The following is a 230686-nucleotide window of genomic DNA, read 5'->3' as shown; positions in this document are numbered from 1 at the left end:
GATGCTTGGTACGAAGCCTCTGAAGCAATCGCAGAAGCAAGACAAATTATATTACACAAACTTAACTTACTAGAATGGACGAGTAATTACACAAAGAATTTTTAATCAAATTTAAATTTGGTAGGGGTTATATATGACTGATGGTATTTATATTCTTGCAAATGATGTAGTTTATGACCAGTTGATAGCGCTGTTAAACAGTATTGAAGTTCATGCTGGTAAAAATTACCCAATTTGCATTTTGCCATACGACGATAAATTAGAACGAGTCAAAGAAGAAGCTGCCAAACGCAGTAATTTAGAAATATTTGACGATAAATCAATTATCGAACTTTGGGATAATTTTGTTTACGATGTATGGCAGACACACCCAAACGCATTCAAAACATGGTCAGAACGAGGTATATCAGGTATATACCGCATGGGTACACATCGAAGGTTTTGCGCTTTTGATGGTCGGTTTGATAGGTTTATTTATCTTGATGCTGATACTTTAGTACTAAACTCGCTCGATTACATTTTCCAGCAGTTAGATCATAATGATTTTGTGGTTTATGACTTTCAGCACAAAGACCCGACGCACGTTTATGACATCAAGTCCAAACAGCTATTAAATATATTTTCACAAGCACGTATTGATAGCGAAATCTTTTGTTCGGGTATGTACGCAACCAAAAAAGGTTTATTTAATCAAGAAAAAAGAGATTACCTATTATCACAACTACGCTCCTGTGATGGTGAAGTGCTGTATATGAATGCACCCGACCAAACTATTCTTAATTATATGGTGATGCGTGCGGGTGTTTCGATGTGCAACTTTGCCCATTACCTAAGTGAGGATAAAGTAACTGGTTGTTGTGTGACTTCTCCACACTTTCAGGAAAAAGATAATCTTCTTTACGACAAACAAAGTCGTCTTACCTACCTGCATTATATTGGTTTATCATCAAAACTATTTGCCCGTGTATGTGCGGGTGAAAATGTTGGGTTTCCTTACAGGGATATTTTTTTACACTACCGTTATTTAAATGAACCAACACGGCGCCCGCAGTTTAAGACTAAGCCTAAAGCTTACAATGAACCACCGAGTTTTGCAACAAGAGTTTTACGAAAATTAGGAATTCCAATGGAGGTTTAATACAATGACGCGCGGAATATATATTATAGCTAACGATAAAGTTACAGACCATGCAATAGCTTTGCTCAACAGCATTAGATTGTATGATAAAGAAACACCTATTGTGATGATTCCATATGATGATAATTATCACAATATAGCCGATACACTCAATCGCTATTATGGTGTAAAGGTTTATGAAGATTTAGAATTTATCGACCGTTTATCAAAGAAATTACACGAAACATTTGGTGGTAAGTTTTTTGCACGTCCAAACCAGTTTCGTAAACAAGCTTGTTGGTTTGGCCCCTTTGATGAGTTTTTATACATTGACACAGATATAGTTGTCTTTGAAAAAATTGCCGATAACCTTAATTACCTAGCAAACACAGATTTTATTAACTGTGATTACCAACATTTAGGTGGTATAAAAAACGTATTTTCTGCCAAAGTTTTTGACGACGGAGTATTTACACAAGAAGAAGTCAAAGATATATTCAACGGTGGATTTTGGGGTTCCAAGAAAAATCTCGTCTCCGAACAAGATTTGTACGAAGTATTTACCGAGTGTACACAACATCCCGAATACTTTGATTTTAGTGAAAAAACTTCCGACCAACCAATAATTAACTATATGTTATTGAAGCGTATCAAAAACCGCTTTAACATTGTACGTCGTGAAGGTCAGGCGCCTGGTAACTGGGCAGGTACACCGCACTTTCAATCAAAACAGGAGCAAGCTAGTGTACTAATCGACCCAACTGTAAATCAACCACTCCAATATTTACACTGGGCAGGTATTCGTATTCAACCCGGTTGTCCTTACTGGGAAACTTGGGAATACTACCGTCATCTTAACCCAGAATTACCACCTGCTTACTTCCCGGCGCCTATCCAAAAAAGTCAGTGGCAAAAAACAGTAGATAATCTCAAAAACCAACTTCGGCAAATCAAAGCAAAACTGTAACTTCATCTATCTTGTGGAGCGGGCATCCTTGCCCGCCTCTGATTATATTGAGAACAGTTAATCGTACAACCATACTCTTAAAAGCGAAAGTAGCTGTTCAGTGTCAACGGGTTTAGTAATGTAATCTGAGGCGCCTGCTTCGATGCATTTTTCACGGTCGCCTTGCATGGCTTTAGCAGTAAGGGCAATAATGGGTAAAGATTTAAATTGATGATTTTGACGAATTTGACGGGTAGTTTCGTAACCATCCATTTCAGGCATCATTATATCCATAAGTATGACATTGGTATCGGGATTTTGTTGTAAAACTTCGATACCTTCTTTACCATTTTCAGCGTATATTACTTGCATACTGTATTTTTCGAGTAAACCAGTTAGGGCAAAAATATTACGAACATCGTCATCTACAATTAAAACTTTTTTATTTGTAAGAATACTGTCGCTTGATTGTAATTTTTCAAGTATTTTTTGCTGAGTAGCAGGTAGTTCGGCTTGAACTCTATGCAAGAATAATGACGTTTCGGCGAGCAGTCGTTCCGGAGAGTTTACGTCTTTAATAATGATTGTTTCTGCGATTCGCCGTAATTCAAATTCTTGTGCTTTGGTAATTTCCTTACCTGTATAAATAATAACAGGTAAGGATTCACCATTTTTTTCCTTCTTAATTAGTTCAATTAGCTCAAAGCCATCCATATCTGGCAGTCCCAAATCGAGAACCATACAATCAAAGCGTCGCGAACGAATTGAGAATAAAGCTTGTTCGGCTGTCCCTACACCAGTAATATTAACATCACCATCATCACCACCAATAAGTTCGATAATACTTTGACGCTGTATTTCGTCGTCTTCGGCAACAAGTAAATATTTCAGTGGTCGCTCTATAAATACTTTTATTCTATTTAAAGCATCGCTAATTTCTTCTCTGGTAACAGGTTTTTGTAAATATGCCATTGCACCTTGCTGTAAACTCCGCTGTTTCCCGTCTTCTACCGTCATTACATGTACAGGAATATGACGTGTGTTTACATCGTGCTTCAATCTATCCAACACCATCCAACCATCGATTCCTGGTAAATCAATATCTAATAAAATTGCTGAAGGTTTAATTTGACGTGCTTGTAATATTCCGCTATTACCATTTTGAGCAATAACACATTTAAAACCTTGCTGTTGCGCCATGTCGTATAAAATACGCGCAAAAGTTATATCATCTTCAATTATTAATAATACATGTTCGCCAGGTTGAATATTTTTTCGGTCATCAAATAGTGAAGAGTGCTGAGTGCTGAGTGCTGAGTAAGAAGTATTGAGTGCTGATTGCTGAGTAGTGAGTGCTGAGTTTGATTTGGCACTTTTATGTAACTCAGCACTCAGCACTTTCAACTCAGCACTATTCTTAGACTCAGCACTATTAATTGGAAGATATAGTGTAAATGTGCTTCCTTCACCGGGATGGCTGGATAAAGTAATTTCACCACCAAATAAGCGCGCAATTTCGCGACTGATTGATAAACCTAAACCTGTACCTCCGTGTTTACGATTAGTGCTACCATCAGCTTGTTGAAATGCTTCAAAAATTATCTTTTGCTTTTCGGGTGCTATCCCGATACCTGTATCACTGACGCTGAAAGCGATAACTGAACTAGATTGATTTAAGGTTTGATTGTTAGGACTCCAACCATGTGAAGCAAAGTTTACCGTGAGTCGTACTTCTCCTTGTTCTGTGAATTTAAAGGCATTTGCTAGTAAGTTTTTGAGAACTTGTTGTAAACGCTTTGCGTCGGTATCAATACTTGATGGGAGATTTGCCGCAAAATCAAGTATAAAGTTTAAACCTTTACTGTGGGCAAGCTGTTTAAAGGTACGTTCTAAGTAATGCTTGAGTTCGACCAATGGTAACGGGTAATAATCGAATGACATTGTGCCAGATTCGATTTTTGCTAAGTCTAATATATCATTGATTAACCCTAGCAAATCGTTTCCAGCACCGTAAATAGTACTACTATACTCTATTTGTCTCGATGTGAGATTACCTTCGCTATTTTCAGATAAAAGTTTAGCTAGAATTAGTAAGCTATTAAGAGGGGTTCGCAATTCATGTGACATGTTAGCAAGAAATTGAGATTTATATTTTGAAGAAAGCTCTAACTCACTAGCTTGTGTTTCTAATGATTGCCGTGCTTCTTCAAGTTGGTTATTTTTTGTTTCAACTTCTTGTTTTTGCAATTCTAGCAATTCGGCTTTTTTCTCTAGCTCTTTATTAAGCTCTTGTAATTCTTCATTTGACTGCTGTAATTCTTGCTGTTGTTGTTGTAAAAGTTCTTCAGATGCTTGTAGTGTTTCTGCTTGTTCTGCTAATCTTTCATTACTTTCTTGAAGTTCTTCTTGTTGGTTTTGCAGTAATTCTGCTAATGCTTGCGACTGTTTGAGCAACTCGACTGTACGAATATCTGATGCTATAGCATTTAGCACTGCACCTAAAGTCTCGCACAATTCATCTAATAGTGTTATGTGTAGTGTTTCAAATTCCTGAAACGATGCTAATTCAATTACTGCCGTAATTTCTGACTCAAATAATATTGGCAATACTATAATATTTTTTGGTTTTGCTTCACCTAACCCTGAACTAATTTGAATATAATCATCAGGAACATTTGTTAGTACTATTTTTTGCTTTTCTAAAGCACATTGTCCTACTAACCCTTCCCCTAACTGATACCTATTCGACAGATTTTTGCGTTGTTGGTATGCATAGCTACCAAGTAAAATTAGTACAGGTGGTTCACTATCAGCATCTTTAAGATATAATACACCTTGCTGGGCATTTACAAGCGGCGCCAGTTCGCTGAGGATAATTTTGGCAACAATGGGTAAATTACGCTGTCCTTGCAGCATTTGAGAAAACTTAGCTAAATTAGATTTTAACCAAGTTTGTTGTTGACTATATTCTGATTTATCGCGTAAATTAGCAACCATGCGGTTGAATGCTTTTACCAGCATACCTACTTCATCTTCACGTTTTTTATCGTGAATACTTACCGATAAATCTCCATCGGCAAGTGCAACTGTTTTATTAGAAAGTTCGCGTAAAGGATGAGAAATTTCTCGATTTAGATAAATAACAATTAAAATTAGTAGTAAAATGATAAAAGGTACACCAAGTGAAATAGCATTGAATGCTTGCTCGGTAGATTTTTTAGTATTTTGAGAACGCAAATATAACAAAGCTCTTTCATCTTTTTCAATTTCAGATATTGCACTTCTAATTTGGTTTGTAAGCTCTCGACCTTTATCTGAGGCAACTTCCTGTCTTGCAACTTCAAATCCTTGATTTTGACGTAATGAAATTCGATTTCTAATTATATCTACTCTTTGAGGTATTAATACTTCAAGCTTGCTAATAAGGCTTTGCTGCTCAGAATTATCGGATGTTAATTTACGTATTCTGATTAAGCTTTTTTCTAAACTACTTATGGCACCATCAAAAGGTTGTAAAAAACGCTGTTCACCTGTAACAATAAAAGCACGCTGCGATGCTTCTGCTGATTGTAAATGTAAGTTTAAATTTTTCAACTCACCTAGCACTTCATAGCTATGAGCTTGCCACCCAGCATTTAAAACTAAATTATTCGTAGTTTGATATGTAATAAAGCCAATCCCACTTACAACAGCTAATATTACTCCGAATCCGGCGCCAATCTTTGTACCAATTTTAATTTTTCTAAACATTGTTAAAAATTAATATATTCGCCAATTAAATAATAAAGCTAATTAAATATAATTAATTTTCATCATGCCATCGGAATAATTATTTTGTCTACTAGCCAAGGGATTAATGTCAATTCAACCGCAAGATAGATAAAAACCGGGCTTCTCGTAAGAAGCCCGGTTTCATTTTATACGCCTACTGATTGCTGAACAGGCGCCGTTTTCATTGCAGGGTCAATATTTATTCCCAACCCCTTAGCAATTCGCATACCATAAGAAACATCTGCGCGGAAGAAGTGACACAACTGCCGCATTTGAATATCTTAGCGTGCTTCGCTAAGACTATCAACAATATTTTTAACTAAACGTTCCTGTTCATCAGGAGCTTGCTCGACTTGGGCAAAGTAATTTTCGGGGTTACGGTTTAACTCTAAAATCCCCACTTCAATTAATGGATAATCTTTGTGCTTCCAAACCTTTGTAATATCAAATGGGTCATCAGGATGATTTGCCGCTTGCTCCTCGGTCATTACTTGAATGCATAGGCGCCATTTTGGATATTCACCACGTTTAATTGCTTCAAACAAATCACGAGTAGAATGGTTAGGGTCTTCACCCGGATTTCGAGTAGCTTCTTCTGCCGTAAAATTTTGAATACCTTGCAAAGTTTTAAAATGGAATTTACACCAAACCCGCTTACCTTCACCATTAATAAGGCTAAAAGTATGGCTACCAAAACCATCCATGTGTCGATTGGTCTTTGGAGTACCACGGTCAGAAAACAATATTGTTACCTGGTGTAAAGACTCTGGACTAAGTGACTAAAAATCCCATTTAGCATTCGCATCTTTAGTATGCGTTTGCGGATTACGTTTTTGAGTATGAATAAAATCAGGGAACTTAAGCGGGTCACGAATAAAGAAAACAGGTGTATTATTACCCGTCAAATCCCAGTTACCTTCCTCAGTGTAGAATTTCACAGCGAAACCTCTGGGGTCACGTTCTGCATCAGCAGAACCGCTCTCACCACCAACTGTTGAGAAACGCAGCAAAACTTCGGTTTTCTTACCAACCTCAGAAAATAACTTCGCTCTACTATATTGAGTAATATCATTTATTACCGTAAAAGTACCAAACGCAGCGGCGCCTTTAGCATGAACTACCCGCTCTGGAACCCTTTCGCGGTTGAAGTGAGCAAGCTTCTCTAATAAATGGAAATCTTGTATTACAACAGGGCCTCTTGAACCTGCCGTCAACGAATTTTGGTTGTCCGAAACAGGAATACCACTAGCAGTAGTCAACGTGTTATGGTCTGTCATCGCGCTTATCTATAGTCGTTATGAGTTTGTTTAGCAACTACTGAGAAAGATTGCAACAAATCGTTACTTTGAGGAGTGAATAAAACAAGTGTACTATGAATGTAAGTAGCTCGATAAACTCTGAGATTAAAAAATTAATATAGAATTATGACGAGCAATTAGCATACTCACGTATGTTGTTATTAGTTCGTTTGACCGTTACTTGGGCATTTGTGGTGAAACCTGCAGTGAATAACTTACATTATTTGTACTATAAAGTCTTGTCTTTTGTTAATATAGTAGGAAACCATAATAGAACGTGCTGATTATGTCATTAGCATCCACTGGTCAACCATTAATAATTCGTACAGAACGTGGGTTAAGTATAGCGGGCAGTCGTATTACTATCTACGATGTTATGGATTTTCTGAAAGCTAGTTACCCACCAAAATTAATTCGTGATAAGTTTGATCTTACAGACGAACAAATTAACGCAGCTATGTCTTATATTTCGGCAAATTCTACTCAGCTAGAAGCTGAATATCAAGAAGTTCTACAAACTAGAGAAGAAATTCGTCAATATTGGGAAGAAAAAAATCACGAACACTTTGCTCGAATTGCTAGTACACTTCATAAACCTGGAACTGAAGCCCTCTGGGCAAAACTAGAAAAGCAAAAAGCCGAACGGAATTTTGGACGAGTATGATTTTTCTGGTTGATTATAATCTCGACGGGTATGCTCTTGTTTTTCTTGGCATCTTAACGAAGTTGGGTTGGCTTGAATTAGTACTTATACGTTTTGTTACTTTTAGAGAAGTTGGTTTATTGATGAATAGTAGCGACCGCATTGTCTGGCGTTACGCTCAGTCAAACGGTATGATAATACTCACAGCAAACCGAAATATGAAGGGCGATGATTCACTTGAACAGGTAATGCGTGAGGAAAATACAGAAGACTCGTTTCCTGTGGTAACAATTAGCGACCTTACCCGTCTTGATGAGTTCGACTATCGAGAACGATGTGTTGACCGTTTAATTGAAATTGCATTAGACATTGAAAATTATATGGGTGTCGGTCGGCTTTTCATTCCATGATGTTGTTACATACTACACACGGGTTAAAACTTTACTTTTAAAGCAAGTGAAAATCTTTCAGATGCGCGCGAAAGCGGGAAAACTGCGCCCTTCGTGCCCGACTCATGACAAAAGTCTAGATTTTACCCGTTCAAAGTATAAAAGCCATTCTGCCTTGAGCATTGCAAAAAGTTGATAAGCACTTTCCTCTCTGTGGACTCTGTGTCTCTGTGGTCAAAATATTTACTTCTGATAGTGAGTAGACGGGCAAGGATGCCCGTTCCACAAGAAGTTTCTATAAGAAACAACTTTTTACAAGAAAGTATTAAGACTAAAGTGTTAGGGTTGTGGTTTTGGTTTTGAGCGCTGTTGCTGATAGAGTTTTGTTACATTTTTAACAAAATCAGCGGTGAATCCACTGTTGCAGCCTGTGTAGTTACCAGTCATCCACCAGCAGGCTACACTGCCTACAGCGGCGGTTTCGTTGTTGGGAATGGCGCGAAACTGTTTGGTTAATTCACGGTTAATTACGCATGATACTACTTGACGTGCGGTTGCTGGGTCATTTTGAAATTGTGCTGGTGTTAATTCTTTTTTCAAACAATTTTTTGTCCATAGTTTAACGGTTCCTGGCTTTACTTGCCAATCGCTATATAATCCGTCATTTGGGGTATTTTTAGGCGCCGAAATTCGTAGTGCTTCAACCATTGCAGCTACTTGAGATTCTGAGACTTTTGGCTGTTGTGCTAATGCTGGAAGCGAAGATAATCCAAGAGTGATTATCATTCCACTAACTAGTACTCGCATAAGTGTTATTTGTCCTGAACTCTACATAGTGCATTTTATCCTCATGCGGACAAAGATGTTTTGATTGTGCCAAATCTACGGTCACGTTTTTGGTAACTTAGTAAAGCTTGATGAAAAGCTGTTCTATCAAAGTCGGGGAAGAGTACATCTGTAAAATACATTTCTGTATAAGCCATTTGCCAGAGTAAGAAGTTACTCAACCGCATTTCACCGCTAGTACGAATTAGTAAATCGGGTTCTAGTGAATTTGTTGTGTATAGCTTAAGCGAAAATAACTGTTCGTTTATATCTGATGCGTCAAGTTTGCCTGTTTGTACAAGCTCTCCTATTTGACGACATGCGTTAATTATTTCATCGCGCCCACCATAGTTAACGGCGATATTGAATTGAAGCGTTTGATTGTGCTGTGTTTTTTCAGTGGCAAGGTCAATAAGTTGAACAAGTGACTGAGGTAAAGCTGATAAATCACCAATAAATCTAATTTGCACACCTTCTGAGTGCATTGCGTCTAACTCTTTTTTCAATGCACGCTCAAACAACCGCATCAAAAATTCAACTTCCTCGAACGGTCTACCCCAATTTTCTGTAGAGAAAGCATATACAGTTAATGCTTTAATTCCCCAATCTTTACAGCACCGTAGTATATCTTTCAACATCCTTACACCTTGGCGATGTCCTGCAATACGTGGTAGTCCACGCTTTTTTGCCCAGCGACCGTTTCCATCCATGATTAAAGCGACATGTTGGGGTAAACGCTGTGAGTCTAAATCGATAGGTAATTGAGTAATGGTGTTATTCATAGGGTTTATATCTAATTAGTGAGCGTCCATTCCAAATAATTCGTTCAAGTACTGTGGTGTCAGGGTGTTATTCCATTTCAATAGCCGGAATATTGTATAAATAGACACTAAAATCAAAGTGATTTTATTATTTAGCGTCCACGCTTCCCATTTGAGCGCTTTCATCATACGGCTGAGGGTGCGGAATAAATTGTTACGCACTTCACTTTGACGACGAGTTTTGATGAAGATACTGATAACTCTCTGTAAAGATGTATTGGGGTATACCCAAACTCCAAAACCCCAAAACTTTGTCATGTGGTTAATTTCGTCTATAGCAAGCTGTTCAAGTACAGAATATAAGGCGCCTGTTGTATGTGCCATCATCCATATATATAAACAGGTGGCGCCGTATTCAGTTGCAACTCGGTGTAACCCGTGACGATATAAATCTTCGTGTGGGTTGTCGGTTGGTAGATAACCTCGAACCGTTCGTAAAGTCGGTGTTATTTTTTCGCCTGTAAGTTGGTGATAGATTTTTTGTAGTGCTGGAGTGTGTTGACGTTCTTCTTTTTCCCACAGTCCAAGTTCTATTAATTCGTTGTATTCATTAACTTTACCTCCAACAAATCTAGCTAGAGATGGATGTAAAGTTTGCAAGTATTGACGGCTTGTTTGTGTGTATCCTCGAATAGGCGCCTCGGTATCTAGACTACCTTTGAGGATTGCTAAGAATACGTCAATATCTATACCAATTATTTGGTCACGGTTTATTGCTTGCCAGTCAATTTGTTTCCAAGGACGTGATTGAGGATTGGTAAATTGTACTGGTAAGTCTTGTAAGCGTTCGTTTAATTGGTCGAGTGTAAGATAATTGTTGAGTAACGCGCGAATTCGGCGTTGAATTTGCCAGAAGTTAGATTTTTGATTGGTTTGTAATAAATTTAGGGTGTTAAGCATGGTTTTATTTAAATGTGACGGGTTAGTTTGCAACGGATACAACGGATGTAACGGATAGGTAGTTTTAAATTGCTAAATTCTGTTCGCAAACAATAACTTACATCTTGCAGCATTCTCAACAAGCCAAAAGAAACCGGGCTTCTTTACGATAAATTAGGGTTTCTAGTGATATTTTTGTCAAGAAGCCCGGTTTCTAACCCTGGTGCAAGATGTGAGATAACTTATCCGTTACATCCTAGAATCATCCGTTGCCAATATTATTGCGACCGTTACCACAGCTTAATTGGCGCCAGCTATTTTTGTCAGTCGGAGAAAGTCGGAGAAAAAGTAGGATTTACAGAATCTTGTTAAAAATTCCTGAATTTACAGCTTAAACTGGGACTAATGAGCATATCTATATAGTCAGCAAAGTGAGGCGATGAACGCTGAAGCAGTTTTGGCATGGTTAGATACTTTTGTTCCAGCGCACACCGGAGAAACTTTGAGCGAACTGGAAAGAATTATTCTTCAGCAAGTTTGGTTGGGTAGAAAGTATTTAGAGATAGCAAATCAATACGGATGTACGGAAGGACATGCTAAAGATGTTGGTTCGCAGTTGTGGAAGTTGCTATCAAAAGCACTCAAACAGAAAATTACTAAGGGTAACTGTCGTTCAATTTTAGAACGGTGTTGTCGTAAAGCTGCTACTATATCTGGTTTCCGACCTGTTTGTGTTGCTGTGGCGCCTGTAGAAAATAATATAGATATTGGAAATATTAACTTTCTAGGAAGGGGAGAAGCAATAACGCACCTGCACACGCTTAAAAATCAGGGTGCAAAAGTCATAGTCATTCAAGGTGAAGGTGGTTTAGGCAAAACAACTCTCGCTACTGAGTACCTGCATGGTGAGTTTGATTTGGTGCTAGAACTTTTGATGGCGAAAGAAACGCAGAATATTACAGCAGCAGAACATGTAGTTGAAGAATGGCTCAAACAAGACTTTAATGAAGAACCAGGTGTAGAATTTGGCGTATCGCTTTTAAGATTAAAGCGTCAATTACACGGACGTAAAATTGGTGTATTAATAGACAATATAGAATCAGCACTTGATGGACAAGGTAGATTTATTGAGGCACACAGAAATTATGTTGAGCTATTAAGAGTATTGAGTGATACGCGCGTAGAATCTATTACTTTAGTAACGAGTCGCGACAGGTTATGTGAACCAAGTTTAAACGTCGAACATTACCGTCTTCCAGGTTTAGAAAAACCCGCATGGCTACAATTTTTTCAGAACCGAGGAGTAGAAATAGACTTACCAACCTTAGAAGACATGCAGCGCGCCTATGGTGGAAATGCCAAAGCAATGGGTATACTCTGCGGTACAATTCAAGAAGACTTTGCAGGTAACATGGCAAAGTATTGGCAAGAAAACCGCGCAGACCCCCTTGCTGTCATAGATTTGAAGAATTTAACAGTCAGTCAAATTAACCGTTTACAATCTCTTGATTTATCAGCTTATCGTTTATTATGTCGTTTAGGCTGCTATCGCTATCAAGACGTAGCAAAAATTTCCACCTCTGGACTTTATAGTTTACTTTGGGATATACCAGCAACAGAACACCGTCAAATAATCACTTCATTAAGAAACCGTTCATTAATAGAATGTCATCAAGGAGAATATTGGTTACATCCAGTAATTCGTGCAGAAGCTATATCACGCTTACGTGCAAGTACAGACTGGGAAATAACCAACCAAAAAGCAGCAGAATTTTGGACAGACAGCATACAGCAAATAACAGCATTCAAAGATGCCATACAAGCATTAGAAGCTTACTATCACTACATTGAAATCAACCAATTTGAGCTAGCAGGCAAAGTCATTCTCAAAAGCAGAAACAATCAATGGCGCCAATATTTACCATTAGGCAGTACATTATACAGAATCGGCTACATACAACCCCTAATTTCCCTAATTAATCAAATTATCCAAAACATTAATATTGCAAACTGTCATTCCGAGCGCAAAACCTGTCATTCTGAGCGCAGCGAAGAATCTTACAACCTCAGCGAACTTTACAACATCCTAGGAGACCTATACTGGATAACAGGAAAAATCAACTTAGCAATTACGTGCCAACAAGAAACCATACAACAAGCAACGCAAAACCTCAAATCACTAATACCCCAACAAGAAAACAAACACAAAGCATACTACCTACGAATGCTAGAAGTTGATTCACTATTAAGTATCGGGTTATATCAACTCGACTTATGGGAACTCGAAGCATCATCACAACTATTCCAACAAGTTATAGACAAAGCGCAAAACACCGACCATCATCGCTGGGCAGAAAAAGCATCAGTTTGTCTAGCATTAGTAAATTCATACTCAGGATATTACGAAAAAGCACGTGCAGCAATATCAGCATCTCAAATCATCACCCAAGAACTAAACGAAAATACAGGAAGACACGCATACTTTATTCAAATGCTTGGTCAAACATATCTAAACTTAGGTGATTATGCTCAAGCCAACCAAATGTTTACCACCGCATTAAACTTTGCCGAAAAAAGCCATTACACACAAGTCCAAGCAAAATCCCTAAGTGGGTTAGCACAAATATACCATCACAAATCACAATTTGAACTCGCGCTTACACACCACGAACAAGCAATAGAATTATTAGAAAAAATCGGCGCCAAGTGTGATTTAGCCGTTACTTACTTTCAACTAGGTCTAACGTACCAAAAGCTGCAATTACCAACAAGTAAAGAAGCTTTTGACCTAGCGATTGAGATATTTACACAAATGCAGGCGCCGAAACAAGTAGAACGAGTTTCAAAATTTCAAAAAGCAATTTTACGAAATTGAATTAGCAGCTTTGTATCTATAAATATAATCTTACAAGCACAGTAAACAATATGTTAAACCTCAAAAATAACGCTAAATATTTCGTTTTACTACCAGTTATTAGTGCAACTTTATTCGCTGGACTAGCAAATGCAGAAACAATAAAAACAAAGAACTTTAGTGTAAAAATTACAAGAAACTGTGCTGAAGGGAATGTGACTTGTAATAAGCTAACATACGTAGGCAAAGATTTAAAGACAGGTAAATCAATTCGTTTAAATGGCAAAACAATTCATACAAAAGGCGCCGATGGTCGTACACCAGGTCGTTTCCTTGGCTACGAATTCCGCAACAGTCAATATCTCTACCGAGTCACAGCAGACAATAAACTACAAGTTTTTAAAAGCGGAAAATTAATACTTCAAGAACAAGGAACCTTAGTAGATTAATTTTTAAACATAATAACATGATGTAGGTTGGGTTGCGCTGTCGCGCAACCCAACATTCTTTTTATATATTGGGTTATATATGGAAAATTGCAGGTTAAAAATTAGTTAATGATAATTATGCTAGCATTAAATTAAATTATATAAATTTTTGTAAAGAAAAAGTTACCATAAACTTATATTTTTAAGACAATAAATTGCATAAAAAGTTTTATTAGAGGCAAAAGTGTTTTATTATTTGCAATAACTGATGGTAAAAGCAAAGCGTAAAAAGAGAGTAATAAAGTGAAAAGAGAGCCTCCAAAATATTATAAGGTATTGATTGTTTTTGTTTGCACATTGTTTTTTGTCTTTTCCAGTCAGGTAGTCATTGCATGGAGCAATAGCAATCCGGAGGGTGGAAGAGGACGGAATGTAGACTTGATTGTAGGTGGCGATTACGTCGTGACTATGAACGATGCACAATCTGTTATCAAGAATGGTGCAGTTGCAATCAAGAACGGTAAAATTATTGCGGTAGACAAAATAGGCAAAATTCAGTCATCTTACAAAGCTAACAGAATGATTCCAGGCGAGGGCATGGTGCTAATGCCCGGTCTTGTCAACGGTCATTCTCATTCGGCAATGGTACTGTTTCGCGGTCTAGCAGATGATTTAGCGTTGCAAGATTGGCTTCAAAATTATATCTTTCCTGCGGAAGCAAAGTTTGTTGACGATAATTTTGTTCGCGTCGGTGAACAGTTAGCTTGTTGGGAGATGATACGGGGTGGAACAACGACTTTTGTTGATATGTACTTTAAACCAGATGTTGCTAGTCAAGTGGTGAATGAATGCGGTTTGCGCGCCATTATTGCACCATCGTCAATAGATTTTCCTAGCCCTGGTTTTCAAGGATGGGATGATGCGTTTGCCGCAGCTGTAGATTTTGTAAAACGCTCGAAGGGCAAGAACCCACGTATTATACCAGCCATTGCTGCACATGCTCCCTATACCGTCTCGCCAGAGAATTTAAAGCAGGCTATTGAGGCTGCACGTCAATACGATGTCCCTCTGACAATTCACCTAGCAGAGACAAAAACCGAAGTAGAAGATGTTCAAAAGCGCTATAACGCGACCCCAGTGCAACACTTAGAAAATCTCGGCTTCTTAGAACCGCGTGTTTTTGCCGCGCACGTAGTATGGCCTAACGAAAGTGAAATAGCCTTGATGGCGAAACGTGGTATTGGTGTTATCCACAATCCTGACTCGAATTTAAAACTAGCTTCTGCCTTTGCGCCAATTCCAGCGATGTTGAAAGCGGGAATAAAAGTTGGTCTGGGTACGGATGGAGCTGCCTCAAACAACGTTCTTGATATGTGGAAAGCAATTCGTCTCACTGCCCTCATCCATAAAGGCACAACTCTTGATCCCACTGCTGTACCAGCTAACACTGTGTTGCGTATGGCAACAGTTGGTGGTGCAGAAGCACTCGGCTTGGCAGATAAAATTGGTGCTATTAAGGTGGGGCTTCAAGCAGATTTGATTCAAGTTGAGCTTAACGAACCACATTTAATCCCTATTTACAATATAATCTCCCATCTAGTTTACGCAGCAAATGCCCAAGATGTTGATACTGTTATCGTGGATGGAAAAGTTCTCATGCAAAAACGTAAGATGCTGACCCTTGATCCAGAGCGGATTCGTCTTGAAGCTACTTCCATTGCTGATAGAATCGACGCTGAGTTACGACCTAATAAAGACGCTCAATTGTAACAACTCCATACACTAATTTTCGAGGCGCCTCTTTTAACGAGCTTGAAGAGCGCCTTTCTGCATTAACTCCGAACATCACAAACTGTATTGACAATTAAATACAGTTATAATACAAATGTGTTTTAAAAAACTTAACCCGCCTAGTCATTGGCGGGTTTTTTCTTTAGGGTCTCTAAAAGAGAGTTATGAATTTGCCTAAGATGCTCATTTTCTTCTCTTAGGCGGCGAACTCCCCCAGCGCTTGCTCGTACTGCTGGAATTTCTGATTATGCTTTTCAAGAACTTCCTGCATTTTTTGAACTTGTAATTTTAGCTCGTCTATTTCCTGAAGTTTTTGGGACTGACCAGGAGTAGCAATGTACACATCTATCATTTCCAGGATTATGTCAGTAATGCTTCTGCCCTCGCTGTCAGCCTTGCTTTTGAAAACCTCTTTCTTGTCTTCGGGTATTGCAATTGATACAAAGGTTCTTTTTTTTGCACTCATCGTTATCTACTACCTAACTTGATTACTTCTATTTTATTTCACCTGTATTGATCATTGTATTTGGTATTGTATTGACATGTATTGATTATGCGATACAATAAATACAGTTGCCTTAATTCCCCAATTTGGCTGTAAGTCAACTATAAGCATGGATGTAGGGCGCATTCGAGAAGAGTAAAACATACGTGTTAAGGAATTAGTGAGGGGTGTAGGTAAGGATGCCAACTTCTGAACAGTTAAAAATCTATTTTAATCGGACTATATATCTGACTAAAATGTATGTACCGATAAATTTAGGAACTTTTGACCCGCGTACAGGTAATGTAATTATCCTGGCAGGGCAAGAAATAGAAATTGAGATTTACCCCAACGGACACTGGAGATTTCTATGAGCAAACCAGACTTCGCAACAATGACCCGCCCAGAGCTTCGGCAATACATCCTTGAACACAGGGAGGATGACGAAGCTGTATCAATTTATGCAGAAAGATTTCGTGACCCAAACGCTAAGGTATACCTGCCGGAGCAAGGGTTTGATGACCCCGAAGTTGCAACAGCACTCCGCGAACGGTTGGAACGGCAGCGTAATCAAGCTTGATATCAAATTCAAATTACCGAGGCTCGCGCGCGCTACGAGTTTTGGTATTGGTACTTTCTTTGGGGGCAATTGCCAACGCACTTAACGTCGCAATTGGTACCCCTCCCCGTAGCTTGTCAAGCTGTTCTAAGTGAAATTATTCGTCGAGAAAAACTACTCAGCTAAATAATCTAGAACATGAAGCGTTAAATAGGCGCCTTTTGTAACAAGCATGGACGGTGCCTTTCTTCTTTCTTATAAAGATTACACAGCGCGCTCACCGTAGGTAATAATGTCGCACTATTCGGTAATTATATGACAGGCGCCTGTTTCAAATGGAGTTAGTGATAATGTCAGAGAAAATTGATAATTGGTTTAACACTGCTTTCAACCCTAACCCCACAGGAGAGTTAACAATTACTGTACCAGAATCTGTAATTGACTCTTATGCTACCGTTATTGTTATTAATATTACAGATGATTAAGTAAGTCGGCGCCTGTTATATATTTTACTACTCTTGTGACATGTCTTGTGGAACGGGCATCCCTGCCCGTCCCAAATGCAAAATTATTTATTAACTATAATTTTTGCAATAACAAACAATTATGCTGATGTTTATAAGGAATTATTTCACAACGTTGAACTATTTATGCAAACATTTCCATTATGTTCAACCAATTCGCATATCCTTTGATTGGTCTGTACATGGATTCACCCTAATTAATGTTTGCTGGTAGCTTTAATGTATTGAAAAACTTGTTGTTTGTGAAAATAAAATATTTTGTTGTCCACAGTTTAATTTTGCTATATCAGTTATATTCCAAGAATTATTATTTGACCAGATATTTACATGCTCTTCTCTACTGTCTGTGTGGTAAATAAAACTGTATTGCTGCACAGGCAATGGGGGACTATGCTGCATTTTTAATTTTATATTGATTTATAGATGACGGGCAGGGATGCCCGTTCCACAAGAGATGTTCCACAAGAGATGTTCCACAAGAGATGTTCCACAAGAGATGTTCCACAAGAGTGAGTGCATATGTTAACTGTGGGTGGAAATATTAATTATGTATAAATTTGTAACCGAATGGTTCTAAAACTGGTATGTTTCGATTTAGCTACTTAGATTGTAGATTTGAAATGAAAAGTACTATAAAACGTATAACAAAATACAATAAGCGTTTAATGCGTTTCATGCTGCCGATGCTGACGACGGCATTGTTATGTGTGACATCACCAGTTTTTGCTCAACCCACTACGTCTACTGTATCTATAACACAACAGTCCGGCGCCTCCAAAGAACAAACCGCGCGCGCACTATATAGTGAAGGAAAATATTCTGAAGCGGCAAGTTTATTTCAACAAGCAGCGAAAGCTTACCAAGTAGGTAAAGACCCAATTAAACAAGCGCTTAGTCTCAGCAATTTAGCTTTATCTTACCAACAATTGGGACAATGGAACAATGCAGATAGTGCAATTACCGAAAGTATCAAGCTATTAACCAGCAGTTCACAACCAGGACAAATATCAGCATTAACACAAAGTTATGATATTCAAGGTGAGTTACAACTAGCACGTGGACAAGCTGAGGCAGCGTTAAAAACCTGGGAACGTACAGAATCTTTATATAAGCAGCAAAATAATTCTAAACAAGTATTGGTAAGTCAAGTCAAACAAGCAAGAGCGTTACAAAACTTAGGATTATATCGCCGTGCAGTTGAGTTATTAGCATCAAGATTAAATTTATCTAACATTACTAAACAAGAAGACTTGAAAACAGCTTTACAAAAAGTCCCTGCATCTCCTGAAACAGCAGCAGCATTAAGAACTTTGGGTGATTCGTTACGGGTAATTGGTAATTTACCTCAAGCCAAGCTTGTTTTACAAAGAACTTTAGTAATTGCCCAAGAGTTAAAGTTACCTGAAATCATCGCGCTGACACAACTTAGCTTAGGAAATACATCACGCGCACAAATAAACTTCGATGCTACTGTAGAAGACACAGAGCGTATACAAGTTGATACACAAGCTGCACTCAATTTTTACAAGCAAGCTGCAACATCCGCACCCGCAATTAAAGTTCAAGCACAGCTTAACCAACTTAGTTTACTAGTAGATAGTAAGCAAGAAGATGCTGTTAAAAGCTTGCTACCAGAGGTAAGAAAAGAAGTTGAAGTATTACCGCAAAGTCAAACTGCTATAGATGCGCGTATAAATCTTGCTCAAACTATGATGCGGATGGGTTCCAATGATTATATGCGTGATACTGCAAATATTTTGGCGGTTGCAATAAAACAAGCGCAGGAGTTAGGCAACCCCCGTACCCTCGCTTATGCACAAGGTAGTCTAGGCAGTGTTTACGAACAAACGAAGCAGTGGAAAGAAGCAGAAAAGCTTACTTCTCAAGCGCTTCAACTCGCGCAACAAGTTAATGCTGGTGACATTGCATATCTTTGGCAGTGGCAGTTAGGAAGGGTAACAAAAGCACAGAATAAGAATGATACTGCAATTGCTGCCTATAAAGAAGCCGTAGGAACTATTAAATCATTACGAGCAGATTTAGCGGCTGCAAGTCCTGATGTGCAGTTTTCTTTCCGTAATGCTGTGGAACCTATTCACCGCGAACTTGTAGAACTGCTTGTAAGTTCAGAAAATGTAAATAATCTTAGAACCGCGCGTGATGTCATTGAAGGGTTACAGTTAGTTGAACTCGATAACTTTTTCCGCGAAGCTTGCTTGACTGCTAAACCTGAGCAGGTAGATAGAGTTGATGCTAAAGCAGCAGTTATTTACCCAATTATTCTTAAAGACCAACTTGCCATTATTACCAGCTTACCTTCATTAGGCGCCAATCCCGACTCAAAAGATAACCGTGACTTCCGTTACTACAAAACCAAAATCAATACAAAAGAATTTGAACAACTAGCAGCGCGTTTAAATGACGACCTGAGACAGCAAACAGATGGAATCATTGATTTAATGCTGCCTAAGCTGCAACAAATGTATGATTTAGTAATACGTCCTGCTGCTGATGATATAGCAACTAGTAAAGTCGAAACACTAGTATTCGTCTTAGATGGTGTTTTGCGGAATATCCCAATGTCAGCATTACATGACGGTAAGCAGTTCCTTGTAGAAAAGTATAGCGTAGCCCTTACACCAGGACTGCAATTACTGGCGCCGCGTTCACTACGACAAGAGCGTTTAGGAGCATTAATAGCAGGGTTAAGTGAAGCTCGACAAAACTTTGAGCCATTACCAAACGTCGCTAAAGAAGTAAGTAGCATACAATCAGAAATGCCTTCTCAGGTATTAATCAATAAAAACTTTACAAACTCCGCATTTAAAAGCCGAGTTTCAACCGCACCTTACCCCATCGTGCATTTAGCAACACACGGTCAATTTAGTTCAAACGCAGATGAAACTTTTATTGTCACTTGGGATGACAAAATCAAAGTTAACGACCTAAGCGGAGTATTAAAAACAGTTGAACTATCGCGCGATAATTCCCTCGAACTTCTAGTACTTAGTGCATGTGAAACAGCAGCAGGTGACACAAAATCGGCACTGGGACTTGCTGGTGTTGCAGTGCGAAGTGGCGCCCGTAGTACAATAGCAACACTGTGGCAAGTTAACGATGAAGCCTCAGCCAAACTAATAAGTAAATTTTACGATGAACTCGTTCAAGCCAACAAAACAGGAATCTCCAAAGCCGAAGCACTAAGACGCGCACAAGTAACAATCTTAAAAACCCCCGCTTATAAATCACCCTATTACTGGTCAGCATACGTCCTCTTAGGCAACTGGACATAAGGGAATTTTCTTGTGGGATGGGCATCCTTGCCCGTCCTATACTGACGGCAGGCAAGGATGCCTACCCCACAAGATGCATAAGTTTCTTTGCTCTAGAAATATAAGACATTAGAAGGATACGGAGACGATAACTGTGGTTGAAGAGCTTTATACACCCGAACAACTTGCTCAAATGCATGACTCGCTGTGGCAGTGCGTTTTACAGTTTGCTAATGTCTCAGCAGCACAAGAACGCAACCGCATCGCGCGTGATTTGCACGACTCTGTAGGACATGCGCTGACAGCACTCAACTTTCAGCTACAAACTGCTATGAAATGCAAAGCTAATGCCAACCAAGCTCAACTTCTGACTGAAGCGCATGAACTAGTTAAAATTGCTACTAAAGAAGTACGTCAGTCAGTCAAAGCATTACGCAGCGATGCGCTTGAAACTCAGTCGATAGAAGAACTTGTTGAGTCATTAGTTAAAGATTTTGAAAGGACTACGGGGATTTTGCCAGAAGTTCATATCGATTTATCTGTTCAATTGCCTTTACATTTAGTGGCGCCAATTTATAGAATTACCCAAGAAGCGCTTAATAACATACGTAAATACGCAAAAGCTACAGCAGTTCAAATACACATTTGTACAACTTCAACAGGAGCATATTTAATTGTCAAAGACAACGGTCGTGGATTTGACGTTGAGAAAATATGTGGTGGTTATGGACTTCAAGGAATGCAGGAACGAGTCACTGTTTTACAAGGTCGTTTTAGTGTTGACTCACAACCTGGAGAGGGTTGTTGTATTAGTGTAGGAATTCCCCTATTTATATCTAAGGTGTCTTCTGGGTTTAACCAAACACCTTCACCTGATATTACAGATATTCCATATAATACAAAAAATGACATTAGTCAGATAGATTTACAATATTCTACGACGCAAGAAATTACAAGGCGCCCAGCAGTTGACATAGGAGAGTGGCAACCTCTTAATTTAAGCGATTGATTCCAACTTTAGTACTACTTACCATATATATACATCAAAATTTAGAATTATCCTTTCCAACTAAAGTTGGAAATATTTAAAAACTCATTCACAAGTTTCTGGAATTGAGTTATTAATAAGGGAGGTGAAAGAGGGAAAATTATAAAATTATAATATCTTCACGCCTATTGCTGTTACTACTGAGTGAAAGATATGCTACCTGTTCTGTTGTCGATAATTTTGCTATTAACGTTATGGTATTTGGTGAAGATTGTACGCACAAATCATCAAAAGTCCTGTGAAATGACTGTACAAGAATATTTACAAAGCTATGTATTAGAGGCTGACAATTACGCTCATATACTAGCTCAAAATCGAGATTTACAAAATACGTATAATGGAATAGGACAATCGCTTGCTGCTTTACATATACAGATACAGGTAGCACAAAAACTTTGGCAACTTAACCCAACTCAAGCACAGCAATCTCTTTCAGAAGCTTATCAATTAAGTGGTAGCTTAATGTATGAGGTTAGACGCACTGTTAAATCATTAAATCAAGTTAATGAAATGAAATCTTAGGTTTAATTATGATTCGCTTATTACTAGTAGACGACCAAAGTTTAGTCCGTCAGGGTTTAAAGGCAATGTTAAGCATAGAGCCTGACCTAGAAATTATTGGTATGGCAGAGAATGGAGAAGAAGCAGTTTCTTTATTTGAAACACTTCAACCGGATGTTGTGTTAATGGATGTGCGAATGCCTGTAATGAACGGCAGCACTGCAACTCGCCAAATTTGCGAAAAATTTCCTAACGCCAAAGTTTTAGTTTTAAGCACTTACGATGAAGACCGTGATGTTAGTGATGCTATTCGTGCTGGCGCCAAAGGTTATTTGCTGAAAGATATGCCTTCGGACGAACTTGTAAACGCTATTCGCTGTATTAATTCAGGATATGCTCAACTGGCGCCAGGTCTTTTAGAAAGAGTAATAAATCCAAAACTTACGAATACCACCGAAACAAATAATAAAGAATTATCAAAATTAACACCGAGAGAATTAGATGTAGCAAAGTTAGTAGCAATAGGCGCGACAAATCAAGAAATTGCAACCAAACTATTTATTTCAGAATGTACCGTAAAAACTCATATTAATAGTATTTTTAACCGCTTAAACCTAAAAAATCGCGCGCAGTTAGCTATTTATGCCAACGGCGCCTTTGCCAACACTTAATTCGTAGGTTGGGTCAAGGAACAAGACCCAACATATATCCTACTAACTAATTATCCAACTTGGAATACTTGAGCAACAGTATCTAAAAATTCTTTTTCTTCAGATATCAAATCACCATCAGCTGCTGCCAAATTATGACAAGCTTTTAATGCTTGCTGCTTAACTTCTCTGCTGCTGAATTTAGTATTAATTTCTTCAAGCAGAGTTTTTCTTTTTTCCGCATCCGATAAACTTGCTCTAACTCTAGCTGTTGCTTTACCTAAATACTGCTCAATAGTCAGCGGTGATTCCCAGGTAATATGGCTCAAATATTGGTTTATTACATCATCTTCCGCAAGTTTTAACGACTTATCTACATACATAGTCATAATCATTAATTCTATCGTCGCTTCGCGCTCATCTTGATGAGATTCTGGCTGAGATAGTACACCCAAAAATGATTGTAGACTTTTTAACATATTTACACCTCTTCAAAAAATTCTAAAACTCGTATACTAGACTAAAAGATTACAAATATTTTCAAAAGCATATATTATACATCAGGAAAAAACTTTCAAAAACCGGGTACACCGACTTGAACCCGGTTATTTCGTCTAGCGACGATGAAATTCAACTTGCTTTTCAAGAATCTTTACATCGTACTTTTCAAAGAAGTCATGACCTAATAACCCAATCTCAGCTTTTGGTGCTATCGCAACTTCAACATTACTAACTACGGCGCCAGCTACACCAATCGAATTAACAACACTGGTTTTAAACTCAACTTCACTACCATCAGCAATACTGGCATTAATCGTTCCTGAAGGCTTAAGATTCATAGCACGAGCCATTTCTTGTGTAATCAAAGTACCAGTGGCGCCAGTATCAAGAATCATTTCATACACCTGATTACCATTAAACGTAACATCAATAACAGGAGTCTTACCACTACGACGCTTGATAGGTACCCGAAAAACCCCATTATCTTGTGTGGCGCCGCATAATTTTCCTAAACTAACAGTTTGACCAGATGATGTAACCATATAACAGATACCAGAATCTGCTTTTACCCCTGTAGGTAACGCCGTCAATACAATCGTACCCACAATTGTAATCCAAAGCTTACGCACACCTTTCATATTATATGGTTCTCCTAACCTGACACATCTATAAGCTTAGGATACCCAGATTAATTTACGACTCACGCAATTTGCATATAAAAAATCACGCATTGGCTATAATGAAAAAATTACAGTCATAAGATTTTAATGAATAAAAAGTAAAAATTTTACAAATGTCAGACCATATACAGCGAATATCGAAAGCATACTTGATTGAAGACAAAGAAAAATTAACTCAATTTATAGTTAACAATCAGGAAATTGTATCCTTGCTGTTAGAATGTCAAAAGCAAATTAGAACCTATTTTCCACAAGGGAAGCTTACTCTTAATGTCTCACCAGAATATGAGCATACAGAGTGGGAAAGACTTGAAATTTTTATATATGTAGATGCCAACAATTCAGATGAAGCTTATGATAAACTATCGCAGTTTGATGATGACTGGTGGCTGGATAATTCCTCTGGTATTGGTTTAAAACTTTTTATTGGCTTGGAATTTGAATAAAATTTAATATGCAACATGCCATTACTCGCGTAGTGAAGAATCTTAATTAACTTGAAGTTTATTATAGATGCTTCACTGCGGGACTCATGACAATTAATAATTTTAATTAACTTGAAGGTTGTACAGATGCTTCACTGCGGGACTCATGACAATTAGTCATCGAGTGTACCTAACAAAAACTGTAATAGTGAGTTTGCTTCTAATTGTCCTATCATCTTTGTGTCAACGATATCAAATTTGGCGCCTGCGTGCGTTAAGTCTTCGTCTAAAGCTTTTAAAAAACCGCGTGCAAGTAAGTCATCACCAACTTGTACAAAGCCAATACCCAATTCCCTATGGTTCTCTAATTTATGTGTAGCTTCTACAATGACTTTGGCAACTTGCATTCTGTCCAATGGTTCGCCATCTATTAATATGATAATAATTTCACCGTTGGGTTTTGCTTGGTTGGTAGCTTTGCGTGCGAAGTAGTCATCTAGGGTTTTTTGCAAAACCCCTAGTAAATCTAATTCATACGGTGGATAATGTGCCTCAACAATTTCTCTAAGTTTCTCAGGCATTACATATTTGTACTGTTGAAAGTTATCTTCCTTACAGTCTCGACACGAAACATACATTGTTACACCATCGTTATCAAATTTCTGACACGCACGCACAAGGTTGATTATTGACTCATATGCATCTTGCCAGCGATGTTCATATCCTGGTGGTTCTTTAGCTGTGCTTGCAGAAGTTTTAGCTAAAATGATTGTATAGTCTCGATTTTGTAATATAGACGTATCCATAATATTAAATTTAACACTAATAATATGACTAGGTTAACTTCTGATTTTTAGGTTGTCCATAATACACCGTAGGAATGAATGTATAACTAATTTACAGGCTCAAATACCATAGCTGGTACTAATAAGTCATCCTTAAATTCACTGATACCTATAAATAATCCATCAGTATAAACTCGTAAATATTGGGAAGATTCGTTTATTTGTTGAGCTATACGCTGTCCCTGGCGCCATTTTTTAGCATCTTCCTCTAATAAACTAATCGACGATAAATATTGTAGAGGTGCATCAGGACTCATTGGTTGAAAGGTTTGTAGTTGCGCTTCTAAAGCTTCAATACTAATACTGTTAGCCAAATTAAAACCACTACTAACGGTGCGTTGTAGTGCTGCTAGTGTACCACCTACATCTAAAGCTGCTCCTAAATCACGGGCAATTGACCTAATATAAGTTCCTGCACCGCAAGCTATCGCAACATCTAACTCCGCAAACTCACCTGGGCGCCAATCTAAAACCTCTATACTAAATATCTCCACTGTTCTTACAGGCGCCTCAACAGCAATACCTTGACGCGCTAAATCATAAAGTCGTTTTCCGTCAACTTGAATTGCGCTGTAACTAGGTGGTATTTGGTTAACTTTACCTAGAAATTGCGGCAATAAATCTTTAATATCTTCCAACTTCAACTCAGGACAAGCACACGAAGCAATAACTTCACCCTGCAAATCGTCTGTTGTTGTTTGTATACCAAAACGAATCGTAGCGTTGTAAGCTTTATCACCAGGTAGATATTGAAGTAAACGTGTAGCTTTACCCAACGCAATTGGTAACACACCAGTTGCAGCAGGGTCTAAAGTTCCAGCATGTCCAACACGTTTGAGACGTAGTAGCTTACGTACTTTCGCAACACAATCGTGCGAAGTCCAGCCAAATGGTTTGTTGAGATTCAAAAAGCCTTGCAAATTAAAAAATAGGTAGGTTGACGTTACCGTAGGGGCAGGTTAACCCAAAAATTTGTTACTATGCAAAATCCTGTAAACCTGCCCCCAAAACCATCATAAAATAACACACAGGCGCCTGATACAAAAATTAATAATTTATAATCCCGACCAAAGTCTTGACAAGTAAATCAATCTCTTCTGGAACCCGGTATAATTTAATATCTTCTAGAATTATTTTCTCCGCACGCTTGTAAATACCAAATCGCCAGTCCTCACCTGTAGTAACGGCGCCGTATAAAATTGGTGTATCTTTACTAGTCCATTGGTCAAGAGCAATAAGTTCTACAGCTAGCTGAGTAAACCCTCTGTTTAAATCTGCTTGCTTTGCTTCAACTACCAACATTCCTCTATCTTTATCTATATAGTAATCAAAACTTCCTTTTAATTGTTCGCTAACACTTACAGGATACTCCACATTCAATCGAGTTTGAGTAGTTTTACAAACTTCTAGAAGTATAGGGGCTATAATTACTTGCTGGCGTGCTGATTCGCTGGAAAGCCGAACGTATTGAAGATTACTTTGTATATTTTTTTTCAAATTGCGGATTAAATTTACATCAACTTCTGAACTAAGTAAGGTTAAAGACTCTAAATTATAAGAACAACCTAACTCGGCAAGAATATCTTGGATTGCGAACGAAAGCTCAAAGTACTCATAAAAAGTATAACTTTGTTCTGGCTGAAGTATACAGGAGCGAGTCATATATTAGTTGCTTGTTAAACATGACAAAACCTGGCTTCTTTATTATATCTAGGGACTTCCAAGTAATAAAACATTCAAAATATTCTTGTGGGGTGGGCATCCTGCCCGTCCTCTATATTTGAAACATTGGAACGGGCAAGGATGCCCATCCCACAAGAAATTTATTCCACAAGAGGTTTATTCCACAAGAGGTTTATTCCACAAGAGATTTGTTAGTTAGGGTTGCTTAATTTGTTTCAATTCACCATTAAAGGTTTGTGCTAGTTCAGTTGATGTTAGTGACTGAATTAAGTTTAACCCTAGTGGTTGAGTTGAAATAGCTTTGGCGTAAGCTGCATTCAAATATGGCGCATATTTGGTCATACCCGCAACATGAGATTGAAAGAAAGGTAACGAGAGCGAGTTTAAGTATTTACGTACTTGTGCAGGGTCATCACCTGCTATATCTGAAGGTAGTCCAATTTGGTTTGCATCATTTTTACCTTCACCAATAGCTGAGAAGTGGGTGGCGCCTTGCATGACAGCTAAGTATTTTTGCTGATTTCCAATCCATGAGAAAGGTAATATCTGCTCGTACAATGCTGGTGCAATAGTATCATCACTACTAGCAACTATCATTACGGGAATTTTTATATTGTTTAATCCGGTTTCACCAAAAATACTGCTGGTGATGGGATTGACTGCGATTACCGCTTTGATACGTTTATCGTGCAGGTCATAACTCATCAATGGACTAAATTTCCGTAGTTCCAAAGCACGACATTGCAGTAGTAAAGATACATTCCAAGTTTCTGTGAGTGCCTTTGGTTTGCAGTCTTTTTCTAGCTGGGCAAAGTTAATTTGCGCTCCTGCTAATGCTAATCCAGTGTATCCACCAAACGATTGCCCGAATACCCCTACCTCATCAAAATTCAGGCGCCCACGAAACGTAGATTTATTACGCTGTTGCAGTTCGTCTAGAACAAATTTGATATCAAGAGGACGATTGTAGAATTCGCTTGGTTCAGCAACTTCATTCGCACTACCCTTCATTAACGAACTCAATTGCTTGGTATCACTACCAGGATGGTTGGGAACTATCACAGCAAATCCGTGAGAAGCAAGATGTGAACCTAAATACTCAAAATTGCTGCTGTCTGTACCTACACCGTGGGAAATGACGATTACTGGAACTTTCTCAATTCCTGAAGGTATATAAACATCGGTGAGTAAAAACCGATTGCGAACAGCATCGAGTAATTTATACGTTTGCTTGGACGTGGCAAATTTACCTTTACGACGAAAATCGGGAAGCTTGGCACTCAGAAACGAAGGTTGCTCTATTGCTGCCTCGGTTTTAGCTTTTTGAGATACTGCTGTGATGGCTTTTTCGGTATCGCTAACCATTTTTTCTAGTTCTGACGCAATTCCTAGAGTTCGCGCTAAATCTATATGAATGCTCGCACCAGGATATTCACGTAACAAACCTAGTAAAGTTAAGCCTCCAGAGTCCGCAGCTGCCAGTATTAAAGCTGACCGCAAAGCATGAAAGCCAGGTTTTTCCTGACGTGATTCTGTCTTAATTACTTCTCCTAACCTTCGCAACAAAAATTCTCCTTGCGGAGTATAGAGAAACTGTGATACTGCTACTGCGTTAGCTTTTATCGGACTTTGTAGCACTCTTCGCAACTCTTGGAGTTGTGCTGGTTTGAGATACTCGGCATAAACCGCTAGACTAGAGTCTACGGCGCCTGTCCTGACAAATTCTTCTAACGCAGTCACGGAAATTGACCGTTCCAACGCCGAATAAGATGCATAAACTCTCTGTGCTGCATATGCCGAACTCATTTCAAAAGTAGGCAGCAGCATTGAGAGTACCAGCAACAATATATTCCTTCGCAGGGTGCTGGTCCAGATACCAAAAAAGCTTTTCATCGCAAAACGTCTACAATTCGGATGTTATTTGATGAGGCTCGGTCAAATTGGTAGTATATGCGGACACCCTAAATGATTCGCCCTGAATGATTCGGTGATTTCGCCTCAAAATTATGAATTATAGTAGAAGATTTTCTAGCTATAAAATGTTAAAAACAACTGTGGTAGTGACACTGGGCTATATCGGGCAATATAGGTTGATTTACCTATTTGGAAAAAATAATTTATCCAACGATGACATCATAACAGATAATAAAATAATACGCTTCAGTATGCAAAAAACAACTATGAAGAAGAGGCATCTTTGATTAAAGATACCGTAAAATTACTTAACATAAAACTTTATTCAAATAATATCTATTATTTACCCAGAGCCATAGCCACAGAGCCAGCTACGACTAAGATGGCACCTATAATTCCCGTAACTGACAAATTTTCTGGAACAATTAAACTAGGTGCAATAACGGACACCGCATGAACAGATATTAAAGTAACAATTGGTGCAGCCGCCACAACCGCACTTACTCGTGATGACTCCCAATGCTCTAGAGATTCAGCAAAAGCACCATAAGCAATTAGCGTATTTAAACCACAAAAAATTAGAGTTCCCCAGTGAAAATAATTAAGTGTAAAAAGTAACTTTGGTGTAGCAAATGGTAAGAATAAAAAAGCACATACACCATAAATAATTACCATGATATGCATAGAAGATAAAGTTCGTAACAATTGCTTTTGTGCCAAAGCATAAACAGCCCAAGCAACGGCGCCTAGCACAACTAAACCTGTTCCAAGTAGATAATTTGTTTGTACAGTGATTATGCTATTTAATTTTTCATGAAAAAATAAAACAAGTCCAATCGTAAGAATACCAACCCCGCACCATTGGCGCCAGCTGTAACGCTCACGAAAAATTAACAATCCACCAAAACTCATTAGTAAAGGCGCTAGTTGAATGATAACTTGGGCGTTAGCGGGAGACGTTAGTGCCAAACCCTTTAAAAACAGAATATAATTCGTAGCAAGAAAAATAATCGCGGTACTTACCAACTTCCAAGAAGTCGCACGTAGCTGTTTAAGCGTAGGTAATTTTCCTCTTGCTGCTAAATAAATAGCTAGTAATGAGAATGATAATAAAAATCTAAACCAAGTTACAGTATAGACATCGAGAACAGAGAGTGCGACCGTTAGCGCTATCGGTAACACTCCCCACAATACAATCGTTAATAAAGATAGTGCCAACCCAAGGCGCCATTTACCAGTAGTATGATGCATTTTTTACCCTAAAAAAAGTCAGCCATCCAAGCTCCGGCGCCTGCAAATATTTGCGTTGCAGTAGTAATAGCATTTTCTGTTGCTTCCAACTGTCCTGTCATTTGTAAATGACTCGGAGAGAATAAACTAGTATACAACGGCGCAAAAGCACGAATATCAAGCTTCAAATCACCTTTACCACCTGGCGCCACATCCGCACGTCCATTGGCAACAGAAAGTATAAATTTACTATTATTACTTTCTAATAAATCATCTTGTACTTCTATATGAAGGGATGCTTGGATATTTTGAGGATACCCCCGCTTTTCTAGCGCTTTCTTTACATCTACAATACGTAACATCCATCGTGTCGATGATTTCAACTTGGCTGTTTGTTCGGGCAACATAAAAGTTAGTGCATCAACAAGCGCGCTTCTGTAACGAACCGTATCAATTTGCGACCGATGACCACCAAGAAATGCCCAAAAGCTTTGTATTGCTGCTGGTGTTAAGAGTACCCAGTCTCGTACATTAATATAATCGTTATCGTCACCACGATGCTGTGTAAATATAATGTATCCTTGAGGATTATCTGCACTCCCAATCAAATAAGCGTATTGTTGAGCATCTTTTGAACGCCCAATATCAGCCCAAATAAATTCGTTTCTGTTTAAATTACCATTATGTAAACGAGCTTGCTTTTGATTTAGTGACCGTAAAATATCTTTTTCGGTAGTAATTAACCTCAACGGTAATTGAGGTTTTCCCATTTGAATACTAGCAGTAGTTATTTCCCAATTGCAGAAACTACCTGCTTGCTCATATCCAGCAGCACGATACAAACGTTGCACTGCGGGAAATAATGCTGTCAAGGGCGCCCCCTCAACATGAATTTCTTTTACTGCACTTTGCATTAGTGCTAACGCGGCGCCACTTCCTCTATACTCTGGTGCAATACCTACTGCTGCAATACCTGTCATTGGTACAAATTCACCACCATAATTTTGATCAAATGACAATATTGCTAACCCACCTGCAATTTCTTTATTTTGGCGAATAACACGAAAATTCTCTATTCCTACCGACTGCATGTAAACTTCACCGTCAGACGGCGCCATCATAAAGCACTGACTGAGAATTGATATAAGCTTACTAGCATCCCCTGAATCATTTACCTTGCCGTATTCAAATGAAGGCATAATGTACCCTGTAGTAACATGCAGCTACAGTATGTTACATCAGAATGTACCAAAATCAATTCACCCTGTTGGATGATATTGAACGTGATGGGCTATAGCACAGGCCGGAAAGCCTGTGGAGTAAATGTCATTATTTTTACCTTATTAGACACAGAGTTCACAGAGAAGTATAAAATTAATTACAAAATTTCTTGGAAGCACACGAGGATTTAGAAAACTCCAACGTTGTGTTGCCTGATATTTCAATGATTGAAAATCAGGAAGAAATTGATATTTCTACTCTCTCTGAATATATTAAAGCTCTTGGCGGCAGTTTAAAAATAGTTGCTAATTTTCCGGAGAAGGAAATTGTTCTTGCCCAATTTGATGAATAGATTTCTTTTATAATTTTATTCTTCGTAGAACAACCGCGTAAATCTTTTGTGCCAAACGTGGAGGGACGGGGCAAGAGAAAACCCCATCCCAAATAAGAAACCTGGTTAGTGTTGGCTAATTATGTTTAGCCTGATTAAATTTTTGCTTTACAGAGCTTGCACCAATAAGACTGAAAGCGAGTAAACCTATTACAGAAGCTGGCTCAGGAACTGATACAGACGGAGGTTTGACTTCTGCTTTAATCTTTTTCTCAAGAACACTTCCAAACTCTTGAAAGCTTTTAGCTTCGAGTACAAATGCTGAGGTTCCATCTGCATTAGTACCACCAATTACACTTGATTGATAGAACGGAAGTGTTGTTGCTCTTTCAGAATTAGTACCCACTACAATACCATTAATCGCATCAACACCCTGTGCTAAAGCATTATTTCGTGCGGTAGCAGTATTTAATCCACCATTTTCTGGACCATCACCAGATACATCAATTACTTGACGTTTTCCATCAAATGCATTGTTGAAAAATTTTGGTGTAGCATAAGCGATTGCAGAACCAGGTGCGGTACCACCAAAGAAAGGACGTGTTGTTGAGTTAATCGCTGCTGCAAAATTTTGTGATGATATAGCACTATCAATTAAAGTCCAGCCAACAGATTCTGCTTGTTGACCACTGCTAGACCAGTAAATTAGATTGACTGCGATTTTACCAAATTCACCTTTAGATATAAAATTATTGAAAAGGTCAGAACTATTAAATACATCTACATAACCTTGCTTTTGCAAGTTAAACTCGCTGTTGTTTACACTTCCTGAAACATCTACAAGCAAAGAAAGTTCTAAGTCAACTGGTGTCAAAGTTGCTGCAACAACTTTTGAATTGACAGCCAAAGTACCAATACCGCAAGCTACTGCTGCGATGGCAAGACGAGCAACATTAGATAATTTCATGATTTAATGACCTTCTAATTGGAATTGTTGTTAATGTGGTTTGATAATTTTGCTGATTCCAATTTGATAATTGGATACAAGCAAATCTTCAAATAGTGCAGTTATATACAGATTCTGAATTTTCAAAGCAGTTCTTTTCTGCACAGCCAAATCAAATGTTTTTAATTTCCTTTGATACCTAAGTAATATAGCTATCTATTCTATTGAGCCGCTATACTTTCTCAGCATATTTACATAAAATACACAATCGGATTGCACGCTATAAACGCTAAAACCATTATTTTTAGAAGCTAAGAGGTACTTTTTTATTTTTTTGCTAAATAAAATATATGTAAAATTACTTAAAATGTTTTAAATAACTTTAAATAAAAATCATCTTTTTTGACGAAAAGCATAAATAGACTTTACCAATTTATTCAAATACTATGTTAAACCTGCTAGAAACGGGTTTCTTCGTTGAGAGATTGTAATAACAACGACGATTTGTCTGCGACAGTGAATGCATAGAAACCCGGTTTTAGTGGTAAAATTATAGTAAAAGTACTTATAAAGATTACTTTAGCGTGACAATTTTGGGTAAGTACCCTGGCAACCTTCACCCGTAGCGCAAGCAGTTAAAAGAACGAACAGACGTTTTTATTCGCACCCAGCAATAGTAACTTCAAAATTATTAATGTGCTAATTCTATAATTGGCAAAATTTAGGTTATAGAAGAAAGAGTTTCCAAAATTTTGTTACATTGCTGTGCAAATTCGACATTAAGCAGAGTTATCTTATACAATTGACTAAAACTGAAATTCTATATAACTTGGATAATTGGCAATGAAGCTATCATTTAAAGACATTACATTTATTATAGAAGCAATTGGTAATTTAATAAAAATATATCAAGAGCGTTTAAATAGCGGAAATCTTGATGACAATGAAGCTGCTAATATGGGTGATGATTATGTGTTTTTAGAGACGCTGCGAGACGATTTAGAAAAAACGTTGAAGCAAAACTCAGATATTCAACTAAATTCTGCTCAAAGTTCACTCGTGTCTATAGAAGATTTGATAATTCCTGTTTTACAGTTACCAATTAGTCAGCGTTTGGCTTTGGTAGATGCAATTACGCAGTCGATTAGATTAGAATTACGATTAAATAACTCCTAATTATTTTTTTTTGGCTATCTTTTTTGAGCTATCTTTTTTGGAGGTGAACACCATCATTTTCAATCGCACTATAAGTTTCACTGTTCATCAATCCTAACCACGGGTCAGAACTTGGTGTTAAAAACAGTTGTGCATACACTCTTTCGTTTAGTGTGTTTACATTACTTGTTATATTAGGTTGAGTGAACCATTGATGAATTTGTCGATGCAACATATACTCGTTTCTGACGGTATCTAACGCCATTGCTGTTTCAAAGTTACTAACAACGCCCTGTAAACCATTCGAGTTAGATTTTTGTGGGAAGCGTTTGGAATTTATTAAGGCGATACTATTCTTATCTAGTTTGGCATCATTTATATATAGTTGAGCGATGCGTTGCCATGTTGCTTGGTCTGTAATTTCTCTAAGCGGTGCCGGGTTACTAGTGCTTGGTGACATTCCTCTTAACATCGGCGCCTCTACTGCCATTTTAGTTACAGCAATTGTTCCAGCTACAGGTGCGCTAGGAGAATTAGAAGTTGCAGGCATTTCAACCAAACGTGGAGGATTTGCAATACCAAGTTTAGTTAAGTCTTTATTCCATTGCTGCTCAACAGATACTAAACGCTGTGCATGATACTGCCGTAAAAAGCTTTCTTTTGCAGCACTTGGGCGGCTATTATATGAGTTGATTAATTTTTTACCTTCTACCAACTGCTTTAAAAAAGCTTGAGGCCCGTACAACCCCGGAATTGCATCAACAGGGCGCCCAGCACTATCTAAGATATAGTGAATGCTGTTACCTGTAATAGTCCGTTCTAATTTACGTCCATCACCAAAATCTACAGTTACTTTCGGCGCCGAGCGTACAGTTTGCCAATGGAGTATATAATTTTGACGTAAAAACTTAGATATTTCAGCATTCGGATATAACGTTACACGAAAGAAACGACTATTCGCACAGCTTAAGTCCTCATCGAGTCTTCCCAGCAACCGTAACGAAAGAATAGGTTTTCCGCTAGTTTTTGCAGCAGCTTTTGCTTGTTCAATATCGGTGTACCAATATAACTTAGAAGCGTGACAGTCTTTTTGCTGACAAATTGCATCTAATGTAGCGCGCATTTGTGGTGAAGGATTACTGAGTTCTTTCGCATACGTACTAATAAACCTTTCCAAACCCTGCTGTCCCTGACTGCGAAACTGTGAAACCTTTATTTGGGGAGTTGCGGCAGATGCATTATTATAAGTCTGTGCCAAGGAGGCGCCGACGATAGTGCAAGTTAATGCAGTTGTAATAAATTTTGACTTCATAATATACAAACCATAATCATAAAGATGAATAATGAAAACAATTGTAATCTTGTAGTATTTGTAAGACTTTAACTCTAATTTTTAGTTCCCAAAATATAATAAACTACAATAAAACTTCACATTCCGAATTTTAAAAAACTTTTCCGAAATTAAGGATTTTTGACTTGTAATTCTAAAATAAGAGTAAATTATAACTTTAAACAAAACAATGACTACACAACATTTGAAAAAGCTATTTGTAGTATTCGGATTAGGAGTTACAGCAGCTACATCATTTTTACCTGCTTCTGCAAACTCTGCACCTGCACCTAAACAACTATCTAAAGTTGAAAGTTTCCGTGTTGTTGGTACAGAACCTTTCTGGGGTGTAGACATTAGCCAAAAAGGTATTGTATATAATTCTTTAAGAGATAATATCACAAATCAAAAATTTCGTTATGTGGCGCCGACTGCAGCAGAAGGAAGACCTTTAGATGTTGTTAGAGTTTATCGTTTTGGTACTAAACCGAATCATATTCTCATTCTCACTAAAGTAAATGGTTCTTGTAGCGATAGCATGTCCGACACAAAATATCCTTATACAGCAACTTTGATTTCTGGCAATACAGTTAAAACTGGTTGCGCTAACAAACAATAAGGAACTTCCAAAAACTTAATTATCCATATTGTGAAATAGCTTGTGAAATGGCTTGTGAAATAGCTTGTGAAATGGCTTGTGGAATGGCTTGTGAAATGGCTTGTGGAATGGCTTGTGGAACGGGCATCCTTGCCCGTCACAATCTCAGGATGATTACGGTTTCTTGTCGTAAGTTGTAATTTTACTTTTTGCAGCAAGGCTAATACTTTTATTAGTACTTTTAGCTAATAGTTTAATGATACTAATAGGAGTATGAGGATTGTTAATAACAGCAAGTTGAATTTCTTCATGCTGGTCATGCATTAGCTTTTCTAAACATTTAATGGGTGTTTTTTTGTTTCGAGCAACAGTGAGACGAACTCTACCCGTTTTGTCTTCTGCTAGCTGCTTTAAAATATTTGTAGTAGTGTTAGAATTTTCAGCTACAATAATTCTGACTTCATCACATGCATCTTTAGCCAAATGCTCTAAAACGTGACTAGATATTTTTGGATTTTCTGCTAACAAGCGACGGATACTTACATCGTCGCTATTTTTTGCTAAAAACTCTAATGTTGTTTTAGATGTATTAAGATTTTTTGCAACAGCAGCACGAATTTTGACTTTATCCTCTTTGGCAAACTGTTCTAAAAGTTTACTTTCTGTGTTGGGATTATTTGCAACTTCGTAACGTACATCGGAACTTTTATCTTTTGCCAATAGTTCTAATATATAGTTGGGAGTCATGTGATTTCCAGCAACTCGCACACGGACATTCAGCACCTTATCTTTGGCTAATTTTTCAAGCACAGATGGTTCTGTTACAAAGTTCCTGGCAATTGCTGCTCTGACTTCACTACTAATATCATCAGCAAGTATTCTTGTAATTATTGGAGATTCGCGGTGATATTTAGCAAGATGCAAGCGATACTCTATTGATTTATTGCGGATATTAAGTTTATCTTCAGTAATAAATTGTTCTAAGCATTCAATAGGAGTATTTTTATTATATAAAACAGCAAACTTAACACATTCTGCTTCATCATCCGCAAGCTTTTCTAGAAAATGTATTGATGTTCGCGGACTTTTTGCAACTGATTCACGAACAACATCAGAAGTATGATTAATTGCCCATTCAATATAAAACAATGGTAAATCATGCAAATTAAAGGCTAAGGGATAAACCGTATAAAGTTCATATAAAAAATTGGGATTTTCAAGTAACAAAAAGTCAAGAATATTATTACTTAAGACTTGAACTGGATAATTAGTAAATAATTTCAATAATGTATCCGGCGCCGTATTAGGATTTTGAGCAACAGCAGCACAAACTTTTTTGTCCTTACTCATTGCTAACTGATGTAGACGTTCTGCTGTTGTGCTTGCATCTAAAGCTTCTTCTAATGCGGCATTCATTTGCATCAAGTTTGTTCAAGTAACTTAACCAGCGCGTATATGGTATCAATATGTGGAGTTGGGGTATGTGTTAATTTTCCCAATTCGGCAACGGCGCCAACAATAGCATCAACTTCAGTCGGTCGTTTAGCTTCAATATCTTGTAACATTGAGGTTTTATGGGCGCCAACTTTTTCCGCGCCAGCAATTCTTTGCTCTATTGTAATACCAAAATCAATTCCAAGTTTTTGGGCGATGGTTTGCGTTTCGGTCATGATAGACAAAGCAAGTTCTCTGGTTAAAGGATATTGACAAATTTTGTCTAAAGTAGTGCGTGTGAGTGCGCTTATTGGATTAAATGCGACGTTTCCCCATAACTTTACCCATAAATCAGTACGAATTTGATTGCGTATAGGCGCCTTTAACCCAGCTTTTTTAAGTACATTCGCTAAAGTTTGAATTCGCTCAGTTTTGGCACTGTCAATTTCGCCAATACTAAACCGTTCTCCTTCAATATGTCGAATAACTCCTGGTTCGGCAATTTCTGCGGCAGGATAAACAACACATCCAATAGTACGTTCCACACCAATATTTGCTTCTACAGTACCATCTGGGTCAACTGATGTAATATTTGCTCCTTCATATTGGGTTCCACACTTACGGAAGTACCACCAAGGAACACCATTTTGTGCTGGAACTACCATTGTTTGGGAATGATATAAAGTTGGCAAACTCGCTGCTATTGGTGGCAAACTTTGAGCTTTCATTGCTAATATTACTATATCTTGTGGTTCTAAGGTACTAATATTATTAGTAGCAGCAATGTTAGATACGTTAGTTACACCGGACTCTGTAATTAATTTTAAACCATTTGTTTGAATAGCATTTAAATGGGCGCCTCTAGCTATTAGCGTTACATCTTCTCCTGATAATGCTAGCTTTGCTCCTAAGTATCCACCAATGGCACCGGCGCCTACTATACAAATTTTCATTATTATACCTCTTGTTAAACATTACAATTCTATTTCTTTTCTTGCTCTTGTGGAGCGGGCATCCTTGCCCGCCATTGCAATAATTTCTTTTTCACCACAGAGACACAGAGGTAAGATTCTATAAAATAGATTATGACTTGATTTGAGTAATTACGGTCTAAATATATTAATATGAATATGTAATACTAGGAAAATTTTTAGCAAACTGATTATTAACGGATTTTTTGTCATTCACCCAAGACCAAAGAATTGATGTGCGCTCGACAGCATGTTTTCTAGCAATCTGCTTATTTCGGATAAAAAACGAATTTAAAGAATTAAATATTCCTTTAGAGCAAGAAATATTGACAAAATTTTTTCGTCAAGCTATGAAGATGGAGTTACACCAGACTATTAGACAACAAATTGAAGATTTATTTAAAGTTAATATTTAATTTTGGTGGATATAAGGGCAGGCAGGGATGCCTGCTCCACAAGAGATAAATATTATTCTATTTTTAGTAGTTTGGACATGTTTAGTCTTTGTAGTTTACCTGTGGCGCCACGCGGTAGTTCTTCTAAAATATGAAATTTTGCTGGCACTTTAAATTCTGCTAGCATTTGTGAACAGTGTGAATGTAGTTCTTTTTCTTCGGTTAAACTTTTTAATACTACTGCTGCATGGATATCTTCGCCTAGGGTTTTGTGGGGTACGGCAAAAGCAAGCGCTTCGCTGACGGCAGGGTGTCGTAGTAGTACATCATCAACTTCTAAGGGCGATATTTTTTCGCCACCTCTATTGATTAATTCTTTTAAGCGTCCGGTTAAAGATAAATATCCTTCTTCGTCTAAGAAACCTTGGTCACCTGTTCTAAACCAACCGCTGACGAAAGCTGTTGCGTTGGCTTGAGGATTATTTTCGTAACCATCTATAACGTTGGCCCCTTTAACTACTACTTCTCCTAAGCTACCTGTAGGTAAAAGATTTCCATTATCATCCATAATACCCACATCCACACCAAAACCGTAACCAACACTCCCAGGTTTGCGCGTTTTGGGTGGTAGCGGATTAGTTGTCATTAAGTGGGCTGCTTCGGTCATGCTATATGATTGGACAACCGGAGCGTGTAATGTTGCTTCGATTTGTTCTAATATTACTGGTGGTAAAGGTGCGCTACTCGAACGAATAAATCTAAATTGGTTTGCCTGAATAATTTCTGAGTTACGACTAGCTCGTGCTAATACCATTTGATGCATCGTTGGCGCCGCAGAATACCAAGTTGGTTTAAACGTTTCTACAAGTTTCCAAAATTCTAAAGCATTAAATCCAGGGGGGCAAATTACTGTACCTCCAGATGCAAAAGTTGATAGCATACAACCCACTAAACCATGAATATGGAATAAAGGCATAACTAAAAGCGTTTTGTCATTCGCTGTCAACGAATAAGCATTGACAAAATTAGTCGCACTCGCAATTAAATTACGATGCCGAATAGGTACTCGTTTAGGGCGACTAGTTGTACCACTAGTATGAAGAATCATTGCTATGTCATTTTCTGTTGCTTGCTCAACTTCTCGCGGTTGGTGTGCTGTTTGTAATTCAAAATATAAGGCGCCTGACTCTCTAGTTTTTACAGTTATTACTTTCATTGCTTCGCTACAAGCAGCAAGCGCATTATTGTTACCATCTGGTAAAATAATTAACGCTTTAGCTTGTGTATCTTCGTAATAAAAAGCAAACTCTTCCTGTTTATACTTGGGATTCAACGGACAAGCAGTAGCTGCAATCGTAGTAGCTAAAAAGACAGTTATCATCTCCGGGCTATTAGAAATTGCAATCGCAACTCTGTCTCCACGTCCTAAACCAAAGCTATTAAGCTGTTCTGCAAGCTCCACCACATTCTCTCGTAGCTGCTTGTAAGTAACAGCCGGACGTTCGTTTGAAGTCAGTGCTATATTAGAAGCGGCGCCGTTTAAAAGATTTAATATATTCATAGATATTACGTCAAACTACTGCATAATCTATTTTATGAGCTAACAAAGCATTATAAAATTTAATAGACCTGCAAAAATCTAATAAAACATCTTGTGGAATGGGCATCCTTGCCCGTTCCATAATCTAAGGGCGGGCAAGGATGCCCACCCCACAAGAAAATTTAGATGTTTTTAAGAAGGATATATATGAAAACAAAACCTTATATCAAATTACGTAATCAGATGTCGCCGGAACGAAGGGCAAAAAATGCGACTCGTGCTAAAATAGCCTTACTTCATTTAACCCTTATAGAATTACAAAATTCCTTGGGAATTGCACATGAGGATTTAGAAAACTCCGACGTTATTTTGCCTGATATTCAAATGATTGAGAATCAAGGAGAGATTAATATTTCTACTCTCTCTGAATATATTAAAGCTCTTGGCGGAAATTTAAAAATAGTTGCTAATTTCCCTGAGAAGGAAATTGTTCTTGCCCAATTTGATGAATAGATTTATTTTATAATTTTATTCTTTGCAACAAGGCTAATAGTTTTATTAGCTTTGTGCAATAATTTTTTTACAAAATCTCAAGTGTGAATATGCCATTCGGTTTATTTATAACCAACTGGACAATATCTAACCAGATGGATTTACGAGACGAGTATTTAGCTCAATGGACAATTTATGAACCAAAATCACGTTTACTTGAAGCTTGGGCATTAGCCAAACCTTTATGTGCTTTACCTGACTGCTGTAACGTATCAATATATTGTTGCTTGTTTAGAGCCAAGAGCGAAACAAGAGTTAGGTAATGCTTTGCCTGCCTTCTTGCGGGAACTTTTAAAATGTGCTAATTAATTGGTGGTTCGTGATGGTGCGTAACTGCACTTGAATTTTCGTTTTATTTGTTGTTTTTCAAGCAGTTACGCACCCTACGTTTATGTTGGGTTATGTTGGGTTATGTTGGGTTCCGCTGTCGCTCCACCCAACCTACAATCCATCCGTTACATCCGTTACATCCGTTGCCAGCATTTCCATTAATTGGGCTTCGCTCAAAGTTGTAACACCAAGTGATTCAGCTTTTGCTAGCTTAGAGCCAGCTTCTTCACCTACTACTAAATAGTCAGTTTTCTTACTTACCGAATCAGTGACTTTACCGCCTGCTTTTTGGATTAAGGCTTTAGCTTCATCGCGTTTTAGTGTTGGTAATGTGCCTGTTATTACAAATGTTTTACTTACAAATTTCTCAATCTCACTAATACTATCTATAAACGCCTCACTTGCTTCTAGTTGTAAACCAGCAGTTTTTAATCGTTCGATTAATGTTTGGTTTGAGGGTATGCGGAACCATTGATATATACTGTCGGCGATTTCGGCGCCTATTCCATATATACCTTCGATTTGGGCGCGGTTCGCTTCAGCTATTTTTTCGACGGTGGGGAATTTTTCTGTTAGTGTTTGGGCTGTAACGTTACCGACATGGCGAATACCCAAACCGTATAGCACTCTTGACCAAGGTTGATTTTTGGATTGGGTTATTGCTTCGACTATTTTCTCTGCCGATTTTTTACCCATTCGTTCTAATGCACATAGTTGGTCGGGTGTTAACTCATACAAGTCAGCGACCGAATGTACTACAGCTTTATCGACGAGTTGATGCACTAGCTTTTCACCCATACCCCGAATATCTAATGCGTCGCGACTTACCCAATGTTCTATCGAACCTTTTAAAATGGCTTGGCACGATGCATTTACACAGCGTGTTACAGATAAGTCTTTTTCGCGCACTACTGGTTGACTGCACACGGGACAGTTACTTGGCATTACAAACGCTTCGGTTCCATCTGGTCGCAATTCTTTGAGTACACGCAATACTTCGGGTATTATTTCCCCTGCTTTGCGAACTATTACTGTGTCACCGATACGAATATCTAGTTGCGCGATGCGGTCGCCGTTGTGTAAGGTGGCTCTAGATACAGTTGTGCCTGCTAGTTGGACTGGTCGCATTTCTGCTAGGGGTGTTAATGCTCCGGTTCTGCCGACGTTTACTGATATATTTTCGACGATAGTCGGCGCCTCTTCAGCGGCATATTTTAATGCTACTGCCCAACGAGGAAATTTTTGTGTAAAGCCTAATTGCTCTTGTAGTTTGAATGAGTCTAGCTTTACTACTACCCCATCTGTCATGTATGGCAAATTCAACCGTTCCGTATCCCAATACTCATAATATTCTGCTACTTCTTGCAGTGAAGGGCAAAGTTTCATTTTAGGGTTGACTTTAAAACCCATTTTTTGCAAAAGCTCTAATGCTCCCCATTGAGTACTGGCAATACTGGTGTCATCAAGTCCTGGAATATGCAGGGTGTAAGCAAAAAAATCTAATTGACGTTTGTCAACTATCTTAGGGTTGAGTTGACGTAAAGTTCCAGCAGTGGCGTTACGAGGGTTGGCAAATACAGACTCAGAAGCTTTTTGTCGTTCTTCATTGATTTGCTTAAATACATTAAGTGGCAAAAATGCCTCACCTCGTACTTCTATACGTTCAGGTATGACATCATCAAAAGCTTCGGCATTTAACCGTAAGGGTATGGAGCGTATTGTTCGCACGTTTTGTGTGATGTCCTCACCCGTTACTCCATCACCTCGCGTGGCGCCGCGTGTTAATATACCATTCTCATATGTTAAAGCCAGCGCATTGCCATCTATTTTTAACTCACAAACGTATCCAACATTATCTACTGGAGCTAACTGTCGGCGCCAGCGTGCATCCCAGTTTCTTAACTCATCAACATTAAAAGCGTTTTCTAAACTATACAGCGGTACATTATGGCGTACCGTAGTAAACTGCGTAGCAGGTCTTTCACCAACCCGCTGCGTTGGACTATCGGGTGTTATTAATTCAGGATATTTGGCTTCTATATCTTGCAATTCACGATAAAGCCTATCGTAAACAGCATCATCCATAATCGGACTATCAAGAACATAGTAAGCATAACTAGCTTTCTGTAAAAGCTGCCGCAGTTCCGGGATTCGCGTTTTTACATCTGCCAAAGTCGATTCAACCACATTCACCTCCATAACACGCTGGATATCTATATTAATTTATGTCACCGATGCGAGTCTTCTACTTCATAGAGGAATTTTGTACCACCGATTAACTTACGATTTGCAGAGGTACTTTGGACAAAAACCATGTACTTTTCTAGGTTGTTAGGTTTTATACGTGCTGTCTCACCTTCAGTTAGACCCAACATTTCGCGTGCTGCTTGTCCCTCGAATAAGTCTCCTGTTGTTCTCTCCATCAAAACAATCTCTTTATATCCTTGGATAGTTTCTGTTTTGGTGAACTCGTAAAAACCACGTCCGACTTTAAAATTTAAACCGTTTTCTAAAACAAACACTTTAATCGAAGAATTATTATCAATATCTAAAACCTGAAATCTTCCTGGAGAAACCGCACGTAAATCAGCAGCTTGGAACATCGTAGTTTCTTCACGATTCATCATCGAGTTAAAAATGCGATTCAAACCGCGACTCATTCGACCTTGTGCTACAACTTCTTGTTCATATGCTTGAAGTTGTTCATTTGAGGACTGTTGATAGCAAACTGCTAAAAATAAGTCAGTAATGTATGAAAATTGGTCAAGATTAACGTGAAAACCACCTGATTGCTCGGCTAATTCTCTATAAAATTGTGTTGCGTGACTACGATTTAAAGCTTGTACCCCATAAACCGTAACACCCTTGTCTGCTAATTTCTTGATTTCTTGGCGCCAATTTAACTTTTGTGGGTTATGTGCGGGTGCATGAGGAATATCATCACCAATTAACACCAAAGACTTTGACGCAGCTTCTGACCAAGTGAAAGATTGCGCTTCGTGTAAAACTAATTCGTAACACTCAGGTGCATCACCACCACCCGTTGGTTCAACATTCTGAACAAAATTACAAATTGCATCGATATCACTTGATAAATTAAAATGCTTGGTAACATACGTCGAACCTGCATCGCAATAGTCACCATGTGCAATAATACCAATCTTAATTAACGGAAGTTCATTCATTAACCGAGTCACGGTTTCTTTGATTCTTCGTCTAACTTGTGTTAAACAAGGATACATGCTGCCCGTAGTATCAAAACTGAAAACAACTTCTATGCTGCTCATAATCAAAGCCTCGTTTTTTTGTCTATTTTAACTTTGTCACTGAGGAATTCTTAGCCCTCCGAATTTGCGTTCTTGTTGGGAGGATTAATTCTTAAATATTATTGTGTATATTTACAAATTGTGAAAGCATACTTTGGCGCCTTCCTAAATACTTAGTAATATTATACTATAAGAGTTAAAAAAAAGCAAGAGTTAAGTATAAAAAGGAAGTTGAATAATAAACTCTGTACCTTTACCAGGTGAGGAAATACATTCAAGGGTGCCACCATGTTTTTCGGTAATGATTTGATAACTAATTGAAAGACCTAGACCAGTACCTTTACCTTCAGGTTTGGTGGTATAAAAAGCTTGGAATATTTGGTCACGTACTGATAAATCCATGCCTTTACCGTTGTCTCCAATTTGAATTGTGACGTTTTCTTTATCAGCAGTGGTACATATACAGATTAGGGGAACTAACATTACATTGTCAGGAGTTAAATGTCTACCTTTATCACCCTCCCAGTCTCTATCTGGTACACTTTCGTCGATAGCATCGATAGCATTAGCAATTAAATTCATAAACACTTGGTTAAGTTGTCCTGGGTAACATTCAATTAAAGGTAAATTCCCGTATTCTTTGACAACGTGAATAGCTGGGCGCTTAGGTTGTGGTTTCAGACGGTGCTGAAGTATCATTAGTGTGGTTTCGATACCTTCGTGGATGTCTACAGCTTTTTTCTCTTTCCCATCTGCACGAGAGTAGGTACGCATTGACTGCATAATACCGCGAATTCTGTCACTTCCTAATTTCATTGATGAAATTAATTTTGGTAAGTCTTCAGAAATATGGTCTAAATCTACTGACTCAATTATTTCTTCAATTTCATCACCTGGTTCAGGAAATTTTTCTCGATACAGTTTAAGTAGATTTATTAGGTCGTTTACGTATTGGTTAGCATGGTATAAGTTAGTTGAAATAAAACCAATTGGGTTGTTAACTTCATGAGCAACCCCTGCAACCATTTGTCCTAATGACGATATTTTCTCGGTTTGTACTAGTTGTAACTGGGTTTGTTGAAGTTCTTCTAACGCTTCCGATAGTTCAGCAGTTCTTTCTACTACTCGCTCCTCTAATTTCTGTTTTTGGTGGTCTAGCTCTAAATTTAAACGTCGTAGCTTTAATTGTACATTAATACGTGCGATTACTTCTTCTTGCTGAAACGGTTTAGTTATATAGTCAACTGCTCCCATTTGAAAACCTTTGACTTTTTCTAATGTGTCAGATAAAGCTGTCATAAAGATGATAGGGATATCTTTGGTGATTGGGTTTGATTGCAGTTTGCGGCAAGCTTCATAACCGTTTATTTTTGGCATCATAATATCGAGCAATATTAAATCTGGTGGATTATTTTGCGCCTGCTCAATACCTGAATAACCATCCATTTCCACTAATACTTCATATCCAGCATCTGATAATGTCGTATATAAAACTTCTAAATTAGTTGGACTATCGTCGATTACTAAGATAGTTTCCACTGGTCTAATATTTGGACTTTGTTCTGAATTATGTTTTTCCATTGTTTTGATGTATCAATATTTTTTATATATATAATATAACTTAACTCAGGTTTTTAGTTTCGTATGTATTCTTGTATGAAGTTTCTGATTTTTTGTATGTTAAGATTCTTCGCATACTTATTAAGTTGCCTCACAAAGATGTGATATTTTTCATCCATTCTGGCTATTTTATCTAATTCTTGTTTTATGCCTTTGATTTGTCCTTTACGAGCGTATTCAAGTAACAATGTTAAATCTGAAACTGGCGGTATTACCATTGCGCTGGTAAATACTGTTACAGCTTCACTCGATGATTCAACAGGAGGCGCCGCATAAGTCCAATTAATTTTAAGATGTTTGGTTAACATGTTATATAGTTCCTCTGGTTGTACTGGTCGAGTTAAAAACCCATCGGCGCCTGATAATAAAGTTTTCTGACGGTCAATTTCGTATACATTTGGTGATGCAATAATAATGACAGTATCTTGAAAAAGTTCAGATTGACGCATTTTAGCAAGCATTTCCCACCCATTCATAATTGGCATAGTAACGTCAGAAATAATTAAATCTGGATGATGTTGCTTTGCTCTATCTATTCCCTCCTTACCATTACTCGCTTCGATAACTGCAAAACCAAGGGGTTCGAGTAAACTAATAAATAATGAACGGTTTTCCCAAGAATCATCAACAATTAATATCTTTTTTTCTGGGTCTGAATAACCAATGATTTTACCCCGACTCGTGATAGTACTACTTTCCGTCCAGTCTTCAGCTAATCGGGATTCAAGCTCAAATTCAAATAAAGTCCCAACTCCCACTTGACTTTTGACTTGAATATTACTGCCCATCATTTCTACAATTTTTTGACTTATCGTCAACCCTAAACCATTCCCTTCGTTGGGTCTATCATTATTGACTACTTGCTCAAAAGGAGAAAATATCATTTTTATTTGATTAGTGTTCATTCCAACACCCGTATCCACAACAGCAAAGTTAATTTTGGCATAATTAGGTTTACTCTCAGCAAACTTAACTTGTAGTTTTACGCATCCTGTATCAGTAAATTTGATAGCGTTAGTAAGTAAATTTATTAATACCTGTCGTAATCTTTTTTTGTCTATACTAATTCCTGCTGGTAAGTTGTTTGGTGACTCATAAACAAAATCAATACCTTTTTGTTCAGCTTTAATTCGACAAATTTCTACAATTCCTTGAAGAAACGAAGGTAAATGAATATCTACGAGTTGTAGCTCCATTTTGCGCGCTTCCATTTTAGATAAATCTAATATGTCATTGATTAAATTCAGCAAATGAAATCCACATTCATATATAGTTTTAATTCCATGTTTTTGTTCCTCTGTTAAGTTTTGAGAATTTGCTAAAATTTGGGCATAACCAAGAATACCATTGAGCGGTGTTCTTAATTCATGACTCATCGAAGCCAAAAATTTACTTTTAGCTTGATTTGCTCCATCTAAACTTGCTTCTGTCTTTTTTTGTTCTTCGACAACTGTTTGAAGTTGATTTAGCAGGTCGTTGATACAATTAGCAAGTTGTGATATATCATTATCTTGAGTAACATCTTTAGTAACAAAAACTTTGCAGTCAAAATTGGATTTAGTTTTTGCTTGATTACTTGCTTGCTTAGTAACTTTAATAATGTTTATGATTGGGCTTGCAATTGTATAGCTTAGATAGCGTATAAATAAATATGACAGCACAATTGCAATATTAATACCAATAATAATTATGATTATTCTGATTAATTGGGCGCGACTTAAGTCATCTTCAGCTATTTCTTCTTGTTTCTCGCTTATTTCAATTACACTTCCTAGTTGATGTACAAATTCTTGTGTTTCTTCTGTATCATTACTACTATATAAATTAGCAAATGACTCTTTAACTCGAAACATCTGTCTTTCTAGTAATCTATTTTCAGTTTTATTTAAAAGATTTTCTAAATTTTGAAGATAATCTAAGTAATTTTCTTTATATTTTGCAAATAAATGTTTAAAAATTGGATTTGATGATTTCTGAGATTTCTGATTTAATTTTGTAAATAATTGTTTACTTTGTGTGATTCGCGTTAGTGCTGTTGCCTTTGCCTGTTGAAAATTTTTAGGCTTTTGAAGTGAGGATGGAAAACTTGTTATAGTTAATAAGCTTAGTGTATCCGCACGCAAATCACCTAACAGTTTACGCTCACGTCGTACTCGAATACGATATTCATTAGCTTGTGCTTGAAAATAATCAGCAATTATAATAGGCAATAAACTACCAAACATCACTATTAATAATGCAATAATATACCCAAACAAAATTTTTCTTTGAATGGTCAAGTAATTATTTTTATTCACAAATTTTAATAGCCATTGAAGTGCCATAACTCCTGGCTTTTGTAATTTAGAACTTTGATTTGAGTTTTCATTCTTATGGTGGTTCATGAGTGGCAACAATTTAACTAAGTAATATAACGTAGTCAGATATAACGCATAAATTAATTATTAAGTAATAAAACGGTTGGCGATTTGCATAAAGAGTTTCTGAATCATCTTTACGCACGAAGTGGTATAAGATTTACATCCCCTAGTTAATTGTTCCCAAATTTACAGTAATAATTCACACTGTGGTAACTTTGTTGCCAAATGGTATTATTATGAGGGGGATATAAGTAATGACTAGTTATGATTTGCTGCTGCGTCAAGCTAAACTGGTAACGGCGCCGGATAGTTCGAGTGTTGATATTGGTATACTAGACGGAAAGATTGTAGAGATTGCATCTGCTATTAATGGGGATGCGTCGATGGAACTTAATATAGATGGTAAGTTGGTTTCGCCACCTTTTGTTGAGTCACATATTCATTTAGACTCGGCGTTAACTGCTGGTACACCTCGCTGGAACCAAAGCGGTACACTATTTGAAGGTATTCAAATTTGGAGTGAGCGTAAACAAAATTTATCGTTACAAGATATTAAAGCACGTGCTATCGAGACTCTAAAGCAACAAGCTGAATATGGAATTTTGTTTGTAAGGACACACGCTGATGTTAGTGAACCTTCTTTAATTGCACTACAAGGTTTACTCGAAGCGCGCGATACTGTTAAAAATTGGATAACAGTCCAAGTTGTAGCCTTTCCTCAAGATGGTATTTATTCTCATCCTCAAAATGAAGCGCTACTAGAAAAAGCTTTACAAATGGGCGCCGATGTAGTAGGGGGAATACCACATTACGAACTGACTCGCGATTGGGGTGTAAAATCAGTTGAGCGAATCTTTGAATTAGCAGAACAATACGACCGTTTAATAGATATTCATTGTGACGAAGTAGACGACGAACAGTCACGCTTTCTCGAAGTAGTAGCAGCATGTGCAGCAAGTACAGGAACCTCCAAGCGAGTCACAGCAAGTCATACAACTGCTTTTGGCTCATATAATAATGCCTACGCATTTAAATTAATGGGATTTTTGCAACGCGCACAAATCAACTTTATTGCAAATCCACTCATTAACATTACTTTACAAGGACGTGCTGATACATATCCTAAACGTCGGGGTGTTACGCGCGTTAAAGAACTTTGGCAAAACGGCTTAAATGTCAGCTTTGGACACGACTGTATTCAAGACCCCTGGTATAGCTTAGGTACAGGTAATATGCTCGACGTTGCCCATATGGCTGTTCACGTATGTCAAATGACCGGAATACCTGAAATTAATGCTTGTTATGAAATGGTGACAATAAACGGCGCCAAAACATTGCACGTCGAAGATATATATGGTGTAGAAGTTGGCAAACCTGCATCGCTAATTGTACTAGATACCGATAGCTATTATGATGCAGTTAGGCGCCGGAGCAAACCACGCTATGTTATTTCTCAAGGTAAACTACTTAATCAAACGGCGCCTGAAGTCACTAAATGGATGTAAATGCTTTCGTAAATAGCACTTCATGACAACAAACGGTGTCAAAACACTGTTCTATAAACCCTTTTCGCTCTCGTGCTGTGCAGGAAGCGCAATTCGTCCATGATAGCTATGAAAACGATATGAAAAATCCTCAAGATATGGACTTTTAACAATTGTACGTCTGCGAGCAATCTTATTATTAATTTGGTGGTATAAGAATTCTGCATCAATCGCAAAAATTTGTTTGAAATCAGCTGTTAATTCTGCTAAACCTTCCAGATATAACTCAGATTCAGAAGCTACTTTCTCAAAAAAATGGTACTGTTGATTACGATTTGATTGTACTAAACTCCAATCTCTGGAATTTATTTGAAGTGTTTTATTCGTGCGAATATCTTGAGCCGTGTACAGTTCACAAAATAATATAGAATTTAACAATTTATGAGGCTTATCTTTATTTTGTCTAGCAGTGTAATCCCAATCTAAATCACAATCTTGACTCACAATGACTGCATAGGGGTGAAGTATCTGTTCAAATTTTATATCTTCAAGAGTAGAATTCGGTCTTACTACAATAGGCTTAAATTCCACCACTCCAGTTAAAATTTCACCTTGTCTAAGAGCCTCTTTTTCACCAGAGGCTCTATAAATTAAATTTTGCGGCATAGTATAAAGCTATTCAAAATCTATAACTAGAGGCGGTCTAACAACAGTTCGCAGTATATTTCCTTTAATTACTCCTAGACTTTGGGGTAAGCTGCTTTGCTGAACATTATCTACACGTTCTTTATAAAATTCTACCATACTTTCTAGCGCCTCAGATGCTTCTTTCAAACCTTCTGGAGCAGTTGTAGAAAGTGTATTGAGCAAAGTTAAGCATTTGAGCAGTAACATTGTGTCCTCACTCAGATCAACATTAGGCTCACCATTCAAACTTGACTCAATTGAAACATTTATTGTTACATTTGGTACACTAAGCGATGAATGTTTCATGTTCAAAAATTTTCATTATTAATTAGAGTGAACTTTATTCTTTAATACTAACGAACTTTAAGCTTTCTGTCAGTTTACTATAGAGATTCAACTCTACGAACTCGTGCCTCATATATTAATTCTCAATCGTAGGCACACTGCTCTTAAATCTCTCTTCCTCTCTTCTCTGTGCCCTCTGCGCCTACTAAGGTAAAAATAATTATATGTAGGTTGTTTATCATACTATCAAACTTACAAAATATTTAAGATGCTTCGTGCCTCAGCATGACATCGGTCGGCATTTTATTTGTTTGCGCTTTATTTAGCGTCATATAAGCGGGTGAGGGGAATCGAACCCCTATCATTAGCTTGGAAGGCTAAGGTTTTACCACTAAACTACACCCGCAGGTTTGTGAATTTTATTCAACTTTCAAAATATAACATGGCTTGGATTGAAAAGCAAGTATTTAACTAGGATTTTTATTTTCAGGCGCCGCAGGCTGTATTGTAATATGTCTAAACAATTGACCGGCTGAGGGAATCCCATCAATATCTCTACCTGGTGAAATTCTGATATTTTCCTTATTCAGCTTGAAGTATTCGTCTACATATCTTTGACACAAGTCTCCGGTTCCAGGTACATCGCTCGACGCTTTAATACCTGGAAAACCTTCTCTAGGACTAAAAATATTACCACTGGCATCGATAGATAACAGAACACCACATTTTATCGGTTGTGTTACCAGTTTTTTGTCTTGTTCGTTAAGTACGGGTAATTTTTTCGGAGTATTTGTTGTTTCTTGAAGTTTAGGGTTTACTACAAGTCTTGTAGTTCCTGCGTTAAGTCCCTTTTGTGCTTCTTCATCTACAGGCAACAAGTTTGCCAGTATAAATCCTCCTTGAACAGAAGTACTATCTGCTGTTGTAGTCGCTGGTGTTGATGTAGGTGTCGGTTTTTGTGTGGGTGTGGGTTTTACCGTAGGTCTGGGTGCTGGTGCTTCGGTAGGTGTTGCTATTGGTGTAGGTCTAGAAAATGGTGTATCTGGATTTCCTGATATTTCTACAGGTGCAGTATTTACAGGTAGTTTTGCCTGATTTCTTACAACATCTTCTGTTCGCCGTTGTGCGTCAATTTGTTGTTGACGTTGTTGTTGGGCAAGTTTTTGTAGGCGCCTTTGTTCTGCTAGTTCTTGAGTACGTTGTTGTTGGACAAGTTGATCAAAGCGCCTTTGTTCTGCTAGTTCTTGAGTACGTTGTTGTTGGACAAGTTGATCAAAGCGCCGTTGTTCTGCTAGTTCTTGAGTACGTTGTTGTTGGGCAAGTTTTTGTAGGCGCCGTTGTTCTGCTAGTTCTTGAGTACGTTGTTGTTGGACAAGTTGATCAAAGCGTCGTTGTTCTGTTAATTCTTGTTGACGCTGTTGTTGTGCAAGCTGTTGTAGGCGCCTTTGTTGTGCAAGTTCTTGTTGACGCTGTTGTTCTGCAAGTCTTTGTAAACGTTGTTGTTCTGCAAGTCTTTGCAGGCGCCTTTGTTCTGCAATATTTGGTTTTTTAGGCTCTGTATTGACAGGTTTTTTAGGTATTATTGCGACTTTTGGCTCTAATTTTGGTTTGATGGGTGGTAGAGAACGCTGTTTTTGAGCTAATGGTGATTTGTTGGCAGGCTTTTTGACGGGTATTCTGTCGGTAAATGCAATTGTACCAGGTTGAGATGTTCGGTTTTGAAGTGGTTGAGCAGGAACTGGTTGAGTTTTAATTTCAGGTTTAACTTGAATCGGTTTTGATTGTAGTTTGGGTTGTACTTTCGGTTTTTGCGCGATTACTCTAGGTTTCGCTTTAGCTTTAATTGTGGGCACAACCTCTACTATCTTAATTGGTGTCGCTGCATTTGACCTACGACCCACTATATTTAATTTGGATGTAAACATTAACCAAAGTACTAGTGAGTGTAACACGACAGAACCAATCACAATGACTATCCACAAACCTGGTGGGTCAATGTGGCGCCTACGAATTGTGATTGGCATTGGGGTTTTATCGGCTACCGATTCTGGCATTATATAAAATAAAGGTTTTAACTAATATTGATAATAACCATTTGCCATTCTAGCGATTTGCTACGACTTCTGGTGTCACAACAAAAGTTAAAACTGTCTCATCAACTCCTTTTAACTCTAATGAACTACCTTTAATTATTTCTTCGTCCTGTAAATAATCTGCTACTGCTGCCGAAGCGAGTATTGTACCTGGCTTTGCGGCTTGTTGTAACCGCGCGGCAATATTAACCGAAGGCCCAATTGCTGTATAGTCTGCACGTTCGGAACTTCCAAACATTCCGACTACAGCAGTTCCTTGATGGATACCACACCTAAATTGAACTTCGCTTCGCCCATCAGTATCAAATATTCCTTGCTGGCGCCAACGTTCGTTCAATTTGTCAAGAGAACGTAACATTGCTCTTGCTGTGTTTATCGACCGTCGTACTTGTTCGTTGGGGGTCAATTCTTCAGGCGCCCCAAATAAGGCTAAAATTGCATCTCCCATGAATTTATCAACGGTACCCCCATTATCAAACACGGCTCGCGTCATTGCTTCGAGATACTCGTTGAGCAATTCGGCAACTTTGCGTGACCTGAGTGTATTAGATAACTGCGTAAATCCTACTATGTCGCTAAACAGCACCGTAATTAATCTTGGTTCAGGACGTAAATCTAGAACTAAATCACCTGCTGCGGCTTTTTGCACCAATGCTGGTGGTAAAAATCTTTGCAATACAGATTCTGTTAAATACGTATTTAGCTCTAAAACCCGACGCTCGTTTTCTTTCAATGCTACGAGATTTCGCACTTCTGCAAGTAACTCACGGTCATTAAAAGGTTTTGCTAAATAAGCATCGGCGCCTAATTCAGTACCCGCAATACGAGTTTCTTCGTCGATTTTCGCTGTTAAAAGTATTACTGGTGTTCCTTTTAACTTTGAATCACTACGAATCATACCTATCATTTCTAACCCTGTCACCAAAGGCATCATTAAATCGGTGACAATTAGGCTAGGTTGAATTTTTTGAGCATTTTTAAAACCTTCTTGACCATTCCGTGCGGTATGTACTGTATACCCATTTGAGCGAAGAATGCCTGAAACATAACCACGTAAATCAGGATTATCGTCAACTACAAGAATTGTATGTCCCGTTGAAGGAATTTCAGTAGCTTCAGAAAAATCATAGGCGCCAGTTGGAGTTTCGTCAACCTCGATAAGTTCTAAGTCTGCAAGTTCGACCGAAGCACGGTTAATGTTTAACTCGGCAGGTACATCAACAATACAGTCAGCAGGTAAATGCTCGGTTCCAGCGAGTAAAGAAATAGTAAAAGTTGTACCCTCTCCATAAACAGAGTTAACTGTCACCTCACCACCGTGAAGTTCCACTAATTCTTTAACCAAAGCCAAACCTAAACCGCTACCTTCATAGGAACGATTTTCTGAACCTTCAGCTTGACGGAAGCGTTCAAATAAGTGTGGAAGTTGTTCTGTGACAATTCCGATACCAGTATCCCTAACTTGTAAAATGCAATTTTGTTTATTAGAAACAAGTGAGACTGAGATAATACCACCATGTGGTGTAAACTTCATAGCATTCGACAGCAGGTTATAAAGCACCTTGTCGAATTTCTCCATATCTAAATACACTGTTGGACATTGAACTAAGTTGCTAATTAGCTGTAATCCCTTTTTCTCGCAGTAAGTACGGAAAGACTCGACGATTTGACTAGTAAATTCTACCAAGTCGCATCTGCGAAAAGTCGGTTGCATCCTACCTGCATCAAGACGCTGTAAATCGAGTAGTTGGTTAACTAATCGTAATAAGCGACGCGAATTACGTAGAGCAATAGTACTTTGAGCGTAGGATAATCCTTCTTTAGCAGCAACAGATGATTCGAGGGGTCCTTGAATCAATGTAATAGGTGTCCGAAACTCGTGTGAGATATTTTGGAAAAATTCTGTTTTTTGTCTATCTAATTCTAATAACCGTTCGGCTTGTTCGCGCGTCTTTTGATATAAACGTGACTGTTGTACCGCAATTGCAGCTTGTGCTGCTACACTAGATGCCAGTTCAATTTCGCTCGGCAGCCATTTGCGCGCTCTGTTGTCTTCTCGTAGCGTTATACTGCCGATACTTTTTCCATCTGCCAGCAATGGTACAACTATCAGCGAACGCGAACGACCCCGCAACGGCAATTCAAACCCGCTTAATTCAGGTGGACAATTATTCATATCTGTTACTACAACTGGTTCGAGTGTTCGTAACATGTGTTGTAATATCGGGTTTTCTTTTATTGGCACCGAAGACTGAGGTAGTTCATATAATGATACATCGTTTTGTATAGTGTCATCTGAATTTACTTCGTTGCTTTCGTATAAACCTACACACTGAACATACTCGTCTTCCTCAGTCCACAGCGACAATACGCAGCCATTGACTTGTAAAGCTTGTCCGAGTTGTTGAGTAATAGCAGCAAAAATATCTTGTTGGTTAAGGCTAGAACGAATCGCACTAGTAATTGTATTAATTAGTGCTTCGCGTTTAGCTAATGCTCGTACTTGTTCGTAGGCATAAGCTTGTGATAGTGCTAAAGCGGCTTGGTCTGCCACCATTACTACTAATTTGACTTCATCTTCGCTCCACATACGACTTTCGCCGCATTGATGTAGGGCTAAAACAGCCATTAATTCTTGTCGGAGAATTAGTGGTACCACTAAGCTAGAATTAATATTTGAGACAGTAAATGCCTCGGCACGGCTTGAAGGAGTTGTTTGACTTTGGATACGCTCATCGCTGTTTACGTCATTAATGACTTGCACCTCGCGCGTTTCCCAAACAGTCTCGCGTAACAAAGATATATATTTATCCTCGTTGGGATGGTCAGGTTTGAAAGGCGCCTTTTGGTAGATAAAGCTTTCGTCAGCTAGCTGTCCATTTAAATTTGGACGCAATAAACAAACATCAACTTCAAGCATATGACCAACAGTATCGACAATTGTTTGTAAAATTTGCCGATAATCTAGGGCACTGCGAATTGTATTTGTAACCGTATTAAGTAGAGACTCTTGACGCAGCGTTCGCGTTAATTCGCGCGTGCGAGCTTTGAGAACATTGTGAGTGTCCAAAGCTTGACGTACCACTGCCTTTAACTCTTCGGCTTCCCACGGTTTCGTAACATATTTAAATACTTTACCAGCATTAATAGCCTCTACCAAGTCTTCGACATCGGTATAGCCAGTTAAAATAATCCGAATAATATCGGGATATTGTGTAGCTGTCAGACTTAAAAATTCTGTCCCGCTCATCATTGGCATTCGTTGGTCAGAGATGATAACTGATACATCTCCTTCAATAGCCAACAATTCGAGCGCGTCAGGTCCTGAATTTGCTTTTATCACCTTGTATTCGCGATAGAAGGTGCGATAAAGCAAGTCAAGATTGTCGGGTTCGTCATCGACGACTAAAATTTTTGGCTTACTGTTTGCTTGAGATTTCATGCACCGCTAACCTTACGCAAGGGTATTTGGATAATGAACTTACTACTCAAGTCATGGGACTTAGAGAAGTTGAGGGTATCGCAGACCGAAACGACTGATTCGTCAATATATATATATGGCTGCATTTGAAGAAAGCACGTGTTCACGTTAATTTACCCCAGAAACCCGTCGGAGTTATCGACTCGTAGCGGCGTACACGTGTATAGCTCAGAACCTGTGTTACCCCTATAATATATAACGCTTGCCAATTAATTGACCTCCACATCAAAAAAGTTGAAGCGAACGTACAGCAGTGAAGACTATTCGTCTGACATAAAGCTGTATCCCGCATATTAAGTTTTCCCGCTATAGCCTCAAGACTAACATTTACCCACTAATTTTATTTATCTAAACATCTCTGAGTAAAAAATATTACACTGATTGCGTAAGCAACAGAGTATATTATTAGACAATAGTCTTTACCAATTTAGCAACTTTGGAGCGCGATGCAGGGCAATTAAACAAACCTGGTTTGTTAAAGAAACCAGGTTTGTGGGTTATATTGACGTAATATTGTGAGGAGGGGCAAACAATAAAATTCGTATCTGGTTATAATTATTGTCTGCCTCGTCAACAGTTGATGCTCCTTGCCAGTTTTGTAAAATCATCACCTAACTAACTTTGATACCCTGGTTTTCAGACTCATCTCACAAACGACCCGATACCTCTATGAATGCTGACTCTTGGGGGCGCCAGTTCCAAGTACGCGCCGCATATGCAGACGATTTGAATGATGTTGCTCAAATCATTACTGAGAGTTTTCATTCACCCAGTGGCTTTTGGGGATGGACTTTGCCCCTGTTACGCTTGGGTATTTACGAAGATTTAAGACACCGTTTGGCATCACCTGCACCACATCAGCTTTGTTTAGTGGCAGTTGATATGGCAAATACCAACAATACCAAGGCTGGAACCGTTGAATTAGGTGTGCGTTATAATGATACTTGGGGACATGCAAGTAAAAGCTTTGTTTATCTATCGAATTTGGCGGTGCATCCAAATTACCGTCGGCAAGGTGTTGGCTCTAGTTTGCTTGCAAATTGCGAAAAGCTTGCTCGCTCATGGGGGTTTCAAGATATATATCTCCACGTCTTGGAAACTAACCATACTGCACGGCAACTTTACTTTAAGCTTGGATATCGCGTACATAAAGTCGAAACAGGCTGGAATCTATTCTTCTTCAAACGGGCGCCGCAAATTCTCTTGCATAAGCGCTTGAGTTAGCATAGTCATACGATAAATATTAAATTAATATAAAATTTGTATGGACGCAAGATATTACACTTCATCTATAGATATATGTAGATATGTATTTTTTTACTTAAAAGTCAGTATTATGTCTGAGCAACAATCAAATATTGTTAAGTATGATTAATTTAGTACGTCATCAGGGGTTGGATAGCACATACTTATCTATCTAAGGTCGTAGAGAACGTTGAAAACAACGTAAAAATTATCAAGATAGGTGTGAAGTCATGTAATACTCATGTTTCGTTGAAATTGCTAGTTACAGTTGATGCGACAATTTGAGGATGGCAAAGTATAAAAGTTTTTATTTATCTTGATATGCTTTATCTTTACTTTACACAATTGCCCAATTCCCATGAAGACGCATTTAATTTATTAGCGTTGAAAATCAGTCTTGGTTCTGTTAAAAATCCACCCTGACTCTGGTGTCATCATCCTTCTTAAAGGAGATGTAATTTATAACTAAATAGTAAAGCATGACTTGATTTCATCAAATATCCATGTTGTCATCAGTAAAATTACGTGAAAAAATTTTGAAATTTCTCACAGTAACTTTGTAATCTAGATATTCAACTTTATAAAAACTTTAAGGAAAAACCCTTATGTCTCAAGACAAAAGTAATCAAATCTCATAGAATAAGATTACTCAATTGTTGAAAAACTTTGATTAATTCTGATTCGACTTGAATAAATAAGGAAAATATTGATAATAATAAAAACTCAGCTTAATATATATAGCTTCGAGTTGTAATAAAAGTTCACGCTCTTTACCGATTACATAAACATTAAAAAACATCGATAGCCAAAAATAAAGCTATCAGGCTGCTATGGTATCAACTTATTATCCTGACACCAGTTTTCTCGAATATCTTGTGACACCAGATGGATGTGAGCAATTTTATGGCTCGGACATTCTGACGATGTTACACAGTGGAAAGGTTTTGACGGTGAATAGCAAAAGACGGAATGGTTTAATATTGTTCAAACGTTATCACGCCGAATTTGCCGGACCTGGCGCCGCCGTTGGTGGTGACTATGACCGCGATTGTCTGGGCGCTTTAGCGATTGGTAATCTTTCAATACTTTGCCCTGAAACCCATGAAGAACGCCAAAAAGCTTATCTAATTAGGCGCCAGTGGATTCGACTAATCAGGCAAATTACAGAGTCTTCATTAGCTTCTAAACGAGTAATAAAGATTCTCGACCAATTTGAACAATATTTTCCATCAGAAATGGTATCTCAACTACCAGATGAAGCATTTGCACTATTAGTGGGCGTATTACCACAGACAGTAGCAAACGTGCGTCATTCTGCTAATGATATAGAAGATAAATACGACCATTAAGATTAGTTAACATAAACCCATAAAACAATAAATAATTCTAAAGACTTACCTAAACTTAGACTTCAAATTCATCTAAAACGGTTTTCATCCTCATCAAAGTATGAGCATTTTCTTTTTGAGTTCCGATTGTAATTCGTAAACCCCCCCCCGTTTGACGTACTAGAGTGCCCCGCAGAAGCAATTGCTCAGTTAAACTCGTTAATAAATCATCAATTTTGACCGTATTGCTTATTTTTGGCTGTAAATAAATAAAATTCGCCGCGCTATCCCACACTTTCAGTTGCGTAAATTGTCTTAAACCAGCTTGTAGTTTTTTTCGCTCGCTAATCGTTTCAGGTATTGTATTGAGTAATAAGTCTCGATTTTGAATTGCGAGTAGTGCAGTTGCGATAGAGAAACTAGGAAGATTATAAGGTAAACGGACTTTTTCGAGAACGGATATCAATTCCGGATGGGCAATACAATATCCCACACGCATCGCAGCAAGTCGAAAAGCTTTAGAAAACGTCCGCATTACTACCCAGTTGGGGTGTGAGTCTAATTCCGACACTAAGGTATTCTGACTAAACTCAAAATAAGCTTCGTCAATAACTATTAAAATATTAGGCGATATACTTTTAATCCAAGATAATTCGTTTTCACTTAATGCGTTTGCAGTGGGAGAATTAGGGTGAACGACAAAAATAGCCCGAATTGGTGGATTTTGCTGACTTTGGAGCGCAGCGGTAGCCGCATCTAAATCAATTTCAAAAGTTTCCTTATTTCTACCAACTGTTACAACATTAATTCCCAACGTTTGCGCTAAAATACCATACATCGAAAACGTTGGATTTGCTACTAATATTGAACCATTGCCTCCAACGCAGCTAGCAATTAACAGTGAACGTATCAATTCATCTGAACCATTTCCAACAGATATATTAGATGCTGTAATAAATGGCGCCGTGGCAGTTTCATTAACATATTCGGCAATTGCTCGCTTTAGTTCTTCGTGTCCCCCATCTGGGTAACGATTTGTTTCAATGACTTGTTCATAAGTCCAAGCGAGTTTTTGTTTTAACTCTACTGGCAAATCGTAAGGACTTTCATTGGTATCAAGTCTATCGAACACAGTTGCAACTGGTTCAAAGCTATTACTTCCGGGATGTGGTTTGTAAGCACTGAACTGCGCGAGGTCTTGACGAATATAAGGAAGCATGGGGAATTTTGGATTTTATTACGTATATGGATTTTGGATTATCGCATGTTGTGGGGGCGGGTTTACGAGATATTTGGCTTTGTTCTAGGATATCTGTAAACCCGCCCCTACGGTAATTGGCAAAACCGTGAAATCGCTTCTTTGATATTATCGACTACATCATACATTCCGTGGTCGGTATTTAGTTCAACTAGTTCAACTGTATGATGTTGTTGTGCAAAATCGCGGCTAGCTTGAATTGGGATAACTTCGTCATTAATACCGTGCAATATTAAAGTCGGTATAGGGCGCCGTAATTTATCTTCTTTATACAGTGCCGCATCTGTAACGAAATCATAATGTAAAGGTAACTCACACTGCGACCCATAATGGTAGACCATCATATATTTAGTTTGGCGCCAGCGTTGAAGCTTTTCTTCACCAAGTGCATGTGTCCAGTGCGATAAAAAGCCAAAAGCAGGTGCGAGTAAAACTAAACGCTGTACAGAAATATAATTTTCTGCTAAGAATGCTGCGGTTAAACCTCCTAAGCTTGAGCCAATAAGCGTTACAGGTGTAGAGTCTCTAGGAAATTCTTTCTCAACTTGTTTGAGTTGACGTGTAATAGTTAAGTGCGAAAAATCTCCGTTATTTAAATCAGGTATTTTGATATTTACATGTAAATTCGCAAGATATGACTGAATATCGCGCGCTTTAGCTGAATTTGGACTAGATGCAAACCCATGCAGGTAGATATATTGCATAACGGGAATGGTGGGCAATACCCACCATACAAATTATCTCATTGTGACAAATTCTTCGGCGGCTGATGGGTGAATACCAACGGTAGCGTCGAAGTCTTTTTTGGTGGCGCCCATTTTGACTGCAATAGCTATACCTTGGATTATTTCGGCAGCATCGTCACCTACCATATGGGCGCCTAATACTTTATCGGTATTACTATCGACTATTAATTTCATCATTGTGCGTTCGTCGGCGCCTGGTAGGGTGTAGTACATGGGGCGGAAACTAGTTTTGAAGATTTTAATATTATCTCCGTATTTACCCTTAGCTTGTTCTTCGGTTAATCCCACAGTTGCCGCTTCGGGTGTGGAGAATACGGCAGTAGCGACATCTTCGTGACTAAATACACGACGGTTATTACCGAATTCACTGTCAGCAAAAGCACGTCCTTCACCGATAGCGACTGGAGTTAGGTTGATTCTATCCGTAACATCACCAACAGCGTAAATGTTTTCTTGGGAAGTTTGGCTGTATTCATTAACGGCAATAGCGTTCATTGTGCTGTAACCTGGGCCCTCAATTGAACCTTGTACTAAGTTAACTCCAGCATTTTCTAAACCTAATCCTTCAACATTAGGCGCCCGTCCCGCAGCAATTAAAAATACATCGGCATTTAATGGCGCCAAATTTTCATCAGATAAAGTTAACTTCAAACCGTCGCCATTTTTCTCAACCTGTTTGACAATGTTGTTGCGAATCAAATTAATACCGTGGTTCTTCATCCCAGATTCAATATTGTCGCGAACATCTTCGTCAAACCCTTTGAGAATTTTCTGTCCACGTGTGATTTGTGTGACTTCACATCCTAAACCCCGCATAATACAAGCAAACTCAGTGCCAATATAACCAGCACCGATAATTGCTATATGCTTAGGTTTTTCCTTAAGGTGGAATATTTCGTTCGATGTAATGCCATATTCAGCAAAACCGGGCATATCTGGTTTAACAGGGCGCCCACCCACAGCGATTAGAATTTTATCAGCAGTGTATTTCTGATCGCCAACTTCAACGGTGTGAGGGTCTAAGATTTTGCCTTTACCCGAAATTAATTCTACACCTGCTTTTTCTAAGAAGCTAATATGTAATTGTGACAGGCGCCGAACTTCTTTATCAATAGATGTAATAAAGTGTTCCCAGTCTAACGAGGTGTCACCAACTTTCCAACCATAACCTTGTGCTTCTTTAAATATCGCAGGAAAATGCGAAGCGTAAACCATCAACTTTTTTGGTACACAACCGCGAATTACACATGTACCACCCACTAAGTCATTTTCGGCTATTGCCACTTTTGCCCCGTAGCTAGCTGCACGCTTAGAAGCTGCTAAACCACCCGAACCGGCGCCAATAACGAACAAATCATAATCGTATGCCATATTACAACTTCCTGGACTATACAAAACTTAAGAGCGTATTTTATCTATATATATGTTAAAGAATGAAAGCACAGGCAGGGATGCCTGTGTCACAAGAATATATTAAAGGGTCATCAACTCCTCGGCTGTTGTGGGGTGAATACCAATTGTTTCTACTAAATCTTGCTTGGTAATACCCTTTCTAATTGCGACACCCAAGCTTTGAATTATATCCGCTGCATGTTCCCCTACCATGTGGGCGCCTAAAACTTGTTGATTTTCTGTTTGAACTATAATCTTTATCAGCGTTTTCTCATCGCTACCACCAAATTGCGATAGTAACGATTTAAACTCAGTTTTAAAAGATTCTACATCATCACCAAATTTTTCGCGCGCTTGTTGTTCCGTCATTCCATAGCTTGCACCTTCGGGACGAGAGAACACCGCAGTTGGTACTTCGTTGTAATTTACTGTTTTGGGTGTTTTGCCGAATACTGTTTTAGCAAATGCTTCACCTTCCGCTTTCGCAACAGGTGTTAATTGTAAGCGACCCGAACAATCACCAACTGCGTAGATATTATCAATGTTAGTGCAATTGTACTCATTCACTTTGATGGTACCTTTTTCAGCTAGCTCGATACCAACTTTTTCTAAGCCTAGTTTTTCGATGTTCGGCGTGCGACCCGTGGCGACTAAAATAGTGTCAGCGGCAACTGTCGCTTGCTTATCACCTTTAATTTTCACAAGCAAGCCATCTTCACAAAGTTTAATTTCTTTGGCAGTGCTATTGTGAAAAAATCTAATCCCTCGTTTTGTTAAACTTTGTTGAATATGAGCGCGAACATCATCATCAAATCCTGATAATATTAGTTCGTCATTGTTAATAACGGTGACTTTGCACCCAAAAGCGTTCATCATGCTGGCAAATTCGGTACCAATGTAACCACCACCAATTACTACAAACCGCTTAGGCAAGTAAGGCAGGTGGAACATTTCGCGCGATGTAATGGCAAATTCAATGCCGGGAATATCTGGTAAGTTGGGGCGCCCGCCAACAGCGATTAAAATCTTATCAGCTGTAATTTTACGGTTATCTACTTCTAGGGTGTGGTCATCAATAAAGGTCGCATATCCCTTTATTAAATCTACTCCTGCTTTTTGTAACTGTTTTGAAAACGAGTCGTTCAGATTATCAAGATGTTTGTCTACTAATTTAGTAAACCTTGTCCAGTCAAAGTAATTATCGCATTGGCTCCATCCATACTGGTGTGCCATTTGATTTTGCAGGGCAAAGTCAGCGGCGTAAACGATTAGCTTTTTAGGAATGCAGCCACGGTTAACACAAGTTCCGCCCAAAGCTTCGTGTTCTGCTATACCAACACGGGCGCCGAAGCTTGCAGCTGTTTTGGCTGCTGCTAGTCCTCCTGAACCAGCACCAATTACAAACAAGTCGTAGTCAAAAGTCATGGCTGTAGAGATGATGGCATTATCTACTATCTTTACAAATCTTTACCATAAATGCCATCTATCTCGAAAGTTGATTTCTAAAAAAATAAATCTAGCCAAAGGTAGAAAATTGAAAATTGTAGCATAGGCGCCTCGCCTGTACAGCTAAAGTATTTATTTTTACTACATTTACACATACAACACAGAGAGGATTGGCAACGGATGATAAACGGATGTAACGGATACGTTATTTTACACAACCAGATTTTGTTTGTAACCAATAACTCATCCGTTACATCCGTTGTATCCGTTGCAAAGTAACTGGGTGATATGTTTTAAAATTTTAAATAATTCATTATCTGGGTTGCGAAGTTCAAAAATCCTAGAAGTCGCATACTGTGGCTGTTCTCCTTGGATGAGCTTTATAAATACAAAACTCCCTCCAGTTGTAATCATGCCAAAAGTAGGTTTATCTCGGTAAGGATTTGCTAACATATAAGCTAATATCTGTGCTAAACCTGCTTCTATAGAAAAAGCTGCTTGTTTAGATTCAATCACCATTAACCATAATTGGTCTTTCAATACCAGGACATCCAAACTTCCCTTGATTATAGTATCTTCATCAAGAGCGGATATTTCGATGGATTTTTCGGACTTGACGCAGTATGGCGAAAGGTAAAAGTCCCCGATAAATAAAAGTGGGTCTAGCACTACCATCTTCACGATGTTTTCTAAGAAAGGCGTGTATCTCAGTAGATTAAAATATCCAGCTTGTACTTTATCTAACTGCTGTTTTTCTGATTCGCTCAGTTCTGGTAAATTATCTTGCCATTCACAAAAAAAATCTTGATCTCGAATTAATTTGATGTTAAATAAAATTTCTAGTTCTAATAATGTAACATCTCTAGGTTGTATTGTTTTCACCATATGACATTGTTATTGATTATTCACAAAAGACTATATACATATTTTAGTATAAATAAGGTGTTTAGGTAAAAAACCACAAAGGCACAAAGAACAGAAAGAAAGAAAGAAAGAAGGAGATATTTTGCTGTGTGGTTAAATTATGGTGTGGATAGTTCTGGGGTTTTGGTATATGTTGAGGATGTTTGTAGTGGTAAGAGTCGGTTGAGGTGTCCTTATTGTGGTGGTGGTTTGACTGCTAAGAAGGGTAAGAAGAACTCACACCATTTTGCCCATAGTGATGATACTTGTCGTTCGGTTGCTAATCAGGAGTTTCCTGTTTTACCTTTTTACGATAGCTTTAATATTCAGTTATCTGGTAAGGATTTGAAGTTACTTAAGTTATTGTGGAGTGAGTATGGCTGTAGAGATTATTTAGTCAGTCCTCAGTTGCTTACTCCTGGTTTATTAAAGTCAGGTTTGTTAACTAAGAATGTTTATATGGTTCCTAGTGGGTATGAGTTTAATGATTTAGGTAAGATACCCGTTGGCGCCTTAGAGTTAGCGTTGTTTAATTCGGTGCAGGAACCTTTAATATTTAAGAAGCTATTGAAGTTAGAGTTAGCTGTTGAACATGCGACTTTTAAAAAAAGTTCTGATTTATCACATCGAATTATTGATTTAGAATTATACCGCGCGCAGTTGAGACGAGTGTTATCAAATACGCTGTATTTTTTAGAAATTCGGACTGATGATAAAAAGGTATTTTATAAAGTGGGTGTGACTAGGCGCCAAATTCAAAAGCGTCTCAAAGAAGTAGAGATAGATTTGGTCGCGCATTATAAAACTATTGATATAAAAGTGCTGGGTACATGGGAAAATCGCGGCAATATTGAAAAGTATTTTAAGCACCGTTATCAAAGCTTTAATTATCCCATTGGAAGTTTAACGGAGTATTATAAATTTAGTAGTGAGAACGTCAAAACAGTAATGCACGATTTGCAACAAATGCAAGCAAAACAACTTAATCAAATCGAGTTAGATATATTAGCTGAAGAAAATCCTCAAATCAAAGTGCTAGTTAGTCGCTAGATTATACTTACTTCCGATGTATTAATTTCGACGGTTACACTGTTTCCATACTTAATGTCAGGTATGGGAACTGCGATAATTTCTAAAATAGAGGGGTTTTGAAAATGATTGATTTTAGTTTCTGGATGCGGGTAGTATATGAGTGCATCGTATTTACTACCGTTAAAGATAACTTGACAGTGTGAGAAAGAAAAGTCTTCTGTATCATGTTCAGGCGACCACTTAACATTTCTAAACGTGTATTGTGGTTTATTTAGCTTAAACTCTTTAGGGATAATCGATATATTTAAAGTACCCAGATAGTAGTTGCTTATATCAAGTCCCAAATCCTTGAAAAAAGGTAACTGCATTTCTAAAGTACCTCTAGGATAAGGACTATTTTTCGATTTTCCAGAAGCTACTTGATATCCAGATGTAACTACACCCTCAACAGTTATCCAGTTTTGAATCATAATTTGTATAACTTAATCTTGAAGTTTCTTTTATTATATGCATGATACTAATGCGAAACTCGCCAAACTGCAAAGCCTACGTAAGTTAAGTGATTTATGGGACCGTTCGTTAAGTGTTCCAGGTACAAAATTTAAAGTTGGACTTGAGTCACTTGTGGGTTTGTTGCCTGTAGGTGGAGATTTTATTGGTATTTTAATGTCTGTATATATTGTTTTTCAGGCAATTCAATTTAAACTGCCTAAAACAGTGTTAGCAAAAATGATATTTAATATAGTTATTGATGGCGCCGTTGGTTCTATACCAATACTAGGGGATATATTTGATACAACATGGAAGGCGAATACCAAGAATGTAAATTTACTCGAAGCGCATTTACGCGAACCAATTAAAAGCCGTCAAAAAGACAAATGGTTTATTAATATAGTCCTAGCTGTTTTAGTTTTAATTCTAATTGGCATAATTGCTTTGTTTGCTTTTGGAATATGGCTAGCGGTAAGATTTTTGGGTGGTAATCAATAATATAGTCCCCCCTTCCCTTTCAATAACTGTACCAAAATTGCTGAATTGACCGCCGCATAATAATATATTTATATTACTTCAAAGTTATCCATTGTAGGACAGGCTATAAGCTAGGGTGTTAACTTTGGGCGCCTTGTGATAATATTTTTTCATACAGATTATATGCATCAAGGTGCCGGATGGGAGTTGACTACCAATGAGAGAATATAAAAGCCAATCGAAGCGTTTAGTACGTTTGTTTAGGAAAAGTCGAGAGAATTGGAATATTCAGCACTATCAAGACAAAAAAAGCTAAGAGCCTTGGAAATAAAAATTAGAGATTTGTCGCTCTCACGAGAAAATTGGAAACAGCGGGCGATGACAGCAGAAAAAGAATTGCGTCTACGAGCGTAGTATGTATGACTTTAGTATCAATCCAGAAATGAGGGAATAATTATAAGAAAAATCTCACATTAATATAAAATATTTAAAACATTTAACTTAGAATTTTACAAATTTACAATTTGAATCAACATTACATTACTTTCAAATAAACAAAACAGCATGAATAGAAATAGAATAGTCGGAATTATATACGGCATTGGAACTATTGCAGCTTCGATTTATTTTATAATATCTGCTACAGTAACTACCTTAACTTGCACAAGAATTGAGTCTACATGTGAACTAGTGCAATCAAGATTACTGCGGTCGGATTTTGTACAAAAAATCCCTTTGAATCAATTGCTGGGAGCTAAAGTTGATGTTTCTAAACGTATGGGTCGCAATAGGTATCAAATCAAGCTCATTGCTAAGAGTGGTGAGATTGATTTCACGAATTTCTATAGTAGCTATGATGAAAGTAAAAAGCAAAAAAATGCATATTTAATAAATACATTTGTTCAGGATTCTAAAATACCAACTTTAGAAGTACAGCAAGATGAACGACCACTTACTTATGTAATCTGTGGTATAGGTATCATTTTTGGCTTGGGCACCGTGATTTCCTCACTCAATCACAAAGAGTAGCAGGCACCAGAAAGCACGCGGTTCGTTTGTAATGTGCTGGCATCAAGAAACTAATAGGACTTACGCACGGTCAACGAGAAAATAGGTATTCCAAACATATTCTATCCCCCAACTTAGGGTGTTAACTTTGTAGGAAATGCTCCTAAAAAAGTTCATGCAACTTTTGTGTCATTATTTCAGACTGAAACATAGTTCTTCTTTGTGACAGCATAGACTGACCAAAAACTTTGGTTGACCATTCTTTCAAGGTATCGAATAGTTTCCAATGCCTGTTTGACTACAGAAGTTGCCAGGTTCATGGTACACAGACAGATACTCAACACTGTTTGACCTATCTGTTTAATAGGGCATTTAGAAGAAAAGTGTTTATATTTACCAAAAATTGATTCAATGATATCGGAAGTTGCTAGGAGAGTAATATCCGCAGGAATTTGAGAACTTTCTTTAATTAAATAATCGATAATTTTTTGTTTAAAATTCGGATTAACTTTAAAATCTAAGCAAGATTGAAGGAACTCAAAGTTCATGAAAGATTGCTGGTTAATTTCATTAGTTTTGAGGTAAGTCTCTAAACTTCTTGTCATTTCAACCATTTCACTCCAAACTTTGATTTCTTCTTGATATTCATTTAGCCATCCAAGCTTATCTTTGAGTTTTTGTTCTAATACTTTTGACTCAAGATTTGGCACTTGATTAGCAATTGCATTGATTGAATAATTCCACCTTTTTTGTACCCACTCCACTAATTTTTCCACATTAAAAAAGCGCAAAGTGGGCGGTGTCGGTTTCCGTCCCGCCCAACTTTGTAAGAATCGGCACTGAGAGCGCTGAGATAGAGGCGATAGAAAAGAAAGTTCTGTTTGCTGAAGCTGGTTTCTACTCTTATTACAACGCTCGGTAAAAGATTGATATCTTTCTGATGTTGCGTTCCTCATGTTTAAGAATTAAAGCCATCCCATGAGTTACATCATAAGTATAAATTATTGAAGGATATTTTTGATTATAAAGTTTAATTCCTTTTTCAATGTCACTACCGTGATCAAATTTTGAGTGTTTGCCAGCAAGGAAATTTCAGCCCAAAAGTGACGATAGAAGCAATCCAAATGCAGACAATTATTGGGTTAGTGTCAGCGGGAGTGGGAATTGCGATTGTACCGTATTCTTTGCAAAATCTTCAAAGGGCTGGTGTAGTTTATCGTGCTTTCAAAGAAAAAACACCATTAGTAGAAACGGCTGTAGTGTGGCGACAAGAGCAGATGACACCTGTTTTAAGAGAGTTTCTACGAATTGTGAAAAGTGTCTGTGATTAACTAATCAGGTATTTTTATGCAATTCGTAGTTAACGTTAACTTCTAAGAACAGAAACCGGGCTTCTATACGAAAAATCAACGTTTTATAGCAAGATTTTTGGCAAGAAGCCCGCTTTCTTTGGGCTTATTGCAAATGGTGCATTCCGGTAAGTTAAGGCGCCTATTTTTTTCTAGAGCATGGAGTAAAACCTAATTTTTGTAAAGAAAGGTTAAGTTTGGCAGAAAATGAAGCGAAGTCGCTAGAAATAAGATGGCAGTAAAAATGCTGTGCTGATAACAAGTGTGGAGTTTCAGATGAGTCACTCGGCAAAAGATGAACAAATGCAGAAGCAGCTACTACAACTAGCTACTACAGTTCAAATGTACCCAGCATTGACTCAGGCTCGAAAACTTGCCTTAACTAAGTTGATTAATACTATTGTATGTTCCGGTAAGCTTTGTCATCCACAAAGTGGACAGTATCCAGCAAGTCTTTATGAAGAAATTTATAATGAAGCATTGCAAGAACTTCTACTTTATATTTGTCAAAATATTCACAAATATGATGCAACGCGCGCTTCGGTAATTACATGGGTTAATTTTCTTTTAGAGCGGCGTTTTTTTCCAGAAGCTATTCCTAAAATCCTTAATAGGCAGGGTATCACACAACTTCCTGACCAGGATATTCTTGCTTCACAAGAAAAAACAATAAGCCTTACGGAATTAGTGAGGGAATGTATAGAATTAGACCCTGAGAATCTTTTCAAAAAAAAACATATAGAAAATTTTCCTCAAGCAAACTTTCAACAGTTAGCTTTGCGAAGGATATCAGGAAAATCATGGAAGGAAATATCAGCAGAATTTGAAATAAAGCTTCAAACTGTTAGTAGCTTCTACTACCGATGTGTTACAGAGTTTGCTCCAAAGCTAAAAGAATATTGCAGCGATGATATAAATTAAATACAAGGTCAGGAAATGAAAAAATTATCACAATCTTTAACTTTTAGTCTCCCAATTAGTGCAGGCGCCTATCGTTTAGCACAAAAGTTTAGGGATTATCATACTAATCCACTCAAAGCCAAGCAAGTTTATTTTAATACTTTAGCTATAACAGTAGTCAAAGCGTATCTAAATTTAATGGGAATTCAGGTAAACTGGGAAGATTGTTTAAGTTATAATCCACTTACACAGACTTTATTAGATGTTGCAGATTTAGATGTACAAGGTTTAGGAAAAATCGAGTGTCGTGCAATTGAAATGTTTGAGGAAGCAGCAGATACAGCAAATAATATTATTTCTGTTCCTCTAGAAGCATGTTTAGATAGAATCGGCTATGTATTTGTACAAATCAATGAATCGTTAAAAACTGCCACAATTTTAGGGTTTCGTAAAACTATTCCTGACAACGGCGAATTACCTATAAGCGAATTAGAATCGCTAGAAGATTTGCTATCACTTTTAAGTCAACCTGCCGAAGTAAATAGTGAATCTTTTATCTCTATTCCACGAATAAATAATCTTAGTCAGTGGTTTCAAAATGTTTTTGATATAGGTTGGCAAACAGTAGAATCGCTTTTAAGTTTACAGCAACAAACTGAAATAGCTTACCGAAGTAAATCATTTAATGAAATTAGTGATAACAATTTAAATACCCATTCAGAGAGTCAGCACGAAAGTCTTAGCACAACTATTGAACGAGGAAAATTATTTGATTTATCTCAAATCAAAAATGAGCAAATAGCTTTACTCGTCGAATTGATTCATACTTGCGAAGAAGAAATAGATATTTGGGTTAAAGTTTACCCATGTGGAACTAGAAAAAATCTTCCAGAAGAGCTTCAGTTATTTGTGTTAGATGAATTAGGAACAGTTGTTATGCAAGCGACAGCAAGAAATACTGAGAATATCTTGCTGAATTTTAGTAGTGTATTGGGAGAGTGTTTTAGTGTGAAATTAACATTAAATGAGGTCAGTTTTACTGAACACTTTCAAGTTTAGAATAAAAATATATTGTCAAGTAGAATGGGCAGATTATTATATGAGCAAGTTAGTTGTTCTCAAAATAGATGGTAATTTGGAACAAGGGCTTAGAGCTACGTTAGAAATTGGCGAAGATAATGCTCGTTCATATATAGAAGCTCATGCCAGCTTGCCAAATTCGACTGATTTAAACAACTCCTTAATTCAATGGCAGAGTAAATATAACAGTGTAGTTAATAATAACAGCCGTATCAAACCAAAAGAAATGATTTATGGTGGTTCAATCAATCGAAGGATTAATGAATGTAAACAATTAGAAACTAAAATTAATCAGCATTTGCAATCTTGGTTGAACTGTCAAGAATTTTCTAGCATCAACAATACATTGCGTGAAGAATTAAATCGAGATGATATCGTTCGCGTATTGATTCGCACTAACGACGAGCAGTTACAACAAATTCCTTGGCATTTATGGGATTTTTTCCAAAATTACTCTAAAGCCGAATTTGCTTTAAGTACAGTAACGTTTCAAAAAACTGAACAATCATTACCAAAACCTAAAGTTAGAATTTTGGCTATTCTCGGTAATAGTACAGGTATCGATGTTCAAAAAGATAGAGAATTATTAGAAAGTTTGCCTGATTCTGAAGTTATTTTTTTAGTCGAACCGCAGCTTCAAGAGTTAAGTAGTCAACTATGGGAACAAAAGTGGGATATTTTGTTTTTTGCAGGACATAGTGAAACGCATGGTAATACTGGTAAACTCTATATTAATCAAACAGATAGTTTGACAATTCAAGAATTTAGCAATGCCTTGAGAAGTTCTATTACTCAAGGATTACAGCTAGCTATTTTTAACTCCTGTGATGGTTTAGGGTTAGCACGACAACTGAGCTTATTAAATATTCCGCAAATTATTGTCATGCGGCAACCAGTTCCAGATAAAGTAGCACAAGAATTTTTGAAGTATTTTTTGCTTGCCTTCTCCAGTGGTAAGTCTTTATATTTAGCATCGCGTGAAGCTAGGGAAAAGCTACAGAGTTTAGAGGATAAATTTCCTAGCGCTACTTGGTTGCCAGTAATTTTTCAAAACCCAGCAGTATTACCACCGACTTGGAACTCTTTATTAACCAGTAATGATATTAATAAAGAAGCAAATAAGAGTACATTTAAACTAAAAAATCAGCGTCAGAGGAATTTTTTTACTCTAATAGCGACTAGTCTTATTGTAACAACAAGTGTCATCGGCGCCCGTTTTGGAGGGATGTTAGAAAAATGGGAATTACATCTTTTCGACCAAATAATGCAAAGTCGTCCAGCCGAGAGAAGTGACCAACGAATTTTGATAATTGGCATCAAAGATGAAGATTTTCAAATACCTGAACAGAAAGATAGAAAAGGCTCACTTTCAGATTTAGCATTAGCAAAACTATTAGAAAAATTACAGCCACATAAACCGCGTGCAATTGGCTTGGATATCTTTCGTGATTTCCCTGTTGATTCCAAACAGATAACTTTAAAAACTAATTTACAAAAAAGTGATAACTTCTTTGCTATTTGTCAAGTCGGTGAGCCAGAAGGTGAAGAACGTGGAATCTCACAACCACCTGAAGTAAAGAATCAATACCTTGGGTTTAGCAATGTTATTCCAGACTCGGATGGTGTGATTCGGCGCCATCTTTTATCAATGGACGTACCAATAACATCGCTTTGCCAAACACCTATTTCTTTAAGTTTACAATTAGCAGCACAATATTTAAAAGCAGAAGGAATTACACCCCAAATAGTTCAAGGGAACTGGCAACTCGGAAATATTGTACTTCCGCGATTACAATCACCAACTGGCGCTTATCAAAATGCCGATACATGGGGAAACCAAATTATATTAAATTACCGTTCTTATCATTCACCATTACAAATTGCTGATATAGTCACCCTCAAAGATGTACTAACAGGTAAAGTCAAACCCGAAACCATAAAAAACCGTATTATTTTAATAGGTGTTATGACTCGAACATCCGGCGACCAATTTCCAACTCCTTACATCGCAAAACAACGTACCTATCAAGAAATGCCCGGAGTAATTATCCATGCTCAAATGGTGAGCCAAATATTAAGTGCAGTTTTAGACAGGCGCCCATTAATAAAAACATGGACATTTTGGATTGATTTTGTATGGGTATGGAGTTGGTCACTTGCAGGAGGAATAATAACACTTGCCTCTCAAAAAAAATTATTCTACGGCATCCTTACAGGAGGAATTCTAATAATAGTTTTATATGGCACTTGTTATTGGCTATTTATACAAGGAAATTGGGCGCCATTAGTACCATCTGCCATAGCATTAATAAGCGTAGGGTGCGTGAAAGCCATTACAAACCCCAATAAAATGTAAACTTAAACTGCTTTCACGCACCATTAATAGAACAATTACTTTAAAATCATGAAAAATAAATTTAAAATCTTAACCCTAACCCTAGCCTTAATATTAATTTCAACACAAGTTGTAGCACAACTCTCCCCAGCAATAAACTTCATCCAACCCCCTCCTAGGCAAGGAACCCCAAAAGGAACCGTACCAGCAGGAAGTCGTCGGGGTTGTCCACAAACCCAAAAACCCCTCACCGCTTTAGTACCAGTCACAAAATTCTCAGATAACACAGAACTACGTTGGGGACTAACCACTCAAGACCATCCCACCTTCTGGTTTTATATTCCATACGAATCAAAATCTGTGCAAACAGCCAAATTTTCACTTCGCGACCGTACAAACAGTACGCTCTACGAAACGGACATTAAACTAACAGGAACACCAGGAGTAATAAACGTCTCACTTCCCAAAGAGGCGCCACTTCTCTCAAACAACCAATGGTATCGGTTATATTTATTTATTAATATATCTTGTGCCCCAAATACACCTTATCAAAAAGATTTTGCCGAAGCTTGGATAACACGAGAGACACTGGCACCAGCACTATCAAGCGAATTAGAAAAAGCAACTATACAACAAAAAGCAAATATTTACGCCAAAAACGGCATTTGGTATGATGCAATCACAACCGTTGCTGAAATTCGGCGCCAAAATCCGCAAGATAAAAAGTGGGATAATTTGTTAAAGTCGGCAGGATTATGATTGTAGGCAGTGCCCACCTTACAACCAATTACCAACTAAAATATAAGGCGCCCAATAATATGGCATAGCGTATTGTTCTTGTTGTAAAAGCTGTAATTGTGCGCGTCGTAATGCTTGAGCTTTGCTTATATTTGGTTGAGTCAGTTCTTTATAAAATTGACTCATTAATGTTGCTGTAGATGCATCATTGAGATTCCATAGTGAAGCTAATGTACTACGGGCGCCTGCTCTTACAGCAACTCCAGCAAGTCCCAATGCTGCACGGTCGTCACCTGTTGCGGTTTGACATGCACTGAGAACAAGTAATTCGATTAAATCAGGTTGGTTTATATCACGGGTCTTTAATAATTGATTGAGTTCGTTAACTTTGATGGGACGGTCGTAAGCTAAAATATAAGTCTTATCTGGGTTTGAGCTAAATTGACCATGAGTTGCTAGGTGAACAATTGGAAAAGTGTTTTCTTGAACCTGATTTTGAAAGGCAAGGCTAGTAAATTGCTTATTCAGAAGCACTGTACTTGATAGTTCTGATTTAATTTGTTGTAATTCGGTTTCAACATAATTGAGTTTAGAATAATTGAAGCGTGCTTCGCTTAATCCAGCAGTTAAGGCTCTTAGTTGTCCTCGTCGCAATCGTTTTATGTCAAATAACTGTAAACTGGGACTTGCAGCAATATTATATTTCTCTAGGAGGTACTGTTTACCATCATAAAGAGCAGCCATTGGTATATTTCGTAACTCGCCATCAAGAACAAATACTAAAGTTTCAACTTTGCTGTTTTCTAAATCAGTTTGAGCTTGTCGCAGCAACCACTCATATATTTTTTGATATTGAGTTTGCTTATCGGCGCCGACTTTAAATTCTTGTATATCTTCTCTTAGCTGTCTAATAGTACTTTCTACCTCTTGCTTTTTCACACGAGTTGTATATTGACGCAGATTATTTTGTCCAGGTAATTTGAGAATAACTTCAAGTCGGTCAGGTAAAATTATTGGATAAACAACTGCTGCGGTTAAATCTTCTTTATCAACTGCGACATCAATATTGACTTTAGCTGTTAAACAGGCAGACCGAAAGAAGTTATCTAACTCTGCTAATTGTAGAGATTCGATGATTAAACGAGCTTCCTTGAGATTATCTTTATTTGCTTGTGTGTTTTGCTTTTGTAAAAGCAATTCAACATACTCTCGATACACAGGTTCAACACTTTCACGGAAAGAAAATTGAACATCTGAATTAATTGCAACTAAATCACTACGTAGAGACTGAAGGACTTTAACTGCTTGTGCATAATAACCGCTAGCAGCTTGTGTATCTCCCTTTGCCTTGAGTAAACGCCCCATTTGCCATTGCCATTGATAAGTAATGTCTGATGCATTAATATTCTGTGCCAGTAATAAAGCTTTTTCGGTAAGCTTAAAAGCATCGGTTAATTGTCCTGCTTGTTCATATAACCAAGCAAGAGTACCTACAGCATAAGATTCTGCACGTAAGTCTTGTAAATTATGTGCAATCTTTTCTGCCTCTGCTAAGATTTTGGCAATATCTACCCATGCAGGAGCTTGTTTAGTGTTTTCTCTGAGTTTAACTAAATTTTGAGCCAAGTTAATTCGAGCATAAACAGCCATGCGACTTGATGGTAATTTATTTAATTCTGTCTGAATTTGTGGTATAAAATTAGTAGCATCTGCATATTGCTTTGTTTCTAAAAGCAAGTTCAATTGATTTAATAATAAATCGATACGTATGGCGCCGCTAGTAAGTGAATAATTACCAGCTTGTTGTAAATAATTTAAAGCAGCTTGATAATTTTGTTGCGCGCGTGCTGTTTTAGCTAAACTGACAAGAGTCTCGCCCATTGCCTGTTTAGAGTTAGCATTAGAATTTATCTTTAAACTTTGTTCTAATACTTGTTGAGATTCGCTTAAATTACCGACTAATCGTAGAACATCCCCAAGCTGACGTAATCCTGTAGCTTGAATTGATTTATTTTTTTCTATTACAAGTGATTTCTTTAACTCTCCTAAAATATTTTCAGCTTGACGAAAAAATCCTAAAGCTTGCAACGCTTGAGCCGAATTAATTCGATTACGAGTTAATTTAGATGTTTCGTTTATTTTTACATAAATATCAGCAGCTTGTTGCCAAATGTCTACAGCTTTTTCAGTTTGTCCTTGCAAGTACAGTAGGCGCCCTTGTACATCTAACGCTTGAGCAAAAACTTCTGGATTTTTGATTGGCGATTGGAGCATATTAAGACTTTGGTTAATCGCATTTTCCGCTTCCTTCGTTAACCCAAGCTGTTGATAAGCCAAAGACAAATTACTCAGCGTCATGGCTTGTCCGATTTTATCTCCATTATTCTCAAAAGTTGTGGCAGCTTTTTGTAATACCTTAACTGCATCATTAAACTTTTCAGCCTCATATAAAGCTCTGCCCTGTTCTACCAAATTTTCGGCATTAGATAAAGCTTGAACATGTAAATATGTTCTGCCAAAAGCAGTACTAGGTAAAATTGCAGGCGCCAAAAACAATACTATTAGTATGATGACGTTAACATAACGCTGCACTGCTATTCGCAATTGCTTAATTTTGCTAATATATCTAGACATTGTAATAAATTATCCGTTACATCCTAGAGTCATCCGTTGCCACTCTTCGCGCGACTTGATAGGCGCCTCTCTAAGAAACACCTCACCATTAGCATTTTTCACCAAACTAGTAGCTTCGACAATCGGTTGTGTGGGGGTAGTAGAATTTTGAGTAGCAACTGGGCTTTTGTATTGATTATTGCTGCGTGCGCGCGTTACCCAATCAACTTGTGGCGTATCACTGCTAAAAGCAACTCTAGGATTAGATGGTAAACCACCACGTCCGGTTACAACAAATTGGCTTTGATTTTCACTACCTACTTGGCAATCTTGAGCAACTTGTGGTGTACCCGGTTCTACGGGCAAATTAATTAATCCTCGATTCGGGTCTAAATCTTGAGTATTAATTAAGACAGTACCGTTGATACCAAACTGAGAACTTGCATTGATATCACTGAAATTTGTCAGCTGTGGACGGTATTCTAACCCATATATTCCTTGAGTTGTGATATTAATCTTACCTCCGCTACCTCGTTCGGCATTTGCAATAATATCGTTATTTTCACGTTTGTTAGCAACAATGAATTGGGAACTAATATCAATGTTTCCACCATTACCATTATTGCCTGCTTGAGTTGAGATAGAACTATTGTGGCGCATCAAAATTAAAGAAAGTACTTGTAAATTGATATTGCCACCTTCACCAGAGACTGTAGAAGCTTTGATACTTCCTTGGTTATTGAGTGTAATATTATCAGCTTCTATCAATAAGTTTCCAGCATCCCCCAATCCAGTTGCACCGACTGTTACATCGGCGCCATTTTCAATGATTAATTGTCCAGTATTAATACTTAAGTCTCCGGCAGAGCTAGCGCTATTATTACCAGTTAAAGCAGATAATCTGCTGGGAAAATTATCAGAAGAGGTTCCACGTATTTCTATTGAGTCAGAAGCTGTCACATCTAACTTTCCTGCTAAACCTTGATTGAGTGTATCTGAGGATACTTGTCCTCCATCTTGGATAATTAGCTTTTTAGTATTAATTTTTGAAGTTGCAACGTTTCCCTGACCAGAGGTGCGGTTGGTTAAACGACTGTAAACTTGTTCACCATAGAGTGATTCTCCGCTGACTTCCACAGATTCGGAGGCATTAATTGTCAAATTACCCCCTTCCCCAATACTATAAAAATTAGTGCCAGCAGATACCTGTCCCCCTTCTTTAATAATTAATTTGCCAGTATTAATTGTCAAATTTCCAGCATTACCTGCACCTTCGGTACTAGTTGTCAAGCGGCTGCGAATATTACTTCTTGGTATACCACCAATTACCTCTACTGAATCTGAAGCGTTGATATTTAAAGTGCCTCCCTGCCCAAAACTAAGATTATTCGGGTCGCTGCTGCGAGATATGGCGCCAGCAGATATTAATCCCCCACCTTTGGCAGTTAACTTTTTCGTATCAATTGTCAAAGTTTTGGCATTTCCAGCACCAGCAGTCAAATTTGTGATGCGGCTCACTTGTGTAGTCACACGATTATCTGCCGATATTCCAAGCACCTCAACTGAGTCAGAAGCGTTGATTATTAAATTTCCTCCTGCTCCTCTACTACGAGGAAAAGTACCAGCAGCTATTTGTCCCCCATTTTTAACACTTAACTTGCCTGTATTAATTGTCAAATCTCCAGCGGCGCCATCACCTCGTGTCTGAGTAGTCAAGCGACTCTGAAATGTGTCGTCTGGTGTTTTTCCAATTGTTTCTCCTATTAATTCTACTGACTCTGAAGCATTAATGTTGATATTTCCACCTGCCCCTTTTATGGGAGGACGCAAAATTGCACCAGTGGATATTAATCCTCCATCTTGCAACAGCAATCTTTTAGTATTAACTGTTAAGGCGCCAGCATCCCCATCACCTCTTGTCTCGGTTCTCAAACCACTAGGTTCTTTACCATTTGCTGACACACCAATTATTTCTACAGATTCAGAAGCATTAATAGTTAATTTTCCTCCATGTCTCGTATTTAAGGTTCTAGCTAATACACGCGCACCCTCAGTAAGTCGTAAAGACCTAGCTTCTATATGAATATCACCACCACCATTACCACTAGCATTGACAATTGCCTGTCTTGATAATTTTATATCTCCAAAATTTTTGGTGTTTTCATATCCTAATGCCCAACCTTTACTTACTGGCTTTAAACTGACTAGACTATTAGATGCAACACTTCCCAGTTCAATTCGTCCTCCTGTACTGTTTCCACCTGTTGCCGTCAAATAACCACCATTAAGTGTAATATCACCGCTTACTAATGCCAAAGTTTTCTCAGGCTTGACTTGCAAACCTACACGTTGTTTCTCTGTATCAGTTACTTGAGATTGATTACTAATGCTTCCTGGGTTGGTGCCAAATTGTAAACCAATAGGAACACTAACCGTAAGTAATGGTGTAGATTCTTTACTTACACTATATCTAGTTCCATCGGCAAAATTTATACTGCTTGCCGTACTGCCAATAAATGAACCACCAATATTTAAAGAGGCATTGCGACCAAAAATAATTCCATTTGGATTGAGCAGGAATAAATTAGCGGCGCCTTTCGCACTGATTGAACCATTAATATTTGATACCTCGTTACCAGTAACTCTAGTGATAATGTTTTGAATATCCAGCGGATTATTAAAGTCAGCAATAATACCAGTAGGAACAGAAAACTTTTCAAAGCTGTGGAATAAATTTTCTCCGACTTTGGTTCCTTGCTCAATAACTCTGGTTTTGCCTTGCACACTCACGTGGGAATTATTGGGTAAAGTGCCATCAGGGGTTATTTGAGCAAAGGCGCCACAAGACACCACGTCAAATGTAAAAATTGCTGCTATTGCGCCTATTATTAAGTAACACGCTTGGGCTAATTGGGCGCCGTAACTTCTTACAGTGGTCATCTGGTAAACCTCCCAAAAACAACATGTACTTATATAACTCATACCAATACAGAGTACCTACCGGGTAAATCTTAGAATTATGCTTTATAGTTACAAATAGTTACATATGCGTGAGTGCAATTAGCCATGAAAGATTTTCACATACGGGGAATTAACCATATTGCGTTGGTATGTAAGGACATGGAACGCACAGTAGATTTTTATACTCAGACACTTGGTTTAAATTTAATCAAGAAAATAGCTTTGCCAGATGGTGGACAACATTTCTTTTTTGATATTGGCAACGGAGATGCTTTAGCATTTTTTTGGTTTCCCCAAGCTCCAGAAGCATCACCAGGTATTGCTTCAGTTAGACCAGATGCATTTCAAACTGGTAATATTGTAACTGCTCACGCTTCGCTGAATCACTTAGCCTTCAACGTTCCTGTAGAGAAGTTAGAAGAATATCGGGAAAAACTTCTTGAGAAAGGAGTGCAAGTTACGCCGATTTTACACCATGCTGATGTTCCTTCTGGATATGTTCCAGAACGGGATGAAAGTACATTTATCTCGTCATTTTATTTCTTTGACCCAGATGGAATATTACTAGAATTTGCAGCGAATATAGTCAAAGCAAACTGTCTCTAAATTATCGATAGAGACAGGTACAAATGTATTTACTTGACGATGCTATAGCAATCCTAAATCGCTTGTAAAATATTTCTCTTCATTCTTTCCTTCCTTTCCTTCCTTTCCTTCCTTTGCGTCCTTTGCGGTTCGTTACATAAGCATCATTTGTTACAAATCAATTAGGAATGCTATATATAAAAAATGATTTCATCAAAGAGTATAAAATAAGAAGGCGCCAAGAAAATATAAAGCAACAGTTAAGAAATGCACGCGAATAGGGTATCGTACTCACTCACTTGTGAAGAGCGAACATCGCCAACTTTTCGAGTTTGTGAGCAAGTTGTCAATATGTTATACTCAAAACGACTTAAAACTATACTTTTTATGCAAACGTAGACCTTTAAGATGCTTCGTTCCTCAGCATGACAAAGTTCATTTTTTACCCGTTTGCAGTATAAAAGGCACTCCGGAAGCTCCAATCATAAAACAGACTACTTATCCCGCTTTAACTACATTTATTTGATGTGTACCACGAACTATTAGGTATGTTAGTGAGCGCATCCGCTATAAAAATTATCTCACCTTTGGTATTTTTCACCCATCTTACCGCTTCAACAACAGCCAATTGCGTAAGATTATTGGGATTTTTTCTAGCGGTTGGACTATTACTGTTGTTACTGCGCTCGTTGCGTGTCACCCAATCTACTTGGGGTGTATCACTGCTAAAACTAACTCTGGGATTAAGAGGCAAACCACTGCGTCCAGTGTAAACAAATCGACTTTGATTTTCGCCTGTAACCGCTTGGCAACCAGTAGCTACTTGCGGTGTACCTGGTTCGATTGGCAAGTTGATCAATCCGGGGTTGGGGTCAATATCTAGTATGTTAATGTCTATAGTTCCATCAAATTCTGCTCCAACCTCAGAACTAGCATTAATGTCACTGATGTTACTAAAATATTCATCACCTCGATTGCGTTCATATTTCTCAAACCCATAAACACCAGTAGCTTGGATATTAATTCTACCCCCTCTACCTAGAGCAGCATTGGCAACAATGTCGCTATTTTCACCTTTGTTAGTGACAATGAAACCAAACGGAGAGTTTATTGTGATGTTTCCACCAGTTGCACGGTTGAGAGCTTGAGCGGATATCTTACTGTTATCAAGCATTAGCAATAAGTCAAAATCCCGTATTACGATATTTTCCTCCTGAAGACTAGAGGCGCCGTTTACAGTGGCAATTTCTCCAAACTGTTCTAGGCGAATATTTGAAGCTTTTATTTGTAGCTGACCTGCCTGCGCTCTTGGTGCGCTAGCAGTAATTTGAGCCTGGTCTTTAACAAGTAATTCCCCGGTTGTAATGCTTAAAGTTCCTCCCGAACCCGTACCTGATGTTGAAGCAGATATTTGGGCGCCATCTTGCACAAGTATCTGTCTACTAGTAACGTTTAAATCTCCACCCTGACCTGTAGAATCTTCAAATGTATTTGCAAAAAGTCCACTGGCACTACCAACAGCAGCAACCGCGACCTCGCCAAATTGGGCAATTCGTTCAAAATAACTGTTATCTTTGCCAGCAAGGGTGACGTTATCATTTACATTGACATTGATATTACCAGCCTTACCACTACTGAAACTGGTAGTAACAACTTGTCCGCCGTTTATAGCTTCCAAGGTATTGGCGTTAAGAGTAATGTCACCCCCATCTTGGGGTACAGTAGTCACTGCACTCAAGACAGCACCATTTGTAAGAGAAAGCAACCCTGTTGTGATGTTGATACCGCCAGCTTTACCCACCGCTCCTCTTCCTTCTATACTGCTGAATGCCGTACTGGAGACACCATTGCTACCCGTCCCATCAAAGGAGACAGTATCGCGGGCATTTATATTTATATTTCCAGCATTTCCTATCCCTTGTAGGTTGCTAGCATCTAACAGCGCTCCATTTGTCACCGAAAGTGAACCAGTTGTAATATTAATATCGCCTCCATTTCCCTCGGTTCTTGATTGCGTAATACTGACTGCCGCAGTAGAACCTCGATTTCTACCTACTCCATCAAAGGAGACAGTATCACGGGCATTTATATTTATACTTCCAGCATTTCCCTTTCCGTAGGTGGCAGTCACCAGTGTGGCGCCATTTTTCATCGAAAGGTTTCCAGTGGTGATATTAACATTGCCTCCTTTGCCCACAGCGTTTCTTTGTATATTGCTTTCTGCTAAACTTGGGCGCCCATCATTGCTTACTCCATCAAAAGAGACTGTATCGCGGGCATTTATATTTACATCGCCAGCATTACCCTGTCCAAAGCTGGTTGTTTGTAGTCCGGCGCCATTCGTCAGCGATACTGACCTGGCAGTAATATTAATATCACCAGCATCACCCACGGTTTCGGGTGATTCTACCCTAGTAGTGATTCCACTATTGGAGCCACCATCGCCAATTACCCCTTTAAAAGAGACAGTATCGCTAGCTGTAATTGTCACATTGCCAGCCGAACCCTGTCCACGAGTACGAGATTGTAGCTGGGCGCCAGTAGTAAGCGAAAGTGACCCAGTATTGATGATAATGTCACCAGCTTTACCAATACCTCCAGGGCGTATCGTATTCGCTATCAAGCTTAAATCTGTAAGACTAATTGTTCCTGTTGCGTCAATTTTAATATCCCCTGCTTGAGAATTAATCGAACCTAACCCAGATTCTATGCCTGCCAATAGTCTACTGTTTCCTGACATATTAAAGTTCTGAGCAGTCAACGCAATACTACCCCCATCAGACGCGCGTACATAAACTTCAGAGTCATTAATAAGAGATACAGACGCGCGCGTTACATTGTCGGGAAAATTCAACTGTAAAATATTATCTATATTATTTAGCCCTACTGTTCCCTCTCCTAACAGCCCTCCTAGTTCAACTCGACCACCTGGAACATTTAATAAACTGTTATTCAATTTTATATCGCCACCTACCAGTAGTAAACTTTTATCATTCGGAACCGATAATGAGGTTTTATTTACTTGAATTGAGTTAATCGGTTGATTAGAAATTTGATTAAATAGAAAAGCAGAAGGATTTACAGTTAACAATGCAGAAGGAACATTTTTAACGGAGGCATCGAAAAATCCTAGATTTCCAAACTTAATTGCATTAGCTGTCGTCGCAACAAATGACCCTTTAACATCCAAACTGGCATTTTTCCCAAAGATAATGCCGTTAGGATTGATTAGAAATAAGTTGGCATTGCCCAATACGCCAAGCTTTCCTAAAATTTCAGAAGCGTTACCACCTGTTACGCGACCGAAAATATTCTCAATGCCATTAGGATTTGTGAAATAGGCGCCTCCGTCCTTAATATTGAATTCCCGGAAACTGTGAAATAGGTTAACTCCCCGACTTGCCCCTCCTGATATCTGTTCGCTTTTAATGCCAAGAATATCAATATTAGGTGTAACAACAGAACTTTCGGCGCCCAAGCTGTTATCGGGGACGATGTTGCTCTGCTGCGCGACCGCACAACTTGGAAATAAAGCGAGTTCTTGTAGTACGCTTGCGCTTGTAAAGAGCGCGGCTTTAACAACTAACCAACTCCATTGCTTTAAGAATCGGCGCCAATGCATTCTACATTTTGTCATTGAAAATTACACAAATAATAATGTGGGAGTTAACCGTGCGTTCAGCAACGTCATGCCGTGCTTCGAGTACAGATAAACTATAAATTATTTAATCACTTATTGTTGGTATAACTGAATTTGAATCTCCTGGTTTAGGTCGTCGTGGTTTTATAACTGGGGAAGAACCACTCAGATGGTCGTCATCGATAGAGCGTTGTTTAACATGCTAACAAAAATAGCGTAAACAGGTATGCAATCAGCGCTTTTTATAAACAGAGAGCTTTCGATTTAAATAGTTTAACAAAGCAGTAGGAACAAAAGGGGTGGAACGCAACACAAAATCAAAATCCAGTGATTGTACTAGTAGATGAATTAACCCACTGATAATAATTATCGTTGTCACCCATAATAATACTCTTTGCCACCAAGTATTGCCTAGCAGGCTTACAATCTCAGCACTACTATAATTGATACCACTAATAAGAGTTATAATTATTACAATTTGTGGACTAAAACTATGAAAGTGCTGTATGGCGTGAATTAATCCTCCAGCAAATCCACCTAAAGCTCCTGCAAAAAAGGTAATAAAATAATATTTACGGAGCTTAACCAAGAGTAAATCTGATTGTTTTATAATAATATGCTTGCGGAGTTTAACCAAGAGTGAATCTGATTGACTCATAATAAATAACCACTTGTTGAAAAAATGTAAAATCAATTTTGGCTTGTCTCAATTTTTACTTGCCAAGTATATAATGTTGTTCCTACAGACTGATCAAGATTTGTCAAAGCATTGAGATACTCTATAGTCGCATTCAGTTCTGCGTTTCTTGCTTCTACCAAACTATTTTCAAGACTGACAATCTCAAAAACTCCAGACCCCCTTCCTAATCTCTGTTTTTCTCTTTCAATTTGTAATTGTCGTTCAGAATACTCCCTAGCTTGTTGGGCAAGTTGCACTTGGGAAAAACTCGAATTAACGTCTCTAATTCTATCTGTAACCTGAATTTCTAAGCTTTCAAGCTGCTCCTTCAAATTGTTTTCCGTTTGCAGCAAGTTGACTCGGCTACGTTGAAACCTTTGTTCTGGCGCCAGGTCACCTAATGTTTTGCTAAAAGTTAGTCCAGCTTTCACGTCACCTGTTGTGTTGTTTCCCGTTGTGTTGTCATAGCTAATATTTAATCCTAAGTCCCAGCGTCTGTTATTTTTTGCCTGCGACAAATCAAGTTTAGCTTTGTCGAGGTTTAGCTGTGCCTGTAAATATTCTGGTTGATTTAAGAGCGCTACTTGTCGAAGTTTGTTTGAGTCTAGGGTCACGCGCGTTACTTTTGGAACTTCTGCTGCGACAATATTAGTATTTTTATCAATATCTAGAAGTTGAAGTAAAGCTAACTTTGTTGACTCAAGATTATTTTGAGCAGTTACTAAGCTTACTTGTCGGTTAGCAATTGCTGTTTCGCTTTGAATAATCTCAACTGGCGCCAATCTACCTGCTGCAATCAGAGCTTTATTAATTTCTAGAAGTTCTTGAGCGCTTTTAAGGGATAGCTGCTCAATTTTTAACTGTTCTTGGGCACGAAGTAAATTTCTATATGCCAAAATCGCATCTGTTATAGTATTCGTCAAAGTAGCTTTTAAATCCAAAACATTGGTTTTTTCAGTAAGTCGAGCAGTTTGAATCGAAGCTCTGTTAATATCGACCCCAGCACCTCTTAATAAAGGTTGGTTAAAACTGATTTTTGGTCTTAGAGCAGTATCTGTCCACCCTAAAGTCAACTCTCCTCCAGTAGGAATTTTCATTTTTGCCTCAAGCCCTATTTCATTCGTAACTGATGAAATGGCGCCTGACCCCGATTGACCAAATGACGTTGATACAGTAGGTGTAATATTTGGCGAAAATTTATCTTCTTCCACTACCAAGTCTTGCCTTTGAGCTATCCTTTCGAGATATGCGTTTTTAATCGTGCGGTTGTTTTGCAAAACCAAAGCGACAATATCAGAAATTTGCAATGCTAGCGCGTTAATAGTCGGTAATGATTTTTGAGAAATGGCATCTGATGCAGAAATTTGGCGAACTTGTGTAGCAGCCGACAAGTTAAACTTGATAGGTGATGTTGGTGTGGAGATGCTTTGAGATGGCGCCTTCACTAATTTCTGCTGATGCCTGTCTTGCTTATCTTTTTTTGGCTTGAAAGCTAAAATTGATTTTCTTGGCTGAGGTAGTATTTTGTTTTTCTGCTTCTGAGGTTGGATTAGATATACAAGTGTGTTGACTATCCTTGAATCGTAGGTTGTAGGTTTTGTATTTTTTTGTGTCTGTATGTACTCTTGTTCAATTTTAGTTTGGGATTGTGTTTGCCCTTGTGAAATAATCGTCTTACTTTTGTTAACGATTGCTTTCTCAACACCAACAGCAGGTCGTAATATTTTTCGAGGCTTAACAATCACTATTACAATACTAAATACAACCGTGATTACACTGGAAGCAATAAATACATTTAGCAAGCAAAAACTTACTGAGCGAAAAGATAGATGGAGTTGCCTTGGAGGTTGAGGATGTTGATTTGGTGGCTTGTGCATAATTGTAAGGTTGCTTAAGCACCATACTAATTTGAATTTTTATTCTTAATTTTACATTACACTCATAGTTTTAGCTTTTGTATCAAATTTCAAAACAAAATATCTTTAATTTTGATAGCTATAAATTATGCGTAAAGTCCGCAAACTATTGTACATGTTCGTATCTACTATGTATTTTGTATAATTAATATAAAACTACCTTGTTAGAAATTGTAGAAGTGATTCTATTTAAAACAAAACAACTGTAGTTATGTTTTATAAACGATTTAAACCTACTTGATTTATTAGATTAATTTAGGCATTAATAGAATTAAGAAGATTGAGCTTATACAGTTTAATTGACTACTTATGTAGGTTATCAACAAAACCTACACACTTAAAAAGTAATTCCAAAATTTTTGTCAGAGTCTAAATTACAGCATCTACCACATATTGTGGATTGTTTTCATTTTTGAAAGTATGAATTTTAGAGGAGATAAAGATGTACGTTAACCCCATCAAAAATAATTTTGCAAAACTAGCTCGTATAGCTGCTGTCGGTACAACCGCAGCGACTCTGACGCTTGCTGGTACAGTTCCACCATCATTGGCTGCTCCGGCGCCAAGCTGTGTTGTGGTAAGAAGTCAAGCGAGAAAGAGTTTAACGGTGCAAAATCAATGTCGAACCCAACAACGGGTGAAGCTTATTATTGCTTTTGGACGGGACTCAGCATGTAAAGTTATCAACCCGAACGGAATAGTTAGATTTACATGGACATTTGGTAATTTCGATAGGCTAGAAAGATGTTGATTTGAACTCTGACAATAGTTTGGATTTACTTTAAATATAATGCTCCCAAGACCTCCCACTTGGGAGCTTATTAAATTAGGAGAGAACAGAAATAATACTAAGTGCTACGCAAAGCTGTAACAGGGTTTAACTGGCTCGCACGCAGAGCTGGAAGAAAACCGGCGCCTACTCCCACTAATAGCGCTGACCCTAAAGATAAGGCGCCTGTGTTGCTTTCAAATTGATAGGGTAAATCAAAGCTATTAGCAACTACCAACGTCAACCCATGCACCATAGATATTGCTACAGTTCCCCCTAATAGACTTAAAAGCGTCGCTTCAAGAATAAATTGCAACATTATGTCTCGTTTTGTGGCGCCAATTGCCAGCTTTAGACCAATTTCAGAAGTACGCTCCGATACAGTGGCAATGGTAATATTAGCAATTCCAACACCTCCCACTAATAAAGAAATAACTCCTACTGCTGCTAGTGCCCGTGAAACGAGTTCAAGAGTTTTTTGTTGCTCTAAAATGTCTTCAATATTGTTCCTAACATCAAATTTTTGACCTGGAAAACGCTGCTCCAAAAGGTTTTTTGCTTTATCTTCCAAATGTTTTAGGTCTTCGAGCTTATGAGGACGCATCCAAATAGCTCCAATATGCCGACTACCCATTAAAGCGTTGTAAACTGACATTGGTATCATTATCTCACCTTCAGGTGCGTCACTGCTACTAACACTAGTTTTCACCACCCCCACAACAATATAAGGTCGGCGTTCGGTATAGATACGCTGACCGATAGGCTTTTGGTTTTTAAAAAGTTTATTTGCAAGAAATTGATCAATTACTACCACAGGTCGATAGCTAACAAAATCTGCTTTTGTAAAAAATCGCCCCCTTACTAATTGTTTACCTGATGTAAGCAAAAAGTTTTGGGAGACACCCAGCATTAAAGGATTAGCTTCCTGATCTTGAAATAGAGTTCGAGAAGAAGTTGGGAAACTGGAGGCACTAATTGCTCTTAACCCCACAAGCCTTTGTTGCAAAAATTTGATGTCTTCTAACCTAAGTTGAGACTCTGGGAATACTGTAGCTTGGGGTGCATCTCGCTCTGCAATTTGACGGGCAATAACTGACCGACTAATGCTACCGACTTGAAGCGTTGCTGTCACCGCAGCTACACCTATAAAAACACTCAAGGTAGTTAGGGTGGAGCGTAAAGGGTTGCCGCTTAAAGAACGAATAGTAAGATTTAGTAGATCAAAAGGTGTGATACTCATGTTATTCGCTGTCACTTTCTTGTGATTTGTCTTGAGGAGAATTGGAATCAGTTGTAGGTAACACTACTTGTTCACCAGGTTGTAAACCAGATGTCACCTCTACTTCAGTTAACCCCTCTATACCTAAAGTGATATTTTTCTTGTGAGTTTTGCCTTGTTTATCCTGTACTAAAACATATAGCTTTTCTTCAGAGCGCTGAATTGCTTCTGTATTTAAAACCACTACATTTTGACGCTGTTGTAAAACAATTTCGACGTTTACTTGGCTACCAAGAATCAACTTGCGAGAAGGTTTATTTAGTCGCACTTTTGCGGATACTGTTGCCTGTCCAGGTTGCCCTGATTGTTGGTTGTTTTGATTTTCGCTCCCAGAAGATGCGGTTGCAACGGGAGATAAACTCTGTACTCGTCCCTCGAACGACTGAGGATTAGGACCGATAATACTAATGCTAGCTAATTGATTGACGCGGACTTTAGCGGCATTTAGAGTAGAAAGTTGAAGTGATACAAGTTCTTGGGTAGGGTCGCCGATAGTAAGCATGTTGGTACGTAGCTGAACTCCTTCGCCGTCTTTGATTTTAATATCGAGAACCTCACCATCAATAGGGGCACTCAGAACATTATTCTGGAGTTGCTGCTGAATTTTTTGTAACTCCAATTGAAGCCGTTCAAGTTCACGGGTTTCAGTATTAACTGCTAACTGAGCTTCCCGTAAAGCAGATTCAGCTTCCATGATTTTGCTTTGCATTTGCTGTTGGGTATTTTGCAGTTCAATTTGAAGGTTTTGCAGTTCAAATGTATCGCTATTAACAGTTAACTGAGCCGCGCGTACAGCAGATTTTGCACGGCGAAGTTGTTCATCTTGGGTGCGGAGTTCATTTTTGGGAATAAAGCCTTTTTTATCCAGAGCTTCAAGTTCCTGAAATTTCCTTTCCTCGTCTTTAAGTTCTTCTTCAACTTCAATAACTTTTTGGCGATTACCTTTTAAGGTCAGTCGCTGTTTCTGAATTTGTAATTGTTTATTAGTGTTATTCTCCTTTTTAGCTACTTCTAACTTTTTCTGTGCTTCAGCTACTTTCTGACGGTTATTTGCCAGGGTAAGTTGCTGTTTTTGAATTAGCAACTGCTGGTTAGCGAGAATAGTTTGACGTTCGGGGTTTCGCAAAATAATTAATGGTTGCTTGGCTTTGACTCTATCTCCAAGTTTCACTAATACTTGTTCAACGGCGCCTTCTGATGGAGATTTAAGGGTTTGCTGACCACGCAGTTCAAGGATACCACTCTCATTAATTGTAGTTTCAATGTTGCCGCGTTCTACAGTAACAACAGGCGCCACTGACTCAGTTGGTCGTTTTTGATGGACATAAACTAGCCAGCTTCCAGCGCAAGTTGTAGCCAAAACTCCCGACCAGGTTAGCCATCTAATGAGTGTCTTGAGTTTCTTTGTACGCTTGGACATAGACGTAGCTTATAGATTGGTCGGTGGTGCAAGATGTAAGTTACGCGAGCAAAAAAAATATATATAATTTAACTTATGACAGTGGCGCCTGTTCGGCTATTAGGATAGGTCAAAAGTTGTATATATATCTTGAGAATTGGCGTTAAGGTAAGGTCGTTGTAAGTCAATTCCCAGTAAAAAAAAATGTTTGTGGATACAATTCATTCGATAATCTATTGATTCATTGCCTTGTTGTCGAGCTTCTAGCAACGCATTGGCAATTATTTGGCAACGATTTGTACCAAAGCTTTCTGAGTCAGCAAATTTAGAATTTGGCTCTTCTGCTATACTAAGCCCTGGCGCCAGCAATTTTGTGAACAGAGGTATATCCTTACGAAAATGAAACTGGTTTTCTATATAAATATTCTTAAGTACTTGTAGAACTGTTTTATAGTCGCCGCGCTCAAAGTATAATACTCCAGAGTCGTAGCGTTTGTAGTCAGAAGGGTCATATAGTACTTTAAATGTGAAAGGAATTTTAGTTTCATTTAGTTGCCGTGTAAGGCTTTCCATAACGATGACCGCACCTTCGGGACTTAAATTAAAGTAAATTCTTACTGTTTGAGGATAAGTATTCGCACCAGCATTGCTAACTGCCACATAAAATCCATTTTGAACTAAATTCCGAGGCATCCGGATGGAAACTAAATCGCCGATATTAGCGCATTGTTCACTTAGTTGTAGATGTTGTTGGCGGTCGATATGCAAAGTTAAACCACCCCTTTTTACGGCAAGACTACCATCACTTTCCTGACACAGTACCAACCAACCAGGTTCAAAATAACCTTCACCGCTATTACTTGTATGTAGACGCTTATAAAACTCTAGGTTGATTCCCAAAAAAGTATTGTTTTCTTGGTTTTGACCAAATGCTAGGTTTGTTGCACTTCCGCCTACTTGCATAGAACCGTTGTAATAGATACCGTAAATAAAACTTTGCAGTTGTAAACTCAAATACTTATTTTGAAGTTCTAAAGGTATTCGCTGAAAACGGGTTACTACCTCAGCAGGAAGTTCAAAGGGTTCATAAGCTGGGTGACTAATACAGAAATTGGAGTTAATCTTAACATTGCTAGCGATATCTTTAAAAGACTCCAGCACTCGATTTAACACAGAAGTTTGCGGTTGACTTTGAGGAAAATCCAATAATTGCATAATATTAGGGTGCGACTAAAAACTAGTTAAGTAAGAGAATCATTGAGGTGAGTGAGTTCAAATTCTGCCACACCAAAAATAGTTGGGATTGATTCTTCTGGACGGCACAATAAACTCTTGGCAATTTGAAGCATACAAATACCTGTATTGCCAAATGATTTTTGGTACTGGAGCATTGCCTGAATTTGTTGAATTAAAGCAAAGCCAGAAAACTGCACAACTCGTTTCAAAAAATTAGGACGACGCTCGATCATTTCTGGAAAGTTATTGAAATAAGCTTTAGCAAGGGCAGCAATAGACGGTTGGAGTATGTTAAGCGGTATCATAGCTAGGCGTAAAGATTCCTCGATATCAATAGATTTATTAACAACCAAGCTATCGAGCCAAATTTGTAGATAGCTAGCAATCAACATCCCTAAATCAAATGCAGGGTCTCCCCAGGCGCCGCGTTCCCAATCAATCAGCCGAATAATACTATTAATTGGTTGCTCTTTTTTAGAGATAGCTTGCTCCCAATCATGATGTAAAAGGATGTTGTTAAGCTTGAGGTCGTTGTGGGTTAGACAACAAGGTTTGAAGGCAGTATTGAGTTCTGCAATTGCTTTTCCCAGACTATCATAGCGCTGATAGAGAGCAAAGAATTTCAAACCATCAGCAGGAACCAGCCCAAAAACTTCTGGACTAATTCGTTCTATTCCATGAATAAAGCTAGTAACTTTGTCAATGGTTACATCCTCAAGATTTTGAGATAAAAAGTTTTGAAATTCCTGACAATCTAAAGTGTCACGATGGATTGTAGCTAAAGCTTTTCCAATTGAAGCTGCAATTGTGGTTGGGTAAGCATTCTTCTTTACATAAAAATCAGTGACATCGCCATAGTCATTGAGATAGTTGAAGATAATAATTGAATGATTTGCATTAAAATGAAGCATTTCAGAGATTAATGGGCGAATGTGGGAAAGTTGAGAAGTTTTGACAATAAATTCTTGAATTTGCCATTCACCTAAAAATTCGCCGACAGTTTTTCCTTCTTGGTTGTAACGTTCCTGCTTGACAAGTAATTTACGCCCATCTTGTAAAGTCAGTAACAAATTAAAATTTTTGGCATCTTTAAATTCAACTTTGTTCAAATCTTGCTCTTCTTGAGTGCAAATTTTTTCTGCGAGTAAATAATCAAAAACGTTTTTTGAACTTAAAAAAAGTGTCATTTTTCTGCTTAATTATAAATTTGGCTTAGGCGAGCATCCCAATTTTGTACATAGCCTAGAGGCTTATTACACATTTGGAATGCTCTCATTTCAGGTTATTTTTTGCGTAGACGTTCCACCAAGCGACCAGCACCACCAATTGCTCCTGCTATGCCTATAGCACATTGCTGTGAGGAACGAGCAGCAGCATATCCGACTCTAATAGCAGTTACAATGCAAAGAGGGGAAGTTAGTCCACCATTGACACTAACTAGTTCGCTGTCACCCAGTTCATTCATGTAGCTTTCGGAATCTGAAAAAAGTTCGGCGCCAGTCGGACGCAAATTGGAAATTTTGATAGTAGCCATTGTTTTCCTCTTAGATGAAATTTTTTTGAATTAGATTAGCTATAAATAACGTGCTACTTGAGGTACTAGTTAGAAACTAACAATCCTAGAAACGATAGCAGACGTAATTTAATTACTATTGTGTAAATTTAAAATAATAAAATCAAGGTTTTAAAGTTTATTGTTTATGCATAATTAAAGATGTTTTGTTTTAATTCTTTAAATTGTAGGATTTACGATATTGTCACAACCATAAGTCGGTGCGTGACGCTATAAGTCTTATAACTACGTTGAAATGTTTCTGTAGCGTCACGCACCCTACGTTTTTTATGTGCCACTTGCTCCCGTATTCGCACGCCATGCATTATGAAGTTGGAGGTTATAGGCGGTATTGCAACGGCACATCAGCGGAACTACAGTTGTGACAGTTTTCTCAAGGTTTTTTATGAAATATTGTAAAGCTTTGTAACAGATTGCAGAATATCAGGTGTTTTGAGTCCGAAAGAGAGGCATATATTACCCAAAGAAATTGGGGTATTAGATTGAAAGCTTTGTAGGAGGGATTTTTTATGGAAAATCTTAGCTTGTACTTAACGCCTTTTCAAAGAAAACTTTTGCTAAAAAACCTGGAAACTAATTTGCGCGCGGAATATCGTCAGCGCATAGAGATTATATTGTTTGCTGATGCGGGGAAATCACAGGCGGAAATTTGTAAAGCTTTAGGTTGCTGTCCAGAAACCGCGCGTTATTGGATTGTGATTGCACAAACAGGAAAGGCACATCTATGGGATGACCGTCGTATCGGGCGCCCAAAAACTGTGAATGATTCTTATCTTATGCGTTTAAAGGAACTGGTGAGTCATAGTCCGCGCGAGTATGGTTATCCATTTGGACGTTGGACAGCGCAATGGTTAGCAAAGCATTTGGTAAAAGAAATTGGAGTTCAAGTTAGTAGTTGCCATATTAATCGTCTGCTTAAAGAAATGGGTCTTTCGACTCGACCAAGGAAAGATAAAGTTGAAGAAAATCAACATATCCATTTGCAAAGGATTAAAATTGAGGATTTACCACTGCAACGGATGCAACGGATGTAGCGGATGGTTGTTTTGTTCTTGTGGAAGGTGCTGTGATACGTTTTTTTAATAAGGTCATGAAATCTACGAAATTTGTTTTGGATTTAGAAAATATCAGTCAACAGCTAGCTCATATGTTTGGAGTGGAGACGCGATATATCTCGTCTCTACATGAAAAAATTCAAATCGTTGAGCCGCCAGTAGGAAAACAATTCTGGCAGGCAGAAGATGGGGCAGTTGGCATTTACTTGGTTCTTGCTGGCAAAGTCAGATTATTCGATAAAGCTGACAATTTAATCGTTACTCTGTCTGAAGGTGAGTCATTTGGTGAAGTAACTTTATTTTCAGATAAGCATTTTCAAGCGTACTCTGCTAAAGCTTCATTAAATTTAAAACTTTGTTACCTCAATGGTGATTTGTTAAAGCCTTTACTCAAACAACATCCTAATGTCAAAAATCATTTACATCATCAAGCAATTCAAAAAGATTTATTGATAGTTCAATTTCACCAGTCGGGCGCCGTACCAACCAAAAATAAAAAAACAGAGGAATTTTCAAATTCTAAGTCGGAAGTTGCAATTCGCCAATCTGTTGATGTGCAGAGCAAAATCCCCAATCCCAAATCTAAAATTAATCAGGCTTATTTTCCTAGCCCCACTTTACAAGTAAGCCATTGGTGGCAAAAAGTTATTCGTCGCTATCCTTTGTTTGAGCAGCAAAGTGCTGCTGATTGCGGCGCCGCTTGTTTGGTAATGATAGGTCGTTATTGGGGTAAGGATTTTAGTATAAATCATCTGCGTTCTATTGCCGAGTTTGACCGCAATGGTATATCGCTAAGAAATTTGGCTTTCTCGGCAGAGAGTGTTGGGTTTGCCACTCGACCTGTAAAAGCTAGTCTCGATAAATTGGGAACGCACAACTTACCTGCAATTGCTCACTGGGAGGGGAAGCATTATATTGTAGTTTATGAAGTGGCGCCTAAGTACGTTGTGATTGCAGACCCAGCAATTGGTCAACGTGTTCTTACCAATGAAGAATTTCAAGCTGGATGGACTGGGTACGCTTTATTACTAACACCTACTGTTGTACTGAAAGACGTTGATGAGAAAAATCAGCCACTATGGGTATTTCTAAAACTCTTAAGACCTCATAAAATTGTATTGATTGAGGTATTATTTGCTTCTGTTTTACTTCAGATTTTTGGGTTAGTTACACCGCTATTTACTCAGTTAATTTTAGACCGAGTTGTAGTTCAGCGGAGTGAGTTAACCTTGACTGCTATCGGACTAGGATTATTAATTTTTGGAGTAATGCAAATTGCTTTAACTGCACTAAGAGAATACCTGTTAGACCATACTGCAAATCGAGTTGATTTAGCGCTGATTGTTGGTTTTATTAATCATACTTTTCGATTACCTCTCTCTTACTTTGAGTCACGATACGTAGGAGATATTATTTCGCGCGTTCAAGAAAATCAAAAAATCCAAAAGTTTTTTACAGACCAAGCACTATCTATATTTATGGATATGCTTACAGTATTTGTATATTTGGGATTAATGTTTTGGTACAGTTGGAGACTAACACTACTAACTTTAATAATTTTACCACCATATATATTACTAGCATTGTGTGCTACCCCTTTTCTGCGACGTGTTTCACGAAAAATATTTGCTACTTCTAATGAAGAGACTGGATATTTAATTCAATCTTTAACAGGAATTAGCACTATCAAATCGATGGCTATTGAGCAAACAGTACGTTGGAAATGGGAAGAATTGTTTGGGAAGTCAATCAAAGCTAGTTTTTCTGGGCAACTAATTGGAAACGTAATCCAAAGTATTAGCTCATCTATTGAAATGTTGGCTACTATCGGATTATTATGGTTAGGAGCATGGCAGGTAATTCACAATGAACTGACTATTGGGCAGTTAGTCGCTTTTAATATGTTGCTTGGTAATGTCATCAACCCTTTCCAAAGAATAACAAGGTTATGGGATGAATTGCAGGAGGTAATTATTGCAATTGAGCGAATCAATGATGTAATTGAAGCTAAACCAGAAGAAGATTTACAATCTAGTAATCTTAACTTTCTACCTCCAATTAACGGTCATGTTTGTTTCAAAAACGTTACATTTCGTTATCAAAAAGATGCTGATGCCAACATTCTGGAAAACATTAACTTTGAAGTACAACCAGGTCAGATTGTAGCATTAGTAGGGCGTAGTGGCTCTGGGAAAACAACACTAGCCAAGTTACTTCTAGGACTTTATTTACCTACCGATGGAAAAATACTTATTGATGGCGCCGATATTAGTACTGTTTCTGTACGTTCGCTGCGACAACAAATAGGTGTAGTTGACCAAGATACATTTATGTTTGGTGGTACTATCCACGAGAACATTAGTATTGCTTACCCAGAAGCTCCGCTAGAAGAAATTATTGAAGTAAGTCAACTAGCAGGCGCCCATCAATTTATCAACTCACTACCAATGGGTTACGAAACTCAAATTGGTGAAGGTGGTGGAATGCTTTCTGGTGGACAAAGACAGCGTATTGCCATCGCGCGTGCATTATTAGGAAATCCCCAATTATTGGTTTTAGACGAAGCGACAAGCAGTCTTGACACAGAGTCAGAACGAATAATTCAAAATAACCTCAGCAAAATCCTTAAAGGAAGAACAACCCTAATAATTGCCCATCGTCTCTCAACAGTACGCAACGCTGACCTAATTTTAGTACTAGACAAAGGCTTACTAGTTGAAAGCGGAAATCACAATCAATTAATGGCTAAACGTGGTCTGTACTTCTACCTCAACCAACAACAAGTTCCAAATTAATCTATCATGCAAGAACCCCTAAATCAAAATCGTCAAGTAAAACCTTCTAAATCTGTAATTGATGAATGGTCTACTGTCACCAAGGAAATAATTGATGCTTTACCGCTTGTTTGGACGCGCGGACTGGTTTATTTTCTTATAGTATTTGCAGCAACAGTTTTACCTTGGGCAATGCTATCTAAAGTTGACGAGACAGGTAGTGCAAGAGGAAGACTTGAGCCTCAAGGTAAAGTTTTGAAATTAGATGCACCAGTATCTGGAACGGTTACAGCTATTAATATTAAAGAAGGTCAAATTGTAACCAAAGGGCAAATTTTACTCAAACTAGACTCAGAATTAGCGCGCGCTGAACTACAACAAGCTCAGGCAAAGCTTGAGGGTTTGCATAATCGTATTAATCAAATTGAATTACTAAAAAACCAATTGCAAGCGTCGAGTCGTACTCAGCAACTACAAAATCAAGCTCAAGATTCTGAGCAACTCGCTCAACTTAACCAAATTCAACAACGAGTCAACTCTAGTAAAAAAGTACACATCCTTGAAAAAGGGCGTCTATCTGTCGCAGAAAACGATGTTAAGCGTCATAAATTTTTGTGGAAACAAGGCGCCATTTCCAAGAGTAAATTAGAAGAAGTACAAGGTGTTATGTTAGAACGCAAACGATTAAGCGAGCAAGCTCTGTCAGATATCGAACAAGCGACTACCGAAATTGGCAAACAAAAAAGCACTAATCAACGCAATAATCGTACAGGTGAACTAGCAATTTTAGAAACTCAAAAACAGTTTAAAGAACTACAATCTCAGCATGTAGATGTGCAATCAGAAATTGCTCAAACGAAAAAACAAATTTTCTCCTTACAAGTGCAAATGCAGCAGCGAACACTATTCGCTCCTACTGATGGCACGATTTTTCAATTAAGTGTAAACCATGCTGGAGCAGTTCTACAACCAGGACAAACAGTTGCTCAAGTGGCGCCAAAAGGAGTACCAATTATATTTAGAGCCGAAATGCCCAGTACTGAAAGTGGCTTTTTGCGTATAGGAATGCCAGTCAAACTAAAATTTGATGCCTATCCATTTCAAGAATATGGAGTACTAGAAGGTAATTTAAGCTGGATTTCACCGGACTCGAAAATTGTAGAAGCCCCTCAAGGAAAGCAAGAAAATTATGAATTAGAAATTACGCTGAAACAAACTTATATTCAAAACCAAAATAAACGTGTTTATTTAACACCAGGTCAAACAGCAACTGCTGAAGTAATTGTCAGACAGCGACGCATAATTGATTTTCTGCTAGACCCATTTAAAAAGCTGCAAAAAGATGGATTAAAGCTTTAATTTAATGTTGGATTTCTTTATGTTGGGTTCCGCAAAGCCTCCACCCAACCTACGATTTTATTTTATAGGAGTTGTATCATGTTGGAATCTCTTAATATATCTAATGATGAGTTACTTTATCAAATGAAGTTATCTTGTCAAGTGAGCATTATTGTCGAGGAAATAATCACTCGCAAGATTATTACACATGCAGCACAAGAAGCAGGTATTAAAATAGAAGCAGAGGAATTACAAAAAGCAGCAGATAACTTGCGCCTAATCAATAATCTTTCTAGCGCTGATAAAACTTGGCTATGGTTAGAAAAAAATCATCTATCTTTAGATGAGTTTGAGGAATTAGTTTATCACAATGTTCTGACATCAAAATTAACAGAACATTTATTCGCAGACCAGGTTCAACAATTTTTTATCGAACATCAGTTTGATTACACACAAGTCGTTATGTATGAAGTCATACTTGATGATAAAGATTTAGCGATGGAACTTTTTTATGCTGTCAGCGAAGAAGATATAAGTTTTCCTGAAATTGCTCACCAATATATTCAAGATACAGAAGCTCGTCGCTATGGTGGATACAAAGGTATACAAAGTCGCAACGATTTAAAACCAGAAATTTCTGCTGCTGTATTCGGCGCCACTCCACCGCAAATTATTAAGCCAGTTATAACTTCAGAAGGTGTACATTTAATTTTTGTTGAAGAAATAATTACACCGCAATTAGATGAAACACTATATGCAAAAATTCTCTTTGAGTTATTTGATAATTGGTTAAAACAAAGAATTGAGGAATTTGAATCCTACCGTTAAAATGGGAAGCTTCCGTAGTATTAGTCTGCTTCCATTCTAAAAGGCAAAGCATGACTTTAGCCACGTTTCAACAAAAAAATAACGTGACTAATGTCATGCCTATCAAATTGCCGAAATACCCCGTTATATTGGACGTGCTGTCGCACATCTAGCTTCTGACCCTTGAATCGCTGGCAGGTTTGGAGAGGGGTTTATGTATATTTTTAGACTTTTTTTAACAGTGCTTACCTGTTCTATTATTTAAATCATCTCAGAAAATTGCTGTATCTGTCTACTACCATAAGTTAGATGTAACATATTGAAATATTATGTTACAGTGTGAAGGCTAAAATTTTTCCGTCTTCGTAATTGAGCAGGTGAATAATTCCCAAGGTAAATAAATCTGAGTAATTGGCTACTTCAACAAATAATTGTCCATATTAGGCATGTTGCTTTTGTGCCTTCACATAAGCTAATGGTGCGTTTGTGCTTTTATTCTCTACGAAAAAATACGTAATATGAAAGTCATACAATCAACAACCTTCCAAGCGCTTCACCGCAGTGTAGTTGTGGTGATGCAAGCTGCTCCACGGGAGCTACGTTATGTGACAATTTTGACCTTATTTGCAGGAGCAATACCAAGTATTGTTGTTTGGTTGAACAAGTTGATCATTGATGATATTACTAAGATTCTCAGCACACAGACAGTAGAAAATCCCGTCGATCTAGTTACTTCTCACTATTCTTTACTTTATAGCATAGCAATTTTACTACTGCTGAATTTATTTGCTGATTCTGTGGGAACTATTACGAGTTTTTTCTTCGCCACTTTGGCAGATAGAGTTCAGGGTTTTGTTGAACTGAAAGTACTAGATAAAATTGCCAATTTTCAGGACATTGCTTTATTTGAATCACCTGATTTACTCAACATAGTTCAGTTAACAGAAAAAGGTGTTCTGCGACTTAAAGAGCTTTCTTTTCGACTAGTTCAGACATTACAGGGCTTTTTTATTTTTGTTCCTGCTGTATTGCTTTCTGCTTCCCTTGCTTGGTGGGTGCCGTTTATTTTATTTAGCTGTGCAACTCCTGCTCTGTATGTAGATATGAAATATCGCAAACTCAGTTGGAGAGCCGAAGAAACCCAAGCTCCTATCGCGCGTGAAATGAATTTATACAAGATGATGCTAAGTGGGGAGGCTTACGCTAAAGAGTTGCGTTTATTTCATCTCCAAAGCTTACTGTTAGAGCGGTGGAAAGGGCTTTTTCAAACTATGTTTAAAGGAATGGAAAAAATTCGCCGTCGTGGAAGTCAAGAAATTTTTGCTTGGTCATTACTTAGTGGTTTGGGTATCGCTTTACCTTATGTATATATAGTTTTTGGAGTATTAGCTAAAAAAAATACTCTTGGAGATTTGGCTTTATATAGCGGCGTAATTTTACAAGTACAGCGTAGTTTAATGTTCCTTATTTTTGGTGGTGGAGAATTATATGATGTTTCTCTAGCCACTACCCCCATTTTCCAACTTTTAGAGTTAAAACCAAGATTATCTCCACAAACAAAAAATTTTCTAACCCCTATTCCCCATTCTCCACTTCTCTCGGAAGGAATTCAAATTCAAAACTTATCTTTCAGCTACCCAAATAGCGAACGCCAAATTTTACGCGACATTAATTTGACGATTAAACCAAACGAGATGATAGTGCTGGTGGGTGAAAACGGCACCGGAAAGACAACTTTAGCGAAATTATTATGTCGTTTATACGACCCCAGCGCAGGTAACATTATTTGGAATAATCAGGATTTAAGAGACTTTAGCATCGAAGAACTACGCAAACGCATCGCCGTTGTCATGCAAGATTATGCTCGCTTTCCTACCACTGTTCGAGAAAATATTGGCTTTGGCTATCTTCCAGATATACAAAATCATGCTGCTATCACCGAAGCTATAGCTGAAACAGGGATGACGAAGGTAATTGATAAATTAGAAAATGGTCTAGAAACTCTTTTAGGTAAACAACTTGAAGGTGGGGTTGACTTATCAGGGGGACAATGGCAACGCTTATCTATTGCTCGTGCTTTGCTGCGATTATCTCACGCTGAATTAGTTATACTTGATGAACCAACAGCGAACTTAGACCCAAAAACGGAAAATGAAATTTACGAAATTTTCCGCACTTTAGCGAAAGGGAGAATTGCGGTAATAGTTAGCCATCGTCTTGCTTTAGCAAAACTCGCCGACCGAATAGTTGTTTTAGAACACGGTCAAATTATTGAGATGGGAACTCATGATGAATTAATGAGATTAGAGGGACAGTATCATTTGATGTTTACTCGTCAAGCTAGCAGCTATAAGTAGGAGTAATGGCAATACTGCTCGGTTAAGCTTTTTTCGGCATCATAAACAACAATATTATAAGGGTTTCAGCCTACGTTATCCCCTTAACCGAGCAGTATTGGAATCGTCCTCATATTGAGTTAAAACGCAGTGGTACTCCAGATGAAGTTGCTTTCTCGGTGATGTCCAGCGATATTGGTTGGTAGAGACGCGATTGAACCCTTGTCTCTAGATAGTGTCAATAATGTAAACAAAGAAAAATGGTTCATCAAGATACAGAACTTAGAAGGAAAAGGTATTTTACGCTTAGTTCACAAATTGCTCAATTGGATAATGCACAATTGTGTTCTCTGTTGGAGAATAATGAGTCAAATGAGTCAAGTACAGGTTGGGGTCAAAATCAGGCTATAGTTTTTGGACAATCTAAAGTCTTTGTAAAACGTATTCCGGTTACAAACCTTGAATATAACAACCTATTCTCTACCAAAAACTTCTATAACCTGCCGACATCGTATAATTATGGTTTTGGTTCCACTGGTTTTGGAGTCTTCCGTGAGCTTATTACTTGTATCAAAACAACTCACTGGGTGTTAGAAGAGGCAATTGCTACCTTTCCACTAATGTACCATTATCGGATTATTCCTTTTTTTGGGCGCCGTGCGAATAGTGTAAATATGGAACAATGGGGTAATAATACTAACGTTAAAAACTATGTGTTAGATAGAGCAAATGCTAACTATGAGTTGGTTATCTTTCTAGAATACATACCATATCTTCTGGATAAATGGCTACAAAAAAATCCTAGTAAACTTCAAAAAGCCCTAGATGATTTATGCACGACGATTGACTTTTTGAGGAAATCAGGAATTATTCACTTCGACGCGCATTTTCAAAATATTCTCACCGATGGTGAGCAAATATATTTGACAGATTTTGGTTTGGTACTTGATAAAAGTTTTGCCTTAACGAATGAAGAAGAGTCTTTCTTTGAGCAAAATACATTTTATGACTATGGAGAAGTTCTGCGGAATGTTGGGCATCTGATTTGGGCACCTTATAATTCATGTTCGGAAGACGATAAACGCAGGATAATACAAAAATATGGCATTAAAGAAAGCTTAAAATATTATGAACTGCGCTCTATATTACTCGACAACATCGAACAAATACATGTTGATGGAGTTGTAAAGTTAGATGAATACTATGTTGCAACTATTGTCAAATACCGCAGCATTATAACCCTGATGCAAAACTTCTTTGCCCAGATGTGGGGTAATAAACTCAAAGATACGAAACTTCCTCATGTAGAATTAAGGCGCCTGCTCAAAGAAACGGGTTTTCTTTCTGGTAATGTCTTCCAGGGTGGATAGTTGAGAACACAGAGAGAAGAGGAATGAATCACAAAGGCACAAAAAACACAAAGAATGAATAATTAGTTAATTATGCCCTTTGGTAGTGGCGCCGTCTTACCATCAATTTGTATAATTAAAATCTATATTATTGTTGTAAGCTAACGGGCAAATCACACTCACACAAATATGGCGATTTCTAACAATCATGCTGACTTCCTTTAGCCTTAGTTTGTCTATGACACATTTGTTAGAATTGCCGCAAAGGATGAAATTTGACCAGCAACTTTGGGTAATCATTTAAAATGACTGTGTGTATAGCAAATTACTCCGAATCCAAAGCGCAAAGTGACTGCCTAGCCATCTCCTTGTATTCATCCAAGCCCGACTTCAGGGCAAATTCTGCAATTGCGATTGGATAAGAAGCAGTTAGTTCAATTACATGCTCTGCCATCTTTGCCCAAACGTGCCCACCAGCTAATTCGTATGCCAAGATCAGTTTATCAAGAGCATCTTTACCGAACGTGTGGTAGTGGGCAACAAAATCAATTGCTCGGTCAGTGACAGCTGCTTCAGTCCAGTCAATAAAGCCGATAACCTGTGCCTGTGCATTAATAAAAATATGCCCAGCATGTAAATCACCATGAGTTAACGCTGTATTGGACGGCCAAAGCACATCACTTTCGAGCCAATTTTGCCAGCGGTTCCATAACTTTTCACCAATGGTATACTCGCACTTTACTGTATCCATTCTCCGCTTCATCCCCGCGCGCACGTCCTCGATGGTTTCAACCGGAAGACCAACTGCACGCGCTTTCTCGATACTGACTTGATGAAGAGAAACCAAGCCCCTAGCCAACGATTCATGGAATTGATTAGGCACGTTGGTTTCATCAATTTCCCAAATATAAGCTTTTGCTTCGGAATCAATTGTGCCAGCAGGTACGCCATTTAATGCTTTATAAGCAATAAGTTCATCCGTAGAAACGAACCATCGCGGTACTTCCACAGTTAGAAGGGGAGCAATTAGCGTAAGCGTGCGTTTTTCCTTATCTACCAATGGCAGAACATCTTCCCGTCTAGGAAAACGTAAAATCCAGCGTTCTCCTTCACAAGAAGTCGCCAACACGACTTCAAAATCAAGCCCCGATTTATTGAATTTTAGGGAATCTGGTTGTATCCTCAAACCGTGTTTATGGGCTAACTCAAGTACTTCTTGCTGTGTTTTTGTATTTTCGCTCATATATTTGATTATCACACCTTTTTTCATTTTATACTACATTTGTAACATAATATATATCGAATCTAATGTTCGTTCAATGTCAATAATTAGCTTAATCGTTGCAGAATCATTGTCTCTCTTAGGAAATCAAATCGCTGCTGTTGCAATTCCTATACTAGTATTACAATATACTCATTCTCCCTTGATTACTGGAATTGCCAGTGTTGGCAACATCATCCCGATAGTATTGGCTGCTATTGTAGGTGGACGCGCGATTGATAGATTCGGCGCCTGGAATACCAGCGTCACAGCAGATATATTAAGTTTTTTTTCTGTTCTTGCCTTGCCATTGGCTTTTATTTACTTTGATGAAGTTTCCACATTATTGATTTTTCTATTGGTATTCTTAGGAGCGTTGTTTGACCCAACAGGAACATCAGCTAGACAAACATTAGTACCAAGTTTGGCTTCTTTATCGGGTAAATCATTACAAAAAATCAACTCATGGCGAGGAGGACTTGAAAATGGGGCTGATTTTCTTGGCCCTATTATTGGTGTTGGTTTGATTAGTGCAACTGGAATCATCAATACGTTTTTCATTAATGCTGCTACTTTTTTAGTCTGTGCGGGTATATTTTTGATTGCAATACCAAGACGAGTTCAAGTATCAAGAGGCGCCGAAGATGCTGCACTATCGGGTATAAAGTTTATCTTGAAGCACCCTGAAATTAGACCTTTAACAATTGTTGGTATGGTTGCAAATTTTGTTATCCTGCCATTTTTGAGCCTACTTCTACCTGTGTTGGCGACGAGTAAGTTTGGTAGCAATACATTACTTGGCATTAGCTTATCAGTATTTGGATTGGCGGCAACAATTGGTGCAACATCTTTCTCACTGCTTTCCAATAGATTTTCACGTTCAGCACTTTATTATGGTGGGTTACTTTTAACAGGAGGTTCTATTATGCTTGGCGCCTTTGCCACTAATCAGTACCAAGTCATATTATCCACAGGTTTAGCTGGCTTATTATTGGGAGCGGGTAATCCTTTGTCCCAAACAATTTTGCTTGAAGAAACACCAGAAATAATAGCAGGAAAAGTTTTTACATCATTTAATGCTATTCACTTTATTGGTGGTCCTTTTGGTTTGTTACTGGCTGGGGTTATGACCGAGTTATTGAATGTTGAACAGGTGATTATACAGTTCGGTTGCTTGCTAATAGCATTAGCCATTTTTGGTTGGTATCGTTTGCCGTTATTAACACCGAAGGATTGAAAGCCTGCACCTATTTATAGCAAAGTCTTTGTCAAGAAGCCCGATTTCTAGACAGGCGTGCATTCCGGTGAGGTAGGAGACCCTGCCTGCGACTTAAAATATATATATCAGCCCTAAGACTGATGTATAATCATTGCCTCCTAATACATACTACAAGGCTGATGCTGCCCAATTTTTTTCGATATTTTTGACCGAATTAAATTTTTGTGTGTTACATTGTAATATAGAATTTTTTAGTCTCTAGGCAAGATGCTGGTTTCAACCTTATTTTCCTTCAAACTGGGCTAAAAACTTTTAAACCAACCCATATGCGCGGACATCGAGCAGATGGTTTGCTGATTGTCTTCGTGGTGGATGACATCGATAGCGAATATAGTCGATTACAAAAAGAAGGGGCGCCAATTATAACGCCAATTCAAACCGAACTTTGGGGCGAAAGGTTTTTTCAGGTTAAAGACCCAAACGGTATAATCATTCAACTTGTTCAATGGATTAGCGCTTCTTCCTGATGCAGCAGGTTTGTCACATGTTTTACGCGATGATATTTCTGAAATTTGCATTATCTTTACAGCCGAAAAATTCAGTATGCGTTTTGAGCATGGATACTCCCCGTCTCCGAGAATTTTATCGGCAAGTTGGCGCCAGAGAAATTTCATTGATGTCATACGAAGGACAATTATTGTTTGGAAAAGTTATATTGAATGAAATATTACATAACATGAAAACACCAAGATTTACTGAGTCGATAAATAAGATGCGTTAGCTTTGTGTTTATAGTTGGTAATTAAAGTTATATCAGTGTTTACTATAGTAGCTAGCTTATTTTAGCGTTCTATAAGCTTTCGGTGTCATGCCTGCGAGTTGCCGAAACTGTTTACTCAAGTGGCTGTGACTATTAAAACCACATAAAAAAGCTATTTCCATAATCGAGTGATTATTTTGTTTCAATAATTGCTTCGCGCGTTCCACCCGTTGTTGAAGCAAATATTGATAGGGAGTTGTGCCAAGAGATTGTTTGAATAAATGGCTAAAATGAAATTGACTGATACCCAATAGACCTGCTAAATCAATAAGCTTGATATCTTTATGTAGATGTTCGTGGATATAATCTAAGATTTGTAATAGTTGCCGTTCAGATAATCCACCTTCAAAAATGGGAATCTGCGGTTTGGTGGTAGCGTATTGTCTAATTAAGTGTACTGCTAAAACGTTTGCTAAGGAATCAATGTAGAGCTTGCTGCCTGAATTGCCCTGTTGAAGTTCAGTTAGCAGCATCATGCCAATTGCCTCAATCTGTGGATCACGAATCCGAAATTCTGACTGTAATTCTAAGTTATCGGGGTTAATTGCTAGAGCTTCAAGGGCGACAGTTTGAATAAACCCAGATGCAATCCGAATTTGTAAATAGTGATCTTCTCCATCCCAGCGCCCGAAAAAAGGTACTTTGGCTGGTGTAATAGAAATGTCCCCTTTGCCGTATAGCCCTGTATAGGTTTTATCACCCTGAATTTGCATTAAGCGAACTGGACGAGGGGCAAGCGACAGACAAATTGTATGCTCCGAACTGTAGCTACAATTTCCTTCTCCTTTCTGATGTTGAAATTTCTCAACTACAATATTCTCCCAGCCTTGCGATTCGCTAGATAAGCAGGGTAAGCAATCCTTAAGAGTTGGGCGGGTAGCAGAACTTTTCATACAGGCAAACTTAATTGCGTTTAATCCTAATTATATTCACTTGTGTGATTACTTACCAAAAAGTCTTAAAGTTGGCGATTTTAATTTATAATTATAGTTGTTTTTGCGGCTAAACTATGTTAAGTAATAATACGAGAATTGGCATTATTGGTGCTGGCGCCGCAGGACTTAGTGCAGCTTTAGCTCTCAGAAAAAAAGGGTATAAAAATATTACCTTACTAGAAAAAGAAACATACGCAGGCGGCAAATGTCACACTTTTTACTATCAAGGTCGTAATTTTGAGCTTGGTGCAGTAGTTATTCCTTATTGTTCTCAAAAAACTCTTGATATTATTAACTACTTAGGATTAAAGGTGGCGCCTCTTACTAAAGACAGAGCTTTTTTTAATAGTAGTGGAGAGCAGATAGAACTAATTAGTAAATTAGAAACAATAAAATTTTTATGGCAAGTATTTGTGAAGTTACCATATTTACAGTTCAAGTATATAAAAATCTTTAAACCAGGCTTTAAAAATATCAATAATGAGCTAATTAAATCTTTTGAGTGCTTTTGTAAACAGAATAAGTTAGAGTTATTTGAAAAATTTTCCAATTCAGTTTGTGCTGCTTATGGATATGGATATTTTGATAAGGTGTCAACAGCATATTATTTAAAATTTCTTAAACTTCCTCTTGTACTATCAGTAATAACACAAACTGGTTTTATATTTTTAGATGGGTCTGCTAATGTTTAGAAAAAAATGGCAGAACAATTTGATGTTCGCTATCAACAGCAAATAAATAATATAAAAAGGAATGAAACAATACAAGTTGAAACTCAAACAGAAGTTTTGGAATTCGACAAACTTATTCTAGCTTGTCCTCTAGACAATTCTTTAAATTTTTTAGATACTACACTTGATGAGGAGGAATTATTTTCTAAAATTAAGTATAATAAATATTGGACTTTTGCTTTAATTATGGAGAATATGCCTAAAAGAAGTATAGGGTATTTGCCTAGTAATTTTTATTCCGACAAACAGGGTCATATAATGTGTTGGTATCGCAGGTATCCAGATATAAATCTCTATGATTTTTATGTGATTGCAAATGATAGGCAAGAAGAACAAGATATTGAAAAAATCATGGTAGAAGATTTAAATAAAATAGGAGCAACAATAAAAGAAAAATATGTTTCTGCTGAATGGAAGTATTTTCCTCATGTAGATATTGTAGATATAGAAAATAAATTTTACGAGCGGTTAGAAAATTTGCAAGGAATAAAGAACACCTATTTTGTAGGTGAACTGTTGAATTTTTCTTACATCGAAGCAGTAATTGAATATTCTTACGATTTAGTTAAAAGGTTTTTTTAATGATTTAACCGTAATTCAAAGGCGCCATAGTCACAAAAAGATTTTACCTAGTAGCTGGAAACTTGACCGCAAGAATTTGATAGTTTCACAGGAATTAGATAGCACAGTCGCGAGTGGCTTCTGTAACCTGAAATTGTGATTGATTATTTTGCTGGTTTTAATTCAACAGGAAGTTAACAATTATGGCACATTTATTGCACATCGATGCCAGTCCGCGCGGTACACGCTCACAATCTCGCCGTATGACCAGAGAGTTTGTTGAAAAATGGCAGCTAGCTCATCCTAATGATACTGTTACTTATCGAGATATTGGGCGCCATCCCGTTCCCCATGTTGATGAAAGTTGGATAGCTGCCGCATTTTCTTCACCAGAACAACATACACCTGAACTACAAAAAGCCATTAGCATCAGTGATCAATTAGTAGATGAATTCTTAGCGGCTGATATTTATGTCATTGGTGTTCCCATGTATAATTTTAGCGTTCCCAGTACATTTAAGGCTTACATTGATCAGATTGTTCGAGTGGGACGAACTGTTGCATTTGAACCGAATGATTCTGCCAATGTTTTCAAGCCCTTAGTACTGGGTAAGAAAATGTTTATCGTCGAAGCACGAGGCGATTCTGGCTTTCATCCTGGTGGGCGATATGAGAAGATGAATCATCATGACCCATACCTTGTTACCGTCTTTGGGTTTATGGGCATTACTGATATTACCTTTATTCATGTTGAAAACGAAGAATATGGCGGGGATAAGTTAGCAGAGTCAGTTGCAAGAGCTAGTACTAAAATTATGGAGTTAACCGCAGTATAATAATATAACATACCCTTCTGTTCCATGCACGCGAATTCGTTGCCCATCTTTTATGAGTTTGGTAGCATTTTCTACTCCGACAACTGCTGGTAAACCATATTCACGTGCGATAACTGCTCCATGCGTCATCAGTCCACCAACTTCGGTGACTAGACCTTTTATGGATACAAACAATGGTGTCCAGCTAGGGTCAGTAAAAGAGGTGACTAATATATCTCCATCTTTTAGCTCTGCATCTTCCATGTTTAAGATAACACGTGCCCGTCCCTCTATAACTCCTCTTGAAACAGGTAGACCAACAATAGCTTCGGCTGGAAGATTTTCTCGTTTGTACTCACCTGCAACTCGCTCACCATCAGACGTGATAACACGTGGGGGAGTTAGTTTTTCATAGAATTTGTACTCGTCTTTTCGTTTGCTGATGATCTGGTAATCAAGTTTATTTGTGCGTACAACTTCGCGAAGTTCTTCAAAAGTGAGATAGTAAATATCTTCTTTTTCATGAATAACCTTGGCTTGTACGAGTTGTTCGGCTTCTTTCAGTAAAGTCTGCTTATAAACGAAGTAGCGATTAACCATACCGTATTTTGGATATTCACGATAACCGATGAAATTCCGAATTAGGTCAATCATTCGTTTTGTTTCTTTGGCTTTTTGTTCACCATTTGGTAATTGTTTCAATCGATCTAATAACTCTTGTTCTTTTTTCAGCGCTTCCTGTCGTCCTTGCTCAAATTTCCGATTGCTGGCACCAGGCTCAAAATTTTTGATGTTACTGAGAATCATGGTAACAAGTGTAGTTGGTTTTTCGCTCCAACGAGTTTTAGTAATATCGATTTCTCCGCTACATCGCATTCCGTATTTGTTGAGATAATCATAGATAGCGTCTTGGGTTTCCTGTCCACCATCAAACTCAATCAGTTCATCCAAAAAGTTATCATCTTTTACATGTTGTAAATAATCAATTACTTCTGGATAAGGACGAATCACATCTGCTACATCCAATAGCGTCATACCCATAGACGAAGTAATATTGTTTGGTACAGATTGAGAAAGCGTGTCTGCTACGTTTTTTTCACCTAACCACTCGTTCATTTTTTCATTGAGCCATGATGAAGCATCCATAGCAGCCATAATTACACCCAAGCTTTGTGGGTCAAATAAAATCTTCTTTAATTGCTGAATATCTTCTAGAATAAAATCAAATAAATCTGATCCTGATTTCGTTTGGATGTTTTGTTTTAACTCTTCTATCGATGTTTGACTACTCTTAATCAAATTAGAAACGATTGTCGGATCGTTTTCGATTTGTGTTTGAAAATCCGAAGACGATGTACCTTTATTACTTTTACTGGGACTCGGTACTTTTTGACCATCTGGTGACGATTTGATAAAATCTTCTCGCTCTACGATGGTCATAAGTGCGTCTTTTATGAGCGGATCAGATTTTCCCAAGGTATCTATTACCATTTTTCTGCTGACAGGCGAAGCCAGATTATGTGTGATATCAACAAATAACCTTCCACCAGCTTTACGCATGGGCGCCCTAGTCGTCAACAGGAAAAAAGACAATCCCAATGGTTTCATCGGGTCTGTCATCATTTGTTGATGACCAACAGATACATAGACGTGATTTTCTTGATCATTCGCTTCAGGAATCGGGTATAAAGTAGTGATTGGCCGACTCTGGACAATATAAAATGTATCATCAACCAAACACCATTCGATGTCCTGGGGGCTGCCGAAATGTTCTTCAATCTTTCTGCCTATGCGCTCAAGCTGTAAAATCTGCTCATCTGTCAGCGCTTGCCTATTCTGCAAAGATGGCTCAATCTCCTGTTCAAAAGTACCACCATCTTTTAAGGCATAAATAGCCAGTTTCTTGGTGGATATCTTCTTGTCGATAACCTTACCGTTACACACTTTATAAATATCAGCATTCACCAGGCCGGAGACCATCGCCTCACCAAGTCCGAAGCTAGCATCAATGGATAACACTTTCCGATTAGAAGTGACAGGATCGGCAGTAAACAAAATTCCTGCCACCTGCGGGAAGACCATCTTCTGAACAACCACAGCCAGGTGAACTTTACGGTGGTCGAAGCCGTTTTGAAGGCGGTAAATTACTGCCCTCTCGGTAAATAGCGATGCCCAGCACTTGCTAACATGCTTTAAAATTGCTTCCTTTCCAATAATGTTCAAATACGTATCGAGCTGGCCTGCAAAAGAGGCCGTCGGTAAATCCTCTACAGTTGCGCTAGATCGTACTGCATAGGCATTTTTTTCATCAAGCCTGGAGAGGAAGCGGGTAATCTCTTCATTAATGTTTTGAGGAATAGCTATCCCTTCGATGAAAGAGCGAATCTCACCGCTAAGTTCACCGATTTTTTTTCGGTCTTCCACTTTTAGAAGCGATAAATGATCAAGTAATTCGTTAATCGACGACGTTTCCCCAATGATTCTTTTAAAAGCTTCAGTAGAAATACAAAAGCCTTCCGGTACGAGGACTCCTTCAATCTTAGAAAGTTCTCCCAGGTTCGCGCCTTTACCCCCAACAAGCATGAGTTGTGCTAACTTTTTTATCGGTACAGAGGCGCCAGGTGTAATCTGGCTCATGGTTTCGAGTTGGGTCAGGTCAACAACTAGCGGTTTTTTTGGGGACATGGCACCTCTAGAAATGTGAGCTTCCGCGTTTAATTTATGCCCTTGCAAGCCAATTTACATAGATTAAGACATGTTCTAGAATCTTCCCTCCCTCCAATGAAGGATTTTGTAGTTTGTTATATATAATTTTTTTACCACAAAGTAAAGTAGAGACGCGATTAATCGCGTCTCTACACAGAGAAAAAGTCAAAAAACCTATCTTAAGGAGGATGAAAGAAATTTATTTACGAAAAATCACAAGAATTTGTTAGCGCTGTTATGAACCTACTTCCGTTGCCTATGTTAAACGCTTCGTATAAATTGTATATAAATTGTTGTTTTGAAGTCATATTATCTACTTATAAGTATGCTTTATAAATTATACTAGCAATGACAGGCACTTTCGCTGTAATCACTGAGACTTCGGCTTACGTGCAGCAAAAAACAAAAATAGTGGAATTCGTAAACGCCGTTCGTATTCTGTCTCGCTCAAAAAATTTTCTTTTTTAGGACGTGATTCTCGCACGCGCGTTAACTCAAAACCAGTATCTGTAACCAAGTCAAAATATTCTTCTAAAGTATGGTGATACTTTGTGACTTCCGAGCCAAGCCACATGTGTGTTCTTGCTCCTGAATTAAAGTAGTTGTCAACCAACCAGGTAGTACGGCGCCCTTCTGCTAAACTCTCAAAATTTGATGTTATAACAGGATGCTCTACTGATATAATAACTCGTCCACCAGGACGAAGCGCTTTATAAATTTCTTGAAACACAGGTTTAAGGTTTTCAATGTAATTCAGCACAAGTCGTGACGACACTAAATCAACTTGTTCAGCTTTTGCCTGCCATGTTTGTATATTTTGATGACGAACTTCGCCAAATATTCCTGCAAGTGTTTGGCGAGCGATATCAAGCATTGCTTTTGAGACTTCAATACCTTCATATGAATGGGCGCCCTGAAGTAAAGCTGTATTGCCAAATGAAGCATCCCCACAACCTAAATCAATAATATCCAGATTTGCGCGCATTGCCTGCAAGCTCTAGGAAAATCGGACGTTCGAGTGCGTCATTCGGGTTGTCAGGGCGCCTACGGTGTGCGATATAATACTTTAGTACTTCTGGAATATCATAAAATTCTTTATCTTCAGACATTGTATTTAAACCTACCAAATAATGTTTATCTATAGATTACTGTTTGATTTCTGAAATATCGTAAGTTGGCATAAGCCACCTTACATATACCTAGATTTTTTGCAAAAACAATTTAGGATTTCTATATATCTAAAATAGAATATTATTCAAATCCCTTCCTAAATCATTCATAAAATTCTACCTACGTATGTATAATTTATGCAAATCATATAAAAATGCTATATAAAAACAAAGCAATAGGCGCCACTTCTACCAACTTCTTTCATCCAACATCTAAAGTATAAATAAATTATTAAAAATTTTTCATAAACTTTTCATGTATGTTTAATGCATTTTACCGAAACTATTAGATTAAGAAGGTTTGCGGTTTAACTGCGTTATCAAGGGAGGGAGGCGCCATGAGTACAAAGGAATCCGATATTGTTACAGATACGCAAGCTATTGTTGAGGATGAGGATATTGATGACGAAAAACCGTCTCGAAAACCTTGGCTCGGAGTGTTGCTTGCTGGACTAGTACTCGGTGCCGGCGTTATTGGTTGGCGAACATTTGCACCTACTGGTAAAACATCGCAACCTGCAACAGCACAAACACCACAAACTCCACCTCCACGTCCAGTAGAAACCACTACATTAACTACTGGGCAAGGTATGCGTAGCTACCAGTTATTAGGACAAGTAGAAGCAACGCAACAAGCGACTATCCGCGCGCAAACTGGCGGAATATTAAAACAAATTATGGTGCAACCGGGTGATAGAGTTACTCCGGGAATGACAATTGCTGTATTAGATGATGCCGACCAGCAACTTGCACTTTCACAAGCTTTGGCACAGTTGGCGCAGCAGCGCAGTAACATGGCGCGTTTAGAAGTAGGTACTCGTCCAGAAATTATTGCCCAGCGTCAAGCTGCACTACGTTCGACACTTGCACGGGAACAAGAAGCGCGCGATAATTTGCAGCGTAATAGAAATTTAGTAAGAGAAGGCGCCATTTCTCAACGGTTGTTAGTTGAAGCAAGAGCCGGAGTTGATGATGCACATGGTGAGCGTCTTGAGAAAGAAGCGACTTTAAAGGAAGCAAAAGCTGGAGCAACGCGCGAAGAAATGGAAGCACAACGCGCTCAAGTTGGCGCCGCAGCTGCCGCAGTTAATCAAGCTAAATTGGCTTTACAAAGAACTAAAATTACTTCTAATTCTACTGGTATTGTTCAAGAGAGAAAGGTTAGTGTTGGAGATTTAGTTCAAACTGGCGGAGAAATTGCTAGCCTTGTTGCTGGTGATAGACTTGATGTATTTTTGGAATTACCCGAAGAGTTAACGGGACAAGTTAATGCTGGGACAAGAGTAGAGTTAACTGCGCGCGCTTTGCCTAACTGGCGGGGTAATGCAACTATTACAGGTGTTGTGCCAAGTGCTGATGGCGCCTCTCGTCGGCAAAGAGTTCGGGTACAGTTGAATAATATACCTAGGGGTTTGGTGTCTGGTATGGCTGTTACTGGTACTTTACAGTCTGCTACTAATCAACCTAGTTTTGTTGTGTCGCGCGATGTATTAACAAAGCGTCAAGATAAATGGTTTGTATATACTGTTGCTGACGGTAGAGCGAAACAGCAAGAAGTACAAATGGTCGCTGATATGGGCGAGAAGGTTGCTATTTTTCATCCTCAGTTACGTGCAGGTCAAGAAATTGTTTCTCGTGGTGGCGATATGTTAAACGATGGCGCCGTTATTCGTGAAGTATCGAATTAAAAATCCCCCCTAACCCCCCTTGATAAGGGGGGAACAAGAAGCACCTCTTAGCCCCCCCCTTATTAAGGGGGGGTTGGGGGGGATCAAACTTCAATAAAAAGAAAAAATAATGAAAATTATAGAAACTGCTGTTCGTTGGCGACATGGCACATTTGTTTTGTTCTGCCTTCTCGCTGTATTCGGAATATTGTCTTTATTGAATTTACCTTTGGAACTTCAACCCGGAGGTGATAGACCAGAGATTACTATTAGTACTACTTATCCCGGCGCCGGACCAACCGAAGTTGAAGATTTAATTACCCGTCCTATTGAGGAACGGATGGAAGAAGTTTTAGGAGTACAGGAAATTAGCAGTACTTCACGGTCGGGACGTAGCACTATTAATTTAGAATTTACTTGGGGTAGTGATGTTGATGAGCGTTTGGTTGATGTTTTAAATCGCTTACAACAAGTTGAACGTTTACCTGAAGAAGCTGGAGAGTCTGCGGTTGAAATTGTTAGCGGTACCAGTTCTCCAATGATGTGGATACCTATGGCGCCGAAACCCGGATTTAAAAGTGACCCAAATCGTAATCGTGATTTAGCTGAGGAAGTAATTATACCTCGGTTACGTCGTGTGGAAGGTACTGGGCAATTTTTAGTTGTAGGTGGACAGCAACGTGAGGTTGAGGTGCGTGTTGACCCCAAAGCTTTGGCTGAGAGAAATTTGGCTATTGGTGATGTGGTGCGGGTGTTAAGGGAAAATAACCGTGATATCCGAGGCGGCCCGTTAATTTTGGGTCGTCGTGAATACCGAGTTCGCACGGTAAGCAGGTCGCAAGATATGGAGCAAATAGCGGGTTTTGTGCTGCGACGCGATGCTTCTGGAACGGTATATTTACGTGATGTCGCTCAAATACAGATGGGACGCAAACCCCAAGATAGTGCGCTGCTATTTAATGATAATCCCACTGTGGCAATAGGAGTTATTCGCCGGATTGGCGCCAATGTTCCAGATGTAGCAAAAGGTGTACGTGCGGCAATTACAGAATTAGAAGCTCAATTCGACCGCGCGGGTGAGGGAATCAAGTTTATCTATAATTATGATGAGAGTGAATATATTAATCAGTCGGTCACGCTGGTACAAGAGAACTTAATTAGTGGTTCTTTACTTGCGGTGATAGTATTATTACTGTTTTTGGGTTCGATGCGAACTGTTGCAGTTATTGCTTTAACTATTCCGACAACGATGATAACTGTGTTTATTGCAATGGCGATGTTGGGACGCACTCTAAATATTATTAGTTTAGCAGCGTTGGGTTTTACATCGGGGATGGTTGTAGATAACGCAATAGTCGTGGTGGAAAATGCTTTTACCCACATGCAGCAAGGTAAAAACCCAGTTCGTGCAACTATCGATGGGACAAAGGAAGTTGCAGGAGGAGTATTCGGAGCAACTTTAACTAATGTTGCAGTGTTTGCTCCTTTAGTATTAGTACAAGGAGAAATTGCCCAGCTTTTTACGGATATGGCAATTGTAATTACTGCTGCTTCATTGCTTTCAATGCTAGCGGCAGTTACGCTTGTACCAATGTTATCTGGGTTATTCCTCAATCAAAATGAAGCATTACAGGTTTTGGATGGAGGTAAATATAGAGGTGGTAACTGGTTTGTTCGGTCGGTCGCAAATACTTCTGCTGTGTTTAGAGTATTTCAAACCAAGTTAGAAAATATTCTTATGGTTACAGTTGGTTGGTCAACTGGAAATGGTAGACTTGGGCGCCGACTATTTATATTATCGATTCCCATAGGTTTAATGGTAGCAAGTATCTTCTTACTGCCACCTGCTGATTATTTGCCTGAAGGTAATCGTAACTTAGTACTATGGCGTGCAGAACCGATGCCAGGAACAAGTATACCCGAAGCGATTCGCCAATCGGAACCTGTGCGCGCGTACTTGAGAAAGCAACCCGAAGTTGAAAGGGTGATGTATGTAGACCGTCCGGGTGCAATACGTGGTATAGCGGCAATTCTCAAACCGGAGTTTGCCACTTCTAACGGTTTGGCAATGATGATAGAGCGGATGAGGAAAGCTAGTAATAATTTTGCTGGTTATCGGTTCATGGTGCCAAACCGCATTTCAATATTCCGTGACCCAGGTAAAGAATTTGAAGTAGATATAGTCGGCGCCGACTTAAATCAACTAAGTGAATACGAACGCGATATCATGGGGAAACTGCGTCCCTTACCTGGTGTACGAAACGTTCGTTCTAATTATGTCGGAGGCGCCGCCGAACTGCAAGTAATACCTAACCGCGAACGACTAGCGGAAGTAGGAATAGCAGAAGCAGAAGTTGGTTCAATGGTAGAAGCAGCATTAGGAGGACGTTTAGCATCAGAATTTATCGACGGTAAAGAAGAACTCGATGTCTCCGTCGAACTCAAAGACTTATTTGTGCAAACACCCGAACAACTACGACAGTTACCTTTATATACAAACCGTGGACAAGTTCAACTAAGTGATGTTGCCGAAGTTAAAGAAACAGTAGGACCAGACGTAATTAACCACGTAGACTTAGAACGTTCAATAACTCTCACAGTTACACTTGAGTCTGATGCTCCGTTAGGTAGTTTAGTTCAACGTACCCAACAAGATATTCTGGCGCCAATTCAAGCCAAATTACCAGCAGGGTATAGAATCGAACTTTCAGGTTCCGCTGATAGGCTCGGTGAAACAGTTACACAATTAGCCACAGCCTTTGTTCTATCAATATTTATTATCTACCTCTTGCTTGTCGCATTATATCGTTCCTTCTTATACCCAGTAGTCATTATGGCAACCGTACCAATGGGAATGAGCGGCGCCTTACTAAGTTTAGTTATCGCAAACAGCATTCCCGGCGTAACAGTTCCACTCGATATGATTACCGCACTAGGATTTATAATCTTAACAGGAGTAGTTGTAAACACATCTATATTAATAGTAGAACGCGCGTTGCAACTTCTAGAAGAAGGCATGGACTACGACAAAGCAACATACCAAGCCACAAAAGACCGACTGCGCGCAATTTTTATGTCAGCCATTACCAGCGTACTAGGAATGTTACCGCTTGCTGTTGTACCTGGACAAGGCGCCGAACTATATCAAGGACTAGGTATAGTCTTAACAGGAGGACTATTATTCTCAACAATACTCACACCCACAGTAGTACCCGCATTAATGGGATTAATATATGACCTCTCAGGCAAACGCCAACTTAAAAAGAGTAGGAAAAAACAACTGGCGCCGTCCTAACAACATCTTTGTTGTGGCACAGGCATCTTGCCTGTGCAGTGATAATTTGCAACGGATACAACGGATGTAACGGATAAGTTATTCGTTATGAACAGACTTTAGATTGTTGGTTGGGTGCAGCGTAGCGCAACCCAACACCAAGGAAAATTTTTGAATTTGGATGCCACATACAAATAAACATGAGTTTAAATGCAAGCACCTCTAAGTGCGAAGTCAAAAAGTATAGCATTTCCACTTAAAAAGCTTACAGGCATAGAATTTAAACACTTTTACAACTATTACAGGTGCTTGCAAAATGCTGAAACCCTTACTGACAAAGAGTTTCAAAAGTCGCTTCTTCCGATGTTTGAACATTCTCAGAAGCTGTATTAGCTTTTTGCAACAGGTGCTTGTAAAATTGTTGAAGGAGCATTACCACGTAAGCCTTCCAGCAGGTGCCGTGTTTTAACCTTAGATGTCGAAAGGCGTTGAGCATTTATCAAATCGTGGTGGTAATTTTTAATCCTTGACAGTGTTTTAACCTTAGATGTCGAAAGGCGTTGAGCATTGGAATCCATGCTCAGGAATTGTGCGGATTACTTCTGTGTTTTAACCTTAGATGTCGAAAGGCGTTGAGCATTGAAATCGCTGTTTCTATCGTGTGTGTCAACACTGTGTTTTAACCTTAGATGTCGAAAGGCGTTGAGCATACAATTACAGCTACTAATACTTTGCCTAATTTAACGTGTTTTAACCTTAGATGTCGAAAGGCGTTGAGCATTAACTATTTCGTTTTTCTTCTGTTCGTTTAAATTGTGTTTTAACCTTAGATGTCGAAAGGCGTTGAGCATCAACACCCTGCCCTTGGTAATCATCCTTGACTTCGTGTTTTAACCTTAGATGTCGAAAGGCGTTGAGCATTAATCTATTACGACAAAGCCAACATATCCGTACTTGGTGTTTTAACCTTAGATGTCGAAAGGCGTTGAGCATTAAATGAAAAATACAAAAGCAGCAGAAGAACTAATTGTGTTTTAACCTTAGATGTCGAAAGGCGTTGAGCATTAAATCCGTCAAATTCTTGATTTGTGATAGGGTCAGTGTTGTAACCTAAGATGTCGTAAGGCGTTGAGCATAAAAAGTTACAAGCGAATTTGAAGCAATGTTGCAGGTGTTGTAACCTAAGATGTCGTAAGGCGTTGAGCATATTACGCTGTTGGGTGGTACAGTTAAAGCGCGATTGTGTTGTAACCTAAGATGTCGTAAGGCGTTGAGCATTTCTTCTTTGGCGCGCTCAATCAATTGCTCTTGACGTGTTGTAACCTAAGATGTCGTAAGGCGTTGAGCATCTGATTGCTTGGCTTCTTCTAAATTAGTTATATCGCTGTGTTGTAACCTAAGATGTCGTAAGGCGTTGAGCATGTTAGAAATTATCAACACGCGCGGGACAGGTATCGTGTTGTAACCTAAGATGTCGTAAAGCGTTGAGCAAGAACGGATGCGGAAAGCCTCAAATAACTTCGTGTTGTAACCTTAGATGTCACAAAGCGTTAAGCATTTTGTTTTGGCTTGGTGAAAACTTTTGAGGCACAAAGCATAAGTCCTTCTCGTTTACTGAGAAGGCTCAGTTATTTTTTTGATGTTTCAAGTAGTTAAGTTAGCAATTTATGCTATAGTCAATTTATAGACGTGTAAAAACTTGGAGTTAGCAAGTTTATGGAGAGTCGGCAGCTGTCAATTTTTGATTACGCACAGCAGAGTCCTGTAAAACAGAAATTTCCTTTTCCAGTAGTTACTTCAATTGCATCTCGATTAATAAACGTACCTCCATCAACTTTACTTCGACATAAGCAACAGCCATTAGTGCGAAGATTGGGAAATTGCAATTTTCTAGTCTGCTACGCTGGCAAGGTGCGTCGTGATTGCACGTGAAATATAAGTTGGGAAGCACACGAATAAAATATTTCAGTCAAAACATGGTATTGTGGTTTTAACCTGTGATGCCACACGTTATTAAACTTGGCTTTGAGCATTTTCACGGTGTAAAGTTATTGAGGTGCAGGATTGCGTAGAGCCGCAAGGACTAATATATCCTTGTATGCTTAATACCTTGGATGCCGTCAGGCGTTGAACAAGTTTTGTAAGTAAATACTTGACAGAAGTATAATGTTAGCGCTAATTTATAGTTATTCTGATGTTTCAAGGTGTAGTAAAACCAAATAGACTAGAGCTAAATTAAATAGAATTGAAAGCAAAGCAGAGAGCAGCGAACACAAGAATTGTGTTCCTACTGGCTGAAAGTAAGTGCCTTTGAATACCGTAAGGTTTTGAGAACTCTATATAATGCCCGGTCATTAGTTGTTGAGGGGAATTTTTGTGAAACCTTCTGTAGATGTTTCAGCATCCGAGAGCGCTGAGGATGATTTGGCGCCTTTTGTAGAATTAGGTTATCAAGTGCATGGTAAGTATTTGCCTGCTGATCATAATTACGGTTTGTATGCGGCGTTTGTTCATTTAGTGCCTGAGTTGCGGCAGCATGATGATGTTAGTATTTTGACTATTCCAGGTATTGGGGATAAGCAAGGAAAAATCCTTATTACAGAGCAATCTTATTTAAAGATTCGAGTTCCTGTTACTAAAATACCTTTGGTTTATCAACTGGCAGGTAAACGTTTTTCTGTGGGAGTACACGAAATTCAAATTGGCATTCCAACTGTATCTGTTTTAAAACCAGCGTCAAAGCTTCGTGCTAGAATTGTCACAATAAAAGGCAAAGACTATACAGAAAAAGATGCATTTTTAGAAGCTGCACGGCGCCAGTTACAAAACTTGAATATTAGCGGTGATATTTCTGTTCCACTTGATAGGCAAGGTTTACCAAGTCGTAAAACTATCAAAGTTAAACGCTTTACTATAGTTGGCTTTACTACCGAAATTACGCAGTTAAGCGATGAAGATTCAGTCAAATTGCAGCAGTGGGGATTAGGTGGAAAGCGTCATATGGGTTGTGGAATTTTTATGCCTTATCGTAACCTTTGATGCCTCTAGGTGTTTAATCAAACTTTTTAGTGTTTATGTACACCAAGTTTATGTCGGATTTTAAAGGATTTAAACCGCTTCTTGCAAAATCTCTGCCTAAAAAAGGTTCAAAGGATTATTCGGAACAAGCACGTGGCGCCGCAAAGTATACAGGTCATATAAGTCTTGTTATGCAAGCTGCCGATGTGATTGTTGAATTATTGGGAGAGCAAATTTTAAAGCAATTAGGATTAACTAACGTTGATTTAAAGTACTTTGCTAAGACTGTAAAATTAGGCGCCTATTTACATGACTGGGGTAAAGCAAATCAGCATTTTCAAGAAATGCTTTATTGGAAATCACTTGATTTTAAGTCAAAAGAACCAAAGGTTATTAACTTTAAGAAAGTTTTGAAGGAACTTGCAGATAAGCATTCAAATAGGCAAATGCTGCGTCATGAAATAATTAGTGGTATTTTAGCGCTCCAAGTTCCTAGTATTAGAGAATGGCTTGGAAAATGTGAGGATGTAGATTTAGTCGCTGCTGTCTGGGCAGCAATGGGACATCACCTCAAAACTGGGGTGAACAAAGATGATAAACCAGCCGAGTTCATTGCAGAAATTCCAGATGGAACTGGAGGTGAGCTAAATATCTACACTCATCACCAGGATTTTGAAGCTGTTTTAAAAATGGGCTGTAAGTATCTTGGTTTACCGGAGCAACTACCAGAATTACCAAAGGAAACCTGGTCAAAATCTGAGTTGGAAACAGCTTTAAATTTGCTACGTGACGAATTTATTAAGCTTGAGTCTAACTTAACTTGGGAGCAGCAAAAGTTTATTGCGGCAGTCAAGGCAACAGTTATGGCTGCTGACCTTGCAGGTTCAGCGCTACCTTTGGTTGAAGAAGATTTTAAAAGCTGGATGCAAGAAGTACTAAGTCTGACTTTATCTAGTGAAGAAATACAAAGGTTAGTCAATCAGCGTTTAGAAGGTCAACCTTTACGACCATTTCAGGAGGAAATTGCTCAAGCAAGACGCCGAGTCACTTTAGTTAAAGCAGGTTGCGGAACTGGTAAGACAGTCGGCGCCTATGCTTGGGCAAAAAAATGGGCAGTTAATCGTAAGCTGTTCTTTTGTTACCCAACTACAGGAACCGCATCGCAGGGATTTATTGATTATGCAGAAGGAACTGATATTGAAGCTGAGTTAATGCACTCTCGTGCAGATTTGGACAGAGAGTTACTTTTTTCTGGAGATTCACATGACTCAGAAGGTATCGACGCGCGTTTGAGTGCATTTACTGCATGGCGTAAAAAACTATTAGTTTGTACCGTTGATACGGTATTAGGCTTAATTCAAAATAACCGTAAGCCATTGTATGCTTGGACAGCCATCGCTCAATCAGCTTTTGTATTTGATGAGGTTCACGCTTATGATGCAAGACTATTCGGCGCCTTACTACAATTCATTAAAACATTTCGTGGCGCCCCTATTTTGTTGATGAGTGCTAGCTTTACCCCTGGACAACTCACAAAAATTCGCCTTTGTATGGCAGAATTGGGTGAAGAAATTGATGAACCAATTGAAGGACCAGAAGAATTAGAAAAGCTAAAACGCTATGAAATACGCGAGTTAACAGAAGTTTCAGATTCCAAAGATATGCCAGAAGTATGGGAATCTGTACTCGAAGCTTTGAAAAATAAACAAAAAGTACTATGGGTCACAAACTCCGTACAATCCTGTATTGATTTGTACCGTCAAGCTCAAATAGAAGTCCAGAAGTTATCTGTAGAAGTTAACCCGTTAATATACCACAGTCGCTTTAGATACAGAGATAGAGTTATTAAACATAAGGCTGTAATTGATGCCTTTAAAACAAATGAACCTGTACTAGCTATAACAACTCAGGTGTGTGAAATGTCACTTGATTTAAGTGCTGATTTACTAGTATCGGCAATGGCGCCTTTTTCAGCTTTGATTCAGCGTTTGGGAAGATTAAACCGTCGTATGAGTAAACCAGAAGAAGGTACACGTTTAGCAATTATTTATCCTTGGACAAATAATAAACCTTACAAAACAACAGAACTTGACACCGGAAAAGATTTACTTAGTAGACTAACTAGTAATAGTGCTGTTTCTCAGCAGGATTTATCAGAAATTGCGGCTGAACTTAGTAGTAATATTCCAGAGAATGTAAAATCTATTTGGTTAGAAGGTAATTGGTGTGCTTATCCGGATTTTTTACGTCAACCTGGTTATACAGTTACTGTTTTATTAGAGAATGATTTAGCAAGTATTAAGGATGCAGCCCTGTTACGTCCAGATAAATCCTTTATGCGGGAATCACAAGGATGGTCAGTCCCAGTTCATATAGATAAAAATTTATATGATTGGCGCCGGATAAAATTTTACCCTGTTGCTCCTCCTGAAGATATTTACTATAGCGAAGAGACAGGGGCAGAGCCATGCAAATAGAGTTTGACTTAAGTAATCCTAGTTATACATTATTACATCGCGCAGGATTGGCAGGATTGTGGATAAGTTTAAACCAGTTGGAGAAAGATAAAGTTGACCTTCCTCACAAAATTAAATGGGAAACAACAAATAGAAAAATAACGCTGAGTTGGGAAGATAATGGTGAAGACAAAACAGTTATAGAATGGTTACTAAACAAGTGTTTCCAGCTTCATGACGGTTTAATCGCACTGCGTGGATTAGACGCTAAAACAATGCGGAAAGATGCTTTAGTCATAGTGCATCAAGGTATTTTAGGTACATTTTTACAACACAATAGTACTCATAAATCTACGGGGGTTGTAAAAGAAACTTTGCAGTTAGATGAGGGAGAGATACAAATACCTATTAGCTATAAGTCTTTGGAAAGTTATGCTTATCAAGATTTCGCAAGTAATCTTTGTGATAAAAGAGGTAAGTTTCTTAACAAACCCATTAGTGTTGCAGGATGGTTAAACCCTGGTGCTGTAGTGCGTCATGTTGCATTTAGTACAGATACGAGTTTTGAAGAACCACCTGAAAATGCATTCTTACTACTGTTTGCACCAGTTGCTTGTTACTATTATGTTCTTCGTTCAAGATTACGAGACAAACGCGCGCAATATGCACTTGTAATACCTGAAATTAGCGATTTGGAAAAATATGCTTTGTATCGTCAAAACAAACACCTCAGAAACGCTGTTTATAAAGATTTTTATGCATCTGGTTTAGGTGATGCAGGGCTAAGATTTTTGACTTATGAAACAACAGCAAACATTGCTAAGACTTTTGGTTTATCAAATTGCCAAGTTGTGACATTAGGAACTGTCGCATGGTCTACACAGCAAAAAACACGTACTGATTTGTATATAGTTAAAGCAGATAGTCAAATTTGTAAAAACTATCAATTTTGTAAAGATTATTTACAAGACAAATCAGTTAAAGGAAAAGAAAGCGGATTTATTGCTTGCAGCTTTGCTCGCGAAATCATTGCTGAAAATCTTGCACAAAATAAACCTTGGTATGAAGGTTTAGCAGATAAAGTTAACAGTAATGAATTATTTGAAAGATTAACGTATGAAAGAGGAGGATTACACCAAATGGTTCAAAAAGTAGATTGGGCAGAGCGGGAAAAGTTATTTGTTCAAGTATGTCACGAAGCAATTAAATACACGTATGGAAAAATATACGACAACGCTCAGAAACGACATGAAGTAGCTAATTTTGACAGAGAAACTGTACGTATAAGAACAGGATTAGCACGTTGTAAAAATGCTAATACTTTTCGAGAGTTTATTACTGATTTTTGGTCAAGGGCAGGAAAAATTCCAACTTTGCAAGAAAATTGGCAAGACTTGATGGAGTTAGTTATGCAAGAAAAACATTGGAAAAAATCTAGAGATTTGGCTTTATTAGCGCTTGCTAGTTATAAAGGTAAAGGAGTTAGTAATGGAGAAGATCAAGGTGACAGTGATACAGATAATAATACAGAAAATATAGAAGTTAAAGAATCAGATGATGGAATATATGGTTTTGATGATTTAGAGTAACTTTTAGTTGCCAATCCATAAATTAGGCCAACTTAGATATTACAAGCAAAACAGGAGTAGATAATTCATGACATTACATCTTTTTGGTAACATATTAACTAGTTACGGTACAGCAGCAAATAATCGTGGTGAAAATGAAGGTAATATAACAACTTTGCAAAAAATACTGTGGAAAGGAGAAGTTCACACAACAGTATCAGCAGAAGCTATTCGTTGGGCATTACGTTATTATTGGCAAACTGCTGGTAATGGTTGTAAAGTTAATCGTCGCTGGGATGATGACACAAACGATAATATCTGGGAAAATCAAAATTTCGATGATACTATTTTTATCGATGATGACGTTTTGGGCTTTATGCGAGCAGAAGGCGCCAAAACAGAAGGTTCTGATAAACCTGAAAAGCCAGCAAAAGGAAAAGGTAAAGAAGCTGCAAAAGGAACCACAACAGCCAAACGTGGAGTATTAGAAGTTACTCGTGCCGTTTCCATGACTCCTTATGCTGGAGATTTAACATTTAATTCAGCAAGTGGTAAAAAAGGTCGCACATCACTCTACGGGACAGAAGTTCATGCAACCTGTTATCAATATGGTTTTGCATTAACTCCAAACCGTCTTAAAGATCAATCTCGCATCATTCCAGTTTTAGAAGGTTTGGCTTCTTTAGGTGAGGTTGCAGGAAATCATTCGCGCTTTTTATATGATTTTTCTCCAGATTGTATTGTGCTGCGATGGACGCATGATTTTTCACCTAGACTCCTTTATTCTTTTGAAGAAGGTGAAGACGGTGAAATAACTGCACCAGAATTAATACGTCGTGTAGAGGCAAAAGATCTTGAAGCAAAAGAGTTATGGGTTGCAGGCAGCATTGCGAATTCAGAACATGGCGAAAAGCTAAAACAATTAGGCGCCAACGTAACCCCAGGTATCAAAGCTGCTGTACAAAACTTAAAACAAAAAATTGCTCAAGATTTACAGTTACCACAACTGGAGTTAACGAAATGACAAATTCTTTAGCAATTAATTCTCTAGCTATCCAAATTGAAGTACCTATAGCCTGTTTCCGTCAATCTCGTGCGCGCGAATATGCAGAAACTTATCCTGTACCCCCACCTTCAACAGTATACGGAATGTTACTATCTATGGTAGGAGAAACAGACCGTTATAAACATTGTGGAGTCGAGTTAGCAATCGCTTTACTATCTGAACCTGAAAAATCAACAGTAATCAGAACCTTTCGTAGGTTCAAAAAAAAAGATATTCACGACCCCACTAACGCGCGTCCCGATTATCAAGAATTGTTGACAAATACTGAATTTATCGTTTGGGTAAAACCAGGCACAGATGCAGCAAAGCCAAATTTATTAGAACGCTTGCAAAATGCCTTTACCCATCCTGAAAAGATAGACCGCTTTGGTGGATTATCATTAGGCGAAAGTCGAGATTTAGTAAATGCTGTCAAACTTTGGTCAGGTAGTTTTAATAAACAACCGCGCTGGTTGGTTCAAGACGAAGATGGAACATTAGCATTACCTTATTGGGTAGACCACGTTGGCTCACAAGGTACTCGTTGGCGCCGATACCTACTTCGAGAACAGACACAAACCCATCCACCAGAACAAGCTTGGACAATAATTCAAACTGAATAAGATTTACCAAGCATCTAAAATTGCAAGCACCTTCGAGTGTGAAGTCTAATAAAATCACTTTTTCACCCAGAAGGCTTGTAATAACAGGGTTAGGAGTAGTTTTCAAGTCCTTAAAGGTGCTTGCAAAATGCTGAAAGCTTTACTAGTCAACAGTTGTAGAAGCCCAATTTGCTCACTGGCTTTTGCAATCAACCTCTGTAATAGCATTTGGCGCCAGGTGCTTGTAAAATTGTTTAGGAGGCTTTGCTGCATAATGTTTTCAGCAGGCGCTGTGTTTTAACCTTAGATGTCGCAAGGCGTTGAGCAGCTGCTACGTTACGCTCTACCTCTTCCGGGGATATCCGTGTTTTAACCTTAGATGTCGCAAGGCGTTGAGCAGTTTACCGTATCTCATTAGCTTCTAACCAAAATAGACCGTGTTTTAACCTTAGATGTCGCAAGGCGTTGAGCAGTCGCCGTTTCCCTGTAATTAGGCGGCAATGATGAAGGTGTTTTAACCTTAGATGTCGCAAGGCGTTGAGCAGTTGGTCAATCAAGTTAGAAATTACTACCTGATATTGTGTTTTAACCTTAGATGTCGCAAGGCGTTGAGCAGCTTGACTCAGTAGTAACCAGATTTGGAGTAAGTAGTGTTTTAACCTTAGATGTCGCAAGGCGTTGAGCAGTACAGCTATTTGCATTGGGTCATCATTGGGTGAGAAGTGTTTTAACCTTAGATGTCGCAAGGCGTTGAGCAGTGATTGAAAGTTTTTTCCCAGAAGTACAACCCAATTGTGTTTTAACCTTAGATGTCGCAAGGCGTTGAGCAGGTATTAGGTTCTTCAGTAGGCGTTTAGTTAAACATTGTGTTTTAACCTTAGATGTCGCAAGGCGTTGAGCAGTGACTTCAGGGACGTTCATAGCTGGTAGAGGTAGGTGTTTTAACCTTAGATGTCGCAAGGCGTTGAGCAGCATTTAACCATTTGGGGTCGTTTGTCACTTGATAGTGTTTTAACCTTAGATGTCGCAAGGCGTTGAGCAGAATTAGTAGCGAGCGATATAACCAATTTAGAAGAAGGTGTTTTAACCTTAGATGTCGCAAGGCGTTGAGCAGAAGACTATTTAACGCCTGACGAATACTGGATTGATGGTGTTTTAACCTTAGATGTCGCAAGGCGTTGAGCAGTTTAAATGGTAGTTTCGACCAACAACCTTTGCCAGGTGTTTTAACCTTAGATGTCGCAAGGCGTTGAGCAGTAATCAAAAAGCAGCTAGTAAACTGCAATTCAACTGTGTTTTAACCTTAGATGTCGCAAGGCGTTGAGCAGAGATACTGAAACACTGTTGCTGACTGGTATCTACCGTGTTTTAACCTTAGATGTCGCAAGGCGTTGAGCAGCTAAGAAATGTGCGAAAGAGATGGAATTGAATCCAAGTGTTTTAACCTTAGATGTCGCAAGGCGTTGAGCAGAGACAAACCCTTGGATGGGTAACAGCCGTGAAGAGGTGTTTTAACCTTAGATGTCGCAAGGCGTTGAGCAGAAATCCCTTCTTGAATTTAATTGGGTAGCAAATATCGTGTTTTAACCTTAGATGTCGCAAGGCGTTGAGCAGAGGTAAGTAATGGGTTTCAGCAAGTAGAACTAGAAAGTGTTTTAACCTTAGATGTCGCAAGGCGTTGAGCAGGCAAGAGATAGCTTTACTTTAATCCGTAGGGTAAATGTGTTTTAACCTTAGATGTCGCAAGGCGTTGAGCAGTTCTTTCGGTGATGACTTCTTTGAATTTACTTTGCCGTGTTTTAACCTTAGATGTCGCAAGGCGTTGAGCAGGGAGGACTGGTAGTGATTGGAGGCGCCAATATTTGGTGTTTTAACCTTAGATGTCGCAAGGCGTTGAGCAGTGCAGCTATGTTTTATCATGCGACTAAAAATAGGTGTGTGTTTTAACCTTAGATGTCGCAAGGCGTTGAGCAGTAGTATGATGGGTGCGGGTGTCGCATTTCCCGTAGGTGTTTTAACCTTAGATGTCGTAAGGCGTTGAGCATCACTCAATTGAATTAATGCGAAAGCGTGGATGGTCGCTGTTTTAACCTCAGATGTCGTAAGGCGCATAAAATTTGTACAACTTATTACAATTACCTTACAGTCATTTATGGAAACTGTTCAATACCTTGACCTCAACACCAAACTTGAAACTATCCGTGTGTCTTCACTTCACGCACTTGCGTATTGTCCTCGTCTTTTTTACCTTGAAGAAGTTGAGGAACTTTATACACAAGATGCAGCAGTCTTTGCTGGGCGCCGTTTACATACGGAACTTGAGAAAAAGGAAGATGAAGAATGGGAGGAATTATTTCTTGTTAGTGAAGAGTTAGGTTTGCGTGGACGTGTTGATGCGCTACGAACTCGTGATGGAGAAACTATTCCTTATGAACACAAGCGCGGACGTTGCCATCGGGATGAAAAGAAGCAACCGCAAGCTTGGGAAAGTGATAAGTTGCAGATTCTTGCTTATGCTTGTTTACTTGAATCAGCATTAGGTCTTCCAATTAAAGAAGGTCGTATTCGCTACCATGCTGATAATGTTTTGGTACATGTTCCTTTAGATGATGCAGGGCGCCAAGCAGTACGTGACGCAATACAGCAAGCACGTCAACTACAACAATCGACACACAGACCACCTGTTGCTGATAATGAACGGCTTTGTGCAAGGTGTTCATTGGCGCCTGTATGTTTACCCGAAGAAGCGCGTTTAGTACATGACCGTGAGTGGCAACCAATAAGACTTTTTCCAGAAGACGATACGCGACAAATTATACATGTACTTGAACCAGGTACAGCAGTTGGAAGAACTGGAGAACAAATTAAAATTGCCCGTCGTGGTCAACCAGAAGAAAAAATACCAGCACAACAAATAGGGCAATTAGTACTACACAGTTTTTCACAAATTTCCACCCAAGCATTATATTTCTGTGCAGAACATGGTATTGGGGTGCATTTTATTTCTGGTGGTGGGCGTTACCTTGGTAGTTTCGATATTCGTCAAGGTAGCATTCAGCGACGAGTGCGCCAATATGCAGCGTTAAGTAATTCAGAAACTTGCTTAGAACTCGCAAAAAGATTAGTAATTTGTCGTGGGCAAGGACAACGTAAATTTTTGATGCGTGGTACACGAGGTAAAGCAGCATCAGAGATATTACAAACAGCTATTAAGCAGATGCAAGTCTTACTAAAACAAGTTCCTTCAGTAAAATCGATTGCTTCTTTACTTGGAATGGAAGGTAGACTAGCTGCTTTATACTTCGGCGCCTTACCAAGTTTAATTTTACCTAACGTCGCCAATGAGCTACAATTCGATGGACGCAATCGGCGCCCACCTAAAGACCGCTTCAATACAATGTTGGGATTTGGGTATTCATTGTTACTTAAAGATGTGATGAATGCTATTTTAACAGTTGGTTTAGAACCAGCATTAGGACTTTATCATCAACCTCGTACTCAGGCGCCGCCATTAGCCTTAGACTTGATGGAGATTTTTCGCGTCCCACTCGTTGATATGCCAATTGTCGCATCAATAAATCGTGGTCAATGGGATGTAAAAGAAGACTTTGAAGCGCGCGGAAACAGAGTTTGGTTAAGTGAAGCAGGTAAGCGTAAATTTGTAGACATGTACGAAAGACGTAAACAAGAAACTTGGAAACACCCTGTTACTGAATACTCACTAACATACCGAAGACTTTTAGAACTGGAAGTGAGGTTATTAGAAAAAGAGTGGTCAGGTGAAGGTGGATTATTCGCACAATTAATTGTTAGATAAATAAATTTTAGACAATTATGGCAGAACTAAAAAATTGCTACATTATTTGTTACGACATTCGCTGTCAAAAACGATGGCGCAAAGCTTACAAACTTATAGAAGGATACGGCGAAAGAGTTCAATACTCAATATTTCGCTGCTGGTTAAGTCAACGCACGCGCGAAAAGTTACGTTGGGAATTAGAAACAATATTAGCTACTGAGGACAATATCCTATTTATTCGTCTCAGTAACCGCTGTGTCGAAGATATCCCAAAATATAACCGCCCTGGAATATGGCAAAATCGAGACGAACCTTTTTTAATCGTCTAAAATTACAAGCACCTCTGAGTGTGAAACCAAAAAAGACAACTTTTTTCGCTGTAAGACTTGTAGCAGGATAGTTTAAAGCCTCTTTAAGTCTTTAGAGGTGCTTGCAAAATGCTGAAAGGCTTACCAATAGAGAATTACAGAAGTTAGTTTTTTCTCTTTTCTCATATAACCAAGTTCTGTAATAGCTTTTTGCACCAGGTGCTTGTAAAATCGTCTAGGGAACTGCGCCATACAAGGATTTTGGAAGGCGCCGTGCTGTAACCTTAGATGCCGTAAGGCGTTGAGCAGAATCTTAAGACAGCACGCAAAGCAATCAGGAATTTGTGCTGTAACCTTAGATGCCGTAAGGCGTTGAGCAGGTAGTATTTCTGGAATGTGCTAGAGAGATGTTGCTGTGCTGTAACCTTAGATGCCGTAAGGCGTTGAGCAGGGACAATGCGATGTTAACAATGCATGGCGCCCCAACGTGCTGTAACCTTAGATGCCGTAAGGCGTTGAGCAGCAATGTTTCTTTGTCAAAACCTCAATCGATAGACCGTGCTGTAACCTTAGATGCCGTAAGGCGTTGAGCAGAACTATCACCAGCAGGGATTTGAGATTCTAGATAAGTGCTGTAACCTTAGATGCCGTAAGGCGTTGAGCAGTACTTACTTCAAATTTGGTTACTACTGAATCAAACGGTGCTGTAACCTTAGATGCCGTAAGGCGTTGAGCAGTTGCATCTATACCTACTTAACTCAACTATAAATAGGTTGTGCTGTAACCTTAGATGCCGTAAGGCGTTGAGCAGACCACAGTTGCCACATGTTTTAGAAGTGTAAGACTGTGCTGTAACCTTAGATGCCGTAAGGCGTTGAGCAGATGTAAAATGTTTGTAACCAAGGGAGAAAGTTATGTTGGTGCTGTAACCTTAGATGCCGTAAGGCGTTGAGCAGTTTTGGGCGTCTCTGTTTTCGCAGACGCGGCAGAGTGCTGTAACCTTAGATGCCGTAAGGCGTTGAGCAGAATACAGGTCTAAGTTCAAAGAGATACTATCAGAAGTGCTGTAACCTTAGATGCCGTAAGGCGTTGAGCAGTAAGGATAATTAAATAATGTTAACAAGTCAAATTGTGCTGTAACCTTAGATGCCGTAAGGCGTTGAGCAGTATATGCACCATTAGCAAGTGGAACTAATTATGATGGTGCTGTAACCTTAGATGCCGTAAGGCGTTGAGCAGATACTGGCACCGTTACTAGCTACCCTATTGAAGTCGTGCTGTAACCTTAGATGCCGTAAGGCGTTGAGCAGGAAATTACACGCGCGCTGGTTTCTGCAAAGCAATTTGTGCTGTAACCTTAGATGCCGTAAGGCGTTAAGCATGAACTGCCATAGCTAACCCCAGAGTAGCAAATTGGGGTGTAGCCTTATACGGTTAATTAATAATCGGCAATAATAAAGCCACCACTAACTAAAAACCCATAAACAAGTAGCCCAAATACATAAGCGATATTTACACCACCGATAATGGAAAAGAACTTAATTAAGTTTTGACGTTGCCAATTAAGCGTTAAAATCAAACCAGTTCCAAGCAGGGCAAATAAAGCCGCAATAAACATTATGTGCGACTCATTCAAATTTAGTAAAATATTTGTTACTGGTTTAATTTTATAAATTTGAATTATTCCCTGATAGAAAATATTCAAACCGATAACTAAACTAGCAAACACCTGTACATATCTATTTGGATATTGCCAAATAATAATTGCCGCAAGAATACCAAAAATAACGGATAAAAAGATTAATATATTTGACCAAGTATTTTGATTGAACTGAGCAAACCAATTATCTGACTTTAAAGTTTGTAATTGCTGGCTAGTCAAACCTAAAGCGCTAGTTGTGTAAATCGAGTTAAGAAAGCGAACTCCACCCGCATAACCACCACTTCCTACAAAACAATTAAAGTTTTGTCCGGCGTAGGATATTAGACATTTGGGAAGTTCATTCGGCTCTAATTTTGGAGAATTAAGCGTTATTTCTAAAGGACGCTTCTGTATATTTACAAGACACTCTGTAATATCATTAGTTTTTGTACATGATTCAAAAATATTTCCATAAAATCTAACGGGTGTTGATGTCTCAAACCCAATTGTAACAGCTTCAATCGGTGTATTTGCTCGGAAAGGCGCTACTGTATTCAAAAACAAGGCAAATGAGAAAATTGATATCAATATGAAAGAAGCTACAAACAGAATAATAAATTTAACTTTTCGTTGCATACAATTTGATATGAATTATTGTGGAATAATTTTAATTTGGAAGATTTTCAGATGCTTCACTGCGTTCAGCATGACATGATTATTCTAAATCGTAATGCTTCTTTTATTTGACTAATTGCATAGCTTGGGCGAGTAAGAGTAAAGATTTATCTTTTTGCTCTTTAGCTGAGTACTCGTTAGCAATTTGTGTCAATGCTTGAACTCGATATTGTGTATTTTTAATAGAGTCTGCAATTTTAATAGCTTGGTCAAACTGTCCAGCTTTCGCATAACTTTGAGTAACAACAGGCAACATCCAATCAATATCTTTTTCTTCATCAGATAGGGAAGCAGAGAGTTTATTAATGGTGTTGACTAGATTCATTGCTTTGTCTTGGTTTCCATTTTCAGCATATTGAAGGGCTATTTCTGATAAAACCCCTACTTTTTCATACTTAGCTTTTATACTTTGAGCTACTGTTACTGCTCTATCAAGTTGTTTAGTGCTGACTAAAGCGCGTGCTATCTGCATTAAGGCGCCTGCTTTATGTCCAGCATCACTAATTTGTTGAGCAATTTGTAAAGCTAAATCAATTTTTCCTTGACGTGCAACTTCAGCAGCAATTCGAGACAATGCAGCAGCTTGATTTTGACGACTATTGATACTTTTGGCAACTTTTATCGCTTGGTCGTATTGTCCAGCTTTTGCAGTATAGTGTGCAACTGTTAGTAATAAATCATCTCTTTGCGAACCTGGTTTAATTTTATTTGCAGTTGACAAAGCTTGTTGTAATAATAGATTTGCTTTTTGCTTTTGATTAACTGCTGCGTACTCAACTGCGATGGCACCTAAATTATGGACTCGAAAAGACTGGTTAGAGACTTTCTGTGCAGCAAGTGTAGCTTGTTCAAGAATTTTGATTGCTTCAGTCGGTTGCCCTAATTTAATATAACCACGTGTAATTAAAAGCAATGTATCAGGTTTGCCGTCAACATCTTTAATAGCTGGTATAGTTTTCTGCGCTTCAGCTAGCAACTTGATAGCTTGTGTATTTTGTCGCGCTTCGATAAGCTCATAGGCGCCACGACTTAAAGCAAAAGCTCTTTGGTTAGCATCTTTGATACTTTGAGCTACATTTAAAATTTCAGTAGTCAAAGCATTAACCTGGTCAAGTTTATTAGTTTTAGCTAAATTACGCGCAATTAAAGACAATCCATAAACCTGATAGAACGAAGAAGCATCATCCAAACCTTTCACACTTTGAAGCGCTAAATCATAAAGTCCTTCGTCAATATATTTATTAGAAATATCCAATAAATTCTCAACAGAATCATTAGTACTGTTGCAACCTTTTGCTGTTTTAGCAATTTTGATAGCTTGTTCTAATAAAAGCTTGGCTTGATTCTCTTGTCCAACCCGTGCATAATTCCCAGCAATAGTAGCCATAGGTTTTGGCTTATCACAGTTACTATAAATATTATCAACCAAAGGGAGCGCTTGAGTAATTAATTCAGAAGCTTTTTGTTTCTGTCCAGCTTTGGCATATTGTTGAGCAATACTACTTAGCATCCAAATCTTGTTAGGATTATGTTGGGTAGCTGTTTTTGCTACAACACTCATTGGAATGAGAAAAGATATAAGTGCCGCGACAGCAAGAATTTTAGGTTGCATCTGAAATAACTTAAATATATAAATAATCGTTGAATATATCTAAGCTAGAGTCATCCACAACACCAATGGTTCCCAAACACTCTAATTTTAACAGTCTTGTGGAACGGGCATCCTTGCCCGTCCCATCATAATGTTAACAATGCACTAACTCTAACCTGTGCCACAATTGAGATATAAAATTAAACAGGCGCCACTTGTGGTAAATTCGGGTCTTGTTCAACGGTGTCCATATTGCTAGGGTCATATTCACCCGTTGTTAAAAACCTGAAAGTCTCTTGATACAAACTTTGCCAAAAGCGGTTTGTCATTCCCTGACTTTGAACATTAGGTTCAGCGAGTGGATGGGGTACTAAGTCAGCAGCTGGATATTTAAACAAGCGATGTCCTGCATCAGTTCCACCAATTTTACTAAAAAAGTCTTCGTTAGTTGGAATACTTGCTGCATCTTCATTTTCTGTAAGCACCATCCAAGTTGGAACGTTTTTTAGTGCTTTAATATTTTTGGGTTCGCGGACATATGCTCCATATTTTGCTGCTGCGCTTAAGGCACCTACAGGAAAACTTTCTCCAGGGCGCCAACTCTTTTCGTACATATCCAATGGACCAGCTAATTCAATATATCGCTCAAGCGTTGGCTCGTAAAGTTTCAACAAAGGTGTATATGCAACTACTTTTGCAATACGCTTTGGTTGGTCTGCTGCTAATCCTAACGCGATGGCGCCGCCTACCGATAGTCCAATTACATAAATAGGCCCTGGCATTGCATCGAGTTCATCCAAACGTTTACGCGCATCGATGAGATAATCCATGTGATTGGAAATAAAGTAGCGCGAGAAATTTGGGTCATTATCGTTCTCTGCTGCTGCCATAATACTCATCAAACGTGGTTCAATTAACATTAACCGCGCAACTAAATTAGCCATTTGCAGCATTGAAGGACGCTCATATTTACTTGGGTCTTCAGGCAAACTGGCAAGGAAATTTTGTATAACTGGGTCTTGATGTGCTTTTTCGCGCAAAGGATTAAGAATTTCTGGCTTTAAATCAATTTGACACCAAAACTTATTAGGTGGTTGTAATGTATGGTTGGCTAAATTAGCTTGGTAATAATTAAAGCCGTTATTATATAGATAATCAGACAGTGCAGATAGCTGAGTTGGTTTAGCGCTAAAACCGTGGAATATGATTACAGTACCGCGTACAGCTTCGCCCGCATTGTGAAAGCCGTAAAATGGAGCGGAATCCGCGCGGTAATTCGGGTTAGATTTTATACTTTTAATAGAAGCGTCTATCTTATTTTTAGTGCGTGTGATTTGGTCTTGAGTAAGAGTTACCCAAGTTTGGGAATCAGCAGTCATCATATATAGTAGCTCTTAATATAGTCTCTTAAGTAGAACTACCCAACACGTATATATAATTCCGCAAAATAAAAAAAAATACCACGTTTATTTCAGTAGGACTTACGCGATTTGTACATAAAAACCGTAGGGTGTGTGACGCTATGAACAAATTTTAACGTAGTGATAAGACTTGTAGCCTGATCGCACCAGCTGCCTCCAACTTTAGTATAGGCGCCTTCCTCAATAAAAAGTGTGGTTCCAATTCAAGCTTTATTACGATGCATCAAAGCAGGCAAAATTCCTACTATATATTCATGAAAGCGAACAGCGATTATCACTGCTCCCGGTTTCAAACTTAAACAATATAACTTGAGGATAAAGTAATGAATAACGAACTTAATGCAATTGAACTATCAAACGACGAACTCGACACCGTAGCTGGTGGTTTGGCAATAACTTTAGGTGATGTAGGTGGTTTTGCATCAGATGCATCTAATAGCTACTCTCTAAAACAGCTTCAAGTTGGTCAACAAACATTTGCTGGTCCAACTGGTAGTGGTACAGCTTCTGTAACAAAGCTTACAGATATCTTTAGCACCGCTGGTCAAGCGATTGCTGTTAAATAATCTTAATTTATAAGTCTCTTCAAACCCAATCACACTTTAATTATTTTATACGGCGCCACTGACAAAGCAGCGCCGTTTTTATTCGTGTGCGTTCGAGATTAGTATTAGGGTTTGCTGTTAAAAACAAACTCAAAAACTCAGCCGTGATGACTGAGTTTTAGGTAGGGTATATCCCCTTAGTTATTTATAAAGATAATTTATATGCGTTTTGATGATAATTACTACACCTGGCAGTTACCGATTTCGGAAAACTTATTTTCTGATTTTTAGCTTAAAATATGCCATGTGGTGTACTTTTAATCAACAATGCTTGGAAATCGCTTTCAACACAACTACCTCACACTTATACACCCAATCTGAATAAAATAATTTAAATAGTATTAAGTTTCATTAAACAGCGAACGTAATCCTTCTGATGGTTCCGGAGGATTTTGCATTACCGAAATAAAAAGCTTACTGTCACGTTCAGATAGTACTAGTTTATTTTCGTCACGATAATTATTAATATCATTCTCAGATTGTTCTATAACCAAATCTTCTAATTCTTCAAGACGCTGTAATAATTTTTCAAAGTTCTCAACTGACAAAATAATATGTGTAGGTTGAGACTCTTGTTTTAATATTACAGGCTCATCATCAGCTTGAGCAAGTAGTTCAGAATACTTTGTAAGCGCGTCATTAAGAGTGTAGCTTTGCATTGTTATTAGTATAAATATAACTAGTATTGATATTTTAACAAAATTTTAGTAGACTGATGAACGAAAAAAATATTACTTAATACAATGATACTATAACGAGTCCATAGTCAGAGCGTTTATGGCAGAAACACAAAAACCCAGTTGGTAAACTGGGTTTAAGCTGGGATAAGTTCCCTTACTTTACTTATATAGATTCGATATATCCGTTTGTATATTATCTACTACCCAACCGCACTCGACGATTTCGGAAAAATCTATCTAAGATTCTCGATGCAGGATTGACTGCTAGGTGTAGAGGCGCCAATAATTGAGATAATGCGATTGGTTTACAGGTAAGCGCGAACAGATGAACTCGGTAAATTATTGGCTAATGAAGTCAGAACCAGACGTATACAGCATTTTTGACCTCGAACGACAGGGTGAAACTATCTGGGACGGTGTTCGTAATTACCAAGCACGTAACTTTCTACGGCAAATGCGACAAGGAGACTTAGCTTTTTTCTATCACTCAAATACCAATCCCCCTGGTATCGTTGGATTAATGCGTGTCGTTAAAGCGGAAGTTGCAGACCCAAGTCAGTTTGACCCAGAAAGCGATTACTACGACCCAAAATCAACTCCCGATTCTCCGCGCTGGCAAACAGTTATGTTAGAGTTCATTGAGACTTTCCCTAACTTAATCTCACTTTCGCAACTCCGCTCACAGTTTACCCCAGAGCAGCTAATGGTAGTAAAACAAGGAAATCGCTTATCGGTAATGCCCGTTTTTACAGAAGTTGCGGACAAAATTCTGGCAATGAAAACCTGCCAATATGGTTCATAGTAACTGTTTTTTGGCAAATTTAGGCAAAACAGAAACTAAGCGTGTACTATAAAAGTAATATATCAGATATGATATAAATATTGCTATGGATGAAAATGATAAACCTTTAGTATGGTTGCATGGTGATATCAAAACTCCTCCCTTTAGCCAAAATGCACGTATTGAGGCAGGTGTACTACTAAGGCGATTACAGCAAGGTGAAAATCTTGGAAATCATTAAAGTCATTCAAATAATCTTTCAATTTCATTGAAAGCATAATTTCTATCGCTTCAAGATTAGATAACAATCTTTCAGTTTCAACAAACCATGAACCCTCTGCATAAGGTTCGAGCTTTATAATTCCTGAGTCATAGAGCGAATTTTTCCAGTAAGTGACCCAAGCATCAGTGGCGCCATACTCTGGTATCTCGTGATTCTGTGTTTGATAACATGCTGGCTCAAATTCTACCACTGGTAATAAGTTCATCTGGCAAACAAAGCTTGATATATATTACACTACATATATGCTACAACATGATCTCTTGATTTGACATCTTGAAACAAGAGCTATAATGAATATTATATAAAATTATTCATTATTCATTTTATGCTCCAAGCAACTAAAAAACGCTTACCAGCAGGACTGCGCGGATACTTATTTTTCAATGCAACAGAAATTAAAAACGACCCTATTGGTTTCTATAACAGGGTTTGGCACCAATACGGGGATATTGTCTGCTTGCCAATTTTGCCTAATTACAATTTTTTCCTTGCTGCACATCCTGATTATGTAGAACACATGCTCTCCACGCATCAAGAACGTTATGCGAAACCAGATATAATTAAAAAGCCATTTAGTTTATTGATGGGTCAGGGTCTTGTTGTAGCAGAAGGAGATTATTGGCTTAAGCATCGGGCAGTAATGCAACCAGTATTTCATCAAAAGTACATAGAAAGTCTCTTTTCTACAATGTTGAGTTGTACAGAGTCTTTAATTCAAAAGTGGGAGAAAAAACCAGATGGTGAAGTCATTGATATAGCTGCTGCTATGATGCCTTTGACTTTGAAAATTGCTGGGTTGACTTTGTTTAGTACAGATATCAGTGATGAAGAGAGCGTTTTTGGAAAGGCTTTTCGTACTGGGTTTGAATTCGTCAGCTATAAGATGAATAATTTACCAACGGAACCTATGTGGGCGCCAACTCCTCGAAATCTTCGTTTCCGTCAAGCTGTTCAGACTTTGGATGATTTAGTTTTCGATATCATTAATAATAGGCGCCAAAACCCTACAGACAATCACGACTTACTATCATTGCTGCTAGCTGCACAAGATGAAGTGACTGGGGAAGGGATGACTGATAAGCAATTACGAGATGAAGTAATTACTTTACTCGTTGCAGGACACGAAACTGTATCTTCTGCCTTATCTTGGACTTGGTATATTTTAGGACAGCATCCTGATATAGGCGCCAATCTTCTTCTGGAATTACAAGCAGTTCTCAATGGCAGCAGTATTACATACGATAAACTGCCACAACTTCAATACACTCGTAGAATAATAGATGAAACGTTGCGTCTTTACCCACCTGCTTGGGGAATGCCGAGGATAGCATTAGAAGATGATGAAATAAAGGGTTACTTCATTCCCAAAGGTTCAACCATTAACATTTGTCAGTATATAGTTCATCGTCACCCAGAATTTTGGGACAACCCAGAAAAATTTGACCCAGACAATTTTTTACCATCCAAGGTCAACCAAAGACCAAAATTTGCTTACTTTCCTTTTGGCGCCGGACAAAGGATTTGTATTGGTAAAAGTTTTGCGTTGATGGAAGCTACAATAATTTTGGCATCTATATTCCAGCGTTTCAGGCTAGAATTAGTACCACAACAAATTGAACTAGACCCGACCTTTACCCTGCGTCCAAAAAATGGCGTTAAGGTTAAAGTGTGGAAAAGAAGTTAATTAAGAATGCAAAAACTATCTTGTGGGATGGGTGTCCGCGCGCGAGTCCCTTATAATGTGAAAAGAATAGGCAAACTTTAATGCTGTGGTTTGTCAAGCTATAATTAATTTGCTAAAGTTACAGTTCTGTTAGGCTTATGATGACACTTGAGCAGATAGAATCAGCAATACTTCAACTCTCGCCTGATGAGTTTGAAAAACTTATGAAATGGTTTGCTGATTTAGACTATCAACGGTGGGATGAGCAATTGGAAAAAGATGCTGCTGATGGTAAATTAGAAGCTCTGGCTGCTGAAGCGATAGCTGAATTTGAGGCAGGACACTGTAGAGAAATGTAATGCACTACACAACTCGTCGCTTTTGGGAATGCTATAACGTCTTGCCTGAAGAGGTACAACGAACAGCCGATGAATGCTATGAATTACTAAAAGCCGATCCATCTCATCCATCATTACACTTCAAAAAAGTTGGTAAAAATTATTGGTCAGTAAGAGCAGGATTAAACTATAGAGCATTGGGAGTGGAGGTTGAAAAAGGCATTTCATGGTTTTGGATTGGCACACACGCAGAATATGATAAGCTGATTGGAAAGTAGCGTAACAATTTAAGACTATTTTTCAATTTCATCACACGCGATATTAACTCTAGGTCAATCAAAAACCAAAACTTGCTTACTTTGCTTTTGGCGCCGGACAAAGAATCGTAAAAGAGTGGATAAGAAGTTAATTAAGAATGCAAAAGCTCGATGCGGCAAAACGAGAAGCAATATTAAATGCAGCAAAACAGCGTCTTCGGCAATATGGTATCCAAAAAACGACAATGCAAGAAATTGCTAAGGATGTCGGAATTGCCGTGGGGACGCTTTATCTGTATTTTAAGAACAAAGATGATATTTTGATTGCTAGTGCAGAAAGTTATGCTCAGAAACATATAATAGATGCACTTGAGATTCTAAATTCGCAAATTTCCCCAAGCGAAAAACTTAAAGCTTATATTGTTAACCGTTTTCGTGCTGCATTAGATACACGGCAAAGTACCTCTCATGCTGCCGAACTCGCGCGTGCGCTAATTCGACTCAAACCACAGTTATTAGAAGAGCAAACTAATTGGATGAGAGAGAATTTAAAGAAAATTATACAATCCGGGATTGATAGGAATTTGTTTTATGTAGATGATATTGAGCAAGATGTGGAGGTTTTTTTATATTCTATTGCTTTCTTTTTTCCGGTTGCTACTACTGAAAGGTATTATGAGCCTGAAGAGGAAAAGTTGTGTATGGTTGTTGATTGGTTTATTAAGCAGTGGTCTTGGCAACGGATTGAACGGATGTAACGGATGGTTTATTATTCTCTTCTTTGTGTCCTCTGTGCCTCTGTGGTAATTATTATTATTTTAGGATATTATATTTAAAATATTTGGGACGGGCGGGGACGCCCGTTCCACAAGATTCTATAATTTCCACAAGATTCTATAATTTCCACAAGATTCTATAATTTCCACAAGATTCTATAATTTCCACAAGATTCTATAATTTCCACAAGATTCTATAATAAAGACTTATGTAGTCTTGTAATAGCTAATTTTTATATGTTGTATTACAATATGGATGAGTTAGCTGTGCGTTATCTAAAGTACCTAAACCACCATCGGCTTTTCTGTGAATATGGTCTATTGAATTAAAGCGAGTGGGAATGTAACCATCACATATCTTGCACTTTGGTGTACCACGTAATGCTTCTCTTATATAAGCTGCTGATTTTGTTTCGCGAGAAAATGTCTGACCTTGAGTTTCACTACCATCACCCTTTGTTTTTATCTTCAAAATTCCGAAAGTTTTTTCAGCAACTATTTCTTTCATAATATTCTTTTTATCTATTCTTTGTAGTAATTTATCAATAATTGTCAAATAAAAGTTTTTAACCCTCTCTCTTGCTTCTATGGCACTACTTTTACTTACAAGCTGTGGTATCATGTCGTACTGCCAAATTATCCATTCAAAATCTTTCCTTACTTCTGTGAATTTAGCAAAGAATTTTCTTTTCTCTAACTCCAGTATTAAAGTAATAACTCCATAAAATGAACCTATTTTTGGTTTACCAGCACTAGTGTAAAAGTATACTAGTGGATGCATACCAAGTGATGAAGGATGACTACTATTTATTCTTTGAGCTATTCTTCGACAGTTTCTTAAAAGTTCTACAGTTTTATCTCCTGTTGAATCTTCTCCTAATTGGTTATCTGATTTTATGTCATTCACTATATTAACAAACTCTAATATTAATTCGAGTTTGTCTGATGAAGATAAATTACCTACTATTGGTAAATCTAAAGTTTTAATAGGGTTCTTTAATTTTGGCTCAAAAATAAGTTGATGTATCTCTTGAGCAATTATTTCAATCTCTTGCTGTTTAGCTTGTGAAAATGCAGACCAGTATTTATGTCCGTTACCACTTCTGTTTATTGCGCGTGCTGCTACACCGTTTGGAGTTTTACGAGCTTCTAGTAAACGAATTTCTGTTGGAGCTATTGGCGCCGCTTTTTGGTTAATCTTGAAAAAAGATGCTTCTGCTTTACTTGCATCACCTTCAACCCACTGAAGTTGGATACCCAAGGCGCCTAAATTTCTAGCTCTCTCCAAAATTTTGGGGTCTACTTCCTTTCGCTGCTGCGCCAATGTTTGATAGTATTTATAAGAACCTATTTTAGCCTCAACAAGTTTCCTTGTATTCTGAGCAGCAGCTTTTTGCTCGTCGCTTATATCTCCATCATAAAATTCCTTAGAAATTTTACCATCACCATAATCATCATTTATCCAAGCAATTAAAGAACTTAGCCGATGCGAACCATCAATAACAAAATAATAACTACTCGTACTTCGCCAAAGAATTACCGCTGGTATTAAATCCGCATCTAAAAAGCTTTCAATAAAACCGCATACTCTCTCTGTATCCCACTCATTAGTTTCTCGTTGAAAATCTGGCTTTCGTAAATACGGGTAAAAAAAGGAATTTTGCTCCAAATCCCGCACAGATATCATCAAAATGTTTCTTCCTGCGTTATGACTCTGCTGCTCTTGAATATCAAACGCTTCTCTTGCAATTAGCGCATCTAAGCTCACTTTTGAAACTTCTTTCACCATTTTTACTGCCATGTTACTGATTTACAAATTATGAAGGCAGTATTTAACTATACAGATGTTACAGCACTCTATCTATGTACCTTTAGAAAGATATTTGTGTAAATTGATTCTGCTCTATCATAATAATTACATAATTGATGATTATTCTATGAGTAAGAGCTTTCACGTTCCCTAAACCACTGTAAGCGCGCGTTTAATCGTTCCAAGCTTTGAGGGTCATGTTGTCCGATAATATAATTCCAAAGCAACGTCTGAAAAGTTCGTGCTTCAACCAACAAATCTAACAACTGTTTATCTATATTTGTACTGTATCCCTGAAGTGCTGCATCAGCTTGTTCTATCTCAGTGCCAAATACGCGCGCACGTGCAATTATACAAGCTAAGTCCCAAGCAACTGGGCCAATAAATGTATCTTCCCAATCTGCCCACAGTACTCCGCGCGTTGTGTTTAGCACATTGGAAAAATTAGCATCTCCATGAAGCGGTTGCATCGGCGCCTGAATTTGCTTACTATTCAATTTTTGGCAAATGCTAATTAACATCGAAGCATCGTCATTAGAAAATGCTCCTTGCTTTATCAGTTCTGGAAGTATACGCTGTGATTCTTCTAATGGGTCAAGAATAGATAACTCACCCTGAAAATTACTTAGCACTTCGTGACAATGACGCAGTGTACGACCTGCGATGAATGGGTCAACTGGTTCTTTCACGACTTCTACAAATTCCCAAAAGCTTAGTATCAACCCGTTATGCTCGTAAGTACCAGGTGGTAATTGTGTTGAAGGGGGTATTATAGGGGCGCCGTTCTCTGCTAAATATGTACTAACTGCTAATTCGCGTTTTAACCATGCATCGCCTTTACGAACTGTACCTGTTGTCATTGCAACTCTTGCCACAAGTGAGGAAGGGCAAAGGTGTATGAGTAGGTTACTTTGATTGCTTAGAATAATTGGTTTGTCGAATGTAATACTATTATTCTCAGCAATTTCACAAGCTGCACCTACAGCTTCTTGTAAAATAGGATTTTCTTCTATATCAATCATATTATGTATGGCAGCCGGATTTATAAAAAATTATATCCGCGTTGTAGAGACGCGATTAATTCGGTCTCTACGATATGTGTATAATTAATATCTATGTATTAATTTGAAGGTTGTGGTTTGACGGCAGCTTGCAGTAATTCAATATCTCGAATTAGCAAAATTCCGCTACTCTCAAATTGTACTGTAATCTGAATCTTACATGAGTCTGTTTCTTTCTTGTAATGAGCGCGCGTTTCGTATAGTTGAAAATCTCCACTTTGAGTAAGACTCGAAGCACGATATGTAGTTGTTGTACCCCATTGTCCTTTTCTTGCGAAACCTAAACAAACTCTGATAGATTTTTCTGTATTTAATGCTCTTGCGTAAAATCTACAGGCAAGAACACACTCTTGAACATCTGGTTCCACAACTTCAAATAAAATTACACTTCGTAACGGTTCTGAAATATTTACTAGCTGCTGATTATAACCATCATTATAAGCCTCGATTTGCCACGTTTCACCATTAATTGCAATTCCTCCCTGTGTTACTGTGGAGTCAGCAGTTGTAAAACGGCGAATCAAAGTGAATGGTTCTATTGCTTCTGGGACTCCAAAGCGTTTTTCTAGTTCCTTACCAGCTTCCTCTACTTTAGATGTAACAAATTCTTTCAGGTTGTTTTTGAGATTGTTAAATAGTTCGTCAAACATGGCAAACACTTCCTAATTATATAGATATAGTGTTCCCTTGAAGGGCAAATGACATATCATGCGATGTTTCATAAAAAACAATGTAGAGACGTTACATGTAACGTCTCTACAATAACAACCCAACATTTTGATTACAAACCAGGTTTTTAACCTTTTTTAATTTCTTGCGCCATCTTTAAATAATAATCCATCTGCTTGTTGTTGGTACGGCGCCGATTAGCAGGTGTTTCAAAGCTAGTTTTTTGCTCAGTCGTAAGCATTGGTTTTGGTTCCGAACGCTTAACACCTTGTGATTCATCCTTTTCTAAGTAATATTGTGATTCGCTTTCGCTAAATCCAAAAATGTTTCCAAAGAATGCAGAAATACCTTTAAACAGATTACCTACACTCTTCAATGCTACCGATAGAAAAGCCGCAATGCGAATCAATGAATTTTGTAATACTTGTATAATTCGAGACATGACAACCCTTTAATAACCACTTGTTAATTATTGTTCCTAATATAATGATGATTATTAATATTGTTTACAGTCTCTACCAAAAGTTATGTCTTCAAAGTATATATCGTTATTTCCCTGAATATATAACTATTGCGTGTGGTATAAGGCGATTTGTAGAAATTAAAGGTTTACCATCGATGATTATATTAGTACTTCCACCACCATTGTTGTTCCAGAAGAACACACGAATTTGACCTGGATATTCTTTACCTATTGCATAACTGTATGTAATTATACGTCCACTGGCTTTTAGAGGATGTTTGAAAAGTCAGATAAGGTATAAATTGTCATTCTGAGTGGAGTCTTACGGAACGTAAGCGAAGCTTTCCCGAAGGGTAGAATCTAGGGTTTTGGACACATACACCAGATGCTTCGTTCCTCAGCATGACATTCACGGGCACTTTTCAAACAACCTCTTAGACCGAATGCTATTCCTGTTGGGTTGTCATTGGTTGAAAAAAAGGCGCCGTTAATAACGACTCTTGCTTTCTTTGTAGAAGTGTTTCGGGTAGCTGCATCTTGCCAAAACTCAGTTATCAGCTTTTTTTTAATTCCGCTCTTGAGTATTTACTACTTCTCCAGTTAAGTTCGTTATTGTTGCATTTACTATATTTACAACCGTGACATACTCTTGTTTGCCATTTGGGTAGTCTTTTTTGTATACTTGTACACCATTATCTTTGATTACAGCTTGAAACCCTTGTGGAATAGACTGTGCGTAGCTTGTGTCTGTAACTGTTATTACAACGGCAATAATTACAGAATTGATAATTTTGTTCATATTCAGTCACATATTTAGCAGTAATAAGCGCGAAAACGGGATATAAGACGTGTTTTTCCCCGTTTTTCCAATATCAAATCATTTAGAAAATCGATTGATTTTTCAAATCAGGGCAATCACCCCTGATAATAACCGAGTGGATAAAGCCTGAAGAGTGAAGGCGCCTTCACGAGTGTGAAGTAATAATAAGTTGTAAACTGAGAGCGTTTCGGCATATATACACTCAAGGGAAAGTAGAATTGTTTATAGATATACCTTCTGGATGATTAAATATGTTTTAATTTTATGAGAAAATTATGTAGTTTTGTATAAAGCATTGCGAAATGTTTAGCTTTATATAGTTTTGAGTGATAATCAGTTTTTTAGATGGTAATTAAGGAAACCTATCTATAGACGGATGTGGGCGAGAAATAAAACTAGTAAAAAATGCCTATTTAGGCTTGATTGTGTTCGATTTGACGGAGAAAGAGCGTTTACTCAATAAGTTTCTCCGCTATTGTTGTTTTTTTTTGCCTAGAATCCAACAGACGAGACTTTCGGCTTTACTTCAGGATTGTGTCTAATTATGATTAATACTTTCACCCAAGATTTGTTACAAAATCGTCTCTGTGTTGATGAGAAAGGTTGGAATGTTATTGAAACAACATTTGACCGTAACAAATTACATCATCACGAGACTGTATTTACACTAGGTAATGGGTATTTAGGAACACGTGGAACCTTCGAGGAGGGTTATCCGGGTGATTGTGCGGCAACATTCATTAATGGAGTTTATGATGATGTTGCTATCGGTAAAACTGAACTTGTTAATGTAGCAAGTTGGTTGCCTTTGGTTATTAAGGTAGCTGGAGAAGCTTTTCGTTTAGATGCGGGTACGGTTATCGAGTATGAAAGAAGACTTGATATGCGGTTGGGTTTGGTTAGTCGGGATATTCGCTGGCGGGCGCCTTGTGGTCATACAATAGATTTGCATTTTGAAAGATTTGCTTCTTTGGCTGACCAGCATATTATGGCTGTTCGTGTTACGGTTACGTCGGTTGATTTTACTGGTGATATTTCTATAGAAACGTGTTTTAATGATGCTGATAATCAGGGAGTTCAGCATTGGGAATTATTAAGTAAAGGCAATAAAAATAATTATATTTGGTTACATAGTCGAACTAGGCATTCTAATATTCAACTTGGTATGGCTACAAAGTTGGTATCAGAAGGTAATGATTTAAATAAAACATTTGCTTGCGTACCAGGGCAAACTATATCTTTAGAAAAAATAGTAACTGTATTTACATCACGCTCTTGTGAAAATCCTTTAGTTGCGGCATGTGATAGGTTAAATGAGGCGCCTAACTATAGTACATTGCTTGCAGCGCATATTGCAGCATGGGAACAAGTTTGGGAAACCAGCGATATTGTAATTGAGGGAGACGAACAAGCACAGGTAAGTGTTCGTTTCAGTTTATTTCAACTTCTTGCTGCGGCGCCTTATAGAGATAATACAGTAAGTATCCCACCCAAAACGCTTTCGGGGTTTGCCTATCGCGGGCACATATTTTGGGATACCGAAATTTTTGCAATGCCATTCTTTACTTTTACTCAACCACAAATTGCACGTAACTTGCTCGAATATCGGTATAATACACTTGCAGGCGCCCGACGTAAAGCTGAAGAAGCTGGTTACAAAGGAGCAATGTACGCATGGGAAAGTGCGGATACAGGAGATGAAACAACACCTCGTTGGGTACCATCAGTCACAGGTGAGCAAATACGAATTTGGTGCGGTGATATCGAAGTTCATATAAACACCGATGTTGCCTATGCGATATGGCAGTATTGGAAAGCCACAGGTGATGATGATTGGATGGTTAATTATGGTGCGTCTATAATTCTGGAAACTGCTGCTTTTTGGGAAAGTCGCGTTGAGTGGAATGAAGCACGCTGTGGTTACGATATTTTAGATGTAATTGGACCCGATGAAAATCACGACCGGGTAAATAATAACGCCTTTACTAATGTTATGGTACGGTGGCATCTCCGTGCAGCATTACATTTATGGGAGTGGTTACAACAAAAGTCTCCAGAAACAGCATTACATATAGACCAAAAATTGAAATTGAACGATGTTCGACTCGACCGTTGGACAGAAATTGAATATCGTTTGCATGTAAACCAAGATGCTGAAACTGGTTTGATTGAACAATTTGAAGGCTTTTTTGACTTGGAAGATGTAGACCTAGAAGAGTATGAACCACGCACCAAGTCAATGCAAGCACTTTTAGGTATCGAAGCAACCAATGAAAAACAGATTCTCAAACAACCCGATGTTTTGATGTTACTGTATTTACTCCGAAATATTGGGCGCCATGAATCACCCAATTTACACTGCGATACTAAAACATTGCAAGCAAACTGGAATTATTACAGTCCTCGTACCGACCATACTTACGGTTCTTCCTTGGGTCCAGCAATTAATGCCATAATGGCTTGCGACATGAACCAACCAGAAGAAGCTTATACTCACTTTTTGCGCGCAGCATTAGTAGACTTAGAAGACACACGCAAAAATGCAGCAGAAGGAATTCACGCAGCAAGTGCGGGAGGTGTATGGCAAGCAGTAGTATTTGGATTTGCTGGTATTCGCATAGCACCATTTGGTCCCATTGCCTGTCCCAACCTTCCACCAACATGGAAACGGTTAAAATTCAAACTGCAATGGCAAAATCATGTGTATGAGTTTGATTTAACTTCTGAAGAAGTAACTCAACAACATCAAGAACAAAATTCTATCTCACTTCTTGTAAGCTAAACTCTTCTCTTGTGGAGCGGGCATCCCTGCCCGCCCCACAGTCTGCTCACTATTCGCTCCTTTGCTGCATAACAATATTATCTAATTGCAACTCACACTCTTTATGTAGTATGCTAAATTATTGTAACATGTAGCAAAAATGTATTATCTTATGATTTATAATTTATTGGAAAATTTCTAAATATAGCGGCGCCGACAGTAATAAAATGGAAACAGGTATTTATGCTCAACAACTAGAATTATTTCAACTATTTCAACCAACTAATATTAAAGTATGTACCTCTAAATTTACTTTTGTAGACTTATTTGCCGGTATCGGTGGATTTAGAATTCCTCTGGAAGAATTAGGAGGACAATGTTTAGGATATTCAGAGATAGATAAAGAAGCTATTAAAACATATCAAAATAATTTTATAAAATGTAATTCTGAAGAGATATATTTAGGAGATATCACAAATATTAATAAATTACCCTTTGAAGAAATAGATATATTGGTGGGTGGAGTACCTTGTCAACCGTGGTCAATAGCAGGTAAATTACTAGGTTTAAACGACCCAAGAGGAAAACTTTGGTTTAATGTTTTTAAATTAGTTAAAGAAAATCAGCCAAAAGCATTTATATTTGAAAACGTAAAAGGTTTGACAGAGCCGAGAAACAGAGCTAGCTTAAACTATATTATAACTAATTTAACACAAGCTGGCTATATAATTAAATATCAGGTTTTAAATTCCTACGATTTTGGCTTACCACAAGATTAGGTAAAAGTTTATATAATCTTTAAAATATAGCTGATATTTTAAATTTTTGAGTTAATCTTACTAAAAATCAATGTTAACTCCTAAGAAACAAGCTCAAAGAAACCGGGCTTCTTTACGAGAAATTAAGGCTTTCTAGCAATATCTTTCTCAAGAAGCCCGGTTTCTTAGGAGTTAGGGCAAATTTAGAATCATTATAGCGGCTGTTATTTAACGTTTAAGATAAAACTTGAGTTAAAAAGCTACATTTTATACCAAACTGACATTGTAAGTATTGTTTTGTAAAGACTGTATTAATACACTCTTTACTATATACGGCGCCTAACAGTTTACTTATTAGCTTTTCAAGACGAATAATGTCGTCAAGCACAACTTAAAAACGTTTGTTAGTTTCATGCGCTTGGCGCATCAACGAACTTCTTTCATATTTCCTGATTGAAGTAAAGCAAATCTACGAAATTTTTGGAAAGCTAAAGTTCTAAAGTCTCGTTTATTCGTATAATTGTAGGATAGGCTTTCCGGTCTATCCTACAGGCTCTAATATAAAGATTTGAGTTATTTTCAGGAATCGAATAAATATCTGATGTATCTGTTATTGCCTTCAGGAATTTGGGGACACTAGTTATAGATAGGTTGCAGGAAACGAAAATTAGATTCCCGATTTGTTTAATAAGTCGGGAATCTTAGCCGTATATACAATGAGTCAAAACTAGATATGAAAAAAATTTTAAATGTCCTACTGAGTACAATACCTCACCTGATATTTTGGGGTTGGAATCTTATTTTTCTATCGGTTGTATATTTGGGTATTTTGCCGTTCATTGGCATATTCCTGATATTAGCGACTATTGCAGGACAGGTTCCCATTGAGTTTTCTATATCTTTAGCAACATTAATATTAGTGCCTTTAGCTTGTACTGTTGTCGGCGCCTCTCAATTTAGTAGACAACCAGGAGAATTACTGCGATTATTTTATGGTGTAGAGGCGCCTTTAGTTTTACTGTGTGGGTTACGGCTATTTATATTTCGAGAGCTTACACCTGCTAGTATCCAAATTCTGGGAAGTATAGTAATTTGTATTACCGCTTTCGCGATGGAAATGCTATATGGATACGTCGGTGAAAAGCGGAGTATAGCATGGGTACAAATGCTAGCACATAGTTTAATGCTGTTTTTCGGTATATATGCTGGCGCCATATTATGTTTTTATGCGTTACCTGTAGCAGCTTGGTCAATAATAGAATTTTTAAGGTTTCAGTGGGCTATTGATTTTTGGAATGCATTTATACAACATCCATTATTAACTCTTCTTGGGTGGATACCAGCAAGTATGATACTGTTTGGCATAACTTGTTCTTTATTTATAGCAATGCCATCTCTGGTAGCATATTTATATACTGCATCTGGAATCAAGATACTAAAAGCATTTGCTACACAGTATGGAGTAAAAAAGGCATTCGCTGGATTTTTAGGAGTTTCAATTTTTACGCTAACTCTTTTCTTCTCATTCCAAAATCAACCACAAGTTCAAGCTTTTTCTTTACTTGCTAATACTCCACAAACCGATAGTAACCGTCAAGCACTACTCGCTAAATCAGAAACGATACGCTCCGGATTAGTAAATGCTTATTTATCTAATTACCGCTACCTCAGCAGCGTTAAGGATAGTAACCAAATTGAGGTAATGTATTACCACATGACTGGTTCTCGTGTAATTAGCAAAAACATTCAAAATCTCTACAATCAATTGATGTCACCGTTTTTGTACAAAGGTAAAGAGAGTGACGTAGAGAAAGCAGAAAAGCTTTATGCTCAATTTTTTGACACACCAATACAAAAAGGCGAACAAGAAGCAGTTAATCATGCATTACAATCAACTTCTAACCTAGATGAAGCTAAAGCTGGTTTACTAAATCTCAATCAGAGAAAAGTTTGGTTGCGAGAGCAAGAAGTTACAGTTAAAGAACATGGAGACTGGGCAGACGTACAACTTTATGAGGTTTACGAAAACAAAACCAGAGATGTACAAGAAGTATTTTACTCGTTTTCTTTACCAGAAAGTGCAGTAATTACAGGAATTTGGCTAGGGGATACAGCAGATTTATCCAAGCGCTTTGAATATGTAGTTTCTCCTCGCGGCGCCGCTCAAAAAGTATACAATCAACAAGTGCAACGAGAAAGACCAATTGACCCAGCTTTATTAGAACAAGTTGGGCCAAGACATTATCGGTTACGTGCATTTCCTATACCACCCGAAAGAACACCAGCAGAACTTAGTTCTCAACCCAACCGTCCGAAAGAAATGCATATGTGGCTAACTTACAAAGTCATGCGACAAAATCAAGGTTGGGCATTACCACACTTAGGCGAAAAACGAAATATATTTTGGACAAAACAAACAAAACGTAACTTTAACGGCAATCATCAAAAAACAGATAATTGGTTACAAACATATATACCAGCATCCAAGGCGCCTCAACCACAAATTAAAGAAGCAACATTATTAGCTTCCACAGAAAACTACAAAATTACAGCAAAACCCTTAGCTCAACAAGATTACAAATTACCGCAAAATCAGCGCTTCGCAATTGTCCTAGATACTTCCCGCAGTATGAACGCGCACATCAAGGAACTAGAAAAAACCTTCAACTGGCTTAAAAATAAAGGTTTTGCCAATAATCAACTATCCGATAACGATGCTGATTTATACATTACATCTATTCCAGGAGCAGAACCAAAGCGAATTGATGATATTAACCAATTTAAACCAGCCAAAATGACCTTTTACGGCGCCATGCAACTTAAAGAAATGTTACAGCAATTTGACAAACTGCGTGGAGATACTAAATATGATGGCATTTTGGTAGTTACAGACGAAGGTAGTTACGAACTATCCGACGACAAGAAGAATTTTCCTACCGTTACCTCTCCATTATGGATGGTGCATTTAGGCGCCCTTCCCAAAGCATACGATGACAACACGCTTAAAGCCATAGAAAACAGTAGAGGGGGAGTATCTACAAATATAGAAGAAGTACTTTATCGACAGGCAACAAAATCTGCTCTCGGTAACACCGTCGTTAGCGTCATCGATCGTTACGCATGGTTCATGGAGAAATTAACCACCCCTACCACCCCAACACCTAATACTTTCGACTCTTTAGCAGCAAGACAACTAATATTAGGCTTAAGTCGCGAGAAAAACTTAGAACAACTAACAGAACTCGATGCAATTCATGAATTAGCCAAAAGGTTTAAAATAGTTACGCCTTACTCATCAATGATAGTATTAGTAAACGACGAACAACGGCGCCAGCTAAAAGAAGCCGAAGCACAAAAAGACCGTTTTAACCGCGAAGTAGAATCAGGCAAAGAAAACCTAACAAAACCTAACAATCCTTTGAAAAATGCCTCAATTCCAGAACCATCAAGTGGCGCCGCACTTTTAGTCGCAGGAATCACAATTTTTGTAATTACCAAAAAAAGGCAACTCAACAAATTAAATACTCATTAGTACTGAAGTGGAGATTAATCTCTTCTTGTGGAGCGGGCTTAAGATTGCCCGCCCTATTAACAGGATTTGACTTGAATTGATGAAAATTGGCTTCAGCAACAGCCTTTTTTTGTTGAGGTGTGACTCGACGGCTATTAGACATATTGTGGCATTTCAATTTCTAAATCATCCATTAGTGCAGTTAATGAGACTCCGCGAATACTTGCTAATTCTGCCAAATATTGTAGACGTTGTGCTTGCAGTTTTTCTATCTGTTCAGTTAAAAGTAATAAATGTTGATGTTCTTCGACTGTTAAAGTTTCAGCTTCACGTTTAACAATTAATTCGTTGTAAACTTTTTGAGTATCTAACGGAATATTCTGATTTATTTTTCTTAATAACTCTGCTTCATTTTTCGGCAAGCTTGTAGCTTTACGTTGCGCTTGCAGTTCGATTAATTGAGATACAAATTGTTCCAAATCTTCTTGACTCAACTGTTCAACTGCTTTTAACAAGTCTTTTGATAACAGTTGCACTTAAACTTTAACTTTTGACATTTTTCATATCCTCAATGCTGTCAATTACTTTATATTGTAACTTAGCTCTCTCTAAATTCCCGCCTACCCAGTAACGACGGCAAAAAAGATAACCCACTGCACAGGCGCCTGTGCCACAAGATTTAGAATTAATTACAGGATAGAACAGGAGGCGCGGATGGTGTCGCTTTAGGAACTTGAGCAACAAGAACTACGCTCCCATCAGTACTCTTAACCCAGCCTTGCGCTTCAATTATTGTGTTTTGAGAATTTAGCTCTTGAAAAGGGATTTTATATGTATTTGATATGTTACTAATATTATTGTCTAAAGTTGCAAGCGACATAGTACTAATTGTACCTGGTAAAAGTTCTAAAGGACTTGGGGGCAAACTACCACGTCCAGTAATAGTAAATTCGCCTAAAAGTTTATCACCAGGATTCACAGGGCAAATTTGAGCTACCCTTCTAGTCGCATCAACAACTTCTTCTGGTAGTTCTATTATTGCTTGAGTAGAGTCAACATCAGGGGTATTAATTTCTGTACTGCCAATCAAATCTGGACTGGCGCCTGTTGCTGTAATATCGCTTTCAGAAGTAGTAAAATCACGAGCTTGTGTACCAAAGATACCTTGGGATATAATTTTGACTCGACCACCGCGAAAGTCGGTAGAGTTGGCGCCAATATCGCTGTCTTCAAATGCAGCTAATACATCAGCATTGATATTAATATTACCACCAATGACGTTGGCGCCTGTAGCATTAGTAGTTATGTTGCTACCACGACGGAGAATTAAAGCTTGGGTATTAAGATTGATAGTTGCTTGTTCTCTATTTGAGTCTTTGTTTGGACTGCGAGTGTTAGCGTTGAAAGAAGCTTTATTATCTAAGCGGGTAATATCAGCATTAATAGTAAGAATACCTGCATTACCTGTCCCATTGCTATTCACAAATACACCAGCACCATCACGTGCCAGTAAATTTCTGGTGTTAACTATTAAATCTCCAGCATCCCCAGTTGAGTTAGTTTCAGCAGAAGCAAATAAACCACTGACAAACCCACTATTCGCAGACTTACCAATTAGTTGTACCCCATTATCAACATTTACAGTTAAATTTCCGCCTCGACCAGAACTAAATGTATTCGCTAAGACCTGCGCTCCATCCCGCACTATTAAATTTTGGGTAGTAATCTTTAAATTTCCTGCATCTCCTGTTGAACCTACTCCAGCAGCAGCAATTAAACCACCAACAGAACCATCAACAGATGTACCAATCAGTTCTACTAAATTTTCGGCATTAACCGTCAAATCTCCTGCCCTACCAGTTCCTAATGTTGAAGTAGATACTCGTGCCCCATACCGTACAAGTAAATCTTGGGTTTTAATCGTTAAACTTCCTGCATCTCCGGTTGAACCTTGTTGAACAGAAGAACCTAAACCACTAACAAAACGACCATTAAAAGAGGCGCCAGTTAGTTCTACCTTTTTAGAAGCGTTTACAGTTAAATTACCTGCTTTACCGATGTCAAATGTTGAAGCACTTATCTGGGCGCCATCTTGTATAAATAAATCTTGGGTGGTAATCGTCAAATCTCCTGCATCCCCTGATGAACCAGCGAGAGCAGAAGTAGAAAAAATTGTAGGAAGAATACCATTAGCTGATATACCAACAAGTTCTAATTTACCTGTTGCATTAACAGCCAAATTCCCTCCTTTACCCTGACCACCTGTAACTGCAATCACCTGTCCACCATCGCGTGCAAGTAAATTTTGAGTGTTGATAGTTAAGTCTCCCGCGTTCCCTGTTAGACCTTGGTTTGCGGATGTACTCAATCTGCTGCCAATCACTTCCACATTGCCGTTTGCATTAACCGTCAAATTTCCTCCCTTGCCGACACCAGATGTTTCAGTGATAACTGCTGCTCCATCTCGTACAAGTAAATCTTGGGCGGTAATCGTCAATTTTCCGGCATCACCAGTTGAACCTTCGTTAGCAGAGGCGCCCAAACCACTAAAAAAACGACCGTTAAAAGACGTACCAATTAGTTGCACTGATGACGAGGAATTGATAGTTAAATTACCTCCCTTACCTTTACCAGATGTACTAGTATTAACCTGTGCCCCATTTTGTACTCTTAAATCTTGGCTGGTTATCATTAAATCTCCTGCATCTCCAATCGAACCATTCTCAGCAGAAGTACTCAAACCACTAAAAAAACGACCATCCGCAGATGTGCCAATAAGTTCTACACCACGGTCAGTATTAACAGTTAAATTTCCTCCTTTACCTTGAGCAAAGGTAGAAGTACTAACTCGTCCCCCTGAGTAAACCTTGAGACTACCTGCGTTAATCGTCATACTTCCTGCATCTCCAGACCCAAAAGTAGTAGTAGTAATATTGCTGAGACCAATGGGTAAGCTAGGTGAGCGACCCACAACCTCTACTGAATCTTTGACATCTATCGTTAAATTTCCTCCTTTGCCTGTACCAAATGTACTAGTTGTAACTACTCCACCATCACGAATACTTAAACGACCTGCACTAATATTAAGAATTCCCGCATCAAAAGACCCAAAAGCATTAGTAGAGATAGTGCTGGAAGCATTAGATGAATTACCAATAACCTCTACAGACTCTTTGGCATTTATGGTCAAATTTCCTCCACGACCACGCAAAGCTCTAGTGGTAATATCTCCACCGTCATTAATGCTCAATCGTTTCGTATTAATAGTTAGTTGCCCACTATTTCCAGTACTGAAAGCGCTGGTCTCTAGTCTACTTCCTGTAATGACTGTCTCTCCTGTTTGTGGATTAATAAATGTTGTTGAGCCACTTAAATTAACCGAATCTAAAGCGTTAATTAATAAATTTCCACCACTACCACGTCCTGATGATTGTGTACTAATTCTTCCACCGTTAGTAAGCGTAAGCAATTGTGTTTGAAGTTCAATATTGCCACTATCTTCTTGACCAGTGCTGGCAGATGAAATTAAAGCACGACCATTTAATAAAATGGATTCATCGGCAATAATACGAATATCGCCACTTTCTCCCTGATTAAGATTTGAAGAATTGATGAAAGCATTATCACCACCAAGGGTAAGGGTTCTCGTTCTGATTTCAATATCACCAGATTTACCTATCGAATTTAATATACCATTAGTATTAATAATACTATTGCCGTCAAGACTGATATTATCCTTAGCATTTAAAATAATATTACCCCGATTGTTTTGAGTATTATTCACAATAAAGCTTTGATTTGTGAGGCGAATAGATTGAGCATTAATTGCAATATTTCCGGTATCACCTAAAGAGTTTTGCAAACCTGAATTTGAAATCTGACTAAGACCATTCAACGTAACATCACCAGTTGCATCAACAACTACATCGGCAGCAGCAACACCTGCTTGACCTTCTCCTGCTAAAAGAAGCGTACTAATATAGCTATTTCCAGAAAGGTTGAGGTTACGAGCATTAACTTTTATTGCACCCCCTCCTGTTGTAAAAAGGAAGGAGTTTTTTTGAAATAATACATCTGCCCTTGATACACCTTCAGGAAAAGCTAACTGCATCTGATTACCGCTTCCAATTAACCCAACGCTACCAACTCCGGCAAGTCCGCCTAATTCTGCACGGTTATTTCCCACACCCCATTGACCATCATCAAACGTAACATTTCCGCCTACCCAATAACGACTTCCCTGTAGGGGTGAAAATGAACTAGTAAGTACAGCATCATTACTATTTGGACGAATTCGGTTGATAATTCCTTGAGAATTAGGGTTAATTTGATTAAAAAATAACGCTGAAGGATTAATAGTTAACAAACCAGGGCTAATAGGGTTTGTCGCACTAAAAACTCCCTGGTTGCCAAACTGCACTCCATTTGCTGTTGTTCCCATAAATGAACCACGTATATCTAACCGCGCGTTTTGACCAAACAAAATTCCATTAGGATTAATCAAAAATAAATTTGCGGCGCCGTCTACACCCAATATTCCAGAGATATTAGAAGCTTGATTACCTGTTACACGTGTTAATATATTTACTACTCCCGACGGATTGTCAAAATATACTCGTTGACCATTATTTATATTAAGTTCACTGAAACTATGAAATAAGTTACTACCACGCTGGGCGCCACCATTAATTAAATCAGTAATGGCGCCGTTGATTAGTACATTCGGGGTGATTTTGGATGCTTCTGTCGATAGCGTATTGTCAGGTGTAATTTGTGCTTGAACACGAGTACTATTAAATACTAAAAAGCTACATAATAAAAGCTGTTGAGGCAAAACTTGCTTTTTACTCATGATGCTTATACCCCTAATAATTATGAAAATGATAATTAAAGTTTTTTATTAAGCTTACATATATCAGTATTTCTGACTAGAATCAACTCATGCAGCAAATATAAGACTAAATGAAAAAAATCAATGATATTCATTACCAATTGTTGAATCTGATTGTCTAAATATTTTTCTACAAAAGTTAAATCTCACCTGATGTTGGGGAAATATAAGTAGGTGACGAGTTTAGAGTGTTGAGGTTAAACGATGTTATCTGCTTCGAGGGTTCCTGGCTACGTAATAACCGAAGTAATTCATGAAGGTTTAAACACAATAGTGTATCGGGGAGTATCGCAGTCAAAATCAGAAAAAGTAATTTTGAAAGTTTTGAAAGCGGAGTATCCTAGCTTGGAAGAGATTACGCGGTTAAAGCATGAGTACAGTATTACCCAAAACCTTGATATAGAAGGAATTGTCAAAGTCGCGCGTTTAGAAGCTCAAGCATGTCACTATATATTAGTGTCAGAAGATTTTGGTGGTATCAGTCTGCAAAAGTTTCTTAGCAACGAACGATTATCTCTCGTCTCATTTCTCAGCATAGCTGTACAACTTACTAAATCCTTGATGTCACTGCATACCCACCAGATAATCCATAAAGATATTAAACCTTCAAATATAATTATTAACCCAGAAAGCGGAATTGTTAAACTCACCGACTTTAGCATCGCTTCACGTAATCGTCACTCAACTGTACAGTTAGTAAGTTTGACTAAGTTAGAGGGAACGTTAGCATATATTTCCCCTGAGCAAACCGGACGAATGAACCGCACAGTAGATTATCGCAGTGATTTTTACTCTCTGGGTGTTAGTTTCTATGAAATGTTGACTGGGCAGTTACCGTTTAACAGCGATGATGCTTTGTCCATTATTCATTCTCATATTGCTAAACAGGCGCCATGTATTTTGGATTTTAATCCAAATATACCATCAGTAATAGCTGCGATTATTACTAAGTTGATGGCAAAAAATGCCGAAGACCGCTATCAAAGCGCAGCAGGGTTGTTAGCTGATTTGGAGCGTTGTTTAGATGAGTTGAAGAATACAGGTAAAATTACTGAGTTTTTGCCAGGGGAAAGTGACCGTATTTCCCAATTAAATATTCCCCAAAAGCTGTATGGAAGGGAAAAAGAAGTTGAAACGCTACTAACTGCTTTTGACTCGGTTAGTCAAGGGGAAAGTCAATTGATGCTAGTTGCAGGTTACTCTGGAATTGGCAAATCTTCATTAGTACATGAAGTCCATAAGCCAATTGTACGGCAACGCGGATATTTCATAAGTGGAAAATTTGACCAGTTTCAGCGTGCAGTCCCTTATTCATCGTTAATTCAGGCATTTCAGTCTTTGATGCGGCAGTTATTAGTCGAAAATGCCACACAACTATTTAGCTGGAAAGAAAAATTAACTAAAGCGCTAGGTAACAACGGTCAGGTAATTATTGATGTAATTCCAGAATTGGAATTAATTATAGGAGTCCAACCACCTGTTGTTGAGTTGGGTGCAATGGAAAGACAAAATCGTTTTAATCAAGTATTCTGTACATTTGTTAGCGTTTTTACGCAGCAAGAACATCCTTTAGTTATATTTTTAGATGATTTGCAATGGGCAGATATTGCTTCACTCAAGTTAATGCAGCGATTAATGACTGCTAGTAGTAGTAGTCAGTATTTATTGTTAATTACTGCTTATCGTGATAACGAAGTTAGTCCAACACATCCATTTATCCAAACTGTTGAAGAAATTAAAAAAACTGGCGCCACAGTTAATCAAATCAGTTTACAAAATTTAAATATATTGCAAGTACAGCAATTAGTAAATGATACACTTCATATTACTGATGACTCTATCACTAAATTAACATCATTACTATTTAATCAAACATCGGGTAATCCTTTCTTTCTAACGCAGTTATTAAAGAAATTTTATCAAGAGCAATTACTCAAGTATGATTTTACTTCAAAATGCTGGAAATGGAATACAACACAAATTCAAAGTTTTGGCATCACTAACCTAAGTATAGTAGAATTAATGGCAAGCAATATCAGTAAATTGCCTACTGCTGCTCAAGAAGTATTGCAATTAGCTGCTTGTATTGGCGCCACGTTTAAATTAGATATATTAGCGACAATAACCGAAAAATCGGCATCCGATATCATTAAATTATTGTGGACTGCAATCCAACAGGGATTAATTTTACCATTAAACGATAATTACCAGGCGCCCACAGAACAGTTACAACTAAATTCCAATGAGGAACTGCAAAAATTTGGTTTCGACGAAAAAGAGTTAGAATTTAAATTTTTACACGACCAAGTTCAACAAGCTGCCTATTCTCTTATTCCAAAACAACAAAAACAAATTACACATTTAAAAATTGGTAAGCTTTTACATAATTATTTTTCATCAGATATAGAAGCTCATAGTATAGATATTGTTAACCAATTAAACATTGGAGCCAATTTACTCACGAATCAAGTAGAAAAGGAAAAACTTGCTTTCCTTAATTTATTAGCGAGTCGAAAAGCCAAAATAGCAAATTCTCCTATTGCATCTGCTCAGTATTTAAATATAGGATTACAATTACTGCCAGATAACAGTTGGCAAACTCATTATGACTTGACGCTCAATTTATACGTAGAATTACTTGAAATTGAGTACTTAAATACTAACTTTGAGCGTTTGCAACAGTTATGCGAAATCGTCTTAACTCATACCCACAACATTTTAGATACAATTAAAGTATACGAATTAAAAATTCAGTATTGTAATTCTCAACTTCAGGCACAATTAGCAATTGACATTGGTCTTGATGTACTAAATAAGCTGGGAGTAACACTTATTGAACAATTACCTAAAGATATTGATTTTGAGCAATTGAATAATCTACCGCGAATTCAAGATAAATATCAAATAGCAGCATTACAAATACTAAATAATCTAACTTTTCCAGCTTATCAAACAAACCCCGATTTATATGTAAAACTTGTATTTACAATGGTGGATATTTGTATTAGGTATGGTAACTCTGAAATTGCGGCTTTTGTCTATGCATGTTGTAGTTTAATTTGTGGAGTAATGGGCGAGATTGATTTGGGATATGAATATGGTTTATTATCGCTCTTAATATTAGATAAATTTAATGCTAAAACTTTTGCAGCTAAGGTTTTAATGAGCTATAACAGTTCTGTTCGTCATTGGAAAGAACATAGTAAATTAACTATTAATCCACTTTTAGAAGCTTTTAACATAGGCGTAGAGACTGGAGATATAGAATATGCATGTATTGCTAGTATGTACTATTGTATTTACAGCTTTTTTACTGCTGAGACACTTTCTGTTGTAGATGAAAAATATCTAAAGTATTTTGATTATATTAAATATGTAAAGCAGGAGTTCTTTACTCATTGTAATCAGTTATGGCGCCAGCTTGCTTTGAACTTACAAAACTCTAATGAAAATAATTATTGTTTAATCGGAGATAGTTTTAATGAAGATGAAGTGTTGCCAATGTTAATTGAGTCAAATCAAATTACTTTAATCTTTGATATTTATTTTTCTAAGTCAATGCTAGCTTATTTATTTCAACAATATGAGCAAGCAATTGAGTATTCACGTTTAGCAAAAAAGTATGCAGCAGGTGCCGGTGCAACGATGGTGATTATACAGCATAACTTTTATTATTCATTAGCACTACTGAAAAATTATCCAAATGTTTCCACGCAACAGCAAGAACAATATTTGGCTACTGTTACAGCGAACCAAAATAAAATGAAAATATGGAGTTTTTATTGTGCTGCTAACAACCAGCATAAATATGACCTCGTGGAAGCCGAAAGATGTCGTGTCTTAGGTCAATATTGGGAAGCAACACAATTATATAATAGTGCGATAGAACTAGCATCGGAAAATGGATACATACAAGAAAAAGCAATAGCTTCAGAGTTAGCAAGTGAGTTTTATTTAGCGTCTGGGAATAATAAATTTGCTAAAATCTATTTGACTGATGCTTATTACGCATATCAGCAATGGGGGGCAACAGCTAAAGTTAAAGATTTGGAATCACGTTATCCTTATCTTACCATTCGTAAAAGCGAATCAACCTCTTCAACCCTAACTAATACAACCAACACCCGAACTTTTAATCATTTTTTATCTCTTGATTTGGCAACCGTAATTAAAGCATCTCAAACTATTTCTAGCGAAATAGTTATTAACAATTTACTTGCCAAACTTATGCATTTATTACGCGAAAATGCAGGTGCCCAAAAAGTATGCTTTATTGCGAATATTGGTGAACAGTTATTTCTAGAAGCGGTTCTGACAGAAGATAATGAGGTAAAAGTATTACAGTCACAACCGATTGATGAGTGTAATATTTTACCATTATCATTAATTGCTTATGTGCAACGTACTCTTAGACATTTAGTATTAGATAAAGCCATTCAATCAGATTTTAAGAAAGATATTTATATAGAGTTAAATAAAGCATTATCTATTTTAGTATTTCCAATTATTCATCAAAGTAAGCTTCAAGGAATTTTATATCTAGAAAACAACCTCACTAAAGCTGCGTTTACACAAGATAGAATTGAACTACTAAGTGTAATTGCAGCACAAGCAGCTATATCTATAGAAAACGCGCGCTTTTATACAAATCTAGAAAACCGCGTCGTCGAACGTACACAAGAACTACAAACGGCATTAGAGAAATTACGTCAAACTCAAATCAAGCTCATTCAAAGTGAGAAAATGTCAAGCTTAGGGCAGTTAGTTGGAGGTGTAGCTCATGAAATTAACAATCCAATTAATTTTATCTATGGAAATTTAACTCATACTCATGAGTATACTCAATCACTCTTTGACTTACTCAAAGTATATCAGCAAAACTATCCTAATCCTTTACCCGAAGTCATTGATACTACAGAAGAAATTGATTTAGACTTTATTCAAAATGACTTGCCTAAACTATTAGATTCGATGAAGAACGGCGCCGGACGTATTAAAAATATAGTTTTATCATTAAGAAATTTTGCCCGTCTTGATGAAGCCGAAAGTAAAAAAGTAAATATCCACGAAGGAATAGATAATACTTTAATGATTCTTCATCAAAGATTAGGCAATATTCAAGTAATTAAAGAATATGCAAACTTACCAGAAATATATTGCTTTCCTGGAGAACTCAACCAGGTATTTATAAATTTATTAAACAACGCAATTGATGCACTATTCACCACAACAAAAAAAGACCCAACAATTAGAATAAGTACTGCTTTAAAAGAAAATAATCAAATTGCAATTAGCATAATTGACAATGGTACTGGGATAAAACCAGAAATAAAACCAAAAATCTTTGACCCATTTTTTACAACAAAACCCGTGGGTCAAGGTACTGGTTTAGGGTTATCGATAAGCCATCAAATAGTACAACAGCATCAGGGACAGTTAGTTTGTTTATCTGAGTTGGGTGTTGGTACAGAGTTTACAATTTTACTCCCGTATTGATAAATACGTTTTTGTACCTTTGGGTCGATGCTTTGCTAAATCTAATTAGTAATATAGTTATCTGTTAAATAAACGCAGCTAGTAATGGCATCTCATATCAAAAATCAAGCCTGGATAGGTATTGCTCTTTCGTTCTATGCTTTTATAGCAATTGGTATTGCTGAAGGAGGGTTAGGTGTTCTTATTCCTTCTATTCAAGCAACGTATAACTTAAGTGCTGCAACAATTACACTACTTTTCATTAGTCAGGTTACAGGTTATGTAATAGCTGCTTTTTCCAGTAGTCTACTAAGTAGTCGTTTTGGACTCGCGCGCATGTTATTGTTAGCTTCTACGACTTTGACTCTAGCGCTAATTATCTACGCACTTTCACCATATTGGTTAGTAATGGTTGCTGCTGGTACATTACTTGGGTTAGGAATTGGGATAATTGATGCTGGCATTAATACTTATATAGCACAACAAGACAATGCTGATTTAATGGGAATTCTCCATGCTTTTTACGGTGTGGGAGCATTACTTGGACCTGGGGTGGCAACTACTTTGCTGGCTTTAAATTTAAACTGGCGCCAAGTTTATTTAGTTATTGCTCTTGTAGTAAGTATCACAATACTTGGAATGCTGTGGGCAGTAGTAAATAACTATAAGCCTTTAAATAAGAAATCATCAGCATCAAATACTAACGGTAGACAGAATTTAACTGTAGCTTTAAAAACACCAAAAGTATTAATAGCAGGTTTATTACTATTTGTATATGTAGGTGTTGAAGCATCAATAGGTAACTGGGCTTTTAGTGTTCAAAGTAAAGTTAGAAATACACCAGTAACTGTTGCTGGTTACAGTGTTAGCGCTTATTGGTTTGGGTTGACTATAGGAAGACTATTAACAGGACGTGCTGTAAAATATCTCGGCGCCACCCGCACGCTTGATTTATCTTTAATATTATTAGTAATCAGCGTAGTTGCTTGGTGGTTGTTGCCCCAGCAATTAATTAGCTTACCGTTAATGGGTTTATCTCTAGCTGCAATTTTCCCAATGATAATATGGTTAATGCCTTCTAGAGTATCACCGCAAATAGTACCCGCAGCGATTGGGTTTATTACAAGTGTCGCTTCTTTAGGCGCCGCTGGTATTCCAACTGCACTGGGATGGTTTGCCGCGCGGTTTGGGTTGGGTATTATTCCTGTGCTACTGTTGCCTTTAGCAATTGTAATGTTAATTTTACATCGATTATTACGTTAGACCACATCTAGAACGTACCCATGAAAATTTTATTAGTCTCAGATGATGGATTGCTGAGTGCCACACTGACTAAGGTGTTGTTGGCGAATCGCTACATGCTCGACAAGGCTTTAGATGTACAAGCCGGACTAAACCTAGCAACAGATGTGGAGTATGACTTGATTCTGCTGGATGTGCATCTGCCTTCCTTAAATGGAATGAGTCTGTGTGGGAAGTTGCGCGAGCAAGGCTACTTAAAACCGATCTTGCTCATGATCGCCAATGATGACGATGAAAATGTGGTAGCTCTTTTTAATGCTGGCGCTGATGATTACATAAGTAAACCTTTTGCTCCAGAAGTACTGTTAGCCAAGATGCGAACCTTACTGCGACGCAGTGGTGCTCTTGCTGCCAAGGGTGCTTTAAATCCAACGACTTTGACGTGGGGTAAGCTTTGTTTAAATCCAGATTCCGGCCGGGTAACAGTGGATGACCTTATCGTTGCTCTCACCGCAACCGAATATAATTTGCTGGAATTGTTTTTGCGAAACCCTAATCGTATTTTTAGCCGCAGTGCCATTTTAGACAAGCTATGGGGTTTTGATGAGGCGCCTACTGATCGTGCTATTATTACTCATATTAAAGATTTACGAAAGAAACTGAAAGCAAGCGGGTTAGTTGAAGACTTACTTGAAACTATTTATGGCATGGGCTACCGATTGAAGCCTGCTCCCGACTCGAACTGTTTAGACAATAATCAAGCTAGCAAAACGCAGTCCGCGATTAACCGAGTTTTAGAACGATTTCGCGATACTTTGAATGAACAAGTCGCCGTATTGGAACAAGCAAAGAACGTCTTGCTGGCAGGACAAACAAAAGAGTTGCAAGCGGCAAAGCTTGAAGCGCATAAGTTAGCAGGCTCGTTAGCGACCTTTGGGTATCCAGATGGGTCAAAGTTGGCGAGATCGCTGGAGCATTTATTAATGAAGGACTCGCCTTTTACGCTTGTTGAAATTGAGCGCTACTGTGAACTTGTTACAGCATTACAGCAAGCGTTAGCAAAAGCACCTATTACCCAGACAACTTCTCCAATTTCTACCACCCCAGCCTATAAAGTGCTAGTGATCGATGACGATGTGGCATTGACCGAGCAATTAAAGGCAGAATCCGAAGCTTGGGGGATACGGTTGAAGGTTGTATTTAATCTTACCGATGCTCGTTTGAGTCTCAAACAGGCGCCTCCTGACCTGGTTCTGCTGGATTTGAGTTTTCCTGATACAGAGTTAGATGGATTCACGCTGCTGCAAGAGATAAAAAAGCGAACGCCAAATCTCCCGGTAATTATCTTTACAGGCAGAGATAGTCTCACAGATCGATTAGCAGTCTCTCGGTTAGGGGCACGACAATTTTTGCATAAACCTGCAACTACTGAGCAAATATTTCGCACGATTACTCAAGTTTTATCCCCTTATAAAGCATCAAGAGCCAAAGTCTTAATTGTTGACGATGATCCAGCGGCATTAACTCTATTGTCAAGTATACTGACTCCTTGGGGGTTAGACGTTGTTACCCTCAGCCAACCCCAAAACTTTTGGGAGGTTTTAGTCTCAACATTGCCTAACCTAGTTTTGCTAGACTTGGAAATGCCTAATGTTAGCGGATTAGAGCTATGTCAGGTCGTGCGGCAAGATTCCCAATGGGGTAATTTACCTATCCTTGTTGTGACGGCTCACACGGATGCCGACTCGCTTGTTGGTGCGTTCGCCGCTGGTGCTGATGATTTCATCACAAAACCAGTTTTGGGACCAGAACTCGTGACCCGAATTCTCAGCCGAATTGAAAGAACTCGCCTACATCAAAGTATCGGAGCTACGGACACCAGCAGAAAGGAAGAATCGAGCTATGAAAAGGATTGAACAACTAAACCAACAATTTGTTAAAGACGATGCGGAGCGTTTAAGAATTGCCTTAAATGCGGCTCAGATGGGAATGTGGGATTGGAACCTAATCACGGGGGATATTAAGTGGTCTCCAGAACATGAGCAGTTGTTTGGTTTACCTCCTGGCTCGTTTAATGGTAGGTATGAAACTTTTGATGCTTGCCTGCATCCCGATGATCGAGACGCTTTGAGGGTCGTAGTTGCCGACTCATTGCGCGCTCGCATTCCTTATCAGCACGAATTTCGGGTAATTTGGGCAGATGGTAGCATTCATTGGATCGAAGGACGAGGGCAAGCGTTTTATGACGAGCTTGGGGAAGCCGTGCGGATGTTAGGAACGGTGATGTCCATCGATGACCGCAAGCGTTTAGAGAGTGCCTTAAAGCAGAGCGAGCAACAATTTCGCGCGATTTTTGAAGCTGAACCCGAATGTGTCAAGGTAGTGACGGCTGATGGGATGCTGCAAAACATGAATCCAGCCGGACTTGCAATGATTGAAGCCGATAGTTTAGAAGCAGTGCTTGGGCAATGTGTTTGTCCGCTGATCGAAACACCGTATCAGCAAGCGTTTTTAGACCTTACACAACAAGTAGCGCAAGGCAAAACCGCCATCTTAGAGTTTGAAATAATTGGACTTAAAGGGACTCGGCGTTGGTTAGAATCCCATGCGGTGCCGTTACAAGTCTCGGATCAAACTGAGGCTTTAGTTTTAGCAGTAACACGAGACATCACTCTTCGCAAGCAAGCTGAAATTGAACAAGTACGAGCCAAACTCGAACTTGAACAACGAGTAAGAGAGCGCACCGCAGAACTTACCACCGTTAACGATCACTTGCAACTAGCATTAATTGAACAACAACAGGCAAAACAGGAAATTGAAGACCTTTACAATAATTCTCCGTGTGGTTATCACTCGCTTGATGCAGATGGAAAATTTATTCGCATTAATGATACCGAACTCCAATGGTTAGGGTATACCCGCGCTGAAATTTTGCACCAGAGATTTGTTGATTTCCTTACTCCTGAAAGCAAACAGGTTTTTTACGAAAATTTTCCCAACTTCAAGCAGCAGGGTTGCATTCATAATTTGGAGTTTCAGATGGTTGCCAAAGACGGCTCAACCCGTTGGTTCAACCTGAATGCAACCGGAATTAAGGACGCTAAGGGAAACTTTATCATCAGCCGCAGCACCCTTTTTGACATCGACGAACGCAAACGCGCTGAAGCTGCTTTAAGCCATAGCGAAGAAAAGTTTCGCCAGCTTGCCGAAAATATTCAAGATGTATTTTGGATCGCGGATATCGCCAATCAGCAAATTTTCTATGTTAGTCCTGCTTATGAAACGCTGTGGGGACAGAGGTGTGAGTCGCTGTATCACAATTTTGGCGAGTGGCTCAATGCGATTCATCCGGAGGATCGCCCGCGTGTGGAGCAAACCTTACGGGAGAAGGCGCCGCAGGGCTATTTGGATCATGAGTATCGGGTGATACATCCCGATGGTTCGATTCGTTACATTCGTGATCGCGCCTTTCCCATCAAAAATGAAGTTGGAGAAATCATTCGCACGGCTGGCATCGCCGAAGATATTACTGAGCGGCAACGAGTTGAAGAAATCAAGAATGAGTTTATTAGCATTGTTAGCCATGAATTACGAACACCGCTCATGGCAATTCAGATGTCGTTAGGATTACTCAAAACAGGAATTTACGCCAATAAGCCAGAGAAAGCTCAACGCATGATCGAGATTGCCTCGATTGATACTAACCGCCTGGTTAACTTAGTTAACGACATTTTAGATTTAGAACGGTTAGAATCGGGTCGTGTAGTTTTAGAAAAAACGGTTTGCCAAGCTTATGAGTTAATGCAGCAAGCGGTAGACGGAGTACAAGCGCTCGCAAGTGGGCAAAATATTACGCTTGTGATGGCGCCAACTCACGCAAGCGTTTGGGCAGCAGGCGATACAATCGTCCAAACCCTGACCAACTTGTTAAGCAATGCAATTAAGTTCTCCCATACCTCCTCAGTCATTCATTTAGGCGCCGAACAACAAATAGATCACGTGTTATTCCACGTCAGCGATACTGGACGAGGTATTCCCGCTGACAAGTTAGAAACAATCTTTGGGCGATTTCAACAGGTCGATGCTAGTGATGCACGTTCAAAAGGAGGAACTGGATTAGGGTTGCCCATCTGTCGCAGTATTATTGAACGGCATGGTGGTAAGATTTGGGCAGAAAGTACCTTGGGCACTGGCAGTAAATTTTTCTTCACCTTACCTGTTCCAATATAAAATAAAAATAATTTATGACAGATAGAAAAATTTTAGTCGTCGATGATGAGGAACGCCTTCGAGAATTAGTGCAAGCGTGTCTGGAAGACCTAGCAGGGTGGGAGACGCTGACGGCAGCCTGTGGAGAAGAATGTTTACAAATTTTACAGACAGAATCGGTAAATGCCATTTTGTTGGATGTGTCCATGCCTGGAATGGATGGAATTGCTGTGCATGAGAGGCTTCAGGCGAATTCAGACACACGCTCAATTCCTATAATTCTGCTAACAGCAAAAGTTTTGCCCAGCGACCGTGCCAAGTTTGCTCAAATGGGCGTGAGGGGCGTGATTTCCAAACCGATCCAACCCGCTACTTTGGTGGCAGAAGTGGCAGAAATTTTAGGATGGGAAGAATAATTTAATAATTTAACCTTTGTAACGTAACTGTCATCTTTACTAAATCTCCATTTTTATAATTTAGCTTATTTGTGTATAGGTATAAAAGACCTTAAACCAATTGTTAAATGTAAAAGTTATGAAAGGTTTGCCTGCAACGGCTATGACCGCTAAAACAATTTTATTAATTAATAACGAACCCAATGTCCGAGAGATTCTGTACCTGAGTTTGACTGACTTTTGCGGATTGGAGGTCTTTCGTGCGGGTTCTTTGTTAGAAGGATTACAACGTGCTATTCAAGAACAACCGGATGCGATCTTACTAGCACTCTCTTCATCCGATAGCGATTATTTCACATTTTTGCAGAAACTCAGGACACAGCCTGAAACTCAAACCATTCCTGTGGTCATCTTAACCACTGGCGCCAAGTGGCTTGACTCAAAAAGGCTTCAGCAGTTTCAAGCGGTCGGGGCAATAGATTACGCTGCTGATCCAAGCTTGCTTTCCAATCAGATTACAAAGTTGCTGAACCTAAAGGCGCCTTCAATTGGGAATGGGAGCTAGACGCTTTAATAAATTGAAACAATCCAATTAGTCCAGAAAAATGGTTATCTTAATATATTGCACCATTCTCAACAAGCTCAAAGAAACCGGGCTTCTTTACGACAAAATAAGGGTTTATAGCAAAATTTTTCTCAAGAAGCCCGGTTTCTCGGACTGGTGCAAGATGTAAGTTATACAAGCTTTTTAAGTCTTGCAATTGTTACGAAATTGATACATTTCTTTAAATTTACTGGTTTTCTGAAAAATATTTCAATATAAAACGATTTATTAACAATTGGTAATCTTTACTAAGTCTTTACTTTCACTGCTTACAGTCAAGTTATTGGTCATTGACAAATTAAATTCTTGTCTAAGTCTAAGTATTGTCTGTGTTTTATCAACCACATTGTTTTAAGGAAAAAGTTTTATGGCTACTTGCCCTTGTTGTTCCAATCGAATGCTGCGCCATGTTCGCAATCGCCAGGTGTCTTGGTTCTGTCGTAGCTGTTGGCAAGATATGCCCAATATACAGGAAAAATCAGCTTCACACCTTAGTTTAGAACTCTTCCTGGCGCCGCAGAGAGTTTTGGGATTGAGCGCCAGTCGCTAAAAATTGAAATTTTACACCTTATTCATGAAAGTATTTGATCAATGGTTGTTAAAGCATTATCTCTGCGTCAAAACCAAACCACGTTGTCTTTTAACCACAACAATGCGCTTAATTCCACACCAACAACGATACAATTTCAGGCGCCGTCTATGTTAACTAATACCACTGTATGGCAGCTACGAGATAGAGATCGACTGCTATACGATATTGCACTGCGAATTCGACAATCACTTGATCTTAACACGATGCTGCAAACCACCGTGGATGAAGTGCGCCAATTTTTAAACACAGATCGCGTCGTGATTTTTCGTTTTCATCCCGATTGGACGGGCACTGTAGAGGTAGAATCGGTGGGTTCAGATTGGCTTTCTATTCGCTCGACCACCATTGATGAACCTTGTTTTGTAGAAGGATATATTGAACCTTTCCGACACGGGCTAGTTACTGCCAAAGCCAATGTTTATACTGCTGGGCTAACCCCGTGCCATCTGGAGTTGCTGACAAAATTTCAAGTTAAAGCCAATCTCGTCGTTCCGATTTTGCAAGGTGAGCATCTGTGGGGATTGCTGTCTGCCCATCATTGCTCCCAACAAAGACAATGGCAGACCATCGAAATTGACCTGCTCAAGCAACTGGCAACGCACCTGGGCATTGCTATTCAACAAGCTGAACTCTATCAACAATTGCAAACCGAACTAGAAGAACGCAAAGTCGCCGAACAAACGATTCGTGAACAAGCGGCATTGCTTGATATTTGCAAGGATGCAATCGCCGTTTACGATTTAGAGCATCGCATTTTGTTTTGGAATCAACGGGCTGAACGACTATATGGTTGGAAGGCAACCGACGTGCGAGGCAAATATGCAGCAGATTTGCTCTACAAAGTGGGAGACTCTGAATTCCAACTTGAATCAATCCAAGCAGTCCTCAATGAGCAAGGAGAGTGGGAAGGAGAATTACACCAAATCACCCAGGACGGCAAAAATATTGTAGTAGAAAGCCATTGGACTTTAATCAACGATGAAGCTCTTAATCCCAAATCTATCCTTGTCGTCAACACTGACATAACCGAGAAAAAACAACTCGAAGCGCAATTTCTACGTGCCCAACGGCTCGAAAGTTTAGGCACGCTTGCCAGTGGCATTGCTCACGATCTCAACAACATTCTTACCCCCATTTTAGCAACGGCTCAATTACTGCCGCTAAAATTTCCTGGCGCCGACCCCAAGCAGCAACAGTGGTTCCAAATTCTCGAAACCAATGCCAAACGCGGTGCAGATCTAGTCAAGCAAGTGTTATTATTTGCACGTGGCATGGAAGGTAAGCGTACAGATTTAGAAGTCAAACATCTACTGGCAGAAATTAGGCAAGTAGTTAAACAAACTTTTCCCAAATCAATTGATATTTCGCTTGATCTTGAGCCAAACCTCTGGACTGTGAATGCCGATGTCACCCAATTGCATCAAGTACTAATGAATCTAACGATCAATGCTCGCGATGCAATGCCACAGGGGGGAACCCTCGTTCTCACTGCTCAAAATATAACAATTGATAAGTATTATACGCGCATGAATCTAGATGCAAAAGTGGGTGACTTTGTTGCAATTACGGTTGCTGATACAGGAATGGGCATTGCAAAAGAAATACTCAATCGTATTTTTGAGCCGTTTTTTACCACGAAAGAAGTAGGCAAAGGAACCGGACTAGGGTTATCTACGGTGATCGGAATTATTAAAAGTCATGGCGGATTTGTAAATGTATATAGTGAAGTCGGTCGCGGTACCCAAATGAAAGTGTTTATTCCTGCTTTGCAACGGACAAAACGCGCACCTATTGAAGCAGCAACGCTTCCCACAGGACATGGAGAAACGATTCTCGTAGTCGATGATGAAGCACATATTCGCTCGGTGTCTAAAACAGCTTTAGAAACATACTACTACCAGGTGCTAACCGCTTGTGACGGTATTAATGCCCTCGCAGTTTATGCCCAACATCAAGCCGAAATTAAAGTCGTGGTCATTGACATGATGATGCCTGGAATGGATGGTATTACTACGATTCGTGCCTTAAAGCAATTAAATCCCCACGTCAAAATCATTGTTGTGAGTGGACTCAGTATGAACGAAGAGCTAGTTCGAGAAGTCGGCATTACCAATTTTCTGTTAAAGCCCTATACTATTAAAGACATGCTAGTTTTGTTGAACAAAAATTTTGAGCATTGTCCCTAGCTATAACGAAGTTGATTGTTGACCTTTCGTAATAAATTTTTGAGCTAGGTGTAATGCAAATCTTCGCGATTATGCCGCTTATGAAAATTCTGTTGGTAGAACATGACATATCACTCAGTACGGCACTGGTAGAGTTACTTAGAGCAAATCATTACAGTATTGACTTAGCCAATGATGGCGAAACAGGGTTAGACCTAGTGATGTCGGCTGAGTATGATTTAATTTTGTTAAACTGGCTCATTCCCAAAGCGGATGCTATTAGCTTGTGTCGGCAACTGCGATTGCAAGGCTACTGCAAACCAATCCTGCTATTAACTGCTTTTAATAGTGATACAAACATTATTGCCGGATTAGATGCTGGAGCAGATGATTACGTTATTAAACCATACAACCCAGAAGCATTGTTGGCAAAAATTCGGTCTTGGTTACGTCGAAGTGGGATAGTCGCATCATCCACATTAAGTTGGGGAAATCTCACTTTAGATCAAAACTCTGGCAAAGTAACTTGTGGGGAGCAGATAATTTCCCTCACCGCGAACGAATATAAACTGCTGGAATTGTTTTTACAAAATCCCAATCGCATCTTTAGCCGGAAATTAATATTAGATCGGCTTTGGGGTTTTGATGATGCACCGGTTGAAAATGCAGTGACAACTCATATTAAAGACCTACGCAAGAAGTTGAAAGCAGGAGGATTGACTCAAGAAATTTTAGAAACTGTATATGGAATGGGCTATCGCTTAAATCTTGTCCCAGACCATACTAATTATGTGACAACTTCGCAACAACAGGATATTCACAAAAAACCCCGCGCGAAAGATTTAGCTTCTGTAAATCGGGTATTAGAACGATTCCGCAATTCGTTTAGTCAACAGGTGACGGTGCTAGAGCAAGCAAAAACTGCGCTCTTAGCAGGGGACTTACAAGCGCAAAGAAAGCAGCAAGCATTGCATGAAGCACACAAGTTAGCAGGTTCAATGGGAACGTTTGGATATCCAGAAGGTTCTAAACTGGCGCGAGAATTAGAGGATTTACTCGGAAGAGAACGCACGCTGAATGCGAATGAAATTACCGAGTTTTCCCAACTGGTAACAGCATTGCAACACGAGTTGGCAAAACCACCTCTTACCCTTACTGCTCAACCTGCCCCTTTGCAGCAAACTCATCGTATACTAGTAATTGATGATGACACTACTTTGACGGAGCAGTTATTGGCTCTTGCTGGGGCTTGGGGAATGCGAATGAAAATTGCTCCCGATTTAATCACTGCTCGTGAACGCCTAGCCTTGGCAACTCCTGATGCAGTTTTACTAGATTTGAGCTTTCCCGGTAGTCAAGAAGATGGATTAACGCTACTAGAGGAACTGGTAGAAAGCAACCCGAATCTGCCAATTGTTGTTTTCACTGCACGAGATAGCCTTGCTGATAGATTGGTAGTATCACGCTTAGGCGCGCGGCAATTTTTACATAAACCTTCAACAATTGAGCAGATTTTTGGGGCGATAAGTCGTGTCCTACCTCAAACCAAACCATCAGTAGCCAAGGTCTTAATAGTTGACGATGACCCTGTAATCCTAGCTGGATTATCGCAGTTACTTACTCCTTGGGGGTTAGAAGTAATCACCTTATCTCAACCACAACAATTTTGGGAAATATTAATCGCAACCTCACCAAATTTAGTGTTGCTAGATTTAGAGATGCCAATAGTTAATGGCTTAGAGTTGTGTCAAGTTTTGCGCCAAGATGCTCACTGGGGAGATTTACCGATTTTGGTGGTGACAGCCCATACTGATGCTCAATCGCTTCAACAAGCCTTTGCCGCTGGAGCCGATGATTTTATCAACAAACCAGTGCTAGGCCCGGAACTCGTGACACGGGTAATGAGCCGCATTGAAAGAACACGCGCGCGTCACAGTCCAAAACTAAATATAGTACAAACATAGGGCTAGGGAGAGACAAGAATTATGCGATTTTATCCACAATTATTGTCTTACGCTCACTTTGCCCAAATGGGAATTACCGGAGTAATCACTAAACCTTTTGAACCTACGACTATTTCCGAGCAAATAGCTCATATTCTTGGGTGGGAAGACTAATTATTAAGTTTTGTCAATAATTTTGATTCTTTATTAGTTCTTTACTTTTCTAATTTATCTTTTTTATTTAAAGATAAATAGTTTCTACTATCACAAGAAAGAGAATATGAACACTTGTCAAGTTGAACGATTTGAAGAACCAATAAAATTTACTTTGTTGCCATTCCATACTAGCGCTCTAGGGCAAATTAAAGATAATAGGTTTGGTGTTTCAGTTTTGCATCCACAAAGGGCAAAAAAAGCCTGAAAATAAGTATTTAATCGGAATTTTTTCTTAAATAATTAAATCGAATTTTTTGTCTATGGCCTTCAATCACTCTTTCGGTGCATCATTTCAGCCAAAGCACAAATTTAAGTTAACAAAAACGAATTTTAACAAAAATCGTAGAAAGGTGACGACCTGCGACCGACCGGAGGTCATTGCCGAAAAAACAGTATCTGCAAATAAAATATCAGTAGCAGACTTGAGGGCTTTTGATCCAATCACTGGTAACACAATGATCCTAGTAAATGAAAAGGATGTTACCAAAGAACAAACCGCTGTGTTAGAACGCCAACGTGCGGAGGACGAGTTGCGCTCAAGTGAACAACGCTATCGTTCAGTAATTGCAGCAATGGCGGAAGGCATTGTCCTACAGCAAGCTGATGGTAGCATTACTGCGTGTAACGAGAGTGCAGAAAGAATTTTAGGGTTAACAACTGATCAAATGATGGGACGCACTTCTACTGATGGGCGATGGCGAGCTATTCATGAAGATGGTTCTCCTTTTCCTGGCGAAACTCATCCTGCAATTGTCACCTTACAAACTGGACAACCGCAATTTAATGTTATCATGGGAGTTCACAAACCTGATGGCAACTTGACCTGGATTTCGATTAACTCCCAACCATTATTTCAACCAGATGAATTAATACCGTATGCGGTAGTAACATCATTTACAGATATCACAGACCGCAAACTAGCTCAACAAGCACTACGAAAGCAGTTGGAACAGGAACGGATGGTGTATACAATCGCTCAACGCATCCGTCAAACATTAGATTTGGACAAAATTTTAAATACAACTGTTGCTGAAGTCAGGGAATTTCTGCAAACCGATCGCGTCATCATCTACCGCTTTAATCCTGATTGCAGTGGTGTAGTTGTTACTGAGTCTGTGGCATCCGGTTGGCAATCGCTCCTAAATATGGAAATTACAGACAATTATTTTGTAGAAACCCAAGGACAGTTTTATCAACAGGGTGCAAAAGCTATTTCCGACATCTACACCGCCGGACTTACCCCAAGTCATTTAGAATTACTCCAACAATTGCAAGTCAGAGCCAAGCTAGTTGTAACAATTTTACAAGGTAATAAGCTTTGGGGTCTGTTAGTTGTTCATCATTGCCGCGCAGAGCGTGAATGGCAACCTTGGGAGAGCGAACTGCTGCAACAACTTGCAACACAATTAGCGATTGCTATCCAGCAATCAGAACTTTATCAGCAATTACAGCTTGCCAACCAAAAATTGCAAAATTTAGCGATGGTAGATCAATTAACCCAGATTGCCAATCGCCGATGTTTTGATAGCAAGCTTGATTATGTATGGCGACATTTCTTACGCGAACAAGGTTGTGTCTCACTACTGTTATGCGACATCGATTATTTCAAACGCTATAACGATACTTATGGTCACGCTGCCGGAGATGATTGTTTGCGACTTGTTGCCCAAGCTTTTCAACAAACTGTCAAACGCTCTACGGATTTAGCCGCTCGTTATGGCGGAGAAGAATTTGCAGTTATCTTACCAAATACTGATAGTGAAGGCGCCACGCAGGTTGCCCAAGAAATTCATCAAGCCATTCAACATTTGAGTATTCCCCACAATGCATCAGATGTAAAACCTTATGTCACATTGAGCATAGGGATTACCACCCTCATTCCTACATCTACTATGGTTCCATTGAATTTGATTGAAGCAGCAGACCAAGCTCTTTACCAAGCCAAAGCACAGGGACGTAATCGTTCGTTTGTTAGTAAAATCCCCATCTCAATAGAAGATTGAGCATTTTTTTACTAGTACTTTAGATTTATTAATTTATTTTATTTCAATTTATTACAATCTTTCTGTTCTTTATCAGTTCTTTATTTTCCTTCTATACATTGAAGACGTTGGAGTTTAAGCCAATCTACCAAATTTATTAGCAATTAAGTAAGTTGCCGAACAAGGATAAGTTATGAAGTATAAAAATTTAGAAAAAGCTAAAGCAATAATAGCAGATAATGAAGGCAACAATCAACTCTGCCTTACTTTTGCACTTGAGCAAGAAGGTTGGGAAGTGAGTCAAGTACAAGAAGGTCAAGAAACAATAGAAAAAGTTTTGGAATGGCGACCAGATTTATTGATTTTAGATTACCATATGCTAGAATTAACAAAAGTCGATATTTCTCAGCTTCTCCCGTTACATGGGATTAAACCAGCAGTTTTATTAATTTCCTCAGACAGCGACTTAGAGAAAATAGCCTCTTGTTTTGCTATTGCTTATTATCTCTACAAACCATTTGACATTGCAGAATTTCTGAAAACGATTAATTCTGCTTACGAAAATTATTTAAATTGGCGTAGATATAGCCAAGCTGTCTGTCAGTGAAACCATAATATTGCCGTTTCGGCTAGCAATAGCTTCCAATTGACTTTGGCGAAGTTATACTTCTATTTTTTCAGCACGTAATTACGTTCTTTTTTTAAGATTTTATGGTCAATTATGTAACTGGAACGATTACTTGACAGAAAAAGACACTATATCCTTCCAATCATGTTCCGGACAAATTATGCTTTCAAGGCTTAAATTTAAGCTGGGTAAAATTTTCACAAAATAGTAATTTAGTTCTAAACTTTTTTATCAGGTTTAAAGAGTGCTTTCTTTAAGGATTCACGTATCGCTTTATGCTTCCATTTTTAGTCAAAAGACAAATTATGGTTCCTTATTAGGAATTATTCGCAAATTTCTAACGTAGCAATAAGGGTTTAAAACACTGAATTCTAGCTTATGTTTTCAGACCCTGGCAAGTTTTGGGTCTGGTCATATTATTTTATAACACACAAGGATAAGCTATGAAGTATAAAAATTTAGAAAAACCTAAAGCAATAATAGCAGATGATGAAGGCAACAATCGCCTCTGTCTTACTTTTCTACTTGAGCAAGAAGGTTGGGAAGTGAACCAAGCACAAGATGGTATAGAAGCAATAGAAAAAGTTTTGAAATGGCAACCAGATTTATTAATTTTAGATTACCAAATGCCAAAATTAACAGGAGTCGAAGTTTATGAGCATCTCCAATTATATGAGATTAAACCAGCAGTTGTATTGATTTCCGCAAACAGTGAGTTAAAGAAAATTGCCTATCGTTTGGGTATTGCTTATTATCTCCACAAACCATTTGACATTGCGGAATTTATGAAAACCATTAATTCTGCTTACAAAAATTATTTAAATCAGAGGTTACTAGAGCGCCAGTCCAGTAATATATATTGACGGAAGCGTAAATTTATGCGTCGAGGTAAAACGCTTATTTTCCGATTAAATTATTTATCCTTCGCATCATACCAAGGCGCCTAAATGCTCGATTAAAGCAACACGCATAATTAGATTTTTCTGTCAACCACTTCTACTGGACTGGCGCTCTAGCTTCTGAAGATATCACACTCAAAATTTAAAAATTTAACCCATAATGATGTCAAGTCTAGATAAGAACAAAAACGTAAATAGGCGCTTTTTAGTCCCCATTTTTAAGGGGGTTAGGGCGATCAATTTTCAATTTTGACTTGCCAAGTTTGTAAAGTTGTACCAAGAAACTGGTCTAAATTAGTTAAAGCGTTAAGATATTGAATTGTAGCATCAAGTTCTGTGTTTCTTGCTTGAGCGAGTTCGTTTTGCAATCTAATCAGCTGAAAAACTCCAGATCCTCTACCTAGTTTTAATTTTTCCTGTTCAATTTCAAGTTGCTGTTGCGATAATTGAGTTGCTCGTCTAGCAAGTTCTAGTTGATTATAACTTAAATTGGCGTTTCGTACTCGGTCTTGTAAGTCTATCTCTAATTTTGTTTGTATATTCTTTAATGTGTTTTCTGACTTTCGTAACTCAACTTGCGCGCGCTTAAATGTTTGTTCTAAACTTAAATCTCCAAAGGTATGACCTAAACTTAAACCTAGTCTAGCATCTACAGCTTGATTTAAATTATTTAGCAAAGTAGCATCTAAATTTAAATTCCAACGTTTACCATCTTCTGCTAACATTAAATTTAATTTATTTTGGTCTAAACTAAATTGTGCTTGTAAATATTCAGGTCGAGTAGAAAGCGCAATATTTCTCAGTTTCTCAATATCTAAAGCTACTGGTTTGACTGAAGGAATGGTTTCGGCTTCAATATTTGTGTTTTTGTCAATATCTAAAATTGCTAATAATGCTAATCTTTTTGATTCTAAATCGTTTTGAGCAGATAATAAAGATACTTGACGGTTAGCTATATCAGTTTGATTTTGAATAATCTCTACAGGCGCCAGTCTACCTGCTTGAATCAACGCTTGGTTAATTTCGAGAGAATCTTGGGCATTTTTTAGTGATAACTGTTCAATATTGACTCGTTCTTGGGCGCGGATTAATTCTCGATAGGCAATAATAGCTTCTGTAATAGTATTATTCAAAGTAGACTTTAAATTTTCTATATTAAATTTTTCGCTAATGCGTGCCAAGTCTATAGAAGCTTGATTAATTCGTGTCCCAGCATTCTTCAATAATGGTTGGCTTAATCTAAGTTCCATATTTTGCCGTAAGCTACTATCATTGATGCTTCCAATGTTATTTAGATTGGAGTTTAAGTTAGAAGTTTGAGCATCTGCTGTCCAATTAAAAGTCACTTCTGCACCCGTAGGAATTCTCATCACAACTTTGGCGCCAAGATTAGTAGTTAACGAACCTGAAGTAATTCCATTTCTACCTAGTTCATTCAAATTGACTGATACTGTAGGAGTAAAATCTGGCACAAATTTATCTTCTGCAACAGCTAAATCACCTTTCTGAGCAATTCTATCTAAATAAGCATTCTTAATACTTGTATTATTCTCAATCACTAAATACACAACATTTGCCAAAGCAAGTTTAAGCTGTGGTTTTTTTGGTACCGATGTTTCTATAGGTTGAACTGTAGGTTTAATCGGTACAGTTTCAAAAGTACGTGGAAACTGATTATTCGCTCCGGCGCCTGTCGAAAATCCAACCCCAAAAAGTATAATAACAACTTGCACAAATCCAATTTGAATTAAATACTGCATAAATTCATCCGTTACATCCGTTGTATCCGTTGCCACTAACCTTCACGCAAAGCTTTAACAGGGTCAAGTTGCGACGCGCGTACAGCAGGAAAATAGCAAGCTCCAACACCTACTAATAAAGCAGCACCTAAAGATAAAACTGCTGTTTGAACTTCTAATTGATAAGGAAAACTAAATATTTGAGTAACGACTATAGTCACACAATTAACTGATATAATAGCTAACGTTCCCCCAACTAAACTTAAAAGCGCAGCTTCGAGAATAAATTGCAGTAAAATCTCAGATTTAGTGGCGCCAAGTGCCCTGCGTAAACCAATTTCAGCAGTGCGTTCAATAACCGAAGCAATGGTAATATTAGTAATTCCAACACCTCCAATTAATAGAGCAATAATTCCCACAACATTCAGTCCGCGCGAAGCTAACTCAAAAGATTGTTTTTGCATTAGAATATCTTCTATATTGCTATACCCATATACTTCGGCGCCAGGAAAGCGTGACTTTAATAATTTTTCAGCATCTTCTTTCAATTGATTCATATCTTCCTCTTTGCGAGGACGTATCCAAATAGATTGAAAATCTTGACTTCCTGTTAATGCACTATATGTGGACATTGGCATAACTAATTGACCTTTTGGTTCTTCACCAAAGCTTTGTTTCGTTTCTATAATTCCAATAACTTGATAAGGTCTATTTGAGCTAAAAATTGATTTGCCTAAAGGTTCTTCTTTTTTAAAAAGCTTATCGGAGAGAAATTTATCAATTACTACAACGGGTCGATAATTTTCCAAATCTGCTGCATTAAAATATCTCCCTTTAATTAATCTTCTACCTGTAGCTGGTAAATAATCTTGAGTTACAGCCAGCATCATTGGTTTACCTTCTTCACCTTGATAAATTACTGACTCAGAAAAACCGACATAGTTAGAAGCACTAATTAACTGATAATTCTTCAAGCGTCGGCGCAAAAACTCTAAATCTTCTAATTTTGGTTCCCTACCTTCTCTTGAAAAAACACTAAGACTAACTTGAGGTGCGTCTCGTTTGGAAAGTTGCTGCTTAATTAACGCGCGACTAATATCTCCAACTTGAAGTGTGGCATTTACTGCTGCTACACCCATAAATACGCCTAAACTAGTCAATGCAGAGCGCACCCAATTTCCTGTTAATGATTTACAGGTAACAATAATTAAGTCTTGAGGTGAAAGAGACATAAAATTATATAAATTTAAAAAATACTATAATTTTTCTGGTGTTGGTTGTGGTGCATCTGGTGGCGCCTCTTTAACTGCTTTTCCTGGCTCTAAGGTTGTGTCGGCGCCAGGGAGGATAATTTTGTCACCAGCTTTTAAACCAGATTTGATTTCAACCTTGGTAGTAGCTTCGAGTCCAAGAGTGACTTTTTGCTTCTGTGCTTTGCCTTGGTTATCGCGTATCCAAACAAACGGCTCACCTTCATCACGTTGCACAGCTTCTAAATTTACAGCAACAACATTTTTTCGTTGCTCAACAATAATTTCGACACTAACTTGACTACCAGGTATTAAAGTACGAGTTGGTTTATCGAGTAGTACAGTTGCTGGAACTTTTGCTTGGCTTGATGAACCACCACCTAGAGAAGTCCCACTTCCACCTTCTCCACTAATTGCTTGGGGTTCTACATCTTGGACTTTACCCGTATATTCTTGAGAGTTAGGTCCAATAACTTTTATCTTTGCTAATTGGCCAACCTTGACCTTAGCTGCATCAAGCGTTCCAATTTGTAAATTTACGAGTTCTTGTGAGGGGTTGCCTAAAGTAATTAAAATATCACCTGACTTAATACCGTCACCATTTTTAGCTTTGACATTAAGTATTTTTCCTGTAATAGGCGCCGTAACAAAATTATTTTGAACTTGCGTCTCTAAATTTTTGCGGTCGAGTGCTAACTTTTGGAGTTCGCTAATTTGAGTTTCAACATCTGACTCAGCATTCCTAACTTCTGCACGCGCGCTTAAAAGTTTTTCTTGAAGCTCAGTCTGTCGTTTATTTTCAATTTTCAAACGTTGAAATTCCAAGGTTTTAGAATTTAAGTCTGACTGAGCGTCTTTCAATGCTGTTTGTGCCTCTAATACCTTTGTTTGAGGTTCTGTGGCGCGTTTAGCCTCTAAAATTTGACGTTGAAGGTCAATAGTTTTAGTGCGAACATCAAACTCCGCATCTCTTACAGTAACTTGTGCATCGCGAACAGATGCTTGTTGTCTTACCAAGTCATCACCAGGGATAAACCCTTTTTTTGATAAAACTTCCAAATTTTGAAGTTCTCTTCGTGCAGCAGCGAGCTTTTCTTTAACTTCTATTATTTTCTCACGACCGCGCGCTAAATCTAACTCTGCCTTCTGAATATCAAATACTTGTTTCGCTGGAGATAGCGCTTCTTCCTTTGCAGTCGCAAGCTTTTGTCTTGCTTCGATAATTTTTTCGCGACTGCGTGTAAGTTCTAACTCTGCCTTACGAATATCAAACTCTTGTTTAATAGGTTGTCTGAGTTCTTGTTGTACTACCGCTAGCTTATCCTTGGCTTCTGTAACTTTTTCTTGACTGCGCGCGAGAGTTTGCTTTTGTTTACGAATAGCCAAATCTTGATTTGCAACAGTACTTTGCTGCTCTTTGTTACGGAGAACTAATAACCGTTGTCCAGCTTGGACTGTATCCCCGACTTTGACTAACACTTTATCTACCGTAACCTCCCCTGGAGACTTCAAGTCTCGTTGTCCTCCGAGTTGCATAGCACCACTTTCATTAATTGTAATTTCGATGTTTTCTCGGTCTGCGGTCATTATAGGTAAAGCGACAGCATTTGATGATTTACCGGAATTTAAAATGTAAAACCACCATGCACCACCACCTAGCAAAGCTAAAAGTCCTGAACCTAAGAGTAGTTTCAGTCCGGTTTTTAGCCTCTTTTTACTTTTGACAATCTGTGTTGAAGTCATACATGGGCTATACAATAGGTTATTTAGATTTTTCGTATTTATGTAATTTTTCGTAATAATCTTAGATTAGTTGTATTTCCTCTGTGCCCTAATAGCCTCTGTGGTGATAAAGAAAAAATTTTACCACAGAGACCACGAGAGAACACAGAGAGGGAGAGATTTTGCTAATTGACTTCAAAAAGCACAACCCTAGCGAGTTACTTTTACCTCGTCCCCCTATTCTCTCTACTTACCCCGCACGCTGGGATGAGTTTGTGTTTGAGCATCATTGTCAACCACCAGGAGACAATGATGAAGTTAGTATTATTAACGGACATGCAGTACTAATTTTTACACATATAAACAAGCGAGTTCATGCCGAACGTAAGCTGGATGGTAAATTACGCGATGACCCCGTTCAAGAAGGGGATGTAATAATTATTCCTCAAGGAGTTGGGCATGGAGTACGCGCGTATGATGAAGCTGAATTTTTTGCTTTGGTAATGGCGCCAACCTATTTTAAATCTGAATTAGTACCTCATTTTGCTAGAAGAGACGCATTGTTACACCAAATAGCGTTAGCAATGAAAACCGTATTAACAAATGAGTTGACAGGAAGTCGGTTGTATGCTGAAACAATGGTAAATGCTGTTGCAGTTCATTTAATGCAGCATTACGCAACCAAAAAGCCTATTATACAAAACTACCAAAGTGGTTTATCACCAAGTCAGCTAAAGTTAGTAATCGAGTATATAAACGAGCATCTAGACCAGAATTTAAGTTTAAACGAACTCAGCGCACTCACACAAACAAGCCCACATTACTTCTCACAGCTTTTCAAACAAGCAACAGGTGTACCACCACATAAATATGTAATTACCTGTCGAGTCACCCGCGCGAAAGAACTATTGCAAAAAGGTGAGTCTATATCTCAAGTTGCTCAACAAGTAGGTTTTGCAAACCAAAGCCATTTGAACTTACACTTTGTACGACAGTTTGGCGCCACACCCAAACAAATATTAAAAAATCGGTAGAACTTACAAAAAATCGGAAAAACTTAGAAGACCCATAATAACTAAAACCTTATATTAAAAATTAAATCCTCCTCTTCTTTGTGACCTTTGTGTCTTTGTGGTTCATTTAAGTAAAACCGCAAAGGACGCTAAGAACGCAAAGGAAAGAAAGAGTATTACTTAAATTACTACCATGAACCAAGAAAAATCATTACCATCAGAAATATTTTATTCGTTATTTTCGCTAGTCAAACCTCGTAAAGTTCAAAATGCTAACTCAGAATGGCAATCACATGTATTACCCCACAGTCCTATCCAAGAACTGGCGCCAAATCTCTGGCACGTTACAGGTATTTTACCAGCTAGCGGACACCCACCAAGGGAAATGATACTTTATAAACTACCCGATTCTACACTATTAATTCATAGCGGCATTGTATTAGATGAAGCAACCATGATACAACTAGAATCATTAGGTACACCCAAAATAATGATAGTACCTAATCGCATTCATCGACTCGACGCGCGCGTATTCAAACAGCGTTATCCTGAATTAATAGTAGTTGCTCCCGCTGCTGCCATACCTTATGTTGAGCAAGTTGTTCCAGTAGATGCAACCGCAGAAGAATTTTTACCTCAATACGGTATAGTTTGCCATCAACCAACTGGCATTCGTCCCCAAGAATTAACATATGAATTACAACTACCAACAGGGAAAGCATTAATTTTTACCGATATTTTATTTAATTTAACTGAGTCTTATTTAGATAAATATACCCCTACAACCAAATTACCATTGAATATACTAGGCGCCTATGGATTCTTCGGCATTACCAAATTAGGAAAAATGTTTTACATGACAGATAGAAATGCCTATCGCCAGTGGCTAGAATCTTTAGCAAATAATATTACTGACTTACAAGTAATCTCAGTTGCACACGGTGAGCCAATAGTAACCAATTGTACCCAAAAATTACATGAAGCAGCCGCAAGATTAAACACCCACAAATAAAAATCTCCTCTTGTGGAGCAGCCTGGAAGGCTGCCCATGTATCTAAATTTAATACTTAAGTCTTTTTAATACCTAGACCAAGCTGAATTATCAAGGGTGTTAGGAATAGACTCTCGCTTACTAATATTGTAACTTGACCCTCTCTAAATCCCTTCTCTGTGTTAAAAGCGTCTAGAGTGGTAAAGATAATTACGTCATTGCACAGGCGAGACACCTGTGTTACAACTGGGTACAACAGAGCGTGCGGTTGCTGTAGTAACAGGCGCCATCAACACCCAATGTTCCTAAAATATTAGAAGCTTGACCACTTGTAAGGCGCATTAATGTATTTACCACTCCCGATAGATTGGCAAAATAAACTCGTTGCCCATTATCAATATTGAATTGTGTAAATCTGACGACAAGACGAACTAGAAACAACTTATGCAGCAAATATGAGGCTGGTTATCGATAGTGCGCTCTGCGCGACTTTAATTTATCTTTGACGTTTACATCTCTGACCTAGAATCAATCTTTAATGGCAAGCATCAAATTTGGGCATCAAGTGGGAAAATTGAACAAACTGTTAATTTCAATAAAGTTGTGACTAATGAGAAAAAGCTAAAATCGAGTGAATTTGGACGAATACTTGAGCCACTTCTAAAAGCTGCCGAGCAAAACTATTTAAGTAAATTACAAGATAATGCATTTGTTGCAGCAAGACAAGAAGAAGCTCAACAAAAAATTGCCAAGAAGGAGGAAGTTGGATTTTTACCTAATGATGAGCAACGACTACTGTTTGGCTCTGCTGAAAGCTGGGCAAGGGAGAAGCAAGGTGTTCGTTTGAATGAAGGAAATTGGGTTCAAATTGGTAATCCTTCAAACCCTGCTGAATTAAAAGTGCATATGAACCAAAACACAACCTATCCACGTCTATTAAGGAGTTTGCAGCGACTACAACGACAAACAGGTCTTAGCGATGCAGAGGTTTGTTCACTTTTGAGCAGTAAAGACAGCAGTTCTCTGGCAAGCAAGCTAATTGAGCTAAAAAACAAAGTAGCGCTTGATAAACGTGATCTTCTTGATGTCCGAGAAACACGCAAGTTGTTAATGGGAACTGCAACACTAACTCAAGCGATAGAACCGATTCGTAGACCAGGTGTTGCAACTGCTCATGCTCTAGCGTTTACATTTGTTGAGCAAGGCGATGGTAATTTGAAAGATATTATGGGTCGTAGTGGTAAATGGGCGCCGATGACACCAGTAGGTGCAAGTAGCAAGCAAGATAATCTAAAAACGAGAACCGCAGAAGTTTATAGACACAGACGAATTGGCAATATCTTTGCCCATCTTTTAGCACAAACTCTTCATACTGACATTTTTGTTAAGCAAAGCAGTTATAATCTCAAACGGTTAGCTGATGCTGTACGAGCTTGGAAGACTGAGAAATTTACTGTTGAAGAAAATACAGAGGCGTTGAAGAGTTTTGAAGCAATCCTTATATCTGAGGTCGAGTTGTTATTACAGAGCTATCATGATAGATAACGGCAGGAGGATTATTTATATGGATCGCCATTACTTGATTACTCGAAGTAGTCCCGACGACGATCAGTTTATAGACCAATTAGAAGATGTACTTGACCGCTTAGAGTCAGAAAATCTAGTTTTTTTCTACTCTGAAAGTAAGCAGATCAACGACTACATTCAAATTCAGGTATGGGTGGAAGCCAGAGAACGGGGTATGGTACGTTTAGTGGATGATTATACTGTACCTGCGAGATATTTAATTTTTGGCAGTCCTAGAGCAGAAGACGCAAATAAAATCATGGGTCATATACAAGCTAATCTTCCTATTATTTCGTTGGCTGAACTCCAAGAAATTGCTCAAAAAAATATGGCTCGTGACCCAAAATCTCTTATCTTACTTGCTTTAGGTACTGGAGAAACGTTCTCACGTACTACATATGAAATTTTGCAAAGTGGACTTAGACATTCTGATCCAGAAGTTCGTTTCGCAGCAGTTAGAAGCGTTGGTTTAACGCAATGGTCAGAATTTATTCCTGAATTAAAGCAATTCAGTGCGACAGAAACCGTTCAAGATATTCAAGAATTAATTTTGAAGGCTATAGAAGCTTGTATGTCAAAAACTGTAGCTGCGAGTACTTTATAGAACCCTACACTAATTTTCGACTCAGAGATGAAATGTATTAATACAAATTGGCGCGTAAGGATTTAAGCGCCATAAAAATCAAATAATAATCTACGTATGATTTAAGTAGGTTATTTTACAAACTACTCACTATTGGTACAACTATTTAATTACCATTAGTGATGACTTGCTGACATTTAGTTAAAAAATTCTCGACCTCAGAATGTTGAGGAAATAACTGTTTAACTAACTGGAATTTTTGCAAGGCTTGTATGTAATGACCTTGGCTATAAAGTTGTAATCCTTTGCGATATTCCTGGTTAACTAGTCCTTGTTTGTTGGTAATGTTCGCAGAGTCTAGAAATTCTTGAATTGTATCGCTAGTAAAAATAAAGGTAAAATTATCGTCGGGACCAAAGGTTACTAAACCGATAACTTCGCCTTGCTCATTGAGAACGGGACCGCCGGAATTTCCTTTAGGTACAGGAGCGGTAATTTGTATAACAGGTGTGCCGTCTTTTAGATTTTTCTTGGCAGAAACTTGACCGCTAGTAAAGCTAGCTTCATAAAACGATTTTTCGCTAAATAAGGGTAAATCTTCCACTAACCCTGGATACCCTACTACCGTTACTGAGTCTAAAAGTTTCACCTGGTTAGATTCTGCAAGTTTGAGGGTAGGGGCATTGATAAGATTAACTTTGATAATGGAAACATCCTTACCTTCACCCGCAACGGCGCCTGAATTAATTATCTCAAAAGGTAGCTGTTCTTGATTTGGTAAGTATACCAACTGAATTGGTTTGGTTTCAATCCACTTTAATTCTGCTTCGACATTTTCTAGTGTTTGTCCGTCAGCTTCCAGTTTTGCTGCTAAATCTTTCTGAAAAATTTGCTGACAATCATCTGTATCGGTAACATGGGCATTGGTGGCAATATAACCGTTAGGGTTAACAAAAAAGCCAGAACCGTGACCTGTTATTGTTTCTAAATCATAGATTTTGCCATTTATTGGTGAATAAACTTTGGCTTTACAACCAACAACAACTCGAACTACCGATGGTTTAACATCTTCTGCGACTAAGTTGGCTTGTGATAGTTTTTTCGGTTGATTCAAATTTATTTCTAAAGGTTGCTGGGAAATATTAGTTGTTTGAGATTTGGCTGGTGAGATAGGTAATGTAGCGGAAAGTAAAGCAGAGATAATTACGAGAGATTTGAATTGATTCTGTATTTTGGGCAGCATGATATTATTTCCTTAATATTCTATGTATTCGTCAAATGGTCTTTTAGCTTGATTTCAAATTGGTGAAGCGATTAAATTTATTCGGTTGCCTTGATTGAGAATCTTGAACTCAAGGAATAATGTAGAAACGCAATATATTCTCATGCTTAAGAACTATTTTGAGTGCGTTTCTACAAAAATTACTACTCAAGTTATTTATTTGATGATTATGGCATCAACCGGAAGGAGTTAAAAAACTTTCTAGTATCACTAAGTTGAGAATTTTCCTTGCCTCCAACTAAGAGCATATACATCCGTTGGTTAACAATAAAAACTCTACCCGTCAAAGTCATTCCCTCTTTTTCATCCCACAGTTTAATTTCTCTACCTGGATACCCACCTAAAGTAATATTTTGCTGACTTAATAATTTTTTATCATCTTCTAACAATCCTTGTACCGCAGAGTCCAATAATTTGCTTGAGGAAACCTGAGTCAAATCAGTTTTAAAGTCAGCATAGCTAACCATGAACACATTTTGTTCATGAATACTCATATACATTTTTGTGGACTTAACACCCGAATGCATCTCACCTTTATCTGGCGCCATCTCCGAAATTTCTTCACTTGGCATGAGAATAGAGAATTTACCTTCATCTGGAGAAAATATCTTCCATTCTGGTGCTGCTGCGACCTGATTTGATGTGGGCAATTGGGTTATGTTTATATTTTGGCTACTTCTGGCATCAACTTTGGAACTATTGAATGTTGCTGCTGATACCAAAACCAAAGCTGCTAGAAGTAATGTGTTGAATTTGCTGATTGTTCGTAACATAAGATTGTTGCTTGAACTCGACAATCCTAGTATCCTTAGCTGTATCTGAGTTATACCCAAAGAAAATCGTGCGATTATCGACTTTTATTTAGTATCTATAATAACTTCCTAAAAATTCTGAAAATATTGGTAATATAGCTTGCAACGTATTATCACTTCGTCATTTAAAAGATTTACTAAACCCAGAGCTATTAATTTATACCTGACTGCATCGCTGAATTTTCCTGGTTTGTTAGTATTTATAATTTCTTTCATCGCTGCGCCTAATTCCTGTTGCTCTGTCAAAATTAAGCTAAGATGACGCAAATGATTGCTGAAAATCCCTGATGGGGTGGATGCTGTTTCCAGAAAACGAGATAAGGTTATCTCACCACAAGCTATTTTATACAAAGCCAGACGCACTAAATAAGGATGTCCGCCAATCATGTCTCTCAATTGCTCAACTTCTGTATTACTCCATTCCAGTTGGTGACGCTGGGCTAAATCTAGGATTTGTGCGGGGGTAAATTCTGGTAATTCTATGGGTAAACCAACGTTAAAGGGGGATTGGTTGATATCCATTGGTACATACGCTTCGGTGGAATGTACTATCACTAAACGGAGTTTTTTCCAGATTTCTTGTTGTCTTCCCTCTTGATGGAGAGAACGCAATAGTCCAAAAAAATCTTTGTAAATACCTGGATACTCAAATAATCTATCTACTTCTTCCAGTGCTAGGGTGAGGGGTTGATTGATTTTGGGAAGTAGATATCGCTCTAGATAATATTTGACAGCCAGTTTACTACCAATGCGGGGAGCCAATTTCCAATGCTCGTCTAATTTTTCAAATAGTTCGGTGGCTAATTCGAGGTTCTCTTTAGTCAATTCTAGGATGATGCGATCGCAAACCCAGCGTAAAAATGTACTCAAATCGCTGAAAAATTCCTTTTCCCCTAGCTCGAAGTTCATAATTACCGTCGCATCACCTTGATTTTTCGCTTGTTGAATAATCCGCGCTAGCAGGGAAGATTTACCCATTTTTTGGGGAGCTTTAATACAAATTAGTGCAGCAGGTTTGCTAATTTCTTCAAAACATTGCTGTTCTACGGGGGGACGCTCAACGTAAAAACGGGAGTTTAGTGCTAGTTGTTCTCCGTCTGGATATTCTAGAGCGCTCATAGGTAATGGGGTGAATAAGGTGGGAATTTTTTCTTGTTTCTCTGATTCCTCTACTTCTTGTAATTCTTCTAAATCCTCATAGTCGCTATTGTCTGTTGTATCTGCTAGCTTTCTGTAGGGGATACCAACACTTCGCCAATCTTCTATACCCAAAGCTGCACAAATCTGGATAAATTTTTTACGGTCAACAGGTTGCATACTGAAAAACTTACTGACCGTACTTTGAACCATTGATTCTTTGTACTCATCATATATGTACTCAGCTAATTCTGTCTGACTACCGTATTGCCCGTCGAAACGTTGTAAAACCTTTTGTTGGCATTCTTCATCGCGTAGTACTACTGAGCGTGTTGAGCGAGGCATGGCAGATGGTGACAATAGCTACGTAATTTAGCTTAAAGGAAAAGGCTTTTTGTTGTAAAGTCAATAACAAGTCGATGATAAGTCAATCGGTACTCGATATTCTCTTGGCTTAACTCAGGTGGTATGGCTGTTTAATAAAAACTCACTCTATTTTTATTCTTTGGACGAATAAATTATGACAGGAGATTATGAGTACAAGCTTGGTGGTGGTTTACCAGAAAATGACCCCAGTTATGTATTTAGGAAAGCTGACACGGAATTTTATCAGTGGTTGAAGGCGGGGGAGTTTTGTTTTGTTTTTAACTCCCGACAAATGGGTAAAACCAGTTTGCTGAATCGGACAATGAAGCGATTGCAAACAGAAGGGTTTGCTTGTGCAAAGATTGATTTAACCGAAATTGGTAGTGATGAAGGCAGTCTGGAAAGCAACCTCGACAAATGGTATACGGGTATTGCTTACGTCTTGGTGAATCAACTACAAGTTTTATCTCCGCCCGAAGAATTATTTATTTGGTGGGATGAACGCATCCAATTATCTCCCGTGCAGCGATTTGGCTTATTCATAGAGCAGCTAATGCTACCAAAAGTCAAGAGTAATATCATTATTTTTATTGATGAAATCGATAGTATTCTCAGTTTAAAATTTCGCTCAAATGATTTTTTTGCGTTGATTAGAAGTTGTTATGAAAAGCGCAGTTTAAATGCAGAGTATAACCGCTTAACTTTTGCTTTGCTTGGGGTTGCCACTCCTAGCGATTTAATTGAGGATAAAAGACGAACGCCGTTTAATATTGGTCGCGCAATTCAACTCAATGGTTTTAAGGAAGATGAAGTCAAACCATTGGCGAAAGGATTGAGGGGGAAGGTAAGCAATATTCAAGAAGTAATGAAAGGGGTTTTAGGTTGGACGGGTGGACAACCTTTTTTGACTCAAAAAGTTTGTATGCTTCTGCTGCAAGAATTATCTACATATTCCAAACGCTATACCCCAGAAACTAGCGCTTTAGAGTGGGTAATGAAAGTAGTCAGAGAAAAAATAATTAATAATTGGGAATCATTAGATAATCCACAACATTTAAAAACAATCCAGCAAAGGGTTGTATTTGATGATAGATTTGCTGGTGGTTTATTGGGTTTATATCAACAAATTTTAAAGTACGGCATAATTGCCATTGATGAAAGTCCAGAACAAATCCAATTACGTTTAAGTGGATTGGTAGTAGAGGAAAATCATCAGTTAAAAGTTTATAATTTGATTTATCAGTTTGTTTTTAATTTAGAGTGGGTAGGTAAAGAATTAGAAAAACTCCGAACATATTCTGAAAGTTTTAACGCTTGGATAGAGAGTAATTATCAAGATGAGTCGCGTTTATTGCGAGGGAAGGCTTTAGAAGAAGCACTTAATTGGGCTGAGGGTAAAAGATTAAGTAACGATGATTATAAGTTTTTAGATGCTAGTCGGGAATTAGAGAAAAAGTCAATACAGCGTAAGTTGAAAGCGCAAGAAGAAGCTAATGAATTTTTACTCGAAGCTAGACAGCAAGCGGAAATAGCTTTAGAAGAAGAGAAACAAGCTAGTCAGCGTTTATTGGCAGCACGACAGGAAGAGGAAAAAGTTAATCAACGTTTATTAGAAGCACAAAGAAATACCGAAATTATTTTAGAGGAAGAGAGGATAAATAATCAGCGTTTGCTAGAATCGCAAAAGAATACCGAAGTTATTTTAGAAGAAGAGAGGAAAGCAAATCAGCGTTTGACGGATGTGGAGAGAAAAATAAAGCGACAGATTCGCATTGGTGGAGGTATTTTAGCCTTATTTGTTGTTGGGGCAATAATAGCAGCAATTGGGGCGATCAGTGCAAACATAGAACGAAAACAAGCCCAAATTGTCACAGATTTAGAGCGCTCATCGGCTGGTTTATTACGCTTGCGTGGAAATGTGGGATTGGATAATTTAGTTGAGGCAATGAGGTCTGTAAAGCAATTAAAACAGTTAGTTAAAAATGGCAATCAGCTAAAAGATTACCCAACTGTTAGCCCCATATTAGCCTTGCACAATACTTTAGACAATAACCGCGAAATAAATCAATTAAAAGATGACAGTCTAAATAGGCAAGTATTTGGTAAGCAAGTATTTAGCCCTGATAGCAAAATCGTTGTGAGTCTTTCATTTGACGGTACTACCAAGTTACTGAACTTGCAAACAGGGACAATTATCACTCTCAAACATAACGAAAAGGTCAACAATGTAGCATTTAGCCCCGATGGTAAAACTGTTGCTACTGCTTCGGATGACAATACTGCTAAGTTGTGGAATCTACAAGGTGGAGAAATAGCTACTCTCAAACATGACTTGTCTGTCCGAGATGTAGCATTTAGCCCCGATGGTAAAACTGTTGCTACTGCTTCATGGGATACCAAGTTGTGGAACCTCCAAGGAGAGAAAATAGCTACTCTTAAAATTGACAGCCCAGTCGAAAATGTAGTATTTAGTCCTGATGGTAAAACTCTTGCCAGTAGTGTATACGGTGCTGTTAGATTGTGGAATCTACAGAGTGGGGAAGTTACTACTCTCAAATATAACGGTGTGATAAACTGCGTATTTAGTCCTGATGGTAAGACTGTTGCCACTACCTCAGTTGCCACTACCTCATCGGTTCAGACTACAATGCTTGTCAAACTTTGGAACCTACAAGGAAAGGAAATTGCCACTCTCAAGCATGGTAGTGCAGTTGAGAAGGTAGTATTTAGCCCCAATAGTCAAACTGTTGCTACTGCTTCAAATGACAAGACTGCTAAATTGTGGAATCTCCAGGGTGCGGAAATCGCCACTCTCAAACATAATCATTACGTCACGAAAATAGTATTTAGCCCTGACAGTCAAACTATTGCTACTGGTTCATGGGGTGGTACTGCAAAGCTATGGAATCTGCAAGGTGGGTTAATTGCCACTCTCAAGCATAATGATGTGAAGCCTTTCAATGATTACAATACGTGCAACGATGTAGCATTCAGCCCTGATGGTAAAACTGTTGCCACTGCTTTTTCATACGACAACACAGCCAAATTATGGAATCTGCAAGGTGAGTTAATTGCTACTCTCAAGCATAATGATGCGGTTCAAAACGCAGTATTTAGCCCTGACGGGAAAACGGTTACTACTGCTTCACAGGATGGTACTGTCAGGTTATGGAAACTAAGTACAGAAATTCCTACCCTTCAACATAATGATTATGTCAGTAGTGTAAAATTTAGTCCTGACGGTAAGACTGTTGCCACTGCTTCATGGGATGGTACTGCCAAGCTGTGGAACCAGCAAAATGGTGAAATTACCACTCTCGAACATAATCGTCGTGTTCTATGGCTAGTGTTTAGTGCCGATGGTAAGACAATTGCCACTGCTTCATTGGATGGTACTGCCAAGCTATGGAACCTGCAAGGACGGGAAATTGCTACCTTCAAACATAATGGTGATATTAGGGATATAGTACTTAGCCCCGACGGTAAGACTATTGCTACTTTTTCATATGATGCTGCCAAGTTATGGAACCTGCAAGGACAGGAAATTCTTACTCTCAAATATAATAGTGGAGGAGAGGAGCTTGTATTTAGCCATGATGGTAAGACTATTGTAACTTTTTCGCATGAAAATACAGCCAAGCTATGGAACCTTCAAGGACAGGAAATTGCTACCCTCAAACATAACAAAAAGGTCAATAATGTAGTATTTAGTCCTGACGATAAAATAATTGCTACTGCTTCATGGGATGGTACTGCCAAGTTATGGAACCTGCAAGGACGGGAAATTGCTACCCTCAAACATAATGGTGATGTCAGCAATGTAGTATTTAGCCCCGATGGTAAGACAATTGCCACTGCTTCATGGGATGGTAGTGCCAAGTTGTGGAACCTTCAAGGAAGGGAAATTGTTACTCTCAAATATGGTGGTGAGCGCAACTACGTAAGATTTAGTCCTGATGGTAAGACTGTTGTTACTCATTCGCAGGATAACACAGCCAAGCTATGGAATCTTCAAGGTAAGGAGATTGCTGCTTTCAAACATGATGATTGGGTGATGAGTGCAGTATTTAGCCCTGACAGTAAGACTATTCGCACCACTTCACGAGATGAAATTGTGCGTCTATGGACTGAGGTAAAAGATGGTTCTTGGCAGCAATTTGCTGAATATCAAGGTAGGGGTGCAGCATTTAGCCCGGATAGTAAGTTAATTGCCATTGTAGTAGATTCTAATTTTGTGCAGTTACGTTGGGTTCAAAGTTTAGATAGCTCACTAGCGCGAGGTTGCAACCATTTAAAAAAATACCTCGCTTCCCGTCCTGATTTGCGAAAAGAAATTTGCCCTGACAATAAATAGCCACACTACGCATTTGTAATGTTGGGAAAAATGAAATTATCCTACTCATTAATCCGCATATTTATCTGGCTCAATTCCTCGCGCACAACTCGCCGTAAAATTTCCTCGCTCATGTTCCCGACGCTGTTGCACGTATTCACGCAAGGCATTATTTATCAAAGTCTGATAGTTTCCACCACCAGCAAGATGAACTTGTTCGCGAAACCACGTCAGAATATCATCATCTAAACGAATTGTAATCCTTGTTTTGCCTTCAATTGTAGGCTCAATAGCTCCGCGCTTACCTTGACTAAAATCATACTCAGTATCCATGATTTATTCCTCTTCCTCATACTGCTGACGTTCTCTTCTAGTTGCTTTACGAGCGGATATTAAGCAAAGCAAGTAGTTGATATTCAGTCATTAAGAATCTTTTCTTTTGTAAAGTCAGTATTATTAATTTTGTTGTAGTGAGCAATTACTTCTTCTACAGAATAAGACTCCCCATCACTTTCTGCTACCGCGCGTTGAAAATTTAATAAATCTTTTGCATCTTCTAACGCTTCCAAACGTTTTAAGTCCGCGTAGCTAATAACTGCTGCAACTTGCTGACCATCTGACTCAATAACTACACGTTTTTGACCTTCACCTACAAGGGCAAGTACTTCTGCAAACCTTTGTTGCACTTCTACTGCTTCTAAATTTGTCATTTGAACTTTTGTTGAGTTTGGGTTTCAAAATTGCTTAAGTCCTACTATCAGCCTATTTTCTCCAATAGTGCTTCATTGATAACCGTTTGGTAGCCTACGCCTCGTTTTTCCGCTTCTTCCTTCGCCCAGGCTATGATTTTAGGATGAAATCTGATAGAAATCGGTTCATACTTTTCCTCTTCATCCGATTTTGGTCGTCCGCGCTTCCTTGGCGTAATTCCAAACTGATGTGCTATCGCATCTCTAAATTTTTGGTTTTCTTCTGGTGTAACTCGTCTTGCTCTGTCAAAAGGAAACATTTCTCACAAACCAAGTTTCTATCTGATTAAGTGCTTCTGTTAAAAGAGATATACAGGGGGTATGCGTATATATATTTTATATACTTCCCCTCGTTGGCACCAAAATTTACACTTAATTTAGTAGAAAAACATTTAGCGGTATATTTTTTGCTTGCCAATACTCTTCAGCCGCGCGCAAAATATCCAGCGCTGTTTGCCAAGCAGTAGGGTCAGCTTGTGCCAATATATCCGGACGTTCGTATATCACTACGTATTTTTCAGCAGGATACCATGTTAAATCAGTAATACATTCCTCAAAAGCATCCCAGTTGCCACCGAAGTAAGAAGGAAAGTTCATTGCTGTAGCAGCTTTGGTTAAAAATGTTTCTTTATTATAAATTTCTCTACCATCAAGGTAAAAAACTTGAATGCCTTGCCCAGACAAAGCTTCAATAACTTTTTCTACTGTTGGTTGTCGGTTAGCTGCAACAACAGGGCTTGGTTGAGATGTCATAAAAGCTACGTGTTGGTTCATTTAAAGACCCCTTTTATTTAAACCGATTCAAATAATTTCTTGAAAACTATTGTAATGGTCAGGTGTGTAGTATATTTCTCCACTCTTTCCAGTTATAAGGCGCCGACTACCTCTATCAGAGACTCCTGGAGTATCGACTGTATACTCTCGGTAGTATCCTGGAGGTTGTACTGGTAATAATCCTTCACGATTTTTAAATTCAGTACCATCTTTCGCGTAAGTGAATGAACCGCCTTTCGCTATTAAATTTACGGTCGTTTGAACTTCAGGAGGTAATTGACTGATGCCAACCTGTGGTATACCCATAACTTATTTTATCTCTTCTGACACTGCCCTGGCTGTTTTCTCATTATGTTTAGATAAAAAAGTACTACCCGTTGCTTGTAAATAGATCAGATGCCACTATTTTAAGTGTCACATGTAAAAAATATGTTTTATGATCATGCTTGTTTTTTGCCTATTAAAGCGCTCCTTTTATTCAATACTGTTTAAATAATTAACCCACAATTTTTAACTCAGTAATATCTTGATTCTTTTATAATAAAGAGAAAGCGTGTGTAAAATAATTATGAATTCTTTCTCGTCTGCAATAGTGCAGATCAAGAATTAATTTTTCCCCCTCCCCGTGTACGGGGAGGGGGTTAGGGGGTGGGGTTTGAAGGATTAAGGGTAAATGCAACCACTTATATATACACCGTAGCGCGTAGAAGGGGGATCAAATCGCACGTGATAATTTCCTTTCGCGCGTAGCTTTATGCGCGTCAAAAATCACGGCAATATTACGAACAAGTAATCTACCTATCTCCGTCACCCCTATATATTGTTTTGATAAATTAACCAGTCCATCATCTTCTAACAAATGTAACTGCTGGACTTCTTGAGCAAAATACTCATCAAATACGATATTGTATTTATGCTCTATTTCTTGTTTATTAACTTGCATACCTGACATGATAGTCATGACAACATCACGACGAAGCATGTCATCCCAAGTTAGTTTATAGCCTTTACAGGTTGGTAAGTTACCTGCTTCTATGGCTTGATAGTAGTCTTTGAGTTGCTTATGGTTTTGAGCATAAGCTTCTTGCAGCATACTAACTGATGTGGCGCCAAATCCAAATAATTCAGCTTCTTGATGTGTTGTGTAACCTTGGAAGTTACGTTTGAGCGCGTTTTCGCTTTGTGCTATCGCTAGTTCATCGTTTGGTTTGGCAAAGTGGTCCATGCCAATAAACAGATACTTGCTGCTCGTTAGCTCCTCAATTGTCATTTGCAGGATTTCTAACTTTTCAGATGGCGCCGGTAAAGCCTTTTCATCAATGTTCTTTTGTACAGGTTTTACCCAAGGTACATAAGCAAAGTTGAATACAGCGATTCTATCTGGGTCTAATTCAATCGTTTTTTGAACCGTTTGCTTAAAGGTCTTTAAGTTTTGATGGGGTAAACCGTAAATTAAGTCAACATTGACACTTGCAAATTCAGCTTCGCGAATCCAACCCATCACATTAAATAGCATGTCTTCTGGTTGAATGCGGTTAACAGCTACTTGAACTTTTGGGTCAAAATCTTGAAGACCGAAGCTAATGCGATTAAATCCTAGCTCCCGCAGGAAAAATAAATAATCTCGATTGATTTCACGAGGATTTATTTCAATTGAAACTTCCGCATTAGAATCAATCTTGAAGTTATTCTCAATATGCTTCCAAATATACCCGACTTGCTCAGTACTTAAATAATTAGGAGTACCACCACCCCAATGTATTTGTACAACGGGACGGTCTGTGTCTATTAACTTCGCAGTTTGTTTGATATCGCGCGTTAAATACTCTACATAAGGTACTGCAATATTCTTATTCCCAGAAACAACAATATTGCAACCACAGTAATAACAAGCGCTTAGACAAAAAGGTATATGAAAATACAAAGAAAGCGGAGTTTTACGAGAATTTGAAAGTGCAATAGCGTCTTTAAAATCTTGCTCAGTAAAGCTTTCTGTTAACTCAGTAGCAGGAGGATAACTAGTGTATCGAGGTGTAGGTGTATCGTATTTTTTGATTAAATTTAAATCAAACTTCACACCAGGTAATTGAGAGACCATTTTATTAGTTACAAGGTAATGGGAACAAGAAACCTAACCCCCAGGTTGGGGGAGAGGTTTTAAATTACTTAACAGGCGCCACCTCAGTGCTACCTTGGTTATGAGAACGAATGAGTGAATTGTACATAACTTGACCAATTGCTTGAATCAAACTACCTTCCATATCTTGCGCTGCGAGATTATTTAAATGGAAAGCGTAGTTTGCTTCTGCGACAACTCTATCAGCAGTCGCATCATCAAGTGGTAGCGCATTCAACGCTTGACGGTATTTATCTTTGAACGCATTTTTATCGGGTATTTGCTCAAACTGATAAAATGAAGTTCCTTGATAACCTTCTAATTTCAAAGCATTTTGAGCAATTTTTTGAAACATTTGACCACCCGAAAGGTCTCCCATATAGCGAGTGTAACAATGCGCTAGTAACAATACTGGTTCTGAGAAAGCAATTTCTCGAATTCGGTTGATATAAGTTTGTGCAGCTGGTAATAGCGCGATTTGTTTCTTCCAGTCTTTACCGTAATAAAATTCCAAGTCTTTCTCTAAATTAGCTGTACGGTTTAACTCTGGAAAATAAAGCGGTTTGATAAATGGATGTTCACGATGTTGCTGCAACGCTGCTTCGAGTGTACTGTATACAAAATATAAGTTACCCAAGAACTTCGCAAAACATCCTCTGTCTACAACACCTTTGAGAAAACATTTTGTAAAACCAGCATTTTCCGCTGTTGTATGTGCTTTTTGTGTTCCAGCACGAAGCTTAATAGCGAGATTGCTACTCATGTTAAATACCTTAATAATTCTGATGCATTGCTAGAAACGCCTAAAACATGCAAGAACTTACACAAATATTCCCAACGAACCAAAACGGAGTGAAGAGAGAGATATTCTGTATTATGGCGCCTGACCACTCACACAGATTCCAGCCATTGCTTAGTTTTACCAAAAATTCTAAAATATTTCTACATGCACACTCAAACAACTATTCATATAGTTTTTCATAAATATTTACATGTTTGGCGCCTATAGTAGGGTGGGCATTGCCCACCATACAAATGTACGTAAAATCAATTTTCAAATTTATTTGACAAATTATAGAAATAAACAATTGAATATGATTAGATGGCTATGTGGCAATCTATAAGAGTGAAGGTTTTATATGGTTCAGGCAAACCCAGTTTCACAAACAGGAAAGTTAAAATCAGGTGTAAAGGCGCCAGTTCAAGAGACACTATTAACACCTCGGTTTTACACTACTGATTTTGATAAAGTGGCGCAAATGGACTTGTCGGCAGACGATAAGGAATTGCGGGCAGTCATTCAAGAGTTAAAAGCAGATTACAATCGTCACCACTTTATCCGTGATGAGGAGTTTAAACAAAGTTGGGAACACATCGATGGACAAACACGACTCGCATTTATTGACTTTTTAGAGCGTTCATGCACTTCTGAATTTTCAGGATTTTTGCTGTTCAAGGAGCTAACACGGCGCCTTAAAAACAAAAGTCCGTTATTATCAGAAGCATTTGAATACCTAGCGCGCGATGAAGCACGTCATGCAGGGTTTATCAATAAAGCAATGGCGGATTTTAACTTGTCACTCGACTTAGGTTACTTAACCAAAAATAGAACCTACACCTTTTTCCCACCAGAGTGGATAATATACACCGTTTATCTATCTGAGAAAATAGGTTACTGGCGCTACATTATAATGTTTCGACATCTAGAAAAGCGTCCAGACTATCAATATTATCCTTTGTTCCGTTACTTCGAGAACTGGTGTCAAGACGAAAACCGTCACGGAGACTTTTTTAAAGCACTACTACGTTCTCAACCTCAACTTTGGGATAACTGGAAAGCACGGTTATGGGCACGTTTCTTCTTAGTAACAGTATTTGCCACCCACACACTCACAGTACTTGAACGGGCAAACTTTTATAAATCGCTTGGTATCGACGCGCGACAATATAATATTCAAGTTATCGAAGAAACAAACAAAACCTCAGCACGCGCGTTCCCCGTCATCCTAGACACCCAACACCCAGCATTTATGTCAGCAATGGAACGTTGTTCCAACTTCAACCTACAGTTAAAACTGCTAGATATTAAATACAGCAATAGACCTGCTATATTTAGCGTCTTCAAATTCTTCCACAAACTGCCCCTAATGATAGGCGTCACTTGGTATATGCTACGACTATTCATTATTAAACCAATTGACACTGAAGCTACACGTCAACAAGTTCATTAAAGATAGGCGCCTGTCATTTGTTATATTAAGATTCTCTGCGTAGATTTTCTTTTAATACCTATTTTTATTATTATAGGACGGGCAAGGATGCCCATCCCACAAGAGTTTTACATCCGTTACATCCGTTACATCCGTTGCTAAATTTCACAACCTTGTAACCACTGAGAGTGGTGTTTTCTCAGTACAGATGTAGCCTCAGCAAAGTTATTTACACAGTAAGGAATTTGCATATCTTTAGGACTGGCAAGTTGATCTACAACATTGACCATATATTTATCTGCCCAGTCTACTAATTCTGACCACATTTCCCCAACTAAAATAAAAGGCATATTATTTAATTTACGTACTTGAAGTAATTGCCAAATCATTAAAGCTTCCAAGGTAGTCCCAATACCACCAGGTACTACTACAAATGCATTAGATAGCAAAACAAAGTGATGTAAGCGCGTGAAAAATGTTTGGTGTTGATACATTTGTTCGACAAAGGGATTTGCGCTTTGCTCGAAGTCTAAGTTTATACGAATGCCAATAGAATTTGTAGAGCGGTTTTCATTGGCTAAAAAGCTACCTTCATTTGCTGCTTGCATTAAACCAGGCCCACCACCTGTTACAATATCGCAACCCATTTTTGTGAGTTCACTAGCAAAATATTTCACACCATTATATAGTGGGCTATCTGACTGTAAGCGCGCAGAACCAAATATAGTCACGCGGTAACGTTCACAACGTGGAGGCTGGATGCTAGTTAAATTATTTAATACTTGCCAAAGTCCTAATATAGATTCTTCTATTACTTTATAGCTGCTATCCGCATTATATATACTTGTGTTGCCTGATACTTTGGGTACGCTGTATCCATTTAGGTTTTCGTCATTAGTCATAATTGAATTTTAGATATTAGATAATAAATCGTAACAAAATAAATTTATAAATTATGTGGACTGAAATAGATACCCATATTAGCCAGGTAACAGGTACAAAATTTCAAACAGCAACAAAACGCTCGATTGGTGGCGGTTGTATCAATCAAGGTTATGCTGTTTCTAATGGTCAGGATACCTACTTTGTCAAAATAAACCAAGCCTCATATAGTAGCATGTTTTCGGCGGAGGCTTTAGGTTTACAACAAATGTATGATACAGCCACAATTCGTGTTCCTAAACCAATATGTTATGGAACTGCTGGTAATAACTGTTACCTAGTATTAGAGTGGTTAGAAATTGGTGGTGGAGGTAATAAAGCTTGGGAAGAAATGGGGCGCCATCTTGCAGCAATGCACAAAGTCAAACAAAATAGATTTGGCTGGGATATGAATAATACTATTGGTTCAACTCCACAAATAAATACCTGGACAGATAGTTGGGTAGAATTTTACACTGAGCATCGTTTAGGATATCAATTTAAATTAGGGCGCCGAAAAGGTGGACATTTTCAAAGTTCAGAAGAGTTACTTGCTGCTATTCCTGAACTATTGGCAGGTCACGAAGTACAACCATCATTAGTCCACGGTGACTTATGGGGAGGAAACGCAGGATGTACAAGCGATGGTACACCTGTTATCTTTGACCCAGCTACATATTATGGGGATAGAGAAGTCGATATTGCCATGACTGAATTATTTGGAGGGTTCTCACCTGGGTTTTATCGTGGTTACAATGAAGTGTTTCCTTTAGATGAGGGGTACGAGAAGAGAAAGGTACTTTACAATCTGTACCATATCGTTAATCATTTTAATTTATTCGGTGGTAGCTACGAGTCGCAGGCAAATCGCATGATTTCCCAAATTTTACGTTGACCTCTCCTCTGTGCCCTCTGTGTCTCTGTGGTAATAAATACAAATATTTTTCAAGTTTATTAGTATATTGACGGGCAGGGATGCCCGTTCCACAAGAAAAGCATTTTATAGATATGGAAAAAGACTTTTATTTTCAATATGCGGCAATGGAAGATAAACATTGGTGGTTTATCGGGCGCCGTCGTATACTCGACAAGGTAATTCGGCAACTTAACTTACCCAGCAATGCTAAAATTTTGGAAGCAGGTTGTGGGACTGGTGGTAACTTACAAATGTTAGCGCGTCACGGGCAAGTTGAAGCGATGGAGTTAGAAGAGACTGCGCGTACATTTGCCAACCAGCGTCAAATAACTACAGTTAAAGCGGGAAGCTTACCTGATAAAATTCCTTTTGAGAACGAAAAATATGATTTAATTGTCGCGTTTGATGTTATCGAACATATCGATGATGATGTGGCTGCACTCGAAGCTTTGCGAACTCATCTAAAACCTGGTGGTTGGTTAGTACTAACTGTTCCAGCATTCCAATTTTTATGGAGTCACCACGATGATATTAACCATCATCGGCGCCGTTATCATTTGAAAGGTTTACAGCAAGTTGTCCGTAAAGCTGATTTTGCCGTGCATTACAGTACCTATTTTAATACCTTTTTGTTCCCTGTCGTTGCAGCAGTACGCAATGCCCAAAAATTGTTAAGAATTGATCATAAATCTCAGATTAGCAGTGATTTAACGTTGCCGTCGGCACCTGTAAATAAATTTTTGACTTTTCTATTTGCTACTGAAGGTCATTTAATCAATAAGTTTCGTTTACCATTCGGTGTATCGGCGTTACTGGTAGGGCACAAAATATAAGAAAGCAAATCTTAATTATTTATATATATAGTGATAGTGATTGCAAAAACCAGTTGAATAATAGTACATATATTTTGGTTTTACCGTGACTCAACCAACTTACTCAATAGTGATCCCCATCTTCAACGAAGAAGAAAATATTCACGAGATGTATCGGCGCCTAACTGGTGTAATGCAACAGTTGGATGGTGATTGTGAATTAATATTAGTCGATGATGGTAGTAGAGATAGTTCACTAAGCGCTATTCGCGAACTTCAAATGTGTGATAGTCGAGTTCGCTATATTAGCTTTGCACGCAATTTTGGGCATCAAGTTGCTGTCACGGCAGGATTAAACTTTGTGCGTGCAGAAGGCGCTATTGTGGTTATGGATGCTGACTTGCAAGACCCACCCGAATTAATTTTGGGCATGATTGAAAAATGGCACCAAGGATATCACGTTGTTTACGCACAGCGCACTTCACGTAAAAAAGAATCTATTGTAAAAAAATTTACGGCTTATGCTTTTTACCGTATCCTCCGAAAACTAGCTGATGTTGATATTCCTTCGGATACTGGTGATTTTTGCTTAATGGATAAACAAGTCGTTAACGTTCTCAACGCAATGCCAGAACGCAACCGTTATATTCGTGGACTGCGTGCGTGGGTAGGTTATCGTCAAACTTCTGTGAAATTTGAACGTGATCCCCGGTTTGCTGGTAAAGAAAAATACACCTTTGGTAAATCGTTTGCACTAGCCATTAACGGTATTGTCTCATTTTCAAGAGTCCCTCTGCGTGTAGCTACTTACTTAGGAATGTTATCGGCAGTTATTGCTGTACTGATGATGCTACTCATTGTTTACTGGCGCCTATCTGACCGCGCTACACCTTTGGTAGGTTATACATTAATCGCTGTTGCTCTATTTTTCTTAGGTTCTGTACAATTGTTTTGTATTGGAATTTTAGGAGAATACATCGGTCGCATCTACGAAGAAGTCAAAGGGCGCCCAATATATACAGTTAAAGAAGTTAGTGGTGTAACATCACAACAAACTGTCTCAATGCATAAATCTGGGTAATTACTCTCGTGAATCTAAAAGAATTCGCTTTACTGTTGCTGTCTATCCTTTCGAGTGTAGCAGGGCAGTTGTTCCTAAAAATGGGTGCCGCAAAACTAGGTAAAGTAGATCTGTCCAACGCACTCAATCAAATTATCTCGATTATTAGTATACCTGAATTACTAATCGGATTATCCTGTTATGGTGTAGGCGCCATCGCTTACATCCTAGTCTTAACCCGCGTCAACTTAAGTGTAGCGGGTCCTGCGGCTTCACTAGTTTATGTATTTTCCGTTCTACTTGGTTTATTTGTATTCAAAGAATCAATACCTATAGGACGTTTGTTCGGACTTGGCTTTATAGTTTGCGGTGTTATTTTAGTCGTTTGGAACAAGTGAGCAAATATAAGTTTCCAATATTAATGTGGCTATCAAGTCGGCTACTAATTATATTTATGATGTTTGCTGTGATGCCGGTCATTGCCAAAACATCAAATATCGTAATTAATAAATATGGTTGGTGGGATGTATTATTCGCATGGGACAGCGTATGGTACTACAAAATAGCCACAAGCGGTTACAACTACGGCCCCGACGTGGTGAATAACCAATATGCTGTAGCTTTTTTCCCGTTATATCCTTTACTAAGTTGGATATTAATGCAGCTTGGGTTATCGTTCCCCGTTGCTGGTTTGCTTATCAATAACTTCTCTTTTTTAGGCGCCTTAATTATATTTTATGTTTGGGTATCTGAAATTGGGAGTGAAGATTCTGCTCGCTGGGCAACTGCTGCACTTGCATGGTGTCCTTATTCTTTATATGGAACAGTAATTTACACCGAAGGGTTATTTTTGCTGTCTAGTATATCTGCTCTACGCGCATTTGATCGAAAAGAGTATATTTGGGCTGGACTATGGTCCGGATTATCTACCGCAACCAGAATTACAGGAATAGCACTTTTACCAGCTTTCTTTTTGACTGCATGGAGACAACGGCGCCCACCAATAGCTTATATTACAAGTATTGCCGTGCTGAGTGGAGTGGGACTTTACAGTTTGTACTGCGCTCTTAAGTTTGGCGATGCCTTAGCATTTCTTCATGCTCAACGTGGGTGGCGAAGTTCTGCTGGGTTTACGCTTTCTGGTTGGCTGTTGCTGCTCAAACAAATCGTTATTGGCGTTAAGAATACACAAGTAGGTTATATTCAAGACTACCTTCATCCGATAAAGTTTGCTATTGTGATAATGAGCGGTTCGTTGTTATATCGGCTCCGAAACTTAATTGGTCACGAGCTTACACGCTACGGATTTTTTGCTTCGTGGATTGCCTTGTGGATGTTGGCTAATGACCCATTAATCCAAATCGTTTGGATTTTTGGCGGTTTATATTTACTTTGGCACTATCGCTCATCCTTACCCTTGGTTGCAGCTATCTATGCTTTTTTCTCATATGCAATTGCCTTGAACACAGGACTAACCATGTCTGTTGACAGGTATGTATATGCTATAGCACCTGTATTTATCGCTTGCGGATTTTTATTTGCTTTCTATCCGCGATGGGGTTATGCTGTTATGGCATTTTGCGGTTTTATTCTTACCCTTTATTGCGTTCGCTTTGCTCAAGATTTATGGTTGGCATAAATTAAAATACTTTCTGCGTAAGTAGCTGAATATGATTATTATTTAATTAACATTAAGTTGTAATTTAGTTGTAATTTATACTTGTCTTGACTAAATCAATTGAGTATATTAAGTATTGAATATTACTCTTTACTGTGGGATAAAATGCTTAAATATTACTTAAATTCGCATTTATTGAATAAGATATAGCAAAGTGAATGGTCTAAAATACACTAAACCAGTGTTTTTACGGTTAGCATTAGTATTATTTTATAGTATTAATGTAGTTAGTGGTATATTTAATTATGGGTGTCAGTTTGCTGGTTTATTATTTGTATTTTCGACAAATCGCTAAAAATATATTTGTATTTAGCTAAGTAAACAGCTTTAATTCATGTGTAAAAAAATAAATGTATTAAATTGGGAGAAACTATGCATAAAGAAATTGCGTCTAATGTTCAGTATTTACAGAATTAAGCAGTAAGTATTAAAAAACTTAAAGTTTTCTTTCAATGAATGGAAAATTATAAGAGATAAAATATACTTTAGCTAAGAATAAGATTCATTCATAATACTGAGCGATAGTAAATACATCGTTGGGTATATAGTTAAATATTAGACTAAGTAATTAGTTAATGGGAAGGATAGTAATTACACAGCAAGGGTGCTAAGTAGATAATTAAAAGCAAATCAAAAGCGATACCGAAATTTTTCGAGGTTAGCTGAGGTTAAAAGAGATATTCTATACTGCTAAAAATCCTAACTAAATAAAGATTACGAGTGTAATTATTAGTTCTTAGATGCCAAGAATGAGTTTATTTAATTAAAGTATTAGTGTTATGAAAAACCGTGTTTCGGTAATTGCAGGTTGTGCCGTGAAGGAGCTGTGAAGTGGAGAACAACAAGTCTTTTGGTTGGTCGCAAGGTGCATTAATTGCGTTACTAGGGTTAGGAGGGTGTCTAACTTTAGGTTTAATGTTACCCGTTATGCCAAATAACGGAAAAAGTACGCAGACGATTAATATTAAAGAATTAACGCTCAAACCGATGACCGAAGAGCGAATAGAAAATTTAAAGTCATCAATTGTTACAAGTTGGCAACTTGAAGCAGTGAAAAAGGGTTTAAGTGAAGTTCCTGCTAGGTTTCGCGGTGCAACAATAGAGTCAGCGAATCTGGCGCCGAGCGAGAAAGTGATAGCATTAACATTTGATGATGGACCCTGGCCGCAAAGCACACCTGCCGTACTTGATATTCTTAAAAAAAATAATATAAAAGGAACATTTTTTATCGTTGGGCAAATGCTGAAAGAGCATCCCGACATGGGTAAACGTGTTGTTGCCGAAGGACATGTAATTGCAAATCATACATGGCACCATTGGTACCATTATATGAATCCGCAAGCTGCTGCTTTTGAAATCGACAACACAAGCAATTTGATTTATCAAGTTACAGGTGTGAAAACAAGTTTGTTCCGACCACCTGGTGGAATTAAAACAAATGGTCCATACGCTTACGCAAAGAATCAAAAGTATGCCACTATCATGTGGTCTTCTGATTCATCCGACTATGCACGACCTAGTGTCCCAAAACTTATAAGTAATGTTATGCGGGAAGCAAAACCCGGTGGAATTGTGTTAATGCACGATGGTGGTGGAAACCGCTCGAACACGGTAGCAGCTTTACCCCAAATTATTGATAACTTTAGAAAGCAAGGTTATCGTTTTGTAACAGTACCTGAACTTTTAGAAATGCAGGATAAACAGTTGCAAATTGCCACTAAGAAGTAGTTGGCAACGGATAATGAACGGATGTAACTGATAATTAATTTTAATTAATCATATCTTTGTTTGTAACAGATAACTCATCCGTTACATCCGCTTTATCCGTTGCAAATATTATTCATTTGGCTATATAGCCATTTTAGAATATTTGAGTTTGATTATAGTTTTATAGTGGATTTTGCTGGTTTTATCTTTTTGTTCAAAGTAATTTCTGTTACCCTGTAGTTAAATTTTAGTGATTTGCTCAAAGTAGCTATGAATATTATTTTGAGAGACGGATAATCGGCGCCGCCATATATATACATGTATCTATATATATCTATGGATAGGTACTATCTACAGGTGAAGGAGTTATGCAATGAAAAAACAGATAAAAGTTAGAAAAGTTAAAAATAAGCCTTTTAGAATTACAAAGTTTTTTTGGTTAGGTGTAGCTGCCTTAGTCATGATTGTTGGCATAGGTATGATAATACCCTTTAAACCATCAGCAAATACTCTTGAACTAGCAGTTAACGCTAGTAGTTTAAAAACGATAGATACTAAAGGGCAGATTGAAGGTTTCAAAACGCAAATGCTCGATAGTTGGCAAGAGGAAGCCAAACTTAAAGGTATACTAGAAATTCCAAAACGCTATCAAGGTATGACGCTAAACGCAGTCAAACCAAATAACAAAGACAAAATTATCGCTTTAACATTTGATGATGGTCCCTGGCCTAAATATACAGAGCAGGTATTAGATATTCTTAAAACCAATAACGTCAAAGGGACTTTCTTTGTTATTGGTAACAATATGAAAAATCTACCAGTAGTTGGCAAACGCATCGTGACTGATGGTCACACCATTGCCAACCATACATGGCACCATTGGTATCATCGCCTAAATCCAAGCGTTGCAGCCAAAGAAATTAACGATACCGAAGAAATTATTTACAAAGTCACAGGTGTCAGAACAAATTTATTCAGACCACCTGGTGGAGTTCTAGGTAATGGGCCTGCTGCGTATGCTCGTAGTAAGAAATACTCAGTAATTATGTGGTCAGCAGACTCAAATGACTACAAACGTCCTGCCGCATCCAGGTTAATTGGAAACGTAATGCGATTTTCCAAACCTGGTGGTATTGTCTTAATGCACGATGGTGGTGGAGTTCGCGACAGCACAGTCAAAGCATTGCCCGAAATGATTAAAAAATTCAAACAACAAGGTTATCGTTTCGTAACAATACCCGAAATGCTAGAACTCGAAGATCAACAACTAGCAATCGCATCAAAATAACTCCTAGGTTGGGTGGAGCGCAAGCGTAACCCAACATATACATTGTGTATTTAGAACGATAATCATTAAAAATTATAGAGGTGCCCATTGAATAAAGGCGCCTTTATCATTTTAATTCTGATGAGTTAGCTGGCAACTTTGGAGCGCGAATGTAACGGATAAACAACTAAAACTCCGGTTTGATATACATATCCCAGATATTTTTCAAATTCTGTGCATCAGTTTCAGAAATCTTACCAACTTTGGCTTGCAATAAAGACTTTTCTAAACAAACTAACCGAGATAAACGTAGTGTTGATTCTACACGCAAACCACTTTCAAACCAATTATCTAAGATTACGTCGGTTCGAGTACGTGGTTGAGCCGATGTAATAGCTGCGGTTATAACATCATCTCCATCTAGCCATAGTATTAAAACTGGGCGTTTCTTGCTACCAGTACCAGTGCTAAATTGAATATTTGCTATCCATAAATCACCAGCTTTAATAGTCGTCATACAACCCTTCGTCTTCTGGTGCGTAGCTATTTAGAAAAGCGTCGTAGGTTCGGGTTATTTCAGAGGGTTGTCGTCGAATTGTAATTACCCAGTGCCCAGGACTTAAATTATTTGTCAATGACTCCGGTAAAGTTAATTTCTCTCCAGGTTTTAATTCTGTTTCATAGGTTAGGTCAATTATTCTATTTTCTGTACTGTCAAAGTTTGTAACTTTAGCATCATGTAAATTGAATTTTGGTGCTTCAGCCATAGTTTTTGCGCTCTTAAAGATAACTATATTTATATAGCTAAATACTAGCGTACTTGTGGCAAAGTCTAATCAAGGCAAACAAATGTTCTAATTTAATGATTTTAATGGCTAGTAGTTCGTATTAAAAGTGTTGGGTAAATATCAGAACTGTAAAAAATATATCTCACCAAAACTTTTGACATAGACCACTAGGCGCCTCTCTTCTCTGTGTCCTAATAGTCTAGTGTTGAAAGCACAGGCAGGATGCCTGTGCCACAAGATTATACAGAACTGAGTTGTTTTTCTTGCTCTTGAGAAGCTTCAGGACTATCAGCTTCAGAAGGAGGAACCAACTGCCAGAACTTAGGTAAATATTGTTGCCAGTTGTCCAAAATCATTTGCGCTAATGGTGAATTAGTGCGCTGTGCATGTGCAGCAATTAAATCACGTAATTGTTGTTCACCTGCACTTGATGTAACTCGCTGAATTTTGACGATTTCTTTATTAACTAATTCAGGGAAATTTCCAGATTCGTCCAAGAAATATCCGAAACCGCCAGTCATACCTGCCGCGACGTTACGTCCAACTTTACCCAGCACAACTACAACACCACCAGTCATATACTCACAGCAGTGATCCCCGGCGCCTTCAATAACTGCTGTAGCTCTAGAGTTACGAACAGCAAAGCGTTCACCAGCTAAACCGTTAGCATACAAAAACCCACCAGTGGCGCCGTACAAACAGGTATTGCCAATAATCACGTTTTGTGATGGGTCATAATTAGCATTACTCATGGGTTTAATAATTATTTCCCCACCGTTCATGCCTTTACCAACGTAATCGTTAGCTTCTCCTTCTAAAGTCAGAATCATACCAGGAAGGTTAAAAGCACCAAAGCTTTGACCAACGCTTCCATTTAAATTGAGGTTAATTTGACCTTCAAAACCATTATCGCCGTACTGTGATGCAATTCTTCCTGCTAAACGGGCGCCAACTGTTCGGTCGGTATTGACAATATTTATGGTTTTAGTAACGGCAGATTGATTCTTAATTGCAGCTTGAATTTCAGCATCGGCAATTAATTCATCATCTACGACTGTACCGTTACTATGAACTTCTTCATGTTGCAACCAATCACGGTTTGTACGTGCGTCAGGTAAATTTGTTAAGCAGTCGAGGTTGAGCGCTTGTGTTTTGGTTAAATGCGCTTCGGTACGTGTTGTTAACAAGTCCGCACGTCCAACTACTTCTAATAGCGAACGATATCCCAAACGTGCTAACAAACTACGAACTTCTTCAGCGATAAAGTAGAAGAAATTTACAACATGCTCAGGCATTCCATTAAACCGCTTCCGCAGTTCTTCTTTTTGCGAAGCGACGCCAACGGGACAGTTGTTAGTATGGCAAATTCGAGCCATTATACAACCTTCGGCAATCATCGCAATAGAGCCAAATCCAAATTCTTCGGCGCCCATCAAAGCACCCATTAGTACATCCCAACCGCTCTTTAAACCACCATCAACACGCAAAATAACCCGGTCGCGCAATTGATTTTGCATTAATACACGGTGAACTTCGCTTAAACCGAGTTCCCACGGTGAACCAGCGTGCTTAATCGAACTTAATGGTGAGGCGCCTGTACCTCCATCATGTCCAGAAATTTGGATAATATCAGCATTTGCTTTTGCCACACCCGCAGCAATAGTTCCAATACCAATTTCGGCGACTAATTTAACAGAGACTTGTGCTTTGGGGTTAATTTGGTGCAAGTCAAAAATTAACTGCGCCAAATCTTCGATGGAATAAATATCGTGATGCGGTGGTGGAGAAATTAAAGTTACACCCGGTTTCGAGCGTCGCAACATCGCAATGTATTGGCTAACTTTGGGGCCAGGTAATTGTCCACCTTCACCTGGCTTGGCGCCTTGAGCTATTTTAATTTCGATTTGCTTGGCACTCATTAAGTACTCAGGTGTTACCCCAAATCTTCCTGATGCGACTTGTTTAATCGAACTAGTTGCTCTATCTCCATTACGTAAACCTTTGAGGTGAGGTAAAGTTGGCGATAACCCCTTGGAATCAACGTCATCTAATACTTTATAACGTACTGGGTCTTCTCCACCTTCACCCGAATTAGACTTACCACCAATACGGTTCATGGCAATAGCGAGTGTTTCGTGCGCTTCTCTAGATAAGGCGCCTAGCGACATTCCACCCGTACAGAAGCGTTTGACGATATCGCTAACAGATTCAACTTCTTCAATAGGTATGGGCTGTCTATCACTTTGGAAGTCTAACAAATCGCGCAATGCTGCAATTGGTCGGTTTTGCAGGTGCTTTTGGTAAACTTCGTAGTGGTCATATTGTTTGCCATCGACTGCTTTGTGCAGCGCTTTCGCAAGTTCTGGGCTGTTCATGTGGTACTCACCACCTGGACGATATTGAACGAAGCCCAAATTTTCGAGTTTCTTGACGCTAAGTTCAGGAAAGGCTTTGGAGTGGAATGATAATACTTCTTGAGCGAGTTCTTTTAAACTCAGTCCACCAATACGTGAAGTTGTGCCTCGGAAACCTAACTCTAACAAATCTGCACCAATACCAATTGCCTCAAAGATTTGTGCAGCTTGGTAACTTGAAAGCAACGAAATTCCCATTTTCGAGAGAATTTTGAGTAATCCAGCTTCAATCGCTTTACAGAAATTACTTTGTGCTTTCTCTAAAGTCATTGCGGCAATTTTACCGCGCTGCATAAATTGTTGAGTTTTAGGGTCTGCCCACCAATCTTGAACTGTCTGCAATGCCATATAAGGACAAACCGCATCGACTCCGTAGCCAATTAGACAAGCAAAGTGGTGTGTACTCCAACACTGAGCAGTATTTACTACTAATGATGCTTTTGTCCGTAATCCTTGACTAATTAAGTAGTGATGAACGGCGCCTACCGCTAATAATGGCGGTATATAAGTATGACTTGTACCAATAGCGACGTTATTTTGCTCTCGGTCACTGAGTATTACGATTTCGGCGCCACTCAATACAGCTTTTGCGGCTTTGATTTGTAAATCATGAACTGCTGCTTTTAAACCATCTGGGCCAGATGCAATTTCAAACAGCGTTGATAACTCAACAGTTTTGAACGAAGAATGCTTAATAACTTCTAACTCAGCATTTTTGAGAATAGGTGAGTCTAACTTTAAGCGACGCGCATATTCGGGTTTTGGGTCTAGCAAATTACCACGCGCACCTAATTCGACTTTTAGCGACATTACCAAACTTTCGCGCAAAGGATCAATAGGCGGGTTAGTTACCTGCGCGAACCGCTGCTTGAAGTAATCATATAAAAGGTGTGGTTTAGAAGAAAGAATAGCTAAGGGAATATCATCACCCATACAGAAAGTAGCTTCTTTTCCTTCCTGTGCCATTGGCTGGATAACCATTTCTACATCTTCGGTAGTATAGCCAAAAGCTATTTGCTGTCTTAATAAGCTTTCACGGTCTATACTTTGTTCAGTAACACTCGTGCTGCCCTTACCATTCCCGTTGCCGTTGCCGTTACTCGAATAGGCGCCTTTTAAAGACTTCAAATCTTGACGGTGATTATTTAACCACTCTCCATAAGGGTTACGAAGAGCAATGCGCTGTTTAATTTCCCAATTTTTGAGTATTTCATTCGTTTCGAGGTCAACGGCAATCATTTGACCTGGACCCAAACGACCTTTTTCGATGATACTTTCTTCTGGGAAGTTTACTACACCAGCTTCGGAAGCAACAACAATATAGTCATCTTTTGTAATGCAGTAACGCGCAGGTCTTAAACCGTTACGGTCGAGAGTGGCACCAACTTTACGTCCATCACCAAATACTAGCAGCGCTGGACCATCCCAAGCTTCCTGCATTCCACTGTAATATTCGTAAAAATCAACTATTTCTGGATAGTCATTTAAAGAAGGTTGATTATTATACGCCTCTGGAACCATTATCATCAACGCTTCCAACGGGCTGCGTCCTGAACGCACCAACACTTCTAAGACATTATCTAAAGTCGCAGAGTCGCTATTATCAACTTGAACAAACGGTTTGAGTTCATCGAAACGCGAACCCCAAACAGGATGACTCAAACTTTGTTCCCGTGCCATCATCCAGTTGATATTGCCTAACAAAGTATTGATTTCACCGTTATGCCCCAATAAACGCATTGGCTGCGCTAAAGGCCATTTTGGCATGGTGTTGGTACTAAAGCGACGGTGATATACTGCGAAAGAACTTTTGTAAGCTCTTTGTTTCAAATCGGTATAGAATTCGCCCAAAACCGCCGAACGTACCATCCCTTTGTACACGATAGTACGACTTGACAACGAAGCAATATAAAAGTCTTCTGATGATAGACTTTGTACAACTTTGTTTTGTACAGCTTTGTTTTGTACAGCTTTAAAAATGCGGCGCCGAGCAATATAAAGCTGTTGCTCTAATTCGTTACCGTCAAATTCTGAAGTTAATACAACTTGCTCGATACGAGGAAGATTCTCGCGTGCTTGTATGCCAAGTAAGTCTGGTTGTACTGGCACTTCTCGCCAGCCCAGTACAGTTAGTTTTTCTTCTAATGCAATTTTTTCAAAAATTTCACGTGAAGCTTTAGCCGTTTCAGTTTCTTGTGGTAAGAAAACCATTCCAACGGCACATTTTTTAGTATCTTCCAAATTAAACGAATGGAACAATTCCCAAGGGATAGCGGTCAAAAGACCTGCGCCATCACCAGAGTCAGAGTCTGCGCTGCATCCACCACGGTGTTCTAAACAGGTTAAAGCTTGCAGAGCTTTTTCCACTAATTCGTGACTTGAAAAATTTTGACGTTGGGCAATAAAACCCACGCCACAAGCATCACGTTCTTCTACCAACCACCTTTGTCCCTCGTATGTACACCTCGACGGAGTTTCTGAATTACCCGAAAAAGCCGAATTTGCCATACTGCCAGATTGATTAATTGCATCGTTGCTCATAGACTGTCCCTGATACAGGTTTTTGTTATTTTTTACGCCCTTTACTTTACGAATCTTCCTAAATCAGAACTTCTGAGAAATACAGAATCACTTCAGATTTAGAAAAAAAAATTCTAACTTCGGGTTTAATATTATTTTTCACCCGTGTTAAAATTATACGCATTATTTTTTTTACATCATACTTAGTTAGACAAGCTACTTGTTTGCCTGATAGTAGTTTTTTGCTTATGGCAGTAAAGTAAATGTGTTTTCTAATCGTTTGTTTTCAATGAATCAACAGAGTATAGTGTTTGACTTTACTGTGCAGAACTCATATTTTATACTTTACTGGTTGTAAAACGGAAAAAGTCTTATATATGGACAAAATTTAGCGTATTACAATACATACCCATTTGACAATTACTCACTATATCTTTCATTACTCCAACGAATTCATTACTGATGTGTGATTGATACTACCAACACTACCTAAAATAGCACAGGCGCCTATCACTCTCGATAGAACCATCAGAGCAATTGATAGTCAAGATTTTCATCTTGCTGCTTTACAAAGGCTTCGATACGCGCTTCGCTTTACCTGTACTGGTAGTAAAATTACTGGTTTGGCTTATAGAGATAAAAGCCCATATTAACATTATCACGTTATTGGAAAAAATAATGTCAAAATTTTTTGACAAACAACGAAAATTTGCAACATAGTTCGTCTCAACCGAATTAATAAATATCAAGTAGTAAAAGATAATGTTTAATCAGAAAAATTACTTAGCTAAAAAGGATTATTCGGTGGTAATAAAAGCTTCAAATAAAGCTATTATCAACCTTTTTTGGGGTTCGATGTTAGTAATACTTCCAAGTGTCCTATGTTTAATAACAAACAGTAGCGGCACCTTAGCACAGTCACAAATAACATTACCGTCCCCGACACCTGTACCAACACCCGTACCACCCAACCCGATACCAGTAATACCAGTAAAAGGCGCGACATCATACGGCAATCAAATATCTCTCAACGGTCGAATTGTATCAGGCATCTGGTTTACCAAGGCAGCAAGTAAAAGTCAATTTACCACGCATATCGCGGATGGAACATTACGTCAACTAATTGGCGTAGACTTGTTAGACACAAATAGCCCAAGCAAGCAACCTATAGGATGGTTTTCATCTTACGCCAAACCACAAATTCTCAACGCCAAGCTAATAGGAAATTATCGTTACTTAGATGTTACACGATTAGCCTCTACATCAAAATGGCTTCTTAATACCCAAGGTAACATACTAACTATTGTTACCCCTGGCGCCAAAGTAACAGATATTCGTGAAACTCTACTAGCCTTTCCACAACCCCCAACTAACCCACAACCAAATATACCAATAAGCGGCAAAGCACTTACTATTAACCTTGACCGTCCAACACCTTGGGTTTTAAGACAAGAACCACCACAAAAGCGCGTCGTAGACCCTGATGCAGTTAACCCTCAACCAACAGCACCCCCAGGTCGCGAGTGGACAATTATTTTAGATGGTGTTGCAGACCCTGCTTTAGTTCAACGCTATACACCAGTACCAGTTTCTATTCCAGCACCCGTACCAAACCCAGCAATACAATTTCTTAAACAGTTACCATTACCAAAACCTGTTCCTGCACCACCAACATTACCACCTGTACCAGAACCGACAATCAAACAAGTTGAGGTAATTAATAATCAAACTTTAATTCGTATAAACGTTCCCTTTGGTTTTGCACCTCGTATTCAACCGAATGCAGCTAATAGCTTGACTGTTGAAATTCGTCCTGACGCATTAGTGCCTCGTAGCATAGCATGGGCGCCAGGGTTAATATGGAGGCAGCAGTGGGTAAACTTGGGGCAAGATAGATTTCCAATAGTTTCTCTAGAAATAAATCCTCGCAATGTTGAGATTAGACCAATAGTTACCAACCCGAATACACTCATAGGTACGGCGCCTTTGATTCAAACTGCCCAAAATTATTTAGCTGTAGCTGGAATCAATGGTGGTTATTTTAACCGTAATAATCGATACCCCCTTGGTGCAATTCGCAGCAATGGACAATGGCTATCGAGTCCCATATTAAATAGAGGCGCCATTGCTTGGAATAATTATGGTCAATTTTACGTAGGTAGACTTACCTTAGAAGAAATATTAACTACTAGTACTAATCAACGTTTGCCAGTACTTTTTGTGAATAGTGGTTATGTACAAGCAGGAATAGCACGTTACACTCCGGCTTGGGGTTCTACGTATACTCCGATAATAGATAACGAAATAATTATCGTTGTTCAAAAAAATCAAATTACCAATCAATATTTGGCGCCAAAAGCTGGTGAAACACCTGTTCTAATACCTGCTGATGGTTATTTGCTGACTTTACGTGGAAATGCATCGAGTAATCTTAGCTTTTTACCAGTAGGCGCCACATTAAATATTACTAGTTCAACAATACCACCCGAATTTAATCGTTTTCCCAATATTATCGGCGCCGGACCATTGCTCGTACAAAATCGTCAAGTAGTTCTCGATGCATTAGCTGAGAAATTTAGCAATGCGTTTATTGCGGAGAAAGCAGTTCGCAGTGGAATTTGTACTACAGCAACCGGAAGAGTAATGATAACTTCAACTAGTAACCGTGCTTTGGGTGCAGGTCCAACATTAGCCGAACACGCTCAACTAATGCAGCTTTTGGGATGCGTAAACGCCTTAAATTTAGATGGAGGTAGCTCCACAAATATTTACCTGGGAGGCCAAATTATCGACCGTCCCCCCAATACTGCCGCGCGCGTCCACAACGGGATAGGCATTTTTTATAAGTGATGAGTGGAAAGTGCTGAGTGCTGAGTATAGTTAGGAGGCGCAAAGTTATGAGTTAGTGGTTCATGTCATTAATTTTGGTGAGTTGGCTGGCAACGGATGTAACGGATGTAACGGATGAGTTATTGGTATAAAATAAAGTCTAATTATTTAAAATCAATTATCCGTTACATCCGTTCATCATCCGTTGCTAATCTTTCTACTCCCCAAATTTTATGACATGGAGTATTAGCATTTAAAACTTCTTCCTACTCAGCACGACTCACGACTCACGACTCACGACTCACTTCTTAGAAACTTCATAAAGAATTAGTGTAGATACCGTAAAAATATAACGGATTGAATACACCGTCTGCTGAGGTTTTGCTATCTTTACCAAGGGGGCTGAATTGCTGAATTCTACGGTTGCGATATTGCACCGTATTTCTACATCAATAGGTTAGGAAGTAAAAATTTTGTCTATGTCTCCTAAAAAAGAGGTTTTTATGGCTACTGAAGCAACACAAGTCAATACTCTACCCTTACCTCCAGCAGTTAACTCGCGAGGTGTGGCAGCTACAGAGTTACGTCCTTGGGGTTCGTTCACAATTTTAGAAGAAGGTCGCGGTTACAAAATCAAGCGGATTGAAGTCAAACCTGGTCACCGTCTCAGCTTGCAAATGCACCACCACCGTAGCGAACACTGGATTGTTGTTTCAGGTACCGCTAGAGTTGTTTGTGGAACAGAAGAAATTTTACTTAGCAATAACCAATCTACCTATGTTCCTCAATGTACTGCACACCGTTTAGAAAATCCTGGGGTTATACCTTTGGTGCTAATTGAAGTGCAAAATGGAGAATATTTAGGCGAAGACGATATTATTCGCTATCAAGACGACTACTCACGCACCGAAAAGCCCAGCCACCAGTAGTAATAAAAACTTCAGTTTTTAAATTAAATTCTCCCTCGAACCCATCTAGAATTAAAGATGGGTTTTTGAGTTTAGTTTTTGAGTTGAAAGGTATGATTCACTTAAGTCCAGCAGCTATATCTGAAGTTAAACGATTAAAGTCGAACTTTCTTCGAGGCGCCTTTCCTTCATTTGATATTACATCAAAACTAGAACCGCTTTGGTTTCGAGTCGCCGTTAAAGCTGGTGGTTGTTCGGGATTATTTTATGATATGTCGTTCGAGCTAGATATAAACCACAACGATACAACTTTCGAGGTTAGTGGAATTCAAGTTGCTATTGATAGGCAAAGCGAAACTTATATTAATGGGTTAACGCTTGATTACTCAGAAGACTTAATGGGTGGCGGTTTTCGCTTCCATAACCCCCAAGCAACATCAAGCTGTAGCTGCGGTAACTCTTTTGTGGTTTCCTGATTTCCACCAAAAATAATTGACAGAAATAATAATAAAAAGATATAATCAGGATTTGTTAAAACGCACAAGACCACACGCAGCTTTACACGCTCATCCTTAATGCCAACAATACAGCAGCTTATAAGAAACGAACGCGAACTCGCGCGTCAGAAAACAAAGTCACCTGCCCTAAAACAATGCCCGCAACGTCGGGGAGTTTGTACTAGGGTATTTACGACTACCCCGAAAAAACCTAATTCGGCGCTTCGTAAAGTGGCGCGGGTACGTTTAACTTCTGGTTTTGAGGTTACAGCGTACATCCCAGGAATTGGGCACAACTTACAAGAACACTCAGTTGTCATGATTCGTGGTGGTCGGGTTAAAGACTTACCAGGTGTGAGATATCACATCATTCGCGGCACATTAGATACAGCAGGAGTCAAAGACCGTAAGCAAGGTCGCTCCAAGTACGGAACTAAGCGTCCAAAAGCCGCTGCTGCTAAGTAATTAAGGTAAGCAATGCGTTTTCAAGCTATTCATTAAGCTTGAAATTTAAATTGCTGAATTTATCCTTTTGGGAAATCGAACGCTCGCATTGCTTAAATGAACCTTATAGAATGCCTTTTCTTTTACCCAGCAGTCTGAGCGGGCAGGTTAATAAATTTGACTTTTGCCTCTCAGATTTGCTACTTGGGGTTTGTTTTATCGTTATTTGTCAAATTGCTTTATTGTTTGTTAAATTAGTAAAGCAAAAGCAGTCCTGGGCACAGTTTGACTGACCGAGGTGGTTTGATACAGGCATCACACAGTTTAATTTCTCCATAAATTGTATTATAATGTCGCTTTGTCTGTCTTTCAGGAAAGATAGTTTAAAATCAGCGTCGCTGCGTATATGTAGTGAGAACTGAGAATTTAAAGCGCTAATAGTGAAATTTTCACGCTATTTTCGTAGCTATGAATTGTATTCGTGTTGAAGGTTTTATTTAAGGGTAAAGTCAATGTCTCGTCGTGGTGTTATTCAAAGGCGCCCTGTTCCGCCTGATTCTGTATTTAATAGTCGGTTAGTTAGTATGATTATTCGCCGGATTATGCGTCACGGCAAAAAATCACTAGCAGCACGCATTGTTTATGATGCAATGAAAACGATTGGCGACCGCACAGGCGCCGACCCTCTTGAAGTATTTGAGAAAGCAGTACGCAACGCAACACCACTTGTTGAAGTAAAAGCGCGTCGTGTCGGTGGTGCAACTTATCAAGTACCAATGGAAGTTCGTAATGAACGCGGTACAACCCTAGCATTACGCTGGTTAGTACAATATTCTAGAGCGCGTCCCGGTCGAACAATGGCTGCTAGATTGGCTAACGAATTAATGGATGCTGCAAACGAAACAGGAAGCGCAATCAAAAAGCGTGAAGAAACTCATCGTATGGCAGACGCTAACAAAGCTTTCGCGCACTATCGTTATTAATTAGACGTTTAAATCCTTAATGATTTTGGATTTTAGATTTGGGATTTTAGATTGTAATCTAATGATTTAATCCAAAATCCAGAATCTAAAATACTTCAAAAGTGGCGGTTTTCCGTAAGGTATATAAACTTAACAAAGTGTAATATACAAGATATATGAGGCGAAAACTCTAGGAGGCTCCTGTGGCACGTACTATCCCGCTAGAAAAGGTACGCAATATAGGGATTGCGGCGCATATAGACGCGGGCAAAACAACAACAACAGAGAGAATATTATTTTACTCTGGGATTATTCATAAAATTGGTGAGGTTCACGAAGGTACTGCCGTCACCGACTGGATGGAACAGGAACGGGAACGCGGTATTACGATTACAGCCGCAGCAATTAGTACAAGTTGGAAAGATCATCAAATTAATATTATTGACACTCCGGGTCACGTAGACTTTACTATTGAAGTTGAGCGTTCGATGCGGGTACTTGATGGTGTAATTACGGTTTTGTGTTCAGTTGGTGGTGTTCAACCACAAACGGAAACCGTATGGCGCCAAGCTGACCGCTACAAAGTACCTCGGATTGTATTTATCAATAAAATGGATCGCACAGGCGCCAATTTTTATCGTGTTTACGAGCAAGTGCGCGACCGTTTACGTGCGAATGCTGTTCCCATTCAGTTACCAATAGGAGCTGAAAGCGAATTTTTGGGCATAGTCGATTTGGTTAAGATGCGTTCTTACATCTATACCAACGATAAAGGTACTGATATTAAAGAAGAAGATATTCCCGCAGAGATGGAGGAATTAGCTGCTGAATATCGAACAAAATTGATTGAAGCAGTTTCTGAGACCAGCGACCAATTAATGGCGAAGTACTTCGATGGTGAAGAACTAACCGAAGAAGAAATTACTACAGCTTTGCGAAAAGGCACTGTGGCTGGTACGATAATACCGATGTTATGTGGTTCTGCTTTCAAAAACAAAGGTGTACAGTTACTGCTTGATGCAGTTGTAGATTATTTGCCATCACCGGAAGAAGTTCCAGCTATTCAAGGAACACTTCCTTCAGGTGAAGCCGTTGAACGGCATGCGGATGACTCAGAGCCGTTGTCAGCTCTTGCGTTTAAAATTATGGCTGACCCATATGGGCGCCTAACCTTTGTGCGTGTTTATTCAGGAATCTTGAAAAAAGGTAGTTATGTATTAAATGCTACTAAAAACAAGAAAGAAAGAATATCGCGATTAGTGATATTAAAGGCAGACGAGCGGCAAGACGTAGACGAATTGCGGGCGGGCGATTTAGGAGCAGCTTTAGGATTAAAAGATACATTAACTGGCGATACAATAACGGATGAGAATTCACCAGTAATATTAGAATCTTTATATATTCCAGAGCCTGTGATCTCGGTTGCGGTAGAACCCAAGACCAAGAACGATATGGATAAGCTATCAAAAGCTTTGCAGTCGCTATCAGAAGAAGACCCAACTTTTAGGGTTAGTGTTGACCAAGAAACCAACCAAACCGTAATTGCTGGGATGGGTGAATTACACCTAGAAATTCTGGTTGACCGGATGCTACGCGAATTTAAAGTGGAAGCAAACGTCGGGGCGCCGCAAGTAGCTTATCGCGAAACAATTCGTAAGCCTGTAAATAGAGTCGAAGGAAAATTTATTCGTCAGAGCGGTGGTAAAGGTCAGTACGGTCACGTAGTTATTAACCTTGAACCAGGTGAGCCTGGAAGTGGATTTGAATTTGTCTCTAAAATAGTCGGTGGTACTGTACCGAAAGAGTACATAGGCCCTGCTGAAGCTGGAATGAAGGAAAGTACTGAGTCTGGTATATTAGCTGGGTACCCGCTAATTGATGTTAAAGCAACATTGATTGATGGGTCGTACCATGATGTAGACTCTTCAGAAATGGCTTTCAAAATCGCCGGAAGTATGGCGATGAAGGAAGCTGTAATGAAAGCTTCGCCTGTACTGTTAGAACCGTTGATGAAAGTTGAAGTCGAAGTTCCCGAAAACTTCCTTGGTGATGTAATGGGAGACCTAAACTCTCGTCGCGGGCAAATCGAAGGTATGGGGTCAGAAGCTGGTCTTGCGAAAGTAACTGCTAAGGTTCCCTTGGCAGAAATGTTTGGCTATGCTACTGACATTCGCTCGAAGACCCAAGGACGTGGTATCTTCTCGATGGAATTTAGCCATTACGAAGAAGTGCCTCGCAACGTTGCTGAGGCAATTATCGCAAAAGCAAAGGGAACGCATAACTAGAAAAGGAAACGAGTATTCATGGCACGCGCAAAGTTTGAACGGAATAAACCACACGTCAATATCGGTACCATTGGTCACGTTGACCACGGTAAAACCACATTAACAGCAGCCATTACCATGACCCTTGCGGCTTCTGGTAATGCTGTAGCTAAAGCATACGACCAAATCGATGCTGCTCCTGAAGAAAGAGCGCGTGGTATTACAATTAACACCGCTCACGTAGAATACGAAACAGCACAACGTCACTACGCTCACGTGGACTGTCCAGGTCACGCTGACTATGTGAAAAACATGATTACTGGTGCTGCTCAAATGGATGGCGCCATCTTAGTAGTATCAGCAGCAGACGGTCCAATGCCCCAAACTCGCGAACATATTTTGTTAGCGAAGCAGGTGGGTGTACCAAGCTTGGTTGTCTTCATGAACAAAGAAGACATGGTAGACGACGAAGAACTACTTGAACTCGTAGAATTAGAAGTTCGTGAACTTCTTTCTAGCTACGACTTCCCAGGTGATGACATTCCCATCGTAAAGGGTTCCGGTCTACAAGCACTTGAAAAAATGACCTCGGCGCCAAAAACACAGCGTGGAGAAGACAAGTGGGTAGATAAAATCTACGAACTTATGGATGCTGTAGATTCCTACATTCCAACTCCCGAACGTGATATTGACAAGCCTTTCTTGATGGCGGTAGAAGACGTATTTTCAATCTCAGGTCGTGGTACAGTAGCTACCGGACGTATTGAGCGTGGAAAAGTAAAAGTAGGCGACAACGTAGAGTTAGTAGGTATTAAAAATACTCGCGCCACCACAGTAACTGGTATCGAGATGTTCAAGAAGAGTCTCGAAGAAGGTATGGCTGGAGACAACGCAGGTCTACTGCTACGTGGTTTAAAGAAAGAAGATATTGAGCGCGGAATGGTATTGGCAAAGCCAGGTTCCATTACACCTCATACTGACTTTGAAGGTGAAGTTTACGTATTAACCGAAAAAGAAGGCGGTCGTAAAACACCTTTCTTCGCAGGATATCGTCCTCAGTTTTACGTGCGTACAACTGACGTAACAGGCACCATCGAAGCATTTACCTCAGATGACGGTAGTGCAGCAGAAATGGTAATGCCTGGAGACCGTATCAAAATGACAGTGAAGCTAATCAGCCCAATCGCAATTGAGCAAGGAATGCGCTTCGCAATTCGTGAAGGTGGTCGTACCATCGGTGCAGGTGTTGTTTCCAAAATTGTTAAATAATACCTTGCGCTTTTAATTAAAATTCGAGCGGAGATGATATAATACGTCTCTGCTCTTTTTATGCCCACAAAATAAATTTTAGATTTTGAATTTTTGATTTAAAATTCAATCCAAAATCCAAAATCCAAAGTCCAAAATAAACCGAACCAGGAAAACCGAAAATGGCAACGCTACAACAGCAAAAAATCAGAATTCGCTTGCAAGCTTTTGATCGTCGCTTACTTGATACCTCTTGCGAGAAGATAGTAGATACAGCAAACCGCACTAACGCTACAGCAATTGGCCCAATTCCTTTGCCAACCAAACGTAAAATTTACTGTGTGTTGCGCTCACCTCACGTTGACAAAGACTCTCGTGAACACTTTGAAACCCGGACTCATCGCCGAATTATCGATATTTATCAACCTTCGTCTAAAACAATCGACGCGCTGATGAAGTTAGACTTGCCATCCGGTGTTGATATTGAAGTTAAATTGTAATATCTAAGTATAAAATTTGGTGTAATTCTTTACTAGCCCTTGAGGAATATTTCTCAGGGGCTTTTTACTTGCCACAAAACAAGGTGATAATATTTAAGAAAGAATACGGGAAAAGCGAAAGTTTTAACAGTTAAAGAGTAAATTTATACCAAAAAACAATGTCATCTTCATCTAAAATTGCGGTTCGTGAACTGCCTTTGTTCCCGTTACCAGAAGTAGTCTTGTTCCCCACCAGACCCCTACCACTACACATTTTTGAGTATCGCTACCGAATCATGATGAACACGATTTTGGAAGGCGATCGTCGGTTTGGCGTATTGATGGTAGACCCAAATCAAGGCAAAATTGCCAGTGTTGGCTGTTGTGCAGAAATAATTCACTATCAGCGTTTGCCTGATGACCGAATGAAAATGATAACTTTAGGGCAGCAGCGCTTTCGAGTTCTTGAATATGTTCGCGAAAAACCTTATCGAGTTGGTTTGGTCGAATGGGTTCAAGACGAGGCGCCTTCCAAAGATTTGCAGCCTATAGCCACAGATGTCGAACATCTTTTACGCGATGTCGTCCGTTTATCTGCAAAATTAACCGACCAAAACATTGAACTTCCCGAAGATTTGCCCGACTTACCCGTCGAGTTATCCTACTGGGTAGCGCATAATCTCCACGGGGTTCCACACGAGCAGCAGTCACTTCTAGAAATGCTAGATACAGCCGCACGTTTAGAACGGGAAGCTGAAATTTTGACGACAACTAGAAATCATTTAGCTGCCCGCACTGTTCTCAAAGACACATTCAACCAAAAGCTGTAACTAGAATTGGCAATTGACTTGCTACATCTCCCTAGTAGACAAAACATTATAACTGCCAAAAATCTTTAGAACTTCGGTATAAGTTGATAGCTCTTTAAGTGCAGCTTGCATCCGCTCATCTTGAATGTCAGCTTCCAAGTCAATAAAGAATAGATATTCGCCTAATGAGCGCTTGGTAGGACGTGACTCAACACGACTCAAGTTTATATTTAGTTGAGCAAATATTTGTAGAGCTTTAACCAACGCTCCAGGTATATTTGCTCTTAAGCTAAACGCCAAAGATGTATGTCGCTTATTCGTAATACGTTTTAAATCTTGAAAAGAATCTTGATTCAAATCTTGATTTAAGTTTTGATTACTACCAAGACTTACAACCCAAAAGCGAGTGCAGTTATCAGGGTGGTCATTTATACCAGCAGCTAATATTGGTAGATTATATAACTGCGCCGCACGCTGTGAAGAAATTGTTGCGGCGCCTTCTTCAGTTTCGAGTTTTTCTAATGTTTCGGTAGTTGAATTAGTAGCAATTAACTGTACATCAGGAAGAAAACGCTCTAACCATGCTTGGCATTGTGCTAAAGCTTGTGGGTGCGAATAGACAGTTTTAATACTGTCTAAACTCGAAGCACAAGATATTAGCACATGAACAATAGGCATAACCAAAGCTAACTCGATGTGTAAGCTATCAAGTTGCCACATCGCATCCATTGTCATTGTGACGCTGCCTTCAATCGAATTTTCGGCAGGTACAACAGCTAACATCGCACTTTCTTGGGCAACGGCTTTTAAAGATTGTGCAATGCTAGGGTGAGGACATAAAACTGGTTGTTTTGACTGCGTTTTAGCTAGCCAATTCACATAAAAAAGCGCAGCTTGTTCACTATAGTTTCCTGGAGGTCCTAAATGCGCTATCGATAAATTCATATTTAACTACCTATACTGCAAACTTAATTTACACTCATTCGACTAAAATGTCTGATAAACTACAATATATTCTAAGAAACCTGGTTTCTACCCAAAATCATTATTTTCATTACAAGTTAGCCATAAAGAAACCAGGTTGCTAGGTTTTTAAATTTATATACCCCGAAGTCGATGAATATTCAAGCAGATTGTTTTTTAATGTAAAGAATATTTGCGTTTGCACAAGCGCCAAATTGTGTCAGTAAAAAATATTATAATTATCAAATAAGGTATAAAAAAGCTCATGGCTACTAAGTTTACTGCCTCTCAATCAGTTGAAATCGGTGTTCCAGAGCAGCCTGTACCCATTCAGCATTACCTACGTCAACCTCGACGCTTAGTTAATGCCTTGGTAGACCCAACCCGCATTCAACAAATTTCAGAAGAAGTATTTCGCTTAAGAATGCGTCCTTTAACTTTTATGTCACTTAGTGTTCAACCTACCGTAGACATGAGAGTATGGGCTGAATCAAATGGTACTATTAGGGTTCAATCTGTCGCTTGTGAAATTCTTGGTTTTGAGTATATTAACCAGCGTTTTTCACTCTCATTGCAAGGATTTTTAGTGCCAGAACAAATCAAAGAAAGTACTCGACTGATAGGACGAGCCGATTTGCAGGTAGAAGTAGACTTTCCACCCCCATTTTGCTTTACTCCTAAACCTATTTTAGAGACAACAGGTAATAGTTTATTAAAAAGCGTGTTACTAACCGTTAAACAAAGATTGCTACATCAGCTACTCGCTGATTACTCTAATTGGCTAAAATTACCAGAACAAAACCTTTCAATTTTACCCAATGAATTACCAATATTAAATATCGAATAATTTTAATTGTAATTGCAATTGGCAAGGTGAGAAAGATTTGCGGTGCAAACGCGAGGCGCCATATTCTTGTAACGCGAGTAAATGGCGCCGACTACCATAACCTTTATTATGTATTAAGTCATACATTGGGTATTTAGTAGCTAGTCGCAATATTAAATCATCGCGCCATACTTTTGCAACGATGCTGGCAGCAGCAATAGCGATAGATGTAGAATCACCTTTAATAATAGTTTGTTGTGGCATAGGTAATCCGGGTACCATTTGATTACCATCAATCAAACACATATCCGGCTGGACTGAAAGTTTAAGTACAGCCCGCTTCATGGCAAGTAAAGATGCCTGTAATATATTTACTTGGTCAATTTGAGCACTTGTTGCGTAACCAATTTTCCAATCGGTACAAACAGCACAAATTTGCTCTGCTAGCAGCTTTCTTTTACTAAGCGATAATTTTTTACTGTCATTGATTTGATTCGTAACTAATTGTGGCAAAGCACTGTTTGGTAGTATAACTGCTGCCGCCACGACTGGGCCAAATAAGGCGCCTCGACCAACTTCATCAACACCTGCTCTTTGAATTTCGCTTTCAGGCATAGATAATTCTAGCCAGCTAATACCATTGGGTGATGAATTTGTTGTGTCGAGTCGCGTTGCCATAAATATTTCGCCAAATTAATTATTCGCTAATAATCTGAGTCACTATCTGTTGCAGAAGAACGACGGCGCCGACGACGGGTAGTAATTTCGTTCGCTGCATCATCGTTATAACTAGGTTGAGCGGTTTGTACTGGTGGCGGTTGTACAGGTTGTACAGATGGTACAGATGGTGCAGATTGTATTGGTGGCACCACTTTCCTTGGTATTGGAGCAGGTGTAGAAACTGGTTCAACTACTGGTTCACCCCAAGGTTCTGGTGAGTTATCAATTGGTTGAATACGCTCAACACGCTCAACACGCTCAACCCTAGGTCTAGGTAAAGGTGTTGTAGAAGTTGTTGGAGGCGCCTCAACTTCATAATTAGATGTTGAGGGTACTTGTCCAGGTAGGGTAACGTTGACAATTACCGATTTTTGATTTTTAACTTCGCGGTTGAGACGTATTAATGGTGAAACTCCCATCAACGCATAAACATCCTGCTCATCAGGATTCATTTCGACCGAGACAATTTCTGGCGGTTCGACTACTGGCTTAATTGGGTCAAGCTTTGATATCTTACGCTCACCTCGTTCTGCCCAATGAGGTTTTGAACCAATTGGTGATGGAAGTCCAGGATTATTGTCCATTTCTCCATCTGGTTCGATGTCCATGTCTGAGTCCGAAGTATATGACATGGGACTACTTGGCATACGCGGTTCGGTATTTCCGTTTGCTCCTGGAACACCAATTCGCTGACGGCGCCTAACACGACGATTTTTATCGCCAATTTCGTGATAGCTAGGATGATTTAAACCTACAGAACCATATTCTGATTCTTGCTCGAACGATGATTCAGAAAATCCTTCATAGCTGTCTCTTGGTTCAGCGACTCTTGCCGCAGGCATTCGAGTTTCTCGAATTGGTGTTGATGCCACAAAACGGTCGGGTACTTCCGTTGGTCCAGGTGGTGCTATGCGTGGTTCGCTGTCTCCTGGTAACTGCACAATATGCCCTAAACCGCCACAAGTCGGACAAGTATGTCCAAATAGTTCGTATACGTTTTGACCCTGACGTTTACGTGTTAGTTCGACTAAGCCTAACTCAGTTAATTGAGCAATTTGCGGACGCGCTTTATCAGCTTTTAGTGCTTTATTAAAGTGTTCAAGAACTTGAAGCTGGTCACGCCGTGATTCCATATCGATGAAATCCACTACAATTACACCAGCAATATTACGTAAGCGTAATTGACGAGCGATTTCGGTTGCAGCTTCGCAATTCGTCCATAATACGGTTTCGCGAGCAGTCGCCGAACGTGTAAACGAGCCAGAGTTTACGTCTATAACTGTTAATGCTTCGGTTGGCTCAATAATAATATAGCCACCTGAAGGTAAATCAACTCTTGGTCGAAGAGCTTCTTTAATCGCCGCATTAACACGGAAGTATTCTAAAATGGCGGTTCGGTCGCGGTGATGGTCAATTAACAAACCTTGAGGAGTTTGACCTCCACTCCAGTTTTGTAAATATTGCTTAACTCGTTTTAACCCGGTACTCGAATCAACGACAATACGATTGACATCGGCGCCGTACATATCGCGAAGCACACGCTGAATAAAGTCATCATCGCGATTAAGCAAAGCAGGAGCGCGCGTGCCCCCAGCTTCAAGCTGAATAGCTTCCCACTGTTTTTGTAGTGATTCTAAATCTTCGATTATTGCTTCTTCTGGTTTGCCTTCAGCTTCGGTACGAACTAACAAACCCATTCCCGCAGGTTTGATTAAAATCGCTAGTGCCCGCAAGCGGTTACGCTCGTTTTCATTACGGATACGACGCGATAAATTTACGCCTCTACCATAAGGCATCAATACTACATAACGACCAGGAAGTGTAATATTTCCTGTTAAACGTGGTCCTTTGGTGCCTGTAGGTTCTTTCATTACCTGCACCAAGACTTTCTGCTGTGGCGTCAACAACTCGGTAATTGCTGAGGCTGCCCGCTTTAATCGTAATGGACCCAAGTCTGTAACGTGAATAAATCCATTTCGTTCTGGATCCCCAATATTGACGAAAGCTGCATCAATACCAGGTAATACATTTTCTACAACACCTAAGTAAATATCACCAATTTGGTGATGTCCTGTAGCAACAACAAGCTCTTGTATCTGGTCTTCAGAAAAGACAGCAGCTATTTGATGCTGCTCGGCTATAATAATTTGTTTTGGCATTCAATTTCCTCAAAAAAACCGCAGCACAAATTCTGGAGGTTAATCAGCCGATAACTTCAACGAACACGGTCTGAACTACTTGTAATTTATACTGCTTTATTCAAGCTCGTATCGCTATACATTAAAGGAATTATCGATCTGGACGAACTCCACACTCCTCGTTCATTATGAGGTCACTTTCATGTAAGCAAGAGTAGGAGTATCGCCCTATATTAAGAATAAACGTTCCAGAACGGCTGACATAAATTAAGCAATAAAAATCATTCGTCCTTGGTCAATTTTGATACAATGCTTCATCTACATGATTACATTCTAAAAGTTCTGCTCGATATACAGTCGTGCGAAAAGCAAAAATCTTTGAGCCGAAACCTAAAGTTAAAAGCAACTTAATTAGTATGTTGGTTGCCCAATTTACAAAACTCGTTACAAAATGTAATAGAGTCTGCACTTCGATAACGTAAAGTGTCGAAGTAACCGTTCGGAGGGCGTTTGCGCTTGCGACTGCATTAAAAAAGATAGCTAGAAATTTCTGACGAAGCCTACGATTAGGAAAACTGATTCGCCCTTCTACTCGCGGTACTTGAGTGTTTTTGCTCTTTACACAACTTTGTCTGGGAAAAAATCCGTGCGATAGACACTCCAAGTTCATATAACGCAAGCTCCCCTGATATCAGGGTAACGAATCAGCGGTTCTCACATGCAGCGCCAGAAAATTCCTCTTCATATCATTCTAACGCAACCTTGTCAAAAATCAATTCTTTCAAATTAATTTAGTAATAGTACCACTATTCCAAGCCAAGACCAAGACGATGAATGTGCTGTAATTGATATTCGTCACTAGTAACTTGCTCTAGCATAAACAGAACATGTTCAGGACGCAACAGCATACCATCGTTA

The 230686-nt window shown here is 38.6% G+C and carries 188 protein-coding genes, 1 tRNA gene, 3 pseudogenes and 3 CRISPR repeat arrays (2 of these 195 running past the window's edge); of the genes and pseudogenes, 106 read left to right on the top strand and 86 right to left on the bottom strand.

Features of this window, described 5'->3' with window-relative positions:
* The 3 genes in view from DSM106972_RS03965 to DSM106972_RS03955 are tightly spaced (at most 28 nt apart) and all read left to right on the top strand, a layout consistent with a single transcriptional unit that may run on beyond the window.
* Positions 1-105 carry the end of a glycosyltransferase family 10 domain-containing protein gene (locus DSM106972_RS03965; RefSeq protein WP_127078997.1) on the top strand. It extends 855 nt beyond the left edge of the window, so 105 of the gene's 960 nt are visible here — the last part of the coding sequence; the start codon falls outside the window, past its left edge; its stop codon occupies positions 103-105.
* A 28-nt stretch (positions 106-133) separates the two neighbouring features.
* Positions 134-1138 (top strand): Npun_R2821/Npun_R2822 family protein, encoded by a 1005-nt coding sequence (locus tag DSM106972_RS03960; RefSeq protein ID WP_127078996.1) that lies wholly within the window; start codon positions 134-136, stop codon positions 1136-1138.
* 4 nt (positions 1139-1142) lie between these two features.
* The gene (locus DSM106972_RS03955) at positions 1143-2084 is read left to right on the top strand and encodes an Npun_R2821/Npun_R2822 family protein (RefSeq protein ID WP_127078995.1); all 942 of its coding nucleotides are present in this window, start codon (positions 1143-1145) and stop codon (positions 2082-2084) included.
* Between the two features lie 57 nt (positions 2085-2141).
* Here the strand turns inward: DSM106972_RS03955 and DSM106972_RS03950 are convergent, their stop codons facing one another.
* From DSM106972_RS03950 to DSM106972_RS52435, 3 genes and pseudogenes are all read right to left on the bottom strand, one after another.
* Complete coding sequence (locus tag DSM106972_RS03950) at positions 2142-5813, bottom strand: response regulator (protein ID WP_127078993.1); 3672 nt, start codon at positions 5811-5813, stop codon at positions 2142-2144.
* A 167-nt stretch (positions 5814-5980) separates the two neighbouring features.
* Complete coding sequence (locus DSM106972_RS54745) at positions 5981-6106, bottom strand: hypothetical protein (RefSeq protein WP_267901050.1); 126 nt, start codon at positions 6104-6106, stop codon at positions 5981-5983.
* 9 nt (positions 6107-6115) lie between these two features.
* A pseudogene (locus DSM106972_RS52435) lies at positions 6116-7111 on the bottom strand (catalase).
* Between the two features lie 307 nt (positions 7112-7418).
* On the opposite strand from DSM106972_RS52435, the gene DSM106972_RS03935 reads away from it, so the two are divergent.
* Together DSM106972_RS03935 and DSM106972_RS03930 are read left to right on the top strand one after the other, a co-directional pair.
* Positions 7419-7796: a DUF433 domain-containing protein gene (locus DSM106972_RS03935; RefSeq protein WP_127078989.1), complete on the top strand. Its 378-nt coding sequence runs from the start codon at positions 7419-7421 to the stop codon at positions 7794-7796.
* The gene (locus DSM106972_RS03930) at positions 7793-8185 is read left to right on the top strand and encodes a DUF5615 family PIN-like protein (RefSeq protein WP_127078987.1); all 393 of its coding nucleotides are present in this window, start codon (positions 7793-7795) and stop codon (positions 8183-8185) included. The genes DSM106972_RS03935 and DSM106972_RS03930 overlap by 4 nt, the downstream gene beginning before the upstream one ends.
* A 318-nt stretch (positions 8186-8503) precedes the next feature.
* Here DSM106972_RS03930 and DSM106972_RS03925 read toward each other — a convergent pair whose 3' ends face one another.
* From DSM106972_RS03925 to DSM106972_RS03915, 3 genes are read right to left on the bottom strand one after another with little or no spacing between them, the layout of a single operon-like run.
* Entirely contained in the window at positions 8504-8971 is a 468-nt protein-coding gene (locus tag DSM106972_RS03925) for a hypothetical protein (RefSeq protein ID WP_127078985.1), read from the bottom strand.
* A 41-nt stretch (positions 8972-9012) separates the two neighbouring features.
* Positions 9013-9771, bottom strand: a complete 759-nt coding sequence (gene uppS, locus DSM106972_RS03920) for an undecaprenyl pyrophosphate synthase (protein ID WP_127078983.1) — start codon at positions 9769-9771, stop codon at positions 9013-9015.
* Positions 9772-9786: 15 nt separating this feature from the next.
* The gene (locus DSM106972_RS03915) at positions 9787-10710 is read right to left on the bottom strand and encodes a ferritin-like domain-containing protein (RefSeq protein ID WP_127078981.1); all 924 of its coding nucleotides are present in this window, start codon (positions 10708-10710) and stop codon (positions 9787-9789) included.
* 174 nt (positions 10711-10884) lie between these two features.
* Here DSM106972_RS03915 and DSM106972_RS51145 point away from each other — a divergent pair, with 174 nt between their 5' ends.
* The 4 genes from DSM106972_RS51145 to DSM106972_RS03900 all read left to right on the top strand — a co-directional run bounded on the left by DSM106972_RS51145 (position 10885) and on the right by DSM106972_RS03900 (position 15741).
* Positions 10885-11061, top strand: coding sequence for a hypothetical protein (locus DSM106972_RS51145; RefSeq protein ID WP_158632761.1), 177 nt, complete (start codon positions 10885-10887; stop codon positions 11059-11061).
* Between the two features lie 67 nt (positions 11062-11128).
* Positions 11129-13564, top strand: a complete 2436-nt coding sequence (locus tag DSM106972_RS03910; protein WP_127078979.1) for a helix-turn-helix domain-containing protein — start codon at positions 11129-11131, stop codon at positions 13562-13564.
* A gap of 50 nt (positions 13565-13614) precedes the next feature.
* A complete protein-coding gene (locus DSM106972_RS03905; protein WP_127078977.1) occupies positions 13615-13992 on the top strand; it encodes a hypothetical protein in 378 nt (125 codons plus the stop codon).
* Positions 13993-14274: 282 nt separating this feature from the next.
* A complete protein-coding gene (locus tag DSM106972_RS03900; RefSeq protein WP_233787863.1) occupies positions 14275-15741 on the top strand; it encodes an amidohydrolase in 1467 nt (488 codons plus the stop codon).
* Between the two features lie 217 nt (positions 15742-15958).
* Here DSM106972_RS03900 and DSM106972_RS03895 read toward each other — a convergent pair whose 3' ends face one another.
* Positions 15959-16228 carry a hypothetical protein gene (locus tag DSM106972_RS03895; RefSeq protein WP_127078975.1) on the bottom strand — a complete coding sequence of 90 codons (270 nt, stop codon included), beginning with the start codon at positions 16226-16228 and terminating at the stop codon, positions 15959-15961.
* 218 nt (positions 16229-16446) lie between these two features.
* Between DSM106972_RS03895 and DSM106972_RS52105 the strand changes: the two genes are divergently transcribed.
* The 7 genes from DSM106972_RS52105 (at position 16447) to DSM106972_RS03870 (ending at position 22821) form a co-directional block, all read left to right on the top strand.
* A complete protein-coding gene (locus tag DSM106972_RS52105; protein WP_170213544.1) occupies positions 16447-16620 on the top strand; it encodes a DUF6888 family protein in 174 nt (57 codons plus the stop codon).
* Complete coding sequence (locus DSM106972_RS03890; protein ID WP_019488228.1) at positions 16617-16826, top strand: DUF6887 family protein; 210 nt, start codon at positions 16617-16619, stop codon at positions 16824-16826. The genes DSM106972_RS52105 and DSM106972_RS03890 overlap by 4 nt, the downstream gene beginning before the upstream one ends.
* Before the next feature lie 329 nt (positions 16827-17155).
* Positions 17156-17290 (top strand): hypothetical protein, encoded by a 135-nt coding sequence (locus DSM106972_RS54740; RefSeq protein ID WP_267901049.1) that lies wholly within the window; start codon positions 17156-17158, stop codon positions 17288-17290.
* 659 nt (positions 17291-17949) lie between these two features.
* Positions 17950-20622: a CHAT domain-containing protein gene (locus tag DSM106972_RS03885; protein WP_127078973.1), complete on the top strand. Its 2673-nt coding sequence runs from the start codon at positions 17950-17952 to the stop codon at positions 20620-20622.
* A 133-nt stretch (positions 20623-20755) separates the two neighbouring features.
* Complete coding sequence (locus DSM106972_RS03880) at positions 20756-21610, top strand: sensor histidine kinase (RefSeq protein WP_127078971.1); 855 nt, start codon at positions 20756-20758, stop codon at positions 21608-21610.
* Between the two features lie 282 nt (positions 21611-21892).
* Positions 21893-22171, top strand: a complete 279-nt coding sequence (locus DSM106972_RS03875) for a histidine kinase (RefSeq protein ID WP_158632760.1) — start codon at positions 21893-21895, stop codon at positions 22169-22171.
* A gap of 8 nt (positions 22172-22179) precedes the next feature.
* Complete coding sequence (locus DSM106972_RS03870; protein ID WP_127078967.1) at positions 22180-22821, top strand: response regulator transcription factor; 642 nt, start codon at positions 22180-22182, stop codon at positions 22819-22821.
* A gap of 50 nt (positions 22822-22871) precedes the next feature.
* Here DSM106972_RS03870 and DSM106972_RS03865 read toward each other — a convergent pair whose 3' ends face one another.
* A complete protein-coding gene (locus DSM106972_RS03865) occupies positions 22872-23279 on the bottom strand; it encodes a TerB family tellurite resistance protein (RefSeq protein WP_127078965.1) in 408 nt (135 codons plus the stop codon).
* Positions 23280-23414: 135 nt separating this feature from the next.
* Positions 23415-23939, bottom strand: a complete 525-nt coding sequence (locus DSM106972_RS03860) for a retropepsin-like aspartic protease family protein (protein ID WP_127078963.1) — start codon at positions 23937-23939, stop codon at positions 23415-23417.
* Between the two features lie 155 nt (positions 23940-24094).
* Between DSM106972_RS03860 and DSM106972_RS03855 the strand changes: the two genes are divergently transcribed.
* Positions 24095-24427: a hypothetical protein gene (locus DSM106972_RS03855; RefSeq protein ID WP_127078961.1), complete on the top strand. Its 333-nt coding sequence runs from the start codon at positions 24095-24097 to the stop codon at positions 24425-24427.
* Positions 24428-24579: 152 nt separating this feature from the next.
* On the opposite strand, the gene DSM106972_RS03850 is transcribed toward DSM106972_RS03855, so the two are convergent.
* The 6 genes from DSM106972_RS03850 to DSM106972_RS03825 all read right to left on the bottom strand — a co-directional run bounded on the left by DSM106972_RS03850 (position 24580) and on the right by DSM106972_RS03825 (position 31277).
* A complete protein-coding gene (locus tag DSM106972_RS03850; RefSeq protein WP_127078959.1) occupies positions 24580-25212 on the bottom strand; it encodes a vWA domain-containing protein in 633 nt (210 codons plus the stop codon).
* A gap of 86 nt (positions 25213-25298) precedes the next feature.
* Entirely contained in the window at positions 25299-26171 is an 873-nt protein-coding gene (gene truB / locus DSM106972_RS03845; RefSeq protein WP_127078957.1) for a tRNA pseudouridine(55) synthase TruB, read from the bottom strand.
* 127 nt (positions 26172-26298) lie between these two features.
* On the bottom strand, positions 26299-26913 hold the full coding sequence (locus DSM106972_RS03840) for a hypothetical protein (protein WP_127078955.1): 615 nt from the start codon (positions 26911-26913) through the stop codon (positions 26299-26301).
* A gap of 216 nt (positions 26914-27129) precedes the next feature.
* Complete coding sequence (locus tag DSM106972_RS03835; protein WP_127078953.1) at positions 27130-28827, bottom strand: alpha/beta hydrolase; 1698 nt, start codon at positions 28825-28827, stop codon at positions 27130-27132.
* Between the two features lie 360 nt (positions 28828-29187).
* Complete coding sequence (locus DSM106972_RS03830; RefSeq protein WP_127078951.1) at positions 29188-30099, bottom strand: DMT family transporter; 912 nt, start codon at positions 30097-30099, stop codon at positions 29188-29190.
* Positions 30100-30107: 8 nt separating this feature from the next.
* Complete coding sequence (locus DSM106972_RS03825) at positions 30108-31277, bottom strand: GNAT family N-acetyltransferase (protein WP_127078949.1); 1170 nt, start codon at positions 31275-31277, stop codon at positions 30108-30110.
* Between the two features lie 191 nt (positions 31278-31468).
* Here DSM106972_RS03825 and relB (DSM106972_RS03820) point away from each other — a divergent pair, with 191 nt between their 5' ends.
* On the top strand, positions 31469-31651 hold the full coding sequence (gene relB, locus DSM106972_RS03820) for a type II toxin-antitoxin system RelB family anti-toxin (RefSeq protein WP_233787763.1): 183 nt from the start codon (positions 31469-31471) through the stop codon (positions 31649-31651).
* Between the two features lie 115 nt (positions 31652-31766).
* Here the strand turns inward: relB (DSM106972_RS03820) and DSM106972_RS03815 are convergent, their stop codons facing one another.
* Entirely contained in the window at positions 31767-32597 is an 831-nt protein-coding gene (locus DSM106972_RS03815; protein WP_127078947.1) for a DUF1194 domain-containing protein, read from the bottom strand.
* A gap of 822 nt (positions 32598-33419) precedes the next feature.
* Here DSM106972_RS03815 and DSM106972_RS03810 point away from each other — a divergent pair.
* Positions 33420-33752, top strand: a complete 333-nt coding sequence (locus DSM106972_RS03810; RefSeq protein WP_127078945.1) for a hypothetical protein — start codon at positions 33420-33422, stop codon at positions 33750-33752.
* 28 nt (positions 33753-33780) lie between these two features.
* Here the strand turns inward: DSM106972_RS03810 and DSM106972_RS52100 are convergent, their stop codons facing one another.
* Entirely contained in the window at positions 33781-35043 is a 1263-nt protein-coding gene (locus DSM106972_RS52100) for a thioredoxin domain-containing protein (protein ID WP_170213543.1), read from the bottom strand.
* A gap of 208 nt (positions 35044-35251) precedes the next feature.
* Between DSM106972_RS52100 and DSM106972_RS03800 the strand changes: the two genes are divergently transcribed.
* The gene (locus DSM106972_RS03800) at positions 35252-35680 is read left to right on the top strand and encodes a COG3650 family protein (RefSeq protein ID WP_127078943.1); all 429 of its coding nucleotides are present in this window, start codon (positions 35252-35254) and stop codon (positions 35678-35680) included.
* Between the two features lie 153 nt (positions 35681-35833).
* Here DSM106972_RS03800 and DSM106972_RS03795 read toward each other — a convergent pair whose 3' ends face one another.
* Positions 35834-37081: a hypothetical protein gene (locus DSM106972_RS03795; RefSeq protein WP_127078941.1), complete on the bottom strand. Its 1248-nt coding sequence runs from the start codon at positions 37079-37081 to the stop codon at positions 35834-35836.
* Complete coding sequence (locus DSM106972_RS03790; protein ID WP_127078939.1) at positions 37081-38046, bottom strand: 2-dehydropantoate 2-reductase; 966 nt, start codon at positions 38044-38046, stop codon at positions 37081-37083. Before DSM106972_RS03790 ends, DSM106972_RS03795 begins: the two co-directional genes overlap by 1 nt.
* A 224-nt stretch (positions 38047-38270) precedes the next feature.
* Here DSM106972_RS03790 and DSM106972_RS03785 point away from each other — a divergent pair, with 224 nt between their 5' ends.
* Positions 38271-38480, top strand: a complete 210-nt coding sequence (locus DSM106972_RS03785) for a hypothetical protein (protein WP_127078937.1) — start codon at positions 38271-38273, stop codon at positions 38478-38480.
* A 52-nt stretch (positions 38481-38532) separates the two neighbouring features.
* Here DSM106972_RS03785 and DSM106972_RS03780 read toward each other — a convergent pair whose 3' ends face one another.
* Positions 38533-40020, bottom strand: a complete 1488-nt coding sequence (locus tag DSM106972_RS03780) for an acyl--CoA ligase (RefSeq protein WP_127078935.1) — start codon at positions 40018-40020, stop codon at positions 38533-38535.
* Between the two features lie 186 nt (positions 40021-40206).
* On the opposite strand from DSM106972_RS03780, the gene relB (DSM106972_RS03775) reads away from it, so the two are divergent.
* Complete coding sequence (gene relB / locus DSM106972_RS03775; protein WP_127078933.1) at positions 40207-40512, top strand: type II toxin-antitoxin system RelB family anti-toxin; 306 nt, start codon at positions 40207-40209, stop codon at positions 40510-40512.
* Positions 40513-40601: 89 nt separating this feature from the next.
* Entirely contained in the window at positions 40602-40814 is a 213-nt protein-coding gene (locus DSM106972_RS03770; RefSeq protein WP_127078931.1) for a hypothetical protein, read from the top strand.
* 178 nt (positions 40815-40992) lie between these two features.
* Here the strand turns inward: DSM106972_RS03770 and ligA are convergent, their stop codons facing one another.
* The 4 genes from ligA to DSM106972_RS03750 form a co-directional block, all read right to left on the bottom strand.
* Positions 40993-43068: an NAD-dependent DNA ligase LigA gene (gene ligA / locus DSM106972_RS03765; protein ID WP_411675269.1), complete on the bottom strand. Its 2076-nt coding sequence runs from the start codon at positions 43066-43068 to the stop codon at positions 40993-40995.
* Between the two features lie 41 nt (positions 43069-43109).
* Positions 43110-44168: a vWA domain-containing protein gene (locus tag DSM106972_RS03760; RefSeq protein ID WP_186538919.1), complete on the bottom strand. Its 1059-nt coding sequence runs from the start codon at positions 44166-44168 to the stop codon at positions 43110-43112.
* A 192-nt stretch (positions 44169-44360) separates the two neighbouring features.
* Positions 44361-45728, bottom strand: coding sequence for a hybrid sensor histidine kinase/response regulator (locus DSM106972_RS03755; RefSeq protein WP_127078927.1), 1368 nt, complete (start codon positions 45726-45728; stop codon positions 44361-44363).
* A 53-nt stretch (positions 45729-45781) separates the two neighbouring features.
* On the bottom strand, positions 45782-48151 hold the full coding sequence (locus DSM106972_RS03750; RefSeq protein ID WP_127078925.1) for a response regulator: 2370 nt from the start codon (positions 48149-48151) through the stop codon (positions 45782-45784).
* Positions 48152-48381: 230 nt separating this feature from the next.
* On the opposite strand from DSM106972_RS03750, the gene DSM106972_RS03745 reads away from it, so the two are divergent.
* Positions 48382-49632, top strand: a complete 1251-nt coding sequence (locus DSM106972_RS03745) for a cytosine deaminase (RefSeq protein WP_127078923.1) — start codon at positions 48382-48384, stop codon at positions 49630-49632.
* 51 nt (positions 49633-49683) lie between these two features.
* On the opposite strand, the gene DSM106972_RS03740 is transcribed toward DSM106972_RS03745, so the two are convergent.
* The 5 genes from DSM106972_RS03740 to DSM106972_RS03720 form a co-directional block, all read right to left on the bottom strand.
* Positions 49684-50277 carry a hypothetical protein gene (locus tag DSM106972_RS03740; protein WP_127078921.1) on the bottom strand — a complete coding sequence of 198 codons (594 nt, stop codon included), beginning with the start codon at positions 50275-50277 and terminating at the stop codon, positions 49684-49686.
* 9 nt (positions 50278-50286) lie between these two features.
* Positions 50287-50604 (bottom strand): hypothetical protein, encoded by a 318-nt coding sequence (locus DSM106972_RS03735; RefSeq protein ID WP_127078919.1) that lies wholly within the window; start codon positions 50602-50604, stop codon positions 50287-50289.
* Between the two features lie 314 nt (positions 50605-50918).
* A tRNA-Gly gene (locus DSM106972_RS03730) sits at positions 50919-50989 on the bottom strand.
* Between the two features lie 61 nt (positions 50990-51050).
* A complete protein-coding gene (locus DSM106972_RS03725; protein ID WP_127078917.1) occupies positions 51051-52637 on the bottom strand; it encodes a hypothetical protein in 1587 nt (528 codons plus the stop codon).
* A gap of 49 nt (positions 52638-52686) precedes the next feature.
* Positions 52687-56118: a response regulator gene (locus DSM106972_RS03720; protein WP_127078915.1), complete on the bottom strand. Its 3432-nt coding sequence runs from the start codon at positions 56116-56118 to the stop codon at positions 52687-52689.
* A 660-nt stretch (positions 56119-56778) separates the two neighbouring features.
* On the opposite strand from DSM106972_RS03720, the gene DSM106972_RS03715 reads away from it, so the two are divergent.
* Both DSM106972_RS03715 and DSM106972_RS03710 read left to right on the top strand, forming a co-directional pair.
* Positions 56779-57381, top strand: a complete 603-nt coding sequence (locus DSM106972_RS03715) for a GNAT family N-acetyltransferase (RefSeq protein ID WP_127078913.1) — start codon at positions 56779-56781, stop codon at positions 57379-57381.
* Between the two features lie 851 nt (positions 57382-58232).
* Positions 58233-58751: a hypothetical protein gene (locus DSM106972_RS03710; RefSeq protein WP_127078911.1), complete on the top strand. Its 519-nt coding sequence runs from the start codon at positions 58233-58235 to the stop codon at positions 58749-58751.
* A 55-nt stretch (positions 58752-58806) separates the two neighbouring features.
* On the opposite strand, the gene DSM106972_RS03705 is transcribed toward DSM106972_RS03710, so the two are convergent.
* From DSM106972_RS03705 to DSM106972_RS03685, 5 genes are all read right to left on the bottom strand, one after another.
* Positions 58807-59949, bottom strand: a complete 1143-nt coding sequence (locus DSM106972_RS03705) for a histidinol-phosphate transaminase (protein WP_127078909.1) — start codon at positions 59947-59949, stop codon at positions 58807-58809.
* 107 nt (positions 59950-60056) lie between these two features.
* Positions 60057-60692, bottom strand: coding sequence for a YqiA/YcfP family alpha/beta fold hydrolase (locus DSM106972_RS03700; protein ID WP_127078907.1), 636 nt, complete (start codon positions 60690-60692; stop codon positions 60057-60059).
* 33 nt (positions 60693-60725) lie between these two features.
* Positions 60726-62105, bottom strand: coding sequence for a glutathione-disulfide reductase (gene gor, locus DSM106972_RS03695; RefSeq protein ID WP_127078905.1), 1380 nt, complete (start codon positions 62103-62105; stop codon positions 60726-60728).
* 102 nt (positions 62106-62207) lie between these two features.
* On the bottom strand, positions 62208-63551 hold the full coding sequence (gene gorA, locus DSM106972_RS03690) for a glutathione-disulfide reductase (protein WP_127078903.1): 1344 nt from the start codon (positions 63549-63551) through the stop codon (positions 62208-62210).
* Positions 63552-63815: 264 nt separating this feature from the next.
* Entirely contained in the window at positions 63816-64457 is a 642-nt protein-coding gene (locus DSM106972_RS03685) for a restriction endonuclease subunit R (protein ID WP_127078901.1), read from the bottom strand.
* Between the two features lie 126 nt (positions 64458-64583).
* On the opposite strand from DSM106972_RS03685, the gene DSM106972_RS03680 reads away from it, so the two are divergent.
* Complete coding sequence (locus DSM106972_RS03680) at positions 64584-65525, top strand: competence protein CoiA family protein (protein ID WP_127078899.1); 942 nt, start codon at positions 64584-64586, stop codon at positions 65523-65525.
* Here the strand turns inward: DSM106972_RS03680 and DSM106972_RS03675 are convergent.
* A complete protein-coding gene (locus DSM106972_RS03675) occupies positions 65522-65977 on the bottom strand; it encodes a hypothetical protein (protein WP_127078897.1) in 456 nt (151 codons plus the stop codon). The genes DSM106972_RS03680 and DSM106972_RS03675 overlap by 4 nt on opposite strands.
* 37 nt (positions 65978-66014) lie before the next feature.
* Here DSM106972_RS03675 and DSM106972_RS03670 point away from each other — a divergent pair, with 37 nt between their 5' ends.
* Positions 66015-66497: a DUF4112 domain-containing protein gene (locus DSM106972_RS03670; RefSeq protein WP_127078895.1), complete on the top strand. Its 483-nt coding sequence runs from the start codon at positions 66015-66017 to the stop codon at positions 66495-66497.
* A 543-nt stretch (positions 66498-67040) separates the two neighbouring features.
* The gene (locus tag DSM106972_RS03660; protein ID WP_127078893.1) at positions 67041-67505 is read left to right on the top strand and encodes a hypothetical protein; all 465 of its coding nucleotides are present in this window, start codon (positions 67041-67043) and stop codon (positions 67503-67505) included.
* Positions 67506-67681: 176 nt separating this feature from the next.
* Here the strand turns inward: DSM106972_RS03660 and DSM106972_RS03655 are convergent, their stop codons facing one another.
* Positions 67682-68248 carry a hypothetical protein gene (locus DSM106972_RS03655; RefSeq protein ID WP_233787862.1) on the bottom strand — a complete coding sequence of 189 codons (567 nt, stop codon included), beginning with the start codon at positions 68246-68248 and terminating at the stop codon, positions 67682-67684.
* A gap of 294 nt (positions 68249-68542) precedes the next feature.
* On the opposite strand from DSM106972_RS03655, the pseudogene DSM106972_RS03645 reads away from it, so the two are divergent.
* The 5 genes and pseudogenes from DSM106972_RS03645 to DSM106972_RS03625 form a co-directional block, all read left to right on the top strand.
* A pseudogene (locus tag DSM106972_RS03645) lies at positions 68543-68815 on the top strand (LysR substrate-binding domain-containing protein); the annotation flags it as partial.
* Between the two features lie 294 nt (positions 68816-69109).
* Positions 69110-69754 (top strand): RNA polymerase sigma factor, encoded by a 645-nt coding sequence (locus DSM106972_RS03640; RefSeq protein ID WP_127078892.1) that lies wholly within the window; start codon positions 69110-69112, stop codon positions 69752-69754.
* 15 nt (positions 69755-69769) lie between these two features.
* Positions 69770-70792 carry a DUF1822 family protein gene (locus DSM106972_RS03635; protein WP_127078890.1) on the top strand — a complete coding sequence of 341 codons (1023 nt, stop codon included), beginning with the start codon at positions 69770-69772 and terminating at the stop codon, positions 70790-70792.
* Between the two features lie 40 nt (positions 70793-70832).
* Positions 70833-73169, top strand: coding sequence for a CHASE2 domain-containing protein (locus DSM106972_RS03630; RefSeq protein WP_127078888.1), 2337 nt, complete (start codon positions 70833-70835; stop codon positions 73167-73169).
* A gap of 48 nt (positions 73170-73217) precedes the next feature.
* The gene (locus tag DSM106972_RS03625) at positions 73218-73907 is read left to right on the top strand and encodes a DUF928 domain-containing protein (RefSeq protein ID WP_127078886.1); all 690 of its coding nucleotides are present in this window, start codon (positions 73218-73220) and stop codon (positions 73905-73907) included.
* Between the two features lie 18 nt (positions 73908-73925).
* Here the strand turns inward: DSM106972_RS03625 and DSM106972_RS03620 are convergent, their stop codons facing one another.
* Positions 73926-76520: a CHAT domain-containing protein gene (locus DSM106972_RS03620; protein WP_127078884.1), complete on the bottom strand. Its 2595-nt coding sequence runs from the start codon at positions 76518-76520 to the stop codon at positions 73926-73928.
* Positions 76521-76529: 9 nt separating this feature from the next.
* Positions 76530-79439 (bottom strand): beta strand repeat-containing protein, encoded by a 2910-nt coding sequence (locus tag DSM106972_RS03615; RefSeq protein ID WP_158632759.1) that lies wholly within the window; start codon positions 79437-79439, stop codon positions 76530-76532.
* A gap of 126 nt (positions 79440-79565) precedes the next feature.
* Between DSM106972_RS03615 and DSM106972_RS03610 the strand changes: the two genes are divergently transcribed.
* On the top strand, positions 79566-80066 hold the full coding sequence (locus tag DSM106972_RS03610) for a VOC family protein (protein ID WP_127078880.1): 501 nt from the start codon (positions 79566-79568) through the stop codon (positions 80064-80066).
* A 487-nt stretch (positions 80067-80553) separates the two neighbouring features.
* On the opposite strand, the gene DSM106972_RS03605 is transcribed toward DSM106972_RS03610, so the two are convergent.
* The 3 genes from DSM106972_RS03605 to DSM106972_RS03595 all read right to left on the bottom strand — a co-directional run bounded on the left by DSM106972_RS03605 (position 80554) and on the right by DSM106972_RS03595 (position 86241).
* Positions 80554-83682, bottom strand: a complete 3129-nt coding sequence (locus DSM106972_RS03605; protein WP_127078878.1) for a two-partner secretion domain-containing protein — start codon at positions 83680-83682, stop codon at positions 80554-80556.
* Positions 83683-83917: 235 nt separating this feature from the next.
* On the bottom strand, positions 83918-84343 hold the full coding sequence (locus DSM106972_RS03600; RefSeq protein WP_127078876.1) for a hypothetical protein: 426 nt from the start codon (positions 84341-84343) through the stop codon (positions 83918-83920).
* 32 nt (positions 84344-84375) lie between these two features.
* A complete protein-coding gene (locus DSM106972_RS03595) occupies positions 84376-86241 on the bottom strand; it encodes a TolC family protein (RefSeq protein ID WP_233787765.1) in 1866 nt (621 codons plus the stop codon).
* Positions 86242-86722: 481 nt separating this feature from the next.
* Between DSM106972_RS03595 and DSM106972_RS03590 the strand changes: the two genes are divergently transcribed.
* Positions 86723-87031: an alpha-amylase inhibitor gene (locus DSM106972_RS03590; RefSeq protein ID WP_127078874.1), complete on the top strand. Its 309-nt coding sequence runs from the start codon at positions 86723-86725 to the stop codon at positions 87029-87031.
* A gap of 97 nt (positions 87032-87128) precedes the next feature.
* Here the strand turns inward: DSM106972_RS03590 and DSM106972_RS03585 are convergent, their stop codons facing one another.
* The 5 genes from DSM106972_RS03585 to DSM106972_RS03565 form a co-directional block, all read right to left on the bottom strand.
* Positions 87129-88289, bottom strand: coding sequence for an ABC transporter permease (locus tag DSM106972_RS03585; protein WP_127078872.1), 1161 nt, complete (start codon positions 88287-88289; stop codon positions 87129-87131).
* A 1-nt stretch (position 88290) separates the two neighbouring features.
* A complete protein-coding gene (locus DSM106972_RS03580; protein WP_127078870.1) occupies positions 88291-89748 on the bottom strand; it encodes an efflux RND transporter periplasmic adaptor subunit in 1458 nt (485 codons plus the stop codon).
* 99 nt (positions 89749-89847) lie between these two features.
* Positions 89848-90942, bottom strand: a complete 1095-nt coding sequence (locus tag DSM106972_RS03575) for a T3SS effector HopA1 family protein (protein WP_127078868.1) — start codon at positions 90940-90942, stop codon at positions 89848-89850.
* Positions 90943-90968: 26 nt separating this feature from the next.
* Positions 90969-92150 carry an aminoglycoside phosphotransferase family protein gene (locus DSM106972_RS03570; protein WP_127078866.1) on the bottom strand — a complete coding sequence of 394 codons (1182 nt, stop codon included), beginning with the start codon at positions 92148-92150 and terminating at the stop codon, positions 90969-90971.
* A gap of 95 nt (positions 92151-92245) precedes the next feature.
* Positions 92246-92497 (bottom strand): hypothetical protein, encoded by a 252-nt coding sequence (locus DSM106972_RS03565; protein ID WP_127078864.1) that lies wholly within the window; start codon positions 92495-92497, stop codon positions 92246-92248.
* 548 nt (positions 92498-93045) lie between these two features.
* On the opposite strand from DSM106972_RS03565, the gene DSM106972_RS03560 reads away from it, so the two are divergent.
* The 6 genes from DSM106972_RS03560 (at position 93046) to DSM106972_RS03535 (ending at position 102216) form a co-directional block, all read left to right on the top strand.
* A complete protein-coding gene (locus DSM106972_RS03560) occupies positions 93046-93570 on the top strand; it encodes a helix-turn-helix domain-containing protein (protein ID WP_127078862.1) in 525 nt (174 codons plus the stop codon).
* Between the two features lie 56 nt (positions 93571-93626).
* The gene (locus DSM106972_RS03555; RefSeq protein WP_233787766.1) at positions 93627-96386 is read left to right on the top strand and encodes a peptidase domain-containing ABC transporter; all 2760 of its coding nucleotides are present in this window, start codon (positions 93627-93629) and stop codon (positions 96384-96386) included.
* A 6-nt stretch (positions 96387-96392) separates the two neighbouring features.
* Positions 96393-97724: a beta-barrel domain-containing protein gene (locus DSM106972_RS03550; RefSeq protein ID WP_127078858.1), complete on the top strand. Its 1332-nt coding sequence runs from the start codon at positions 96393-96395 to the stop codon at positions 97722-97724.
* Between the two features lie 78 nt (positions 97725-97802).
* A complete protein-coding gene (locus DSM106972_RS03545; protein WP_127078856.1) occupies positions 97803-98531 on the top strand; it encodes a peptidylprolyl isomerase in 729 nt (242 codons plus the stop codon).
* A 497-nt stretch (positions 98532-99028) separates the two neighbouring features.
* Complete coding sequence (locus DSM106972_RS03540) at positions 99029-100867, top strand: ABC transporter ATP-binding protein (protein WP_127078854.1); 1839 nt, start codon at positions 99029-99031, stop codon at positions 100865-100867.
* A gap of 239 nt (positions 100868-101106) precedes the next feature.
* Complete coding sequence (locus DSM106972_RS03535; protein WP_127078852.1) at positions 101107-102216, top strand: protein kinase family protein; 1110 nt, start codon at positions 101107-101109, stop codon at positions 102214-102216.
* Positions 102217-102520: 304 nt separating this feature from the next.
* Here DSM106972_RS03535 and DSM106972_RS03530 read toward each other — a convergent pair whose 3' ends face one another.
* Positions 102521-103438: a macrolide 2'-phosphotransferase gene (locus DSM106972_RS03530; protein WP_127079143.1), complete on the bottom strand. Its 918-nt coding sequence runs from the start codon at positions 103436-103438 to the stop codon at positions 102521-102523.
* A 76-nt stretch (positions 103439-103514) separates the two neighbouring features.
* Here DSM106972_RS03530 and DSM106972_RS03525 point away from each other — a divergent pair, with 76 nt between their 5' ends.
* The 3 genes from DSM106972_RS03525 to DSM106972_RS51140 all read left to right on the top strand — a co-directional run bounded on the left by DSM106972_RS03525 (position 103515) and on the right by DSM106972_RS51140 (position 105456).
* Positions 103515-104693: an MFS transporter gene (locus DSM106972_RS03525; RefSeq protein WP_127078850.1), complete on the top strand. Its 1179-nt coding sequence runs from the start codon at positions 103515-103517 to the stop codon at positions 104691-104693.
* 308 nt (positions 104694-105001) lie between these two features.
* A complete protein-coding gene (locus DSM106972_RS03520) occupies positions 105002-105202 on the top strand; it encodes a VOC family protein (protein WP_233787768.1) in 201 nt (66 codons plus the stop codon).
* A 17-nt stretch (positions 105203-105219) separates the two neighbouring features.
* On the top strand, positions 105220-105456 hold the full coding sequence (locus tag DSM106972_RS51140) for a hypothetical protein (RefSeq protein ID WP_127078848.1): 237 nt from the start codon (positions 105220-105222) through the stop codon (positions 105454-105456).
* Positions 105457-105512: 56 nt separating this feature from the next.
* Here DSM106972_RS51140 and DSM106972_RS03510 read toward each other — a convergent pair whose 3' ends face one another.
* Entirely contained in the window at positions 105513-106388 is an 876-nt protein-coding gene (locus DSM106972_RS03510; RefSeq protein WP_127078846.1) for a helix-turn-helix domain-containing protein, read from the bottom strand.
* Between the two features lie 116 nt (positions 106389-106504).
* Between DSM106972_RS03510 and DSM106972_RS53095 the strand changes: the two genes are divergently transcribed.
* The 3 genes from DSM106972_RS53095 to DSM106972_RS03500 all read left to right on the top strand — a co-directional run bounded on the left by DSM106972_RS53095 (position 106505) and on the right by DSM106972_RS03500 (position 108558).
* Positions 106505-107122, top strand: coding sequence for an FAD-dependent oxidoreductase (locus DSM106972_RS53095; RefSeq protein WP_233787769.1), 618 nt, complete (start codon positions 106505-106507; stop codon positions 107120-107122).
* A gap of 6 nt (positions 107123-107128) precedes the next feature.
* Positions 107129-107743, top strand: coding sequence for a hypothetical protein (locus DSM106972_RS53090; RefSeq protein WP_233787770.1), 615 nt, complete (start codon positions 107129-107131; stop codon positions 107741-107743).
* Between the two features lie 182 nt (positions 107744-107925).
* Positions 107926-108558 carry an FMN-dependent NADH-azoreductase gene (locus tag DSM106972_RS03500; RefSeq protein ID WP_127078844.1) on the top strand — a complete coding sequence of 211 codons (633 nt, stop codon included), beginning with the start codon at positions 107926-107928 and terminating at the stop codon, positions 108556-108558.
* Here DSM106972_RS03500 and ppsA read toward each other — a convergent pair.
* The 3 genes from ppsA to DSM106972_RS51135 all read right to left on the bottom strand — a co-directional run bounded on the left by ppsA (position 108544) and on the right by DSM106972_RS51135 (position 112352).
* A complete protein-coding gene (ppsA, locus tag DSM106972_RS03495; RefSeq protein WP_233787771.1) occupies positions 108544-111222 on the bottom strand; it encodes a phosphoenolpyruvate synthase in 2679 nt (892 codons plus the stop codon). The two genes, DSM106972_RS03500 and ppsA, sit on opposite strands and share 15 nt — an antisense overlap.
* Before the next feature lie 391 nt (positions 111223-111613).
* Complete coding sequence (locus DSM106972_RS03490; protein ID WP_127078840.1) at positions 111614-112228, bottom strand: class I SAM-dependent DNA methyltransferase; 615 nt, start codon at positions 112226-112228, stop codon at positions 111614-111616.
* On the bottom strand, positions 112203-112352 hold the full coding sequence (locus tag DSM106972_RS51135; RefSeq protein WP_158632758.1) for a hypothetical protein: 150 nt from the start codon (positions 112350-112352) through the stop codon (positions 112203-112205). The genes DSM106972_RS03490 and DSM106972_RS51135 overlap by 26 nt, the downstream gene beginning before the upstream one ends.
* Before the next feature lie 398 nt (positions 112353-112750).
* On the opposite strand from DSM106972_RS51135, the gene DSM106972_RS03485 reads away from it, so the two are divergent.
* The 10 genes from DSM106972_RS03485 to cas2 all read left to right on the top strand — a co-directional run bounded on the left by DSM106972_RS03485 (position 112751) and on the right by cas2 (position 130170).
* Positions 112751-114100: an efflux RND transporter periplasmic adaptor subunit gene (locus tag DSM106972_RS03485; RefSeq protein ID WP_127078838.1), complete on the top strand. Its 1350-nt coding sequence runs from the start codon at positions 112751-112753 to the stop codon at positions 114098-114100.
* A 109-nt stretch (positions 114101-114209) separates the two neighbouring features.
* Positions 114210-117374 (top strand): efflux RND transporter permease subunit, encoded by a 3165-nt coding sequence (locus DSM106972_RS03480; RefSeq protein ID WP_127078836.1) that lies wholly within the window; start codon positions 114210-114212, stop codon positions 117372-117374.
* Between the two features lie 439 nt (positions 117375-117813).
* Positions 117814-118911: a CRISPR direct-repeat array (repeat unit 36 nt; unit sequence GTGTTTTAACCTTAGATGTCGAAAGGCGTTGAGCAT).
* 158 nt (positions 118912-119069) lie between these two features.
* Positions 119070-119285 carry a hypothetical protein gene (locus DSM106972_RS53085; protein ID WP_127078834.1) on the top strand — a complete coding sequence of 72 codons (216 nt, stop codon included), beginning with the start codon at positions 119070-119072 and terminating at the stop codon, positions 119283-119285.
* Positions 119286-119729: 444 nt separating this feature from the next.
* The gene (cas6, locus tag DSM106972_RS03470) at positions 119730-120392 is read left to right on the top strand and encodes a type I-MYXAN CRISPR-associated protein Cas6/Cmx6 (RefSeq protein ID WP_127078832.1); all 663 of its coding nucleotides are present in this window, start codon (positions 119730-119732) and stop codon (positions 120390-120392) included.
* Positions 120393-120442: 50 nt separating this feature from the next.
* Positions 120443-122848, top strand: coding sequence for a CRISPR-associated helicase Cas3' (cas3, locus tag DSM106972_RS03465; RefSeq protein WP_170213542.1), 2406 nt, complete (start codon positions 120443-120445; stop codon positions 122846-122848).
* Complete coding sequence (gene cas8a1, locus DSM106972_RS03460) at positions 122839-124416, top strand: type I-MYXAN CRISPR-associated Cas8a1/Cmx1 (protein ID WP_127078828.1); 1578 nt, start codon at positions 122839-122841, stop codon at positions 124414-124416. Before cas3 ends, cas8a1 begins: the two co-directional genes overlap by 10 nt.
* A 67-nt stretch (positions 124417-124483) precedes the next feature.
* Positions 124484-125419, top strand: coding sequence for a DevR family CRISPR-associated autoregulator (locus DSM106972_RS03455; RefSeq protein WP_127078826.1), 936 nt, complete (start codon positions 124484-124486; stop codon positions 125417-125419).
* Positions 125416-126063, top strand: coding sequence for a type I-MYXAN CRISPR-associated protein Cas5/Cmx5/DevS (gene cas5 / locus DSM106972_RS03450; RefSeq protein WP_127078824.1), 648 nt, complete (start codon positions 125416-125418; stop codon positions 126061-126063). Before DSM106972_RS03455 ends, cas5 begins: the two co-directional genes overlap by 4 nt.
* Before the next feature lie 271 nt (positions 126064-126334).
* Positions 126335-128087: a CRISPR direct-repeat array (repeat unit 36 nt; unit sequence GTGTTTTAACCTTAGATGTCGCAAGGCGTTGAGCAG).
* Positions 128088-128194: 107 nt separating this feature from the next.
* A complete protein-coding gene (locus DSM106972_RS03445) occupies positions 128195-129859 on the top strand; it encodes a type I-MYXAN CRISPR-associated endonuclease Cas4/Cas1 (RefSeq protein WP_127078822.1) in 1665 nt (554 codons plus the stop codon).
* Between the two features lie 17 nt (positions 129860-129876).
* Entirely contained in the window at positions 129877-130170 is a 294-nt protein-coding gene (gene cas2, locus DSM106972_RS03440) for a CRISPR-associated endonuclease Cas2 (RefSeq protein ID WP_127078819.1), read from the top strand.
* 252 nt (positions 130171-130422) lie between these two features.
* Positions 130423-131531: a CRISPR direct-repeat array (repeat unit 36 nt; unit sequence GTGCTGTAACCTTAGATGCCGTAAGGCGTTGAGCAG).
* A gap of 56 nt (positions 131532-131587) precedes the next feature.
* Here cas2 and DSM106972_RS03435 read toward each other — a convergent pair.
* The 3 genes from DSM106972_RS03435 to DSM106972_RS03425 all read right to left on the bottom strand — a co-directional run bounded on the left by DSM106972_RS03435 (position 131588) and on the right by DSM106972_RS03425 (position 135439).
* Positions 131588-132349 carry a hypothetical protein gene (locus DSM106972_RS03435; RefSeq protein ID WP_127078817.1) on the bottom strand — a complete coding sequence of 254 codons (762 nt, stop codon included), beginning with the start codon at positions 132347-132349 and terminating at the stop codon, positions 131588-131590.
* Positions 132350-132530: 181 nt separating this feature from the next.
* Entirely contained in the window at positions 132531-134078 is a 1548-nt protein-coding gene (locus DSM106972_RS03430) for a tetratricopeptide repeat protein (protein ID WP_127078815.1), read from the bottom strand.
* Between the two features lie 179 nt (positions 134079-134257).
* Complete coding sequence (locus DSM106972_RS03425; RefSeq protein ID WP_127078813.1) at positions 134258-135439, bottom strand: alpha/beta hydrolase-fold protein; 1182 nt, start codon at positions 135437-135439, stop codon at positions 134258-134260.
* Positions 135440-135801: 362 nt separating this feature from the next.
* On the opposite strand from DSM106972_RS03425, the gene DSM106972_RS03420 reads away from it, so the two are divergent.
* Entirely contained in the window at positions 135802-136044 is a 243-nt protein-coding gene (locus tag DSM106972_RS03420; protein ID WP_127078811.1) for a CTB family bacteriocin, read from the top strand.
* A 380-nt stretch (positions 136045-136424) separates the two neighbouring features.
* On the opposite strand, the gene DSM106972_RS03415 is transcribed toward DSM106972_RS03420, so the two are convergent.
* A complete protein-coding gene (locus tag DSM106972_RS03415) occupies positions 136425-136742 on the bottom strand; it encodes a type II toxin-antitoxin system Phd/YefM family antitoxin (protein WP_127078809.1) in 318 nt (105 codons plus the stop codon).
* Positions 136743-137112: 370 nt separating this feature from the next.
* Here DSM106972_RS03415 and DSM106972_RS03410 point away from each other — a divergent pair, with 370 nt between their 5' ends.
* Positions 137113-137565 carry an EVE domain-containing protein gene (locus DSM106972_RS03410; RefSeq protein WP_201800674.1) on the top strand — a complete coding sequence of 151 codons (453 nt, stop codon included), beginning with the start codon at positions 137113-137115 and terminating at the stop codon, positions 137563-137565.
* A 143-nt stretch (positions 137566-137708) separates the two neighbouring features.
* On the opposite strand, the gene DSM106972_RS52430 is transcribed toward DSM106972_RS03410, so the two are convergent.
* Positions 137709-138032 (bottom strand): hypothetical protein, encoded by a 324-nt coding sequence (locus DSM106972_RS52430; RefSeq protein WP_186538921.1) that lies wholly within the window; start codon positions 138030-138032, stop codon positions 137709-137711.
* Between the two features lie 120 nt (positions 138033-138152).
* On the opposite strand from DSM106972_RS52430, the gene DSM106972_RS03400 reads away from it, so the two are divergent.
* The 4 genes from DSM106972_RS03400 (at position 138153) to DSM106972_RS03385 (ending at position 140843) form a co-directional block, all read left to right on the top strand.
* On the top strand, positions 138153-139511 hold the full coding sequence (locus DSM106972_RS03400) for a cytochrome P450 (RefSeq protein WP_127078805.1): 1359 nt from the start codon (positions 138153-138155) through the stop codon (positions 139509-139511).
* 137 nt (positions 139512-139648) lie between these two features.
* Entirely contained in the window at positions 139649-139849 is a 201-nt protein-coding gene (locus tag DSM106972_RS03395) for a hypothetical protein (protein ID WP_127078803.1), read from the top strand.
* On the top strand, positions 139849-140106 hold the full coding sequence (locus tag DSM106972_RS03390; protein ID WP_127078801.1) for a ParE family toxin-like protein: 258 nt from the start codon (positions 139849-139851) through the stop codon (positions 140104-140106). Before DSM106972_RS03395 ends, DSM106972_RS03390 begins: the two co-directional genes overlap by 1 nt.
* Positions 140107-140243: 137 nt before the next feature.
* Positions 140244-140843 (top strand): TetR/AcrR family transcriptional regulator, encoded by a 600-nt coding sequence (locus DSM106972_RS03385; RefSeq protein WP_127078799.1) that lies wholly within the window; start codon positions 140244-140246, stop codon positions 140841-140843.
* Between the two features lie 244 nt (positions 140844-141087).
* On the opposite strand, the gene DSM106972_RS03380 is transcribed toward DSM106972_RS03385, so the two are convergent.
* From DSM106972_RS03380 to DSM106972_RS03365, 4 genes are all read right to left on the bottom strand, one after another.
* Positions 141088-142650 (bottom strand): GmrSD restriction endonuclease domain-containing protein, encoded by a 1563-nt coding sequence (locus tag DSM106972_RS03380; protein WP_127078797.1) that lies wholly within the window; start codon positions 142648-142650, stop codon positions 141088-141090.
* Between the two features lie 146 nt (positions 142651-142796).
* Positions 142797-143693, bottom strand: a complete 897-nt coding sequence (locus tag DSM106972_RS03375) for an aminoglycoside phosphotransferase family protein (protein WP_127078795.1) — start codon at positions 143691-143693, stop codon at positions 142797-142799.
* A 98-nt stretch (positions 143694-143791) separates the two neighbouring features.
* Positions 143792-144382: a hypothetical protein gene (locus DSM106972_RS03370; RefSeq protein ID WP_127078793.1), complete on the bottom strand. Its 591-nt coding sequence runs from the start codon at positions 144380-144382 to the stop codon at positions 143792-143794.
* Between the two features lie 146 nt (positions 144383-144528).
* On the bottom strand, positions 144529-144843 hold the full coding sequence (locus DSM106972_RS03365) for a threonine dehydratase (protein ID WP_127078791.1): 315 nt from the start codon (positions 144841-144843) through the stop codon (positions 144529-144531).
* A 44-nt stretch (positions 144844-144887) separates the two neighbouring features.
* Here DSM106972_RS03365 and DSM106972_RS53080 point away from each other — a divergent pair, with 44 nt between their 5' ends.
* A complete protein-coding gene (locus DSM106972_RS53080) occupies positions 144888-145076 on the top strand; it encodes a hypothetical protein (RefSeq protein WP_145837750.1) in 189 nt (62 codons plus the stop codon).
* A gap of 353 nt (positions 145077-145429) precedes the next feature.
* Here DSM106972_RS53080 and DSM106972_RS03360 read toward each other — a convergent pair whose 3' ends face one another.
* A complete protein-coding gene (locus DSM106972_RS03360; RefSeq protein ID WP_127078789.1) occupies positions 145430-145663 on the bottom strand; it encodes a hypothetical protein in 234 nt (77 codons plus the stop codon).
* Between the two features lie 565 nt (positions 145664-146228).
* Here DSM106972_RS03360 and DSM106972_RS03355 point away from each other — a divergent pair.
* From DSM106972_RS03355 to DSM106972_RS03345, 3 genes are all read left to right on the top strand, one after another.
* Positions 146229-148466 carry a glycoside hydrolase family 65 protein gene (locus tag DSM106972_RS03355; RefSeq protein ID WP_127078787.1) on the top strand — a complete coding sequence of 746 codons (2238 nt, stop codon included), beginning with the start codon at positions 146229-146231 and terminating at the stop codon, positions 148464-148466.
* Between the two features lie 206 nt (positions 148467-148672).
* Positions 148673-149224, top strand: a complete 552-nt coding sequence (locus DSM106972_RS03350; protein ID WP_127078785.1) for a DNA cytosine methyltransferase — start codon at positions 148673-148675, stop codon at positions 149222-149224.
* A 712-nt stretch (positions 149225-149936) separates the two neighbouring features.
* On the top strand, positions 149937-152735 hold the full coding sequence (locus DSM106972_RS03345; RefSeq protein WP_127078783.1) for a TIGR02921 family PEP-CTERM protein: 2799 nt from the start codon (positions 149937-149939) through the stop codon (positions 152733-152735).
* A gap of 134 nt (positions 152736-152869) precedes the next feature.
* Here the strand turns inward: DSM106972_RS03345 and DSM106972_RS03340 are convergent, their stop codons facing one another.
* Together DSM106972_RS03340 and DSM106972_RS03335 are read right to left on the bottom strand one after the other, a co-directional pair.
* Positions 152870-153250: an STAS/SEC14 domain-containing protein gene (locus DSM106972_RS03340; protein ID WP_233787772.1), complete on the bottom strand. Its 381-nt coding sequence runs from the start codon at positions 153248-153250 to the stop codon at positions 152870-152872.
* A 149-nt stretch (positions 153251-153399) separates the two neighbouring features.
* Positions 153400-157566, bottom strand: coding sequence for a beta strand repeat-containing protein (locus tag DSM106972_RS03335; protein WP_127078781.1), 4167 nt, complete (start codon positions 157564-157566; stop codon positions 153400-153402).
* 243 nt (positions 157567-157809) lie between these two features.
* Here DSM106972_RS03335 and DSM106972_RS03330 point away from each other — a divergent pair, with 243 nt between their 5' ends.
* From DSM106972_RS03330 to DSM106972_RS03270, 14 genes are all read left to right on the top strand, one after another.
* Positions 157810-163101 (top strand): trifunctional serine/threonine-protein kinase/ATP-binding protein/sensor histidine kinase, encoded by a 5292-nt coding sequence (locus DSM106972_RS03330; protein ID WP_127078779.1) that lies wholly within the window; start codon positions 157810-157812, stop codon positions 163099-163101.
* An 84-nt stretch (positions 163102-163185) separates the two neighbouring features.
* Positions 163186-164343, top strand: coding sequence for an MFS transporter (locus DSM106972_RS03325; protein ID WP_127078778.1), 1158 nt, complete (start codon positions 163186-163188; stop codon positions 164341-164343).
* Between the two features lie 20 nt (positions 164344-164363).
* Positions 164364-166238 carry a response regulator gene (locus DSM106972_RS03320; RefSeq protein WP_127078776.1) on the top strand — a complete coding sequence of 625 codons (1875 nt, stop codon included), beginning with the start codon at positions 164364-164366 and terminating at the stop codon, positions 166236-166238.
* The gene (locus tag DSM106972_RS03315) at positions 166225-168552 is read left to right on the top strand and encodes a PAS domain-containing protein (RefSeq protein WP_127078774.1); all 2328 of its coding nucleotides are present in this window, start codon (positions 166225-166227) and stop codon (positions 168550-168552) included. The genes DSM106972_RS03320 and DSM106972_RS03315 overlap by 14 nt, the downstream gene beginning before the upstream one ends.
* A gap of 14 nt (positions 168553-168566) precedes the next feature.
* The gene (locus tag DSM106972_RS03310; protein ID WP_127078772.1) at positions 168567-168947 is read left to right on the top strand and encodes a response regulator; all 381 of its coding nucleotides are present in this window, start codon (positions 168567-168569) and stop codon (positions 168945-168947) included.
* Positions 168948-169074: 127 nt separating this feature from the next.
* Positions 169075-169491 carry a response regulator gene (locus DSM106972_RS03305; protein ID WP_158632757.1) on the top strand — a complete coding sequence of 139 codons (417 nt, stop codon included), beginning with the start codon at positions 169075-169077 and terminating at the stop codon, positions 169489-169491.
* Positions 169492-169897: 406 nt separating this feature from the next.
* The gene (locus tag DSM106972_RS03300; RefSeq protein ID WP_127078768.1) at positions 169898-170080 is read left to right on the top strand and encodes a hypothetical protein; all 183 of its coding nucleotides are present in this window, start codon (positions 169898-169900) and stop codon (positions 170078-170080) included.
* Between the two features lie 41 nt (positions 170081-170121).
* On the top strand, positions 170122-172308 hold the full coding sequence (locus DSM106972_RS03295) for a hybrid sensor histidine kinase/response regulator (RefSeq protein ID WP_145837751.1): 2187 nt from the start codon (positions 170122-170124) through the stop codon (positions 172306-172308).
* Positions 172309-172388: 80 nt separating this feature from the next.
* A complete protein-coding gene (locus tag DSM106972_RS03290) occupies positions 172389-174251 on the top strand; it encodes a response regulator (RefSeq protein ID WP_127078766.1) in 1863 nt (620 codons plus the stop codon).
* 21 nt (positions 174252-174272) lie between these two features.
* A complete protein-coding gene (locus DSM106972_RS54735; protein ID WP_267901047.1) occupies positions 174273-174404 on the top strand; it encodes a response regulator in 132 nt (43 codons plus the stop codon).
* Positions 174405-174510: 106 nt separating this feature from the next.
* On the top strand, positions 174511-174651 hold the full coding sequence (locus DSM106972_RS51130; RefSeq protein ID WP_158632756.1) for a hypothetical protein: 141 nt from the start codon (positions 174511-174513) through the stop codon (positions 174649-174651).
* 145 nt (positions 174652-174796) lie between these two features.
* Positions 174797-176449 (top strand): sensor domain-containing diguanylate cyclase, encoded by a 1653-nt coding sequence (locus DSM106972_RS03280; RefSeq protein ID WP_201800666.1) that lies wholly within the window; start codon positions 174797-174799, stop codon positions 176447-176449.
* A gap of 172 nt (positions 176450-176621) precedes the next feature.
* Positions 176622-177035: a response regulator gene (locus DSM106972_RS03275; protein WP_127078762.1), complete on the top strand. Its 414-nt coding sequence runs from the start codon at positions 176622-176624 to the stop codon at positions 177033-177035.
* 464 nt (positions 177036-177499) lie between these two features.
* On the top strand, positions 177500-177919 hold the full coding sequence (locus DSM106972_RS03270) for a response regulator (protein WP_127078760.1): 420 nt from the start codon (positions 177500-177502) through the stop codon (positions 177917-177919).
* A 272-nt stretch (positions 177920-178191) separates the two neighbouring features.
* Here the strand turns inward: DSM106972_RS03270 and DSM106972_RS03265 are convergent, their stop codons facing one another.
* The 3 genes from DSM106972_RS03265 to DSM106972_RS03255 are packed head-to-tail and all read right to left on the bottom strand — an operon-like array spanning position 178192 to position 182687.
* A complete protein-coding gene (locus DSM106972_RS03265) occupies positions 178192-179751 on the bottom strand; it encodes a TolC family protein (RefSeq protein ID WP_233787773.1) in 1560 nt (519 codons plus the stop codon).
* Positions 179751-180926 carry an ABC transporter permease gene (locus DSM106972_RS03260; RefSeq protein ID WP_127078758.1) on the bottom strand — a complete coding sequence of 392 codons (1176 nt, stop codon included), beginning with the start codon at positions 180924-180926 and terminating at the stop codon, positions 179751-179753. Before DSM106972_RS03260 ends, DSM106972_RS03265 begins: the two co-directional genes overlap by 1 nt.
* Before the next feature lie 24 nt (positions 180927-180950).
* Positions 180951-182687 (bottom strand): efflux RND transporter periplasmic adaptor subunit, encoded by a 1737-nt coding sequence (locus DSM106972_RS03255; protein ID WP_127078756.1) that lies wholly within the window; start codon positions 182685-182687, stop codon positions 180951-180953.
* Between the two features lie 161 nt (positions 182688-182848).
* Here DSM106972_RS03255 and DSM106972_RS03250 point away from each other — a divergent pair, with 161 nt between their 5' ends.
* Positions 182849-183700, top strand: a complete 852-nt coding sequence (locus DSM106972_RS03250; RefSeq protein ID WP_127078754.1) for a helix-turn-helix domain-containing protein — start codon at positions 182849-182851, stop codon at positions 183698-183700.
* 172 nt (positions 183701-183872) lie between these two features.
* Positions 183873-184691 (top strand): hypothetical protein, encoded by an 819-nt coding sequence (locus DSM106972_RS03245; protein ID WP_127078752.1) that lies wholly within the window; start codon positions 183873-183875, stop codon positions 184689-184691.
* Between the two features lie 261 nt (positions 184692-184952).
* Here the strand turns inward: DSM106972_RS03245 and DSM106972_RS55640 are convergent.
* Positions 184953-185084, bottom strand: a pseudogene (locus DSM106972_RS55640) (two-partner secretion domain-containing protein); the annotation flags it as partial.
* A gap of 189 nt (positions 185085-185273) precedes the next feature.
* On the opposite strand from DSM106972_RS55640, the gene DSM106972_RS03235 reads away from it, so the two are divergent.
* A complete protein-coding gene (locus tag DSM106972_RS03235) occupies positions 185274-186215 on the top strand; it encodes a hypothetical protein (protein WP_127078748.1) in 942 nt (313 codons plus the stop codon).
* 19 nt (positions 186216-186234) lie between these two features.
* On the top strand, positions 186235-186840 hold the full coding sequence (locus tag DSM106972_RS03230; protein ID WP_127078746.1) for a HEAT repeat domain-containing protein: 606 nt from the start codon (positions 186235-186237) through the stop codon (positions 186838-186840).
* Between the two features lie 145 nt (positions 186841-186985).
* Here the strand turns inward: DSM106972_RS03230 and DSM106972_RS03225 are convergent, their stop codons facing one another.
* The 3 genes from DSM106972_RS03225 to DSM106972_RS03215 all read right to left on the bottom strand — a co-directional run bounded on the left by DSM106972_RS03225 (position 186986) and on the right by DSM106972_RS03215 (position 190395).
* A complete protein-coding gene (locus tag DSM106972_RS03225; RefSeq protein WP_127078744.1) occupies positions 186986-188062 on the bottom strand; it encodes a S1C family serine protease in 1077 nt (358 codons plus the stop codon).
* A gap of 206 nt (positions 188063-188268) precedes the next feature.
* Positions 188269-188874, bottom strand: coding sequence for a hypothetical protein (locus DSM106972_RS03220; protein ID WP_127078743.1), 606 nt, complete (start codon positions 188872-188874; stop codon positions 188269-188271).
* A gap of 108 nt (positions 188875-188982) precedes the next feature.
* Complete coding sequence (locus DSM106972_RS03215; protein ID WP_127078741.1) at positions 188983-190395, bottom strand: AAA-like domain-containing protein; 1413 nt, start codon at positions 190393-190395, stop codon at positions 188983-188985.
* A 175-nt stretch (positions 190396-190570) separates the two neighbouring features.
* On the opposite strand from DSM106972_RS03215, the gene DSM106972_RS03210 reads away from it, so the two are divergent.
* The gene (locus DSM106972_RS03210) at positions 190571-194770 is read left to right on the top strand and encodes an AAA-like domain-containing protein (RefSeq protein ID WP_127078739.1); all 4200 of its coding nucleotides are present in this window, start codon (positions 190571-190573) and stop codon (positions 194768-194770) included.
* Positions 194771-194818: 48 nt separating this feature from the next.
* On the opposite strand, the gene DSM106972_RS03205 is transcribed toward DSM106972_RS03210, so the two are convergent.
* The 7 genes from DSM106972_RS03205 to DSM106972_RS03175 form a co-directional block, all read right to left on the bottom strand.
* Complete coding sequence (locus tag DSM106972_RS03205) at positions 194819-195082, bottom strand: BrnA antitoxin family protein (protein ID WP_233787774.1); 264 nt, start codon at positions 195080-195082, stop codon at positions 194819-194821.
* 83 nt (positions 195083-195165) lie between these two features.
* A complete protein-coding gene (locus DSM106972_RS03200) occupies positions 195166-195459 on the bottom strand; it encodes a type II toxin-antitoxin system prevent-host-death family antitoxin (RefSeq protein WP_127078737.1) in 294 nt (97 codons plus the stop codon).
* A gap of 47 nt (positions 195460-195506) precedes the next feature.
* Positions 195507-195758, bottom strand: a complete 252-nt coding sequence (locus tag DSM106972_RS03195; protein WP_127078735.1) for a BrnA antitoxin family protein — start codon at positions 195756-195758, stop codon at positions 195507-195509.
* A 112-nt stretch (positions 195759-195870) separates the two neighbouring features.
* Complete coding sequence (locus DSM106972_RS03190; protein WP_127078733.1) at positions 195871-196272, bottom strand: barstar family protein; 402 nt, start codon at positions 196270-196272, stop codon at positions 195871-195873.
* Positions 196273-196299: 27 nt separating this feature from the next.
* Positions 196300-196578, bottom strand: a complete 279-nt coding sequence (locus DSM106972_RS03185) for a guanyl-specific ribonuclease (RefSeq protein ID WP_127078731.1) — start codon at positions 196576-196578, stop codon at positions 196300-196302.
* A 409-nt stretch (positions 196579-196987) separates the two neighbouring features.
* On the bottom strand, positions 196988-198370 hold the full coding sequence (gene hemN, locus DSM106972_RS03180) for an oxygen-independent coproporphyrinogen III oxidase (protein ID WP_127078729.1): 1383 nt from the start codon (positions 198368-198370) through the stop codon (positions 196988-196990).
* A 64-nt stretch (positions 198371-198434) separates the two neighbouring features.
* Positions 198435-199151: a biliverdin-producing heme oxygenase gene (locus DSM106972_RS03175; RefSeq protein WP_127078727.1), complete on the bottom strand. Its 717-nt coding sequence runs from the start codon at positions 199149-199151 to the stop codon at positions 198435-198437.
* A gap of 376 nt (positions 199152-199527) precedes the next feature.
* Between DSM106972_RS03175 and acsF the strand changes: the two genes are divergently transcribed.
* On the top strand, positions 199528-200619 hold the full coding sequence (gene acsF / locus DSM106972_RS03170; protein WP_127078725.1) for a magnesium-protoporphyrin IX monomethyl ester (oxidative) cyclase: 1092 nt from the start codon (positions 199528-199530) through the stop codon (positions 200617-200619).
* Between the two features lie 137 nt (positions 200620-200756).
* Here the strand turns inward: acsF and DSM106972_RS03165 are convergent, their stop codons facing one another.
* The gene (locus DSM106972_RS03165; RefSeq protein ID WP_186538923.1) at positions 200757-201500 is read right to left on the bottom strand and encodes an LOG family protein; all 744 of its coding nucleotides are present in this window, start codon (positions 201498-201500) and stop codon (positions 200757-200759) included.
* A gap of 53 nt (positions 201501-201553) precedes the next feature.
* On the opposite strand from DSM106972_RS03165, the gene DSM106972_RS03160 reads away from it, so the two are divergent.
* The 7 genes from DSM106972_RS03160 (at position 201554) to DSM106972_RS03130 (ending at position 208980) form a co-directional block, all read left to right on the top strand.
* Entirely contained in the window at positions 201554-202414 is an 861-nt protein-coding gene (locus DSM106972_RS03160) for a fructosamine kinase family protein (RefSeq protein ID WP_127078723.1), read from the top strand.
* A gap of 80 nt (positions 202415-202494) precedes the next feature.
* The gene (locus tag DSM106972_RS03155; RefSeq protein WP_127078721.1) at positions 202495-203268 is read left to right on the top strand and encodes a class I SAM-dependent methyltransferase; all 774 of its coding nucleotides are present in this window, start codon (positions 202495-202497) and stop codon (positions 203266-203268) included.
* Positions 203269-203353: 85 nt separating this feature from the next.
* On the top strand, positions 203354-204328 hold the full coding sequence (locus tag DSM106972_RS03150; RefSeq protein WP_127078719.1) for a glycosyltransferase family 2 protein: 975 nt from the start codon (positions 203354-203356) through the stop codon (positions 204326-204328).
* A gap of 8 nt (positions 204329-204336) precedes the next feature.
* A complete protein-coding gene (locus DSM106972_RS03145) occupies positions 204337-204705 on the top strand; it encodes a DMT family transporter (protein WP_127078717.1) in 369 nt (122 codons plus the stop codon).
* Positions 204706-204776: 71 nt separating this feature from the next.
* Positions 204777-205946 carry a putative hexosyltransferase gene (locus DSM106972_RS03140; protein WP_127079135.1) on the top strand — a complete coding sequence of 390 codons (1170 nt, stop codon included), beginning with the start codon at positions 204777-204779 and terminating at the stop codon, positions 205944-205946.
* 870 nt (positions 205947-206816) lie between these two features.
* On the top strand, positions 206817-207713 hold the full coding sequence (locus DSM106972_RS03135) for a polysaccharide deacetylase family protein (RefSeq protein ID WP_127078715.1): 897 nt from the start codon (positions 206817-206819) through the stop codon (positions 207711-207713).
* Positions 207714-208065: 352 nt separating this feature from the next.
* Positions 208066-208980, top strand: coding sequence for a polysaccharide deacetylase family protein (locus tag DSM106972_RS03130; RefSeq protein WP_127078713.1), 915 nt, complete (start codon positions 208066-208068; stop codon positions 208978-208980).
* A 166-nt stretch (positions 208981-209146) separates the two neighbouring features.
* Here the strand turns inward: DSM106972_RS03130 and DSM106972_RS03125 are convergent, their stop codons facing one another.
* The 3 genes from DSM106972_RS03125 to DSM106972_RS03115 all read right to left on the bottom strand — a co-directional run bounded on the left by DSM106972_RS03125 (position 209147) and on the right by DSM106972_RS03115 (position 214669).
* On the bottom strand, positions 209147-209476 hold the full coding sequence (locus DSM106972_RS03125) for a type II toxin-antitoxin system PemK/MazF family toxin (RefSeq protein ID WP_127078711.1): 330 nt from the start codon (positions 209474-209476) through the stop codon (positions 209147-209149).
* Positions 209463-209726: a hypothetical protein gene (locus DSM106972_RS03120; protein ID WP_127078709.1), complete on the bottom strand. Its 264-nt coding sequence runs from the start codon at positions 209724-209726 to the stop codon at positions 209463-209465. Before DSM106972_RS03120 ends, DSM106972_RS03125 begins: the two co-directional genes overlap by 14 nt.
* A 260-nt stretch (positions 209727-209986) precedes the next feature.
* Positions 209987-214669 carry a glutamate synthase-related protein gene (locus tag DSM106972_RS03115; RefSeq protein WP_411675272.1) on the bottom strand — a complete coding sequence of 1561 codons (4683 nt, stop codon included), beginning with the start codon at positions 214667-214669 and terminating at the stop codon, positions 209987-209989.
* A gap of 482 nt (positions 214670-215151) precedes the next feature.
* Between DSM106972_RS03115 and DSM106972_RS03110 the strand changes: the two genes are divergently transcribed.
* From DSM106972_RS03110 to DSM106972_RS03065, 10 genes are all read left to right on the top strand, one after another.
* Positions 215152-215334 carry a hypothetical protein gene (locus tag DSM106972_RS03110; RefSeq protein ID WP_127078705.1) on the top strand — a complete coding sequence of 61 codons (183 nt, stop codon included), beginning with the start codon at positions 215152-215154 and terminating at the stop codon, positions 215332-215334.
* Positions 215335-215443: 109 nt separating this feature from the next.
* On the top strand, positions 215444-217531 hold the full coding sequence (locus DSM106972_RS03105) for a phosphodiester glycosidase family protein (protein WP_127078703.1): 2088 nt from the start codon (positions 215444-215446) through the stop codon (positions 217529-217531).
* Between the two features lie 482 nt (positions 217532-218013).
* Positions 218014-218439, top strand: coding sequence for a phosphomannose isomerase type II C-terminal cupin domain (locus DSM106972_RS03100; protein WP_127078701.1), 426 nt, complete (start codon positions 218014-218016; stop codon positions 218437-218439).
* Between the two features lie 92 nt (positions 218440-218531).
* Complete coding sequence (locus DSM106972_RS03095) at positions 218532-218894, top strand: HesB/IscA family protein (RefSeq protein WP_127078699.1); 363 nt, start codon at positions 218532-218534, stop codon at positions 218892-218894.
* Between the two features lie 99 nt (positions 218895-218993).
* Positions 218994-219380, top strand: a complete 387-nt coding sequence (rpsL, locus tag DSM106972_RS03090) for a 30S ribosomal protein S12 (protein WP_127078697.1) — start codon at positions 218994-218996, stop codon at positions 219378-219380.
* A 491-nt stretch (positions 219381-219871) separates the two neighbouring features.
* Positions 219872-220342 (top strand): 30S ribosomal protein S7, encoded by a 471-nt coding sequence (rpsG, locus tag DSM106972_RS03085; protein ID WP_019493947.1) that lies wholly within the window; start codon positions 219872-219874, stop codon positions 220340-220342.
* Between the two features lie 182 nt (positions 220343-220524).
* Complete coding sequence (gene fusA, locus DSM106972_RS03080; RefSeq protein ID WP_127078695.1) at positions 220525-222606, top strand: elongation factor G; 2082 nt, start codon at positions 220525-220527, stop codon at positions 222604-222606.
* Between the two features lie 18 nt (positions 222607-222624).
* A complete protein-coding gene (gene tuf, locus DSM106972_RS03075; protein WP_127078693.1) occupies positions 222625-223854 on the top strand; it encodes an elongation factor Tu in 1230 nt (409 codons plus the stop codon).
* A gap of 161 nt (positions 223855-224015) precedes the next feature.
* Positions 224016-224333 carry a 30S ribosomal protein S10 gene (gene rpsJ, locus DSM106972_RS03070; protein ID WP_010998474.1) on the top strand — a complete coding sequence of 106 codons (318 nt, stop codon included), beginning with the start codon at positions 224016-224018 and terminating at the stop codon, positions 224331-224333.
* A gap of 158 nt (positions 224334-224491) precedes the next feature.
* Positions 224492-225142, top strand: coding sequence for an LON peptidase substrate-binding domain-containing protein (locus tag DSM106972_RS03065; RefSeq protein WP_127078691.1), 651 nt, complete (start codon positions 224492-224494; stop codon positions 225140-225142).
* A 21-nt stretch (positions 225143-225163) separates the two neighbouring features.
* Here the strand turns inward: DSM106972_RS03065 and pheA are convergent, their stop codons facing one another.
* Positions 225164-226066 (bottom strand): prephenate dehydratase, encoded by a 903-nt coding sequence (gene pheA / locus DSM106972_RS03060; RefSeq protein WP_127078689.1) that lies wholly within the window; start codon positions 226064-226066, stop codon positions 225164-225166.
* A gap of 283 nt (positions 226067-226349) precedes the next feature.
* Here pheA and DSM106972_RS03055 point away from each other — a divergent pair, with 283 nt between their 5' ends.
* Positions 226350-226931 (top strand): DUF1997 domain-containing protein, encoded by a 582-nt coding sequence (locus DSM106972_RS03055; protein WP_127078687.1) that lies wholly within the window; start codon positions 226350-226352, stop codon positions 226929-226931.
* On the opposite strand, the gene DSM106972_RS03050 is transcribed toward DSM106972_RS03055, so the two are convergent.
* From DSM106972_RS03050 to DSM106972_RS03035, 4 genes are all read right to left on the bottom strand, one after another.
* Positions 226917-227588 carry a ribonuclease HII gene (locus DSM106972_RS03050; protein ID WP_127078685.1) on the bottom strand — a complete coding sequence of 224 codons (672 nt, stop codon included), beginning with the start codon at positions 227586-227588 and terminating at the stop codon, positions 226917-226919. The two genes, DSM106972_RS03055 and DSM106972_RS03050, sit on opposite strands and share 15 nt — an antisense overlap.
* A gap of 26 nt (positions 227589-227614) precedes the next feature.
* Positions 227615-229789 carry a ribonuclease E gene (gene rne / locus DSM106972_RS03045; protein WP_127078683.1) on the bottom strand — a complete coding sequence of 725 codons (2175 nt, stop codon included), beginning with the start codon at positions 229787-229789 and terminating at the stop codon, positions 227615-227617.
* A gap of 274 nt (positions 229790-230063) precedes the next feature.
* The gene (locus tag DSM106972_RS03040) at positions 230064-230438 is read right to left on the bottom strand and encodes a hypothetical protein (protein ID WP_127078680.1); all 375 of its coding nucleotides are present in this window, start codon (positions 230436-230438) and stop codon (positions 230064-230066) included.
* Between the two features lie 136 nt (positions 230439-230574).
* A protein-coding gene (locus DSM106972_RS03035) for a TIGR03960 family B12-binding radical SAM protein (RefSeq protein WP_127078678.1) crosses the window boundary here: on the bottom strand, positions 230575-230686 show its 3' end. It continues 2471 nt past the right edge of the window; 112 of the gene's 2583 nt are visible here — the last part of the coding sequence; the start codon falls outside the window, past its right edge; it ends in the stop codon at positions 230575-230577.

Origin of the sequence: Dulcicalothrix desertica PCC 7102 (assembly GCF_003991905.1) — a bacterium.
GTDB classification, from domain to species: domain Bacteria; phylum Cyanobacteriota; class Cyanobacteriia; order Cyanobacteriales; family Nostocaceae; genus Dulcicalothrix; species Dulcicalothrix desertica.
The sequence above is the reverse complement of the archived record's forward strand: the minus strand, read 5'-3'. Positions and strand labels throughout refer to the sequence as shown.

What these genes read in the sequence shown, in the direction of transcription:
- DSM106972_RS03905 (WP_127078977.1), top strand. Translation starts at nt 13,615, where the DNA reads ATGTTAAACCTCAAAAATAACGCTAAATATTTCGTTTTACTACCAGTT.
- DSM106972_RS03375 (WP_127078795.1), bottom strand. Translation starts at nt 143,693, where the DNA reads ATGATTGATATAGAAGAAAATCCTATTTTACAAGAAGCTGTAGGTGCA.
- DSM106972_RS03410 (WP_201800674.1), top strand. Translation starts at nt 137,113, where the DNA reads ATGAAGTCAGAACCAGACGTATACAGCATTTTTGACCTCGAACGACAG.
- DSM106972_RS03890 (WP_019488228.1), top strand. Translation starts at nt 16,617, where the DNA reads ATGAGCAAACCAGACTTCGCAACAATGACCCGCCCAGAGCTTCGGCAA.
- rpsG (WP_019493947.1), top strand. Translation starts at nt 219,872, where the DNA reads ATGTCTCGTCGTGGTGTTATTCAAAGGCGCCCTGTTCCGCCTGATTCT.
- DSM106972_RS03415 (WP_127078809.1), bottom strand. Translation starts at nt 136,742, where the DNA reads ATGCAAAGCTACACTCTTAATGACGCGCTTACAAAGTATTCTGAACTA.
- DSM106972_RS03230 (WP_127078746.1), top strand. Translation starts at nt 186,235, where the DNA reads ATGGATCGCCATTACTTGATTACTCGAAGTAGTCCCGACGACGATCAG.
- DSM106972_RS03550 (WP_127078858.1), top strand. Translation starts at nt 96,393, where the DNA reads ATGCAAGAACCCCTAAATCAAAATCGTCAAGTAAAACCTTCTAAATCT.
- DSM106972_RS03710 (WP_127078911.1), top strand. Translation starts at nt 58,233, where the DNA reads ATGGTATCAACTTATTATCCTGACACCAGTTTTCTCGAATATCTTGTG.
- DSM106972_RS03225 (WP_127078744.1), bottom strand. Translation starts at nt 188,062, where the DNA reads ATGCTGCCCAAAATACAGAATCAATTCAAATCTCTCGTAATTATCTCT.
- DSM106972_RS03610 (WP_127078880.1), top strand. Translation starts at nt 79,566, where the DNA reads ATGAAAGATTTTCACATACGGGGAATTAACCATATTGCGTTGGTATGT.
- DSM106972_RS03355 (WP_127078787.1), top strand. Translation starts at nt 146,229, where the DNA reads ATGATTAATACTTTCACCCAAGATTTGTTACAAAATCGTCTCTGTGTT.
- DSM106972_RS03700 (WP_127078907.1), bottom strand. Translation starts at nt 60,692, where the DNA reads ATGCAATATATCTACCTGCATGGGTTTGCATCTAGTCCAAATTCAGCT.
- DSM106972_RS03270 (WP_127078760.1), top strand. Translation starts at nt 177,500, where the DNA reads ATGAAGTATAAAAATTTAGAAAAACCTAAAGCAATAATAGCAGATGAT.
- DSM106972_RS03605 (WP_127078878.1), bottom strand. Translation starts at nt 83,682, where the DNA reads ATGACAAAATGTAGAATGCATTGGCGCCGATTCTTAAAGCAATGGAGT.
- DSM106972_RS03675 (WP_127078897.1), bottom strand. Translation starts at nt 65,977, where the DNA reads ATGATTCAAAACTGGATAACTGTTGAGGGTGTAGTTACATCTGGATAT.
- DSM106972_RS03400 (WP_127078805.1), top strand. Translation starts at nt 138,153, where the DNA reads ATGCTCCAAGCAACTAAAAAACGCTTACCAGCAGGACTGCGCGGATAC.
- DSM106972_RS03555 (WP_233787766.1), top strand. Translation starts at nt 93,627, where the DNA reads ATGAAATCTACGAAATTTGTTTTGGATTTAGAAAATATCAGTCAACAG.
- DSM106972_RS03040 (WP_127078680.1), bottom strand. Translation starts at nt 230,438, where the DNA reads ATGAACTTGGAGTGTCTATCGCACGGATTTTTTCCCAGACAAAGTTGT.
- hemN (WP_127078729.1), bottom strand. Translation starts at nt 198,370, where the DNA reads ATGGTCTCTCAATTACCTGGTGTGAAGTTTGATTTAAATTTAATCAAA.
- DSM106972_RS03500 (WP_127078844.1), top strand. Translation starts at nt 107,926, where the DNA reads ATGGCACATTTATTGCACATCGATGCCAGTCCGCGCGGTACACGCTCA.
- DSM106972_RS03360 (WP_127078789.1), bottom strand. Translation starts at nt 145,663, where the DNA reads ATGAACAAAATTATCAATTCTGTAATTATTGCCGTTGTAATAACAGTT.
- DSM106972_RS03950 (WP_127078993.1), bottom strand. Translation starts at nt 5,813, where the DNA reads ATGTTTAGAAAAATTAAAATTGGTACAAAGATTGGCGCCGGATTCGGA.
- relB (WP_127078933.1), top strand. Translation starts at nt 40,207, where the DNA reads ATGAAAACAAAACCTTATATCAAATTACGTAATCAGATGTCGCCGGAA.
- DSM106972_RS03315 (WP_127078774.1), top strand. Translation starts at nt 166,225, where the DNA reads ATGAAAAGGATTGAACAACTAAACCAACAATTTGTTAAAGACGATGCG.
- DSM106972_RS03745 (WP_127078923.1), top strand. Translation starts at nt 48,382, where the DNA reads ATGACTAGTTATGATTTGCTGCTGCGTCAAGCTAAACTGGTAACGGCG.
- DSM106972_RS03855 (WP_127078961.1), top strand. Translation starts at nt 24,095, where the DNA reads ATGTCAGACCATATACAGCGAATATCGAAAGCATACTTGATTGAAGAC.
- DSM106972_RS03625 (WP_127078886.1), top strand. Translation starts at nt 73,218, where the DNA reads ATGAAAAATAAATTTAAAATCTTAACCCTAACCCTAGCCTTAATATTA.
- DSM106972_RS03520 (WP_233787768.1), top strand. Translation starts at nt 105,002, where the DNA reads ATGCGCGGACATCGAGCAGATGGTTTGCTGATTGTCTTCGTGGTGGAT.
- DSM106972_RS52105 (WP_170213544.1), top strand. Translation starts at nt 16,447, where the DNA reads ATGCCAACTTCTGAACAGTTAAAAATCTATTTTAATCGGACTATATAT.
- DSM106972_RS03870 (WP_127078967.1), top strand. Translation starts at nt 22,180, where the DNA reads ATGATTCGCTTATTACTAGTAGACGACCAAAGTTTAGTCCGTCAGGGT.
- DSM106972_RS03095 (WP_127078699.1), top strand. Translation starts at nt 218,532, where the DNA reads ATGATTCACTTAAGTCCAGCAGCTATATCTGAAGTTAAACGATTAAAG.
- DSM106972_RS03635 (WP_127078890.1), top strand. Translation starts at nt 69,770, where the DNA reads ATGAAAAAATTATCACAATCTTTAACTTTTAGTCTCCCAATTAGTGCA.
- rne (WP_127078683.1), bottom strand. Translation starts at nt 229,789, where the DNA reads ATGCCAAAACAAATTATTATAGCCGAGCAGCATCAAATAGCTGCTGTC.
- DSM106972_RS03105 (WP_127078703.1), top strand. Translation starts at nt 215,444, where the DNA reads ATGTTTAATCAGAAAAATTACTTAGCTAAAAAGGATTATTCGGTGGTA.
- DSM106972_RS03755 (WP_127078927.1), bottom strand. Translation starts at nt 45,728, where the DNA reads ATGGAAAAACATAATTCAGAACAAAGTCCAAATATTAGACCAGTGGAA.
- DSM106972_RS03275 (WP_127078762.1), top strand. Translation starts at nt 176,622, where the DNA reads ATGAAGTATAAAAATTTAGAAAAAGCTAAAGCAATAATAGCAGATAAT.
- DSM106972_RS03640 (WP_127078892.1), top strand. Translation starts at nt 69,110, where the DNA reads ATGAGTCACTCGGCAAAAGATGAACAAATGCAGAAGCAGCTACTACAA.
- DSM106972_RS03350 (WP_127078785.1), top strand. Translation starts at nt 148,673, where the DNA reads ATGGAAACAGGTATTTATGCTCAACAACTAGAATTATTTCAACTATTT.
- DSM106972_RS03125 (WP_127078711.1), bottom strand. Translation starts at nt 209,476, where the DNA reads ATGACGACTATTAAAGCTGGTGATTTATGGATAGCAAATATTCAATTT.
- DSM106972_RS03260 (WP_127078758.1), bottom strand. Translation starts at nt 180,926, where the DNA reads ATGTCTCTTTCACCTCAAGACTTAATTATTGTTACCTGTAAATCATTA.
- DSM106972_RS03795 (WP_127078941.1), bottom strand. Translation starts at nt 37,081, where the DNA reads ATGCAAATGAATGCCGCATTAGAAGAAGCTTTAGATGCAAGCACAACA.
- DSM106972_RS03725 (WP_127078917.1), bottom strand. Translation starts at nt 52,637, where the DNA reads ATGCCAGAATCGGTAGCCGATAAAACCCCAATGCCAATCACAATTCGT.
- DSM106972_RS03770 (WP_127078931.1), top strand. Translation starts at nt 40,602, where the DNA reads ATGCCATTCGGTTTATTTATAACCAACTGGACAATATCTAACCAGATG.
- DSM106972_RS03205 (WP_233787774.1), bottom strand. Translation starts at nt 195,082, where the DNA reads ATGGATACTGAGTATGATTTTAGTCAAGGTAAGCGCGGAGCTATTGAG.
- DSM106972_RS03255 (WP_127078756.1), bottom strand. Translation starts at nt 182,687, where the DNA reads ATGACTTCAACACAGATTGTCAAAAGTAAAAAGAGGCTAAAAACCGGA.
- gor (WP_127078905.1), bottom strand. Translation starts at nt 62,105, where the DNA reads ATGGCATACGATTATGATTTGTTCGTTATTGGCGCCGGTTCGGGTGGT.
- DSM106972_RS03925 (WP_127078985.1), bottom strand. Translation starts at nt 8,971, where the DNA reads ATGCGAGTACTAGTTAGTGGAATGATAATCACTCTTGGATTATCTTCG.
- DSM106972_RS03345 (WP_127078783.1), top strand. Translation starts at nt 149,937, where the DNA reads ATGAAAAAAATTTTAAATGTCCTACTGAGTACAATACCTCACCTGATA.
- DSM106972_RS03295 (WP_145837751.1), top strand. Translation starts at nt 170,122, where the DNA reads ATGGTTGTTAAAGCATTATCTCTGCGTCAAAACCAAACCACGTTGTCT.
- DSM106972_RS03585 (WP_127078872.1), bottom strand. Translation starts at nt 88,289, where the DNA reads ATGAGTATCACACCTTTTGATCTACTAAATCTTACTATTCGTTCTTTA.
- DSM106972_RS03485 (WP_127078838.1), top strand. Translation starts at nt 112,751, where the DNA reads ATGAGTACAAAGGAATCCGATATTGTTACAGATACGCAAGCTATTGTT.
- DSM106972_RS03185 (WP_127078731.1), bottom strand. Translation starts at nt 196,578, where the DNA reads ATGGGTATACCACAGGTTGGCATCAGTCAATTACCTCCTGAAGTTCAA.
- DSM106972_RS03510 (WP_127078846.1), bottom strand. Translation starts at nt 106,388, where the DNA reads ATGAAAAGTTCTGCTACCCGCCCAACTCTTAAGGATTGCTTACCCTGC.
- pheA (WP_127078689.1), bottom strand. Translation starts at nt 226,066, where the DNA reads ATGAATTTATCGATAGCGCATTTAGGACCTCCAGGAAACTATAGTGAA.
- DSM106972_RS03300 (WP_127078768.1), top strand. Translation starts at nt 169,898, where the DNA reads ATGGCTACTTGCCCTTGTTGTTCCAATCGAATGCTGCGCCATGTTCGC.
- DSM106972_RS03220 (WP_127078743.1), bottom strand. Translation starts at nt 188,874, where the DNA reads ATGTTACGAACAATCAGCAAATTCAACACATTACTTCTAGCAGCTTTG.
- gorA (WP_127078903.1), bottom strand. Translation starts at nt 63,551, where the DNA reads ATGACTTTTGACTACGACTTGTTTGTAATTGGTGCTGGTTCAGGAGGA.
- cas8a1 (WP_127078828.1), top strand. Translation starts at nt 122,839, where the DNA reads ATGCAAATAGAGTTTGACTTAAGTAATCCTAGTTATACATTATTACAT.
- DSM106972_RS03130 (WP_127078713.1), top strand. Translation starts at nt 208,066, where the DNA reads ATGAAAAAACAGATAAAAGTTAGAAAAGTTAAAAATAAGCCTTTTAGA.
- DSM106972_RS03575 (WP_127078868.1), bottom strand. Translation starts at nt 90,942, where the DNA reads ATGCAATTATTGGATTTTCCTCAAAGTCAACCGCAAACTTCTGTGTTA.
- DSM106972_RS03310 (WP_127078772.1), top strand. Translation starts at nt 168,567, where the DNA reads ATGACAGATAGAAAAATTTTAGTCGTCGATGATGAGGAACGCCTTCGA.
- DSM106972_RS03560 (WP_127078862.1), top strand. Translation starts at nt 93,046, where the DNA reads ATGGAAAATCTTAGCTTGTACTTAACGCCTTTTCAAAGAAAACTTTTG.
- DSM106972_RS03210 (WP_127078739.1), top strand. Translation starts at nt 190,571, where the DNA reads ATGACAGGAGATTATGAGTACAAGCTTGGTGGTGGTTTACCAGAAAAT.
- DSM106972_RS03860 (WP_127078963.1), bottom strand. Translation starts at nt 23,939, where the DNA reads ATGAAAGGTGTGCGTAAGCTTTGGATTACAATTGTGGGTACGATTGTA.
- DSM106972_RS03455 (WP_127078826.1), top strand. Translation starts at nt 124,484, where the DNA reads ATGACATTACATCTTTTTGGTAACATATTAACTAGTTACGGTACAGCA.
- DSM106972_RS03290 (WP_127078766.1), top strand. Translation starts at nt 172,389, where the DNA reads ATGAAAATTCTGTTGGTAGAACATGACATATCACTCAGTACGGCACTG.
- DSM106972_RS03705 (WP_127078909.1), bottom strand. Translation starts at nt 59,949, where the DNA reads ATGCTTCCTTATATTCGTCAAGACCTCGCGCAGTTCAGTGCTTACAAA.
- DSM106972_RS03720 (WP_127078915.1), bottom strand. Translation starts at nt 56,118, where the DNA reads ATGAAATCTCAAGCAAACAGTAAGCCAAAAATTTTAGTCGTCGATGAC.
- DSM106972_RS03325 (WP_127078778.1), top strand. Translation starts at nt 163,186, where the DNA reads ATGGCATCTCATATCAAAAATCAAGCCTGGATAGGTATTGCTCTTTCG.
- DSM106972_RS54735 (WP_267901047.1), top strand. Translation starts at nt 174,273, where the DNA reads ATGCGATTTTATCCACAATTATTGTCTTACGCTCACTTTGCCCAAATG.
- DSM106972_RS03915 (WP_127078981.1), bottom strand. Translation starts at nt 10,710, where the DNA reads ATGCTTAACACCCTAAATTTATTACAAACCAATCAAAAATCTAACTTC.
- cas3 (WP_170213542.1), top strand. Translation starts at nt 120,443, where the DNA reads ATGTCGGATTTTAAAGGATTTAAACCGCTTCTTGCAAAATCTCTGCCT.
- DSM106972_RS03395 (WP_127078803.1), top strand. Translation starts at nt 139,649, where the DNA reads ATGATGACACTTGAGCAGATAGAATCAGCAATACTTCAACTCTCGCCT.
- DSM106972_RS51140 (WP_127078848.1), top strand. Translation starts at nt 105,220, where the DNA reads ATGTTTTACGCGATGATATTTCTGAAATTTGCATTATCTTTACAGCCG.
- cas2 (WP_127078819.1), top strand. Translation starts at nt 129,877, where the DNA reads ATGGCAGAACTAAAAAATTGCTACATTATTTGTTACGACATTCGCTGT.
- DSM106972_RS03065 (WP_127078691.1), top strand. Translation starts at nt 224,492, where the DNA reads ATGTCATCTTCATCTAAAATTGCGGTTCGTGAACTGCCTTTGTTCCCG.
- rpsJ (WP_010998474.1), top strand. Translation starts at nt 224,016, where the DNA reads ATGGCAACGCTACAACAGCAAAAAATCAGAATTCGCTTGCAAGCTTTT.
- DSM106972_RS03810 (WP_127078945.1), top strand. Translation starts at nt 33,420, where the DNA reads ATGAAGCTATCATTTAAAGACATTACATTTATTATAGAAGCAATTGGT.
- DSM106972_RS03620 (WP_127078884.1), bottom strand. Translation starts at nt 76,520, where the DNA reads ATGTCTAGATATATTAGCAAAATTAAGCAATTGCGAATAGCAGTGCAG.
- DSM106972_RS03545 (WP_127078856.1), top strand. Translation starts at nt 97,803, where the DNA reads ATGTTGGAATCTCTTAATATATCTAATGATGAGTTACTTTATCAAATG.
- DSM106972_RS03580 (WP_127078870.1), bottom strand. Translation starts at nt 89,748, where the DNA reads ATGTCCAAGCGTACAAAGAAACTCAAGACACTCATTAGATGGCTAACC.
- rpsL (WP_127078697.1), top strand. Translation starts at nt 218,994, where the DNA reads ATGCCAACAATACAGCAGCTTATAAGAAACGAACGCGAACTCGCGCGT.
- DSM106972_RS03320 (WP_127078776.1), top strand. Translation starts at nt 164,364, where the DNA reads ATGAAAATTTTATTAGTCTCAGATGATGGATTGCTGAGTGCCACACTG.
- DSM106972_RS03760 (WP_186538919.1), bottom strand. Translation starts at nt 44,168, where the DNA reads ATGAGCAGCATAGAAGTTGTTTTCAGTTTTGATACTACGGGCAGCATG.
- DSM106972_RS03960 (WP_127078996.1), top strand. Translation starts at nt 134, where the DNA reads ATGACTGATGGTATTTATATTCTTGCAAATGATGTAGTTTATGACCAG.
- DSM106972_RS03685 (WP_127078901.1), bottom strand. Translation starts at nt 64,457, where the DNA reads ATGGTGAAAACAATACAACCTAGAGATGTTACATTATTAGAACTAGAA.
- DSM106972_RS03140 (WP_127079135.1), top strand. Translation starts at nt 204,777, where the DNA reads ATGCCGGTCATTGCCAAAACATCAAATATCGTAATTAATAAATATGGT.
- DSM106972_RS03830 (WP_127078951.1), bottom strand. Translation starts at nt 30,099, where the DNA reads ATGCATCATACTACTGGTAAATGGCGCCTTGGGTTGGCACTATCTTTA.
- DSM106972_RS53085 (WP_127078834.1), top strand. Translation starts at nt 119,070, where the DNA reads ATGGAGAGTCGGCAGCTGTCAATTTTTGATTACGCACAGCAGAGTCCT.
- DSM106972_RS03750 (WP_127078925.1), bottom strand. Translation starts at nt 48,151, where the DNA reads ATGAACCACCATAAGAATGAAAACTCAAATCAAAGTTCTAAATTACAA.
- uppS (WP_127078983.1), bottom strand. Translation starts at nt 9,771, where the DNA reads ATGAATAACACCATTACTCAATTACCTATCGATTTAGACTCACAGCGT.
- DSM106972_RS03525 (WP_127078850.1), top strand. Translation starts at nt 103,515, where the DNA reads ATGTCAATAATTAGCTTAATCGTTGCAGAATCATTGTCTCTCTTAGGA.
- DSM106972_RS03815 (WP_127078947.1), bottom strand. Translation starts at nt 32,597, where the DNA reads ATGAAATTATCTAATGTTGCTCGTCTTGCCATCGCAGCAGTAGCTTGC.
- DSM106972_RS03370 (WP_127078793.1), bottom strand. Translation starts at nt 144,382, where the DNA reads ATGTTTGACGAACTATTTAACAATCTCAAAAACAACCTGAAAGAATTT.
- DSM106972_RS03050 (WP_127078685.1), bottom strand. Translation starts at nt 227,588, where the DNA reads ATGGCAACGCGACTCGACACAACAAATTCATCACCCAATGGTATTAGC.
- DSM106972_RS03165 (WP_186538923.1), bottom strand. Translation starts at nt 201,500, where the DNA reads ATGACTAATGACGAAAACCTAAATGGATACAGCGTACCCAAAGTATCA.
- DSM106972_RS03565 (WP_127078864.1), bottom strand. Translation starts at nt 92,497, where the DNA reads ATGGCTACTATCAAAATTTCCAATTTGCGTCCGACTGGCGCCGAACTT.
- DSM106972_RS03245 (WP_127078752.1), top strand. Translation starts at nt 183,873, where the DNA reads ATGAACCAAGAAAAATCATTACCATCAGAAATATTTTATTCGTTATTT.
- DSM106972_RS03535 (WP_127078852.1), top strand. Translation starts at nt 101,107, where the DNA reads ATGGTTCATCAAGATACAGAACTTAGAAGGAAAAGGTATTTTACGCTT.
- acsF (WP_127078725.1), top strand. Translation starts at nt 199,528, where the DNA reads ATGGTTCAGGCAAACCCAGTTTCACAAACAGGAAAGTTAAAATCAGGT.
- DSM106972_RS03490 (WP_127078840.1), bottom strand. Translation starts at nt 112,228, where the DNA reads ATGCGCGCAAATCTGGATATTATTGATTTAGGTTGTGGGGATGCTTCA.
- DSM106972_RS03570 (WP_127078866.1), bottom strand. Translation starts at nt 92,150, where the DNA reads ATGACACTTTTTTTAAGTTCAAAAAACGTTTTTGATTATTTACTCGCA.
- ppsA (WP_233787771.1), bottom strand. Translation starts at nt 111,222, where the DNA reads ATGTCCCCAAAAAAACCGCTAGTTGTTGACCTGACCCAACTCGAAACC.
- DSM106972_RS03335 (WP_127078781.1), bottom strand. Translation starts at nt 157,566, where the DNA reads ATGAGTAAAAAGCAAGTTTTGCCTCAACAGCTTTTATTATGTAGCTTT.
- DSM106972_RS03955 (WP_127078995.1), top strand. Translation starts at nt 1,143, where the DNA reads ATGACGCGCGGAATATATATTATAGCTAACGATAAAGTTACAGACCAT.
- DSM106972_RS03670 (WP_127078895.1), top strand. Translation starts at nt 66,015, where the DNA reads ATGCATGATACTAATGCGAAACTCGCCAAACTGCAAAGCCTACGTAAG.
- DSM106972_RS03200 (WP_127078737.1), bottom strand. Translation starts at nt 195,459, where the DNA reads ATGACAAATTTAGAAGCAGTAGAAGTGCAACAAAGGTTTGCAGAAGTA.
- DSM106972_RS03175 (WP_127078727.1), bottom strand. Translation starts at nt 199,151, where the DNA reads ATGAGTAGCAATCTCGCTATTAAGCTTCGTGCTGGAACACAAAAAGCA.
- DSM106972_RS03850 (WP_127078959.1), bottom strand. Translation starts at nt 25,212, where the DNA reads ATGGATACGTCTATATTACAAAATCGAGACTATACAATCATTTTAGCT.
- cas5 (WP_127078824.1), top strand. Translation starts at nt 125,416, where the DNA reads ATGACAAATTCTTTAGCAATTAATTCTCTAGCTATCCAAATTGAAGTA.
- DSM106972_RS03935 (WP_127078989.1), top strand. Translation starts at nt 7,419, where the DNA reads ATGTCATTAGCATCCACTGGTCAACCATTAATAATTCGTACAGAACGT.
- DSM106972_RS03910 (WP_127078979.1), top strand. Translation starts at nt 11,129, where the DNA reads ATGAACGCTGAAGCAGTTTTGGCATGGTTAGATACTTTTGTTCCAGCG.
- DSM106972_RS03160 (WP_127078723.1), top strand. Translation starts at nt 201,554, where the DNA reads ATGTGGACTGAAATAGATACCCATATTAGCCAGGTAACAGGTACAAAA.
- DSM106972_RS03365 (WP_127078791.1), bottom strand. Translation starts at nt 144,843, where the DNA reads ATGTCTCGAATTATACAAGTATTACAAAATTCATTGATTCGCATTGCG.
- DSM106972_RS03615 (WP_158632759.1), bottom strand. Translation starts at nt 79,439, where the DNA reads ATGACCACTGTAAGAAGTTACGGCGCCCAATTAGCCCAAGCGTGTTAC.
- DSM106972_RS03330 (WP_127078779.1), top strand. Translation starts at nt 157,810, where the DNA reads ATGTTATCTGCTTCGAGGGTTCCTGGCTACGTAATAACCGAAGTAATT.
- DSM106972_RS03895 (WP_127078975.1), bottom strand. Translation starts at nt 16,228, where the DNA reads ATGAGTGCAAAAAAAAGAACCTTTGTATCAATTGCAATACCCGAAGAC.
- DSM106972_RS53080 (WP_145837750.1), top strand. Translation starts at nt 144,888, where the DNA reads ATGATGATTATTAATATTGTTTACAGTCTCTACCAAAAGTTATGTCTT.
- DSM106972_RS03740 (WP_127078921.1), bottom strand. Translation starts at nt 50,277, where the DNA reads ATGCCGCAAAATTTAATTTATAGAGCCTCTGGTGAAAAAGAGGCTCTT.
- DSM106972_RS03120 (WP_127078709.1), bottom strand. Translation starts at nt 209,726, where the DNA reads ATGGCTGAAGCACCAAAATTCAATTTACATGATGCTAAAGTTACAAAC.
- DSM106972_RS03100 (WP_127078701.1), top strand. Translation starts at nt 218,014, where the DNA reads ATGGCTACTGAAGCAACACAAGTCAATACTCTACCCTTACCTCCAGCA.
- DSM106972_RS03865 (WP_127078965.1), bottom strand. Translation starts at nt 23,279, where the DNA reads ATGTTAAAAAGTCTACAATCATTTTTGGGTGTACTATCTCAGCCAGAA.
- DSM106972_RS03790 (WP_127078939.1), bottom strand. Translation starts at nt 38,046, where the DNA reads ATGAAAATTTGTATAGTAGGCGCCGGTGCCATTGGTGGATACTTAGGA.
- DSM106972_RS54740 (WP_267901049.1), top strand. Translation starts at nt 17,156, where the DNA reads ATGTCAGAGAAAATTGATAATTGGTTTAACACTGCTTTCAACCCTAAC.
- DSM106972_RS03735 (WP_127078919.1), bottom strand. Translation starts at nt 50,604, where the DNA reads ATGAAACATTCATCGCTTAGTGTACCAAATGTAACAATAAATGTTTCA.
- DSM106972_RS03630 (WP_127078888.1), top strand. Translation starts at nt 70,833, where the DNA reads ATGAGCAAGTTAGTTGTTCTCAAAATAGATGGTAATTTGGAACAAGGG.
- DSM106972_RS03780 (WP_127078935.1), bottom strand. Translation starts at nt 40,020, where the DNA reads ATGAATATATTAAATCTTTTAAACGGCGCCGCTTCTAATATAGCACTG.
- DSM106972_RS03420 (WP_127078811.1), top strand. Translation starts at nt 135,802, where the DNA reads ATGAATAACGAACTTAATGCAATTGAACTATCAAACGACGAACTCGAC.
- DSM106972_RS03445 (WP_127078822.1), top strand. Translation starts at nt 128,195, where the DNA reads ATGGAAACTGTTCAATACCTTGACCTCAACACCAAACTTGAAACTATC.
- DSM106972_RS03930 (WP_127078987.1), top strand. Translation starts at nt 7,793, where the DNA reads ATGATTTTTCTGGTTGATTATAATCTCGACGGGTATGCTCTTGTTTTT.
- DSM106972_RS03190 (WP_127078733.1), bottom strand. Translation starts at nt 196,272, where the DNA reads ATGAACCAACACGTAGCTTTTATGACATCTCAACCAAGCCCTGTTGTT.
- DSM106972_RS03825 (WP_127078949.1), bottom strand. Translation starts at nt 31,277, where the DNA reads ATGCCTTCATTTGAATACGGCAAGGTAAATGATTCAGGGGATGCTAGT.
- DSM106972_RS51130 (WP_158632756.1), top strand. Translation starts at nt 174,511, where the DNA reads ATGAACACTTGTCAAGTTGAACGATTTGAAGAACCAATAAAATTTACT.
- DSM106972_RS03540 (WP_127078854.1), top strand. Translation starts at nt 99,029, where the DNA reads ATGAAAGTCATACAATCAACAACCTTCCAAGCGCTTCACCGCAGTGTA.
- DSM106972_RS03590 (WP_127078874.1), top strand. Translation starts at nt 86,723, where the DNA reads ATGTACGTTAACCCCATCAAAAATAATTTTGCAAAACTAGCTCGTATA.
- DSM106972_RS03835 (WP_127078953.1), bottom strand. Translation starts at nt 28,827, where the DNA reads ATGAAAAGCTTTTTTGGTATCTGGACCAGCACCCTGCGAAGGAATATA.
- DSM106972_RS03600 (WP_127078876.1), bottom strand. Translation starts at nt 84,343, where the DNA reads ATGAGTCAATCAGATTCACTCTTGGTTAAACTCCGCAAGCATATTATT.
- DSM106972_RS03875 (WP_158632760.1), top strand. Translation starts at nt 21,893, where the DNA reads ATGACTGTACAAGAATATTTACAAAGCTATGTATTAGAGGCTGACAAT.
- DSM106972_RS52430 (WP_186538921.1), bottom strand. Translation starts at nt 138,032, where the DNA reads ATGAACTTATTACCAGTGGTAGAATTTGAGCCAGCATGTTATCAAACA.
- tuf (WP_127078693.1), top strand. Translation starts at nt 222,625, where the DNA reads ATGGCACGCGCAAAGTTTGAACGGAATAAACCACACGTCAATATCGGT.
- DSM106972_RS03390 (WP_127078801.1), top strand. Translation starts at nt 139,849, where the DNA reads ATGCACTACACAACTCGTCGCTTTTGGGAATGCTATAACGTCTTGCCT.
- DSM106972_RS03885 (WP_127078973.1), top strand. Translation starts at nt 17,950, where the DNA reads ATGAAAAGTACTATAAAACGTATAACAAAATACAATAAGCGTTTAATG.
- DSM106972_RS03380 (WP_127078797.1), bottom strand. Translation starts at nt 142,650, where the DNA reads ATGGTGAAAGAAGTTTCAAAAGTGAGCTTAGATGCGCTAATTGCAAGA.
- DSM106972_RS03195 (WP_127078735.1), bottom strand. Translation starts at nt 195,758, where the DNA reads ATGTTTCCTTTTGACAGAGCAAGACGAGTTACACCAGAAGAAAACCAA.
- DSM106972_RS03385 (WP_127078799.1), top strand. Translation starts at nt 140,244, where the DNA reads ATGCAAAAGCTCGATGCGGCAAAACGAGAAGCAATATTAAATGCAGCA.
- DSM106972_RS03660 (WP_127078893.1), top strand. Translation starts at nt 67,041, where the DNA reads ATGAATAGAAATAGAATAGTCGGAATTATATACGGCATTGGAACTATT.
- DSM106972_RS03800 (WP_127078943.1), top strand. Translation starts at nt 35,252, where the DNA reads ATGACTACACAACATTTGAAAAAGCTATTTGTAGTATTCGGATTAGGA.
- DSM106972_RS03480 (WP_127078836.1), top strand. Translation starts at nt 114,210, where the DNA reads ATGAAAATTATAGAAACTGCTGTTCGTTGGCGACATGGCACATTTGTT.
- DSM106972_RS03055 (WP_127078687.1), top strand. Translation starts at nt 226,350, where the DNA reads ATGGCTACTAAGTTTACTGCCTCTCAATCAGTTGAAATCGGTGTTCCA.
- DSM106972_RS03530 (WP_127079143.1), bottom strand. Translation starts at nt 103,438, where the DNA reads ATGAGCGAAAATACAAAAACACAGCAAGAAGTACTTGAGTTAGCCCAT.
- DSM106972_RS51135 (WP_158632758.1), bottom strand. Translation starts at nt 112,352, where the DNA reads ATGTCTGAAGATAAAGAATTTTATGATATTCCAGAAGTACTAAAGTAT.
- DSM106972_RS03430 (WP_127078815.1), bottom strand. Translation starts at nt 134,078, where the DNA reads ATGCAACCTAAAATTCTTGCTGTCGCGGCACTTATATCTTTTCTCATT.
- DSM106972_RS53095 (WP_233787769.1), top strand. Translation starts at nt 106,505, where the DNA reads ATGTTAAGTAATAATACGAGAATTGGCATTATTGGTGCTGGCGCCGCA.
- DSM106972_RS54745 (WP_267901050.1), bottom strand. Translation starts at nt 6,106, where the DNA reads ATGCGGCAGTTGTGTCACTTCTTCCGCGCAGATGTTTCTTATGGTATG.
- DSM106972_RS03215 (WP_127078741.1), bottom strand. Translation starts at nt 190,395, where the DNA reads ATGCCTCGCTCAACACGCTCAGTAGTACTACGCGATGAAGAATGCCAA.
- DSM106972_RS03155 (WP_127078721.1), top strand. Translation starts at nt 202,495, where the DNA reads ATGCCCGTTCCACAAGAAAAGCATTTTATAGATATGGAAAAAGACTTT.
- DSM106972_RS03425 (WP_127078813.1), bottom strand. Translation starts at nt 135,439, where the DNA reads ATGATGACTGCTGATTCCCAAACTTGGGTAACTCTTACTCAAGACCAA.
- DSM106972_RS03115 (WP_411675272.1), bottom strand. Translation starts at nt 214,669, where the DNA reads ATGGCAAATTCGGCTTTTTCGGGTAATTCAGAAACTCCGTCGAGGTGT.
- DSM106972_RS53090 (WP_233787770.1), top strand. Translation starts at nt 107,129, where the DNA reads ATGGCAGAACAATTTGATGTTCGCTATCAACAGCAAATAAATAATATA.
- DSM106972_RS03840 (WP_127078955.1), bottom strand. Translation starts at nt 26,913, where the DNA reads ATGACTCGCTCCTGTATACTTCAGCCAGAACAAAGTTATACTTTTTAT.
- DSM106972_RS03595 (WP_233787765.1), bottom strand. Translation starts at nt 86,241, where the DNA reads ATGCACAAGCCACCAAATCAACATCCTCAACCTCCAAGGCAACTCCAT.
- DSM106972_RS52100 (WP_170213543.1), bottom strand. Translation starts at nt 35,043, where the DNA reads ATGAAGTCAAAATTTATTACAACTGCATTAACTTGCACTATCGTCGGC.